Genomic DNA, 230,686 nt, shown 5'->3' with positions numbered 1-230,686 from the left:
GACTTATGGCAATCCTGAAATAACTAAAGTAAAGATTGGGGTAGGGAAGAACCCCGGTATTTTAATCAGTGGGCACGACCTGAAAGAGCTGGAAGATTTGCTGGAACAAACTGAAGGTACCGGCATTGATGTGTACACGCACTCAGAGATGTTGCCAGCCAATGCTTATCCTCAATTCAAAAAATTCAAACATCTGGCAGGAAACTATGGCGGGGCATGGCATCAACAGTTGAAAGATTTTGAAGTATTTAACGGCCCTATCATCTTTACTACCAATTGTTTGGTCCCTCCGCGAAAAGATACGACTTATAATCACCGCGTGTTTACGACAGGTGTTACCGGAATGCCGGAATGGACTCATTTGACAAAGCAATTGCCAAATGGACAAAGGGATTTTTCGGAGGTTATCACCCTGGCAAAGCAATGCCCGCCACCCACACAGCTTGAGAGCGGAGAAATCACTATCGGGTTTGCGCATAACCAGGTGTTACAATTGGCCGATAAGATTCTGGATGCTGTACAATCAGGAGCAATAAAGAAAATGGTAGTGATGTCAGGTTGTGATGCACGTCAGAAATCACGTGAATATTATACCGATTTTGCCCAAAATCTTCCAAAAGATACGGTTATACTGACTTCGGGTTGTGCAAAATACCGCTACAATAAATTAAATCTCGGCGACATTAATGGCATTCCCCGTGTGTTGGATGCCGGTCAATGCAACGATTCCTATTCCTGGGCTGTTGTGGCATTGAAACTGAAGGAAGTCCTGAATCTGAAAGATATCAATGAATTACCGATTGTATTCAATATTGCCTGGTATGAACAAAAGGCGATCATTGTACATTTGGCCTTGTTATACCTTGGAATAAAAGATATGCATATCGGGCCGACATTACCCGCATTTTTTACCCCTAATGTTTTGGCCGTTGCAAAAGAAAAGTTTGGAGTAGAGACGATTACTACCGTCGAAGAAGATATGAAATTATTCGGACTTAATTAAACTGTAAAGCAATGGAAGAGAAAGATATTTTGATCTGTACCTGTAACGAGATTTACAAAAGTACAATCGTCAAAGCCATCAGGGAGAAAGGGTTGAAAACCGTAGAGGAAGTAGGGGAGGAGACCACTGCTGGAACGGTTTGCGGTCAATGCCAGGACGACATTCAGGATATTTTGAACGAACTGAACCTGTAACCTGTTTTGCTTATAAGAGGAGAACCTCTGTGCTTATGCTGTAAGGCATGCATAGAGGTTTTCTATTGCTTTCTCGTTATCCGCCATCACGTATAACACATCCCCATTCATAATTTTAGTAGCCCCGTCGGAGAAGAAGAATTTATTTTTACGCTCAATTAGTGCAATAATGATTGTGTCGGGAAGTTTCAAGTCAACAATTGACTTCCCGATGCAATGGAAGCTTGCATCAACAGGAATTGCTTTATAAATCGATTTGGTTCCCCAAGCCATTTCCAGATCGATCACTGATTTTCTTTTTAAATTCATAGGGACTGTTAGTTTCAGCCATTTTGCAACAAGCGGAAGTGTTGTCCCCTGAATAAGGACAGAAGTGATGGAGATAAAAAAGACTACGTTGAAAATAACAGATGCTTTGCTAACTCCTGCCAGAAGAGGATAAGTAGCCAGCACGATAGGGACTGCACCGCGCAATCCTACCCACGACACAAACAATTTGTCTTTCATATGCATTCTGAAAAAACTCAGGGCCAGAAAAACGCTTAGCGGGCGTGCTATGACAATTAAAAAAGCCGAGATAAGTAATCCTATTCCGAGGTAAGGGATAAGCTGTTTAGGCGTAACTAAAAGGCCTAACGTAATGAACAGGATGATCTGCATAAGCCATGCCTGTCCATCGAAGTGTTTTGTGAGGCTTTTTTTGTGGATAAAGTCAAGGTTACCCAAGACATAGGCAGAAAGATAGACAGCCAGAAAAGCGTTTCCTCCGATAAAATCAGTAAAAGAAAATATGAATAAGACAAATGTGATAAGTAGTACTGAATAGAGCCCTTCAAACTCCAGTTTAATCCAGTTGAAGACTTTATGCATGAGTAATCCCATTCCATACCCAATCACTCCGCCGAGGATCATTTGTTTGAAAAACATGAACAGTAATGTTGACACTGAGGCTTCTTTGTTGGCCAGCAAAAAGGTAAATGAAATGGTTAGAATATAAGCCATTGGGTCATTGCTCCCACTTTCCAGTTCCAATAATGGTTTGAGTTGCCTTTTCAGACCGATGCTGCGGGAACGCAAAATAGAAAATACGGCTGCTGCGTCTGTTGACGAAACAATTGATCCGACCAATAATCCTTCAACGATAGACCAATGAGCTATCCATGCAACGAACAGGCCAACAGACACTGCTGTAATAATGACTCCCAACGTTGAAAGCGAAATCCCATGCCAGAGGACAGGCTGGATGTCTTGCTTCTTTGTTTCCAGACCTCCTGAGAAAAGGATAAAACTAAGTGCAAAAGCTCCAATGAACTTTGCGATTTTCGGATCATTAAACACAATCCCACCTGGTCCGTTTTCGCCCGCCAGCATGCCGATAAATAAGAAAAGCAGCAGGGTAGGGACTCCATATTTGGTGGTATGACTCGCCAATAGACTTGCAAATAACAATATTGACCCCACTAACAATATATTGTCAAGGGTTATGTGGGTAAAATCCCCGAATAAAGTATTTGAAAGGAGTAGCATTAAAGTTGATGTCTATTGTTAATTCTCATTTGTAAGGCTTTGATATTCAGGATGCCGTTTGATATAAGCTTCTGCAAAGGAACAGACAGGAATCACTTTTAGGTTCTTTTCGGAAGCAAATTCCAGCGCTTTTCGGACCAGTGCAGCCCCCATGCCCCGACCTTCGAGTATGTGAGGCACGTAGGTGTGAGTAATGACCATTGTGTCATGATTTAGAAAGTATTCTAAAACAGCCTCTCCTTCGTCAACTTTCAGTTCAAATTGATGTTGTTCTGTGTTATGAAAAATCAAATATTCCATTTATATCTGTTGAGTCGTTTTATTGTTGATCTGATGGATTGAATAATAGAATAAATAATGCGGGGAGAAGACAACTTCAGTAGTTAGCATATGGTAAATTATAGGGAAGTGTCCAGGGAAACATATTGGCTTTTGGATGTTTTGTGACTGGGACCAGAAACCAGGTATATCCAACAATGGATAGCATCTCCGTCCCATTCGGGAGGATACACTACTTCACACCGGCCTGCATTACGGGTAGAAACTTCTTTTTTCAGCAAGGCTTCCTGTTTCGTAGGGTTTGCCAGCACGATACAAATCTTATCCAGCGGTGATATACCTATGAATTCTGACGTATCCACCCATGTCAGTTCCAGCGAGGAAGGGGATAGCCGTACAGCCTTAAGCTGTTCGACGGGAGTCACTGACCCTTCTGCCACGATCAGCTCGGAATAGTCGAAAGTGAAATCGGGGAATGTCCCTTTAACGGCATTGCGCATGGCAACAGATACTACCCTGTTGACGCCACTTGTGGATCCGAAGGTGATTTTGAACAGTTCGCGCATGTATTTTATTTCCTTGTTTATCAGGCCAAATTTAAGACGTTGCGCTTGTTGTTTTTCTGTATTGGGGTTTGATGCCTGCCGGTAGACTTTAATGATGTTGGTGCCGTCTTTCATCACGGCGGAAACCGTGTCTCCAAGCCTTCCCGAGATGGTCCCAAAAGCGAAAGATTTGATGCGTGCCATATAGATCTGTTTTATTAACGATAGATACACCTTTGTTGCTATGAGATAGTTCCCGTTTAGCGAAGCAGGTAATTCTTGTAAAAACACAAAGATAGTATATTTTTTAATAAAATAATGTCTTCCCATTATCAATGTTTTTCCGATGTTATATCGAGGCTATACCGATGTAACACCGAAGGAGAGACGGAGGATGATCGATGGTAAGACGGAGCAAAGAGGGAGGAATGTCGGACGATAGTCGGAAGATTCACGGAGGATTGTCGGACGATCTAAGGTTTGTATTCTTCGATTAAATTTAAAGAACGACACAAAAGAGAGTTATTTTTCTGGTGTAACAGCTATTATTACGGTTACAAATATACATATTTTTTATGAAAATCCAATAGCTGTTTTAAGGGATTGGGGAGGGGAAGAGGTGTTTTTTATTGCTATTTCTTTGTGTATTTCGATATAGCCATTCTTTAATCAGGCATTTTTGATTAATCAACATTCTGTATTCAGGCTCCACGGCAGATTAATGAATAGCTGCATGACTGAGTAACAAAAACTGCACATAACAATGAAAGTTATGCTGTTGACTATGTTTAAACAGCCTTTGTTTTATGCTGCGCTTCAAGATCTTCCTTAGATATATAACAGTCGATAAGTGTTGAAACGTACAAATTTGCTGTTTTTTCTGCGAATCATTTGGTGTGCGTATTCATATTAAAGTTCTGGAATCTGGCAAGACATAATTTTTTTAAGGGTGACTATATAGCTTTTATAACAACAAAAGAAAAAACTGAATACCCATAACGATAAAATAGAGGTGCAGGTGTATCGAATAATTTTTTGTCTATTTTCGTTTTTTCCTGATGATATGACAATAAGAAGAATACAGGCAACAAGTTCATTTATTTGCTATAAAGGGATATATGGAAGCAAAATATAAACATATGCTAAAATATTTATTGTGATTTTTAGCCACTCTATAGTTATTTTGTTACAATATTTTCTACCTTTGCGCTCGTGCTATTTAGTTGTAGTTTCCAGCAAAACCATACCATGAATGAACAAGAAGCACTCCTTTTAGCTCAGCTCAAAGCAGGAAATGATAAGGCGTATCGTTATCTTTTCGACCATTTTTATGTCTCTCTCTGCCGTGTAGCTAATATGTATGTTGAGGATCACTTTACGGCAGAAAATCTGGTTGGAGATTTGATGTTAACACTTTGGGAACAAAGGGAAATTCTTGAAATTCACACTTCGCTTCGGGCCTATCTTTTTACTGCCATTCGCCGTCGATGCCTTAACTATCTGCAAGAAGCTCATGTGACCCGGGAAATATCCCTCTCAGATGATGTCTCGTTCATAGCTTTATCCGAGAGCGATTCAACTCCGTTAGGGACGCTGATTGAAAAAGAGCTGGAAGAGAAAATAGCTTGTTGTGTGTCGGAACTACCGGATGAATGCCGTGCGGTGTTCTTGCTAAGCCGGCAAGAACAACTTTCGTATGATGCTATTGCTACAAAGCTTAGTATTTCTCCCAATACAGTGCACTATCACATAAAAAATGCTCTTGCTACTTTGCGAAGGCAGTTGAAAGAGTATTTGCCAATCCTTATTTTTATCATTGCTTTGTCCCTGCTTTAGATTATCAGCCAGAGGAAATGTTAAATCTTTTTGCAAGAGAAATTTTAACATTTTGAGGCTACCCTTTCTTTTTTATTACTTGTCTATCTTAATAACAGCTGGTATATGAATCAAACTTTTGAAAACGACGAACGGATTGATGATTTAATTGTTGATTATTTGAGTCATCAATGTACTGTAGGTGATGAGAGAGAGCTCCAGGCGTGGCTTGCTCTTTCAGAAGGGAATCGTCGTTATTTTATTGAAATACAGGATATTTGGAATAGCTCTGGAATAGACGACAAGTCTTTTTTTAATAAAGATGCAGCTTACCGTCGATTCAAAGAACGGATAGTCTGGGCACAACGGGCAGAAAAGAGACAAAATTATCATCACATTTCCATTCTTTTACGCGTTGCTGTCGCAGTCCTTGTCTTTGTAACAGGCAGTCTGAGTTATTATGCTATTAATAGTTATTTGATTCAACATAATACGAAACAATATGCAATTTATGTCCCCTATGGAGCAAAAACAAGAGTCGTTTTGCCTGATCACAGTGTAGTGTGGCTTAATGCGGGAAGTACGTTGCAGTACGGGCAGAACTTTGGGCAAAAAAGTCGTCAGGTGGCATTGGTAGGAGAGGGTTATTTTGAGATAGCTCATAATCCTGCCATGCCTTTTACGGTAAAGGCAAACGAAGCATCCATAAGAGATTTAGGAACAAAATTTGATGTGAAAGCGTATCCTGAAGACAGTCATTTGAGTGTAACACTTTTACGCGGGTCAATTCAACTGACAACCATTTATCATCCCGAACATCCTCTACTGTTGAAACCGAACGAATTGGCTGTGATTGATAAAAGAAACAAAGGAATTGAAATTAAACGTGTTGATGCAAGTGAAGCGGCTGCCTGGACAGAAGGAAAAATTGTTTTTGACGAAGAATATTTTGGACAGATCATTCGCCGATTGGAACGGGACTATAATGTTGTCATTGATATAAGAGATCCACAACTATACCATTTGCGTTTTTACGGCGATTTTAGCCAGGCGCAAAGCATTCAGGAGATTCTAAATGTCATGACTGCAAATAAAGAATTTCATTATACTATGGCCCAAAATCATATTACGATCTACCAATAGTTGGTAGATGAAGTGCAATTTTTTAATCTTAATTCTATACGCCTATGAAAAACAGGTCTTAACCCTCCTTACAAAAGAAACCGAAATATGTTGCAGCATATCCCGATTTCATTTCAGACAAAAACGTTTGGTGTTCGTGTTTATCTAATTGTTCCTGCAAAGATACAACAACTTTCTGACATTTAGATCAACATTCATTTTTATGGTCTTGCCTGTCCGGGATATTCGGACAGAAATCACTGATTTTTTCGGTCCACAAAGAACCGGGAGCAAGTGGTTTGTACATTACCTATTTGTTCAATTTGAATTATTGATGGAACAAACATGACTTATAACCTAACAAAGGGAATAAATGCATGTAAGTTTCATGCGGGCTATTAAACTCAAAATTAATTACGTATGAAAAAGATCAGGTACATTCTGTTTTTGTTGGCCCTTTTTATGGCAACTGCCGCTTTCAGCCAACAAAAGAAGGTGACGCTTTCACTTAAAAATGTTACAGTGAAAACCGCCTTAGAAGCATTGAAAGCACAAAGTGGGTTATCCTATTGGCTTAATACCAATGATGTGAACTTACAAAAGATTGTTTCTGTTAACCTTAAGAACAAAACGGTGGAAGATGCGCTGAAGGAAATTCTTAAAGGACAAGATGTTCGTTATCAAATAACAAACGATCATATTGTCATTTCGAAAACATCCCGAAGCCCTGAACCTAAACATGAAACTTCTCCATCATCATCGGGAGAGATGCGAAAGATTGTTGGGACAGTAACCGATGAGAAAGGGCAAGCTTTACCAGGTGTTACAATTACAATAAAAGGGACTACCAAAGGTACAATAACAGATACAAATGGTAATTACGTTCTTCCAAGCGTTTCTTCAAATGCAATGTTGGATTTTTCTTTTGTTGGCATGCAAAGCAGAGATGTAAATGTTGGGAATAGTGATGTTATCAATGTAGCATTAAATGAAGCAGCTACTAATTTAAATGAGGTGGTAGTAATCGGTTATGGTACAGAGCAATGTAAAAGTGTTGTTGGTGCTGTTGATCAGATTTCATCTAGCAAAATTGAAGATCGCCCAGTGAGTAATCTAACTCAAGCATTGCAAGGGGCATCTCCTAATCTCACGATTCAACAAACCAGTATGGACCCAACGAATAACCAAATGAATATAAATATTCGTGGCATCAGTACTATGAATAATAATGACCCATTGGTTGTTATAGATGGGTTGGTTACAAACCTGAGCAGCCTGAATGAATTAAATCCTTCTGATGTTGCAAACATTTCTATTTTGAAAGATGCCGGTAGTGCGGCAATATATGGGTCTCGTTCATCGAATGGTGTGATTCTGGTTACAACAAAAAAGGGGATGCTTGATTCTAAGCCTGTCATTCGTATGTCTTCATTGGTTGGGATACAAAGCCCTGATGTCTTGTATAGGCCTGTGGCTGGATATGAAAATGCAATACTTAAAGATGAGGCAGCATATAATACAGGAAATCCACTCCCATACTCTCCAGCGCAAATACAAGACTTGCAGAAAAATGGAGCGAATAGCAAATGGTTTTTGAATCAAATATTGCAAAATGCCTTGCAACAGAATTATGACTTTAGTATAAGTGGAGGTAGTCAAAATTCAACATATAGAGTCTCAGCAAGTTTTGTAAATGAGCCCAGCAATTTTGTGTCAGGTAATTTTGGAACTTATGGTATGAAACGGTATAATTTCAGGACTAACCTTGTTAATCAATATGGAAGATTCAAACTGACAACAATTATGTCATATGCACGTTCAGAAACAAATGCTCCAAATGGTAGCGTAGGGAATTTGATAGCTGATGGGAGACGTATTCCTAATTATTATTATTATCAACAACAAGCACCTAATGGGCATTTTTTGATTAATGACGTTTTGTCTGAGTTCACCCCATTGGGCACCCTTGAAGCAGCTGGTTTTAATAAATATGATCTAGATTACATAAACGGAAGCATTGCTGGTGAGCTGAAGATTACTCATGGATTGACAGCCAAAGCAATGGTAGGCCTTGATTTATATGCAAATCATAGGTATAGTAGAAGTTTACAAGTGCCATATTACGCTAGTGATACTGCAACAACACCTTCAATTTATCAAAATATTGGAGGACAAACCAGTGATTGGAATCAGAAGGATTATATGATTAATACACAATTTTTGTTAGATTACGACCAAGTATTTAATAAGTTACACCATGTGAGTGGTCTGTTGGGTGTGTCTAATGAGTCACATTCTACTTATTCTAATGATATATGGATGAATTATGTAGATCCTGAGCTTGGAACTCCTACCTCGCAAACTGCATTAGCTGGAAATATAGGAGGAGATACTTCGCCAATGGGGACTACACTGACTGACATAGAATCGTTGTTTGGTAGGGTGTCATACTCATATAATGATAAATATTACGGGCAGGTAAGCTTTCGTTATGATGGCTCATCTAATTTTGCAAAGGGTCATCGTTGGGGTTTCTTTCCTTCCGTTTCTGCTGGATGGAGAATCTCTGAGGAGTCTTTTATGAATTCATATAAGTCCAATATTGGTGATTTAAAAATTCGAGGATCATATGGAATATTAGGCAACCAGAATATTGGTGCTTATAATTACCTTACAACTTATACTACATATAACAACACTTACGCATTCAATGGTACCTCTGTAAGTGGAACGGGATTTCAGCTTGGGAACCCACTGATTAGTTGGGAGCAATCCGCTAATTTTAATATTGGGTTTGATGCAACCTTTTTGAATAATAAGTTGTATGCGTCTGCTGATTATTTTAATAAAGTGACATCCGGAATTTTACTCAGTCCTGTGAATCCATCTGTTTTGGGAACATCTGTTGGAATGCAAAATTCAGGAAAGATGCGAGATTATGGATGGGAACTGACTGTTGGGTATCATGCTACTACCGGAGAATTCAAGCATAATGTGAGCCTTAATATTGCTGATTCGCAAAACAAGGTATTGGACTTTACGGGGAATGAACTCATTCACTCAGGAGATGCTGATATGTCTGATATTATACGGGTTGGAGCGCCATTTGCTTCCTATTTTGGATACAAAACTGTCGGTTATTTTAAAAGCTATGCTGATATCCAAAATAGTGCTTTACCGGTTGGCATCAATGCTTCGCAGTTGGCCCCTGGCGATGTCAAATATGTAGATATTAATCATGATGGTGTGATAGACAGCAAGGATCGTCAAATATTGGGAAATGCTTTCCCTCGTTACACTTTTGGAGTAACTTACGACCTTAATTGGAAAGGATTTGATCTCAGCATGCTGATTCAAGGTGTGGGTAAAAGAACAATGTTTTTACGCGGAGAATTGCTTGAGCCTTACCAAGGAAATTATGGGTACACCATGTATCAACATCAATTAGATTTTTGGACTCCTACCAATACCGATGCAAGATGGCCACGGCTTGCGACTCCAGGAACGACATCAGATGTAAACAATTATGGGTATAGTTCGCAAGTACATGTACTCAATGCTGCTTATATACGACTGAAAAATATCGAAATAGGATATACTATCCCAAAAAAGATTACAAGTCGGCTTGAAATAAAAACATTGCATGTAAGTATAAATGCCCAAAATCTATTGACCCTTTCTCCTCTCACATTTTATGACCCTGAGTCCACCGAATTTGGGAATAATATGGGTGGTACCGGTGGTACCGGAGCTAACAGCGGACGTTCTTATCCTGTGCTAAAGTATATTGGGCTTGGGCTGAACTTAGAACTTTAAAACTGTACTTATTATGAAATACAAATTTATAAAATATCATATTGGAATCCTTTCAGTAATTCTCATGATTCTTACATCTTGTAATAATTTGAATCAAATTCCAACGGGCGAATTTACGGATGATACGTATTGGTATTCGGCTGATAAGGCATCTTATGTCTTAAATATGGCTTATAGTCAAATGATGAGTGCAAGCTATTTTTTTGCTAATGAAGCTTTGGCGGATAATATTTATTCAACCCGAACATGTGATGAAAAACTTATTTCATCAGGGATTGCAAATGCCACAACTGGGCGTTTTGCAAACGAATGGTCTGATTGCTATGCTGGCATAAGAACGTGCAATACTTTTCTTGAAAACGTAGATCGAGTTCCAGAAATGGACAATACACTCAAAGCCAGAATGAAAGCGGAAGCACGTTTTATTAGAGCTTATCTCTTTTTTCGACTCACTACATGGTATGGAGACGTGCCTCTTTTTGACAAAAACCTTACTGTTCCAGAAACTCAAACAATTGCTCGGTCTTCGCATGCAGATGTACTTAAATTTGTGCGTGCTGAATTGGATACCGCGGCAATATCACTGCCCGCTTCATATACCGGAGCAGATATTGGTCGCATTACTTCAGGTGCTTGCATTGCATTGAAAGCACGGACATATTTGTATGAAAATGATTGGGCGAATGTAGCTTCTACTTGTCAACAAATAATAAACAGTCAAGAATATTCATTATTCCCTAACTATGCCGGATTGTTTTCTATTGCCAACGAACATAACTCAGAAATAATTTTGGATGTAGAATATGTGCCTACATTGCGAACATGGAGTGAATACTATGATTTTGCTCCTCCTTCTGCCGGTAGGCGAGTAAATCAACAATCTCCAACTCAAGAGTTAGTTAATAGTTATTTAATGGTAAATGGGGATTCTATTAATGAACCGGGTTCAGGGTATGATGAAAGTAACCCTTATGTTAATCGTGATCCAAGACTTGCCGCAACTGTACTATTTGATGGCGGCCAATGGACAATGCCCGATGGGACAAATTTAACAATTAAAATTAAACCTGGAAGTGGAACAATAGATACATATGATCCAAATAGCTTGAATAATTCATTAACAGGTTATTATATGAAGAAATACTATGATCCAACTTATACCGGAAGTTTTAATTCTGGTCTAAACTTAATTTTAATTCGCTATGCTGATGTGTTGTTGATGTATGCGGAAGCTGAAAACGAATTAGGGAAAATGGATCAAACTATTTGGGATGAAACGATCAAGCCAATTCGCGTGCGTGCAGGATTTACTGATACCAATGCTCTGAATTATAACACGAACTGGACGCAGTCAGATTTGAGAAAGATCATACGCAATGAACGCCGCTGTGAATTAGCGCTCGAAGGATTACGAATATTTGATATTCGTCGTTGGAAAACAGCTCAAGATGTTTTAAATGGTTATCCTCATGGGGCACAATATGGCTCTTCTTCGGTTGACAACGGATATATTCGTCTTGATAAGCGTTCTTTCAATCCTAATCGTGATTATTTATTTGCCGTTCCTCAATCTCAAATAGATTTAGATTCAAAATTGACACAAAATCCAGGGTATTAATTAGACGAATTCAAAACAATCAATAATATACTTATTATGAAAACATCAATTATTAAAGTAGCTATTCTCATTTGCACAATCATATCGTTTGCGAGTTGTAAGAATGAAGATACAATGAAAAACTTGAACGTGGCTCCAGTACAAACGCTTTATGATCCTGTCAATAATGCATCCGTTGTATTGCAAGCATCTGCTACCGCTAGTGTTTATTTTGATTGGCAACCTGCTCTTTCTGAAGATGGTGCTTTAACATTATATCAGGTAGCTTTTGATACAATAGGAGGTAATTTTTCCAAACCTCTTTATGTAATAACATCTGATAATAACGGAGCTAACACACAAGTATCCATAACACATAAACAACTTAACCAGATTGCAGCACTTGCAGGTATTGCTTCATCTGCTACGGGAAAATTAATTTGGACAGTTTTTGCTTCGAAAGGCATTAATCAAAAAATTGCCACTGCAATAGACACTCTCGAAGTTACTCGATTAGCTGGTTTTGCTAATGTACCAAATAGTGTATATATCACAGGGGCTGGAACAGAAGGAGGAAGCGACTTGTCAAAAGCAAGTGACATGAAATCAATATCAAATGGTGTTTATGAAATATATACAAAATTAGTTGCTGGTCAACCGTACTATTTTACAGATGCAAATGTAGGCAATCCAAGAACATTCTATATTGATTCAAAAGCAATATTGCAGGAAGGGAAATCAACATCTACTGTTTCTACAACTGGCGTTTATCGTATTGATTTAGATTTTACCACGGGAGGATCAACTATGGTTCAAATTACAAAATGGGAGTTTTATTTCTGCCCATTAGATCAATTCCAATTTGCACTTACTTATGTTGGGAATGGAGTTTGGACAGCAACGAACGAACCTATCAATTTCGATCAGCAAAGTTGGGGACTAGACCAACGTTACAAATTCAGAATGACATATGTTGATAATAGTGGCACCCAGGCCTACGAATGGTGGGGAGCTCCTGCAAGTGTAGATTCTGCTCCAACTGGAGTTGCTAGTTATTATTATTTGTATCCTGCTGATGATAGCCAATGGAATGATAAATTCAAATTTGCCGATGAAATGAATGGTGCTTTAGTAAATATGAGCGTGATTATGAGTGCCAGCGGCCCATATACACACTCGGTTACAAAAGTGGGAATGCAATAATAAATAAATCCGTTGTTTGAGTAGTATTTAGGGAATGCTACTCAAACAATAATTTAATAAATCAATTATGAAAAAACTTTTTATTATATACATTGCCTCTATTGCATTGTTATCTTCTTGTAGTGACAATTATAACAATATTGTTATTTCAAATGATGGGTATGCTATTGATTGGAATGCTGCTGCAGATAGCAGTACTGCGAGTCTTATTACCAATTTCTGGAATCCTACAACTCACTACTTCAATGACGCAACAAGTGGGAGTAATTTTCAATATTGGCCACAAGCTCATGGGTTGGATGTTTTGGTAGATGCATATCTCCGCACAAACGATGCTAAATACAAAACCTATTTTGATCAATGGTATACAGGTGTACAAGTTGGGAATGGAGGGTCATTTCTTAATTATTTTTATGATGACATGGAATGGAATGCATTGGCATTGCTTAGAACGTACACTGCAACAAAAGATGATAAATTCAAAACTGCTGCACAAACAGTTTGGACTGATATTCAAACAGGGTGGAACAGTAATGGCGGAGGTGGAATTTCTTGGAATAAAGGTTCATTGTGGAGCAAAAATGCTTGTTCTAATGGACCAGCATGTATTTTAGCAGCACGCCTTTATGAACAATTCGGTAATGTTTCAGATAAAGACTGGGCTTTAAAAATATACAATTGGGAAAAGAGCACATTATTTGATCCTTCAACAGGAGCTATTAATGATAATCTTAATGCTCAGACAGGTGTAATAAGTAACTATACATCTACTTATAATCAAGGTACGTTTATTGGTTCTGCAGTAGAATTATATAACATTACGAATGATAAATCTTATTTGAATGATGCGATAAAGGCTGCTAATTATACGATAAACAATCTTACAAGTAATCGAATCCTTAATACAGAAGGAACTGGTGATCTAGCTTTATTTAAAGGGATATTTATTCGTTATCTTACAGAACTTATTCAAAATCCCGGGTTAGATAGTGCGACAAAAGAGCATTTTGTCCTTTTCTTAAAATACAATGCAAACGAATTATGGCGTAGCGGTACAAATAAGCAATATGTTACCTTTACTTCAGATTGGACTACTGCTCCTTATTTTCTTTCAGATACTGAATTGAAGGCTCAAGAGAGTGGTTGTATGTTAATTGAAGCTGCCGCATTATTGGATAAGGCAGGATATTTTAAATAGTTTGTAAAACGATTTGATATTCGTATGGTTTTTTAGATCGATCAATTGTAAAATTCCCATATACTAATTATGGGCATTGTATATGCTGGATCTCTAATTTTAGAATGAGAATTTTTATATTCAAATTTGAGAGAGATCCAGCTTTTTATAGTAATATTTATTTTTATACAGCTAAATATGCTTATACATTATGAAAATAAAATATGTATTTTTAATTCCGATTTTTATTTTATTTCTGGGAGAAACTCTTCATGGACAAGATTGGGCAAACTTAACCCGGTATCGCACGGAAAATAGCGCACTTGGAGCATTAAAACCACATGACACACGTGTTGTTTTTATGGGGAATTCTATTACAGATCTTTGGATTAAAGCTTACCCGGATTTTTTTGCTGAACATGGCTATTTAGATCGTGGTATAAGTGGACAGACAACGCCACAAATGCTTCTAAGGTTTCGGGCTGATGTAATAGATTTACATCCAAAAGTTGTCGTCATTTTAGCAGGAACTAATGATATTGCAGGAAACACAGGCCCTTCAACATTAGGTATGATAGAAGATAACATAGCTTCTATGTGTGAATTAGCCAAGATTCATCATATTAAGGTTGTTCTCTCATCATTGCTTCCGGTTTATGATTATCCATGGCATAAGGGGCTCCATCCGGACAAGAAGATTATAGCACTTAACCAATGGATTAAGCAATATGCAACATCCAATAAATTTGTTTATCTGGATTATTTTTCTGCTTTAGTTGATCATAAAGATGGGTTTAAATCCCAATACACTATTGATGGCGTTCATCCCAATAAGGCAGGGTACAAGATTATGATGCCGCTGGCAGAAAAGGCTATTTTGAAGGCTCTGTCCCAGAGATAATAATTTTGTCGGATTATTCCCCGATATGGAGGGAAAAGAGGATAAAATAGCCCGATTGGAATATTTAAAGATGAGGGAAGGGTTAAGTTGCCATAACAGTCAAATTGTGATAAATTCTACCATATAATATTTTAAGACAAAAGAATCAATAAATACACTAGGATGAGAAGAATAGTATCAGTTTTCCTGTTATTAACTACGCTTCATAGTTTTGCTCAAGATTTTTCTTGTGATAATCCGCTAGTAAAAGCAGCATATAAATTAGCGATAGAAACTGTTGATATTAATATTCGCAGAGGTATACTTGCTGCCGGGGCAGATTATGGAGGAGAATGGACTCGTGATATTGCGATTAACTCATGGAATGGAGTTAGTTTGTTGAGACCGGAAGTTGCAGAGCAATCGTTATGGCATGTGACAATCAAAAAAGATACTATTGGACATCAGTATTGGGACAAGATTATTTGGGTCATTGCTGCCTACAACCACTATTTAATTACTGGAGACAAGTCATTTTTGGCACAAGCGTATATTTGCTCAGCCAACACAATGAAATCTTTGGAGCAAAAAACTTTTGATCCTCATTATGGTTTATTTATGGGGCCATCCGTATTTAACGATGGCATTGCCGCTTACCCTAAGCCTATTTTTGACACATTGAACTTTTCCAGTGGAGTCCTTGATTATAAAAATTCAATGTATATGAAATGCTTAAGTACCAATTGTGTGTACTATGAAGCATATATAGACTTAAGCAAGATGAGCATTGTTTTACATAAAGATAAGGGAATCACTATCAACTATCAGCAAAAAGCTGATAGGATCAAAAGAAGTATACTGAAGTATTTATATAACAAAGACAGTGATTCTTTTTATTACCTGATTGATCAGAATGGGAACGCTCACAAGTATCAGGAAGCACTTGGAATTTCATTTGCTGTTATTTTTGGTGTCATTAATGGTAATGCCGCAAATCAGTTAATTCACCATGCGGTAGTATCCAAATACGGTATAACGTCTATTTATCCAGATTTTCCAAGGTATTCATCGGAGCATCCAGGGAGGCATAATAATTTGATTTGGCCAATGGTAAACGGTTTTTTTGCACAAGCATCTCTAGCTGTAGGAGACGGAACTTCGTTTACCAAGGAACTGTTTGGTCTGACCCATTTGGCACTGGACAAAGACAAAGGGGACTATGATTTCAGAGAAATTTATAATCCTTCCAATGGGCAACCCGACGGTGGATGGCAACCGAATGGATCATTACATCCTCATTATCATTGGGAATCATGTAAACTACAAACGTGGTCAGCAACGGCATATATATCGATGATTCTAAAAGGGCTGTTTGGATTAAGATTTGAAGAACATTCACTCGCCTTTGCTCCTTATTTACCATCTGAAATTCATTTTGTCGAAATGAAAAATCTCAAATATCGTCGTTCTGTCTTGAATATTTTGATTAAAGGTCAAGGGAATTCGATTAGACAATTTACAGTGGATGGTAAAAGACAGCGTAATTATTCTATTAGTTCAATAATACGGGGAACGCATGATATCGTTATTGAGATGGAATAAGAATAAAACCATAATGAGTTATTTAGTAAGTTTCGAAAACGAAGAACAGTAAACGAAGAACAAATCACTTTGTGTGAATCCGTTTTACGTGATAAGGGACCCCTAAAGCTCACACTGAAAGGAATTAATATTTCGTATAACAACTTAAGAAAAAGAGATATGAAACGAGCACGACACATAAAGCATGACACACAAAGAAATGTTTATGTGCGAGTTCCATCTGACCAATAAAAGAAAAATTATAAACAGATGAAATATGTCTTGCCTTACAAGCCTATGATGCGATGCTAAGATGCCTTGGGATATTCTGGACATATGAGAACACATTAAGGATGAAAAATTTCCAATAAAATATTTTTTTATCTAGCAAAAACAAGGAATTAACATGAAACAAAAAGACTTCAAAGCCATACAGATTTTGTTGGCACTTTTTTCGTGCATTATAATGCCTCCCTCACTTTCAGGACAACCAGTGTCGTTTCGTCCGCCGGCAGTCCCATTAGTGACGTTTGATCCTTATTTAAGCATTTGGTCTGAAGCAGACCATCTGACAGATAAAAATACTGTGCATTGGACCCATCACGAACAAGCGTTAGCGAGTTTGATTCGTATTGATGGTAGAACCTATCGACTGATGGGGGCTGAACCTAAAGACGTGCCAGCATTTCCTCAACGTTCATTGCAGGTGTTACCCACACGCAGTATTTATGAATTTGAAGATGCCGGGGTGCATGTTACCCTAACGTTTATGACGCCGGCCTTGCCGCATGATTTAAATGCATTCTCTCTTCCATTGAGCTATATAACATGGGATGTCCGATCTGTTGACGGTAAATCACATAAAGTATCTATTTATAGCAGTACCAGTTCCGAATTAGCAGTTAATACGCCTGCCGAGACAGTGAAGTGGGGGAAATTAAAAATGGGGACATTAACGGCTTTACGGGTTGGCACACAAGCGCAGCCTATTTTAGGTTTCTCCGGGGATGATCACCGCATTGATTGGGGATATGCTTATGCTGCTGCTTTGAGTTCAGAGTCAAAACCGGCGATTGGAGCAAATCAGACGTTACTTGAAGATTTTTCTCAAAAGGGGGATATTCCTTCTATCGTTGATGCCCGCATGCCAAGAGCGGTTGACGATAATACGCCTGTTCTGGCATTTGTATTCCATCTTGGAGAAGTTGGGGCAAAAACAGTAGAGCGTCAGGTTATCGTTGCCTACGATGAGATTTATGCAATCAAATATTTTGGGACACCATTACGTCCTTATTGGCGTCGCAAAGGAGCCACTCCTTCTGTCTTGCTACAGACGGCATCAAAAGAATATCCTTCATTACGTAATCGTTGCGAAAAGTTTGATCATGAGTTAATGGCAGACATGACTAAAGAGGGAGGAGACCAATATGCCCAAATTTGTGCAGCAGCCTATCGGGAGTGTATTGCAGCTTGTGGATTAGCCGCTGATGCCAACGGACAACCTTTGTTTTTTACCAAAGAGAATACGAGCAACGGGGATATTGCTACTGTTGATGTGATATATCCTATGGATCCAATTTGGATATTTCTTAATCCTACTTTAGCAAAAGCAACCTTAGTCTCAGTGCTTGATTATGCGGCTTCCCCCCATTGGAAATTTCCTAACGCCCCTCACGATTTAGGGACATATCCAATCATTACTGGGCGGGATGACGGCGGAGAGGGTATGCCAGTTGAAGAGAGCGGGAATATGCTTCTGCTTTGTGATGCCATTGCCCATGCCGATGGTAATGCAAATTTTGTTACTCCCTGGTGGTCACAATTAACACAATGGGCAGATTACTTGAAAAACTACGGTTTGGATCCTGAAAATCAATTATGTACTGATGATTTTATGGGACATTTGGCGCACAATGCGAATCTATCTGTAAAAGCTATTCTTGCGCTTGCTGCTTATGGAGATCTTTGCAAAATGAGAGGCGATAATACTACGGCACAGGAATTTATGGCTTTAGCTAAAAATGATGCTGAGCACTGGATGAAAGTTGCTGCTGATGGGTATCATTACAAATTAGCTTTTGACAAACCCAATACCTGGAGTCAGAAATATAATCTTGTTTGGGATCAAATCCTTCATTTAAATATATTCCCCAGTTCCGTTGCACAAAAAGAAATAGCCTTTTATAAAACGGTTATGCAGCCTTATGGTCTCCCATTGGATTCCAGAACGCATTTAACAAAGGCAGACTGGTCCATATGGACAGCTACAATGGCGGATGATAAAGACTTCCGGTTTTTCATATCTCCAATTTACGATTATTTAGATCATACTACTGTCCGAGATCCGATAGCCGATTCTTATATGACGGATGACATCCATAGCGGGGGTATGCATGCTCGTCCTGTTGTTGGTGGCTTTTTTATTAAGATGTTAACAAATAGTGCTATGTGGCATAAATGGGCATCAGGCGATAAAATGAAAAATCTTAAATGGGCACCTTTACCTAAATTTCCATTCCCGCCTAAAGTAGTGTCGGTGGTTCCTACGCATTGTGATTGGAGCTATACCATTCATCAACCCTCTAAGAATTGGATGTCGCCATCTTTTCCTGTCACCACATGGCAGGGAGGTCAAGCTGGCTTTGGAACGTTAGAGGGAAGCCATACACAATGGGACACCAGCGACATATGGATTCGCCGTACTTTTACGATGCCCAATGGGAATTACAAAAACCTTCAGTTCTATGTGTTTCATGACGAAGATGTAGAGATTTATGTTAATGGTGTTTTTGCTGCGAAAGCAACCAGCTATAACACGACTTATGAGCCTTTAAAAATTAGTGCGGTTGCTCGGAAGTTATTAAAGTCAGGGGCAAAGATTACGTTAGCTGCTCATTGTCATCAAACAGGAGGGGGACAATTTCTTGATGTTGGGTTAGTGAATGTTGTTAATGAATAATCTTCTGTAATTCATAAAGGAAGACTGGCTGTTTATCTGTAAAAGAGTTAGGCTGTCTTTGTGGATTTAATGACAGGTATTTTTTTAGTTTGTGCTATTCTTTAGGATGTACCTTATAAAACGTTTTCTATGTATTTATCTTTGAGACAATTTATTGACCCTATGCCTAAAATCATTTTCTTAACGGGATTTGTGTTAATGGTAGAATTGTGCTCTTTTTATAGCTGTGGGCAGAATGTCTCTAATCAAAAACTTACATTAATTCCCGATACATGTTATACATATACCAATCCTGTAGGGGGAATTACTAATATTGGTGATCCCTATGTATTACAATATGGGGGTAAATATTATATGTATGCAACCTCTTCTCAAATAGGGTTCAAAGTGTGGGAATCATCCAATTTGGTTGATTGGGAAGAGAAAGGCTTTGCTTTGACAAAATTTAATAACGGAGATCAATGGGGACAAGGTAATTTTTGGGCTCCTGAAGTAAAATATCATAATGGCAAATTTTACATGGTTTATAGTGCAATTGGAGATAATGGTAAAATGAAAGTGAGAATTGCCAAAAGCGATAGTCCTCTTGGCCCTTTTATTGATTGGGGGCAGCCATTCTTTAATGAAGACTCATATTCTTATATTGATGGCGATGTGTTTTTAGATAAGAATAAAAGCTATTTGTTCTTTGTCAGAGACTGTTCTACCAATATAATCAATGGAAATCATGTCAGCCAGATATGTGTAGTTGAATTGAATAATGACCTTTCCAAGACTGTAGGAACGCCTGAGACGATACTTTCTCCTGACCAGAAATGGGAGAATATAAATCAGAACTGGATGTGGAACGAAGGTCCGTTTGTAATGAAATACAAGCAAGAGTATTATTTATTGTATTCCGGGAATTGTTATACCGATCCCAATTATTCTATTGGGGTTGCGACTGCACATTCTCCGATGGGGCCGTGGACTAAATATTCAGGGAATCCTATCTTAAAGAAAAATCTTCCCTTAGGTGTTTCCGGACCAGGGCATTGTATGGTGACAATGTCTCCGGATAGTAGTGAATATTTTATTGTTTATCACACTCATACTGATTTTAATCATCCAAGCGGGAATAGGAATATGTGTATAGATCGTCTTGTGTTTCAAAATGGGATTCCTCATGTGGTAGGCCCGACTCGTTCTCCACAGCCTTTACCAAGTGGAGTGAAATACAGGATCATATATTCTGAAAAAGAATAAATTGCCTAATGGATTTTTAGCAAAAGGAAGGCTATTTGGAGGAGTCGGGGAATGAATTTTGGTTATAGAATTGAATAAGGATTGCTCCTCCTTCCCCTTTTTTATATTTTCGTCGGATCAAGATATGAATATTTGTTGTATTATGATAATTAGATTTTTTTATTGCCTTTTGCTCTTAATTGCTTTTCCCCTCGTTTCTGCCCAATCTTTCTCAGGAAGGAGTGAAGAGGTATCGGGTAAGACTGCATTTCAAACAAGTAGCATTTGGTTACCCCAAATAGATATTCGGTCAGATATTGCCATTGTATATGGAGCTAATGATCGTCCTGGATTAACATTTGAACAACGGCTCCAAAGTTGGAAAGATCATCAGTATCAAACACAGTTTATGACTGGAATTGCGTGGGGAGATTATAAGGATTATTATTTAGGGAAGTGGGATGGTAAAAACCATATGAATGTTGCACAAGTGCAACAAAATGGAGATGCTGTATCTCATGGAGAATATAACCCATATGTTGTTCCAATTGATTCATATCTTGACTATTTTAAAAAAGAAATTATTAAGAAGGTAATTGATGCCGGCATTCATTCTATTTTTCTTGAGGAACCTGAATTTTGGGCAAAATCCGGTTATAGTGATGTATTTAAAAAAGAATGGCAACGCTATTATGGATTCCCATGGAGAGCGCAGGATCAATCGGCAGAAAATACTTATTTATCGAATAAATTAAAGTACCATTTATATTATCACGCCATTCAAGAAGTCTCTTCATACGCTAAAGCATATGGGAAAAGCAAAGGAGTAGATGTCAAAGTATATATTGCAACTCATTCGCTTGTAAATTATTCCTCGTGGGAAATTGTCAGTCCTGAAGCGAGTTTAGCTTCCTTGCCGAGTATTGATGGGTATATTGCCCAAGTGTGGACCGGAACATCAAGAACTCCAACATATTATAACGGCATAGAAAAAGAACGAACGTTTGAGAATGCATTCTTGGAATATGGATCGATGGTTTCGATGACAGCCCCTACACACAGAACGCTGTTTTTCCTTACGGATCCGATTGAAGATTGGCCGAGAGACTGGTCAGATTATAAACATAATTATGAGGCAACTTTTACAGCAGAGCTTTTATATCCTATGATTAATCATTATGAAGTTATGCCTTGGCCTGAGAGAATTTATACCCATACGTATAAATTGCCGAATAGTAATAAAGAAGTTTTGATCCCTCGCTATTATTCTACCCAGATACAAGTCATGATCAACGCGTTAAACAATATGCCTCTCTCAGGCCATAAAGTTAACGGTTCTCAGGGTATTGGAGTGCTTATGTGTAACTCGTTGATGTTTCAACGATTCCCTGAGCATGATGGATATACTGATCCGCAGTTTTCTAATTTTTACGGACAGACTTTCCCATTACTCAAGCGGGGAATCCCTGTGCAACTGGTTCATTTAGAAAATCTTGGATATCCTGAATCATTGCAGCATATCAAAGTTTTGATTATGAGTTATTCCAATATGAAACCCATGACAGAAAAAAGCCATCAGTATTTGGCTGCATGGGTGAAAGCAGGAGGGGTGCTGATTTATTGTGGTCGCGATAACGACCCTTATCAAAACGTCATGGAATGGTGGAATACGGGCAAAAATCATTTCAAAGCTCCTTCAGAACAATTATTTAAATTGATGAATTTAAATCCGGAACTTCGGGCAGGACAATATCATGTAGGGAAGGGTATGGTATATGTTATAAGACAGGATCCGAAAGAATTTGTTTTACAGCATGATGGAGATATCCCATTGATTGCTACGGCAGCGGCAGCGTACAAAAATGCAACACAAGGGCGATCTTTAATATTTAAGGATAATTTCTGTTTGGAAAGAGGCCCGTATGATATTGTAGCTGTTATGAAAGAAGGCGTAGATACAAATCCGTATGTTGTTCAAGGTCCTGTAATTGATTTGTTTAATCCAAAATTACCTGTTTTGCAAGATAAGGTAGTTGAGCCGGGTTCGGAGGCGTTTCTGTATGATTTAAAAAGGATAAGGAACAAAAAACATCCCCAAGTATTGGCAACTGCTGCCAGAATATATAAAGAGGTTATTACTCCTAAAAGTTATTCTTTCCTGGCCAAAAGTCCGTTAAATACGACAAACAGCATGCGCATCCTATTACCACAGAAGCCAGTTTCGATATTAGTTCAAAATGTTGATGGGCAAATTGTTTCAAATATCGAGACATCTTGGGATCCCTTAACAAAAACGTGCTGGATGAGTTTTGATAATAATCCACAAGGCATACATGTTACTCTAAAGTGGTAATAAAATATTACGATTAATGAGCCCCTTTAAGGTTAAACCGTAAATGAATAAAATATAACAGGCTAATGAAAAAGAGTTTGATTTTTGTAGTTGTTTTACTGGCATGGTTCAGTGGGGGCAAGGCGTCCTCCCAAGATTTAACCCAGTATGTCGATCCCTTTATCGGGACAGGAGCTCATGGGCACACGTTTCCCGGGCCATGCCTGCCACATGGGATGGTACAGGTGAGTCCCGATACAGGAGAAGACGGGTGGGACTGGTGTTCGGGATACCATGACAGCGACACGTCTCTGATGGGTTTTTCGCTCACCCATTTAAGCGGGACAGGTGCTGCCGATCTGGGCGACATTCTCTTTATGGCCTATACCGGAGGGTGGAAAACCGAACCCGGGAGTAAGGAACATCCCGGAGAAGGCTACCGCTCCATCTTCAGCCATCAGGACGAACAGGCCAGCGCAGGTTACTATTCAGTAATGCTAAAAAGCTATGGCATCAAAGCCGAACTGACGGCCACCGCACGCTGCGCGCTGCAACGCTACACCTATCCCAGGACGGGAGACCGGGATATGATTATCGACCTGGGACGGGGCATACAGAACAAAACGGTATCCTCTTCGATCCGTTTTGTAGGCGATGACGCAATAGAAGGCTACCGGCAATCCACAGGCTGGGCCCACGACCGGTATGTCTATTTCTATGCCAAGTTCAACCAGCCGATTGTAAAGAAAGCCATAGACAATGACGGACAGATAGAAGAAGACAAGGCAGCAGGGACAGGGAAAATAGAAAAAGCCCTGATACGCTTTTCCGGTACCACAGGCCAACCCGTACTCGTGAAGGTATCCATTTCAGCCGTCAGCATCGCCAATGCCAAGGCCAACCTGGAATCGGGACTCCCCGGATGGGACTTTTCGGCCGTGAGAGCCTCGGCAGAAAAGAGCTGGAATAAGCTATTATCGAAGATAGAAGTAGAAGGAGGCAGCACAGCAGAGAAGCGCACGTTCTATACGGCTCTGTACCATTCGCTGCTGGCCCCGTACCTCTATAGCGATGTCAATGGGCAATATGTGGGCATGGACAGGAAAGTACACCAAGCCCAAGGCTTTCACTACTACACCGTTTTCTCCCTGTGGGACACCTTCCGGGCAGCCCACCCCCTCTATTCGCTGATAGAACCCAAGACCAACGACGATTTTGTCAAATCCATGCTGGCCATGTACAAGGAAGGCGGACGACTCCCGGTGTGGGAGCTGGATTCCAACGAGACCTGGTGCATGATCGGGAACCACAGTATCCCGGTTATAGCAGACGCCTGCCTGCACGGCCATCCCGATTTCAACATAGCAGAAGCCTACCAGGCGATGAAAGCCACTGTAGAGGATACCATCCGGGGCATGAAAGCCTACCATCAATACGGTTATGTCCCCGATAACGTAGAAAACAATTCCGTATCGATCACCGTAGAATACGCCTATGACGACTGGTGTGTGGCACAGGTAGCCAGGAAGCTGGGGAAGATGGCCGATTACAGGAAATACATGCAACGTGCAGAAAACTATAAGAATCTCTATAACCCAGCCACCCGTTTTTTGCAGGGGAAAGACACCCAAGGCCAATGGCGGGAACCCTTTAACCCGATCGACGTATCACGGTTAGGCAGTGATGACTTTACAGAAGGCAATTCATGGCAATACACCTTTTTTGCCCCGCAGGATGTAGACGGGTTAGTCCATCTGATCGGAGGGAAGAAAGCCTTTGCCCATAAATTAGATTCCCTTTTTGACCAACCCTCTATCAATAATAACCCGGGAGAACCCGATGTAAGCGGGATGATCGGCCAATATGCACAGGGGAATGAACCCAGCCATGAGATAGCCTATCTGTACGATTACGTTGGCGAACCCTACAAAACAGCAGACAGGGTCCGGGAGATCATGGATTCGCTGTACACCGACACACGGTCGGGGCTATGCGGGAATGACGACTGCGGGCAGATGTCAGCATGGTATGTCTTTGGAGCGATGGGCTTCTATCCGGTGAATCCGTCCAGTGGAGAATATGCGATTGGGAGTCCGGTGTTTTCGAAAATCACACTGCATACAGGAAGCGGACATCCCTTTGAGGTAGAGGCGAAGGATGTGAGCAAGGCCAATAAATACATTCAATCGGCGACGCTGAATGGGAAGGACTATCCCTATTCCTACATCACAAGGAAAACGATAGAGCAAGGCGGCAGGCTGATCTTCCGGATGGGCAACAAACCATCTTCATGGGCAACACAACCTAAGGATTGTCCGGTGTCGAAGATAATGCAGTAAACAGAGACTTGCTTATTTGATCTGACATAACATATTTGAATAGATGAACCTATGAAATTATTTTATTTACCATGAAGTCCATTTTTATTTGTACGATTTTATTCTTGTGCGTAACCTTTTTGCATGCACAACAAAAACCAAATGAGGTTAGGGATGATCGACCCACCATGATTGTTTCAGGGGCAGCCCGTTTTACACTTCTTACTTCCCATATTATTCGGATGGAATATGATTCCACAGGGCGGTTTGTGAATGCTCCTTCTTTTGTTGTTATCCATCGAGATTTACCTGCGATCCCGTATACCCAAATCAATCAGGGGCAATGGTTGATTATTAAGACGTCAACTATGGAGTTGAAATATAAGATTGGATCTGGGAAATTTAATCAAGAGAATCTTCAGATAACATATAAACAGGCTAACGGTTCTCCTATCCTTTGGCATCCAGGAATGGCAAACAATGAAAACCTTAAAGGGACTTTCCGAACTCTTGATGGTATGAATGGAGACACACACGAGGGCGACACTATTCCAACTCCATTTCAAAATGGACTTCTTTCACGCAATGGATGGTATCTATTGGATGATTCCAACAATTTTTTATTTGATAATAGCTCCTGGAGATGGGTAAAGAAGAGGAATAATCCCGAATTAGATTGGTATTTCATGGGTTATGGGACAAACTATAAAGCTATTTTGTATGATTTTACCAAAATAGCTGGGAAAATTCCCCTGCCTCCACGCTATGCTTTTGGATATTGGTGGTCTCGTTATTGGAACTACTCTGACGATGAGCTACGCACCTTAGTGGAAAAATTTAAGCAATATAATATACCGTTGGACGTGTTGATTATCGATATGGACTGGCACACGGCAGGATGGACAGGATATACATGGAACAAATCGCTTTTCCCTGATCCGGAGAAGTTTTTACAATGGTTAAAAGGGCAGCATCTAAAAACGGCATTAAATTTACACCCAGCGTCGGGTATTGCACCGACTGAAGCAAAGTATACTGAGTTTGCTAAAGCCATGAGCTTTGATACCACAGGGCATAAAAATATTCCTTTTGAGTGTGCCGATAAAAAATATATGTCCAATCTTTTTAATATCGTTCTCAATCCACTACGTAAAGAAGGCGTTGATTTTTGGTGGCTTGATTGGCAGCAATGGCCATATTCAAAAGAAATTGCAGGATTAAGTAATACATGGTGGCTGAATTATTGTTTTTTCACTGAAATGGAACAACAGACAAACTTACGGCCATTGTTGTACCATCGCTGGGGCGGATTAGGTAATCATCGCTATCAAATTGGATTTTCAGGAGATGTGGTTATTTCGTGGAAATCACTTGCCTTCCAACCTTATTTTACTGCCACGGCATCCAATGTCCTGTATGGTTATTGGAGTCATGATTTAGGAGGGCATTGGTTTGGAAATGTGCCTGATTCTTTGAAAAAAATAGATCCTGAAATGTATACCCGATGGATGCAATACGGTGTATTTAGTCCTATTTTCCGTACTCATTCGACCAAAGATCCTCGTTTAAACAGAGTAATCTGGAATTTTACCGGAGACTATTTTAATGCTTTGTATAATGCTATTCATTTACGATATGCTTTGGCACCTTATATATACACTATGTCACGCAAAGCATATGACACTGGGATTTCATTATGCCGTCCCATGTATTATGACTATCCTCAAAATAAAGAAGCTTATGCCCTCAAAGACGAATATATGTTTGGAGATAATATGCTCATTAAACCTGTTGTTACTCCGGCTATTAATGGCTTATCGACTGTAAAAGTTTGGCTTCCGGCAGGGAATGATTGGTATGAATGGAGTACAGGGACACTCTTTAAGGGAGGTCAGATCATTACCCGTAAATTTATGATAGATCAATATCCAGTGTATGTAAAAGCTGGTGCTATTATTCCGATGTATGATGACAAAGTTAAGAATTTGCAGGAAAACAGTAAAGACCTGATCGTGAAAGTATTTCCAGGAAGCAGTTTTAGTACCAGGCTCTATGAAGATGCAGGCAACAACAACGATTATCAGAAAGGAGCTTATACATTTACTAAAATTCAAACAGAGAAAGAGGGTAACAAGGTTTTACGAGTAACGATTTATCCACGAACCGGAGCTTTTTCTGGGATGATACACAATCGCAATATTGAGGTACAACTCTATGGCTCAGTAATTCCAGACTCTGTGGTATTGAATGGGAGACTACTCTCTTACAACACAGATAAGAAAAACGACACATGGAATTATTCCGGTCATGATTTGACGGTTCATATAAGGAGTAATGATGTGAGCTGTAATTCAAAAACTGAGTTTGAGATTTATTATCCTTCGAAACAAGTTGATATTAACGGAATGATTGGGGAGATGCATAGGTTGAAAAAAGCAGTTGCTTTTTTAAAAAATAGCGGTAGTCCCATTCCAGACATGTTGTCGGGTGTTAATCAAACAGATATCCGGATTGAGTATCATCCAACTCATTTTAATCGATTAATTCACGAGTTTGCCATGTATTATCCTCAAGTAGGAGACTTGATTAATCAAACAATTGTCAATCCTTCTATTGCAAAGCAATGTTCTTATTATTTGTATAATTATTAACTCATGGGAACAGTTCTATTTTAAAAAATATTGCCTTGCTCTTTTGTACGCCAGAAGAGATAAAGTATTTTTTGAATCAATTGTACGATGAGAAATTTTGATTCTCAGAAAATGTAAGTTCGGATTTTATAAAATAATTTATTATGAAAAAGTCAATTAAATATTTGTCTCTCTTTGTGTTCTTAATGGGATATCTAAATTTATATGCACAAAATAGTAAAGTTTGGTCAGCACAACGCGTAAATGCATGGTATGCTCAGCATAAATGGATTTCTGGTGCGGACTTTATCCCGAGTACAGCGGTCAATCAACTTGAAATGTGGCAAAAAGACACCTTTGATCCTCAAACGATAGATAGGGAGTTAGGATGGGCTGAAAATATCGGGTTTAATACGATGCGTGTTTTTTTGCATAGTTTAGCCTGGAAAGAAGATCCTGCCGGGTTTAAACAAAGGGTGTCCCAATATCTTTCAATCGCAGCAAAACATCACATTCAAACGATTTTTGTTTTTTTTGATGACTGTTGGAATAGCCATCCCAAAGAAGGGAAGCAGCCGGCTCCCCGGGTTGGTATTCATAATTCAGAATGGGTGCAGGATCCAGGTGTTCCTGCATATAAAGACAGGGCCTGTTTCCCTGAATTGAAAAAGTATGTTACAGATGTGATGCAATATTTTGCACATGACAAAAGGATTTTATTATGGGATTTATATAATGAACCAGGAAATTCAGGTAAAGGGAATTCCTCTTTCCCATTATTGAAAAGTGTATTTCAATGGGCACGTGCAGTGCATCCGGATCAGCCTATAAGTGCCGGACTTTGGAATTGGGACCTTGAGAAGTTAAATGAGTTTCAGGTGGCGAATTCTGATATCATTACATATCATGATTATGAAGCTCCTATCTGGCATTTACGTGTGGTTCAGATTCTAAAATCGTTTGGGCGTCCTCTGATTTGTACAGAATACATGGCACGAACCCGGGATAGCCGTTTTTCAAATATTATGCCAATGTTGAAAGCTGAAAATGTAGGAGCTATAAATTGGGGATTAGTTACAGGAAAGACTAATACGAAGTATGCTTGGGATACTCCCATGCCTGATGGGAAGGATCCCAAAGTATGGTTTCATGATATTTTTCATAAAGATGGACGCCCTTATCTTCAGGATGAAGTTGATTTGATTAAAAAGCTGAATGGCGTACAATGATTGAAATGTCTTTGCCTGTAAATCTTTGATTTATACTCTATGGCAATAAATGGAGTGCTGATTACTAAACTGATAACGAAATAAAGATTTAAAAATTATTTGACATTGCAGAATTGATTAGAAGCTCACATTTAGGAGTTAAAAACTCACATTGAGAGCTAGCAGGGAATATTTGTAAATATTGTTTTTGAAGTAAAAGGTGAATATTCAGATTTTCTCTGTGGAGATAGCCTCATCAATCGATTTCACATAAAACAATCAATTATGAAAAAGTTCACATTTGCATTTTTGTTTTTTGCAGCAGTTGCCTCAGCAGCTTTGGCACAGAAATATCCCGGGCTTGCCCTGACGCCGCCCATGGGTTGGAACAGTTGGAATACCTTTAAGAGCAACATCAACGAAAAGATGATCAAAGAGATGGCCGATGCCATGGTCTCTTCCGGCATGCGCGATGCCGGATACAAGTATCTGGTACTTGATGATTGCTGGCTCTCTCCAACACGTGATTCACTCCAGAACCTCCAGGCAGATCCTAAAAAGTTTCCCGATGGGATGAAAGCCCTCGGCGATTATATTCACTCCAAAGGATTAAAGTTTGGTATTTACAACTGTGCCGGTACGAAAACCTGTGCCGGATATCCGGGAACCCGGGGGCATGAATACCAGGATGCACTTACGTATGCTTCATGGGAAGTAGATTATTTAAAATACGACTGGTGCAACACGGAAGGAATCAATGCCAGGGAAGCCTACACCACGATGAGCAAAGCATTGGCTGCCACACACCGTCCGATTGTATTCAGCATGTGTGAATGGGGAACCAATCAACCCTGGCTATGGGGAGCTCCCATTGCCGAACTATGGCGTACTACCGGAGATATTGACTGCCATTGGGGATCTGTTTCTCAAATCATCGACAAAGAAGTCAACTTGCGCCAATATGCAGGGCCGGGACATTGGAATGATCCGGACATGCTCGAGGTGGGCAATGGTATGCCGGTTAATGAAGACCGTGCCCATTTTTCCATGTGGGCTATGCTTGCCGCTCCCCTTATCGCAGGAAATGACCTGCGCCACATGAGCGAAGAGACCCGTGATATCTTAACCAACCGGGGTGTCATTGCCGTCGATCAGGATTCATTGGGGATACAGGCATTGCGCTATGAAGTTAAAGACAGCGTGGAAACATGGATGAAACCGTTGGAAGGTGGAGACTGGGCTATCTGTTTCCTGAACCGGGCGGCTGAACCTAAAGCTATCGATTTTGACTGGAAAGCAAATGTAGTAAAAGACACGTTATCCAACCGGGAACTAAATGCCAATACACAACGGTATGCTATTGTGGATTTATGGACCAACAAAGCGATGGGAACAACCCAGAAAGCATTAAAAGGCACGGTTCCTTCCCATGATGTTCTAATGGTGTATCTTTCAAAACAAAAAAAAGGTAAGCGCAAATATTAATGCTGGATGATGCAATCGATTTTATAAGATTATAGTTAAAATACTATTGTTTATGCCTTCTGATTTTTTTTATCCATAGCAAAAATGTATAAGCTCAAATAACACACTAATTTCTAAAATGAGAGTAATATGAAAAACATTCAACATTATGTATGGCTAAGCCTTACGATTGCCATGCTGGCTTCATGCAAGTCGCATACGGCAACCAATCAACAACAAAGTGCCAATCCCGGCGTACCCGTCTTGCAGGCAAAGAATTTTGCAGACACCATTAACGGGAAAACAACGAGCCTCTATCTCCTGAAAAACAAGAATGGCATGCAGGTGGCTATCACCAATTACGGAGCACGGCTGGTGAGCATCGTCGTTCCCGACAAAAACAATGTACCGACAGATGTAATCATAGGCTTCACAAATGTGAAGGAATACGTTACTTCTCCCGATCGTTTCTATGGAGCCATTATCGGGCGTGTGGCCAACCGGATTGCCAAAGGAATGTTTACTTTAGGCGGAAAGACATACCATCTGGCCATCAACAATCCACCCAACTCATTACATGGTGGGGAACCCGGTTACCAGGATGTGGTCTGGGATGCTACACAACCCAATGACTCAACGGTGGAACTGAGCTACCTGTCAAAAGACGGGCAAGCGAATTACCCGGGAAACCTGCAGATTCATGTGACCTATACCCTGGGATCAGACAATGCATTAAAAATTAGTTATGAAGCCCAGACGGACAAAACAACCCTGGTCAGCCTGACAAACCACTCCTACTTCAACCTTAACGGAGAAGGCAGCGGAACCATCGACAACCAGGAGCTTCAACTGAATGCCGACCAGGTTACTCCTGTGGATTCCACTCAGATTCCAACCGGCAAGTTTGATTCAGTGGCAGGAACACCGTTTGATTTCCGTACCTTAACGGCCATAGGGAAACGCATTGGGGAAAAGAATACCCAGCTGGCTTACGGAAAAGGCTATGATGTCAACTATGTATTGAATAATCCCAAAGCAGGCAGCCTGTTCCATGCAGCAACAGTTATTGGTGACAAATCAGGTATACAAATGGATGTTTATACTGTTGAGCCGGGGCTTCAGTTCTACAGCGGGAATTTCATGGCAGGAAACAATATCCTTCAAAATAAGAATATAAAAGACGGTTACCGCACGGCATTCTGTCTGGAAACACAACACTATCCGGATGCTCCAAACCACAAGAATTTCCCATCCATTGTGCTAAAGCCCGGAAAGAAATACGCAACATATTCTATCTATAAATTCTCTGTTGAAAAATAAAGGTTTGACTCGTATAAATATAAAATTGAATTTCAGCAGATTAAGATAAATATGAAAAAGTTATTGATATTGCAGATAGTTGTATTGTTTGCGTTTGTATGTAAAGGTATTTCACGTACAAGTGTTCGCATTGTAGATCACCCAAGTACTACACAAAAAAATGCATATTATGTAAGTAATAGAGCTCCTCTTATCCCTAGTATGTATATCAAATTGCCTATTGGAGATATTAGCCCTAAAGGATGGGTTCAAGCATGCTTAGTTCGGCAGCAGCATGGCCTAAATGGACATTTGGAACAAATTAGCGCCTGGCTTCAAAAGAAAGGGAATGCATGGCTTTCAAAAAATGGCAAAGGAGCCTGGGGTTGGGAAGAAGTGCCCTATTGGTTGAAGGGATATGGGGATTTAGCATATATCCTTCGTGATCCCAAGATGCTTGCAGAAACCAAGGTGTGGATTAACGGCGTACTTAACAGTCAACGTCCCAATGGAGATTTTGGCCCGCTCCATTTTGAGAATGGCTATCGAAATTTTTGGGGGAATATGATCATGTTGTATTGTTTGCAGTCTTATTATGATTTTTCACATGATCACCGTGTTATTGACCTAATGACGCGATTTTTTCAGTACCAGAACGCCATTCCCGATAAAGATTTTTTGAAAGGATACTGGGAAGGACTTCGTGCCGGGGATAATTTATATAGTGTTTTTTGGTTATACAATCGTACTGGCGCCCCGTTTCTGTTAGATCTGGCACAAAAAATACATCATTGTATGACAAATTGGGAATCACGTGATACTCCTCATGGCAATAATGATCCTTCATGGTACAGATTATTGCCTGACTGGCATAATGTAAATGTTGCTCAAGGATTTAGAGAGCCAGCCGAGTATTATGAACTTTCGAAAGATTCAAGCGATTTAGAGGCTTCGTACGATATATTCCGTATTATTCGTAAATATTTTGGTCAAGTTCCTGGAGGAATGTTTGGTGCAGATGAAGTTGCCCGTCCAGGGTATAGTGATCCTCATCAATGCATTGAAACATGCGGAATCGTTGAACAAATGAATTCAGACGAAAATATGCTGCGTATTACAGGAAATTCCTTTTGGGCAGATCATGCAGAAGACGTAGCATTTAATACTTTTCCGGCAGCTTTGACTCCTGATTTTAAGGCATTGAGATATTTAACGGCACCTAATATGGTTGTGAGCGATGATAAGAACCATAGTCCTGGTGTAATGGATGCGGGCCCGTTTCTTATGATGAACCCTTTTAGCAGTCGCTGTTGTCAGCATAATCATGGACAAGGTTGGCCATATTATGCAGAAAATTTATGGATGGCAACTCCTGATAACGGTGCATTTATAGCATTGTATGCTGCAAGTGAAGCAAAAATAAAAGTTGGCGATGGGACGGAGGTAACTTTTAATGAACAAACACACTATCCTTTTGATGACAAAGTTAGAATTGAGCTATCCATGAAAAATGGAGTAACATTCCCTCTTTATTTACGGATACCAGAATGGTGCAATCATGCTATTATACAATTAAATGGCAAATCTCTTTTAACAGATCCTCCTGCCGGGAAAATTGTTGTTATAACCAGACAGTGGGAGAGAGGAGATCATATTGCATTAACAATGCCCATGAAAATAAAGATTCAGCGATGGGTAAACAATCACAATAGCGTGAGTGTAAATTATGGACCTCTTACTTTTTCATTGAAAATAAAGGAAGACTATGTTAAAGAAGCCAGTGATGCTACAGCTATTAGCGATTCCAAGTGGCAACAAGGTGTCGATAAAGCCCAGTGGCCATCCTGGGAGATTTTCCCTAAATCGCCATGGAATTATGGGTTAATTTTGGATCCTAATAATCTGGCTAAATCATTTAAAGTAGAAAAGAAGGCCTGGCCGAAAGATAATTTTCCTTTTACTCCTTCGTCCGCTCCTATTGTAATTAAAGCGAAGGCAAAACAGATCCCGTCGTGGAAACTCGACCAAAACGGACTATGTGGAGCTTTAATGGATAGTCCTGTAAGTTCAACAGAACCGGAAGTTGAGGTTGATCTAATCCCAATGGGAGCTGCGAGGTTGAGAATCAGTGCTTTTCCTGTTATTAAATAATGCGTATAAAATAATTTGTTTAGACTCATACCTTTATGAATCGTAATTATTTGCTTTGTGTTGTCTTATTTTCGTTGATGCTTTTGCATTGTCAGGATAGCTTAGGTAATACGAATATTTCTCGTGCAGCCATAACACTTCAGCATATTTTTCAATTTTATCATGCTAAGAAAGATAATTTGTTTACAGAGACGTATCCGATAGACACAAGTCAAAAAGTTCCTTGTTTTGTAAGTGATAAGATTGTTTATAAACGACAAAAGGTATCATTCCTATGGCCTTACTCAGGCGTATTTTCCGGGTGTGTATCGTTGTATAAAGTAACCAAGGATTTAAAATACAAACATTTACTTGAACGCACCCTGTTACCTGGGTTGTCAAAATATTGGAATTCTCAAAGAGAGCCTGCATGCTATCAATCATACCCTGAATTTAATGGACCAAGCGATCGTTTTTATGATGATAATGAATGGGTAGCGATAAGTTTTATGGATCTTTATGCATCGACAAAAGACACAACATATTTGAATCGGGCGATTCAGTTACAAAGGTTCATTTATAGTGGGTGGTCAGACAAACTGGGAGGAGGACTTTTTTGGTGTGAACAAAAGCACCTTTCCAAGAATACGTGCTCCAATGCTCCTGCTGTTGTATTGTGTATGAAAATTTACAAGGCTACGTCTCAGAAAAAATATCTTGATTTAGCCAAAGCAACCTATAAATGGACAAAAAATACCCTTTGTGATCCTTCAGATTACGTCTATTGGGATAATGAATCACTTAACGGACATATTGCAAAGAATAAATATACCTACAACAGTGGACAAATGATTGAAGCCGGAGTTCTTCTCTATAAAGCAACGGGAGAGAAACAGTATTTAGAAGATGCTCAAAGGACTGCAAGAGGGGTTTTTAATTATTTTGTTAAATCTCGTAAGATTAAAAATCGGGAAATTCTTTTTTACAACGATTCTCCCTGGTTTAACGTGATATTGTTTCGAGGTTTAAAAGCTTTGTTTGAGGTCGATCATAATGCCACCTATATTAAAATTATGGCGAAAGATGCAGAGTATGCCTGGAAATATGATCGGGACACAAATGGCTTATTCAGTAAAAACTGGACTGGGAAGGAGCAGGACAAGTATAAATGGTTATTGGATAATGCCTGTATGGTAGAATTGTACGCAGAACTAAGTGATATTGATAGATAATAATTGAGATGATATGACGACGCGAAGAGACTTTATACGCAAGAGTGGGATAGTGTTGGCAGGTGTAGCGCTGAGCCGATCGATGATGGGGAATACAGGAGTGCTGGAATCCCTGAGTTATAAGACAGAGCGTCCCCCTTTAGGCAAACGCAACTTCACGTCCAAAGCCGTGGAAGCCACCATAGAGCAGATGAAGCAAAAGATCAAAGATCCGAAACTTGCCTGGATGTTTGAGAACTGTTATCCCAATACACTGGATACGACCGTAGAATTTTCGATGAAAGGAGGGAAACCCGACACCTTTGTCATCACGGGCGATATCGATGCCATGTGGTTGCGAGACTCCTCGGCGCAAGTCTATCCCTACCTTTCGCTGGTCAATGACGATCCCCAGCTCAGCCTGATGATAGAAGGCGTGATACGGCGTCAAAGCTATTGCATAGGGCTCGATCCCTATGCCAATGCGTTCAATAAGGGGGCAACAGGCAGCGAATGGGACAGTGACCACACGAAGATGATCCCCCAGCTCCATGAAAGGAAATGGGAGATCGATTCGCTCTGCTACCCGATCCGCTTGGCCTATTACTACTGGAAGAAGACCGGCAACCAAACTATCTTCGACCAGCAATGGAAGTATGCCATGAGCCGGGTCTATGAAACCTTTGTACAACAACAACGCAAGGATGGCACCACCCCCTACACCTTTACACGGGTAACCGACAAACAAAGCGATACGGTATTAAACAACGGCTATGGCAGCCCCATCAAGCCCGTAGGGATGATCTGTTCCACCTTCCGGCCATCAGACGATGCCACGATATTCAGCTTTTTAATTCCCTCCAACCTCTTTGCCATTGAATCCTTACACCAGTTGGCGGAGATATCGGATAAAGTGACGGGTGACCATTCCTTTGCACAGAAATGCAGGAGACTGGCATCAGAAGTAAAGCGAGCCGTAGAAGAGTACGGGAAGAAACGACATCCGGAATACGGGGAAATATATGTATACGAAGCAGACGGCTTCGGGAACCAACTCTGTATGGACGATGCCAATGTTCCCGGTTTGCTATCCCTGCCTTACCTCTGCCCTTTTATTCCGGAAGGCGATCCCATCTACCAGAACACACGGAGGTTTGTATGGAGCGAAGGCAACCCCTATTATTTCAGGGGGAAGGCAGGCGAGGGGATAGGTGGCCCCCATGTAGGGTTGGGCTGGATATGGCCGATGAGTCTGATCATGCGGGGGATCACCTCGATGGAAAAAGAAGAAGTGGCATACAGCCTGCAGAGCCTGCGCGACACGGATGCAGGGACGGGCTTCATCCATGAATCCTTTTGGAAGGACGATGCGAGGAAATACACGCGGAAATGGTTTGCGTGGGCCAATACGATGTTCGGGGAGTTTATCCTTACGGTTGACCACAAGTATCCCGAGCTGCTGAAAAGAAGTTATTAACCAGAAAACTAATTATTTAAAATCATTATTATGAAGCGTAGATTACTTATTTTATTGTTAGGGGGCATATGCCCATTGCTATTATTTTCTCAGATAGACCGGCGTGAACGGTATGATTTGAATCACGACAAGGTATTATATACCATCGGGTATTCCCATTTGGATTCGGAATGGAACTGGACATATCCCACATCTATTGATGAGTATATCAAAAACATTATGACGGAAAACTTTCATTTGTTCAAGAAGTATCCTGACTATGTTTTCAATTTTACCGGATCTCGGCGTTACGAAATGATGAAGGAGTACTATCCCGATTTATTCAAGAAAGTCGTTTATTACATTAAGCAAGGGCGTTGGTACGTATCCGGCTCTTCGGTGGACGAAGGAGAAGTTAATATTTCATCATCAGAATCACTGATCCGTCAGGTACTCTATGGGAATAATTATTTTCGGAAAGAATTTGGCGTGGCCAGTGAGGACTATATGCTCCCAGACTGTTTTGGATTTTTGGCCAACATGCCCACCATATGGCACTATTGTGGATTGTTAGGGTTTTCGACCCAAAAACTAACCTGGCATTCTGCGGCCGGTATTCCGTTTAATGTAGGCGTATGGAATGGCCCAGACGGAAAAGGCGTAATAGCAGCACTGAATGCCACCAGCTATTCTGGCGGCGTTGTCCCGCGTCTTGATCTGGATCCTTCATGGGTTGCAAGATTAAATGAAGATCAAAAAAAATATGGTATTTCATTTGATTACCGTTATTACGGAGTAGGAGATCAGGGAGGCGCTCCCCGGGAACGTGATGTGAAAAATGTGATAGGAAGCCTACAGAATCCGGACAGCAAATTCAAAGTTGTGTTGACCTCTTCCGATCAAATGTATAAAGACATTACCCCCGGGATTCGTAAAAAATTACCCCGGTACACAGGAGATCTATTGTTGACAGAACATAGTGCAGGATCACTTACTTCCGAGGCATACATGAAACGGCTCGACCGTAAAAATGAGCTACTGGCTAAGGCCGCTGAGCAACTGGCAAGCATTGCCGATTGGGAAGGCAATATCCCATATCCCTTTGCTACTTTAAACCCAGCTTGGGAATTAGTTTTAGGAAGCCAGTTTCATGACATACTCCCCGGGACGGCTATCCCCGCCGCTTACACATATGCATGGAACGATGAGTTTATTGCTGCCAACGGATTTGCAGGTGTGATAAAAAATTCGATGCAGGATCTCTCCCGGATGCTGAATACCCAGGGAAAAGGGAAAAGCATTGTCGTTTATAATCCGGTAGCACAGCCGCGGCAGGATGTTGTCAATGCCACGCTTCATTATGCTACTCTGCCTGAAAATGTTCAAGTTTATAACGATAAAGGAGAAGCTGTTCCGACGCAAATCATAAAAAGAGAAGGGCAAACCATGCAAATCCTCTTCCTGGCTAATGTCCCGTCGGTAGGATTAACTGTTTATGATGTCCGTCCGGTTACCACTCCGGCCAATATGCATACAGACCTTTCAGTTACAGACCGTACCATAGAAAACCGTTATTATAAGGTGACATTGGGCGACAATGGAGACATTACCAGTATTTACGATAAGCAAGCGAAGAAAGAGATATTGTCTGCCCCGTCCCGATTGGCTTTTTTACATGAAGAACCGACAGAATGGCCATCATGGAATATGGATTGGAGAGACCGGAAGAATCCGCCAATTGGCTATATGGATCAGGGGGCAACATTGAAAGTGATAGAGCAGGGACCGGTACAGGTCGGCATAGAGGTAAAACGCCATGGGATGAACTCCTCCATCACCCAGATAGTAAGCTTGTCTGCAGGCGAAGCCGGGAAGCACGTAGCCATATCTAATGTCGTAGACTGGCGATCCCAGGGAGTGAGTCTGAAAGCTACTTTTCCGTTGACTGTGAGCAATCCAGAAGCTACCTATAATTTAGGCGTAGGCACTATAGAAAGGAGCGATAATGATAGCCTGAAGTTTGAAGTCCCTTCCAAGAAATGGTTTGACCTGACCGACCAAAGCGGGAAATATGGCGTTACTATTTTGGAAAATTGTAAATACGGATCAGATAAGCCGAATGACAATACGCTTCGCCTGACACTGCTCTACACCCCAGCCGTTAATCCGGGTTGGGACTGGTGCCGTTACCAAGACACACAAGATTGGGGTGAGCACCGGTTTTCTTACGGTATTTATGGACACCAGGAAAGCTGGCAGCAAGGACTATCTTCATGGGAAGGGAAAAAGTTCAACCAACCCCTGCTGGCTTTCGAAGTTCCACAACATCCCGGGAAACTTGGAAAAGCAATATCCTTTGTGTCTGCTAATACGCCTGAAGTCGGTATTATGGCCTTCAAGAAGATGGAACAGGGAGATTATTATCTGATTCGGGTCAATGAACTCCTGGGAAAAGATTTGGATAAAGCCGTTCTTACCTTGCCCGGAAAGATTATCGATGCATACGAAGTTAATGGACAGGAACAACGTATCGGAGATGCAACGTTCAAAGGAGACCAAATCAGTTTCCCATTGACACACTATACCATTCGAAGTTTTGCCGTAAAACTGGAATCCCCGACAAGCAAGAAACCGGATAATCTGGAACAAGCCTCTATTTCATTGCCTTACAATCAGGACGTGATGAGTTTTGATGATAACCGCAATGATGGAGATTTTGCCAATGGAACAAGTATTCCCGCAGAGCTCGTTCCTGATACCATTACTTACGAAGGCATTCATTTCAAAATGGGAAGTCGGAAAGATGAGCATGATAATGCTGTAAGCTGCAAAGGACAAAGCCTATCACTACCTGTCGGCGATTATACCACCTTGTACATGCTGGCTGCTGCTTCTGAAGATACAGAAGGGGACTTTACCTTAAACCAACAGGAATATCCGGTTAAAGTACAGGGCTGGACAGGTTTTGTCGGGCAGTGGTATAACCGGGAATTTGCCCAAAACGGATATACGGTGAAGCGTATTGATGCACCATACTCCAAACAAGATGAGATTGCCTGGTTTGCTTCGCATACCCATAGAGCATATCCGTCAGCTAACCTGGCTTATCAATATTGTTACCTGTACGCTTATAAGATACGATTACCCAAAGGTGTTACGACCATCAAATTGCCAGATAATCCTAAAATAAAGATTTTAGCAATAACAGTTGCAAAGGGGACAGGAGAGAACATTACTCCTTTGCAGCCATTATATGATGATTTTAGCAACAGTAAGGCCATATCGATTCCAGAAAAAGTATCTGATTGAGTCGAATAACAATGAAATCAGCAGCTTAAACCCCAAAGGACAGGGATGGCAGAAAAGAATTTGAATAATTAGACGTGGTCAACTACATAAAGGATACCATTCTTTTCTGTCATCTGCTGTTCCCGTTTTAATAGGCAAAGAAATACAAAATAAACATTTACTTCATGAAAACCAAGACCAACTATGCACAAGTACTGCCAGTACTGTTTGGATTTTTTGTAATGGGATTTTGCGATGTAGTAGGGATCACATCAGCCCATGTAAAGCAAGACCTATTGGGGAGTTACAGTCCTGAATTCCGGGATACCCTTTCCAACATGATCCCGGTAGCCCTATTCTCGATGTTCCTGATTTTTTCCGTTCCCACGGGGATCCTGATGAACCACATCGGGAGGAAGAAGACCGTACTGTTAAGCAATGTACTCACGATGATAGCGATGGTGCTTCCCCTGATCGATTATACCTTCAGTATTGCGTTGATAGCCTTTGCCATGCTGGGGATAGCCAATACCATCCTGCAAGTATCCCTGAATCCCCTTTTGACAAACGTCATCCAGGGAGACAAACTCACCAGTAGTCTGACGGCAGGACAATTTGTCAAAGCCACGTCCTCGTTTAGCGCCCCCTTTATTGCAGCGTTTGCCGCTACCGCATTAGGGCACTGGCAATACATCTTTCCGATCTATGCAGCCATCACCCTGTTGTCCACCCTTTGGCTGATGGCTACGCCCATTAAAGAGATGCCAACAGAAAACAAGGTCAACACTTTTGGTAGTGTATTGGGAATCCTGAAAGACAAAAATATCTTCCTTTTCTTTCTGGGAATCCTGTTTGTCGTAGGTGTTGATGTAGGTATGAATACAGCCTCGTCGAAGATATTGATGGAACGCTGCGGGTTAAGCGCCATCGTAGCCGGTTATGGGCCAAGTACCTATTTTGCCTTTCGGACGTTAGGGACTTTTCTGGGAGCCATCTTTCTGGCGAAATACGCATCATCGACCTATTTCAAATGGAACATCATTGTAGCCGTTTTAGCCTTGCTAACCCTGATTTTCAGCCATGCAGAATGGATGATTTTTGCCTTGTTCGGGATTATCGGGTTTACGATAGCCAACATCTTCCCGATCATATATGGGATGGCGATACAGCGGCGACCGGATAAAGCCAATGAGATATCGGGGCTGATGATCACTGGCGTATTTGGAGGCGCGGTGATCCCCTTCTTCATGGGCTTGCTATCGGATGCAGTAGGGTCACAGACAGGAGCAGTGATTATTATTTTACTGAGCGCTTTGTATCTCCTTTGGCTGGCATTTTCAGAGAATAATACTACAGAGAAACAATAAAATTTCGCCTAGAAAAATGGCGTTGTGATCATTAAAAAAATATATCAAAAAACAAATGTGAAATATCAAATTGTTTTGTTTTCATCAAAGGATAAGTTTTTACTTTTACATAAATTTGTTGCATGTTTCATTGAACACTCTTATTGATAAATTATTATGTGTCGCAGTCATGTTTTTTCATTTCGGTTGCTGTGGGCAGGAGTCTTATTCTTTTCCATGGCAGGGACAAGCTGGTCAAAAGTAGAAGTTTCTCATTTGACATGTGAGTATCGTAATAATCCTATTGGGATCGACGCCCTCCAACCCCGCTTAAGCTGGCAGATAACGTCTGACGAAACCAATGTTGTACAAACGGCATATCAACTGCGGTTCTTTACAAAAAATTCTGATTTAGCCCATCAACACAAATTACTTTGGGATTCAGGGAAGGTGATATCTGACCATTCAATATTAGTGGCATATCATGGACCGGCTTTGAACTCAGGAGAACGTGTCTATTGGCAAGTGCGCGTATGGGATAATCATCATCATGTGAGCTCCTGGAGCGTTCCTTCTTTTTGGGAAATAGGATTGCTTCATCCTTCGGACTGGGTTGCAAAATGGATTAGCGCTCCCTGGAAGATAGATTCATTGCATGCACAACCATGTCCTTATTTCCGGAAAGAGTTTCCGGCGAGCAAAAAAGTGGTCTCCGCCCGTATTTGTATTACTTCGTTAGGATTGTATGATCTTTTCCTGAATGGAGCAAAAGTTGGCGATCAACTTTTCACTCCGGGATGGACAAGCTATAACAAACGGCTTCAATATCAGGTTTATGACGTCACTCCTCTGATTAAGGATCATAATGCCATTGGCGTTATTCTTGACGATGGTTGGTATCGCGGAGGACTTACATGGGATCAACGCCGTAATGTATATGGAAACGAGTTGGGGCTGTTGTGTCAACTGCAGATTAAATATGCAGATGGGACAACCCAGACCGTGATTTCGGATGGCAGTTGGAAAGTCTCGACAGGCCCCATTATCTCTTCGGAGATTTATAATGGGGAAACCTATGATGCCCGTTTAGAAATGCCGGGTTGGGCACAACCCAATTTTGTCGATCATGGCTGGCAGGATGTCAAATTACTTCATCATACTTATGCTGATCTCGTCGCTTCTGACGGAGTGCCGGTACAAGCTATTCAAACCATTATCCCTAAAAGAATTATAATTACGCCAAAGGGAGAAACCGTGTTTGACATGGGGCAAAATATGACGGGATGGGTAAAGTTACGCGTAAAAGGAGATGCAGGAGATACGATTCAATTAAAGTTTGCTGAAGTATTGGATAAGGCCGGCAATTTTTACACAGCCAATCTACGTAGTGCCAAAGCAACAGATTGTTTTATCCTGAAGAATGGTCAGGAAGAAACTTTTGAACCTCATTTTACCTATCACGGGTTCAGGTATGTCAAAGTTACAGGGTTAAAAAGCTCTCCTAACCTTAACCAAATCACAGGAATTGTGATTCATTCTGCCATACAGCCGACGGGAACTTTTTCATGTTCCGATTCGCTAGTCAATCAATTACAACACAACATTCAATGGAGTCAGGTAGATAATTTTCTGGATGTTCCTACCGATTGTCCTCAACGTGATGAACGTTTGGGGTGGACGGGAGATGCTGAGGTATTCAGCCCTACCGCCACCTTTAATTTCGATGTAGCTCCTTTTTATACCAAATGGCTAAAAGATGTGGCTGCCGATCAACTGAAAAACGGATTAGTTCCTGATGTAATTCCTGATGTATTAAATGGCCAGGGCGGAACTGCCGGATGGGCTGATGTATCTGTCGTTATCCCATGGAATGTATATCTGGCCTATGGAGATAAACGAATTCTTAAAGCACAATATAACAGCATGAAGGCATGGGTGGATTATATAAATAGAAGGGCTGGCAGTAAACATCTTTGGGAAGGAGACTGGCAATATGGAGACTGGTTGGCTTTTGCTACGAACCAGTCTGATTACCCGGGAGCAACAACAGATAAAAACCTGATTGCCACTGCCTACTTTGCTCATTCATCATTCCTTGTCAGTCAGGTTGCCTCCATATTAGGGAAAGAAACTGATGCATTAAAGTATCAGCAATTGTTTGACAGTATAAAGGAAGCGTTCAACCGGGAATATGTAACCCCCAATGGAAGATTAATGTCAAACACACAAACGGCATATGTTTTGGCATTGGCATTTGATTTGTTGCCAAATGCTGCAAAAAAGCAAGCTGCTAATTACCTAGCAGAAGATGTACGGAGTTTTGGACACATTACTACCGGTTTTCTTGGGACTCCGCGCATTTGCGAGGTGCTGACACAAACCGGACATCCGGACTTAGCCTATAGGTTACTCATGAGGAAAGAGTACCCTTCGTGGTTGTATCCTGTGACACGAGGAGCAACAACCATATGGGAGCGGTGGGATGGAATAAAACCGGATGGGACATTCCAGGATGTTGGGATGAATAGTTTCAATCATTATGCTTATGGGGCGGTAGGAGAGTGGCTCTATCGTTATGTGGCAGGGCTGAATCTGGATCCGTCAGAGCCCGGATATCATCATATTCTTTTTCATCCTTTTCCCGGAGGAGCATTGGCTTATGCCACTGCCCGGCTAAATACTATGTACGGAGAAGCCTTGTCGGAATGGAAGATTAAAAATGATACGATGGTTTATCATATAATCATCCCCGCCAACACAACAGGAAGGGTGTGGCTTCCGGAAGCTTTAACGGATCAGGTAAAAGTATCGGTTATTAATAATTTGCATAAAAATCAGACAGTGTCTCCTACCTGTAAATTCGTTCAGCAAAATAAATGCGTGACAGTTGATCTTGGATCAGGAGATTATGTATTTACATATCCTTTCCCTAGAAAATAGAGAATTTGTGTGGGAATAGACAAAATGAGAGGAACAACAAAAAAGCCGAATCTGCTGTAGATTCGGCTTTTTCCCTAATTACTCAATGTCGATTTATTCTACAAAGGCAATAATTTCGTCTTTTTGTACCAGGTCCCCTTGTTTAGGGTATGTTGCAATAATCTTTCCGTTGAATGATGATTTTACAGCTTCAGGTCCATAAAAAGCCTGTACGAAGCATAAGGTACCATTTTCGTTGATTGTGTCGCCAATGTGAGGTGCGGAAGAGGTGTCTTCCACATCATACTGCCATATAACCTGTCCTTTGACGGTTGCCTGAATAGGTTTGGCATTTGGATGTTCAGCCAAAACCGTATTGATATCAATTTTTGGCACTTCAACAACAGGGCGTGTGACGACAATCGGAGCTCCGGCTTTTGCTTTGGCGGCTTCGAGTTCTTGTTCGAAACGTTTCTTTGCGGATCCATTACGATAGTCACGGTATTGGCGGTCATGCATTGCTAATTCAAATAGCTCTTCGTCATCTTCGCCAAAATCCCATCCGTTTTCCTGCATTTCCTTACGGTATTTATCGAGTTCGTTCGGGAATGCATCCTGTGGATTGCCGGTGTAAAATTCCATCCCGTTTTTCTTTACCAGATCTTTGATTTCAGGAGCTAGTTCTCCCGGTAATTTACCGGTTTTACCTAAAATCATATCCCATGCATTTTTGTCAATCGTACTCCAACGAGGTTCTCCTTTCAAAAGATGCATAACATTCATTAAAGCAATGTTCTTTACATATTGGCTAAATGGAGTTACCAAGGGAGGATAGCCAAGCATCGGCCATATATATTCTACTTCCTGGAAGAGTAAAACGACTAATTCATTCAGGGATACTTCATTTTTCTTTTGTGCCCGTAATGACATGTTGATTGCATTATGCATGCCTTTCAGGTCTGCCATCATAGATCCCATCATGCCGCCAGGTAAGCCACATCCTACCAAAAGAGAGGTCATTGCTTTGTTTCCCGGATCAATGAAATATCCTAAAAAGTCATCTATAAACGACTGGGTTAAAGAGCGGGTTTCCATGTAAGCTTTCATGTTAATATCAGGCACAAGGAATCCGGCATCTTTTAACATAGCCTGGATGGTGATGATATCCGGGTGAACCATTCCCCATGATAACGGTTCCATGGCAACATCAAGAATGTCAGCGCCTGCACGGGCTACTTCGAGCATAGATGCTACCGAAAATCCAGGGCCAGTGTGGCCGTGATATTGTACCAGTATCTGAGGATGACGTTTTTTGATTGCAGTGACAAGATTGCCTAAAAAAGCAGGACGTCCGATTCCCGCCATATCCTTTAAACAAATTTCGTCGCACCCGAAATCAACCACTTTTTCAACCACATTCATGTAATAATCGACGGTATGAATAGGTGAATTGGTGATACAAAGAGCCACTTGGGAAATCATGTTGGCCTCTTTTGCATATTTTACAGACAATTCCAGATTTCGTGTATCATTCAGTCCACAAAAAGAACGGGAGATATTTGTCCCTTGAGCCTTTTTGACTTTGAAGAAGAGTTGACGGACATCTGCCGGAACAGGATACATTCGTAAGCCGTTTAATCCTCTTTCCAACATATGAGTTTGAATGCCAGCCTCATTGAATGGTTTTGTCCATTCGCGTACGGCTTTGTTTGGATTTTCCCCAAAAAGAAGGTTTACTTGCTCAAAAGCGCCTCCATTTGTTTCAACACGGGCAAAACATCCCATATCAACAATTACAGGGGCAATTTGTTTTAATTGATCGACTCGTGGCACATACTTTCCTGATGATTGCCACATATCGCGATAAACTAAGCTGAATTTTATTTCGCGTGACATAAGCAGATTATATTAGTGGATAATGGACAAAGATAACTATAAAAACAGAACGGTTGAATAAATAATGAAATTTTTCTCTTATTAATTGTCAAAATGCATCTTCGAATTGTTTTAAAAACCGAATATCATTTTCGGAAAACATTCGCAGATCCTTAACCTGATATTTTAGGTTAGTAATTCGTTCTATTCCCATTCCAAAAGCATATCCGGAATAAACTTTACTGTCAATTCCGCAAGCTTCCAGCACATTCGGGTCAACCATACCGCATCCCAGAATTTCGACCCAACCGGTATATTTACAAAAGGCACATCCTTCGCCACCGCAAAGGTTACAGGAGATATCCATTTCAGCCGAAGGTTCTGTGAATGGAAAATATGAGGGTCTTAAACGGATTTTTGTACCCTCTCCAAACATCTCTTTTGCAAAATAGAGAAGAACTTGTTTCAGATCGGCAAATGACACGTTTTTGTCAACATATAAGCCTTCGACCTGATGAAAAAAGCAGTGCGCACGATATGAAATCGCTTCGTTCCGATATACACGTCCCGGGCAAATCACACGGATAGGAGGCTGGGTGTTGCTCATCACCCGTGTTTGCACTGATGACGTATGAGTACGCAAGAGTACATCCGGATTCTTTTCGATGAAAAATGTATCCTGCATGTCCCGAGCCGGGTGCTCAGGAGGGAAATTAAGGGAACCGAAAACATGCCAGTCGTCTTCAATTTCAGGCCCCTCAGCAATGGTAAATCCGAGATGGGAAAAAATGGAAACAATTTTATTCCGAACAATTGAAATTGGATGTCGGGCTCCCAAAAGGACAGGATCACCGGGCCGCGACAAATCTATGAGATTTGTTTTTTTTGCATTGGCGCTTGTTGCATTCTTCAATGTCTCTATTTTTTCCTGAGCTGCATTTTTAAGCTCATTGAGCAATTGGCCAACCTCACGTTTCTGTTCGTTGGGAACCTCACGGAAGGCATTGAAAAGTTGCGATATTTCTCCTTTTTTGCTTAAGTATTTAATGCGTAGTGCTTCTACTTCTTCGCTGGATATAGCTGATAGGTTTTCGATCTCGGCTTTTAATTGTTGAATGGTCGTAATCATTGGAGAATAGTCTTTGATTCTTCTTGCAAAGGTACACGTTTTTTGCAATTTTTGCTATCTTTGCGTTCGTCCATATCGTTCTTTTTATGAAAACAAAACCATTTTTTCTATTCCTTTTTGTATTGATATCGCTTTGTTCTTCAGCAGAAATAAAAAGCAGTGCCGACCGGATCATTGGCTATTACTATGCGATTGATGATGCAACACAAAAGGCATCTCAAGTAGAAATATACAGGGCAACTGACGGAAAATATTATGGGAAAATTGTTTGGTTGCAGCAGCCTTTGCTTAAAGGACGTCCTGTTCTGGACTTTAAAAATCCGGATAAAGATTTAAGAAATAGAACGATATTGGGAATCCCATTACTGAATGGATTTGTTTATAACTCAAAGAAAGATGAATGGGAAGACGGAACAATTTATAACCCGGCAAATGGGAATACTTTTCATTGCATTATGAAATTTGTAGGGAATAATCGTCTGAAAATTCGTGGATACATGGGGGCTTCATGGATGGGTCTTGGCAAAACTGCGTATTGGCCAAAAGAGAATAATTTGCGGGAATGATAGTCCAATTTATTTTAAATATTCGACCTGCATCGAATATTTCCATTGATCAAAATATAAATTTCCTTTTGAGGTTTCGACTTCTCCTCGTTGAAAATCAATAGGTTCACTGCGCATAAATTTCTTTGTCGGAATAAATGGAGCACTAATAGCGTCATTGATGATCAGCCGGTAAGAATCGATGCCTGACATATAAAAGTCACGAATGCGTTTGTTCCCGGAAGGTTGCAATCCAAATGAGACGTCCACGGGTACCCAACCAATGCCTTTATAATACACTTCGCACCAATCGTGTAGATTTACCTCTCCCGGGTGCATCATCCATCCGCTTTGCCATTTCACAGGAATGCCTTTGTAACGTGCCATGCTCATGAATAATAATGTTTGCATGCCACAATCTCCTTTGTGGTTTTTCAATACGTAGTGCGGAATATTTGATATGGTAGAATATTCTAAAGCTCCTGACCAGATGATATGATGGTCAATCCATTTGTACAGCTTTGTAACAATTCCGACTGGATTGGTTTCCCCTTTTGTTATGGAATCAGCAAGTTGTCGGATTTCTTTTGTGAAAACAATGTGCGGTGGTTGTTCCCGGGTGAATGTTTTGTAAATTGGCGATGATGTATCATACGGATCTGCATGTATTTTTGATAGGTCAAATGATTGTGCATATGAACGATAAGTGAAACAGATTCGAAAAATTGTCGGCTCGCCTTGTTTTGCCTTTTGTTCAAAATAAATTGATCGTTGACCTACTGAATCAGGAGCAATGAAATAGCGGGATGGGAACGTGCTGAGTAAATGAACATCTGTTTGGCGGGTATGATCTTGTTTGGGATAAGGCATCCAGCAACGGACCGTGTCGCCTGCAGGGACAGCATCCGGATTTACGGAAATAGTATAAGTGACTTTGTAATTAACAGGGACAGAAAGTCCCCCGTTCCGTGTAGTTTGTGCAATTATTTGTGCTGTATGCTTTAATCTGAATTTAGTCAGATTGTCCAATGGAGCTTGTGAATGAGTTATGCTGTCGTTTACCTGTTGTAGTCTAAGTTTTAGGTTGCTTACGGAACGAGAGAAATAGCGTTTTTTCCTATTGATTACTTTGTATTCCAGCCATCCTTTTGATTCCCAGTTTGTTTTTTCGGATGGAGTATAAAAAATTCCCTGTTTTTGCAATAAACTGTCGACCTCAGTTTCAGTTAGACTGAAATCATGCTCGATACGATGCGAGATTTCTACTAATGAATCTATTTCCTGCGAACAATTATTTGCAGTATGGATGCTTTGTTGTAAATGTTTTAACGCAATAAATTCTCCCTGATCAAATAAATGTAATGCGTTTGTATTTTTAGTGTTAGCTGCGTGAGCCAAACTTAAATTGAAAAGAAGAAATACAACCAAGGTAACATAAAAAGAGGGAAGGAATCTTAGGGCTGCTTTCTCTAAGAATTGTGTTCTCCGGATTGTATTTCTTCTTTGGTATTGCATGATTATGTTGTTATTTTAGTTCCAGAATATATGCTGTTTCTTTTGGAATTGTGATTGATGGCTGTAATTGAATCGTTTTCCCAGTTTCGACATCTGTTCCCCGCGTAAAGTTCTTAATACATTGTGAGAACCGTGCAGTATTCAGTGTTTGTTCGGTGTTGTTGCCATTCAAAATTACCATCACCGTTTTTTTGTTATTATACCGGAAATAGACATAGACGTTGTTTTGAGGAATATAATGAATTAATTTTCCTGTTTGAATGACAGCTTCTTTTTGTCTCCAATGAAGTAGTTTTGATAGATAATTAAAATATTCGTTTTGCAACGGAGTCCGTCCTGCAGCAGTGAATGCATTGATGGAATCATTAGGCCATCCTCCAGGGAAATCACGCCGGATATCTCCGTCTCCTTTTGCTTTATCGCCAGTCATGCCAATTTCTGATCCATAATAAATTTCCGGAATGCCTCTCGTTGTCATTAAGAAGGCCATTGCTAATTTGAACTTATCCACATTGTTTTTGACGATAAAATTAAACCGAGGCGTATCATGGTTTTCTGCAAATACCAATATATTGTTTGTATTTGGGAACAGATAGTCATATGCCAGAGAGTTATAAAGACGTTTCATTCCGGTGTCCCATCCGTTGCCTTCATTGAAACATGCCTCTAATGCCTGAAGTAACGGAAAGTCCATCACTGTGGGTAAGTAGGAATTGAAATGATCCGGGTTCAGCGCTCCCTTTTGCCAATAAGCTACAGAAACGGGATTACTTAACCATGTTTCTCCCATAATATTGAAATGGGGATACTCAGTCATGATTGCTTTTGCCCATTTTGCCATAGGTTCTTTATCACAATAAGGATAAGTATCCATTCGAATGCCATCTATGCCAGCGTATTCAATCCACCAAATTGCATTTTGAGTAAGATATGTCAATAGATATGGATTGTTTTGGTTCAAGTCTGGCATTGTGCGGTCAAACCATCCATCGAGGAATATTTTTTTATCAATTGCTGACGCATGCGGATCCTGAATGGTACTCATCTGAAAGTTTGATTGCGTGTACGACGGGAATTGGTGAATCCAGTCAGGCATAGGTAAATCTTTCATCCACCAATGGTTAATGCCACAGTGGTTGGCAACCATATCCATGATAACTTTAATGCCGTTTTGATGGCAATCTTTTACGTATTGCACGTAATCTTGGTTAGTCCCGAAACGAGGGTCAATTTTGTAGTAGTTTGTAATGGCATATCCATGATATGTAGTTCTTTCATTGTTGTTTTCAAGCAATGGAGTACTCCATACCGCAGTTACTCCTAAGTCTTTCAGATAATTAATGTGTTCCTCCATTCCCAGGATATCTCCTCCGTGACGTCCATTCATAGACGATCTGTCTGCTTTTTCAATCATTGATGGAACATTGTCATTTTTTGTCGTTCCATTGGCAAAACGATCCGGCATAAGGAGGTAAATCACGTCTGCACTTGAAAATCCCTGTCGTTCTGATGATCCTTTAGTTCTTGCTTTCAGCTCATAGGTATAGCTGTCTAATGTTTTCCCGTTTTTGGAGAATTTAATGACAAACTTTCCAGGCTTAGCTATTTTTGAGTTGATAACAAGGTCAAGGAAAAGATAGTTCGGGCTCGTAACTTTATGCACGGCAGTTAGCTCTACTCCGGGATAATGCATTGAAACGTCAGTTTTTGAAATTTGAGGGCCATTTACTAATAGCTGCAAATGCGGGTTTTTAAATCCGATCCACCAAAATGCAGGTTCCACATGTTCTAATTGAGCAAAAACGCCAATTGAAATGAACAAAAGGACAACAGTGATAATTTTTTTCATGTTAGTGCAAAATAAATTGATTGTGTTCTATGCTAAGTGATTAAATGTCAATCGATATAGCGTTTAGTTATATTCTTATATGTGTCGATACGTCTATCCCGAAAGAACGGCCAGATCCGACGCACTGTTTCGCTTCTTTTCAAATCAATTTCAATCAGAAACGAAGTCTCTTCTGTGGAAGCTCTCCTAAGCCATTCTCCTTGCGGACCGACTGCGAAACTATTTCCCCAGAAAGTAATGCCATTGGTTACTCCCGAGGGATCGGCTTCATGACCAACACGATTGACTGCAATCACGGGAATCCCGTTTGCAATAGCATGAGCTCTCTGGATGGTGAGCCAAGCCTCTAACTGTCTGTTTTTCTCATCTTCGGGATCAGAAGCTTCCCATCCGATGGCCGTTGGATATATCAGAATTTCAGCACCTGCAAGAGCCATTAATCGCGCTGCTTCAGGATACCACTGATCCCAACATACCAATACTCCCAGTGTGCCGACACTTGTTTTGATTGGCGTAAATTCCAAATCTCCCGGTGTAAAATAAAACTTTTCATAATAAGCTGGATCATCAGGTATATGCATTTTGCGATATTTTCCTGCAATAGAACCGTCCTTTTCTATTACGACAGCAGTATTATGATAGAGCCCCGTCGTTCGTTTTTCAAATAACGAAATTACCAAAACAATCTCGTATCGTTTTGCAAGTTCTCCGAAAAAAGTAGTTGAAAAGCCCGGAATCGATTCCGCTAAGTCGAAGTTGGAGGTATCTTCAGTCTGGCAAAAATAGAGACTGTTATGCAATTCCGAAAGTATAATTAATTCTGCTCCTTCTTGTGCGGCAGATGCAATGTGTTTTTGTAATTTATCAACATTGCTTTCTCTGTCTGCCGAATGGATTATCTGGATGAGTGATGCTTTCATAGGATAAAATTTTATTTGTAATAGTCATGTGGAACTTTCATATAAATATTATTATATCGTTGAATATTAATGATATAAATGCTAATTCTATATACTTATATTTTGTTTATAAAGGCTATGTAGAAGCTGTATAACTATCTTTGAACATTCCTTTGTTCAAAGATAGTTAGTGTTTTTGGGTTAGTGCTCAGATTTATAGAAAATTATATGGATATTGCATAGTCACACAGTGTAATGAACCGTGTTGTTTAATAAGTGGCAGGCAATTGATGCCAATAATTTCCCGATCAGGGAATGCTTTTTGCAGCTGAGCTATTGCGATTGAATCCTTGGTGGAATGATAGGTTGGCATTACAATGGCATGATTGATAATCAGAAAATTGGCATAGGTAGCAGGAAGTCTTTCTCCGTTATGATATACAGGGTCAGCCATTGGTAAAGGAATGAGCTCATATGGCTTTTCTTCGGATGTTCTAAATTGTTGCAATTCTTTTTCCATCTGGGCTAATGCAGTGTAATGTTCATCATTTGGATCTTCGCATTTTACATAAGTTATTGTATTTTTCGAGCAGAAACGGGCTAACGTATCAATATGGCTACCGGTATCATCTCCTACCAAATACCCATGATGCAACCATAAAATGCGATCTATGCCTAATGCGTTTTTCAGGTATGCTTCAATTTCATCCTGCGATTTCCCTTCGTTACGGTTTGGAGAAAACAAGCATTGGGCAGTAGTCAATAATGTTCCTGCCCCGTCCGATTCAATACTCCCGCCTTCCAAAACAAAATCCAATCTGTTTTGATATACTACCTGTGAAGCAAAAGCTTGTTGTTTGTATAACTGTCGTGTTATTAAATTGTCAAAATTTGCCGCAAATTGTAATCCCCAGCCATTGAAGGTAAAATCGAGTATTGTCGGGACTTGATTTTGATACACGGATATTGGAGCATGGTCTCGTGCCCAGGTATCATTCGTCGGGATTTCGTAAAATATAAAATGATTTGTATCAACTCCGTTAAGATCTTGGATGACTGTCCTTTTGTCTTTACAAACAATGATTATTTTTTCATGTTTTGCTATTTCAATTGCGATTGATATAAAGCAAGGGATAACTTCGTCAAGAATGTCTCTCCAATCGGTATCTGCATGCGGCCAAGTTAGTTGTACTCCGCTTTGTATTTCCCATTCAGCAGGGAAATGTATTACGTTTTTTTGTTGATGCATCCTGGATTATTTGATCATGTGGATATATTTTGCATGCAAAAATACCATTATTTTTTGATTTGTATGGATTTAGCGTATAAAGAGGCCCTTCCCTCGTCAAAGTTGCTTCTCCTAATTTGATGAGAGAAATGACAAAAAAAGAGGATACTCTTTTTTACCGGAGTATCCTCTTTACGTTATAAGGTTTTGGAATGATTACATCCCTAATCGTTTTTTCAATGCGTCAAGTTCTGCTTGTATTTCTTTAGGCAGATGTGTGCCGAATTTAGCATAGTGTTCTTCGATGAGTGCAACTTCGTCTTTCCATTCATCTACATTGACGGCTAATGCTTTTTCCATTTGAACGGCAGTTAAGCTAAGCCCTTCCGTGTTGATAGCATTTGCAGCAGGAACTTTCCCGATCGGGGATTCAACGGCATTTCCTTCTCCATTGCAACGGTCAAAGATATAAGCTAAAACGCGGCTATTTTCTCCATAACCCGGCCATAACCATTTCCCGTTTTCGTCTTTGCGGAACCAGTTAACGAAAAAGATTTTTGGTAATTTATCAGCAGCCGTTTTTTGCCCGATATTGATCCAGTGACCGAAATAATCTCCCATGTTATAGCCGCAGAATGGTAGCATTGCAAACGGATCACGACGAACGCCTGCTTTCAAGCCGATAGCGGCAGCAGTTACTTCCGACCCGACAATTGATCCCATAAAGACACCATGATTCCAGTTGTTCGATTCGTGAATCAAAGGTACGGTAGAAGGACGACGGCCTCCAAATAGAATTGCTGAGATAGGCACTCCTGCAGGATCTTCCCATGCAGGATCAATAGCCGGACATTGTTTTGCAGGAGCTGTAAAACGTGCGTTCGGGTGAGCGCATGGTTCTCCTGAAGCAGGATCGTATACTTTATTTTTCCAATTAATGGTCCCTGCCGGGCATTCTGTTCCGATACCTTCCCACCAAATATTAAGGTCTGGAGTTACACCGACATTGGTAAAAATAGTATTAGCTTGAGCTGAAAGCATTGCGTTTGGATTGGTATCCATTGAGGTGAACGGAGCTACTCCAAAGAATCCTGCTTCAGGATTAATTGCGTAAAGACGACCGTCTTTTCCGAATTTCATCCATGCAATGTCATCTCCGACTGTTTCAACTTTCCATCCGGGAATCGTTGGGATAAGCATAGCCAAGTTTGTTTTTCCACAAGCTGATGGGAATGCTGCAGCAATATATTTCTTTTCTCCTTTTGGATTTGTAATGCCTAAAATCAACATGTGTTCTGCCAACCATCCTTCGTCTTTTGCCATTTTAGAGGCAATTCGGAGAGCTAAGCATTTTTTCCCTAATAAAGCATTTCCTCCGTAACCGGAACCATATGACCATATTTCATACGTTTCAGGGAAATGTGAAATGTATTTCTTTTCAATAGGTGCACATGGCCATTTGCTATCTGCCTGACCAGGTTCCAAAGGAGCCCCTACAGAGTGCATACATGGAATGAAATAACCATCTTCACCTAAAATATCCAGGACAGCTTTTCCCATACGAGTCATAATTCTCATATTAACAACTACATAAGGAGAGTCTGTGATTTCAACACCTATTTTTGCTATATTCGAGCCGAGCGGTCCCATTGAGAATGGGATGACATACATGGTACGTCCTTTCATGCACCCTTTGTAAAGCGCTTTCATTGTGGCTTTCATTTCCTCCGGAGTAGCCCAGTTATTGGTAGGCCCTGCGTCTTCCTGTTTGGTTGTGCAGATGAACGTACGATTTTCAACACGCGCTACATCGCTCGGATCTGAGTTAAAAGCATAACTACCAGGTAACTTATCTTCATTCAGTTTAATTGCCATCCCACTGGCAACCATACCATCGAATAGCTGTTGATTTTCTTCTTCAGAGCCATCACACCAATAAACCTTGTCAGGTTCGCACCAAGCTGCCCATTCGTTTACCCAGTCAATTAACTTTTGGTTTTTTGTCATCATCTTGTTTGTTTTTAGGGATTTATATATCAAGTTTACTAACACTCTTTTTTGAAGTTTCCAACCGACAAATATACGTCATTTTTTTATAGAAGCATACAAATAAAGAAATATTTCCTTATTAAGAAAATAATAGCTTGATTTGATGTGATTTATAAGAGTTGATTTTAGGGTCAATAAGAACTACTCCGCAGATGTATCTTTTTCGTTAACTTCAAGAAGCCCATCTGGTAATTGCACGAGAATCTCTTTGTTTTCGTCATCAATATTGGTTATAAAAGCATCAACGGCTGGGATGAGTACTTCTGTATTATGATGAGAAACTATAAATAAAATATTTTCGGTTGAGTCGTCTATCCCTTCAATGATGCCTATTTCTCCGTACGTTTTGTCAGTAATTTTATACCCAATAATTTGATTTGAAATGGAATCCGGTTGGAGAGAATAAATTCGAGCCAGCTCTTTGGGTAAATATATTGTTTTCCCTACAAGCTCTTTGCTGTCATCAGGTGTTGCTATTCTTTCGAAAGTGAATAATGCGGAGCGATCTTTCCTGAAAATGCTGTTCTGAATGAAGAAAGGGACAAAAATGCCTTCTATTTCTATAATAACAAAATTGCTTTCGAATGTTTGTAAATCGACTGCAAACAGCACGGATAATTCTCCCTGAACTCCGTGTTGTTTATGTATATAGCCAATTGGGACAAGATCATCGGAATCAATCACCATTTGATAAATCATAAAAAACGCCTTGAGAAATAATATTCATTCAAGGCGAAATAAGAAATTGAGATGTTATCTTTTCTTTTCGTAACGGGCATTTAGTTGCTTGATAACATCTCTTGTTATGTCGTAACCATCTGCCGCGTATAGTACATTGTCATTCATTGAGTTCGTGGAAAGCACTATCTGGTAATGTTTAGCCGGGCAATAACTTTTTAAGAACTGATTAATTGTGTCTCTTATTTGTTCATTAAATCGTTGTTGTTGTGCTAACAGTTGATTAGATAACTGCTGATTCAAATCTTGTAGTTCTTTTTGCTTTGCAATCAGTCGATTATTTTCTTCTTCGGCCTTTTCGCGGCTTAAAAAGGCATTATTTCTCATCTTGTTTTCAAAGCTTGCCATGTCGGCTTGCAATTGTTTGGCACGAACATTAATACGTTGACGGGAATCTTCCTGCCCTTGTAACAGTTGTTCGTTAGCATCTTTGGCCAGCTGATAATATGCTAAAAGAGTATCAACATTTATATATGCAATTGGTAATTTGCCTTTTGTCGCAGTGGTGTCAAATGAAATAACATCCTTTGCATCACGTTTTTTTGTAGAGCATTGAGTGAAAAAAATAGCTGCACAGGAAAGTGCAATAGAGACTTTAATAAAGCGTACTGTTTTATTCATGTTATTTGGGTTACAATGTCTTAAAATCTTGGGAGCTGTATCCCTCTATCAGTTATTCTGTTTTCCTGAACGTTTTTATTGCAAATTACACAACAGAGTTATACTCGTTTTTATGAGATGAATAGAGAATTGTTAATCTTCAAAGATATGAAAATAGTTAACTACGCTTCCCTTAACCTCTGAAATCAAATTCTTATTGAATGTTAAGCTCAAAAAAGCGGAATCTTGTAAATATTAGATTCCGCTTTAATTGAGATGGACAAAGATAATGTAATATACCTTGCATCCATAAGGGTTTTGCTATTTTTATGAAAACTGGCTCAGTGAATTTATGGATTTAACGCCAATAAACAGTTTATTTCTCAAGTACATCAACGGCTTTCTCAACAGTTTTATCCATTTGATTCAAAGTCTGATAAAATCCATTATCACCTAACATGTTTCTTGTAATGTATGCCTTCAGCTGATTTTTAATGAGTCCATGGGATATTCTAAAATAATAATAGTGTTTTGGAATATGCTTGGATGCTGCATACATAGCCATCTCTTGGGCTAGTGGTTGTTTGTTAAGATATTGATTTAGTTTGTTCCAAGTGGTGTATCTTGATAATTGTACCCGATGTTGATTGGTATACAATAATGCAAATTGAAACAAAATACCATGATCGATTAACCGACGAAAATAAGGTGTATATCCTGTTGTGTCCAGTGGAACGAAGATGTCTGGCATAATGCCTCCCCCTCCATAGACAATACGTCCGTCACGTGTTTTGTACTTCTCTTGTTTGTTTAATTTGACACTGTCTTTATAGAAAAATTCACCATGAAGATATCGATTGATAAAATCATTATCATAAGCCTGGTCTTTCCCTAACTGATAAGGTTTTTGAATACAACGACCTGACGGAGTATAATAACGAGCAATTGTTAACCGCACTGCAGATTTATCCGGAAATTCAAATTGTTGCTGTACTAAACCTTTCCCGTATGAACGAACTCCAATAATTAATCCGCGATCATTATCCTGTATGGCTCCTGTGAAAATTTCAGCAGCAGAAGCAGTCCATTCATTAATCAGTACAACGACTTTATTAGTTTGAAAAGAGCCGCGTCCATCAGAATAATATTCTGTTCTTGGATAGGCGCGTCCCTGGGCATAGACAATCAATTCATTTTTTGGTAGGAATTCGTCTACCATTTTCACGGCAGCATCCATAAAACCTCCCATATTATCCCGTAGATCAATAATGTACTCTGTAGCACCATCGTTTCGTAATGTTGCCAGTGCGGTTAGAAATTCTGAATAAGTTGTATCTCCGAATTTGCTTACCTTGATGTATCCGATCTGCGGTGTAATCATATAGTCAGCATCAACACTCTTGACCGGAATTTCTCCTCTGGTTATAACATACGATAAAAGATCGCGACGACCTGCTCGTTTTATTCCAAGCGTCACTGTTGTTCCGCTTGGGCCACGTAATTTATTGATAGCCTTCGCATCACTAATAGACTTTCCAACAAAAGCAGTGTCATTTACTGTAATAATACGATCGCCGGGCAAAATGCCTGCTTTTTCAGAGGGACCACCATGAACTACGCCAACTACCATAATAGTGTCGTTTTGTAATGTAAACTCGACTCCTATCCCACCAAACTTTCCTTCGAGTTGTTCATTGGTTGCCTGTAGGTCCCTTGCTGGAATGTAGACAGAATGCGGATCAAGGTCTCCTACAATACTGGTCATCGCTTTATCGGTGATAGCATTCATATTTACCGTATCAACATACCTGTAATTAATCAGATTTAGCAATTCGGAAATTTTGCTTTTGTCAAGGTTAAGTGCCCGGAAAATACCAAGAGTATTTCCAATGTCATTACGCATTGCTAGAAAGTTCCCGATTAATATTCCTAAGGCTAGGATGAAAGCCAGTGAAAATGGGAAGGCGATTTTTTTCCAAGTTTTCATAAATCTGAAGTATGAATGTCAATGTAATCAACAGTAATATTGGCTTGTATGAGTAAATTTACCCCATCTGCTAAACGGTATGGCTCTCCATAAACTACTCGTTTGATTCCGGCTTGAATAATTAATTTAGCGCACTCAATGCATGGAGATGAGGTAACATATAATGTTGCTCCCTGGCTACTGTTGTTGGAACGCGCTATTTTAGTTATTGCATTAGCTTCGGCATGAAGGACATAAGGAAACGATTTGTTGTTCTCGTCTTCACATTGATTTGGAAATCCTGAAGGTGTTCCGTTATAACCGTCAGATATAATCATATTGTCACGGACAATTAGTGCTCCAACTTTTCGGCGTGTGCAATAAGAATTTTGCGCCCAGATGTGGGCCATTTGCATATAACGCTTGTCGAATTGAGCTTGTTTATCTTCTTTCATGAATATAATTGTTAAAATGAAAGGCTGATGATGTATGATGAATTGAATCCGATAAAGTTATCGTTTCAACAGCTCATTTGCAAATATTTCAAGGTTAATCCCTGAAAAAGTTCCTGAAGTCATGAATAGCAATACTTTATTCTGAAAATTTATGCTTCGTAAAGCACTTTGCAATAATGAACTGTCAGAAAATACGTGCACATTATCTTCTCCGAATGCTTCTTTAACCGATTGCTCAGAAAGAGGGGGTAATTGTTTATGTGCAATTACTTCGGGGTTGAAGTAAATGAATGCTTTGTCAGCATTTTTCATGCAATCATGGTATTGAGGCAAATACTCAGCTTGCAAACTGCTGAATGTGTGTAATTCCAGACAAGCTACTAGTTCTTTGTCTGGATATTGTCTTTTTACCGCGTCAACTGTTGCTTTGACCTTTGATGAAGCATGTGCAAAATCCTTATAAGCGATGGCATCGGTTGTTTCGGCGATTTTTTGCAAGCGATTTGACGCTCCTTTAAAGTCTTGGATTGCAGCATAAAAATCATTTTCCTGAACACCTAACTGTTTACAAACCAAGCAAGCTGCAGCAATATTTTGCAAATTATGTTCTCCAAATACCTGCAACGGATATTTTACTCCTTTATAGATGATCGAGGTAATACTGTTGGAAATTTCATATTCAGGATCATCGTAAGGTATAGCAACAATGTCAGTCCGTAAATTAGTAGCAATATTCTGTACTTCAGGATCTTTTCCATTATAAATAAGTCGCCCGTCACGTTCAATAAGATCGGCAAATTTTTTGAATTGATCCACATACATTTCGAAAGTAGGAAAAACGTTGATATGATCCCAGGCAATACCTGTTAAAACTGCAATATGCGGATGATAAAGATGAAATTTTGGGCGTGGGTCCAAAGGAGAAGATAAATATTCATCCCCTTCGAAAACAGCAATTGGAGCATCATATGAAAGTTTTACCATTGTCTCAAAACCATCAAGCTGAGCTCCAACCATGTAATCAACCGGCATGCTGCGTTTGTGCAGGACATGCAAAATCAATGCGGTAGTGGTTGTCTTTCCATGGCTTCCACCAACAACTATCCTTGTTTTTTTCTGCGTTTGATAGTACAAATATTCCGGGAATGAATAAATGTCGAGTCCTAATTCTTTAGCCCGCAGCAATTCAGGATTATCAGCTCTTGCGTGCATCCCGACAATCACAGCGTTAAGCTCTTTTGTGATTTTTTCAGGGAACCACCCCATTTTTTCGGGTAAAAGGCCAGCTTTAATCAGATGGCTTTTGGAGGGTTCAAAGATTTCGTCATCTGATCCCGTAATGATATAGTTTTGCTTTTTACTCACTGCAATGGCTAAATTGTGCATCGCTGCACCGCCAATTGCGATAAAATGAAGATGTTTCATATATGATACCCTGTTTTATGTTATGCTTGTTGAAAGATTTAAATGGCTTAAAATTACATCATTTCCGCGTAAATGTCATTCATCATCTTCGTTTAAGCCGTATAATCAAGGGTGTTTTGCAGTTCTAACTATTCTTTCTAATTTCGCTGCAAAATTACAACGTTTTTATGAAGATAACGACGATTGAAGCAGGTTTTTTTCATGTCGATGGAGGAGCAATGTTTGGTGTTGTTCCAAAACGTGTCTGGCAAAAAAGATATCCGTGTAACGATCAAAATTTCTGTCGATTGGCAATGAGGTTGTTGCTGATTGAGACTAATAATCGCTTGATTCTGATTGATTCGGGAGCAGGGAAGAAACAGCTTGAATATTTAAAATATTACGATTTTACGGAAATCGTTGATTTTGGAGAAGCTTTAAAACAACACGGTTATACGTGTGAACAGGTTACGGATGTGGTGATGACGCACTTGCATTTTGACCATTGCGGAGGAACAACTTCTTTTGTTGATGAAAATAAAACTGTCGGATTAACTTTCCCTAATGCATTGGTTTGGGTAGGTCGTGTCCAATGGGAAAATTTTTTGCAACCTAATGTGCGCGAGGGAGATTCTTACTTTACAGAAAATATGCTGCCTGTGCTGCAGGCAGGGAAACTTCAACTTGTTGATAAAGAGATAAAAATTGATGATCGGGTAATGTTGAAATTGTTTCATGGGCACACTGTCGGCCAGCTAGTCCCATATATTTCTTATGACGACGAGAATACATTGGTTTATGTGGGTGATGTGATTCCCGTTGTTGCCTCTATTCCGATTGCGTGGGTTTCTGCGTACGATACATTCCCAATTACATCAATGGAAGATAAAGAAAGACTTCTGAATGAGGCAGCAGAGAAACGCCAGCTTTTGTTTTTTGAACATGATGCATATTTTGAAAGTTGTCGCATAGAAATAATCAACGGGAAATATCGGGCCACAGAGCAAGGCAAGGTGGCTGATTTACTTATCAAGAAATAATCTCCCAATGTTTTCACTCAAAAAGATTGATTATTACATTATAAAAAAATTCATTGGCACTTATTTCTTTTCTATTGTGCTGATAATTAGTATTGTGATTGTGATTGACACCAGTGAGAAAATGGATGCTTTTTATGATCACCATGCTCCATTAAAAGCAATCGTTTTTAGTTATTACCTCAATTTCATTCCATATTTTATCAATCTGTTCAGCCCCTTATTTACGTTTATATCTGTTATTTATTTCACTTCAAAGCTGGCAGGAAATACTGAGATTGTCGCTATTTTATCAAGCGGAATGAGTTTTCGGCGACTAATGGTTCCTTATGCCATTTCTGCAGCTATTATTGCATCTCTTACTTTTGTCCTCAGTGGGTATATTATTCCGCCGGCCAATCGTGTCAGGTTAAAGTTTGAAAATAAGTACGTAAAACCTTTCATGACAGATAATGCGCAAAACATTCAAATGAAGGTTGAAAAAAATGTGGTTGCATACATAGAGCGTTTTGAATCAAAGAGTAACGTGGGAACACGATTTTCTTTGGATCAATTTAGGGGAAATAGTTTGATCTCCAGATTGACTGCGGATAGTATTCGATGGGATTCAGCATATCGTTGGACAGCAAAGAATTATCTGATTCGTCAATTTAATGGGTTGAGAGAACAGATCAAACGCGGAAATAGGTTGGATACTACTATTTTGATGCAGCCTGCTGATTTCTTTATTACCTTTCAGGAAGCTCCCCAAATGACTAATGGTGCGCTGCATGGCTATATTTCGAGGCAAAAACAACGAGGTGTGGGTGATATTGGCGCATTTGTTGTTGAATATGATAAACGGTTTGCTAATCCATTGGCTGCTTTTATATTGACATTAATCGGAGTTTCTTTGGCCTCACGCAAAATACGGGGAGGAATGGGGTTGCACATTGGGATAGGTCTGGCATTGAGTGCGTTGTATATTTTATTTTCAACTGTCTCTTCTACTTTTGCAGTGAATGGAACCTTGCCTCCTTTTATTGCGGTGTGGTTACCAAATATCTTATTCCTAATCGTAGGAGTCATGTTATATCATCGGGCAAGTCAATAATATGATTTATGGGACGAATTTTGCTTGAGAACATGCGATTTTATGCTTTTCATGGCGTTTATGCCGAAGAGCAACGCATTGGAAATGATTTTGTAATCGATTTACAGCTTGATTTTCCGTTTGGAAATTCTGTTCAAACAGATCACTTGTCGGATACGGTTAATTATGAGGCTGTTTATCAACTCGTAAAAAAACAGATGATGATTCCTTCAATGCTACTGGAACATTTAGCTGAACGTATTTTGACTCAATTGATGCAATCTTTTCCTGCCCTTCAATATGTTGAAATTCGTTTGTCAAAATTACATCCTCCGCTTGGGGGGGAGGTTGAAAGAGTCACGGTTGTTTTAGAAAAGCATCGAGCATCTAATCCTTAGTTTTTACCGGCTCATTCGCTTTTCGATTTTGTTGAATATATTCTTTCGGAGATACTCCAAACTCAACTTTAAAGTATTGCCTGAAATATTTGGGGTAATTAAATCCTACTTTATAGGCCACTTCTGATATGGTGAATTGATTGGATTTCAAAAGATTCTCGGCCTGCTTTAGTCGAATGACACGAATAAATTCTACAGGAGTTTTACCTGTTATAGCAAGCAGTTTGTTATATAAAGTTGCACGGGTCATTCCTAAATAACGGCTTAGTTCTTCTACCGAAAAATCAGGACGTTCCATGTTTTTTTCGATACAGGATATGACTTTGAACAAGATTTGATTGTCAGCAGAATTATCGCGTTTTTCCTTGAAAGCTATATTTAGGAGAACGTTCATCTTGTCTGCTTTTTCCTGTCTTTCGTGAAGTAAGCCCTGAATGCGTACGAATAACAGATCCATATTGAAAGGTTTGCAAATATATTCGTCGGCTCCTCCTTCAAATCCTTGTATCCTGGACTGATCTGTGTTCTTGGCAGTCAGTAAAATGACTGGTATGGAACATGATCGCTCGTCGTCTTTGATTTTCTTACATAAGGTAATACCGTCCATTTCAGGCATCATAATATCGCTGATAATGAGCGAAGGTAATTTTGACAATATAATCGGCCAGGCTTCTTTCCCATTTGCCGCCTCTAGAATAGTATAATAAGGGGTAAGATTGATTCGGAGAAATTTTCGAAAATCGACATTATCTTCAACTAATAAAATGGTAATTTCTTTTTTGTTTTGAATGTTTTGCTCCGCCAATGGCAATAACTGAAGCTGAGTCTTCCCGAGTTTAGTTATCTCCGTTGCACTACCGTGCGAATCATTTGTTGGAACCTGTAATGGAATTTGCAGGGTAAAAATGCTTCCTTTCCCGGTTTCGCTTTTTACCTCTATGCTGCCACCAAGCATAGTTGCAAATTCTTTACAGAGATGAAGCCCGATCCCACTCCCAGATATATTTTGATTATCAGAAGAATGTGCCTGATAAAATCTTTCAAATATTTTTTCCTTCTCATTATCCGGAATCCCTATTCCTGTATCAGCGACTGCTATAATGGCAATGGTATCATTTACATGAAGATCTTTTGTAAATGATAAAGTAACTTCTATTTTCCCTCCTTGTGGTGTGAATTTGAAAGCATTAGACAATAAGTTTGTTATGATCTTCCGCACTTTCCCTTCATCGAATTGAGTTTTCATTTCGGGAGTGGAAGAGGCGAAGGTGAAACTGATATTTTTGTCTTTAGATAGTGATTCGAACGAACTGCATATATCTGATATACAATTTACAAAATCTCCATATGAGTATGAAATCTGATGTCCTGACGTTTCCAGTTTACGAAAATCAAGCAATTCATTGACTAACTGCAAAAGCTGTTTGGCATTGCGATGCATGATTTCGAATAATGACATTTCCTTTTCATTGAAACGGGATTCTTTTACAAGCTGTTCCAATGGATTGATAATTAAAGATAGCGGTGTTCGGAATTCATGACTGATGTTCGTGAAAAATCGTAGTTTCATCTCATCGAATTCATGAATACGTTTACTTTCTGCAATTTCTTTCTCGCGTTCAAATTTCTTTTTTGCTCTGCGTACAAGATATTTATATATCAGAAAAAGAATCAGAGCGAATAACAGAACATATATTATTTTTGCCCATGTTGTGAACCAGAAAGGAGGATCAACAACAATGAATAGCTTAGCCGTCTGTTTACTCCATAAATGATCATTATTTGCAGCGCGTACAAGTAATGTATATGTGCCGGGATTAAGATTGGTATAGGTTACCTTTCCGGTTTTTCCAATAATCTTCGTCCATTGACGGTCAAAGTTATCGAGTTTATATTCATATTCTGTTTTTGAAGGGACAAGAAAGTTAAATGCTGAGAACTCAATGGAAAACATATTTTCAGTATGTTTCAAATGAATGGTGTGTGTGTCATAAAGAGGTTTAGATAATATCATTTTCCCTTCAAATTTTTCCCCGGGAGAAATTACCTGATTGAAAACTCGCAATGAAGTAAAAAGAATGTGAGGAGAAATTTTGTTGAGCATAATATCATTTGGAGAAAAACGGTTGTATCCGTTTAATCCTCCGAAAAGGAGGTTCCCATTACTGGTTTTGTAGGCGGCATAACGATTGAATTCACGACTTTGCAATCCGTCGGATTCGTCATAATTACAAAAACGGAAATGATTTTGTCCATTGCTTGTCGAAACGTAGATTTCGCTTAATCCGTTCATCGTTGCAGCCCACATATTGTGCTGATTATCTTCCAATATTGTTTGTACAATGTTGTCAGGCAAACCGTCCTTGACAGTCAGCCAGGTGAATCTTTGATTCTTTGGCTGATAAAGGGTAATTCCTTCGTTTGTCCCGATCCAAACCCAACCGCGGGAATCCTGAATCATACCATTAATTGTTTCATTACTCAATGGCCATTTATTTTCATTTGGGAGATTATGGTTTGTAAAACGTTTTTTCGATGGATTATAAGACACAATGCCGTTGGAACTGCCAAATAAAATTTCTCCTGATTTCATCTCGAGAATTGCCGTCGGATAACGGAAGTCGCCGCTTTGATTGATATATGGAGCACAAGAAGTATAATGACCTGTTTTTGCATTTAGCAAAAAAATTCCTTCTCCGAAAAATCCTACCCATAAGTTTCCGTAAGAATCATTCAAGAGACAATAAACACTATTTGTCGGAGGAGTTTTCCCTTTGGAATATAGTGGAAAATGAGTAAAATGTTTCCCGTCAAACCGGTCAAGCCCACCGTGGAACGATCCGATCCATAAATTTCCTTTTGTGTCGGGGTTAATGCACAAAACTACATTGCTGCTTATGGAATTGTGTCCGTCATGGTGAGCATAATGCACATATTTCTTTAAGGCTGGATAATAAGCAAATAATCCTTCTTCATCTGTACCAAGCCAAAGTGTCTTTTGTGGATCTTCGTAAAAACAATTTATATCGTTTGTTGGTAAACTATTGGGATTGGAAGCTTCGTGGTGTATTAAGGCAAACTTGTATACACTTTTATGATAATAACAAATGCCATTTTTATAAGTTGTAACCCAAATAATACCATCGTTGTCTTTGTACAATGCTGTAATACTGTTATGGCTGATGGTACGGTCGTCATCGGAATTATTTTCTAAGTAAGTTGTTTTTCCTGTTTTTTTGTCAATTAAAGTAATTCCACCATGGTCAGTGCCAATCCATAAAAGGCCTTGATTATCTTGGATAATATCTGTCACCAAATCTGACGATAACGGGAAATGTTTGCTATTTGACGTGATTTGTTCCCATTGATTTGTTTTAGGATGAAACAGGTACATTCCTTTCATATCACTTCCCTGCGAATAAATCCAGACGTCGTCGTCGTTATCTACAAAGATTTGAAAGGGATGTGTTACAGGGGCAAACTGTTGTTTAAGAAAATCTGTCTGAGAAATGATTTTTTTTGTAGGATAATCATATTGAGCTAAAATCCCTGAATTAAATATTAGCCAATATCTATTTCCAACCTGCTTTAAGTCTGCCAAAGAACCATAATGGGTGGTCGAAAGAATTGGAATAATCTTTTTCTGATGGACATCATAAACTATAACGGTTTGTTGAGAAGTTGAAATCCAGTAATTCTTCGAAGCATCGATAAAAACGTGGGTTGCCATTGCGTTAATCCCCAGTTTGTGTATTGCGAGTTGAATTGTCTGTGAAAATGTTTCTGTTGTTGGGTTATAGATTGTTTGAGATGGCCCGGTTGTGATCCATAGTTTCCCGTCATAAGCTTCCTGGATGGCTCCTACATTGTTGGATGGAATAGAGGTGGCGTCATTACGTCTATGCTGAAAAAGAGTGAACTCCGAACCATCATACCGATTCAGACCAAACGCCGTCCCAAACCACATAAATCCATGTGAATCTTTGAAAATTGATCGGGTTTGATTTGTTGAAAGTCCGTTGGCAATATCTAACCGTTTGAAATCATATGAATTATTTGCCTGTAAAATTCCAAAGCAAAACAATGTGAACCATAAAAAAGAGATTCTTTTCATTGATCCTTATTTCATGTTATCTCCGTTTTGCCTTGAAGAATTCTTTCATAAGTGTAGCACATTCTTCTTCTAAGGGCCCCTTTATAAGTTGTGTCTTTGGATGTAGGGCGTTGGATGTAAAAAGTTGAAATCCTCGTTTTTCGTCTTTGGTAGCATAAACGATTTTACCGATTTGCGCCCATGCTAATGCTCCTGCACACATTAAACAGGGTTCAACAGTGACATAGATTGTGCATTCTGTAAGATACTTTCCCCCTAATGTTGACGATGCGGCTGTGATGGCCAACATTTCGGCATGAGCTGTCACGTCGTTCAATATTTCTGTCTGATTGTGAGCGCGGGCGATAATTTGGTTTTGCCAAACAACAACTGCACCAATAGGTACTTCTCCTTGTTGTACCGCTTTGCGGGCTTCGAGAAGCGCTTGTTTCATGAAATAAATATCGTCCAGCATAATTTTGGATACAGAATGATTCGTTTTCTTTGTCAGATACCAATCGGTTTTCTATTGGCAAAGATAGTTGAAAACGTTGATTATCTGCATGAAAGTTTAATCTAAAATTTTGTTATGAACTTATGTGAATTTTGGGAGTGTTGAGATGGTTATTTGAAATCCGAGAAAAACTTTTGTTTTTGGTGAGTTCTTTCCACATCCAAGAACGGCTTTCCCAAATTTTTCATGTTCAAAAAGATTTATTCATCTATTCAAACGATGGAATTGAATATAAGAAAAGCGGCGATCCGTCGTTTTTCAATAAGGATTGCCGCTTTAGGATGGTAAAATACGATCTTTTATTGCTGCTGATGAGTTCCTTCTTCTTTGGGTGGACGTGGTGTGAGAATTTTATGTGACAATTTGAATTTTCCACTTTTTTGATCAATCTCTACCAGTTTCACTTCAATTGAATCTCCTTCTTTTAAGCCTGCTTCCTCAACCGTCGTAAGGCGTTTCCAAGCAATTTCGGAGATGTGTAGAAGACCTTCTTTGCCTGGCAGAAATTCGACGAAAGCGCCGTAAGGCATGATGGATTTAATCTTGGCATGATATGTTTCTCCAACCTCAGGTACAGCTGTGATGCCTTTAACCCGGTCAACGGCAGCATCTAAAGAAGTTTTGTTTGTCGCTGCAATTTCTACGCGGCCAATATTTCCAATTTCTTCAATAGCAATGGTGGCTCCTGTTTCAGCTTGAATTCCCTGGATGATTTTTCCACCAGGGCCAATGACAGCCCCGATCATGTCTTTCGGAATAGCCATAACGACAATGCGTGGTGCATGAGGTTTCAAGTCTTCACGTGGCTCCTGAATAGTTTCGGCAATTTTGTCCAAAATATATAATCTGCCTGCACGAGCCTGGTTAAGCGCTTTTTCAAGGATTTCGTATGATAATCCGTCTACTTTGATATCCATTTGAGTAGCGGTGATCCCATCGCGGGTTCCGGTAACCTTGAAGTCCATGTCTCCTAAGTGGTCTTCATCCCCCAAAATGTCTGATAAAACAGCAAAATTTTTGCCTTTGTTTTCAGAGATCAGTCCCATGGCAATTCCTGAAACAGGTTTCTTGATAGCAACGCCCGCATCCATCAAAGCCAATGTGCCGGCACAGACTGTTGCCATAGAAGATGATCCGTTGGATTCGAGAATGTCGGAAACTACGCGGACAACATAAGGATAGTCTTCCGGTATCATACGTTTTAAAGCGCGAAGAGCTAAATTTCCATGCCCAATTTCACGACGTCCTGTTCCTCTGGAAGCCTTGGCTTCTCCGGTTGAGAACGGAGGGAAATTGTAATGCAACAAAAAACGGTCTTTTCCTTGGATTAATGCATCGTCTACAATTTTTTCATCTAGTTTGGTTCCAAGAGTGACAGTGGTTAGTGATTGTGTTTCTCCACGGGTAAAAATAGCTGAACCATGTGCACCAGGCAGATAATCTACTTCCGACCAGATAGGGCGGATTTCGGTAGTGGATCTTCCATCGAGACGTATGCCTTCGTCCAGGATAGCGCGACGCATGGCTTCTTTTTCCACATCATGATAATACCGGTTGATAAGTCCTGCCTTTGCTGTAGCTGCTTCCGGCTCAAGAGTTGCTATATAAGCCTCTTTAACTGCGTTGAATGCATCTTCACGTGCATGCTTGTCCGTATTTTTTGATTTTGCCAAAGCGTATGTCTCGGCATATGTTTTATCCTGAATATCTTTGCGGAGCTCTTCATCGTTTTCTTCATGGCAATAGGTGCGTTTTGTGCTTTTTCCAACAGCCTCCATGAGTTCCAATTGTAACTTACACTGTGGGATAATGGCTTCGTGGGCAGCTTTCATTGCGGCTAGCAGATCTTCTTCTCCTACCTCATCCATTTCTCCTTCTACCATCATGATGTTGTCAATTGTTGCTGCAACCATGATATCGATGTCGGCATTCTGGAGTTGTTCAAACGTCGGATTGATAACAAATTCGCCATCAATACGTGCAACCCGAACTTCTGAAATAGGCCCGTTGAAAGGAATGTCCGATACTGCAATGGCAGCAGAAGCTGCCAACCCGGCTAAAGCATCAGGCATATCTATTCCGTCTGCAGAAATGAGCATGACGTTAACAAAAGTCTCAGCATGAAAATCATCAGGGAAGAGAGGACGTAAGGCACGATCGACCAAACGTGAAACTAAAATTTCATAATCAGAAGGACGACCTTCCCGACGTGTGAAGCCTCCGGGAAATCTTCCTGAAGAAGCATATTTTTCTTTGTAATCAACAGAAAGTGGCATAAAATCAGTGCCTGGAACAGCATCTTTGGCTGCACAGACCGTTGCCAACAACATGGTGTTGCCCATTTTAACCACCACAGCTCCATTGGCTTGTTTTGCCAATTTGCCTGTTTCAATGGAAATGGTGCGTCCGTCACTCAGTGTGACGGTTTTTGTTACTACATTCATCTTTGAAATAGTGTTAATTGTTTATATTCCTTAAGTTGATGCAAAGATACGACAATTTATTCATTCTACCTATTGCTTTAATGTAGTGATATTTATTTGATTATAAAAAAGCCTCAAGCGTTGCCGTAAATGCAACTGGCTTGAGGCTAAGGTTTTTCAGCTGGTAAGCTTTAATTAGGATCGTCCAGCTTACGTTCTGCCAAGAAGTCGCTTAATAATTCTTTGGTAGACTTTGTGATCGCTATTCTTCCTGAACGCACAAATTGCATGACGCCGAATTCATTCAATGCATTATACAATTCTTCAATCTCATCGGTGTGTCCTGCCATTTCAATAACCGAAAATGAACGGGTGATTTCTAAAAAGCGGGCATTGTATTTTCGCACCAACTCTTCAATGGCATCGCTATTCAAAACAGCTTCCGTATCCACCTTGTAAAGGGCTATTTCCTGGTATATAATCTCACTGTCAACATAGTAATAGGCTTTCAGAACATCAATGCGTTTCTCTAGTTCTTTAACGACTTTTGAAATCGTATCTTTATCTGTGGTCGCCGTGATGGTAAATTTATGAATCCCATGAATGGATGATGCCGAGACGGTAAGACTCTCTATGTTTAAACGGCGGCGTGCAAAAATAATGGATACCTGGTTTAGCAACCCGGGTCTGTTCTCTGAAAATACAATGACGGTATAAAGTGTTTGTTCCATAATCATTTCCTCCTGAATCTCTTTTAAGTAAAGAGTTTGTTGATAAGTTATTAATGAAAGAAAATAGTCAATGAGTCCATTTATTTAAGGCGGACATCGCTGATTGGGGCTCCTGACGGAACCATCGGGAATACCATTCCTTTAGGTTCAATCTTGACTTCGAGCAAATAAGGCTCGTCATCTTTAAACATCTCCTCAATGGCACTGTCCAGTTCGTCATGGTTTTTGATATGTTTCCCTTTAATCCCATAAGCGGCTGCTATTGCAACAAAATCAGGATTATGCATTGTGGTAAAAGAATATCGTTCATCGAAAAACATTTCCTGCCATTGCCGTACCATTCCCAGGAAGTTATTATTGAGCACCACCATTTTTACTCCAATATGCTCCTGCATAATCGTTCCTAACTCCTGGATAGACATCTGGAAGCCTCCGTCACCGGAGAAAAGGCAAACGATACGCTCCGGAGATCCTATTTTTGCTCCTACAGCGGCAGGAAGTCCGAATCCCATGGTTCCCAATCCTCCTGAAGTAACAAAGCTTCTGCTTTTGGTAAATTGGGAATAACGGGCTCCCATCATTTGATTTTGTCCTACATCTGTCACAAAAATGGCGTCATGATGGGTTTTCCCGGATATTTTGTTGATGACTTCTCCCATTTTGATGTCATTGCTTGTAGGATTCAATTCTTCTTTAATAACTTCTTCATATTCAATAGTATCATATGAATCAAAGCTTTTGATCCATTCGTCATGATTCCCTTTATTCAGCAATTCGGTTACTAATGGAATTGTTTCTTTTACATTTCCCAAAACAGGGACATGTGCTTTCACGTTTTTGTGCATTTCTGCAGGATCAACATCAAAATGCAGTACGGTTGCCTGTTTGGCGAAACTATCTAACGTGCTGGTAATTCTATCGTCAAATCGCATACCAATGCCGATGAGCACATCACACTCGTTCATTTTGACATTACAGCTATATTTCCCATGCATGCCAGGCATTCCTTTGAAAAGCGGATGTTGGGAAGGTATTGCTGACAACCCGAGCAATGTGCTGGCTACGGGAATTTGTGCCTTCTCTAAGAAAGCAAGTACTTCTTTTTCTGCATTTCCAAGAATAACTCCCTGTCCAATAATGGCATAAGGGCGAACAGATTGGTTGATGATTTTAGCAGCTTCTTCAATATATTTCTTGTCCGGTTTCGGGAAAGGAATATAACTACGAATGAAAGTGCATTTTTCATATTGAAAATCAATAAGTTCTGTTTGTGCATTCTTGGTCAGATCGAGCACTACAGGGCCAGGTCTGCCTTCCCGTGCGATATAGAAAGCGCGAGCAACTGCCCATGCTATTTCTGAAGCGCTACGAATTTGGTAGCTCCATTTTGTGATAGGTTGAGTAATGCCAACCACGTCGGTTTCCTGAAAGGCATCAGTTGCAAGTAAGGATGAAACGACTTGTCCGGTGACAACAACCATAGGAGTGCTGTCGATCATTGCGTCTGTGACACCTGTGATCACGTTTGTGGCTGCTGGCCCTGAGGTTACCAACACAACTCCTGTTTTTCCTGTTACACGGGCATATCCTTCGGCGGCATGGGCTGCTCCTTGTTCATGTCGAACCAACACATGGCGCAGTTTGTCTCTGAAATCATATAATGCATCGTAAGCTGGCATAATTGCTCCGCCAGGATATCCGAAAATTGTTTCAACGCCTTCGGCCAGGAAGGCTTGCATTAACGCTTCTCCTCCTGAAATTTTCTCATTGCTCATACTTGGATAATTTTTGTATGCGGCATATTACAATTGATTTCAAATATAATTCCCGCATAGAGTTATTACTAGCTTTATTTATTTTTAATTAGATAATCCGTATTGCTCCCTTATCAGCGGAGCTTACGTGTAGTGCATAGGTTTTTAATGCTTTGGAAATCTCCCTGTCTCTCCCTTTTGGTGTAAAGGCGATACTTCCCAGACTGCTTTCTTTTTGACGTCTTACTTCAAGTTCTTTATCGGAAATGTCCAACTGAATTGATCGATTTGGTATGTCAATGATGATTTTATCTTCGTCATGTACTAATCCAATGTTTCCTCCTGATGCTGCCTCCGGAGAAATATGACCGATAGACAATCCAGATGTTCCTCCTGAAAAACGACCATCGGTGATCAAAGCGCATTCTTTTCCCAATTTTTTTGATTTAATATAGGATGTCGGATAAAGCATTTCCTGCATGCCGGGGCCGCCTTTAGGCCCTTCATAAATGATAACAACGACATCGCCTGCCTTTACCGATCCATTTAAAATGCCATTTACTGCAGCTTCCTGGGAATTAAATACTTTTGCTGTTCCTTCAAAATGAAGAATGGAAGAATCCACTCCTGCCGTTTTGACAACACATCCATCAAGAGCTATATTTCCATACAAAATAGCTAAGCCGCCGTCCTTGGCGTATGCATGTTCAACATCACGAATACATCCGCTTGTGCGATCATTATCCAATTCCTTGTATCTCGAATTCTGCGAGCCCATAACCAGGTTAAATTTATGTCCGGGAGCGCTTTCCCATAATTCAACTGCTTTTTCAGATACATGTGGTGATGTCAGACTATATTGATCGATTGCTTCGCTAAGGGTTAATCCATCAGCGCGTTTTACCGATTCGTCAATGAGTCCTTTTTTTGCTAATTCTCCCAATATGGAAAGAATTCCTCCGGCTCTGTTTACATCTTGAATATGATAATGTGAGTTTGGAGCTACCTTACAAAGTACAGGTGTTTTGCGCGAAAGCTGGTCAATATCCTGCATTGAAAATGGAACCTGGGCTTCCTGGGCGATAGCCAGAAGATGCAAAACTGTGTTTGTTGATCCTCCCATGGCAATATCGAGTGTCATAGCATTTAGGACGGCAGGTTTTGTAACAATGGAGCGGGGGAGAACAGAAGTGTCTCCTTCGAAATAATATTTATTACAGTTGGCAACGATTAATTGTGCTGCCTGAGTGAAAAGTTTTTTGCGATTTGCATGTGTGGCAACGATAGTTCCATTCCCTGGTAACGCCATTCCAATAGCTTCATTTAAACAGTTCATGGAATTTGCCGTAAACATACCCGAACATGAACCGCATGTAGGGCAAGCTGCATTTTCAATTTGAACGAGATCTTCGTCGCTTACCTGTTCGTCTGCGCTTAAAACCATGGCATCAATCAAATCCAGTTCTTTATCGCCCCATTTCCCGGCTTCCATTGGTCCTCCCGAAACAAAAACAGTGGGTATATTCAATCGCATCGAAGCCATTAACATGCCCGGCGTAATTTTATCGCAATTACTGATGCAAATCATTCCATCTGCTTTATGGGCGTTGACCATATATTCTACACTGTCGGCAATTAAATCCCGTGATGGAAGTGAGTAGAGCATCCCGTTATGTCCCATTGCAATGCCATCGTCTATTGCTATGGTATTAAACTCGGCGGCAAAACATCCCAACTGCTCGATTTCTTTTTTTATCTCTTGTCCGATTGCATGTAAATGCATGTGTCCCGGTACAAATTGGGTAAATGAGTTGACAATAGCAATAAGAGGTTTCCCCATTTGTTCATTTTGCATTCCATTAGCACGCCATAATGAGCGTGCGCCTGCCATTAATCTCCCCTGGGTTGTTGCGTTGCTCCGAAGTGAAATTGACTTTGGATTTGTACTGTGGTTTGTTGATGAGTCGATCATAATGCTTTTGATAAAAGGATTATTTTTATGTTGCGAATTTAGTTCTTTCTTTATAAACAACAAGAAAGCCTTTCTCACACATTTGGTGAGAAAGGCTTTCTTGTTGTTTTATTTATTCATGTTACTACATGCCCGTCTCACCTTTAGGATTTAACCAAAAGGACCACCACGTTCACTAGTAACAAAGAATTCGTCATAATTGTACTGTTTTGTTGGGACAAAGGTAATGCCATTTTTTGAAAATGCAACAATTTGCTATAAAAAACTTTGTTTGGCAATGAATTTCGTTTTTAAAGCTCTTGTTTTCTTTTAAAAGAGAATCAATTATATCGTTTTGATGAAAACAACAAATAGCGTTTTTTATATTGGCAATAGCATGAAATTAACTTAATTCATGAATGATGCCAAAATTTTCATTTGAATTTTCTGTTTGTTTTTCCCTGAGAAGCATAAAAAAAGAGGCCTTCTCTCACGAGGAAACCTCTTAACCAAGTATGGAAAAGTAATAATAACTTAACTTATTATTCGATGATTTTCATATCGTGAAGTACATTGTTCATTGTGCGTACAGCTGCGGCACTTTTTTCAAACAACGCTTTTTCTTCTTCGTCTAATTTCAGGTTTACAATGCTCTCCCATCCATTCTTTCCTATTTTTACAGGAACGCCCAAACAAATATCGTTTTGGCCGTACTCTCCTTCTAAATAGACGGAACATGGAATAACACGTTGTTCATCGTGAAGGATAGCTTTTACCATGAATGCTGCTGCAGACCCAGGTGCCATCCAGGCTGATGTCCCTAGCAATTTTGTTAAAGTTGCACCGCCTACCATTGTGTCTGCTACTACCTGATTTAATTTGTCTTCTTGTAATAATTCGGAAACAGAAACACCTTTGCAGTGTGCTAATCGTTTGAGAGGAATCATGGTTGTATCTCCATGTCCGCCAATTACCATACCATCAATATTGGAAGCGTTTGTGTTCAAAGCCTGACTTAAATAGTATACGAACCGAGAGCTGTCCAATACGCCACCAAATCCAATAACTCTGTTTTTGGGCAAATTGGATGTCTTGCATGTTAAATAGGTCATTGTGTCCATCGGATTGCTGATGATAATCAGAATAGCATTTGGCGAATATTCCAGTACATTGCTTACCACTTCTTTTACGATCCCAGCATTTACGCCGATTAGGTCTTCACGGGTCATTCCCGGCTTACGTGGTAACCCTGAGGTAATAACTACGACATCCGAGTTGGCTGTTTTACTGTAATCACTTGTTACTCCAATTAACTTACAGCCAAAACAGCGGGTAGGTTGGCTTTGCATAATATCCAAAGCTTTCCCTTCGGCATAACCTGGCTTGATATCGATTAATACAATTTCTGATGCTGCATCGCTGATTGTTAGTATGTTGGCACACGTTGCCCCTACATTCCCTGCTCCTACGATTGTTACTTTTGTCATAATTCTATTGATTTTATATGATTTGTTCTCTTTTTCTATTTAATGGCGGCAAAGTTACATGAGAAATATTTATTAGAGAATTATTTCCGTAATTATTTTCCATAAAAAAGAATAATCATTCTTTACTCGCCTAAATGTATTTGCTGAATTGTATTTAGTATATTGATATAAAAGGATATATGTGCTTTATTTGTTGGAGTTTTTGGATTTGAATGACTTTAGGGCTTTACGACATGAGTGCTGTTTATTTTCAGAACATAAACAATGGCTTGGATTGTTGAATAAAAAGCGCTATCTTTGCGGCCCAAAATCTGACGAATAGAATATAATCATATAAATTAAACAGCAATGAAAAGGACATTCCAACCATCGAACACTAAACGCAGAAACAAACATGGATTCCGCGAACGCATGGCAACCGCAAATGGTCGTCGCGTTTTGGCCGCACGTCGTGCCAAAGGTAGAAAAGTATTGACTGTTTCTGACGAAATGCATAAGAAATAACAAAAGTAATTTTGTTTTAAGGATACGGCAATCATGTCTTTTGTAGATATGATTGCCGTATTTTTTTATAGTTTCCAGCAAAGAAAGAAAGTCAGCTTGATTTATGAGGAGAATGTGTCTAAAATTAAATATTGCAAATTTTCTGGTGAAGATGCATTGTTGGTTTGCTAACCTCTGTATCACACAAACGTATCCTGTATTTAAAAAATAAAAACACATATGTAAGTAGTCACTTTTTTATTTTGTAAGTATCTGTTTTTTATATGAATAATGAATTTATTGTTACTCTAAGAATGTTGATTTAAATCCTTGTAATTTCTGTATATTCTTGATTTAATGAATGTATTTTCAAAGGAGGACAATAGTTTAACTTTGGAAGAATAAATAAGCAAGTGTTCACTTGATAAAGTTGATTTTTAGTAAATTCTCAGTCATGAAAAAGATAGTGCTTTTCAAATTTCCCTAGTCAAATTATTGAAAGTAAGTTCAAAATAAACTTAAAAATATTTTTTTGCTTATTTTGAATGGCATTTCTTGTGATTAAAGAAGTACATTTGCAGTGCGAGTACAAACTTATTTTACATATAATATTCTATGAACGATACATTAAAAGAGCTGACGGATAAAATTTATCTTGAAGGGGTTGAAAAAGGGAAAGAAGAAGCAGCCACCCTACTTGCTAAAGCCCGTGAGGATGCTATGGCTATTGTGGAAAAAGCTAAAGCAGAAGCAGCAGACATTGTACAGCAGGCAAAAAAAGATTCAGAAGAATTGGATAAGAATACCCGCTCTGAATTGAAATTGTTTGCTCGTCAGTCTGTTGAAGCACTTAAAACTGAGATTACAAACTTAGTAAATGGGAAAATTGTTAGTGATTCTATTAAGGCTGCACTCGCAGATAAGGAATTTATGCAGAAGGTAGTTTTGACCTTCGTTCAAAACTGGGCTAAGAAAGAAAATATAACAATAGAAACAGCTGATGCAAAGTCATTAAGCGATTATTTTGCTGCTAATGCCAAATCGTTACTCAACGAAAAAGTTGTTATTAAAGAAGTCAATGGACGCAAAGCTGACTTTACCTTGCAACTGGAAAATGGCAGTTACAAAATTAAATTCGGAGAAGAAGAGTTTGATGCGTATTTCAAAGAATTTTTACGTCCTAAACTCGTTGATCTTTTATTTTAATTATTCACAGTGATGTGCAAATCATTTGTAATAAACAAATTACAATGAGCAAATACTATTACCTTGTTGCCGGACTTCCTGAAGTAAAGCCGGATGATACAAAGTTATCATTATCTCTTAAAGAATTTAGACAAACATTGACTGAATCGCTTCCAACGCGGGATCTCGAATTGGTAAATCTTATTTTTGAAAAATACGAGGCTCAAAATTGGTTGGCTTATCTAAAAAATCAGGAGGCAGAATTAAATCCGGTTGGAAATCTGCAAAGAAGTGATTTTGACGATATTCTTACTTTATTGAAAGAAGACGAAGATTCTAAAATTAAAAGTACCCCTGCCTATTTTGCTACCTTCGCCCATGCCTTTTGGGAAGAGAAAATGCTTTTTGAATCACTTTCGTGGGAAGATCAGTTAATGACGCTTTACTATGAAAATGCACTTCAATGCAAAAATAAACTACTGCATCGTTGGTTTGAGTTTAATCTGAATATTCATAACTTGTTAGCTGCTTTTACATGTCGTAAGTTTGGATATGATATTCAAACAGCAATAGTTGGGAATAATGACGTAGCTACTATTTTACGTACGACGAATGCCCGTGATTTTGGGGTAAGTGATTTTTTTGAAGAGACTGATCTGGTAATTCGCATTGCAGAAATGACTGACTGGTTGGAGCGTGAACGCCGGATTGATTTGCTGAAATGGCAATGGCTTGAAGAACATACTGTATTCGAGTATTTTACATTGGAAGTTTTGGCTGTATACATCATCAAGTTGCAAATTATCGAACGTTGGCTGCCTTTGAAGAAAGAAACAGGAGAAACGGTATTTCAGGGAATAATCGATTCCTTGAAAAAGGATGTGAAGCTTCCTGAAATAGCTTAGCTAAATATTTCAACAAAAGCATTGCCATTCGAATAGAATAAATATGAAACAAAACAATATTGCATAAATATGTCAACAACAGGGAAAGTGAAAGGGATCATCTCGAACCTCGTAATTGTTGAGGTAGATGGACCAGTATCTCAAAACGAAATTTGTTATATTGAAACCGGCGACGCAAAATTAATGGCCGAGGTAATCAAAATTATTGGAGTCAATGCTTACGTGCAGGTGTTTGAAAGTACTCGTGGCCTGACTGTTGGTTCAAATGTTGAATTTGCCGGGCATATGCTCGAAGTAACACTTGGTCCTGGTTTGCTATCACGGAACTTAGATGGTTTGGAAAACGACTTGGACAAAATGGAGGGTGTTTTCCTTCGAAGAGGTGAATATACGTTTCCGCTTGACGAGAACAAATTATGGGACTTTAAGCCTTTAGCGAAAGCAGGCGACACGGTCGAAGCGGGAAGCTGGCTGGGAGAAGTAGATGAAAACGCTCAGAGTCACAAAATTATGGTGCCTTTTGTCATAGAAGGTTCTTATACGGTAAAATCCATAGCCAAAGAAGGACAATATAAGATTTTCGACACGATTGCTGTCATTGTGGATGCTCAAGGAAAAGAATTGCAAATAAATATGGTTCAAAAGTGGCCGGTCAAAAAAGCTATTACCTGCTACAAAGAAAAACCTCGTCCTTATCGCTTATTGGAAACCGGAGTTAGGATTATTGATACGGCAAATCCTATCGTGGAAGGTGGAACCGGTTTTATTCCAGGTCCCTTTGGTACCGGCAAAACAGTGCTTCAGCACGCTATTTCGAAACAGGCAGATGCCAATATTGTGATCATGGCTGCATGCGGTGAACGTGCAAATGAAGTGGTTGAGATTTTTGTGGAATTTCCTGAGTTGGAAGATCCCCATACGGGCCGTAAGTTGATGGAGCGAACCATTATTGTGGCAAATACGTCTAATATGCCTGTAGCTGCGCGTGAGGCTAGCGTGTACACCGCAATGACAATTGCAGAATATTACCGTTCGATGGGGTTGAAAGTTGTGTTGATGGCCGATTCCACATCGCGGTGGGCGCAGGCTTTACGGGAAATGTCAAATCGTTTGGAAGAGCTTCCTGGTCCGGATGCTTTCCCGATGGACTTATCTGCTATTATTGCTAACTTCTACGCACGTGCCGGTTTTGTCCATTTGAACAATGGAGCAACAGGATCGATTACTTTCATCGGAACAGTTTCACCTGCCGGGGGTAACCTGAAAGAGCCTGTTACCGAATCAACTAAAAAAGTGGCAAGATGCTTCTATGCTTTGGAGCAAAGACGTGCTGATAGCAAGCGTTATCCTGCTGTAAATCCTATTGAGAGTTACTCGAAATACATTGAATATCCTGAATTTGAAGAATATATTTCCACGCTTATTGCGCCTGACTGGATTGCTAAAGTGAATGAAATGAAGACTCTGCTTCAACGAGGGAAAGAAATTCAGGAACAGATCAATATTTTGGGAGATGATAGCGTTCCTATTGATTATCACGTTACGTTCTGGAAATCGGAACTGATTGACTTTGTGATTCTTCAACAAGATGCTTTTGATAAAATTGATGCTGTTTGTCCTATTGAAAGGCAGAATTTTATGCTTAATCTGATCATGGACGTTTGTCGTGCAGATTATCAGTTTAATAATTTCGTTGATGTAATGGATTATTTTAAACGGATTATTAATATTGGCAAGCAAATGAATTATGCTGAATTTCAGTCGGATGACTTCAAAAAATATATTCAACAACTCAATGAATTGTTAGCAGAACATCAGGTTTAATAAGGCAATCCATATTAAAAGAGATTATTATCATGGCTACAAAAGCATTTCAAAAGATATACACAAAGATCACGCAGGTCACAAAGGCAACATGTACGTTGAAAGCTGCCGGAGTTGGGAACGAAGAACTTGCTACCGTTAATGGCAAGTTGGCACAGGTTGTAAAAATTATGGGGGATGAGATTACTTTACAGGTTTTTGAAGGGACAGAAGGAATACCAACCAATGCAGAAGTAATCTTTTTAGGGAAGGCTCCAACTTTGAAGGTAAGTGAGCAACTTGCAGGGCGATTTTTCAACGCTTTCGGTGAACCTATTGATGGTGGCCCCGAAATTGAAGGTGAAGACCGTGAAATCGGTGGACCTTCTGTAAATCCTGTTCGCCGGTTACAACCTTCCGAACTTATTGCAACAGGGATTGCTGGGATTGATCTTAATAACTCATTGGTATCCGGGCAGAAAATACCATTTTTTGCCGATCCTGACCAGCCATTTAATCAGGTAATGGCGAATGTAGCTTTGCGTGCAAAAGCTGATAAGATTATTCTGGGGGGTATGGGTTTGACCAATGATGATTATTTGTACTTCAAAAACGTATTTAATAATGCCGGTGTACTTGACCGGATTGTCAGTTTTGTAAATACTACGGAAAATCCACCTGTGGAACGTTTGTTGATTCCTGATATGGTGTTGACTGCTGCTGAATATTTTGCTGTTGATCACAATCAAAAAGTATTGGTATTGTTGACGGATATGACGCTGTATGCTGATGCTCTTTCGATTGTATCGAACCGTATGGATCAGATTCCGTCCAAGGACTCCATGCCGGGTTCACTTTATTCGGATCTTGCAAAAATCTACGAAAAAGCTGTGCAATTCCCTGCCGGCGGTTCAATTACCATTATTGCCGTTACAACTCTTTCAGGCGGTGATATTACGAATGCCGTACCGGATAACACAGGATATATCACTGAAGGACAGTTATTCCTGCGTCGTGATTCTGATATCGGGAAGGTTATTGTTGATCCATTCCGTTCATTATCACGTTTGAAACAATTGGTAATCGGGAAGAAAACCCGCGAAGACCATCCGCAGGTAATGAATGCAGCTGTTCGTTTGTATGCTGATGCTGCTAATGCAAAAACAAAGCTTGAAAATGGTTTTGATTTGACAAACTATGACGAACGAGCATTATCTTTTGCAAAGGATTACTCTGAAACCATCTTAGCGATCGATGTTAATATTGGAACAGAGGAAATGTTGAATGAAACATGGAAACTGTTTTCACGCTATTTCAGGGTTGAAGAAGTAAATATTAAACAAGAATTTGTTGGTAAATATTGGAATCAATAATGTAAATTGCAACTTGACTTGTTGTTTTACTGAAGGAAAAATTCCAATTGAAAGAGTTAATTTAGATTGAATTTGATTCAAAGAAATGCTTTCATATTAATCGGATATGGCAATAACATTTCAATATAATAAGACATCGTTACAAAATCTCGAAAAGCAATTGAAAGTGCGTGTTCGGGCTTTGCCAACCATCAAAAATAAGGAGAGCGCATTACGTTCTGAAGTTAAACGTGCCAAGGACGACCTGAATCGCTTGACTGCAAAGTTTGAAAGTAGCATGAGAGCTTATGATCAGATGATAGCATTATGGGGAGAATTTGATGCGACTTTGCTTAAAGTGGAAGATGTAAAAATGACAGTGAAAAAAATAGCCGGTGTGCGTGTCCCTGTTTTTGATACAGTGGAATTTTCTGTCAAACCGTTTAGCATCTTTTCTTCTCCAATATGGTTTGCTGATGGGCTTACTCAGTTGAAGGAACTGGCACAAATGGGTATTGAACAAGAATTTATGGCTCAGAAACTGATGTTGTTGGAAAGAGCCCGCAAGAAAACAACCCAGAAAGTTAACTTGTTTGAGAAGGTACAGATTCCCGGATATGATGATGCAATACGAAAAATCAAGCGTTTCATGGAAGATGAGGAAAACTTGTCGAAGTCGGCGCAAAAGATTGTAAAGTCGCGTCAAGCAGCTGAGGCATCGAAGTGAACTTATTTTGACGATCGTTGAAGTAAAAACGAATTAGGATATGATAGTAGAAATGGAAAAATACACCTTTTTGGTGTACCACAAGGAATACACTGCTTTTCTCGAAAAATTACGGGAAATAGGTGTAGTGCATGTTGCACATAAGCCGGGTGGAGTTCCTGATGACGAAGCTTTACGAACAAATCTGCAACTGGTAGCAAGGCTTAAATCCGTACTGAAGATATTGGAAAAACGGATTGTTGAAAATCAACAATTTGAAAAAGCGGAAGCAGCTGACGGAATGCAAGTGCTCGAAAAGGTGGAAGGATACTTACAAGAGCAAGAGAAATTGAGTCAGCAACGTTTAGTCCTTGAAAAGGAAATTGAACGTATGACGCCTTGGGGAAGTTTCAGTTGGGAACGGATTCATCAACTTGAAGATCAGGGACTTGAGATCCGTTTTTATGGCTGCGTCTCGAGTAAATTTCAGGAAGAATGGAAGACTCAGTATCATGCACTTGAAGTGGCTTCGGTTAATTCAATGCTTTATTTTATCACCATCACTGCAGGCGAATCCTTCGAATTGGATGCTGATTTATTAAGGCTAAGTCCTAAAAATGTGGTTCAACTACAGGAAGAGTTGAGCTTACTTAAGGAAGATTATCAGAAAATTGACCAAAGTGTTACCGATTGCGTGAAGTTTATCGAATCGATCAAAGCAACGCAACATAAAGTTTTTGAGTCTGTTGATATGCGTCGTGTAGAATTGAATACTACGGCTGAAGCAGATAATTCGGTGATGATTTTGCAAGGATATGCTCCTACTGAAGATAGTGGCATATTGAAAGAAAAAATGAAAGAAGATGGTATTTTTTATTTGGCGGAGAAACCACTTAAAGAAGACCATCATGTGCCTGTAAAACTTAAAAACAGCAAGTTTATCAAACCTTTTGAATTTATCGGAAGTTTGTATGAATTACCGAATTATCATAAAACTGATTTGACTCCATATTTTGGTCCGTTTTATGCATTTTTCTTTGGGTTCTGTTTTGCTGATGCTGCTTACGGAATGTTGCTGGCCGGAGTGGGAATTTATTTCTACAGCCGTGTCAGAAAAGAGATGCAGCAAGTGATGAGGTTGCTTATTTATCTTGGAGTTTCCGCGTTTGTGATGGGGATTGTGACCGGTAATTTTGGAGGAATTGAATTATATGATATCAAAACAGCTTCACATTGGTATAAAGCGGTTGAGAATTTAATGTTGACCCCTGTGAAATTGTTCTATGCTTCCTTGATTGTCGGAGCTATTCAGGTCATTTTCGGCCAGTTTGTCAGGGCTATCAGCCGGATGAAGACAGATGGGTTTTCTCATACAATTTCTACCTGGGGTTGGCTGATTGTCGTCTTAGGTTCAGTAGGTATTTTAGGATTACAAAAAGGTGGAATGATTAGTCCCGAACAAGCTAAAATCCCTTATTACATTGTATTTGGGATAGGAGGCGTTTGCATCTTTATTTTGAATCATCCGGGGCATAACATTTTGATTAATATTGGCGAAGGCCTTTGGGATACTTATGAAAAAGCAACCGGTTGGCTAGGTGATGTGCTTTCCTATATCCGTTTGTTTGCTATCAGTGTGGCAGGTGCTGTGTTAGCCATTGTATTCAATAGTTTGGCGACGACAATGAGCGGAAGCACGCCTGTTGTAAGTCAGCTTGCGATGATCCTTATTTTGTTGTTTGGACACAGTATTAATATTTTTATGGCAATCCTGTCTTCGTTTGTCCATCCTTTACGTTTAACGTTTGTCGAGTTTTATAAGAATGCCGGTTTTGTTGGCGGAGGGAAAAGTTACAAACCTTTTGCCCGGTACAAAGAAGAATTCAAACTACTTTAATTTTCAATTGTTGGCACCGGTCGCCAGCACAAATCATTATCGAATTATTACCTAATCATTTATTAATTACTAAATTATTTTTTTATGGAACCTATTATGTTTGCTTACATTGGAATTGCTTTTTTGGTTGGATTGTCAAGCATCGGGAGTGCTTATGGCACTTCAATCGCCGGTAATGCGGTGATCGGTGCCTTAAAGAAGAATCCGGATATTTTTGGGAAAGCAATGGTACTTACAGCCTTGCCGGGTTCGCAAGGGTTGTTGGGATTCTTGGGATATTTCTTGATGAGTCCGTTTCTTGTTCCTCACATTACCATTTTTCAAGGTATTGCTATTTGTTTCACAGGCATTGCTGTTGGTTTGGTAGAGTTGCTGTCTTCAATCCGTCAAGGGCAGGTTTGTGCAAATGGTGCAAGCGCAATGGGTAATGGACACGAAGTATTTAACAATACATTGATTCTGGCTGTATTCCCGGAATTATATTCAATTATTGCAGTTGCTGCAGCTTTCTTGGTAAGCCTTTCATTAGGGACGCCTGCTATGTAATCCCTGTCAATTGCTGTAATGAAAAAGCCTGGACAAATATGTCTCAGGCTTTTTTGTTAGTGGGCAGTCAACATCTGTTCAAGGATGAGTAGGGATTCGGGACCCATGTTGAATAACAAATCGATGATACTGAGATTGGGAATGAATCCAAATTTTTTATCAAATACCTGATAATAAGATATCTCTTTGTAGTTTTGATCTGCCTGAAAAGGCTCTGTTGTAGGTTCTAACGAATAACGGAGATCGAGCACATCAGGAGCAACGTCTTTTTGAAAAGAGTCCGTGAAAGTTATATCAGGATTCATATCAAGGCAAGATAAGATAGCCTCTTGAAGAGCAATATCAAAATCGAACAGGAAGTCCCATTTTTTCTGGAAATAGGGCTCTATAGCGTCTCGATAATATTCAAAGAAAGGAGAAGAATTATAAGCTGCTTCAATAGAGCGCCAATGCAATATTTGCCACGGATTGTGGTCTGATAATCGGATATCCCTGATAGGGCATTTCCCCGGCATTGCTTTGTCGACAGGAATAGACAGAGGCATAGCTCCGTTGGCGGATAAAATCATACAACGGTTGCGATACGTTTGTTTGATGTAATTTTCATGCTGCTCAATGACCACCCGATTGCAGTTAAGCATTCTTGCATAATAATGTAGCGGTGCCAGATAGGCAACCGCTACATAAATATCGGAACAAAATTCCATGGAATAATATCCAAATAAATTATTTGATAGGTGTTTTTTCGAGGGCGCTAACGAGATAATCCCAGAACTTCTGAACGGAAGCAATTTCTACTTTTTCGTCCGGGGAATGAGGATGGCTGATAGTTGGCCCAAAGGAAATCATATCTAATCCCGGAACGGCAGCGCCGATAATGCCACATTCCAAACCTGCATGAATAACCTTCACCTCTGGTTCGGCATTGTAAAGCTTTTGATAAACATCTTTCATCGTATGCAAAATCGGGGAATCGAAGCGTGGCTGCCAGCCTGGATACCCTCCTGAGAATTCTACACTAGCGCCAGCCAACAGGAAAGTACTTTCAACCATGGAACAAATTTCTTCCTTCGTTGATTCTACGGAACTACGAATGAGAATATTGATAGCAACGGAAGTTGCATCAGTCTTTACTATAGCCAGATTGGATGAGGCTTCAACGACTTCGGGCATTTCCGGGATATTGCGTAAGACTCCGTTGTGGCAAGCTGTGACGCCATTGATCAAGTCGTCCTGAATCATTTCGGGCAAAAGACCTTCCGGCATTTGAGTTTCTTCAGCTGTTATGGAGAGTCCCGGATCAACAAGGGCATATTCAGCTTTTAGCAAGGCTTCTGTTTGCGCTACTAATTGCAGAAAGTCGGTGTGTCTTTCTTCAGGAATAGTCACGATGGCAAAGGCTTCCCGCGGAATAGCATTCCGCAGGTTTCCTCCTTCGAATGATGCAAGACGTGCGTCACATATTGCTACGGTTTTTTTCAATAACCGGAATAATAACTTGTTTGCGTTGCCACGTCCTAAATTAATTTCCAATCCTGAATGGCCGCCTCTTAAGCCTGTGAGACTAATTTTATATGCGACGTCTCCTTCGTAAATAGGATCCAATTCGTGGGTGAAAGTAACGGTCGCATCAATACCACCCGCACAACCGACATATAATTCTCCTTCTTCTTCCGAATCCAGATTGAGTAGGATTTCTCCCTGTAATGTTCCGTTTTTTAATCCTATCGCGCCATACATCCCGGTCTCTTCGTCAGCAGTAAACAAGGCTTCAATAGGGCCATGTTTTAAGTTATTCGCTTGTAAAACAGACATAATGGATGCCAATCCGATACCATTATCGGCACCTAAGGTTGTTTGATTGGCTCGCACCCAGTCGCCGTCGATAAAGGCATCGATCGGATCTTTTTCGAAGTCATGCTTAGTGGCGGCATTCTTTTGAGGAACCATATCCATATGAGCCTGCAAAATCACTCCCTTACAATTTTCCATTCCTGCAGTTGCAGGTTTACGAATGATCACATTACCGGCATCGTCAACAAATGTTTCGAGGTGCAGGGTTTTCCCAAAGTCAACCAGAAAGTTGGTGATGTCATCCCGCTTGCCTGACGGACGGGGAACCTGAGTCAGGGAATGAAAGTTTTGCCATACGGAATGAGGTTCTAATTTTTCTATTTCACGTGAAGGTGTCATACGCTAAAATTTTATGATTATTAATGTCCTAATGTAGATTGTTTATGTATAAATTTATTGTTGTTCAATATATTGAATAGCTGTCTGAATAATTGTGTCGATGCCTTTTGACATATCCGAAGCCGTCATGTCGACATGGATATCGGGCAAAATACCGAATTCGATGGTGTTCATGTTCGCATCGTACATTGGACAAGCAGAATAACGCACTGTCCATCCGTTAGGTAATTCACTACTCATTGGCAATCCGCCTCCACCGCCTGTTTGATCGCCAATGATGGTTACGTTTGGTAGCTCTTTCATCATGGATACGAACTCGTTGGTAGCGCTATAACATAACCGATTTGTGAGCACCACAACCGGTTTAGTTACCCAGTTGTCAATGACGGAGGTTGTTGCATAGGGTGTAATATATTCGGCTTCAGGAGTAGAAAAGTCGTCATGTCCCGGCCCTGTTTTATGACTTATATATCCATATTTCATGGTCTTTGTTGTAAAGCGGGAGGCGATGGCTTCAGCATACGTAAGTGTGCCACCGCTATTATCGCGTACATCAATGATTAATCCGTCGCATTTGGAGAGGGAGGCAATGATATAAGATAGATTGGCATTGGAAAAGCTATCTGTAAAATCGGGATAATAGATATATCCTACCCTGGTATTAGGGATTACGTTATAGTCGAATCCTCCGGCAATACGATAATTGCTTCCCAAGTAGCGGTTGCTGAAAATGATATTGGAATTAAAATTAGCCGGATAGTCCTGAAACCATGCCCAATAACGGGACATATTGAATGGAGCAGTCAGGTTGACGTGTCCGTCTTTAAGTTCGTTCAACATATTGCCACAAAGGTTGAAGAAGGTAACATCATTCAAAGTGTCCATTGTCTCAAGCCGGTGGCGGTACACAGTGCCGATGGAATCCCAGTTGATATGTTTTGTGGTGAAAAAACAGTAGTGTTGATCCATGATATTCCATAAAGCATTGAAATTCGTAGTATAATCATAAATGTCTTTAGGCGTGCTCACTGTCATCTGGCATGCCGAAAAAGAGATTGCCATTACCGTTACGGCTATTCCTTTCAACGCTCTGATGCACGAGCGGGCATATGTGATTTTATTGGTTGATATCATGGTAATTGTTTGGCATTTTCCGTTTCCCATGATCAAATACGGCGAAGTTTACGACAGCTCCAATTGAAAACGAAGTTTGCATAGTTTCGAAATGGAGGTCGTTTGCGTGATGCTTGTCATAGTCATGGTAAAAAGCGGCACGCAGTGTCCAGCTCTTGAACACAAAATCTGCCGAAAGTGCATTCTGGATAGCCAGATAATTGGCAGGTGTTGCCAGATGGATGATGTTCGCCCTTTGCTTGAGGGTAAAAATTTCATAATATGACTCACCGTATTGTGGCACAAACATCGCTCCAATCAAAGGAATCGTTACGTTATAATGCAACACGACGGGCAGCCTGCCAATGTGCCAGTCATACTGGGCGATAGCGGAGGCATTGAGTCTGGTGGAAAGATCTGCGGAATAGGGATTATTCCCGTTAGAAAAGCTGTATTTGTTGGCAAAGAAAATGTTCCAGATGCCTCCTGCCAGAATCTTTAGGTTAGGTGCAGGACGGAAATGATAATGAATGCCGACGCCGGGTTCCAGCGAAAAATAGAAAATGGAGTTGGTTGCTGCCGGGTTATGTACCATCCCTATTGACGACATCATAGACCACTGTAGCGACACATGTGTTGTTTTTAACGACAGATAATGCATGGACTGATAGTCGCCGCGAAGAATCGATCCGGAATAGACAAGGGGAGAAAGATATTCATCCAGTAAGTTAAGATGGCCATATCCTATTGTCCATGCGCTCGTCATGGTAGCATTGGGAGCATCTTGCGACATTCCTTGCCACGATGTGCATAGCAAAAGGATGGACCCCAGCAGGTAAATGCGCCACATAAGGGTTTGGTTTTTGATTAAAAAGCAAATGTACAAGAATTTCTGATTATTTGCTGTAAGATTAAGAAAATGCAACAAAAAAACGGTGTATGTAATAACAGGGGCGAATGAGCAGAAGGCAGGAATCAAATAACTGAATGACAAAAAAGCAAGAAGTTACAGGAAGATGAGAAGTTAAAGAAGTTATACCCCTCAATCCTTCAACCCTTGTTTGATTGTCTCCTGCCAAAGCTGGAGGAGAGATGGTTATTCTATTTTGTTTTTAGTCCCTTTTTTGAAAAGACAAAAAAAATGGAGAATGCAATTTGATTCTCCATTTTGAATACTAAATATTGGGGATTAGTACCGCCTTCTGTTATATCCGCCTCCGTTTCCGCCACGATTGCCATAATCATTGCTGGTTCTTTCAGGTCTGGGACGAGCAATACTTACATTGATCGTTTTTCCTTCAAAATTGGTTTCGTGCAGTTCGTCAATAGCCATTTGGCCTTCTGATTCGCTGGGCATTTCAATAAACCCAAAACCGCGGGATCTTCCCGTTTCTCTATCCTTAATAATATTAGCGGAAGACACTTCTCCGTAATTTTCAAATAATTCCTGTAAGCTATCACTTGTTGTGTTGTAGCTTAGATTTGCAACATAAATGTTCATTTTTTTTCTGTTTTTGTTGTTGTTAATTCTCTTCTTTTATAATGGTGATTTTTACGGCATTCATACCTTTTGGGCCTTGTTCCAATTCAAAAGTAACCAGATCTCCTACAGCAATAGTCGCCGGGGCACCGCTAATATGAAAAAAATATTTCTCCGTACTGCTGAGGTTCTTTATAAAGCCATAACCTTTATCCCCGTTGAAGTGTTCCACACGACCTTTCAGCGCAATTTCCTCTTGTTCTTCCCTTTTGGGCGTGGAAATTGCTATGGTTTCTATATCTATTCCCTTTATTCTACTCGGGTCCGGAGGCGTACTGGTAATAACTCCATTTTCATCCACATACGCAATCATATCATCAAACGATTTACTCCCGCTGCTGATTTTACGGTTCTCTTTGCGTTTTTGCTTTTCTATCTTTTTCTGTTCTTTCTTTTTTTCTATTTCTCTCTTATTCACGGAAATGAGTTTAACTGTTAATGTTTTATTTATAGTGACAAGGTTTTCAATGTTTTACCGGTCAACTGCTGAATGTCCCTGAGTTTTACCCGTTCTTCCTGAGCGCAAAAGGTAAGTGCAGTCCCGGAGTGTCCTGCGCGTCCCGTACGTCCTATACGGTGTACATACGTTTCTGCTACGTCAGGCAAATCATAGTTGATCACTACCTCCAGATGGGCAATATCAATCCCCCTGGCAGCAATATCCGTTGCTACAATCACCCTTGTTGTGCCTGCTTTGAAGTTCGTTAACGTACGTTGCCTGGCACCCTGAGTCTTATTACCATGGATAGCCTCACAATCGACGCCTTTTTTTTGCAGTAAACGGGCAATTTTATCGGCTCCATGCTTGGTGCGTGAAAAAATCAGAACTGATTTTGCATGATCTTTTTCTAACAGAGAGATGAGAAGCTCACCTTTCTGATGTTTTTCGACAAAATATAAATGTTGCTCTATCGTATCAACTACCGACGCAACAGGCGCTATCTCCACTCTCACCGGGTGGTGCAGAATGGTGTTGGACAGATTGGTGATTGCAGAAGGCATGGTAGCCGAAAAAAACAAGGTTTGTTTATGTTTGGGTAACATCGGCAACAGACGCTTTATGTCATGAATAAAACCCATGTCGAGCATTCGGTCGGCTTCATCAAGGACAAAATGGTCAATGTGATCAAGATTGATATACTTCTGAGCGATAAGGTCAAGCAGTCGTCCCGGTGTAGCTACCAGGATATCAGTCCCCCGCATTAATCTATCCACCTGGGGGCGTTGGTTTACGCCTCCGAATATTACCGTATTTCGTAACCCTGTGTATTTTGCATAATCAGTGAAACACTCGTCTATTTGAATTGCCAACTCCCGCGTAGGAGTAAGGATCAATGCTTTTATTTCGCGTTTATATCCTTTATCCTGAGGTTGATCTAATTGCTGAATAATGGGAATGGCAAAAGCAGCAGTTTTACCTGTGCCTGTCTGTGCTATGCCCAATAAGTCATGACCCCGGAGAACTACCGGTATAGCCTGTTCCTGAATGGGAGTGGGTGATTTGTATTTTTTGTCTTCCAGTGCTTTTATTATTGGCTCTGAGATATGTAATTCTTTAAATGTCATAAAATTGTTTGGCTGCAATGAGCAACCGGTTTTAATAGAAATAAAATAAATGTCATTTACAACGCAAGGTTTCAAAACTGAATCTATTGCGTGATAAATAAGTGTCTAAGGGGATGGCTAGGGATGGATTGCTTTTATTCTTTGTTGTGCAGCAACAAACTCATCTTTCAGCTTGGCGATAACCTCTTGCACACTACTGATTTTTTCTGCAAGATATGCATTAGCCCCGGCAAAAGCATATCCTTTGTTCATTTTCCCTTTGGAGGCATTATAAAGCGCCTTGATAATACAATATGGACTTGTCTTGTAATTGCAGGTTTTCAGGCAGTGGTATGGGCAACTCTTTGGGTGTTCATTACCGTCATTTACGCTTCGTATAAATTCGCCTACGAAGGCTCGTCCGGGCATCCCAACAGGACTTTGAATGATCATTAAGTCATTTTTGGAAGAGTTGATATAGGCCTGCTTGAACGTTTCGGAAGCATCACACTCGTGCGTAGGAACAAATATACTTCCCATTTGCACTCCGGTTGCCCCAAGCTCCATGAAACGAACGATATCTTCGCCTGTACTAATACCGCCTGCAGCAATCACCGGAATCTTTTTTTTATCCCCATATTGAGCCGCAATAGCTACCACACCAGGTATTAATTGTTCCAGTGAGTAATTCAGATCTTCTATCTGCTCTTTCTTAAATCCCAGGTGTCCTCCTGCTTTTGGCCCTTCAACCACAATGGCATCAGGCAGATAATTATAATTAGCTTGCCATTTTTCGCATATCAGTTTTGCTGCCCGTGCAGAAGAGACGATCGGTACAAGTAGCGTTTTACTGTCATTGGTTAAATAGGAAGGTAAGTCCAATGGTAGTCCCGCACCGGCAAAAATTATATCTGCTTTTTCTGATATGGCCGTACGTGCCATATCAGAAAAGTTAGATAATGCAACCATTATATTAACTCCAATAATTCCCTGGGTCTTTTCCCGCGACTTACGTATCTCCTCTTTAAGTCCCCATATGGAATTTTTCAGATAGTCTCCGTGATACTGCCTGTACAACAATCCTAGTCCGGCACAAGAGATCACACCTACTCCTCCTTCATTGGCCACGGCTGAAGCCAACCCGGAAAGTGAAATTCCCACACCCATACCACCCTGAATAATGGGAAGCCTGATTTCTTTATTACCAATAAAAAATGATTTCATCATGTTGTCAAACGCATGTAACCACAGCATATGTCACGTCTTTGTGACAAATAAATACGAACAAGAAAGTGAATATGAGGTCGATTTTACGATGAGAAGTTCGCCAGGTAAGGGCGAAGCAAAGCATTGCTGATAAAGATATCAATATAAACTTATTGTTTAGGGGACAAAGGTACAAAAATAATTTGGATTATTTTTATTTCGTTTTTTTATCTTGCTACAAAACAATATCTTTGTACTTCTATGTATCTGGAAGATTAGCATGATCAACGCATAAAAACAGGAAAAGGTTACAGGTAATCTTTTTTAGAAACCATTTATTTTCTGATGAAAACCATTTTACTGATAGGCACCGGCGGATTTATTGGAAGTGTAGCCCGCTATTATGTGTCGAAAATCAATTTGTCTCTTCATTTTCTGTCTATTCCATTCGGTACTTTACTGGTGAATGTGTTGGGTTGTTTCATTATTGGGTTTCTTACAGGCATAGCCGAGCAGCGCACTATACTCACCGCTGAGTGGCGGTTGTTTTTGATGGTGGGATTTTGCGGAGGATTTACAACGTTTTCCACTTTTGCAAATGAGAACCTGATGTTGCTACATAACGGGTTGTCTTATTCGGTATTGTTATATACGGGCTTGAGCATTTTGTTAGGTTTCACTGCAGTCTATCTGGGCTTTAATGCCGGCGCTGCACTTTAATTCTATAATTATGGAAGCACAGGAATACAGCGTTTTGAAATTTTATCTCAGTACAACGGATCTGGTAGATCATAAGCTATTGTACGAAGAGATTGTCCGTTTGGCCAAAAAGCACGGTGTTTCAGGAGCTACAGCTTATCGCGGGGTAATGGGGTTTGGCAAGTCGAGCCGCATCCTGAGTTCCCGCTTTTGGGAACTGACCGAGAAACTTCCCGTAATGATTGAACTGATTGATAAGACAGATACCCTGGAATCGTTTTATGCGGTGATCGAACCGGTTTTACTGGCCACTCCCAAAGGATGCCTGGTCACCATGCACGCTGTTGATATCAAACTGCATAAAACGGGAGGTCAATAGCCTGGTCAGGTAAATATGCCGGAACCTTATTTTATTGGGTACCTAATGTCTAAAGACAACTGCGGTTGAAAGTTTAAGGTGTAAAGTTTATAGAGAAACAACAAACAGCAGTCGAAAGTCTAAGGTCTAAAGAGAACTACGGTTGAAAGTGTAAGGTATAAAAGTGTAAAGGCAACAACAGGTCTAAAGCCAATCTGTTATGGAAATTTTGAAGCGTAGAGACCTCAAAGGTTTTCAAAACCTTTGAGGTCTGTAACATATAAATTTAAAAGCCGGAGGCAAATTAAACAAGGATTGAGTGATTGAGGGTTCTAACTTCTTCTTCAATCATTTGGCGTTTAAAAGGCCCTTTAGGGATTTAGGGTAAATTTCCGATTCTCAGATTCCTACTATCTACTAGCTACCAACTACTGTCTACTTTGCAGTTTTTATCTTCTGATCTTCCTGTAACTTCTTTAACTTCAGATTTTCAGATTCCTACTATCTACTAGCTACTATCTACTACACTACTTTGAGGTTGTTATCTTCTCATCTTACTGCCGGTCATTGGAACTTGCAAAAGTTCAATTATAAACTTTTTGCAAAAAGATTGCGTATCTTTGTACCCGATAACAGTCAAAGACGGGTGTACAACGTTTTGTACTGTTTATCCAATTTGTCCTATTTGGGGTGCCTTAATATAACGGGCTGAGATTATACCCTTTGAACCTGTCCGGGTAATGCCGGGAAGGGAATGAGCACATATCTTCATCGTTTTTTTAAGCCCTCATTTCATTTTGTTAAACAATAAAATAACCGAATGTTATGAGAAAAATGTTATTTGCTGCAATGTTGCAGCTATGCGCGCTGACACTTGCAGCGCAAAATATTGTGAAAGGCAAGGTGGTTGACGACCAGGGAATGCCGCTGGCAGGAGCTACGGTAATGCTGAATAACAAGCAAGGCCAATACACTGACGCGGAAGGATATTTCCGTTTTTCAAACGTCTCTGGAAATAAGGCTGAAGTATCTATTTCATTTATCGGGTACGAACCGCTGAAACAAACGGTAACTGTGCCTTCCGGGGCCGTGTTTCATCTTAAAAAGGGAAACCATTGGCTGAACGAAGTGACAGTGTCCTCCATTCAGGCTACGGCTCAATCGCCGGTTGCCTATACGAATGTGAACCAGAAACAGTTGAACCGGAACAACCTTGGACAGGACGTTCCTTACCTGCTGTCATTTACTCCCTCATTTGTTGCTACATCAGATGCCGGCACAGGCGTGGGATACACCGATTTCCGTATCCGGGGCACAGATGCTTCGCGTATTAATGTCACCATCAACGGGATTCCCTATAATGACGCCGACGAACAGGGAACTTATTGGGTGGATATTCCCGATATCGCTTCATCGCTTGACAATATCCAGGTGCAACGTGGGGTAGGGACTTCAACAAACGGCGCCGGCGCTTTTGGAGCGAATATCAACCTGCAAACAGAAAGGCCTGCCCTCAAGCCGGCAGGTGAGGTTGACCTGAGTTACGGCTCTTTTAATACCTTCAAAGGAGATGTAAAGGTGAGCTCGGGACTGATCAACCATCATTGGGCTATCGACTCACGGTTTTCCTCCATTTCGTCCAACGGGTATATTGACAGGGCTACCGCGCGGTTATACTCTTATTTTTTACAGGCCGGATATTATGCTGCCAATACGACCTTCAAGCTGGTTACCTTCGGGGGAAGCGAGAAGACCTACCATGCCTGGGATGGTGTCCCTGCCGACTCGTTGGATACGCACCGCACCTACAACCCGTGCGGCTTCATGGGGTTTGATGCCAGCGGAAAACCGCTCTATTACAAAAACCAGACTGATAACTACCTGCAAACCACCTACCAGCTGATCGGCATCCACCGTTTCTCGGATAAACTGAGCCTGAATGCGGCATTGCATTATACCCCCGGAAGTGGCTATTATGAGGAGTATATGCAGAATCAGGTGCTGGCACAGTATGGACTGACCCCATTCTATGTCAATGGGACGGAAGTCACCAACAGCGATCTGGTACGTCAGCAATGGATGACAAACCAGTTTGCAGGCGGGGTCTTCACGCTCAATTACCAGACGGAGAAGCTGACGGCGCAACTCGGAGGGGCATTGAATGACTACTGGGGCGACCACTACGGGCAGGTGACCTGGGTGAAGAATTATGTCGGAAGCCTGCTGCCCGACTGGCAATATTACCGTAATAATGTCAACAAATGGGACGGGAATATCTACCTGAAACTTAATTATGACATTCTTCCTGTGTTGAATATTTATACCGATTTGCAGTACCGGCAGGTGCATTACTCGCTTTACGGGCAAAATGAAAACTGGGATGATGCCCTGAATGCCATGCAGCCCCTGAATGTCAATCAGATGTTCCATTTCTTTAATCCCAAAGTGGGGTTAATGTACCGCCCCTCGGCGCATAACCAGCTCTTTGCTTCGTTTGCCGTGGCGCATCGTGAACCGGCGCGTACCAACTACACCGATGCCACATCTGGCGAATGGCCTACCAACGAAACATTGTACGATACGGAAGTGGGGTACAAATATGACTTACCGTGGGCTTCGTTCGGCATCAACGGTTATTTTATGAACTATAAGAACCAGTTGGTACTGACCGGTAAAATCAATGATATCGGTGAAGCATTGACAACCAATATGCCTAAAAGTTACCGTACAGGTATTGAACTGACATGGGCTGTGAAGCCTGTCGCATGCCTGCGGTGGAATGCCGGGCTTACCCTGAGTAAAAACCGCATTGACAACTACATGGAGTATGTGGATGTTTACTCCGGTTCCGACTGGACATGGAGCCGCCAGGTAGCCAATTACCTGGGCAGCGTGCCCATTGCATTTTCCCCGTCGGTGATTGGCAACAGTGTGCTGGCCTTTGTGAAGCATGGCTTTGAAGCCGATCTGGAAACACATTGGGTAGGGAAACAATACATTGACAACACCGGGAGCAGTGCCCGCGCATTGAGCGCCTATTGCGTCAACAACATCCGGTTGAGCTACCAGATTCCGGTGAAAGGGTTGCAACAATTACAACTGTCACTTTTGCTCAACAATGTGTTGAATGAACAATACATCAGCAACGCATGGACTTATTCCTACTATTACCAGGCCTCTTCCGGCGATCCGATGACGCGGTATAACGATTTCGGCTATTTCCCGCAGGCAGGCTTTAATCTGTTGGCAGGCCTGAGCGTGAAGTTCTAGGCAACATCGTTGATCCTTTTCATTTTTTTTGCCGTCCGGTGAGTGCATGTGCTTTGCCGGACGGCATCTTTTTTATGGAAACAAACCCCATTCCATTATGCAGCGCTTCTGCCGGATACTGGGATGATCCTCATATGCTGCATGTTTAGATTCATACAAAAAGACCTGCATGGAATGATACCGATTTTTCCCTGTTTTGCATAGCTCTGACGCAACGAGCCTACTCCATAAACTATGTCAGCGCTAACGCTTCTGTATGGTGTTGCGTGATCTTTATTCTCCCAAGATGTCACCGCTACGCGGCTATTTTGGTGTAATGGGTATCGTTTTCTACGAAGATGTCAGGACTACGTCCCTGCTTTATGGCTGTATTTTTATTTTTACAAAACATCCTTTACCGGTTAAGGGGCGTATTCCTGCGATCTTCATAGCAACCCATTCCTCCATTGGCAGTAAGGGGCGTAGCCCTGTGATCTGTTTAATTATCATGTGTCCAGGAATTCATAAATTATAAATGGATGGAGGATGTCAGAGCTACGTTCCTGTATTTACTCTATGTTGCAGAAATGCAACAATAGTATGGATAACTCTTGCGGATTCTCTATCTCTGTTTTGTCCCCGATGCAAGAGACGTTAGTCCTGCCATCTGTAACCCAGATCAATCATCACCCATTTCCACCCAGTGCTATTTCAACATCATTCCACATCAAGGGTCTGTTTGTTATTTTTGAGCAGAGATGGAAGATCGATTAAAACCTATCCCTGACATACTTTATTGAATAGACCCGGTAATAACGTAAGGTTGAATGAAGCGTACAGACCTCAAAGGTTTTGAAAACCTTTGAGGTCTGTAACATATAAATTTAAAAGCCGGAGGCAAATTAAACAAGGATTGAAGGTTTGAGGGTATAACTTCCTGCTGTTTTATCAGTTATTCTGTCATTCAGTTATTTAATTCTCCAACCCTGCCCCCTCCGCTCGTCCCCTTTCACCAAAGGGGACAGCACTTAAGAATCATGTTTTGGCAACCATGGTAGCCTGTGCTTGTCTGGCAGATTAATTCTGCTGTTTTATCAGTCACCCAGTCATTCTGTCATTCTATCATTTGATTGGGGGATGGGTTAGATCTTTCCGTAACTTCTCATTTTTCTATAACCCGTTCAATTGACAGGGGCAATGAACAATGGATGATGGCTTCTTGCATGATCATCCAAAGGGTGCCATTGGGAGCAATTGTACTGTCCGGGTATAGTCCATCCGATCGAATGCGTCCCCCATGATGCCATAGCGACATCTGTTCAAAGCATACGCTAACACATGGCAGTCACCTCTTTTCCCCTGTGGGTTAATCTCTCCAATAAAGGATGCGACATAACCCAACAAGAAGCTATACTGCAGTCACTGTGGTTTATAGCAACCTAACGAACATACACATGCAAGTACCTTTAGTGTACACTGTAGCTTCTAAAGTATTAACTGTAGTTACTAAAGTATTAACTGTAGTTATTAAAGTATTCACTGTAGCTTCTAAAGTATTCACTGTAGCTTCTAAAGTATTAACTGTAACTACTAAAGTATTAACTGTAGCTTCTAAAGTATTAACTGTAGTTGCTAAAGTATTAACTGTAATTACTAAAGTATTCACTGTAGTTATTAGAGTAAACACTGTAAGGCTACCCGGTTCAGCCGTTAAATCGTTAGTTCCTATGCGGCAGGCAACAAAACCATGTGTTACGTGAGCGCTTCGTATTGTGCCGTGCTGCGATCCCCTTTTTATCCGGCCGGATGAAATAAAAGCAAAAACGCCTAACTTGTTTGTTGTTATAATGATTATTTTTGCTCACGCAATGAGCTCCAATAGCCTGCCGATGCATCATCCCATTAGGAAAGCAAGCATTCTTGCCCCTTGCATTCAAAGCATCAGGTCTGCTGTGAGCAACAGAGTCATACACTATTCATCTTTAAATAAAACAACTATGCCGGACGGATCACGCATTCCACGTACAATAGAAGGATTTGACATATACATCAGGATAACATCTGCTTATTTCGAAAAAGGGAGTCCTGCTACCCATGCGGTACGTCTGGGAATCACGGAAGGGGAGGTGGAGCAATGGAACGATTACTGTACGCAATGGTGCGCTCTGCATGCCTTGTATATAAATAAGCAAATAAGCCGCACCACAGTGGTCATAAACAAGATGCGGGCCATAATTCAGCAAGCGGTAACCTTCAATCAAACCTATTCCATTCTGGAGCGTATCGCCGCTTCGCCCAACATGACGATTGGCGACCTGGAAACATTCCGCATTAAAAGGGGGCCACTGCAGAAGAGCACCCATACCGTGCCGCAAACATCAGTCAAAGAATTGGTGGATGTAGTGTTGAAACCACTGGGTGGAGGAATGTTTGCCATGAAGTGCTATTCCGGTTTGCATAAAAGGCCTTGCATAAACCCTGCAGCCGACTCTGTGCAATACCTCTACATGACAGGCGACACTCCACCTGCTTCTGCCGGAGAGGCAACCCTCATTACCGGACTGAGCACCAAAGCCTGTTTCCGGCTGGCCCTGCCGGGAGGTAGCCGGGGAAAAACACTCTACATCTATTTCCGTTGGTACAACACCAAACGTCCCAACCTGTCAGGCCCCTGGAGTAAATTAAAAGATGAGCTGGTTCTATAAACGGGGAATCAATACCTGCCTGAAATTTGATGAAATTTTCGCTGACACTGTTTCATTTAAACTACCGTTATTTAATCAATAAGCCATTTGCTATTCACTAAATCAAAAAACCATTATCTTTGATGGCGATTATGAGTGCGAAACCACAGCCGCAAGCGTGCGGCACCTGCACTATATTGCTTTGGGAGGTGGCCTGCTTGCCATTATGGTGCGTAATGGCGGTACGGATTCCATCTACTACGTGCATCCCGACCATTTGGGCAGTTTCACGTTGGTAACCGACCAAGATGGCAATGGAAATGGAGAAAACGGGACTAATTTGCCTACAACAGAAAATAAAGTCACTGTCATAGGTCAAGCTCCAAAATCCTATAACCAGCATTCAAATACCTCTGATCAGGGTCATAGTTGGCTTTATCCTATTATTGGCGACTTAGATGGCAACAGGGAATTAGACAGCCGAATTAATCGGTATATTTCGTCACCTGAAGAGATCAGAAGAGAGGTAGATGCAGAAATGGAAATAGGCATGTTGTTTTTGCCAACCGATGTGGTAGGAATTGCAGCATCCATACTTGTCGAAATGGGATATAGTGCTACAGAACAACTCCTTTTGAAGAGTCCCCTTTATGCAATGGAGTATCCGAAAGCAGTATATAAAGGCATTCAAATCGGAAGTTTATTAACTGGTGCTGGCAGTGGCTTTTTGGGCGAACCATATTTGCCCACTTCTCCAGATCCTTTACCTTCTGTAAATCCTTGGTTTGATTTAGGATTATTATTAGAGCAAGATGTAAAGATGGTTTTAGATTTACCAGAACAACATGATCAAAAAAAATAAATTAAAAGAAGCGTCAATCGTTTATTGCCTCTGTTTTATTTTGAATTTCTTTTTATGGAAATGCAGTGGAAATCAAATATTTACAGGGTATAATAACTTTGGATCTCCCTTAACATGGCATGATACAATATCTAAAATTCCTATTATTGCTGTTATTTCATTAATACTTGTTTTGGCTTATTTTTATGTTGAGAAGCATATGGAAAAATAGTGGTTTGAACGTTATCAGAAATAACGATAGTATGATAATATTTTTATTATCAATACATATTTAAAGAATAAAAAAAATAAGATGATAAAGAAGCTCACCATATATAGTCGTTATAGCAGGATACGATCACTCGCCTGACCTCTTCGACTACCCTGACGACGGACTATTGCGGCGATGCGATCTATCAGAACAGCTCTTTGAAAGAAATACTCACACCGGAAGGCTATTGGCAGAACGGTGTCTATTACTACTACCTGAAAGACCACCAGGGCAACAACACCGAAGTGCTGAACCAGGCAAAGCAGGTAATGGAATACAGCGACTATTACCCGGACGGGATGCGCTTTGAATAAAGCACAAGCAACAGCACCGCCTTGCCCTACCGCTACAACGGGAAAGAACTGGAAGCCATGAACGGGCTGAACCAGTACGACTACGGAGCACGAAGGAGGGAGACCGGCATCCCGGTGTGGACAACGGTGGATCCGCTGGCGGAGAAACATTATGACACTTCACCATATGTTTTTGCCGGAAATAATCCGGTTAATAGGATTGACCCGAATGGATTGGATTGGTATCGGTGGCACAACGGAGATGGAAAATATGCTATCATTTGGAGAGAAGGGGACGCTAAAACGATAGTTTTAGATAATCAAACATATAATGACATAGGAACAACTTTGAGCACACAAATTGACGATTGGACGACAATTACCTATATACAGAATGCTGCAACATCTGTAACATTTACAGGAATTGATAAAAGTGATTATGTGTCTCAAACAGGAAGAAGCGGTTGTAAAGTTGCTTCTGATCAGATGCTTGCAAAAAAAGGAGTTAATTCAAATGGGGAAAGATTTAATGTGGTAAATGCAGATGCAAATGGTGTAGCAACAACTCCAACTAAAAGTGCAAATAAAGGAATTAGTACTATTGATAACGCATTAGAAAATGGGAAACCCATTGAAGTCGGCGTTGATTATTCTCCAGTGCAATTACATAACAAAAAACCAGAAGGTGATGGAATGACAGATCATTTTATTGTAATATCCAGTAAAACTGAAACTTTAAATAATGGACATGTAACTTCAACAACTTATAATTTCTTTGATCCAAGGCAGCAAGCATATGGAACTAATCCATTAAATATATTAACAAGACAATATGATATGTTGAAAGGAGCGTTTCATGGTACTAGAATAATACCTTATACAGTAACCACCGTAAGAACAAGCAGCCGATGAAAACAACAATATTATTTATTATATTATGTGCATCTGCATTTATTTGTAAAGCGCAAAATAAAGACTTTAGGCAGTTTATAAATAATTTTGGCACTATTGAACTTCCTGTTTTAGGTTCCGAATATAATAAATGGAATATGATTTTAAATCAAAGTTTTGATAAGGTTCAAGGTAGGATGCCTAAATCTATTCCGGAAAAATATGTGAAGGAATTTATTTGCATTGGGGGATTCTGTAATCCCAATAGCGGATATTACAGATATGATTATTGTGTGGAAATTCCTGTAAATAATAATTTTTATACTGTACTTGTGAGTAAATTTAAGTATGAAGGAGATTCTGAATGGGATTCTGATTTAGGTGAGGTCTTACTGATAACTTATACAAAAACAGGAGAAATACTGTCTCGTAAATCATTGTCAAAAGATAACGGAGCTCGATGGCAAAGTAGTATCTCTTTGACAAAAGATAAAATTGTAGTGCAACAAATAATGAATACTGCATCAAAAGTTTTTTTAGAGAAAATAATGCCCTGTGAAATCTGGACAACTGAATATCAAATATCGAACAAAGGTATAATAGAAGTAAAGAGTGCCAGTCCACACGCAAGTGGAAAAGTAAAATGGGATGATAAACTTCTGAGATACGAATTAGTTAATTGAAAGTTTTTTGCTGTAAGAAGCCTGTAATAAAGCTTGTGATGCCATGCTTGCAAAGGCAGGTGTGTCAAGTAAAGGAATGGAAGTAATTGTAAATAATGCAGGCAATGGGCGAGCAGGTACGGCAAACAATAAAGCTTCAGATGCTATAGATAATATGAGTACAGCATTAGATTTTGGAATTCCTACCAAAGTGAATGTGGATTATAAAAACGGTGGAAAAAACAGTGCAGATGGTATGGGTGATCATTTTATTGTTGTGCAGGGAAAAACAGAAATGGTAAATAATGGACAGGTAACCTCCACTACGTTTCATTACTTTGATCCCGGAACCCATTATATTAACATAGGTACATCACCCAGTAATACATTAAATATCATGAATAGAACCTTAACTGGTTATAGCAATATATTAAATGCAAAAATAACAGTAACAAGCATAAGACCTTAAAAATGAAGAATATATTTGTATTTATATTGTTAACGGCAACAATATCTTGTAATTGTCAAAATAAGACTGAGCTATTCAAGCAATTTGTAAATAAATTCAAAGAATGTCCTTTCCCAATTACAAATGAGACTTTTCGAAAAATGGATTTATATGCAAACAATCCTTCCAATATTACAAAGCAAGAGTTTGATCTTTTTATTAAGGATAAAAATGATAGATATTGGATATATATGCCATATTCAAAGCAACATCCTGACTATTTTAACTATACAACTGCAATAAAGATACCATTAAACATAAATAATAATCTAATTGCTTTGATTTATTTTCGTTCATTTTTGACTGCACCTAGTCAAGGAAAATCTGATGCTGTATTGGCTGTTTTTAGCCAACAAGGAACGGAAATTTCAAAAACACCAATTTTAGGAGAATATGAAGACACATTAGATTTTCAATTCAGGATATATTCTCCTGAAAATATTGAGATAAATTACACAAAGTATTCTGATAAAGGAGAGACGAAATACACAAAGTATTATTACATTCAGAAGGATGGCAAGATCGTGTTAAGGCAATAAATAGTTTAACTATAAATAGTAGTGTGTCAAAAGTGGTAATAATAGTAATATTCTGATATGCAATCTATTATAACCAACGCCTATAATGTCCGCAGTTGGCCTACCGGCATCAATGCAGTCACATGGCAGGAACAACTCTATTATGACAACGACCCTGCCACCCCCTGCTACAACGGTGATATCGCCCGCAGCACCTGGACGTATAACGGCACCACCAAAGGCTATGTCTACACCTATGACGGGCTCAACCGCATGACACAGGCCAACTATGGCGAAGGCAGCGCCCTCACCGCCAACCAGCACCTGCAGGACGAAGACTTCACCTATGACAAGATGGGCAATGTGATTGGCATCTACCGGGAAAACCAGGGCACGGTGATCGATAACGTCACCCTGCACTACACCGGCAACCAACTGAAAAACGGGACAGACGCCGCAGGAGCTTCTCTGGTATATGGCATTACCGACTATACTGACGATGACAATGAGTCGCAGGAATACTATTACGATGCCAATGGAAATTTAACAGAAAACCTGGATAAAAACATAGTCGCCATTAGCTATAATGTATTAAATTTGCCGGATACAATCCAGTTCAGGAACAGACGGCAGAACCGGCATTTTTACATATCAAACCATCATGGCATGCATTTCTGGAAAGCCAGCCGCGGGGCACCGTTTGTAAGATAGATGATGCCACACTCCACAAAGCCGTTCTTTGTAAATACCGACTGCATGATGCGGTTATCGCGATGGGTATCAACACGGAGATTGGAGCATTGCCCGAAACACCACTCCAGACAATATGTTCCCATACCTTTTACTTTGCCGCTTGACGCAAGGCGGTGAACCACACCGTAAGGACGGTCATTAAGCCACTGCCCGTTCTCAATATAGGCATAAGTGGGATCGTCACCCTGCCTGAAATAGAAAGTGGCAACGATCTCGCCCGCATCGTCCACACATACATAACTGTTACCTGAAGCAATATCGCTTTCTACCACTTCGCGCGAAGGATAACCGCCTGTCCATTGAGTTATATTCCCGGAGTTGCGCATAACGGATCGGGCATGATCAAACATTTTCAGTTGTGTATCAATATCGGCGACAGACGCTTTTCTGACTATCATAGTGTGCTTGTAATTACCAATGAATAATGAACCTTCAGTGTGAAAGAAGGATATAATAGGTTGACTTCTTCCCAAATCCTCATGTGTAGCTTCAGGCGCAGCCAATGCCAAAACAAAAGTAGCAATAAAAACAAACGTGACAAACCAGCATAATCATAGCAGCCCACAACTTTATTATCGTTGGAGTGGAAGTTGTTTTACTGATCGGCTTTTTTACGAGACATTCCGGATGCTTCCGCAGTTGTCAGTACTCTATCTGCAATGAATTGACAGTTAGTGTGTTTTTGGTTAATTTTCAAAAGAGCGATTTTTTGTTTTACTTTGTGTGAAGATTCTCCCGCATGGTATGTAGTTTGCTAAAAATTAGACGTATGTTTGCGGAAGGAAAGAGAAAATAATCACAGACAAATTATGCTTCTGTCAAATATGGACTTCTACGGGAAATGATCAAAAATAATCAAATAAGAACAGAATAACATGAAGAGATCGCTTAAAATATGGTTAGTTGTCAGCATTTTCATTGTGTTAATCGCTTTGTACGGCGTGTTTAACACCCGTCTGTCGTTAACGTATGAAGCTACAAATCCAGCGGATAAGGTTGCCAGTGTGTTGCAGGTCAAGGCAGCGCAGTCTAAAACTCTCCTTTTCTGGTTGTGGTTAATCATTGGATATGTGGTTGCAAATATTTTGCTTATCATAGCTGTTTTGTTGAAGCTAAAAAGACCAGATACCATCCATAAAACAGATAATCAATAACGTTTTATCGAGGCGAATTGTGGAAATGATATATACAAATGAGCAGGACTCTTTCAATAAACAAAATAAAAACAGGTCGTAGGGCTGTCTCTTAACCACAATGTCTTGTAAAGGCAGAAATGTAGATATAATACAGGAGCAAGCTTTGATATCTGGTTGTTTTGCCTGGTATTTGCTCTAACCTGCATCCGTAAAGAGAAAATTGAAGCTATTGCTCTTCGCTACAGGAATAAAAAACTGTTTTTATATTTTTGTTGAAAAAAGAATTATATTTGACGGAGCAAAATGATGTAGATTCTTAAAAACAGAAACACCGGCCCAGAGTGCTGCGGAAGAGGATTTCTTTCGTGCTGATAGCTTTAGTGGAGATAAAATGGTTAACCTTAATGGAGATATTTGAAGCGAATATTTAGAGGATCACTACTCCTTACGACTAAATAAATTATAAACAATGAATAAGCGGGTTTCTTTCGTTGCTGTGATCGTCTGGATGGTCGCAGGGTGTGCGAATGCTCAATTGTTGTGGAAAATTTCGGGGAACGGACTGGTAAAGCCCAGTTATCTGTTCGGAACGCATCATTTGATTGATAAAGATCGCATTAAGGGATTTGATCAGATACTGGCGCTTAGTGGAAAGGCAGATGCTGTTGTGGGGGAGATGGATCTGAATAATCCCGATATCAAGGCCACAATGGAGGAAGCTGAAATGATGCAGGATACTACCTTGAAAGAGCTGCTGACTCCGCAGGACTATGCCATGGTGGATTATGAATTTAAAAACCTGATGCAGGTGGGGCTGAGTCAATTGGGCAATGTGAAACCGATGTTGCTGGATATGATGTTTTCGGTTATGATGTACACAAAGATGATGGGATTCAGCAAACAACCCGAAGGGGTGGATGTCATTTTTCAGAAAAATGCAGAAGCTAACCATAAAAAAGTGATCGGGCTGGAAACTCCGGAACAGGAGGCCAACATATTGTTTAATACGATCCCTCTGGAACGTCAGGCCGACATATTGATGAATGACATAAAACACAGCCAACAAGGACTTGAACAGGTGAATGAGTTGACGACGGCCTATCTGGCAGGCAATATGGTCAGGGTTGAGACGCTTAACGACGAAGATGACAGCCTGACACCTGCCGAAAAGCAATTGATGTTTGATGACCGCAATGCTGCCTGGATGAAAGAATTGCCGGGCCTGATAAAAAAGCAATCCTGCTTTATCGACGTAGGATTTATCCATTTGATCGGGAAGTCAGGTTTAATCCACCAGTTGAGAAAACTTGGATATACCGTGGAACCTCTCCTTTTGCAAGAAAAATATATTCATAAGGTCGCTCCGGGCTATAACAATTAAGAAAATTATCAGTGTATCAAATTGGGAATAAGCGGTTTTTGCTTGCTTAGTCACCTTTCAATGCCAGATATAAACGCAAGATTTATGTCATGACAAAACTGTTGTATCCCTGTTTTATCAAAGAAATGATTAAATGGTGTTTATGCTTTGCTGAGTCCGTCAGTTGAATGTTGAACATTGACAATAGACCGGCGAACGCAAGCGGAAGCACAAAAAACAGCAGAGAGATATCTGCAAATGCAAACAAAACCAATATATGCAAGAGCGAAAAGGTTGTAGGTCTTGTCAAAAGGTAGTTGAGTGCTGAAAAATCGGATATGGAAACTATAATAGCGGAAAAAGAGCAGAGGAAGCACTGACATTCCCTGAAAAAGAGAGGAATAACAGTCGGGCTTTTCAACAATAGATAGAATGACAGGGTAATAAATGGCAGGAAATTGAAAAGAACAGAGGGGAATAATTCAGCTCCTCATTGTCAATTGAATCGTTTATTCCGTTAATGATTAGAAAGACTCACCGGTATGGGTGTACTGCACCAGCAATGCTTGTCTGGAATCAATCAGGATGGTGTTTGAAAGTGTATTTCAGGAGGAGCGGAAGAGCCATATGGTCTCTTTATGGAAAAACCACTATCTTTGTAACATGATTTAGTTTTTTGATCCTGTTTGCTTCATGATTGAAATAATTCCGGCGATAGATGTGATTGATGGTAAGTGTGTACGCCTTTCCCAGGGCGATTATGCACAGAAGAAAGTCTATAACGAAAACCCTTTGGAAATAGCCCTGCAATTTGAAGCAGAAGGTATCCGGCGGTTGCATCTGGTCGATCTGGATGGCGCTAAAGCGCAACATATCGTCAATCATGCTGTTCTGGAGCGGATTGCGTCTCATACCCATCTGGTAATTGATTTTGGAGGCGGACTGAAGAGCGACGATGATGTGCGTATCGCTTTCGAAAGCGGTGCCGCGATGGTGACAGGAGGCAGTGTTGCTGTGAAGAAGCCCGGTCTTTTTACTGCATGGATGGAACGTTACGGGGCTGAGAAGATCATCCTGGGAGCTGATGTGCAACATGAACAGATTGCCATTAGCGGCTGGATGGAAAAGACCAACCTCGACTTAATTCCTTTCATAGAGCAATATGTAAACAAAGGAATCCATCATGTGCTCTGTACCGATATTGCCAGGGACGGAATGCTGGAGGGCCCTTCAATAGCTCTTTACCAAAAGATATTGGCACATTTCCCGGCATTGCATCTTATTGCCAGCGGAGGCGTAAGCGGTATGGAAGATATCGATGCATTGTCCGAAGCGGGAGTACCTGCCGTGGTTTTCGGGAAAGCGATTTATGAAGGACGGATTCAACTGAAAGACTTACGAAAATATTTATAATGTTCCCGGTGGAAGGATTTTAATCTGACCTCCGGAATAACTTCTTACAGAATGGAAATAGATTTCAACAAAGGTGGCGGATTGGTTCCCGCCATTATCCAGGACGCTGTTACCCATGCAGTCCTGATGATGGGATATATGAATGAAGAGGCTTACCGGAAGACGTTGGAAACGAAGTTGGTGACGTTTTACAGCCGCAGCCGCCAGAAACTTTGGACAAAAGGGGAAGAAAGCGGCAATTATTTGCATCTTGTGTCGATTGCTTCCGATTGTGACAACGATACATTGCTGGTGAAGGTACATCCGGCCGGACCGGTTTGCCATCTGGGCACAGATACCTGCTGGGCGGAGACCAATAGCGAAGATATCCTCTTCCTGCGTTACCTGCAGGATTTCATTGAGAAACGGAAAGAAGAGATGCCCGAAGGTTCATACACCACTTCGTTGTTCAAAAAGGGAATTAACCGTATGGCACAAAAAGTGGGCGAAGAGGCTGTGGAAACGGTGATCGAAGCAACCAACGGAACGGACGAAGGTCTGATCTATGAAGCTTCGGATATGATTTATCATCTCATAGTCCTGCTGACAGCTAAGGGACACCGCATTGAAGATCTGGCACGCGAGCTGAAAAAACGCCACAAAGAATAATCCAATCTATTCATTTTCATGTTGTATTACAGCACTAATCATAAATCGCCGGAGGCGACATTGCAGGAAGCTGTTGTGAAAGGGCTTGCCCCCGATAGGGGCCTTTACATGCCACAGCAGATCCGCCGGTTGCCCGAATCTTTTTTTCAAACCATAGAGCGGCTTTCGTTTCAGGAAATAGCTTACCGTGTTGCTGATGCTTTCTTTGGCGACGATATGGAAGCCGATACCCTGAAAGATCTTGTCTATGACACGTTGAGTTTTGAAACGCCGGTGGTGGGAGTTGCACCGGATATTTATACCCTGGAGCTGTTTCACGGCCCGACGATGGCCTTTAAGGATGTCGGGGCGCGTTTTATGGCGCGTTTGCTGGGTTATTTTATCAAGAAACAGGGACAGACCGACGTGAATGTATTGGTAGCAACTTCAGGAGATACCGGAAGCGCTGTTGCCAATGGATTTCTCGGTGTGAAAGGCATTCATGTCGATGTGTTGTATCCTAAAGGGCTGGTCAGCGAAATACAGGAAAAACAGTTCACTACGCTGGAGCATAACATCACGGCATTGGAGATTGAAGGAACGTTTGATGATTGCCAACGGTTGGTAAAAACAGCCTTTATGGATGAAGAACTGAACCGAAGACTCAATCTGACTTCAGCCAATTCAATCAATGTAGCCCGTTTCCTGCCACAGGCTTTTTACTATTTCAATGCCTATGCGCAGCTTAAAAAAGTTGGGAAAAGCGACAATGTGGTAGTGAGTGTTCCAAGCGGTAATTTCGGAAATATCACGGCAGGATTGTTTGCAAAACAGATGGGGCTTCCTGTGAAACGGTTTATAGCTGCTAATAACCGCAATGATATTTTCTTGAACTATCTGAATACAGGAAGATATGAGCCGCGTGCTTCTGTCGCTACTATTGCCAATGCGATGGACGTGGGCGATCCGAGTAACTTTGCCCGTATCCTTGATCTGTACAAAGGGTCACATGAAGCGATTTGCAAAGAGATATCCGGATTCCGCTACACGGACGAGTCAATAGCTGAAGGCGTGAAGCGATGCTACGAAACAACGCATTACCTGCTCGATCCCCACGGAGCTTGCGGATATCTTGCGTTAGAAGAGAGCCTGCAACCTGCTGAAACGGGATTATTTCTGGAAACAGCACATCCGGCAAAATTTAAAGATACAATAGAATCGATTCTTCATCAGCAGATTGCAGTTCCAGCACGATTACAGCAGTTTATGCAAAAAGAAAAACAAAGCGTAACGCTTTCAAATCAATATGATGATCTGAAGAATTATCTGGAGAAGCGTTCGTAGCCTTTCCTAATAGGGAGATTCCCCTTAAACAGGCAAAACGATGTGGAAACAAACTGTTTTGATATGTTTTCTTTTGTTGTTTGCCAATACTGTTCCGGCGAGCATTAGGTTGGATTCTTTGCTTCAAATGATATCCAATATGAAATTCTATGCTTTGCCTTCTCTGTCATATCAGCCTGACACGCGTTATGCTGCAGGATTTAGTGGAGGTTACTATTTCCATTTCATTGATCCGGTTCGTATCAGCAGTCTTGAGTTCAGTGCGGTGTTCACACAGCGGGGACAGTTTAATATAACGCTCAATCCCCATCTTTATTGGGGGAAAAGGGGATCATGGTTTCTCTCTTCCAGCTTTAATATTAAGTCATACCCAAATTATTTTGTAGGCATCGGGAATAATCCGAACAAACTCTTTTTGCATCATCCGATTCCCTATACGTCGCGGAGTTTTAGTCTCAACATTCAGCCGCAGCGCTATTTAACGCGGAGGTTGTTGTTCGGGCTTCAGTTCTCATTCCAGCGGGAACGTGCTTTGTTGGCAGATAGTCTGAAAGGAAGGGCTTACAGTGTACAATCGACCGGATGGAGTCCTTATTCCATGATCGGTATCGGAGGAGAGTTAACCTATGATTCGCGCAGTAGCCGTTATTATCCTCTCAGCGGGATTTATTCAAAAGTTTCTTTCCTCTATTGCGATCCCTTGTGGGGAAGTTCGCATCATATTGTGCAACTGGGATATGATTTCCGGCAATATATCTCTCTTTACAAAGAAAATGTGTTAGCCTGGCAGTTCCTGACCGATTCAAGGCTGGGGGATGCTATCCCATTTCAGTTTCTGACTACTATTGGGGGAGAAAATATGCTGAGAGGATTCACACCGGGTGTTTTCAGAGATAATGTCATGGCTGCTACACAGGCGGAATACCGCTTCCCTGTTTACAAAAACTTTAGGGGAGCGCTGTTTGGTGCAACGGGTGACGTGTTTAACAGCAAGACTTTCTCAATTTACCGATTGAAAATTTCCTATGGAGCCGGGATCCGCTTCCGGGTCACGAAAGCCAATGTAAACTTCCGTTTTGATGTAACCCACAACAACTATTACAAGGGGGTACAGTATTACCTCACTACCATTGATGCCTTCTGATTTTTCGGCAAGCCATCGCTATTTTATTCCTCCATCATTTGCCGGAACTTTTTCCAATTGAAATTCCAGGGATCGGTTTTGCGTTTTGGGGCGATATCGCTGTGTCCCACAATGTAGTGGATGGGGTAGCGTTGTTTGATATTTTTGATCAATGTTACCAACGCCTTGTATTGTCGGTTGTCGGGAGGAGTTGAGGGCGTGTTAATCAATTCGATTCCGATAGAAGTTGCGTTCAGATTGACGCGTCTGTTGGCAGGAAGAATACTTTTTCCGGCATGATAGGCTTCGTCGGCTTCAGGGACAAGACGGTAAATATTGCCTTTACGGTCGATCAGGTAATGCGATGCGACATTGTAACGGCGGAATTGTGAGAGTACGCCGGCTACACTGAAGGTATCCTTTCCCACATAATAGGTGGAATGAATTACCACAACGTCAATTTTTCGGTTTGACATGTGACGGAATCCAAAATTAACTCTTGCAGTATAATCAATGATCTTAGGCGATTGCGCGAAAGAAAAAGTAGAATAGAAAAACAGGAAAAGAACGGAAAGATATTTCATGCGGTGATATGTTATTCCACAGTAAGGGTTAGTGAAACTAATATAAAATCATTGGCTTGAGTCCGGTCATGTTGAACCGGATTTACCTTAGTCCAACGGAATGTCGAGCAAAGATAACCGCTTTTTACCACGTACGAAAAATATCGTAACTTTGTGAGCGTTGATGAATCGCAATGCAGAGGTTCTCACGCATTCTCTTTTTATTTTATTATCACTCATCATGGCACAACAACAAGAAGAAGTTTTTAAGAAACTGATTGCACATTGCAAAGAATATGGGTTTGTTTTTCCTTCAAGTGAAATTTATGATGGCTTAGGCGCGGTTTACGATTATGGGCAAAATGGAGTGGAACTCAAAAACAACATCAAACGTTACTGGTGGGACAGCATGGTGCTGCTAAACGAAAATGTGGTAGGCATCGATGCGGCTATTTTTATGCATCCAACCACATGGAAGGCTTCGGGACACGTGGATGCTTTCAACGATCCGCTTATCGACAATAAAGATTCTAAAAAACGTTACCGTGCAGATGTGCTCATCGAAGAGTTGCTGGCTAAATATGACGATAAGATTGAAAAAGAGGTGGAAAAGGCGGCGAAACGCTTTGGCGCGTCTTTTGATGCCGGGTTATTCCGCCAGACCAATCCGCGTGTGCTGGAACATCAGTCTAAACGCGATGAAATTCATACCCGCTTTGTCAAGGCATTAAATGAAAATGATTTGGCAGAGTTGAAACAAATTATTCTCGATTACGAGATTGTATGCCCCATCAGCGGCACCAAAAACTGGACAGATGTACGTCAGTTTAACCTGATGTTTTCCACTGAGATGGGGTCGACGGCAGATGGAGCAATGAAGATTTACCTTCGTCCCGAGACCGCTCAGGGTATTTTTGTGAATTACCTGAATGTGCAAAAGACAGGCCGGATGAAAATTCCTTTTGGAATAGCACAAATCGGGAAGGCATTCCGTAACGAAATTGTGGCACGGCAATTTATTTTCCGTATGCGTGAATTTGAACAGATGGAGATGCAGTTCTTCGTTCGTCCCGGCAGTGAACTCCAATGGTTTAAGCAATGGAAGGAAACCCGCCTGAAATGGCACAAAGCTTTAGGTTTGGGAGATCATAAATATCGTTTCCATGATCATGATAAACTGGCACATTATGCCAATGCAGCCACCGATATTGAATTTGAAATGCCATTTGGGTTTAAGGAAGTGGAAGGAATCCATTCCCGTACAGATTTTGACCTGAGCAGCCACGAGAAATATTCGGGCAAGAGCATCAAATATTTCGATCCGGAATTAAATGAGTCATACACTCCGTTTGTAATAGAGACATCTATCGGTGTCGACCGGATGTTCCTTTCCATTATGGCAGCGGCTTACACGGAAGAAGTACTCGAAGGTGGCGAAACACGTGTTGTGTTGAAATTGCCGTCTGCTTTGGCTCCTGTGAAGCTGGCCGTACTTCCTTTGGTGAAGAAAGATGGGCTACCGGAGAAAGCGCGTGAAATCATGAATAATCTCAAGTTCGAATTCAAGTGCCAGTATGACGAAAAAGATTCCATCGGGAAGCGCTACCGCCGACAGGATGCTATCGGAACGCCTTACTGTGTTACCATCGATCATGAAACACTGACCGATAATGCTGTTACGTTGCGCGACCGCGATACGATGTTGCAGGAACGCATTCCGATTGACAAGCTACCGGAGATTGTAAGCAATAAGGTTTCAATGAAAGAATTGTTTAAGAAGATACAATAAGCCACATAGAGATAAGAACGCCTATCAACATAATATAAAGCAGGGAAGAGATTGAAATCTTTCCTGCTTTTTTATTCAGTTCCCGCTTTCAATTTCGCTAAGTTCCAACCAGCGGGTGCTTTTCTCATCAATCAGGCTGATGATTTCGGCAATACGTTGTGAATGGGAAATGAGGGTAGCAGAGTCAGCGATGCCGCTGTTGATAACATTTTCGAGCGTGGTTTTTTCTGCTTCCAATGTTTCTATCTCGGTTTCGAGGAGTTCGAATTCACGTCGCTCTTTGAAGCTCATCTTACGTTTTGTTTCTGTCCTTGCTTGTTTAACGGGTTTAGAATCTTTACTTTCAGTTTTCTTGTCAACCTGGAGTTGCAGGGATTTCCATTCCCGATAGTCCGTATAATTGCCGGGAAAATTCCGGATCACACCATTGCCTTCGAAGATAAGGAGATGATCGACGACTTTATCCATAAAGAAACGGTCGTGCGAAACAATAATCAGGCAGCCTTTGTAGTCGCGCAGATACGATTCGAGGACATTTAATGTGACAATATCCAAATCATTCGTAGGTTCGTCAAACACCAGGAAATTTGGATTCTGCATCAGGACGGTACAGAGATAAAGCCTGCGTTTCTCTCCTCCGCTGAGTTTATAAACGTAATTATATTGCGTTTCAGGTTCGAAAAGGAAATGCTGCAGAAACTGGGAGGCAGTGAGGCGTCCGGCTTTTCCGAGATCAATCACTTCGGCGATATCCCTGACGACATCAATTACTTTCATCTGCTCGTCAAACTGCATTCCCTCCTGACTGTAATAACCAAACTTAACCGTTTCTCCGACATCGAACAAGCCACAGTCGGGAATAATCTGGCCGAGTAACATTTTAAGGAATGTGCTTTTACCTGTACCGTTGTTGCCGACAATCCCCATTTTTTCATAGCGGGTGAAGGTGTAGCTGAAATCATTGATCAGCAGGAGTTGATCGTAACGTTTTGTGATATGTTGTGCTTCAAAAATTTTATTGCCGATATAAGATGCCTTGTTTTCCAGCCGTACTTCCTTATCATCGCGTTGCTGTTTTGTTTTTTCCTGAAGCTGGTAAAAAGCATCAATACGATATTTAGCTTTTGTAGCACGAGCCTGTGGCTGCCGACGCATCCACTCAAGTTCTTTTCGTAACAGGTTATTAGCCCTGTCTATTTCGGCAGATTGTGCAGAAATACGTTCTTCACGTTTCTCAAGGTAATAACTGAAATTACCTTTATAGCTGTAGATTTGACGTTTGTCAATTTCAAGGATGCGATTGCAAACGCGATCAAGAAAATAACGGTCGTGAGTTACCATAAACAGGCTTAACCGCGATCGGTTTAGATAATCCTCCAGCCATTCGGTCATTTCAGTGTCCAGATGGTTGGTGGGTTCATCCAGGATAAGCAGTTCAGGTTCGGATATTAGCACATTGGCAAGCGCGACACGTTTCAACTGTCCTCCCGAAAGTTCGCCAATTTTTTGGTGAAAGTTGGTGATTTTGAGTTCAGATAAAATTTGTTTGATGCGTTGTTCGTAATCCCACGCCTGTAAATGATCCATCATAGGCAACAACCGCTCCATTTCAGTATGGTTTTCTGCAGCGACAGCTTCTTCATAAGAGGCGATAAGTTGAACGGTTTCGTTATTGGAATTGAAACAGGCCTGTAAAATAGTGAGATCGGGAGCATAATAGGGGGCCTGGCTTAAATATCCGACACGCAGACCTGATTGGAATATAACAGATCCGCTTTCGTAATCTTCATCGCCGTCCACAATAGAAAGTAATGTCGATTTGCCCGATCCGTTTGGCGCAATTAATCCGACTTTTTCGCCTTCTGCAATTGAAAATGAAATCGCATCAAATAACCAAAGATCCCCGAATCGTTTTGTAAGTTGATCAACCTGAAGAAAAGCAGCCATAAAAATGAATCAAAAAGAAGCCAGAGAAAATGAGTAGAATCTCTGGCTTGTAGGTAATCAGAATGAGATTTGCTACTCGTTAACCGTGATGTTTATGATGCGGACATCGTCGTGCGGACGATCGTGAGAGTCAGTCTTTACATCCGCAATGGTATCAATGACATCAAAACCTTCCAGCACTTCACCGAAAACAGTGTAGTTTCCATCTAAAAATGAAGTTCCACCGACTGATTTGTATGCTTCACGTTGTTCTGGAGTGAAACGGAACGGGTCCATTGCATCAACCTTTTTTTGTGTATCTGCGTAAATTTCATCCCGTAATGTATTGAGACCCTCTGTGTCGTTGTTTCTTTGCAAAGCAACAATCTTGTCGCGCATGGTTGAGGCGATTTGTTGAAAAACTTCTTTTTCCTTTGCATAACGGGCAGATTGTTCAAACTGATCCAGTTCATCGTCGGTCATTGTTTGTCCCTGGACAATATAGAACTGCGATCCGGAAGAAGCACGGTTAGGGTTTACTTCATCACCCTGACGGGCAGCTGCCAAAGCGCCACGTTTGTGGAAAAGTTGCGGGAATATGATTTCGGCAGGCAGTGTATAGCCAGGACCACCTGCTCCAAGATGTTTATGGCGGTCGGCATTCTTCGATTCAGGATCGCCGGTTTGAATCATGAAATTTTTGATTACACGATGGAACAACAGATCGTTATAAAATCCGGATTGTGCCAGTTTGATAAAGTTATCACGGTGTAGCGGAGTCTCGTCATACAGCCTGACGAGCATTGATCCCAGCGAAGTTTCAATAGTAACTGTCATAAGATGTTGATTAGTTTGTCTCTAAAATGAAAAGAATGGATAAAAAGCAATTAATTGATGAATAGCTATTTGTTCTGTTCTTATTTTCAAGTAAATTTGCCGTTGCTAACTGTTTCGGGGCCCGGCAAATCAACCTTGGACATGATCGATAAAGGCCATAAGTACGAATTTGTAACTACAGCTTGAAAATTGTCTTCGATCAGCAGCGTTTGAATAGTTCATAATATGATGCTCAAAAGTAAACAAAAAATTCCAAATCTGGCTTTGGTCGTTATTGCTATCATCGTCTATTTGTTTATTTTTGGATATATATTGTTGAATATGACTTATGTGCAAAATGTAGTCCGAAAACAAATTGTATCCGAGCTTTCTGAAACTTTGCATACCCGCGTTGATATCGCTCAACTCTCTTTCCGGCCATTCTCGCATTTCATTTTGAAAGGACTCTATCTTGAGGATCAACAACGGGACACTTTGCTCTATGTGCATCAGGTGAATGTGAGGATTGATTTTTGGAAGTTGTTTGCACGAAAAGTTTCGATTACCGAAGCAGATATGAATCAATTTGATTGTCATTTACGAATTGATTCGACAGGACAATCGAATCTGGCTTTTGTGTTGAAGGCGTTTGCATCTAAAGATACGATCCATGGCCCGATGAAAATTTCGTTTCATGTGAGCCGTTTCAAGCTGGATCATAGTAGATTTCGGTTAACAGATGCACGCAAACACCAGACAGGTAATCATTTTAGCCTGGCAAATATGGATGTGGATAATCTTCACCTTGACATGTCACTTAAAGAATTTTCATCCGATACTCTTGTCGCAACGATCCATTCGTTGGGATTGAAAGAGCGGTCCGGATTTCAGATTAATAACCTTCAAACTGTTGTTGTCGGAAATTCGCATCGTGTCTTTTTCCCTCGTTTTCTTCTGGAAATGCCTAAGAGTGCATTACGGTTGGATAGCGTGTCGTTCAGGTATGGAAAACTATCCAATTTGTCAGACTTTGTGAACAAAGTCAGGTTGAAATGCCGATTGTTGCCGTCAAATGTGATTCTCTCCGATTTGAGTGGTTTTGTCCCGGCATTCAAGGGGTATGATGATGAATACAAATTATCAACCAGATTGGAAGGAACGATTGCAGATATTAAGTGCAACGATTTGAAGATTACGAATAAGAATAATTTCAAATTTGACGGAAATTTTGAGATCAGTGGCCTTCCCAATATAAATGATGCCTTTGTATATGCCAACGTGAAGCAGATGCACCTGAATATGGCACATTTGCAGGATATTATTGCAGACCTGACGAATAAGCCATTTATGTTGCCAGTTCCTGTCATGCGTTTGGGAACGATTTATTTCAGCGGATCGCTGACGGGTTTTTTAAGCGAAATGGTGGCTTACGGGAATGTTTCCACCAGGTTGGGTAATTTGCGTACTGATCTGAAACTTAGCGCGACGAATCAACTGCGTGACTTTAGTTATTCCGGAACATTGAGTATGAATGGTTTCCAGTTAGGAGCTTTCCTGAATAATCCGCAAATAGGTAATGTGACGTTGCGTGCATCGGGAAAAGGAAGTAGTTCTGCTGATAAGCCGATGGTTCTGAAGGCAAATGCAACCGTCTCGTCGTTTGTGTTCAGAAATTATTTGTATAAGAATATATTATTCGATGCATCAGTCAAAAATCGCAAGTTTGATGGAACCGCATCTATTCATGATCCGAATGTGACGTTTAATGTTGCTGGATTAATCGACTGGAATAAAAGCAATCCGATGTATCAGTTTACTGCTTCTTTTGAAAATTTCAAGCCTTATGCGTTGCATTTAACACCAAAATGGAAAAACCTGGCGGTTTCCATGCAATTGCAGGCCAATCTTGAAGGCGATTTATTGGGGCAAGCCAAGGGGGCTCTTGTTATCAATCAATTGTCGCTTGACAACGGACAAGATCGCTTTGTGCTGCCTTTGTTGAAAATTGAGGCACATCCGGCATCCGGGACAACGAATGAAGTGTTGGTTTCTTCAAATCTGATAAACGGGAAAATAGAAGGGCATTACAACCTGAGCAAAATAGGGAATGATTTGAGCTATTTGACATCGTTGTATTTACCGTCGTTATTCTCTAAAGGACAAAAACTTACCTATTATAATGATCTGACCTGGAATTTTACCCTTGATTCTGTTGCAACTGACAGGATAGGTACGATTCTGAACTTGCCCGTACAGCTTCATCGCGGAGGGACCATCCAGGGATCGTTAAACAGCAAAGAGAATCAGTTTAAATTTACACTGGATGTACCTGATGCCACCATTGGGAAAAGTCATTTGACTAATATGCATTTTGTTTGCGACAATCAGAATAAGAAAGGTGAAGTTAATTTTAATGCGATGTTGCTTCAAAGGTCGTCGATTCTGAATGTCTATGCCAATTTTGTGGCGGCAAATGATTCCTTAAGGAGCAGCTTGTCTTGGGATAACAACAAAGAACCGACTTTTGCCGGAGAATTGGTTACACAAACGAACTTTTTACGCAATAACAATCAGTTGACAGGAAAAATATCCATTTTGCCTACACAAATCATGGTCAATGATTCTGTGTGGAATATGTTGCCCTGTGATATAACAACTGATTTTCATACATTCTGGATTAATCATTTTGGGATAGAGCGCCATTTGCAGCATCTTTATCTTTCCGGCGCTGTTTCATCTCAACCTAGTGATAGTTTGAATGTTGATTTGCTGGGTATTCATCTGGAAGATGTTTCGGACCTGATTAAGCTGGAGTCTCCCCGTTTAAATGGATCGGTAAACGGAAAAGTCACTGTGTTTGGTGCTCTGCAACATCCGGTGGCTAATGCAAATCTGGTGATTCATCACTTTGGATTGAATAATGCCGATTGGGGAGATAACTATGTTACAAGCCACTGGGATGGAGTAAACAACATTCTGAACGCTTCGGTGAAGGTTTATAATAAGAATACAAATTCCACCTTGGTAACTATGTCCGGGAATTTCTATCCTTCACTGGATTCATTAGCATTTAACGGAACAACAAATCATCTCTCGATAGATTTCCTGAACCCATATTTATGTACGTTTCTTGCTTCTCCGAAAGGGACTGCAAGCGGGCCTATTTCATTATTTTTGAAAGACAGGCATTTCTGGATTGTTGGCGATCAGTTTGTCAATGGAGGACAGGCTGGTTTAAGCTATCTGAATACTACATATACATTCAATGATACTATTCATTTGAGAAGAGGTTCTATCTTCGCCCACGATCTTGCATTTAAAGATCAGGAAGGGCATGAGGGACATTTGGCTTTGCTTGTGCGAAATACAGATTTGAAAGATTGGCATTATGATGTTAAAGTGCAGGGAAATAATTTATTGGGACTGAACACAACGGAGAATAACAACTCATATTTCTGGGGTAAAGCTTATGCTTCGGGAACTGTGCATGTGTATGATGAGGGAAATACCACGCATATTGATGTTAATGCAACTTCTCAATCCGGAACTAACATGGTCTTTTCAGTAGATAATTCCCAGTCATCCATTTCGAATACCTTTATTACCTATGTCACCAAGAGTGATTATCATGGAAAGGAACAGAAGAAAGAGACTCCAAAACAGTTAAAGCCAACCGATACACAGACAATTATAAATACCACATTTAATATAACTCCTGAAGCGCACGTTGAGTTGCTAATCGATCGAAGAGCGGGCGACAGAATCAATGCAATAGGGTCAGGCTTGATAAATGTGTGGTATAATACAACTTCATCTGATCTTCAAATGTTTGGAAATTATACTGTTAATAGTGGAAATTATTTATTTACTTTTCAGAATGCATTATTCAGAGATTTCAAAATCGACAATGGGAGCAAAATCCGATGGGATGGCTCTGCGATGAATCCAACCATTGATATTAACGCGACGTATCAGGTGAATGCATCGCTAGCCGATTTAATGGATGCAGATTTATTGAAAACAACCAATCGAACCAGTGTTCTGGTTAATTGTTTACTGAATCTTACCGGAAATTTGCTGCATCCTGATATTAAGTTTGATATTGAACTTCCCAATGCCCGTGATGAACTGAAACGTGAAGTCAAAAACATTATCAACACGGATGAGATGATGAATCGTCAAATTATATATTTATTGGCATTTGGGCGTTTCTATACGCCTGATTATATGCGGACATCCACCAATTCACTGGGACAAAATGAGCTTTTATCAGTTGCCACTTCAACGCTTTCGAGCCAATTGAACAACTGGCTTTCACAGGCAGTTAAAGGCTTAAATCTTGGACTGAACTGGAACCGGTCAGGACTTGGAAGCTTGCAGGGAAATGATTACGAAGCTGCCATTCAGTATCAAAACAATCGTTGGATTATCAATGGTAATTTAGGCTACAGGGACGATAATTTTTCTGCAACTAAATTTATTGGCGATCTGGATATTCAGTATTTATTTTCCCAGAACGGCAAATGGAGTGTTAGAGCATACAATCATACCAACGATTACAAGGAACTGAATCCATCGCTATACACGCAAGGAATCGGCTTAACATACACGGAAAATTTCAGTTCATTTGACGAATTGTTTGTCGACTATTGGGAGACATTTAAAAAGCTATTTGATAGAAAAATAAATTCAAAATGAGATGGAATAAGCATGTAAATTATTTATATCCAGCAATATAAAATATGAATATGTAAATTCCACCCGTTCCTAAAATAAAATTATTGTCGTATGAAACATGCTAATTTTGCCCATACACACGTTTATAGAGAAAGTAATGTTTCTCTCTTTAGTTATGCACGAATGAAAACCACTTTGTTAAGAAGTTTTCTAATGGTCAGTTTGATAAGTGTAGCAACTTCCATAGTTGCAAAACCCCCAACATTGAAGCAACTTTTTATGTCAATGCCTGGTTCTGTTCTTGCGCTTGATTCAGCCCGCAGAAGTGATCTAATGGCTTATTATTTTGATAAAAAAGTGGATTCCGTTTCTAATGGAATGAACGGATATATCCATATCCGGCTATGGGATGAAAATGCACATCATCTTATTCTTCAGACATCGCGAAGGGGAACTCTTGAGTTGCAGGTGTTTGATAAGGGAAACCCTGAATTTATAGCGATTAGCAAAACGGTGTGTGCTCCAGCTTGTCTGTCTCGTCTTTCTTTTTACACATTAAATTGGGACCTACTTTCTATTCCATCTCCTGATATTCACGCATCCGACTTTTTAAAAACCACTTTATCTGCTTATGATTCCACACAAGCCATGGTATGGATGACTCCAATGTTTGTGCGTTATTCTTTTGATGCATCCCGAGCCTCTATTATAGCGACATGTGACCAAAAAGATTTTCTGGGAAAATCAGACTGGAAAGGGTTGCAACCTGACATGAAAACTTCTGAGCTTCGTTTCATATTCCATCAGGGTGAGTGGAAACCTGCATCTAAATAGTTCTACAGGCTAACCAATAATTACTTTATAAACTTTTTGAAACCAGCATTTTGTACAACTCATGTGTGATAATATAACATGCAAGTTTCATATATCCTTAATAAATTATTATCGTATGAAAGGCAAACTCTTTTTTCTTGTTATTCTGGCATTATCCCCAATTGTTATGATGGCACAGAGCCGTCAGGCTGATTATGAAGCATATATCAGACAATATCGTAAGTTGGCATTAATCGAACAACAAAAGTATGGTATTCCGGCAAGTATAACAATGGCCCAGGGTTTGCTTGAATCAAGAGCTGGAAAAAGTGTTTTGGCGACTACAGCTAACAATCATTTTGGTATAAAATGCAGTGATTGGACTGGTCCGCATGTATATCAGGATGACGATGTGAAACACGAGTGTTTCCGAAAATATCCATCGGTTTATGCTTCTTACGAGGATCATTCAAAATTTTTGCTGACGCGGAGCCGTTATTCCTCTTTGTTCCTATTACCTGAAACGGATTATAAGGGGTGGGCAGAAGGGTTGCAAAATGCGGGTTATGCAACAAGCCGAACTTATGCTGCAAACCTGATTCAGATAATCCAGCTTTATAATTTAGATCAGTTGGATAAAGAAGGGGTTCATATGCAGTTAGCTTCTCGTCATCATCCTATTGATAATAAGACGATTGATGAGGCATTAGCTGATTCTAGTTCGGTGTTTAGCAGCCATTTTGGCGTTATTGAAGCTCCATTTACGCATAAGGTTTATAAAAATAATGGCATTAAATATGTAATATCTGCGCCTGGAGATACTTATCATTCTATCGCAAAAGAGTTTAACTTGTTGACTTGTATTTTGCGCTATAGAAATGAAGTGGATAAAAACTATGCATTGCAACCGGGAGAAGTTGTTTATCTGGGTGGAAAAAAGAATCATGCTTCTCTTTCAGTGCCGGCAACGCATCAGATATTACCTGGAGAATCAATGTATTCAATTTCTCAGTATTATGGGATTAAGATTAAAAAGCTCTATGCCATGAATGATATTCCTTATGGTACGCCAGCTCAAACAGGTCGTGTGTTACGACTTCGTTAATGAAATATTAATATGTCAGTTCCTCTTGCCGAACGAATGCGGCCCCATTCGCTCGATGAATATGTTGGGCAAAAGCATCTTGTAGGTAAAGATGGCGTGATTCGACAAATGATTGAGTCGGGCCATCTTGCCTCTTTCATTTTATGGGGACCGCCCGGAGTTGGAAAAACAACCCTGGCGCGTCTTATTTCTACTCAACTCAGGAGGCCTTTCTATGCTTTAAGCGCAATCAATTCAGGAGTAAAAGATGTCCGTGAAGTGATTGATCGTGCGAAAAAATCGCAATTTTTTAATCAACCGGGTAGCATATTATTTATTGATGAGATTCATCGTTTCAGCAAGTCACAACAGGATGCATTGCTGGGTGCTGTCGAAGACGGAACATTTACGTTGATTGGGGCAACAACAGAAAATCCTTCTTTTGAAGTAATCACACCATTGCTGTCCCGTTGTCAGGTTTTTGTGTTAAATCCTTTACAACAGGAAGATTTACAACTTTTGCTTGACCGGGCACTTGCAGAAGATATAGAGCTAAAACAACATGATATTCATGTTGTTGAAACTGACGCATTATTCCGTTTTTCAGGAGGAGATGCACGCAAGTTGCTGAATATTATTGATATGGCCTTGAATTACAACGAAGGCAATACGATAGAAATTACGAATGAACTTGTAACACAACTTTTATTGCAACACGCTGTAGCTTACGATAAAATGGGAGAAATGCACTATGATATCATTTCTGCTTTTATCAAATCGGTAAGAGGGAGCGATCCTGATGCAGCAGTGTATTGGCTGGCCCGGATGGTTGCCGGCGGTGAAGATCCGAAATTTATTGCACGCCGGTTGGTGATTTTAGCCGCTGAAGATGTAGGATTGGCAAATCCTAATGCTTTGTTGCTTGCCAATGCATGTTTTGACGCTATTTCTAAAATAGGTTGGCCCGAAAGTCGGATTATTCTTTCGGAAGCGACCATTTATCTGGCTCTTTCTCCTAAGAGTAATTCAGCTTATTTAGCTATTGACAAGGCTTTACAAATCGTTGATGAGACTGGTGATCTTCCGGTACCACTGCATTTACGCAATGCTCCGACTCAATTGATGAAACAGCTTCATTATGGAGCTGATTATGTCTATCCACATGATCTTCCCGGCCATTTTACACAACAACCTTATCTTCCAGACAACCTCTCTTCAAAAAGGATTTGGGAAGCGGCGGATAATGCTGCGGAACAAAAACAGTTAGCCTATTTGAAGCAATTGTGGAAAAATCGCTATTAAATCTTTTTTCTTGAAATTTTTGACTCTCTATATTGAAAAAATGTTGTTACTTTGTTTTATTGTTCTCTGAAGGAAGGAGAGTTTTTAAGCGCTTCATTTTCATGGAATAACTTAAAGAATTTGATTTTTACAAATTTATTGATTAAATAATTATGTGTGGCATCGTAGGTTATGTGGGAACAAAGGCCGCGGCTGGTGTCCTTGTGGAAGGATTGGAAAAATTGGAATATCGTGGTTATGATTCTGCCGGAATTGCGGTAATGGAGGATCATAAAATTAACGTTGTGAAAGCCAAGGGTCGGCTCAAAAATCTGGAACAGAAAATGGAACACCACGGTACTCCATTTGGCAGCATTGGCATTGGACATACTCGCTGGGCAACTCATGGCGAACCGTCGGATGTAAATTCACATCCACATGGAAATGAACGTGTAACGATTGTTCATAATGGTATCATTGAAAATTATGTGCAGTTGAAAGAGAAAATGATTGCCAAAGGATATGAGTTTTTGTCTGAAACTGACACGGAAGTGATTGCTGTGTTGTTGGATTATTATTACGATGGAAATCCTGTGGAAACGATTATCCGTGTTATTGATAACCTGAAAGGCTCATATGCCTTAGGGATTATGTTTGTTGATACTCCGGATACTTTATATGCTGTACGGAAAGATAGCCCTTTAATTGTTGGTGTTGGTGAAGATGAGAACTTTATTGCTTCCGACATTCCGGCAATCCTTAAATATACGCGAAGTTATTATTTGCTGGAAGAAAATGAAATTGCTGTTTTGCAGCGTAATCATGTAACTATTGTTGATCATGATAATGAACCTGTTGTTAAAGAGCTTTTCACTGCAACCTGGGATATTGAGGCAGCCGAAAAAGGAGGTTATCCTCATTTTATGCTGAAAGAGATTCATGAACAACCTAAAGCATTGGTCAATACGCTTTCTCCACGTATGGTTGACGGAATACCTGATTTTGGGATTAAGGCGTTGTCTGATGATATTCTGAAAAGTTTTAAACGCATTTATATTGTGGCATGCGGAACGGCCATGCATGCAGGTATGGTTGGGAAAGCTGCAATTGAACATTTGGTTCGGATACCTGTTGAAGTAGATGTTGCGTCTGAATTTCGGTATCGTAATCCGATTTTATCCAAGGAAGACGATCTGGTGATTATCATTTCTCAATCCGGCGAAACTGCTGATACATTGGCTGCGTTGCGTTTGGCAAAAGATCAGGGAGTACATACGCTGGCTATCGTCAATGTGGTGGGATCATCTATTGCCCGGGAGGCTAACAGTGTTTTATACACGTGGGCAGGTCCTGAAATTGCTGTAGCAAGTACTAAAGCATATTCGGTACAGGTTGCTATGATGTATCTTTTTGCTATTCAGTTGGCTCATGTCAAAGAGATGATTAGTGTTGATCAGACAAAGATTTTATGCGCTGAACTTATGGAAATTCCCCAGTTAGTTGAACGCGTTTTAGAAACTGCTGATAATTGTCAGTTTTATGCCAGCAAGTTTCAGAATGCACACGACATTTTTTTTATTGGCCGTGGACTCGATTATGCGTTATCTCTTGAAGGCTCGTTGAAACTTAAGGAAATTTCTTATATCCATAGTGATGCTCATCCGGCAGGCGAGTTGAAGCATGGCACCATTTCGTTAATTACCGAAGAAATGCCGGTTATTGCTGTGGCTACCCAGACTGCCTTGATGGAAAAAATGGTGAGCAATATTAAAGAAGTAATTACTCGTGGTGCGAAGGTGCTTTTGCTCTGTAAAACTGGACAAGATGAAATGGATCAATTGACAGATTATGTTATCGAATTACCAAAATGTAATGATTTCTTTACGCCTCTTTTGGCGGTAGTCCCCTTACAGCTGTTTGCCTATTACACAGCAGTCCTGAGAGGTTGCGATGTGGATAAGCCAAGAAATTTGGCAAAGTCTGTTACTGTCGAATAAAATCTTTTACTCGTTGTTGCCGTTTTGCTTGCCAGCGGCAGCAATGGGTTCTAAATTTAATTCTTTTGCTTTCTCAATCATAAAGTGTAAGGCTTCCTCATGCTCATTAGGAATAATTCCTTCCAGAATAGCTTCTTTGATGGCATTTTTGAGCCAACCGACTTCACGACATTCTCTCAGACCAAAAAGCTTCATGATTTCTGTTCCGTCAACTGGAGGTTGCCAGTTCCGCAGCCTGTCTTTGGCTTCTATATCAATAAGTTTCTGCCGAACAATCTGAAAATTCTCAAGATGACGTTTTACACGTGCTTGGTTTTTAGAGGTAATGTCAGCTTCGCACAACGTCATAAGCGATTCAATATCGTCCCCGGCATCAAATAATAATCTTCGTATTGCAGAATCTGTTACTCCTTCTTCACTTAATACAATCGGGCGCATGTGTAGGGAAACCATTTTCTGGACAAACTTCATTTTATCGTTCATGGGGAGTTTTAATCTCTTGAAAATAGTCGGAATCATTTTTTCTCCGATGAAATTATGATTGTGGAATGTCCATCCGGAATGGTCGTCCCATCGTTTTGTCACCGGTTTAGCGATATCGTGTAATAAAGCAGCCCAACGTAACCAAAGATTATCTGTATGTTTCCCCACTTTATCAAGAACCGCCAGGGTATGGATGAAATTGTCTTTATGGCCTTTCCCTTCTTTGGTGTCAACTCCTTTAAGTGCTATTAATTCAGGGAAAATAATCGATAACAGGCCACTGTCATCGAGTAATTTAAATCCAATCGAGGGATGATTTGCTGCCATAATTTTGTTCAACTCATCGGCAATTCGTTCGGCTGATACGATATTTACGCGTTCGCAATTTTTTTTGATAGATGCAAAAGTATTGGACTCAATCTGAAATTCCAATTGTGTGGCAAACCGAATGGCGCGTAACATACGTAAAGGATCATCGCTGAATGTAATATCCGGATCAAGGGGTGTCCGGATAATTTTTTGATTCAGATCGTCAATTCCATGGAATGGATCTAACAGTTCTCCTTTGGTTTTCGACGAAAGGGATATGGCCAGTGTGTTAATTGTGAAATCTCTGCGTTTTTGATCGTCATCTAATGTTCCATCTTCCACGATTGGTTTTCGGGAATTTTTGTTGTAGGATTCACGTCGTGCACCGACAAATTCTATTTCCAGACTACCTGCTTTTAGCTGAGCTGTCCCAAATGTTTTGAAAACGCTAAGGGTAGAGTGCCGTTTCCATTTCAAGGCCACTTTCTGAGCCAAAGCAATGCCGCTTCCAACCACCATAATGTCAATATCCTTGGAAGATCGGTGTAATAATTTATCGCGGACATAACCTCCAATGACATAGCAGTCACATTGTATTTCATCAGCAGCCTCCGATATAATTTTGAAAATAGGATGTTGTATAAAATCTTGCATATTGTTGAATCAAAGAATATTCATTCAATAGAATAACTGAATGTTTGTTATCGGAATATGATGTCTGTAATCACTTCGCTTTCAAGGTAGAGATTGATTTTTATTATCAATTCATGACGAGACATCATTAAATTATGACGTAAAAGTGATGACGACAAAGTTACATAGAGCTTCTTATGCTTTATTTCAAGATGTGTAGTGTAATTGGCAACACCATTGCCCATGATTTCTCCCCACGAATTTATCAATCGTGTTTCGAGGAGTTTGCTGTTGAGTTTATGCTGTTCCTCCAGAAAGAGACGAATAGCTTCTCCCAATGTTTGTGCATTTTGGCGTTTCATGTTGTAATGTATCCCTGACGAACAGAATTGCACGCTCGTCAAATGCTGATATTATTCCCAATTGACATTGTCTTGGAATGAACTTGATTTTTGATATTTCAGGCCCTCCAGCAATGAGGATTTGACTGCAATTCTTACCATGTATGATGTATAATAACCCACTGGTACCAGTTGTGCTGACATTGACCAACAGTGCAGGTCGCGCGTAATCCCAATGTTGATTTGGGTGAATTGTTTATTTGCAAAACTATATGATGCCGACCAATTTATGTTCCATTTGGGAGTGGGCGATATGGTTCCGTTTAAGCTTAAGTTTTGTGTCCATTGCATGCCATACTCCATTGTATGATAATTAAAAATGCTTGATTGCCCATAGAGCAATGAGTAATTGAACGATAAACTCCAATGGAATTGTGGTTTTTCGTATCCATCAGCATCAACTTCGCTACTTGATGGTTTTGTTTGTTTTTTTACCGTGTCTTGTTGTGCGTTATATAGTGACGGAATGTCCGTGTTGTTCATTAATGTAGTTTGTTGCGATGGTTGTTCCTGGTTTGTGTTTTCTTTGTTTCCACTACTGTTGTGCTTGAATGTTTGATCGCTTATTGTAAAGCTTTGAGAGAAATTAGTTCCCATAAATCGTGGAAATTTACCATGTGCCCAGCGAAGCTGATTGATATGTACCGGATTTTTATTGGCGTCTAATCCATATAAATAGGGGTCAAAGGTTCCACTTAAGTTTAATGTGTAAGATTTTGAAAAAGGAAGTTTTAGCCGCAAGTTAGCATTAATCAGTGACCACCGCAATGAATCGGTTGCCAGATTATAACTTCCACTCCAACTGAAATTATCGATCAGACTGACTACTTTATACACTGGTTGATCTGTGGTATCTGATTTCTCCTTTACTTTCATTTCCACGTTATTGCTAAATGAATAGCCAATAGCTCCTGATTTCCCGGCAGCTGGATATCCATAAATTCCTCCCTCAAAAGGAGAATACAGAACGGTTTCTTTATCCATCCGCTGAGGATCCTGACTGTCTTGTACATATTTATCATATGTTTTATACGAACCCCAAATCGGGTTACTAAAGTCAGGGTTGTATGTAAAACTGATAGAAGGCTTAAATACGTGGCGAATCCGATCTATTTTGTCTCCGAAAATCTTTCGATTCGGGATGAAAAATCCATAGATCGTTGTATTTGCTGTAACACTTGCGTTAAAATTATAAGAACGATAAAAACCTGAAGTGGTGTCCCTTATGACTGATTGTGTATTACTGTTCCAGCGTTGTTGAACAGATTTAAAATACCATCGCTCTTCGTAATTTACTGCAGGTGTTATGCTTATATATTTGAATAAATTAAATGTGGCCGAAACGGGTATTTGATGATCAAATCCGTTTTGCCAGTCACGGGAGAAAGAGGAGTGTAGTAGCTTATTTTCTTTTGTCTGAATGCTGTTGGCAAATGATCCTGAATAAGACATTACGATTTTGTCGTACCATTTCTCCGGGCCAACGGTATTTGCACGTTTGAAGGGATGAATCTGACTCATGGTAACCGTCAGGTTTGGCAATTGCATGTTGATCGTTGAGTCGGCGGTACGTTGCGTGATATTGGCATTTGCAGATAAAGTAAACGGGCTGTTGGGAAACCGTTGTGAAAAGTTGATGCTGGAGCTTTTGGTATTCTGGGACATCAATGTAGGATCGTATACATTGTTGATATTGCTACGATTGTAGCCACTTGTCGAAAAGTTTACACTCCCGGATAATGTAGAATAAAGAGATGCTTTTGAGTCCTGACTGTGTGTCCATTGGATGCTCATATTGGTTGATTTGCCATAGTCTGGCATTCCTTTTTCACTGGTTATGTCCTGCCGATAGCTGAAATTCAGACTACCTCTGTATTTATACCGTTTTACATAAGTGCTGATTGCATTTACAGCCCAGGTCCCTTTTGTGTAAATTTCGCCTGTAAGAGCCAAGTCCATATAATCATTAAGCGCAAAGTAATACCCTCCGTTGTGCAGATAAAAGCCCCTTGTAAAATCATCTCCATAAGAAGGAACAATAATCCCGGAAGAATATTTACTCGTAAATGGGAAATAGCCAAATGGTAATGCCAAAGGTAATGGGACGTCCTCGATCACCAAATACGCCGGACCGGAAACAATATATTTTTGTGGCTTTACTTTGGCTCTGGTTAACTGAATATAGTAATCGGGGTGGTCTGTATGATCGCATGTCGTGTATTGCATATTCGACATATAAAACGTTTTATCACTGGTTAGCTTGGTTAGATCGCTGACGATGTAACCTTCACCTTGTTGCGTCACCGTGTGATGGATGAATCCCCGTTTGGTTTTAAAATTGTAAGTTAATTCTTTAGCATCAAACTGATTGCTTTCATCTTTGAAGGAAGGTTCGCCAACGAGCTGCCCCGTCGAATCTTTTGTCCCCATGGCATATACCAAACTGCTATCCATTTTCATCCGGATGTAATTGGCTTTCAGCTCCATTTTTTGATATTGAATGTCACCGTTCCCATACATCATCCCGGTACCATCTCCATAAAAGACAATAGAATCATTAGCCTGATAAACAATTTTATCGGTAAGTTGACTTTTGTTTTGTGTCCCTTTGGATTTTACAGTAGTAGTATCCTGGACATTTTTCGTGGTCAGTGTATCTTTTGCAGCGTGCTTTGTTTTCTGTGCATAAGCAGGAAGTGCCACTCCGGAAAGAACCATTACCCAAATTAGAGCGTACAGGAATTTGATTGTAAACGTATTATTTCTACGCATGCCACGAGAATAGAGAAGCAATTGATCGTGCAAAGATAATACTTTTTGGCGGTGCACTCAAAACACGCTTTGTTACAATGCATTTGCAAATAAATTATTATAGGATTTTATGTTTAAATGGTATAATCCTCTTGTGTCATGACAATAAAAAAGGATGAATTCAATGTTTCCCTGAATTCATCCTGTAACTGTTTGTATTAAAGAGTGTTATTTATGTGCAGGCTCTAATCCGAACGTGAATCCTTTTTTTACTTTTTCAATTAATTCCGGCAGAATGTCTTCGTATTCTCCAATAATACCAAAATCAGCAAAATGGAACACAGATGATTTTGCATTGTGGTCAATTGCTACGATTTTTTCGGCTTCTTTCATTCCGGCAATATGTTGAATGGCACCAGAAATTCCGACAGCAACATAAACTTTTGGACGGACAGTTTTCCCTGTTTGGCCGATTTGTCGGGCATATTCTGAAAATCCTTCGTCCACAACAACACGACTGCATGCCCATTCTGCTTTTATGCCTTTCTCTTTCAGCGCGTCAACCAATTGTTTGATCAATCCCAGATTGTCGCCAACAGCTCCTCGTCCTCCAGCTACAATAATATCTGCATCAAATAAGTTTTGCAAACCACCCTCCCCACGGACGGTTTGTAAAATTTCAACACGGAATTCATCTGGTGTAAGATTGGGTTTGAATGTAGATAATTTGCCGGTTTGATCTTCATTTCTTGCAGGTACTTCGAATGTTCCCGGACGTGCTGTGGAAATTTGAGGATAGACAAATCCAAGGATGGTTGCCAGTTTGCTTTCTCCATATGTTGGCCGGCGGGAGTGAAGTATAGGTTTGTTGATCACTTTGTTTTTCCGATTGACATACTCTCCAATCTCCAGTCCTGTACAATCTGCTGTAACGCCGCTGCCTGTTTTTACTCCAATACGGGGAGCAAGTTCACGTCCTGATGTTGTGGCTGCAAATAGTGCAATTTCGGGATTTCTGTCTTTTATAATTTGTGCAATAATGGATGAAAAAGGGAGTACCAAATACTCTTCCAGCTTGTCGTCTTCTACAAGGATAACTTCGTCGCAACCATGTTCGAAAAGCGTTTTAGATAATTCCCTGACATTCTTACCAATCAATATAGTCATGATTTTCGTGTCATTTCCCAGTTGATTGGCTAGTTTTCGCGCTGGAGTGAGCAATTCGAGGGATGGTCTGGCTATTTTCCCATTGGTAATTTCAGCCCAGGTTAATATTCCTTTTGCTCCGTTTCTGTTGTCTTGAATTGGAAAATCAGGGGTTTCTGCGGCTTTTGCTTCACTTGTTTCTTTTTTTGTAAGGGCATGAGTTCCTTTCTTGAAGTTATCAATCATGTTGTCAACAAGTTCACTTTCATTACGTCCTTCGGACATGATAACAGGCGGTCGTTCGCTGACAATATTTTCAACATGCGCCACAATAGTCGGTGATCCGCTTAATCCTATTTTTTCTGTTCCAAGGCCGATATCGTCAATTCCGAACACTGTAATTTTAGCGTTTCGTGCTTTTATTGCTCCTGAAAGAGAAGGTTTGCGTGGCGGAATCCCTGTTGGTGTTAGTGAAATAGTACAAGGCATAGGGAGTTTCATCATTTGGTATCCTCCCTCAATAATCCGTTTTGCAATGATATTGCCTTCTCCGTCTGCTTTTATCCGTTCAACAAATGTGGCTTGGGGAATTCCGATGTTTTCAGCTACCTGAGAAGGGACATGAGCAGTGTCTCCATCACTTGTTTGTCTTCCGGCAAGAATAATAAATGGTTCTTTTGCATCTTTGGTATATCCCAAATGTTTGAGCATGGTTGCAATTGCCAAGCCGGTTGCATATGTATCGCTACCTCCTAATTTTCTATCAGACAAAAGATATGCTTCATCATACCCCATTGAAATAGCTTTTCGTAGAGATGGTTCAAATGACTGAGGCCCCATGGAGCATACAATCAATTTTGCATCGGGATATTGTTTCTTGAGTTGTAATCCGGCTTCAAGTCCAAACTGGCAATCGATATTAATAATCGATTTTGCTTTGGTGCGGTCCATTAATCCGTCTTCTCCCATTTTCATTTCTGAAGGAAGCGGAACTTGTTTTATTAAACTTATGATTGTCAGAGCCATTGTTGTGTTGTTTATTACATATTTTGAAAATCAGGGCCGTTGCCACCATTAGGAACTGACCACGTAATGCCATCACCGGGAGTTTTTATATCACATGTTTTGCAATGCAGGCAATTTTCGGCATGAATTCTTATTTCCTGATGCCCAGCTTTGTCTGTGTGAAGTTCATATACTTCTGCCGAGCAGAAATGCTGGCATGGCGCACCGTATTGCTTTATATTGATTTCCTGAAATGACTCCGGATTATTAATCTTAACATGAGGTACTTGCAACTCATCATGAAATACTCCCGTATAGTACACATCTGTCACTTTGTCGAATGTCAAGATTTTGTCAAAGTCAAACTGCTTTTTGAATCGTTCCTGAAAGGTTTTTCCGGAAAATTCATTCAGTTTTTTTGTCATTGTACTATCGGGATGTGTTTTCAGTTTCCCAACGAATCCTGATCCACCCGTAATTAATTGTGTGGCAAAATGAAAACCGCCACAAATTAGGCCTTTGGAAAAACCTTGCCGAAAATTACGAACTGGATATAATTCTTTGTAAATTAAACTGTTTTGAATCAGAGATTCATATTGAAACAGTGTTACTTCTGAAAAATCATTTTTGATTAAAGCTTCAGTAGCTGTTTTTGCCGCCATCATTCCAGATGTAATCGCTAAATGAACTCCTTTCAAGGCAGGCATTGCTAAAAAGCCAGCACTATCGCCTACGATGAGTGCATGATCGGTGTAAAGTTTTGGAATTGAATAATACCCTCCTTCGGGCAATGTTTTAGCTCCGTATTCTACTAATTTCCCACCTTTCAAAAATTTTGCTACAAACGGATTTGTTTTCCATATCTGGAATGCATGGTGTACGTCGAATGTCGGATCTTGATAGTCAAGTCCAACCACCAATCCGACTGCAACTTTATTGTCTTTCAACCCATAAATGAATCCTCCTCCAAACTCATGCATATTGAGTGGATAACCCATTGTATGATAGACTTCTCCTGGTTTTATGTTCCCTTCAGGGACACTCCAGAGCTCTTTGCATCCTAAAGAATAGATCTGACCATTTTTCCCTTTGTCCAAATCAAACTTTTGAATTAATTGTTTTGCCAGGCTTCCTCGTGTTCCTTCAGCAAAAATGATCAGTTTGGCTTCTATTTGTGTGCCGGGCTGAAAATTTTCCATAGGCGTTCCATGGTGATCAACGCCTGTGTCTATGGTTTTTGCTCCAGCTACTTGCCCGTTTTGATATAAAATTTCGCTGACAGAAAAACCTGGATAAATCTCAACTCCCTTTTCTTCGGCCTTTTTTGCTAAATAACGGCAAAGTTGCCCCAATGAAACTGTATAATTGCCTTTGTTGTTCATGAATGGCACGTGAACGGGCATTTTTATGGTACTGTTTTTATTCAACCAAACAGTTGCATCATGAGTTACTTTTGCGTTGAATGGAATTTCTTCAAAATCAACGCTGGGCAATAAATCTCTGAATACATCGGTTTTGATGACAGCTCCGGATAAAATATGGCTTCCGATGGAATTTCCCTTTTCAATCAACAGAATTCGTTTTTTGATGCCCTTTTGTTGTAGAAGATCGGCTAAATGAATGGAAGTTGCCAGTCCGGAAGGGCCACCTCCAATAATAAGAACATCCGTATTTACAATATCAATAGGATTCATTTTGTTTGGTTTTTATTTTGATGGAGAAAATATAGCTAAATTAAATATTATGGAGTGTGTGTATTAATATGTGTTTATTGAATGGTTTGAGTTGCTTGTAACGAACAAATATAACATGAGGTTTTGTCAAGCATGATGAACAATAATATTGAAAAAATGCAATGTTGACTTTGCAAAAACCGCGCAAAATTAAATATTTTATTCTTGAATTGTTCTTCTGTCGATATGTTCAAAAATATGTTATAGAACACATTTTTGCAATGAGGATTGATTTGTAAGAGGTTGACTGCGTAAAAAGTGAATTATTATTCTTGTTTTTTTGCACAAATAAAAAAATAATGAGCAGAAAATCATTTTTCCACTCATGCTCAGGTATATTTTATGGTTTAAATTTGATGGAATGGTGAGTTGTTTTGTTTACTACAACGTTACCTGAGATAGATCACTTCAGGTATAATAATATGTTTGGCTAAATTAATTTAATTAATATGTATGTGTGTTTGGCTGAAAAATGCTTTAGTCTGCTATTTTTCCACTAAGTTCAGGATTAGCCTCAAAAATCTTATCCAAAATTTTAGTTCCAAGTGCTTCCTTTTCTTGCATGTGTCGTCTGATGGCTAAAACGGATTCATTGGTTTGCATTGTTCCTCGTACGTTTTCGAAGTCCTTCTCTTTATCATCTTCATCTCCGTCAGTTCCAAAACCAATTTTTTTACTTAACACAAACTCTTTTTTCGCATCTTCATATAGCCATTTGTCAATGTTTAAAACGGCGGACAACCATTTATTGACAACATCTATAACATCCTGGGGCATGTATTTCCCCGGGTGCTTTCCCGTCCAACGGGTTAGCATGTCAGAAGCCCAAGTCCATTCATATTGATAATAATTGAGATGAATTTTCCGAAAGGTTTGATGAATAGTTTCCAGTGTGATTTCGGGGTCGTTTTCAATCTGATCTAAGAGTGTATTCAAAGGCTGAATCGGACAAATCATTCCTGCAATATCCACCCATTTGCCGCTTCCCTCGGGCTCTGTTGCAGCTAAACAACTTTGAATTTCCTGAGGTGTAAGGGGCATATCGCTTTTCTCCAGCTGTGTAATCAAGGAGTTCCCTAAAAATTTCCAGATTGCGTTTTCATAAAGACGAATACCACGTGATAAAATCCGCGCTTCAATCACAACCCCCTGATGCTTATACAACGCGCACGTTTCATCTTTTTCACGAAGCTCAAGTAGTAAATCTCTTCCCCGTACCATACGTTCAACTGTGTATGGACTCAACAGGTTATAATTAATGCAATCCAAATGATCTTTTCCTCTTCGCATATCGCGGTGGGGCCATTTTTGGGAGTCACGAATGGTACCAATACTTCTTAAATTGATCGCCGGTGACAGGTATGACTCGTCTTTGTGTTCAATCAAATAGGAAAATGGTAAATCAGAAGTATCGCAATGAGAATAGTGACGTCCCGAAATAAACGTAAATGCTCCAACTTTTGCCGGCCAGAGAATATATGAATCGCTCCCGGTTTTACTGCCTCTTTCCACTAATCCCTGATGTATAGGGCCGAGCTTATAGAGGTGATTACTTTGATTTGATCCACTGCCCGCATTTAGAAAAGAAAACATGCCGGCGATTAATAATGTTGATTTATGATGAGTCACAGTAAAGGGGCCAGCAAAAATAGAGCAGGCTTCTCCGTGAAGCCCCTGACAATTGGAAAAGAAAAGCGATTGATCTGCTGAATAATGTTTATCGAAAATGCATCCCTGTCCTACAAAACTGTTTGATATCAAGGTGGCATTGTTGACTTTAGTTCCGGCGCATATAATGAAATTCTGCAAATGACATCCGTCCCCAATGAAAACTGGATCATCTTCAGCACTATTGACACTCCCGTTCCGCATCAAACGGACTCCTTCGATGTGGGCTGCTTCTCCGATTTTAACATTAATAATCGTATCACACCGCAATAGTTTAGCTCCGGAGGCAACAACACCGTGTGAACTTCTCACATTATTGCTGTATTGTGTGATGAGATTTTCTAAAACAGCGATCAACTGCGGACGGTGTCGGTACAAAGCAAAAATATAGGCAATTTGTGCTGATAAGCGATCATACATCATTACGCTACGGGCACCTGATTCACTTATGGCTTCTACCGCTATACCATTCCCAAATGTCGTTTCTCCTTCGACTGCCAATAATTTGATGTCAAAGACTATTGTGTGATTTTCAATGGTGTAATTAGCAATATAATCCCGAATAGTATGAATTAAAACATTATCTTCTACAATGCAATTATGCAGCCAAGCGTTGTAAATTCCTGAGTGGATAATAATTCCTCCAGGCATTTCTATTTCTGTTTGAAAGGTACCAAGACGATTGTGTCCCGTAAATTTGACCTTTTGTACAAATGAAGGATTAAATGCCTCGGTTACTTCTATATTTTCCCAGCGGTCAGCCTGACAGCCTTGCTCTTGGAGTTTTTGTATTTCTTCCGTTGTTAGTGATCTGAATGCCATAGTTCAAAATAAATAAATGATTTACTGCAATCCGTATGTGGTCTTTATTACCCTAAATTCTGTCCGTCGATTAATTTGATTTGCAATGTTTTGCTGATTAGGAGTTAATGTATTGATATAAGCATCGTTTAATATTGCTCCTTCTTTTAAGAACGGATATTTTTTGGCCAATGCAGCATCAACAGTTACAGGCTGACTGAATCCGAATCCTTTCGCTGTCAGACGGTCAGCTGAAATACCTGCCTGTATTAAATAATCAACTACTGATTGAGCTCTTTTTTCAGAAAGAGTTTGATTGAATTCCGCAGTACCGACATGATCGGTGTGTGAGTCCAACTCTATAGTGATGTTAGGATTGTCTTTTAGAATTTTGACAAGTGCATTGAGTGCAGTTTCAGAATCTTTAGTTAAAGTCCATTTCCCAAAATCATAGAATATGTTTTCTAGTTCTACAGGCTTTCCGATAGGAATCAATGTGAAGTTTAGTGAATAATTTTTGCTTTCTTTGACCTTTTCGGTAGATAGCCTATTGGCTTGATTTAAATATCCACGGCACAGCGCTAAGAGAACATATTCGACGTTAGGACTTAGAGAAAAGCGATATGTGCCATCTTTTTTTACACGAATTTTGGCATTGGTACCATCATTTCCTATAAGACGAACAAGAGCATCTCCTAATCGTTGTCGGTGATTATCAGTTACAGTTCCTGTTAAGACATATGCATTGACAGGCTTGTCAAAGCGCCATATATGATCATAGCCTTTTGTATTGCCTCTATTGGAAGAAAAAAATCCTTCCTGTTGGTTGTATTTGAAGGTTATACCAAAATCATCTGCATTAGAATTTATAGGAGGAGGCATGTGTGTTACCTTCCAACCATTTGCAGTTTTAATCGCGTGATAAATATCCAGACCGCCAAGCCCTGCATGTCCGTTGGATGAAAAATAGAGAGAGCCATCGGCTGCAACGTAAGGGAACATTTCATTTCCGGCGGTGTTGATTTGATCTCCCAAATTTTGTGGTGTTCCCCATTTTCCATTCTGAAGAATACTCATCCAAATATCTTTCCCACCAAAACCACCCGGCGCATCAGAAACAAAATAAAGAGTATCACCATGGGCGCTAATAGCAGGATGAGCAACAGTAATTGTGCTATCTTTGAAAAGTGTAATTGGTTGTGGTTCTGTCCATTCTCCTGCTGAACGGGTAGCTGTGTAGATCTGAGCTCCCAAGTTCTGCCCGTTAGCGACAGGACATCGTGTAAAATAAATAGTTCTTCCATCTTGGGTAAAGGAAGCTGCGCCTTCATCCAGATCTGTGTTAAAGCCACCTTCCATCGGACGTGGTTTTTCCCATTGATTGTTCACGTTTTTTTCTGAGATATATAAATCTCCTTGCAGAAAACCTGTTATGGCGCTGGGTTTACGTGTGGTTTTACCTGGCCGGGTGGATGTAAATACCAACGCATCCCCTTCTGTATCCATAAAAACCGGACAATAATCAGAACTGTTCCGTGAATTAAACTCTCCGGCATATTGGACTTCAAATTTGGGATGAAGTTTTGCTTCCAATGCGGCTTGCTGGCATCCTTCTACACCTGACTTTGCCAGTAAATCCGCAGGATGGCTTTTTAAGAAGGCGTTATAATTGTTGATTGCTGCTGAATAGTTTCCTAATTGTTCCATTACCTGTGCATTACGTAAATAAACAGTATCGTTTCCATATTTACTACGGATGGCAGCATAATAGGCATTAGCAGCTTTTCGGGGATCATTATCAAGCCTATTGCATTCTCCTTGCCGAAAAGCTGCGTAAGCTCGCATTTGCCGATGTTGATAACTGGCATTCGCATAAACACTTTGGTATAGTTTTCCCGCCGCATAATATTCTCCAATGGTATACTTCTTATCGGCATGTTTCAACCGCGCCTCAATTCCGCATGATTGCATCATTATGCAAAGTAGCAAAAAAACGACAGCCGATTGAAGTAATTTTCTCATGTATGGAGCAATTGATCAGCAAAAAGTCATAAAAGGTTTGAATTATAATATGTTATCATCCTTTATGACGAATAAGTTGTAATGGATGAAAAGCTTTCACAGTATTCGTACAAAGTTAGTGGTTTTTATAAAAACTCAAACAAGGGGATTAATCTAACATAAGGTCGGCCATAATGCCGTCAGAGAGCCAAAATCCAGAAGTGGTCATATAAAGAGATTCGTCTGTCAAACGCAATAAATTCCCCGAGATATATTTATCCGCATTTTGGAGGAGTCGTTGCGTTAGAAATTTTCCGAAACATTTTTCAAAATCTACAAGGCTGATGCCTTGTTTAGTTCGCAATGCAGTAATAATCTTTTCGTTATAATGATCCTTTTCAGTAAGTTGTTCTATTTCTATTTCAGGTTTATTATTTTCTATACCTGCGAGATAACGCAGATTGTTGCTGATGTTCCATTGTCGACTGGTACCATTGAAGGAATGGGCTGAAGGACCGATACCTAAGTAAGGTATGCCTTTCCAGTATGAAGAATTATGTTTTGATTCATATGCTGGTATAGCGAAATTTGAAATTTCATATTGTTCAAAGCCTGCCTTTTTAAGGTTATCTACCAGATAAAAGTACATTTCAGTACTCAATTCATCTGACGCCGGATGAACTACATTGTTAACCCATTCTTTGTATAAACTGGTGCCTTTCTCAAGGGTCAGTTGATATGCTGAAATGTGTTGAACATTCAATGCGAGGCTTTGTTGGATGCTTTGATCCCATGATTCTATTGTTTGCAAAGGCAACCCAAACATGAGATCAATGCTGATATTCGAGAAATATTTTTTAGCTCTTATTACCGCATTATTTGCTTCTTTTGCCGTATGTCTTCTTTTCAGCAAAGTAAGTTCACTATTGTTAAATGACTGAATTCCAATACTCAAACGATTGAAAGGAAGATTGGCTAACATTTGTAGGTATTCATCGGATAAATCGTCAGGATTAGCTTCAATAGTGACTTCTTTAAGATAGGACAGATCAAATGTTGATTCTATGGTGGTAAATAATTGTTGCAAATGGTACAATGACATTAGGGAGGGCGTTCCTCCTCCGAAGTAGATTGTTTCAATGTTTTCGCTGGGGAGATAACTTTTTCGCGAGCTAATTTCTATGCATAATGCATTGATGATACGATTCAGTAATTTGGTATTACCTGAAGAATAGAAATCACAATAGCTGCATTTTGATTTACAAAATGGAATATGAATATAAATTCCTGCCAAGCTCATACTTATTGATTTAATTTGAGCTTATTCAGCGTTCTGTTTTGTTCTGCTGTGCAAAGGCTGATATTTTTCAATAGATTTTGCCCCTGTTTAATCTTTAGTAAATCAATCATATATAACGGATATTATACGAAAAAATCAACTATTCGCTGCAAAGGTAGGAACGATTTGCAGAAATAAAAAAAAAGAGTAACTTTGCAGCTCGAAAAACAAAAAAGAATTTTTGTTTGATGTATATTTCGGGGTGTAGCGCAGTCCGGTTAGCGCACCTGCTTTGGGAGCAGGGGGTCGTGGGTTCGAATCCCGCTACCCCGACAATTGAGTAGCTTACTTTTTGTAAGCTATTTTTTTGCTTCTTCCTTTTTGCTTAAAATAATTGTTGTTTGATCAAACGCAGGTATGTATGATGGACAAGACATAGTTGCATGCTGTTAGAAAATGGTTTATCTTTGCAGTTATCAATTTAAAGAACTAACACACACCATTGATTTAGTAAATGTGGAATGGATTCTGTAGAGGCTAATTAAGAAAATGCAGGTTACACGTTACACTAAATAACAATTTGACAGATGAAAATTATTATTGCGGGCGCCGGGGAGACAGGGTCGCACCTGGCAAAAATGCTTTCCAAGGAAGGGCAACAAATTATTCTTTTAGATGAAGATGGATTAAAGTTGTTGCAGCTGAAAGCAACGCTTCATATTGAAACTGTGACCGGAGCTCCTGCTTCTATCCATTGTTTAAAAGAAGCTGGTGTAGAAAATGCCGACCTATTTATTGCAGTGACACCTTATGAATCGGAAAACATGACAGCATGTTTTTTGGCCGCGAAACTGGGGGCAAGAAAAACGATTGCCCGTATTGATAATAGTGAATATTTGTTGCAGGACTATAGGGAAATGTTTGCAGACATGGGCATTTCATCAATGATTTATCCAGAAATGCTAGCCGCGATGGAAGTGGTTCATGCTTTGAAAGCCACTTGGTTGCGTGAATATATGAGCTTTGAAAAAGATATTATGGTGCTAGGAGGTATCAAGATTCGTGACCATGCCAATGTTCTGCACAAACCGTTTAATTCCGGGTATTTTGACCATTCCCGATATCGTATTGTAGCTATCAAACGCAACAATGAGACGATTATTCCCAAAGGGAGTGATGAGGTTTTAAGCGGAGATCTTGTTTATTTTATTACAACACCTGATAATTTGGATTTCGTCCGAGAAGAGGCAGGTAAACGGCTATATGAAGTCAACAATATCATGATCATGGGTGGAAGCAGGATTGCCGAACGAATTGCCGAATGTATTCCTGATGATATGCGTGTGAAATTGTTTGAAATTGATAAAGACAAAGCACATAGTTTAGGCGAAAAATTAAACAATGTATTGGTTATCAATGGGGATGGGCGTGATGTCGAATTGCTTAAGGAGGAAGACATTGAGGACATGAACGCTTTTGTGGCTTTGACGGATAATTCTGAAACTAACATTTTGGCTTGCTCGGTTGCCAAACGGTTTGGTATTAAGAAGACTATTGCCGAAGTAGAAAATATGGAATATATTCCAATGGCTGAAAGTCTGGATGTTGGAGCTATCTTAAATAAGAAACTTTTGTCGGCCAGTACAATCTATCAATATACAATTAACGCAAAAGTTTCAAATGTAAAATGTTTAACCAACGTTGAGGCTGTTGTGGTGGAATTCATTGCCAAACGAGAAGGATCACGATTTACGCATACCGAGGTTAAAAATTTGCATCTGCCTGAAAATGTAAATATTGGGGCGCTAATCCGTAATGGGCAGGGGATTATTGTGAATGGAAATACAATTATTCAGCCAGATGACCATGTGATTATTTTTTGCATGATTTCAGCAATGCCAAGTTTAGAAACTTTTTTTCAACAAGCATAGGCAAATAACGAAAAAGGCTGTTGATGAATATCAGACAGCCTTTTAAAAAACGTACAACATAAGATTCATTTCACAGCTTCTGCCAGTTCGGCTCCTGATTTAAATTTTGCAACTTTTTTAGCTTCGATTGTAATAGGTTTTTTTGTAGCCGGATTAATTCCGTTGCGAGCATCTTTTTGTACAACTGAAAAAGTTCCAAATCCTACTAGACTGACTTTGTCTCCTTTTTTTAAAGCTTCTGTAATGGCATTAATAGTTGCGTCCAATGCTTTTTTGCATCGTTTTTTGTTAAACCAGCTTCGGCTGCGATAGCGCTCACCAATTCTCCTTTGTTCATAAAATAGAAAATTTAATGGTTAGAAATTAACAAGATAGCTCTTTCACTTGCAAAGATACACGATTCTCTTAATAAACCAAGAGTTTCCGATTTTTTTTTATAAAAAACCGCTTTTTCATTCATAAAATATGTTTCACAGCATAAAATCGATACTATTTTCCCTATTTTTGCTCCAAAATTATTCTTATGTTAGGTAATCAACGCACTCCATTTTCCTTTCTGTCGCCTGTAGTCCTCAATTTATTGATCATTAATGTACTGGTTTGGCTGGCGAGTATAGTCTTGCCAAGAGTTTCTCCTATTAATTTGGATGTTTTATTGGGACTACACTATTGGCAGTCAGCTGCATTTAATCCTCTTCAATTCATTAGTTACATGTTCATGCATGGATCTTTTGATCATATCTTCTTTAATATGTTCGGCTTATTCATGTTTGGCCCGGTTTTGGAGCAAGTGTGGGGAGGAAAACGCTTCTTGTTTTTCTATTTATTCACCGGCGTAGGAGCGGGCATTGTTCAGGAGTTATTCTGGACATACCAGTTAATGCCTTACATCGGATCCTCTGCGATGCATATTGTATTTCAAGGTGGTCTTGAGCCAATTACAATAGGTGCTTCTGGAGCTATTTTTGGTATACTTTTGGCATTTGCTATGATTTTTCCGGATGCAAGGCTAATGCTTTTCTTTTTGCCGATTCCTATTAAGGCGCGTTATTTTGTACCAATGTATGCTTTGGTTGAATTGGTTTTAGGAGTTGCTAATTTTTCGGGTGATGATGTAGCTCATTTTGCTCATTTAGGTGGAGCATTATTTGGATTGATTTTAATTTTGTATTGGAAGAGACGTGCTAAACTTAATTAGATATTCATAGTTTATGCCCTATTTTGATGACATACGTAACCGATTTCAGCATGAAACTATGCTGAAGAAATTACTCTACATCAATATTGCAATATTTTTATTGGCTCAGATAACAATCATTAGCTTGCGATTGTTTAATAGTGATGGAACGGAATGGCTTGCTTATGCAGAAGTACCTTCTAGCTTGCCTTTGCTAGCAATGAGGCCTTGGACTTTGCTGACATACATGTTTTTGCATGTTGGTTTTTTACATATTTTATTCAATCTGCTTTGTCTATTCTGGTTTGGGCAGTTATTTCTTCTTTATTTTTCTCAGAAGCATTTGTTGGGAGTTTATTTGTTAGGCGGTTTTGCCGGTGCGCTTTTCTATATTGGCGCTTATAACTTGTTCCCTTATTTTGCGATTGTAAGGGAGAATAGCTTTTTGTTAGGAGCTTCGGCTTCCATTATGGCAATTATTGTGGCTGTTGCTACTCATGTTCCTAATTTTGAAGTTCCACTATGGCTTTTTGGGAAGGTGAGGCTGAAATACATTGCTGTATTTACATTAATAATCAGTATCCTGGGTGTTTCTTCAAATAATGCCGGAGGAGAGTTTGCTCATTTGGGAGGAGCTTTGATCGGCTTTATTTTTGCAAAACGTTTTCATGCAGGAAAAGATCTTACTAAAGGAATTAATAAGTTGATTGATGGTATTATTACATTATTCAAGCCCAGACCGAAAAGAGTAAAGATGACATATACCCGGGCGAAGACAGATGCTTTTTACAATAAACAACAACACGACAACGAAAAAGAAATTGATGTTATTTTAGACAAAATCAAACGTTCGGGTTATGATAGCTTATCTGCTGAAGAGAAGAAAAAACTTTTCGATCGTAGTAGTAAATCTTAATGATTGAGATATGAAATCCATTGTTAAATTTATATTACTCGTGCTCAACATGCTTTTTGCTTTGGGAATGTTGATGGGGAAAGCTGCTACGATTATTGAACCGTTGCATTTTTCTGTTTTTGCCTATTGTGGATTAGCTTTCCCGTTTTTATTGGCCGCAAACATTGTTTTTTTTATTTTCTGGATTGTTGCGAGGAAATGGAAATGGACGCTTATCACTTTGATAACTTCGCTTATTTGCATTAATAATATAGGTAACACATTTCCTATCCATTTAGTGAAACATTCTGTTTCGCCGTCATCTCCTATATTGACGGTAATGAGTTATAATATTGATGCCTTTGGCCAATATGCACCACACAAGGAAGACAGAATTGGTGGGGGATTGCTTTCTTATATCAATGGCAAACAGCCTGATGTGGTTTGCCTTCAGGAGTTTTTTGTATATAAAAATTCCAAGAACAAGGTGAGCGAAAAAAATATTGTTCACTTGCTTAGCAATCTGCCCTATCATTACATTCATTATTCATTGCACGCAGAAAAATCGAATGAAGGATTAGCTATTTTCTCAAAATATCCTATTGTCAATCATGGGGTATGCAGATTTTCAAAAGGCTATTACACCACTATCTTTGCGGATATTAATGTTGACGGGGCAATGATTAGAATATTTGATCACCACATGGAATCGAATAAATTTTCACTTAATGACCGCAAGCATTACGCTGATTTGGTAAGTGATTTTTCTGCCGAACAGTTTCATAATGTAGCGCTGACGTTTTCTACCAAGATGAATGAAGCTTACGGATTACGGGCAAAACAATCGGATACAGTAGCGACGGCGATAGTCAAATCGCCTTATCCTGTGATTGTGTGTGGTGATTTTAATGATGTGCCTGTTTCATATACTTACACTACGATAAAAGGAAAACTAATTGATACTTTTGCTGCTGTAGGTTCAGGTTATGGAAATACTTATAGCAGTAAGTTTTTCCCTTTCCGTATTGATTATATCATGTGTGATCCTAAATTTCATCCAGTCTGGAGCCATGTGGATAAAGTGCATCATTCCGATCATTACCCTATTTTGTCAGGTATTTCCTTGTGATAATTTTTTATTAATGCTGTATTTTTTATTATGAGAAAGTTTGTAAGTAATTTATATACAGTATGTATGATAGCACTGATACGCGAATTACGTATGCTTTCTAAACAAAAAGTCGTTATTCAATGAAGATAAGATATTCTGTCCCCCATATTCATCTTGCATCACTATGTTTACTGATTCTTGCATTGTTTCTGCTGGGAAGTTGTACCTCAAAAAATCGATTTTATGTCAATGTGAATGCTATTCCGCTACACCTTACTATTCATCCTTTCGAACAGGATTTCTTTGCTATTGACACTTCTCACGTAGCGGAAGGTTTGGCACAATTGCATAGCAAATATGGGCCTTATTTGAATCTTTATTTGCATAATGTGATGCAATTTGATACTGTTGGAAGTAAAGAGGTTGATGATCAGGTAAGAGCTTTTTTGGAGGATACAGCTGTAAGAAGTATATTTCGTGAAACCATTCGCCAATATGCTAATGATTCAGATATATTGGCCAAAGTCACTGATGCTTTTAAACGATTTCATTATTTTTTCCCGAATCACTCCATTCCACAACTGTATTTCCATGTTTCTATGTTCAATCAATCGGTAGTGACAGATAATAATGTTGTTTCACTGAGTGTTGACAACTATTTAGGACCAAATTATTATTGGTACAAAAAGATCGTGTATGATTATTTACGTTATAACATGCGACGGGATAAAGTACCTTCCGATTTTATGGTCGCTTATTTGTTGTCTGAGTTCCCGATGGCTCCGTCAGATCGTTTTTTGGATAATATGCTTTATCGTGGCAAATTAATGTATATGTTAGCCGCCTTAATGCCCGATGAAAAACCGAACGTCTTAATGGGGTATACGCCTCAGCAAATGGAATGGTGCAAAAAGAATGAAAAAGGAATTTGGCTGAATCTTTTGGATAACAAACAATTGTATAGTACCGATCCAATGGTCTCAACAACATATCTGAATGATGCTCCTTTCACATCTGGCGTATCGCAAAATTCTCCTGGGCGTATCGGAATCTGGTTAGGTTGGCAGATTGTAGCGCAGTATATGGATCATCATACTTCTGTTACTTTGCCACAGTTGATAGCTGACAATAACTATCAGAAAATGCTTGAGGATTCAGGCTACAAACCTTAAGAAAGGAAATATTATGATGGAACCAGCTAGTACAGCAACACGTAAGAAACTTTTTTTGTTAGATGCTTATGCATTGATATATAGAGCCTATTATGCTTTTATAAAAACTCCACGTTACAATTCAAAAGGTGTTAATACATCGGCTATTCTTGGTTTTGTAAATACACTCGAAGATGTTCTCCGTCGGGAACAACCATCCCATATTGCAGTAGTCTTCGATCCTTCTGGGCCTACTTTCCGTCATGAAGCTTTTGAACATTACAAAGCAAATCGTCAAGAGACTCCGGAAGATATCCGGAAAGCAGTTCCAATTATCAAAGATATTGTGGATGCCTATCGTATTCCTGCAATTCAGATTGCTGGTTTTGAAGCTGATGATGTGATCGGAACGCTTGCTAAGAAAGCAGCTGCTGAGGATTTTGATGTTTATATGATGACCCCGGATAAAGATTACGGTCAATTGGTGTCAGAACATATTTTTATATATCGCCCTAAGCATACGGGCGGTTTCGAAATCATGGGAGCAGAAGAAGTAAAAGCTAAATTTGATCTTGACAGTCACGAACAAGTGATCGATCTGTTGGGCCTAATGGGCGATGCTTCCGACAATATTCCTGGATGTCCAGGTGTGGGAGAAAAATGGGCTGTCAAGTTACTCAAAGAATTCGGAAGCATTCAAAATCTGCTAGAGAATACGGATAAACTCACAGGCTCCATTAAGGATAAAATAGAGAATAACAAGAAACAGATCGAATTTTCACGATTCCTTGCAACCATCAAGATAGATGTCCCAGTAGAGCTTAATGAAGAAGATTTGAAGATTGAAGATCCCGATGAAGAAAAACTGACAGCTCTCTTCGCTGATCTCGAATTCAGAACACTATTAGCAAGAAGGAATGTTTCGACAGTACAAGCTCCAATATCGAAATCTACTGTTCAAGACTTTGCACAACAAACCTCTCTTTTTGGTGATGTCAATCCGGAAACGCATGAGATAGAAGTGATTACTCCGCAATACAGCCATTTGGCATCCATTGCAACTACGCCGCATCAATATCGTGCTGTTGTTACATTCGAAGAGAGAACCCTTCTTCTCAATACTCTGATGCAGCAATGTTCTGTCTGCTTTGATACAGAAACAGATTCGTTGGATGTGTTCACTGCCAAATTGGTTGGAATGTCGTTTGCCTGGCAAGAAGGAGAAGCTTTTTATGTCCCGGTTCCTTCAGATATAAACGAAGCTCAACAGCTTGTAGATGATTTCAAACCGTTTTTTTTGAATGAAACCATTGAGAAGATCGGGCAGAATATGAAATTCGATCTCTTAATTCTTTCTAACTATGGTGTAAAGATCAAGGGCCCAATCTTTGATACCATGATTGCCCATTATCTGTTGCAACCTGAGCTGCGGCACAATATGGACTATTTGGCAGAAATTATGCTTGTCTATAAAACCATTCATATCGATGAACTGATCGGCCCGAAGGGGAAAAACCAGCTTACCATGCGTCAGGTTCCGCTCGAAAAAATCACTGATTATGCTGCCGAAGATGCTGATATTACCTTTAAATTAAAACAACTCTTAGCTCCCAAAATTAAAGAGAATGGACTGGAGTCGTTATTTTTTGATGTTGAAATGCCGCTCATGCGTGTCTTGGCTGAAATGGAACAAAACGGAGTTCTTATTGATGATGTAGCGTTGAAGCAATCGTCTGAAGTCCTGACTGATGAAATGCTAAACATCGAAAAAGAAGTACATGCCATGACCGGGATAGAGTTTAATATAAGCTCCGCCAAGCAGGTAGGTGAAGTGTTGTTCGAGCGAATGAAGATTGTTGAAAAAGCGAAGAAAACTAAATCCGGTCAATACTCTACCAATGAAGATGTATTGGAATCACTTCGCGGCAAACATCCTGTAGTGGATAAAATTTTGGAATATCGTGGCTTGAAAAAATTATTGAGCACTTATATCGACGCACTTCCAGCCCTGATCAATCAAAAAACCGGCAAAATTCATACATCTTTTAATCAAACTGTAGCTGCTACGGGACGTCTTAGTTCCAGCAATCCCAATTTGCAGAACATTCCTATTCGGGACGAGCAAGGGAAAGAAATTCGTAAAGCATTTATTGCTGAACCCGATTGCTACTTCCTTTCTGCCGACTATTCGCAGATAGAACTGCGAATTATGGCGCATTTAAGTCAGGATGAAAACATGATAGATGCATTCAAGTCGGGCTATGATATTCATGCGGCAACGGCAGCCAAGATTTATCATCTTCCTATTGATCAGGTGACATCCGATATGCGACGGAAGGCAAAAACGGCCAATTTTGGTATTATTTATGGCATCTCGGTATTCGGTCTTTCTGATCGGCTGAGAATCCCCCGAGGCGAGGCTAAGGAGCTTATTGATGGTTATTTTGATACTTATCCACAAGTAAGAGCCTACATGGATTATTGCATTCAAAACGCTAAAGTCAACGGCTGGGTTGAAACATTATTACATCGTAAACGCTATTTGCCCGATATCAATTCTCATAATGCCAACGTACGCGGTTTTGCAGAACGAAACGCAATTAATGCTCCGATTCAGGGGACTGCTGCAGATATAATTAAAATAGCGATGGTGCGTATCAGTCGCCGCTTTCAGGAAAAACAACTTCGCTCTAAAATGATTTTACAGGTGCATGATGAATTGAACTTCAACGTGGTACACAATGAACTTGAAATTGTAAAGAGCATTATCATTCAGGAGATGGAAAGCGCACTATCTCTGTCGGTTCCGCTTAAAGTTGATGTTGGCGTAGGACAAAACTGGCTGGAAGCGCATTGATTGTTTGTGTAAGTAAGGCTTTACTTGTTGTTTTGGTCTTGTAGTTTGTACCGTAACAGATCAATCATAAAAGTAATTTCCATTGCGTCAATTCCCGCTTTGAGTAAGAAAGGAGCGTCCTGATGAAAAGCAACGAAAAAATCTGCATGATCGTCTCTGAATAGCTGGACACTTTTTTCGTATCGTTCCGTGGCATTTGTGCGCTGCCCCATGATCCAAGCAATATGTCCGGCGTTAAGCCAGTCATGTTTGGTAGACGCACCACTTTCCATGATTTTTTGCGAATATTTCTCTGCTTGTTCTTTTTTTCCGCAAAGAAATGAACACCATGCAATAGCTCGCCATACTTTTGGTTCCGAATTAGTGAGTTCCACTTTAAAATAGGCATTCAATGCTTCTTCATAAAGTTGTTGCTGCATCAATAAATGACCGATTTGCAACTGAATAGATAAATTATTGACATCTAATGATTCTGCACGACGATAATAAGATAAGGCGTCGTCAATCTTGCCAACCATTTTGTAGCAAAAGGCGATTTTCCGGGTTAACCATTTCTGTGTCGGAATGAGCGCTTCTGCTCTTAAGTAGAATGTCAATGCCTGTTGAAAATCTCCCTTTTGCTGCGCACAATAACCCATTTTTTGGTATAAAGAACCTTTATCTGTATGATATTCTATCAATTTTTCAAACATTTCGAAAGCCTCATCGTAATGATCATGCATAAAGTAGAATTCTGCAATAGCTAACTGTTGTTCGGTTGAAAATTCCAACTGAGAAAAAAACCATAACCGATGTAATGACAATGCGTTATCAAATAAAGGATAGAAGTCTTCGCGATAAGGATTTAGTTTGAAAAAGCGATATAAATCCTGGATATACTGGTTCGAAAGTTGTTCCACCAAAAGATTTTCAGGCAAAATACTGCTTTGAGTTACTTCTTTATATTGTTCATTTTCAAGCTGAAATGCCTGTATCATTGATTCCCGCTGTTTTTCTGATATGGTTCTTAGACTGAAAGCGAGGGAATATTTATCGGAATTACATAAAAAGACATTGTCTGCCAATATGTTAAATACATCATGCTGTTCATTAAACAGATCCGCAATTTCTGAGTAAGTCTTATCAAAGGGTAACCACCAGTTTTCGATTGTATAAAAGAATGAATACTGTTTCAAATGAGCGAAGGCATTCATGTAAACATCAGCGCCCTGCATTTGTAGTTCGCTCATCTCCATTAGCTTGTCAGCAACTCCGCTTTGTTCGATCATTTCTTGCCAATCTGGATTTTTGTCTTCCCACTCTTCGGGAGAAGCCCAGCTTTCCATGTCCAGCTTTTCTTTCAGATGCGGTGCAATTTTCATCATTCCAGGTAAGATTTCTTCTTGGATTTTCTTTGAAATCTTTTCAGTTTCAGACGTCCGGATATATTGCATTAGGATAGTTTTCATTGAAGATAAAAATCCGGAATTGTCTTTCAGCTCTTGCAATCGTTCGGTAAAATTGGGATAAAAAGGTAATCTGTCATTGCATTGGGCTGCAATAGCCCATAATCCAGCCAAAGCCCGTTGGCGTACAATTGCCTCCTGATGAGCACAAATGTCGAGCAATACATTTAATCTTTCCTCGCTGAACTGACGGAGCAGTGACAGTGTCAGGGCCGAAACAAAAAAGGCTTTATCCAGAGAAAAAATGAACTCGGATGCGAATAAACTTTTAAGATTACCAGCGGTCATGTTTGATGAAAGCCATATCTCCTGAAAGAGCGCTATCCGAATCTGCTCATGTTTTTCCTTATTTTCCCTCTTTTGAGTTTCTTGGTTTTTTTGTTCCAACAGAGATATCAATACATCGTGTCCCGGAGAAAGATTTTCTAAAGTGGCAACGAGATCCCGAGTTTCAGAATGTAGCCGTTTATACCTGATTTGTTCTGCTTCATAGCCGGATCCGTAGGCGACAGCGGCTTCTTCTTTGAGAAAATCAACCATATGGAATGCCTGGCGAAGCATTGATTGATAGATGTTATTGCGTTGTGGATCATCCACCCCTTGTTCAACGTATTGTATCAGTAATCTATAATTGAATTCCAGTGCAGCCAGCGAATCCAAAATCGATGTTTTGTGCTCTTCGACAGCCCATTGTCTTATAGCATCCAATGCAATTTTTAATTGCTTATTTTGAATGAGTCGGTAGATAATATTACTTCGTTGAATAATGTCAGTTGCTTGCATGGAAATACATTTAATGTGTTTGGAGCGTGTTGTGTGGCATTACATCTTTAGTAGCAATTACTTGATTATTGGATAAATGAATGTAATAAATCTTATCTTCTTTGATGGATTCTCCTGTAATGGGATCTTTGTAGGAAAAACGGCACTCTACTGCACGAACTAATGGTTTTTCAGGATTCATCTTAGCATATTCACTTTTTATTTGTTTTGTGTTACTAAGCCATTTTCCTATGTTTCGTAACTGGTCGAGTTCCTGTGAAACTTCTTGGCGTTGAGACTCCATATCGTATTGTAAATCCATAACCAGTAAGCTTAATAAATTTTGTATTGTGGCTTCGTTCTGGTTCATCAATGAATCAATCGCATAATTATTCAAAGCCTGCTTTATCATGTTGAGGCTGTCTTTCACGGTGATTGTGTTCAACGTGATAAACGTATCGGGATAAAACTGAAACGGAGCGCCTGTATGCATGCTTTGTTCGTATGTCCAAATAGGTTTTTCGTAAGAGTTTGATGATGTGCATGATGCAAAGATGGCAATCAGTCCTGTTAGTAACAAGCCAATGAAAAAGATTCGCATGATGTTATCGGTTCGAATATTAAAATAAAAGAAGCCTTTAGCCGATTTTGCTTATTTTCCGGAGACGCTCTTCGTCAATGATTTTCACTTTTCTGCCATCAACTGAAATAATTTTTTCAGAAACGAAATTCGATAATGTTCGAATGGCATTTGAGGTTGTCATATTGGATAAACTAGCCAGGTCCTCACGGGAAAGATAGATATTAATGGTTGCTCCGTCTTCTTCAAGTCCGTAATTGTCACGCAGAAACAATAGTGATTCCGCCAGTCGACCCCGAATATGCTTTTGAGTCAGGTTTACTGTGCGGGTGTCAGCAATACCTAAATCTTTAGCCATGGCTTTGATAAAAAACAAAGCCAGATCTGTATTTTCCTGAATCAACCGGATGATTACCTCAGAAGGTATTTGAAAAACAGCAGATTGTTCTACGGCACAGGCAGCCGTCACATATGGTTCTTCCGCAAAGAAAGCACGATAAGCAAAATAGTCAATCGGCTTAATCATGCGGACAATCTGGCTTCTTCCGCCTACTCCGTCTTTGTAGATTTTTACTTTCCCTTTAATCAGGCACAAAAGATTTGACGCGACATCTCCTTCGCTGTAAATCATTTCGTTACGTTTGAAAAACTGAACAGTAGAGTTGTTTTGTAAAAACTCTTTTTGTTCCAGTGTCAAAGTATCCCAAATCCCGGACAGTTGACTGATTGTAGGCAATTCAACTTTAGACGGCATGTTTTAGATGTTTTACAACACAAAAGTAAGAATATTATAATAAAAACAGCACAAGAAGCCCAATAAAAAATCTAATGAAGGGTGTCAATCTGGTTTATTCTAGTTGATGTAAAAAATCAACTAGCCGAGCAATAGCTTTTCCGCGATGACTTATGTCATTTTTTACGGACATGTCGAGTTCGGCAAATGTTTTATCCATCCCTTCCGGCTGAAAGAGAGGATCATATCCAAAACCTCCGTTTCCCCGGTCATGCATGGTAATTGAACCTTTCACTTCTCCTTCAAACAAATATTCTTTCCCTTTGTGAATAAAGGCAATCACTGTTCTGAACCTTGCTTTGCGATTAATGGCACCTTCCAGTTCTTTTAATAATTTCACTCTGTTAGCTTGTGGATCTTTATCTTCACCTGCGTAACGAGCTGAATATACACCCGGAGCATTATTTAAAATTTCCACTTCCAGACCGGTGTCATCTGCAAAACATGATTCCCCAAATCGTTCGTACACATAGCGAGCTTTCAGTAACGCATTTCCTTCCAGCGTAGGTTCTGTTTCCGGAATCTCTTCCGTGCAATTGAGCTGTTTCAGGCTAATAATTTGAAAATGAGGCGAAAGCAACGCCTGCGCTTCTTCGATCTTATGTTTGTTGTTGGTAGCAAAAATTAATTTCATAAATGTTTTAATCGATTGTTTTATAATGGATTAAGATTGCTTTCCGGTTCAAAATATTCTATCGAAAAGTGGGTTCCGTCAAACACACCATATGAGAAGTGAGTGATCCAGTCTCCCAGAATACATACACGGCAATTGGGTTTAATGATTAAGTCGAGGATAATATGCCGGTGTCCAAACACAAAAAAATCAATATGTTCTGTTGTTGCAACCTCTTTTGCAAATCGCACCAGAATCTCTTTATTTTCCCCTAGGAAAGACGCATAACCATTGCGTTTTGGTTTCAACCGATTGGATTTCGACCACACTAATCCGAAATTTAAACCTAAACGGGGTGGCAAAAGCCTAAATAGAAACTGACAAAGACGATTATGAAAAATAGATTGTATGATTCTCACCCCTAACGAATGGTCTCCCAAGCGGTCACCATGAGCCAAAAAAAAATGTTTCCCGTTTCGTTCGATGATTTCTGGTTTGTGGTGTACGATGAGACCTATTTCTTCTTCTAAATATCCAAAAGTCCAGATATCATGATTTCCGGTAAAAAAATGAATTTTAATGCCAGCATCTGTCAAGTCGGCTAATTTTCCCAGTATCCGGACAAAACCTTTTGGAACGACTTTCTTGTATTCGAACCAAAAATCGAAGATATCCCCCATTAAAAAAATTTCGTCTGCGTCGGTACGTATGGAATCAAGCCAACGCACCATTTTTCTCTCTTGTTCATGAGGATCTTTCACTAACAATGATCCAAAATGTGCGTCGGAAGCAAAGTATATTTTTTTTGTCATTTGGGGTAATTCCGTGGTTCAATGAGCTTTTTAACGACGTTTTTCTTCCTGGGTGGTACGACGGGCTGGACGTTGTGCTCGTTTTGGTGTTTGTTTTTTTGTATAGCGTTGTGGCTGTTCTTTCTGATATTGTCGGTTATTGACAGCTTCGTTTGTAGTCCGTTGCTGTTCCTGAATTTGTCTGCCTTCGTTTGATTGTTGGCGTGTTTCTCTTTGTTGCACGTTATTCTGTTGTTCACGAGCATTTCGTCTTACTCCTTCATTATTATTGTTTTGAGGAGGATTCTGATATTGTCCTGGCTGACGTGAGCCAGGTGTTTGCGAAGGCACTTCTTTTCTTCGCCCGTTATTGTCATAGTTCGGATTTTGCTGGTTATATCCAGGTTCTCTACCTTGATCGGATGGACGTTGATAGAATGGCAATCTCCCTGCAGGCGCTTCTCCTACTCTTTGTAGCCTGTTCCTATAGTCTCCACGTTCATAAGCCTGATGATAATAATTGTTATATTGAGTTGGGTTGGCGCTTCTCGAATTAATAACAACATAATAGGCATCAGGATTAATGATATACCCTGGTGGAAGTTGTTCTGCGTATTGCCACATCCCTCCCTGATACCACCAGAACCGATTCAAGTCAGGACTATAGTAAAGACCATATGCGGGGAAGTAGTAAAATGCATAACCATAAATTCCTCCTTCCTGAACATATCCGGGAGACACTGTAATGGCACAGCCAGCCATGATCATGGTCAGTATGCCCATTAATGCATAGACAATATATTTTTTCATGGCATATAATGTTATTGTGATTAAAGAATACCTAGTTCGAGTTTTGCTTCGTCGCTCATCATATCCTGGTTCCAGGCGGGTTCAAATACCAGGTTAATAATTACTTCCTTCACGCCTTCGACTGATTCTACTTTCATCCGTACGTCTTCCAGAATAAAATCAGAAGCTGGACATCCTGCTGCAGTAAGCGTCATATCGAGAGTAACAACACCTTCTTCAGAAACATCTACTTTATAAATCAGTCCTAAATCATATACATTGACCGGTATCTCGGGATCGAAGACTGTTCGTAACATTTTGACGATATTCTCTTCGATCGATAGAAATTCATTCATAATTTTTCAAATTTACAATATGCTCGGCGACTTCAAATTCGAAGCCACGCTGAAGCGCAAAATTAATCAATTTTCCTTGCCTTTCGAATTTACTTTGCCCCTTTACCAATGGAGCCTTTTGGGTTAACAATAGGTCCAGTACTTGAGTATATTTTTCCGGATCTATTGCGTCCAACACTGGTTGATAAATGGCTGGCGAGACATGCTTAGCCTGTAGTGCCTGTGCAATTTTTATTTTTCCCCATTGGTTAAATCGGAATTTGTCATTCACAAAACTCTGGCAGAAACGAACTTCATTTATATATCCTTCCTTTTCAAGATAATCCATGATAGCTTCAATCTGTGGCGGAGAGGCTTTCCATGTCCTTAGCCTTCCTTGCAAATCCCATCGGCACATTTCACGACGCGATGCATAAGCTGCCGCTTTTCTAAGCAGTTTGGTTGTAATGTAATCCATTATTAATATTTCGGTTAATTTCTTAGTTTAGCGATGCGCACTTACCATACGTACATTGCTGTATAAATCTTTTTTCAGTTCGACATGATTAAATCCAGCAAGTTTCAAAATACGAACCACTTCCTGTCCAAAATTTGCATTGATTTCGAAAAATAGTTTCCCTTTTGGAGTTAATTTACGTGTAGCCGTTTGGGCAATTGCTCTATAAAATACCAGTGGATCATCTTCGGGTACAAAAAGGGCTTTATGTGGTTCGAAATCCAGGACATTGGCTTGCATATTTTTTTTCTCCTGTTTTAAGACATAAGGAGGATTGCTCACGATAATATCTATAGGCTGTACTTTTTCTGAAAAAACAGGAGAAAGGACATCTGCCTTGAAATAGTTCACCTTTACATTATTTAGTAAAGCGTTTTCATGGGCAACATTCAACGCGTCCTGCGAAATATCACATGCAAACAAAGTGGCATTCGGAAGTTGTTGTGCCAAAGCAACAGCAATGCAACCGCTTCCCGTACAACAATCCAAAATCATGCAGTGTCCGCAGTTTGAATCCTGTAATACCCATTCCACCAATTCTTCTGTTTCAGGGCGGGGGATCAATACCCGTGGATCAACCTTCAGGGTTACTCCATGAAAATCAACATTTCCCAAGATATATTGAATGGGTTCGTGTTTCAAAATCCGGTTGATCCCATCCTCCATCGCATCTGATTGGGAAGGAGTTAGTGTAATTTCTCTTTCAGCCAACAGTCGCGCTTTTGACCATTCCGTGATATGTTGCATTAATTGCAAAACAATGGCATTCGCTTCCGATTTATTGTAAATGGAAGCCAGTCGATCTGAAAATGAGGCAATTGAATAACTCATAGTTTTAGAAGAATTTTTACAATCTCTTGAATAGATGTTATTAACCCACTTCCCCTCAGATTATTCTGATAAGTGATCCGGGTTTAATTTCTTTCAAACAAAAATACGACACTTTTTGCCATTTTGATTCTTGTCCGGAACAGAATCCGCCCGCAGGTGTTTTTTCTTACCTTTGCGTCTTGTATTAAAAAGAGATATGGATAGACTGCGTTTTAGAAGTTTTGCGAGCGGAAGCAATGGAAATTGTTTTTTTATAGGCAATTCCTTCGAAGGTATTTTGATTGATGCCGGCATTGGAATCCGAACTATCAGGAAAGAATTGAAATCCATTGGACTTGATTTTCCCAATATCTTGGGCGTTTTTATCACACACGATCATTTTGATCATGTGAAGGCTATACCACCGTTGAAGGAAAAATATAATGTGCCGGTATTTGCAACATCGGTGATTCATCAGCGACTTGGACACGATGCGATTCCGGAAAGACAGATCATTCAAAAGAATGTTCCAATGCAGCTTAAAAATATAACTGTTACTGCGTTTGAGATTTCACATGACGGCACTGATAATGTCGGATACACGGTAGAATACCAGGGGAAGCGCTTCACGTTGCTTACGGATTTAGGCTATATTTGCAAAAACGCAGCCAATCACATTTCGAAGGCCGATTATTTGGTTATTGAAGCAAATTACGATGAAGAAATGCTCGAAAAAGGTTCTTATCCTGCATTGCTTAAGGAACGTATCCGCGGAAACAGAGGTCATTTGAGCAATAGTGCCGCAGGAAATTATCTTGCTGAAAACATGCCTCCCTCTTTAAAATATATATACCTTTGCCATTTAAGCAATGCCAATAATCTTCCCGAATTGGCCTATTGCACTGTAAGCGATCTCCTTGCTGAACGCGGTTTTGTTGTAGGTCGGGATGTTGAACTGGTTACTCTCGACCGAACTTCGCCATCCGGTTTGTATATTTTTGATTGAGAAAGGCTACTGGTGTAGCAATTCAGCAATTTTTTCAGTCAATGCATGAAATTCCTGCGGAGTATAAAGCCGGGTCAGAAAAACAATTCGTCCATTTTTATCAATCAGTACGTTACGTGTTACACCGGCTTCTTTGTGGGCATACAATTGGAAATGTTTCGCGCCGGGATCCAATGCCATAGGGTAGGTGATACCCGTTGAAAGAATAAAATATTTGGCTACTTTCAGAGGTTCGTCACGGTCGATGGCAAACAGGGCGAAATGAGGATTGTTTTTATATTTCTGCCAGATATCTTTTTCGATAAAAGGCATCTCTCTTCGGCAAACACCACACCAGCTCGCAGTAAACTGTAACATTACCACTTTCCCTTTTAAAGACCATAAAGGTATGGTTCGCCCGTCGGTCAGGGTCATGATAAACGGAGGAGCCCAATCTCCTATTTTTACAATAAACCCATGCGCGTTACTTAGTGTATCTTTTGGTGCAACGGTTTGTTGTGCCATCATTCCCGTGAGCGAAACCCATAGAAAAACGAATAAAAACCAGGTGCGTTTCATGCGGATAATTTGTTTTTAAGTATATTATGAATAATCTGTTCTCTATAAAAATGCAATGAGATATGTATTTTGGATGGAGCTTACTCTCAATGTCCTCAGGGATACAATTTACTTGTTACGAAAGCAAAGATACGTTATTTGCACAATCAACCAAGAGCCCGTTATGAAAGAAATTTATTCAGGTGTGTTACTAACGACTTTTTTCCCGGTTTGTTCTAGTTTTCCCGACGGAAAATGAAAAAAAAGTCGCCCGCGATTTTGGAGCGACTTTTCAATCACAAGTAACCTTTGATTAATTTGTTGTTTGAGTGGTGTCGCGTTGCATTGTCCGGTGTCTGTTCATGGGATGCATATTCCCTTTCATGCATTGCATACTGTCGTTTTTGCATTGCATTCCGTAAGGCATATGATGAGCCGGGCCGCGCATATTTCCCCAATGATTGGAGGTCCTGTATCCCGGTCGCTGCATGTGTCTCCAATGTTGTTGCATAGCTTGCCAATGGTGGCGCATGTGACGTTCCATCCGCTGACACTCCTTAAACTGTTCAGGAGTCAGGATTTTTTGCATTTCAGCATTACGGGATGTAACCTTTGTCCTGAATTCTTTAGCGGCTTCCCGCATAGCCTTGTTCATCTCCATTTGAGCTTCAAACATCTTTACGTTCAAAGCCTCCACTTTAGCTGCCTGTTCATCGTTCAGGTTCAGCGCTTTTTTCATGCGCACTGTTGCTTTTTCTGCTCTGGTTTGGGGAGTGGGGGGTGTTTTGGTTACTTGTGCAGATGACACTACTACACAGAAGGCAGAAAACAATACGCTTAAAACTACTACTTTCTTTGTTGCCATAATCAATACGTTTTAAATGAATAAATACTGAATTGTTGTTCTTTTCATGACTATTGTCATGTATATGATTAGCAAGAGGATGAGAAGTTTAAAATTCAAATGTTAATTATCTGTATTTGGGTCTCATGATTTGTAGGAAAAGATTTCTGCATTAGTCAAACCTCCTGTTTATGCAGAATTCAATGATTTTATTTAATAATTTGAGCCATAAAAATCATAGAATTTAATATACAACGTAAGATTCTTGTGATTTAACTTTGCTGTTAAATAATATGCCAGATTATCTTTGAAATATCTCAAATTTTATTCTTTCTATTGCTTTGTGAGTGAGATATTTGCTTAATTGGATATTGGCGTTTTCTGAGCAAAAAGATTGATCAGATTGCATTAAAGTAATCGAAAAATAAAGATGGCAAATATCGTTAAGCAGGCATTGTTAAAAGCTACAACTTGTGCTAGAAAATTTCATGTTTGTGCTGGATTTATCATAAGACACATTCATTTCCTTTCAGTTGCCGTTCAGGGACGGAACTTTGCATCACATGCATTTGCTAATGAACATAAAAGTTATCGGAGAAAGCAGGAGCACAAAAGTTTCTTTTATGCCTTGCTCAGCCCACGTTTTGCTTCCTGGTGGTTTGATCTTCTGAAATCTCCTGATTTTCTTTTTATTACAAAATATAGACCACGTCTTTATTTTAAACCATTCCGGGTGTATATTTCAATCCGGTGGACAAGATGGCAAAAGGTAAAGGTCATTTTGGATACCTATCGGTTTATTCTGGAACATCAAGCCTTCGTCCCTGTAATCACAGATAAGCATATTGAAATAGCCCGCATTCAACTACAGGAAGATATGGAGGGTTTGTTGGCGTTAGGGTATGATACCCGGTATCGGAAAGAAGGTGAATTGGTTTTATCTTTTGAATGCGAACAACTTGGAGGGTCTATTGCCTCTGTGGCGTTTTCTTTTGAAGAAATAGCTATTGATCAATGGGTTTGTTGGGTCGGGTGTATTCAGGGACATAAAAAAAATGACTTATATGCTGCGAAAACAGCACAAAAGCTGCTACATGGCCTTCGTCCGAAATCATTGGTTGTATTTGCTGTTCAGGAGTTGGTAAGAGAATTGGGCTTTTCGGCTATTTATGGGACGTCGGATTCTATTCAGGCGTATCGGCGCAAACACCTTATCCATATTCCCATGTTTCACAAAATCCCGTTTGACTACGATGCTTTTTGGGAAGAATCGGGTGGAACTCTGGTAAAAGATGGGTGGTATGAGTTACCATTGAAACTGGTTCGTCGTGACATTCATGAAATCAAGACAAGCAGACGGGCGCTTCATCTCCGGCGATACGCCTTAATGGATGATCTTTCCTTAAAGATTACCGAAGCAACAAGGCGGTTGTTATCCTGATTTCTTGTTAACGGAAGTTTTCAGTTGTTTAAATACAAAAGATTCTTTCCAATGACCCATCCTTTTGTTGTTATCTTTTTGTATCAGCCATAAACCGTTTTGTCAGCCATTTCCTGACCGGAATATCATATAGTTTTACGCACGCATAAGCAACAGTTATACTTGCAATGAAGGTAAGGAATGCAACAGGTAATGATTGTATCAACGAAATATGATGATTTGCCACCCAGGCCGTAAACATGTATATAAATGGGTAATGCGTAATATATAATGGATAAGAGAGGTCACCGAGGAATTTGCTGGCCTTTGATGAAAATCGTCCTTTTGTTTCGCCGCTGGCGCCAAGATAAACAATGAAAGGAAAAACGAATATAATACTCAGCGCATCGTAGAGACCATTCACCCAAACATGTCCTGTCCCGCCCAATCTTGGTACAGCAAGGATAATAACGAGCAACAGGCTGCACCATAAAAAGGCATGTTTGATATGCCCTGGCCTGGAAATGCGTGAAAGCAGCAATCCGGCAAAAAACGGATAAAGCAATCGGGTAAAACCAATACGTAGCTCTGCGGGGTCGAGTGACCAGCCGCCGATAATGTCTCCATGATGACCAAACACGGCAAGTTGTATTAAAGCACATCCTGCCAGGAATACAAATACGGCCAACAATTTAGTTGAAAATTTACGGATGATGAGTGCATAAAGGATATTGGCTATGTATTCAAAGAAAAGCGACCAGGCAGGTCCATCCAGCGTATGCATTTCTCCCCACCCTCTGATATCCATGGATGGAGGAGTCGGAAGCAGGGTAAATCCAATCAGCATGATAAGTAATAGTTTCCAGACAGGGGTCTGGCTGATGATTGGGAAAGCTGCACCTGCCTGAAAATAATATGTGATGGCTCCGATCACCATTCCGGCAATAATCATGGGATGAAGCCGGATCAGACGACGCTTGAAAAAACCCTTTAAGCTCATTTTTCCCCAACGGTCGTCATAGGCGTAGCCAATCACAAACCCGGAAAGGACAAAGAAAAAATCAACAGCCAGGTATCCATGGTTGATGATCTGTTTCATGTTGTCTCCTCCCGTAAAGGTTTCCATAAGATGGAACATGACGACGACGACTGCTGCCACGCCACGCAACCCATCCAATATCTCGTAGTGGCTTTTACTGTCTGAAAACGATGCTGAGGAAATGTAATTCATTGGTACCAGTATTTTGAATTTTGTGCTTAAATTGTTGAATGATACATCTTTTATGTATCTATGGCTAAAATGGAAGATCCGGAAATCTAAAAATATTAATTGGATGCAAACATAGCATTTCCTTTTCAAAGCCAAGAGAATAAAATGTCAAAAAAGAAGGCATAATTTGTCAAATGTAAAACAGAGAATTATCTTGCTGCTTTCTTTTGTACCATGCCTGTTGATGAGCCTGAGTTCTTTTGGTGTCGCTTCTTATATAACAAGAATGCCGCTCCTCACGGAGCAGCATTCTTTCGATTTAATGATGAGACATTGTGTAGATTTATCGGCTTTGCTCTCTAGGAGTAATTTGTTTCTGATAGAACTTGGATAGTTTCAATCATATTGCTTTCGTCTTATTTTTCAAGGAAACTACCAAAATGAATATAACTTTACAATACATTTTTGCTTAGTGATATAATTTATATTATAGATCGAGGTAAATTTCGCTTTTTGCCATTTCCTCAAACAAAATTGCTATTTTATCAGTCACCACTTTAGCATAATGCTTTCCTTTTTCTGCTGTTGCTTCTTTAGGATTACCTATACCTGTGTCAGTCGTAGCAAAATTCCAATGACGAGGTGTCCATGCTATTTTTTTATTAAGAGATGCTATAGCAAATGGACGACCAATACCCTCTCCTGCTTGCTCTAAAGGTAATACCCATTCAGGATGAAAATGCATCATTACTGAGGTCTCCATCTCTCCAGCATGCTCATCATTATATTTAAAATAGGACGATTGAGGTTCGATAGCAAACCAGTCAACTACTACCAGGGTAATCTTGGGAAAGTCAATAGCTAAATCACGGATCATATTTTTGAAATTATTTCCACCGTGCCCATTAACAAGAATTAGTTTGCGGAAATGTTGTCGATCCAAGGCGGCTACAATATCAGTTAGGATTGCCTTCTGTGTTTCGTAGCGAGCATGGATACAGAGGGGTTCGTCTATTTGGCCTGGATTTTGAGATCCAAAAGGGATGGCAGGCAAGATTATCGCATGAATTCCTTTCGATGCAGCTTTACTAGCAGCTTCTAACGCAATATCATTGCTTAAGATGGTGTCAGTTCCATAAGGCAAATGCAGATTGTGTGGTTCTGTGGCTCCCCAAGGCAATAAGACAAGATCGATGTGCTTCTTTTGTATTACGGTCAGTGAAGTAGTGTTGAGTTCAGTTTGCGTTATCATATATATTATTTTGAAATGTCCAATCAGCTTAAGTTGTAATCTCGCTCCTGCTAAACTTGAGTTTGTTTAATACTTCAATTTCTTACTATATGCTATGAAGCTTTGAGAATTCATGAACATACCAATAAGAGCAGATCAGTGTAGCATTAAAGTATCATATATACAAATTTAAGCTCTGCAAGAGCGAGCGATACGACAAAAATCAAGAGACTCCATTAAGGCAATCAAATGCAAGCAACACGTTTCTTATATTCCGCTAAGCATGCATCAAGGCGTTCGTGGGCTGTAACATCTCCTGGTACATTATGGGATGGGTGAATATATAATTTGACACCCCTATCAGCTAAAATTTCAGCTACGGTTGTAATTGTCATCCATACCAAAGTAACAAAACCGAGAGTAGAGATTGGTCCGATTTTGTCAATATGATTCTTAAGAGTTACAGAAGCATCGACAACTGGAACACAAGAATCTACAACAATATCTGCTAATTCAAATAAAGTCTTCCCGCATGAGTGACGTGTTGTTTTTCCTACTGCTTCTGCGGCTGATCCATATACTATAACTTTCATGCCGGCTTCTTTTGCCTTTAATGCGACATCAATATTAACATTATTGATTCCAGTATGGGAAAATATCCACATCGTATCTTGTTTGTCAAAATTATAGTTTTTCATAATTTCATTTCCGAAGCCTTCTGCTCTTTCAAGAAACAAGAATTGGTGAATTCCCATTTCGCCAAAAATATGAGTAAAAAAAGTCAATGGCAATTCAAGAATAGGATGAAATCCTACAAACCCACCGATACGGGGGTACATCTCTTCAATTGGAATTGTAGCATGACCACAGCCAAAGGTATGAACCCAATGCTTAGACTCAATGCTATCAGCCATAACTAGCGCTGCTTTTTTGATGTTTTCGATCTGAGTGTTTTCGATTTTTTGCATAACGTCTCTCGCGTTATTTAACCATTCTAATGCTAACATAATAATTTAATTTAATTTTTGTATATAAATAATCTCAAAGCTACGAATAAAATAATTGCTTGTAATATCAAATTAATGGCAAGGAACAATGGGAAGACCGTAAAATCGAATGTTTTTGCCACAAACCCCATTAAATAGTTTAATAATGAATTACCAACAAGAGCGATGAATAATGCAATACTAAATGCTGTGCCAGAAAGTTCTTTATAAGTATTACCCACAAAACTAAGTACTAGAGGAAAGCCTTCGGCTAGACCAAATCCTATCAAAAATAAGCTAATAGCTGCCATTGTAAAACTAGCTGAAAAATAAAGTAGGAGAAAGCCAGATAGAGCTATCAACATGCCGGTATATAACACTAAAAAGGATTTTAAATGAAGTAATATATACGACATTAGCAAACGGGCAAGCACCATACCTGTTACAAAAAATGTAAGGATGAAAACTGTTTTATCGCTTGAAATTGAAGTTGTTTTACTAAGATACAACGTTGTCCAATTATTACATAGACCTTCCATTCCACTTTGAAAAAACAAGATAAAACTAAACAAAAGTAAAGCTGGTGCTTTTATCAAAGCAAAACTCTCCCTTATTGAGAGGCTCTGTGATTGTTTTGGCCGTGGAAATTGAATAAATAAAAAATAAACAACAGACAATAGCATAACTACCCCTGTTCCTTTTAAAATTACTTCATAAGAATATATCTTTGATAATACGCCTAATAGGAGAGGAATTCCTAGCGCTCCTAACCCATAAAAAAAACCAAGTAAACTTAATTTAGCTCCGCGTTCATGATCGTCATAAATATTGGAAGTCAAAGCATTAGTCTCTCCATTAAGAATACCGCCTCCAAATCCAATTAGAAAGATACATGAACGCAACACGTTTAGCTTATCAAAAAAAGTAAGACCTTCGATCCCAATAATAGTAATTAGCGAACTAACTACTAGTAATTTTTTATATCCAAATCGATCCACAATAGGGCCAAAAATAAGAGATCCCAATAGAATACCAATAGGTAAGAATGTAACCAAAGAAGATGCTCCTATTTCATCAAGGTTATATTTTTGAGTTAACAATGGCAATACGGACCCCATCACAATAAATGCGACTCCAAAAAAAGCCATTCCAATACAAGCAGCTAAAAACACTAACTTTTTATTATACATAAGTCTTATATGTATCTGTTTTTGTTATTGTATTTTACTTGATGACAAAGCTAAATATGCTGCCCCAAATAAACCTGCATCACTAGATAGCTTTGAGGCTTCAAACTTAACTTGAGCAATGCTAATAGGTTGTGCCCATTTGTAAGCTTCGTCGTAAATACGTTCAATGAATTGTTTTGCAGGGCCAAATACTCCTCCTCCCCAAATAATTTTCTCAGGATTGAAAAGGCTTACTAGGTTGGCAGCCCCCATCCCCCATACCTGGACTGCTTTATCTAGAATTTGAGTTGCCAGATCATCTCCTTGTTCGTAAGCAGCAAATACATCATATGCGGTGAGGCTATCCGTTGGTTTTTGGTTCATGATACTTTTTTGAAACACACCGTTTTGAATCATTTTTTTTGCTTGTTTGGCAATCCCATTTCCCGATGCTAAAGTTTCAAAATAACCACAAGCCTTATATTCTTCTGAGTAAGGTGTTTCCAATGCCATCCATCCAGCAGCTCCTACAATATCACCCAACCCGTGAAGAATGCGACCATCTATCAAAATTCCCGCTCCTATTCCTGTACCAACTGCAACAAAAATGGCATTGTCGCATCCTTGTGCGGCCCCTTTCCAAACTTCTCCTAAAATATAACAGGTACGATCGTTATCAACGCTCACTTTGATATGTGGTTGGTTAATATATTCTTCAATTTCTTGTTGCAATGCATATTCTTCCCACCCGGAGATATTTGGCGCCCAAACTTTTCCCGTTTTAGAATTAACAATGCCTGGTACGCAGATCCCAATGGCAGCTATTGCATCAATGCCTTCTGAATGAACTTTAATCAAAAAGTCAATTATATTTTTCATTAAAGATCCAACCTCCAAGCCCTTACGCCCTTCTATCAATCTTGTCGTTTTATACAACAAAGAACCATTGGAATCAAACATTGCTCCTGTTACTTTGGTTCCACCCAGATCAATGCCAATTAACTTCATATAATTATATCTTAACTGTTTTTTGAGTGCAATTTGTATCATCTATCAGCCACAAATATGGCTAATCATTTACCTTCTCAATCTGCCATATTTCTCCATCTTTTACAGATATCTCTGATGTACTAAACTCAATTGTTTTGTTTTGAGTGGCTACTTTTATTTTTTTATGCTGCATAAGTTCTTCTAATAAATAAGTTCCTTTTTCCTTGACAAATAACTGAATTTTTGCTCTTGCACTTATTTTTCCTTGATTTAAGACATACAAAAGATAGCCTTCAGGATAGTTTTGAAGACGTACCACTAAGGTATTCTCTGTTTTATCACCCTGAATTACATTAAATGGCCTTTGAATTTTTGCCCATTTAACTAACCCGTCTATAAACTTGTTTGTGTTTTGATTGGCTGGATTCTGAATTGTAAGGTGTTGAGTTGATTGATCCCATAGAGAACCTGTAGATCCCGCAAGACAAAGGAAAGACCCTACATACATCGTATGCCCTTTTCCATAATTAGAAGTAACAATAACAGGCGTATTATCTTGCAATCTGGCTAGCACTCTTACACTATTATTGTCTTTTAATAGCTCTAAGGACTCTGCAAAAAGGGAACCTTTTAGTGTATCATTTAATTTTAAATTTGCCATTGAAGGATTAGCCCGATCAGATACTTTCATCAGCACAATGGGCAAGGATTTAACTTTGCTCTCACGTACTCCAAACATCTTACTGAGGCCTAATCCAGGAATTACGGTTGACGTATTGCCATGTTCGTCATTCCAAGCTAATCGTGCTTCAGACATGACATATCCACCTTTCTCCACAAATGATTCAAGCCCTTCAGCAGCTTTTTTAGATATCATCAAAGCATACGGCATTATGATCAATTTATATTGAGATAAATCCCCATTCTCCAGATCCGCTAAATCAATAAATTCTACGGGAATATTTTGATCTGTCAGGTAACGGTAATATCCGATGAGTGAATTTGTGAGGCCTCCTTGTTTTCCTACACGATTTTCACCTCCTACCATTTGAGATAATGGATTATATAGAAGAGCAATTTCTGCTTTAACTGGTGTTGCTGTGGCAAAAATGTTCATTCTACTATTAATCATCTTTGCTAGTTTTCCAAGCTCAACCGCCCTCTTTGTAATTGATCCATCTAAATTAATCAAACCATATCCACCTGATTCATAACCGGATGACATAGGGTAATAGGCATAAGAGAAAATTCCTTTAGCTCCTGTTGCTAAACTGGATAATACCCATATCTGCTCGTCTTCTGAGGTTACAGGATCACCTACATTTAATCCTACAGTACCAAATCCAGCTTGAAGTTCTCCTACATAATAGCCTCCATTCGATTTGTTTGCACTATATGAAAAATCAGCTGCTGCCATAAACCTCCAAGGTATCCAATCTCCCGGTTGGTTATGTTTCGGATACTGCGAAAGTCCATAGTAATCGACCTGTTTTGCCATAAGAAAATCATTCGCAGGGCCTTCTGGGTCAAACGGGGTTTCAAATAAAGATACCGGAGAGGCATGCGAAGAGGTAATGTGGGTTTTGTCAATTGATCTAATGGCATCATAGCGTAGTTTAAGGTCTCCTGCCATTTTTTGGAAGATAAAGTCCTTCCAATCAATAAAATCTGAATAGGTGAGGATTGTGCTAAACCTTGGAGCTTCAACATCTTCCCATTTTTCGAAATTACGATGCCAAACTTTGTTTAATTCTTCTAAAGTGCCATATTTTGCTTTTAACCATTGCCGAAATCGCTCCTGTGTAGCTGGATTAAATCCATATTGAACATTATTGATCCACTCTGGGTGTCCCCATTGTACCATATGAGGCTCGCTCCATAAATCCCATCCATAGAAACTCGGATATTGTATCGCTATTTTGGCTACCTCTTGATAAAAGTTTGTTATGACATTTCGCACTCCTTTATTATCAACACAATAACCTGGTACAATTTGTGGTTGAATTTTATATCCATTTTGTGCTTCAAATAACGCATTTGGAAATTTCTTACCTACCCATTCGGGAGCACCTTCGGCGTAAACTTGAATGATTACTTTAAGGCCTATTTCATTAGCTAAATTCAAAATCATTTTCAGGTTTTCAAAATGATACACTCCGTCTTGTGGTTCACACTGAGACCATTCAACCCAAGTCTTAACTGAATTAAATCCAAGGTTTTTAATCTGTTCCAGGTCCTGTTTCCATTCTTCTTTTGAATTTATAGATATGGAAGACAGCATGGGAGCTCTTGCTTTTCCACCACTGTACCAGACAGATAAAGGAAAAAAATCCTCTTTGTTAATGTTATACTTCTCCTGTGCAGCTAGCGAGCCAGAAAAAATGAGTAGTAATACAAGTGTTAAATGAAATATTTTCTGCATGTTTTTGATTATGTTAATTTGTTCGTGTTTATTCTTTGTATATAATTGGTTAACTGTAATATTAGAACTATCATTCCCTTCAATAAATTTAGGCAATAAGCATCTATACTAGATCACCACTGTAACCCATCAAAGCGTATCTCCAAAGTATAAATGATTATCAAACAACATATTTTTATACCCTGACAATTGAATTCTATAACAATCTGCATTTATCAAATCAACAAATCTCTGTTTGTTCTGAGAGCTACATAAAAAAACAGTAAAATATGGTTTTATTGCAACAGTATTATTGCTTTGATTTAATAAACACTCCTATTCATATGAAAAGATAAAGACTTCCCTCTTTTGGATTTAATTATATATGTATGCCTGTATGTAGGGTTGAATTCGAAAGAGGGAAGAATAATATTATTGTATTACGGGCTTGCTTAATTTATAGGAAACAATAAAACCTCTCTTTTGCATTATTGAACGAAGGAGTATCCCTGGTGCTTAAATATCCAAATCCATGCTGTATCCCATGCTGATGCTGCCCCTGGATCCGGAGATGCTAATATCATTTCATCATCATTAAGCACCAAAATGTCATAAGTATAAATAAGAGCATTATTATTATCTCTATTAAAGCCCTCGCTAACGGTTGCACCGGTAAGTGTCAATTGTCCAATTGACCAAAGTGTAGGCGGATTGTCTCCGACTAATGTCTTTGACATATCGAAACTAAATGTCCCATGATAGGTTCCGGCTGGCAATCCACCAACGCCTGTATTTCCTGTTACTAAGGTAAAATTGGCTCCTCCATTTAAATCGAATATCATTTGATCATTAGCGACACCCCATTTCGTAAGATCTAACAATCCATGTGTACTCCAATTGGGAGCCACAAATTCGCTAGCAAGATATCCGCCACATCCAAAACACTGACCAGATGGAAAATTAGGAAATCCACTGGGAGGAAGAACATCAGTTGCCCAAACCCATGTTTTCCCTGCTGTGCCTGACCCCGCTAAATATTCCCATTGCGGAGCTGTAGGATAATCAATCTTTGTAACATTAACTATGACGCTGTCTTTCGTAATTCCACCTGAAGTGGTTGCATAAAAGTAAATCGTTGTATTTCCAAGAAATGGCAACAAAATAGTGTCATTTTGCCGTATGGAAGTATTGATTCCGTAATACCACATTCCTCCTACATTGGGAGTGTTATTGATCATGACAATTTTGTTACTCCCCGTAGTAATACCATGTACATCAAGTTTGATGTCTGAAGGCGTAAGGAGGGGGCCAAGACTTTTTTTTTCGTCAATGGGTGTGCATGATGCAAGTAGGAGTAGAACAATTACTAAATTATTATACCATATATGTTTCATAGTTGTAGCAATATAAAAGTTATGAATAATAGACTTATGGGGAAGCCCTTTGAAAGCAAGAGCTTCCTTTTATTCTTTTTTAATTTGTAGTATACATGCGGTCTGCATCTGCATCATTCCATCCGTCGTTTTGTTGAAGCTTTCCATTAGAAAGGGTAATTTGCGAGGTTGGAATTGGTAAAAATCCTTTGGTTTTAGACAAACGAGTCAGATTTGGAGTGTAAGTAGATGAAACACCTGCATTCCACATAGGTTCTCCTGATGCTGTTTTAAGATCAGCCTCTAAGGTCCCCCAACGTATTTCATCCCAATAGCGAATGCCTTCAAAAGCAAGTTCATGCTTTCTTTCTTGTTGAATGTTTGCTAAAGTAACAGGTATGGAAGGTAGTCCTGCCCTGCTTCTTACCATATCTAAATATTGCTGTGCATGGGAACTTCCCAGTTCAGCTCCCATTAATAATACATCAGCAAAACGGATAAGCATCATGCTTTGAGTATTGTCAGTCATAATGTTTTCTGGAGTTCCATATAGTATACAACTATAGTTGAGAAGATGACCGTCAACAGGTGACTTAACATTAACAGGCAGATATTTTTTTTGCCAGTAGCCGGTTTCATTCATCAAGTCTCCATGCCAAGTATATCCTGATATTCCTTCGTCTGGATTATTAACATCACAAATAGAACCTGCTTTGCGCAAATCAGCATTATCCCATGAGTTCCATGTGGCATACGCGCTTACAGTGCAAAAACCCCAACCATAGCCAAAAGGCATTTGTGTTTGCATACGCCAACCAAGATACAAATCATTCATATTATAATAATTATTAGTATTCAAATTAGAATAATTAATATCAAAGATTGCTTCAGTATTAGCTCCAACATCTTCCGTTACCCATTTAAGGTGGTTGTTTTTTGCATAACCATAATCTTCATTTGAATAAGAGTATGGCCATAAATTACGAAAATCACTAGCTAATTTATAGCCGCTATTGGTGACACAATCATCAATCCAACCTACAACTTCAGTATTGGTAACTTTACCGCCACCTACTAAAGGCATGGTTGCATTTGACCCAAGTTGGCTGCAATCTCTTCCATAAGCTTCCCCATTGTAAAATAAAAATACACGTGCCATCAAAGCTTCTGCTGCCCACTTTGTAGCATGACCATTTGTCCCGCTTCCACTACCTACTAATGAAGTAAAATTAGAGGCAGGCATTATCGTGATGGCCTCTTTAAGGTCAGAAGCAATTTGTGCATACACAGAATCCACATCTGCTCTTTTTGATGTTGGTGCTGATGGATCTGTAATTAAAGGTACACCCGTCATTTTCCCATTAACCGGGCCACCAAACATTTTCATTAAGTCAAAATAATAATAAGCTCTCAAAAAATAAGCCTCTCCGAGTGTTTGGTTTTTTACATCATCACTGCTCCAACCTGTAATTTGAGAAAATTTCTTGATCAAAGTGTTAGCGCGAAAAATTCCTTGATAATAATACTTCCAAGCATTGTCACCTTCATTAATATCGGTTTCCTGGAATTGGTCGATTGCCCCTTCATGGTCAATTTGACCACCTCCTCCATAACATTCATCTGACATTTGCTCGGAGGCTATAAAAATATCTATTCCTAAATTAGGTGACATTGCATTTGGCAAAGAAGAGTATATTCCAGTCAATGCCTGTGCGGCATCATCTGGTGTTAGATAAAAAGTAGCATCTGTTTTTTGTGTCAAATCTTGCGTATTCAAAAAACTTTGAGAACATCCCGAAAGTACTAATACCAAAATTGTAATGATATAAATTTCTATTTTTCTCATAGCTGTAAGTTTTTAAAATTTAAGACTTGCGCCAATCATTATCGTTCTTGGCGAAGGATAATTACCAATGTCTATACCTTGTGACCATCCATCAGGAGCATATCCTACTTCTGGATCCATTCCAGGGTATTTGGTAAAAGTGTGTAAATTTTGAATGGTTACATAAAAGCGAATTTGTTGCAAAGGAATCATGGGCAATAATTGTTTGAAATCATAGCCTAATGTGATATTTGAAATGCGAAAATAAGCACCGCTCTTCATGTACAAATCGGAGAAGTATTGGGTGTTGATGCTAGCCCCTGATACTACACGCGGATAATAATTAGATGTGCCAGGCCCATGCCAACGATTTAAAACAGCAGCCGTATAGTTGCTATATAAATCCATTATACTTGAGTAATCCATTGCATCAACAATTTGATTTCCGCTTACTCCTACTCCTACTACAGAAAAGTCAAATCCTTTGTATTCCAGATTCGCAGTAACTCCATAGGTATAATGCGGGTGTGGATCTCCAATTTCTGTCCGGTCATTGCTGTCTATGACTCCATTTCCGTTCAAATCGACAAATTTAACATCGCCTGGAACGGCATTGGGCATAATTTCTTTCCCTGTTTTGGAATTTATATATGCTTGTACATCAGCTTCCGTTTGAAAGATGCCATCTGTTTTGTACCCATAAAAATAGCCAATAGGATAACCTACTTGTGCTCTGTACCATGTGTCGTTATTCCCGTAAAAATCATACTGTCCTTCGATGATGCCTTCGCTATTTGCAATTCGAATAACACGGTTATGATTAAAAGCGATATTTGCGTTGATGTTGTATTTCAATTTTCCAATTTCGCTTCTCCATCCTAAAGCAATTTCGTATCCACGGTTGTCGATATCACCGCCATTAATATAAGGAGCATTCGTGCCGTAGACTTCTTCTAAAGGTGCTTGTACCAACCAGTTCTTAGTAATTTTATTATACCAATCAAATGTTAATGTTAATCGATTAGATAGCAAGTTAGCATCAAAGCCAAAATCAGTTTGATTGGATGTTTCCCACGTTACATTTGGGTTTGGAACGATGGAGGGGTAAGCTCCAATAGAGGGTGTAACTTTGTCCGTTCCATAGAAATATTTAGCACCAGAAGAAATAGTTGTCAGGTATTGAAAAGGAGAAATCGCTTGATTTCCATTCTTTCCCCAACTTCCACGAATTTTCAAAAAATCTAGCCAATTAATATTTTTCATAAATGGCTCATTTGTCATAACCCATCCGGCAGAAAAAGCAGGAAATGTGCCCCATCGATGTCCAATATCAAAATTGGATGATCCATCGGCACGTATAATTCCTTGTAAAAGATAAGTATTATTGTAATCGTAATTCAAACGTCCAAAGTAAGAAAGGATGCCACTCTTTCCCCAGGGTGAACCAGTTAATGTAGTTTCTCCATTATTATAAATAGTAGGATTATTGATCAAATAAGCATATTGAAAAGAATTAAATATGCTACCGCCATTTGAACCACTTATAGATTCTCCTAAGCCATCACGCTCAGCAGACGTTCCTGCTAAAATGGAAAAGTTATTTTTAGCAACAGAATATTTATATGAAACGGTATTGTCCCATGTCCAGCCAAGCCCTACTGACATACTTTGGCTAGTAATATCGTATGGACTTATAGATCTTGGTCCAAAATCGTATGCAGGAGCGTATGAACGATAGCTTCCAGCATATACATTGTAACTAAACACACTACGCCAAATTAAATTTTTTATTGGTTGAACTTCAAAATAGATATTGCCTATCAAATTATGCGTTTTTTGCAGATTATGGCCACGAGCAACCATTAGTCCAATAGGGTTACTTCCACTGGAATCCCAGCCAAGAAGAACAGAAGAATAATTCCCTGATTCATCGTATACGGGCATAAAAGGACAAGCATTAATACAATCTGAGATGTCATTATAAAAACCATCACTAATTGCAATTCCACTTTTTTCACTATAATCATAATTGAGAGTCTCTCCTATTTTTAGTATAGCTCTCTCTTTATTTGTAATTAACTTATGATCACTATTAATTCGAAAGTTATATCGATCATAGTGAGAAGCAACTGGTTTCCCTAAAATACCATCTTGCGATACATATGAAAGCCCTATAGAATAGATGGACATGTCATTCCCTCCTGTAATGTTAAGAGCATGACTTTGAATAGGTGCATTATTATTAGTAATTGCATCTAGCCAATTTGTCCCTTTATTGGTTCCATCTAAAAAACTTTGTCCATCAGGCACGTTTTGTATGATATAATCGTTTGTAAAAGGTAGCAATCCTGAATTAACTCGTGCTTCTTGAATAATAGTTAAATATTGTTGGGCATTGAGTACTTGCTCTTTTTTGTAAAGATTCTGTACTCCATAATAACCATCATAGCTAATGGAAGGCTTTTGTTTTCCTCTCCCTTGTTTGGTTGTAACTAAAATAACTCCGTTTGCTGCCCGTGATCCATAAATTGCTGCAGTAGCATCTTTTAATACGTCTATGCTCTGAATATCTGATGGAGACAAATAATCAATATTACTAACCACTACACCATCTACTACATAAAGTGGTGTAGCGTTATTAATTGTGCCAATACCGCGTATGTATACTTTTGTTCCGTCACCAGGTTGTGCATCAGTTTTAGTAATAGAAACTCCTGGCGTAGTTCCCTGGAGTGCATCCATTGCCGAAACTGTATTCAATTTTTGTAGGTCATCTCCTTTCACCTGTACTGTTGCTCCAGTCATGACCTTTTTTATTTGAGTGCCATAACCAACAACCACTACTTCATTCAATCCAGTAGTAGCTTCAGACATTGTTACATTAATCACACTCCGATTCCCTACTAAAGCCATGCTTTTCTGCATGCCTACAAACGAAAATTCTAGTGTTTGTTCGGAAGAAACATTTCCCAAAGAATAATACCCATTAGCATCGGTAATCGTTCCTTTGGTAGTACCCTGAATTATCACAGTTACTCCTGGCAAAGGTTGACCTTTAGCATCAATTACTTTTCCTGTAATTTCATGAATACCTTCTGTTCTTGAAACAGTTTTTTTTGACTTAAGAATGAGTACAATTTGTTTTCCTTCAATTTGAAAGTCAATATCTGTTCCCTTAAAAAGCTGAACAAGAACATCATTGATATTCTGTTTTTTGACATTTATGCTCACTTTGTGGCTTACATTGATATCTTCCTGATTGAAAAGAAAATGGTACGGAGTTTGAGATTCAATGGCATTAATGACTTGCTCTATTGTGGAATTTTTAAAAATTAATGTTACTGTAGCGGTTTGAGCGTATGTTTTAATACCTATCGCTTGCAACAATAAACATAGTGCAATCATTATACCCGATCGGATAAAAAATATCCGGCAGAAAGTAATGTTTTTGTAATAGTTTTTGTGTTTCATAGTTAATGAATATTTTTAACAACTCACTGGTTGATGAATGACTTGTTGGTTAAAAAGAACCTCTTGTGATGCAAAGGCTTCAAAAAAGATAGTTCGTCGTAAAAAATAGGCTAGAGAATGTAATGGGAACCTTAATCTTAGTAATGATAGAACAGATAGAGGAGATGCCCGTGTGTGGATTTTCATGATAATTTATGTTTTAGATTAATAATCAGAAGCAACTCTAAGTTTTGCTTACTATAAATAAGACGTATCCAAAAAAGAATCCCACATGAAAAATGCTTATTTTACATTTTCAATGTGGGATTCGTCTACAAAAAGCACAATTAGTTAGCTTTAAGTACCTCTATTTTTTCTTTGCTATAGTAGTTATTGCCAAGATTATTTCTTCCTATTACTTTATATTGGATGGGCGCTGTCTGTTGTAAAAGCTGTAAGATTTCATCGAGAGATTCATTCTTAAAAGTAGCTCTGTATGGCTGACGGGCGACACTTGCATCTGTAATTATAATATCTACATTAAATGCTCTGCCGATTCTCTTAAATACTTCCCCCAATGGTTCTTCTCTGAATGCCAATATACCGTCTTTCCATAATTCCCATTCCTGAATATCTGTTGTCATTTTATTGTACTGATTCGATATTGCATTGAATACCAAATGCTGGCTGGGATGTAGTATAATTTTTTGATTCTTACCCATATTTACATTGACAACGCCTTTTATAAGAGTTACCGATATAATCGTGTCAGAAGAGTAGGACTCAACATCGAATTGTGTCCCAGTAGCTGTCACATTTAAATGTTTGGTCTCTACAATGAAAGGATGCTGTTTGTCGGAATGTACCTGAAAATAAGCTTCTCCGGAAAGGTAAACATTTCGTTCTTTACCTACAAAAGCAATAGGGAATTTCAATTTACTTCCTGAATTTAGCCATACGACAGAGCCATCTGGGAGATTTATTTTCGAAGTCACTCCGAAAGGAGAACTAATTTCCTGATAAACCATAGCTGTTGGTTGATTATTGTATGGCAACGGGTGCGTAGTCAGCACATAGCCAGCTATTAGCAATATAGGCAAAAGCAGAATGGCTGCAATCCTTTGCCACCAGACAATAACTGGCATTTTTGTCCATTTGCGGGTTTCAATGCGATTCATCACGTTTGACATGGCTTGTTCCGTATCGATACTCGCAGGATGAAATGCAGGATGACTGATTTGCCAAATATTTTTCATCTGGTCGAAATATGCTTTGTTTTCAGCGCTTTCCTGTATCCATTGAAGCAAAAATTGTTTTTCTTCGGCTCCAATTTCTTTCGAAAGCCATTTGGCTATCAGTTCGTCTATTATGTATTCCTCTTTTTGCATCTCTTTTTTGCCTTACTTATAAGTGACGTAATTCTGCTGATTGTCCACAATCGATTATAATTTATTAAGAGAAAGAATGACAAGGATTAGGATGAGAAAATCTTTCAGGTGATGTCTCAGCAATCCAATGGCTTTGCCGATACGAACTTCCACTGTTCGTTCCGAAATCTCCAGTTTTAGTGCTATTTCCTTATATTTTAAACCGTCAAAACGATTCATTACAAATGCTTGCTTGTAGGCTTCGGGTAATTTATCCAGAGCTTCATCCAGATGTGCCTGTAAATCGGAGTATAAGATGTAGTTCTCTGTATCCAGATCGCCAAGCGGCCCAAAAGCTTCCGTATATGATTCATGTTCCCTGATGCTTTGCCTGTGGCGTAATTCATCAATGCAGCCATTCCTGACTGACCGGAGTAAGAAGGATTTTAACGAAGTCTCTATTACTAATGTTTCCCGGTTTTCCCACAATTGCGCGAAGATGGTTTGGACAATATCCTCGCAACGGGTTTTATCATACAAGTAATTGCCGCCAAACAGAACCATGTCTTTATAGTATTTCCTGAACAATAGGGAAAACGCTTCTTTGTTTCCCTGTCCAAGCTCTGCTAGCAAGTAGTGCTCTTCATTCATAATAACTATATCAATTAGCTGGTTCTAATATGATTAAAATTATCATTATAATTATTCCGGTATAGATTCTGATTTTGAGTGGTCAAATATACAATTTATTACAATATCCTACACGATACATGTTTTTCTTTTTCACGAAGCAGAAACCGTTATCACGCACTTATCTGATTGCATGATTTAATTCCAATTTATGTACAAGATTGTCCTCTCCCTAATCATTCCCAGCGCTTCTTCGGGGTGTGAATTCTTCATCCTGGATTTTATCCATCATGAAGACGAAACGATCTTCAGGGCTCCACACATGATCTTTCGGGCAAACATATCCCCGCAACCACAGTTCTCCTTCAATGCGGCGCAAATAGAATCCTTTTGGGAAATCATCTTCCTCTGTCAGCGGTTTGGAGAAGACGGTAACCGATCCCAACGGGGCTTTGTTGCGCCGGGTTTCTTCTTTTTCGTTTTGATCGGTATATTGGAGGCGGAAATGCGGTGCTATTTCAAGCGGACATTCCCGGAGTCCATGCTGCCGGGCATGCTTTTCAATCTCCTGTATGGTTCCTCCGCCGGGAAGGCCAAGATCCATCACAGAGAGTTCAAGCAACATGGCCTGCTGTTTTACCGCCGAAACCATGAAACGGTCGCTGGAAAAAAGCGCATCGGCATGCTCATTGAGTTTAATGCCTGACTTTTTTAACAGCATCAGCAGATCGCTTTTGCCCATGGCTCCATATTTGATTTTATGCAAGCGAATATTCTCTCGGTCGTTAAGCGCATCTGGAATTGTATTCATAATTCAATAGGTTATGTGTGAATTTTTACCGCATTTTCTCGTTTGAGTTTCCCTTTGTTCCGATGTGAGGTTATGTTGGAAAGCAGGCGTTTATGTGGGATATCATTCCCCTGTTCTTCATTTTTTTCTTCCTCAAAGGTAATGCCGCAAGACCTTTTTTTGCAAATATCTGATCACTCATCCGAGAATTTCTATTCATTGGATGGGTAGGATTTTGATTTCCCAAACAATTTATTGATTCTCGGCTGAATAACCCAAATGCCAACGGGAAAGAACCAGATCAGGAAAAACTCTCCTGTAAAGTCGCTAAATCTTACAGGCTTTTGCAGTTCTGTCGATTTCAATGCTTTGGCAATAAAGTAAAAACAGTACAGGATGCCAAACATCGAAAATAGATGGAGCAAAAAGATTATGGAAAGTATGACAAGACTACTTTTTCCGTGCACGATAAAATAGGGTTCGCCAGCGATCATGATGATGGCCCCCAGCAATATGTAGATGGCCGGAACGAAAAAGAAGATTTTAAATAGTTTCAGGCTCATGGTTATGGTTGGCGGGAGTTTTGTATGCAGGTTTTTCCCAAGGGCATAAAGCCATCCCAACAATAAAGCGCCGAACACAATCATCAGCAAGAGTGTGACCGTAAAGTTGCCCCATGTGTAAGAGTCATCATGCCAAATGGTAATGAATTGCAAAACCAATGGCGGCACTACAAAAAGGCTAAAGAGTTGCCAGTGCCTTAATCTAAGAAATGTCTTCATCTTGTTTGTTGTTTTAGTTGCTTTCGTTTCCTGTTGGATTTATTGTCCCCCAATATTACCCACTTTATATACACATTGTATTAAAAGGAAAACTTTCTCTCGCCGGGGAGAGGGTTCTGTCTTATGTCTTGCATTAACGACAAGAGTATTCAAAATTCTGACTACTTGCTTAATATAATAATATGCCCATTGAACTGGCATTATTGGATTGTATATATTTTTTCAATTCACTGAAATAAGACCTATTACCCTTGATGCTTTTTTGAAAAACATTCAATTGATTGATTGCGTTATGAATCCCTTCTGTTTGTGCAATATAATAGTATAATTCAGTAACAATAAAATCAATCTGACTGTTATCTATCTTGTCAGGATCAGTTTGTCTTAATGTCGTTACAAAGACTTGGTAGTTTTCGTTTATGTAATGCTGATAGATTAATATTAATGCCCTGAAAAATTTTATCTGAGTTGGTTTATCTCCCTTTGTTTCTGCTTCTTTGGCTTTTATTTTATCCTCAAGGATATCCTTAAAAGCCGGGAATGGATAAACCGAAGCAGGAACTTTATTTAATGCTGTTAGGGCTAAAGAAAAATCCTTATGCAAAAAATACGCATGAACTTCATCGCTATAGATGATATTCCTGTATTTATCACTTTTGTTTTCAATGCTTTTCAGGATGAATATGGCGCTATCCAAGTAAGCGGTTTGCTTTGTGAAGTAATAGTTATTAATATCTCCCAGGGCTTTTGAAATTTGTTTTCCGCAAATTTCATCTTCCTGCACGTTTCTTCCATGGCAAGAAGCAATGGAAAATAAGACGAATATGAATAATGTAGAATAGAATTTCATACGCTTTTAGTTTGGCGGGGAACAGTGGCCCGCGTCAGCGACAGTAAATATTTTATAATTCTCTCCTCTGTAATATTACACATAACTATTAAACACGTATCTTTGCAGCTTCATTGTTCTGTGGTGTAACGGTAGCACAGCAGATTCTGATTCTGTTTGTCTGGGTTCGAATCCTAGCAGAACAACATGATGAAACGTCGGCAGCCTAATCAATAGATTGCCGGCGTTTTTGTTTGTTTTTTTCTTTCCCATCTCGTCGGATTTGTAAATCTGACGGATCAGGCTAATATTACTAATGAAAATACTTAATAATAGTATAAGTTGTTTTCTTATTGTCTGGAGAATTATTCATACGTTTAATCTTTAATGTATGGATATATGTTTGAAATAATACGTAATACTTTCTCACGATCGTAGGATAATGATGGACATTAAAATCAAAATGCGTGTTCAAATATAAGTATAGTTCCTGCTTTGTTTTTGTATTACATAACTTAAATCGATCTATTCTGATTTTGTCAATCTTCAAGTTGTCAAATGAAACCACAAATGTCAAAACCACCTGTCCATCTATTGTATCATTATGCAGATCATTAGGCATTTTTATAACTTCTTGTTCGTGTAAATTTGTAATAACTATGGGAGGATAACTATTCCAACGAGTTTCTCTTGTTTTTGCTATGCCATGATTTGTAAATAAAAGAAGAACAATAATTAAACTCAACAATCTCATATACACATTGTATTAAAAGGAAAACTTTCTCTCGCCGGGGAGAGGGCAATGTCATTAAGTTAAGGCCATCAGAAAGTATTTTTATTGTTTTTCAGCAACTTCGGTTTACCTCTTTTTCTGTATTTGTCAGTATCTCTTTCAAATCTTCTATTTGGTCGTATTGGTATTGTGTGTTTTTTAAACAACGCTTTGAGTTCTGATACTATTTCGTCCATATCCTTTTCCGAGAAAAACAATAAAATTATCCTGTCTTTGAGAAAGCCGTATGATAAATTGCTATTGACTTTGTATTGATATTGATATTGATATTTGGTTGACTCTTTGGCTAATTCATCATTTATGTCTCCAACGATTAAACTCTGAACGTTTGACACAAATAAGGCTGCATAAAAATCCTGCAATATACAATGCTCTGAATAGCCTGAAAAATGTTCTATTTTTATCTTGTTCTTCAATTCATCATAAAATGTTTCTACTCCCCACCTTAAAAAATACAGTTCTTTAAATAAAGAGACTGGATATTTTTTTGAATCAAACAAAGAAGTTATTAGTATTTCTATTTCTCCATCAGGTAGTTCAACCCGAACCAACCGAACTTCTTTGAATGCATTCTTCGAATACTGTTTATCCGACAGTTTTATGTTCTTTCCAGGTTGCATTCGAGCAATAGCTGACTGTAGTCCACTCTGGTAAAATTCCCGGGTGAGGTTACTAAAATCAGCTTTAACCCGAATGAGAAAATCTACTCCTTTTTCAAAATGCTCATAAATCAAATTGAAAGAAGGATAACCTCTATCGTAAATAATCAAGTCGTTAGCTTTTGCAAAAACCAAATGATTCAACGCCAAAACACTCTCTCCAGTTGACAGTGGAGCTAAAACACCATCTATGGCAAACCGATTCAAAACATCGTACAATACCGATATTCTGGCCTGTACCACCCCGGTTTCAGATTGATTTCTGGTCTTACCATAAATGCTTTCTAACTCCTGTGTATCGGGCAAAACCAATCTTGACCCATCAATAGCCAACAACCTAAATCCATTCCAGAGCTTTATCGATGCATCATTGTCTGTATAAAACTCCTCAATCAAACTATCTGAAAGTGACTTAAATACTTCAGGTTTTATTTTTTTTCGATACTGTACAAAAGCACTTTTTGTAATACCATTTATCGAAGCACCAGGCATATTGTACTTTATGAAACTAATAAAGTTAGTTATCTCAACCGAAAGACTTTTAGTGAGAAAATTTATCATAAAGACAATAGCACTATGAAATGATTGCTTCCTGTTTCTTGTAAAATCTGTCTCTAACATTTTGAACTGTAAAACTATTTCTTGCGAAAATACTCTTTTCCTTATCAGTTCCAATATACTTTCCGGCGTTTTTTTTCATGATAATAACTATTTGATTCTGAAACAAATATACAAAAAATAACTCATATACACAAGCGTTTATTGTTGATAATCAGATAATTATATCGCTAACTTAATGACATTGGGGGAGAGGGTTCTGTCTTATGTCCCGTCTCGTCGGATTTGTAAATCCAACGGGTCAGGTTTTCAGGGCTACGCCCCTGTTTGTGTTGTTGGCTGTTTTATCCTGATCATTTTACTTCAACTTGTTGCAATGTAACCCTATTATCCTGATCAACAATAAACTCGTATAACTCAAAATAAGGTTTTGCTACCTTTTCAGGAGATTCCATACTTGTGCCGGGACTCTTTTTCAAAATATTTCCTGCAGAAGCAAGCCCGGAAACCAATCCGGTGGTTGCCGTTATCATATCAGGGATTTTTGTATCTGTTGTGAGCCCATAGGATGTAAGAACCCCGTTTTGTAAGGAAATTTTCAGATCACTCGTGCCAATCCCCGGTGTTTGTTTCACATAGGTGGGATTTCTTAAATCAGGAAGGTAAATGATGCTGACTTGCGTGGTTAAACTATCCTGAGAAGCATCTTTGGGCGCTTTTTTAGTATGAACTACTAAAAGATACGGTTTGGTGGAATACACCTTAATTCCGGTTTCTGTTTTCAAAATCGCGTCACTGTAGAATTTCACAGTAGCACAACTGCTCAATAGAAAGAATGAACCCAGTAAAAAATGAATTGCTTTCATAATCTAAAGATTTAATGTGAATAGTATCAACAGTATCGATCAATATGCTTATTTGCTTCCGTCTTGTCGGATTTGTAAATCCGACGGGTCAGGAAAAAGGAGTCAGGTATATTTTGCCATAATATTAAGATGTCAGGGCTACGCCCCTTTTTATGTTGTTTATCGTTTTATTCTACGAAGATGCCAGAGCTACGCTCCTTATGATGTTGTTTGTTTCAACATTCTATACCCTCATTCCTTCAATCCTTCAATCTATAGGGACGTAGTCCTGTAATCTTAATAGCAAATGGTTCCTTCGTTGATAATAAGGGGCGTTAGCCCTGCGATCTGTTTTATTATCCTGTTTGCCGTTGTTTTTGTTTCCGTATGCTTGTATTAGATGATATTATTCCGTCAATTACAAATCTAACAGGAAAAGGAAGCCAGGTATATTTTGCCATAATATTAAGATGTCAGGGCTACGCCCCTTTTTGTGTTGTTTATCGTTTTATTCTACGAAGATGCCAGAGCTACGCTCCTTATGATGTTGTTTGTTGCAACATTCTATACCCTCATTCCTTCAATCCTTCAATCCTTTCAATCTATAGGGACGTAGTCCTGTAATCTTAATAGCAAATAGTTCCTTCGTTGATAATAAGGGGCGTTAGCCCTGTGATCTGTTTTATTATCCTGTTTGCCGTTGTTTTTGTTTCCGTATGCTTGTATTAGATGATATTATTCCGTCAATTACAAATCTAACAGGAAAAGGAAGTCAGGTATATTTTGCCATAATATTAAGATGTCAGGGCTACGCCCCTTTTTATATTGTTTATCGTTTTATTCTACGAAGATGCCAGAGCTAACGCTCCTTATGATGTTGTTTGTTTCAACATTTTATACCCTCATTCCTTCAATCCTTCGATCCTTCAATCTATAGGGACGTAGTCCTGTAATCTTAATAGCAAATAGTTCCTTCGTTGATAATAAGGGGCGTTAGCCCTGCGATCTGTTTTATTATCCTGTTCCCTGTTGTTTTTGTTTCCGTATGCTTGTGTTAGATGATATTATTCCGTCAATTACAAATCTAACAGGAAAAGGGAGTCAGGTATATTTTGCCATAATATTAAGATGTCAGGGCTACGCCCCTTTTTGTGTTGTTTATCGTTTTATCCTACGAAGATGCCAGAGCTACGCTCCTTATGATGTTGTTTGTTTTAACATTCTATACCCTCATTCCTTCAATCCTTCGATCCTTCAATCTATAGGGACGTAGTCCTGTAATCTTAATAGCAAATGATTCCTTCGTTGATAATAAGGGGCGTTAGCCCTGCGATCTAATTTATTATCCTGTTTGCCGTTGTTTTTGTTTCCGTATGCTTGTATTAGATAATATTATTCCGTCAATTACAAATCTAACAGGAAAAGGAAGTCAGGTATATTTTGCCATAATATTAAGATGTCAGGGCTACGCCCCTTTTTGTGTTGTTTATCGTTTTATTCTACGAAGATGCCAGAGCTACGCTCCTTATGATGTTGTTTGTTTCAACATTCTATACCCTCATTCCTTCAAACCTTCGATCCTTCAATCTATAGGGACGTAGTCCTGTAATCTTAATAGCAAATGGTTCCTTCGTTGATAATAAGGGGCGTTAGCCCTGTGATCTAATCATTGGCATACCATTCAAAAAGATAGTTAGGATCATAATCAACCTCAAATTTTTCCAGGAACGATAGGTATTCCTCCCGAAATGATTGCTTTCTATGATGCTTAGGTTGGTTTAGGATGTATTTCACCACTTTGTCAATATGTGATTTGGAGTAGGTAAATGCACCAAAACCATCTTGCCAGGAGAATTTTCCCGGAATAACTTTTTTCTCATTCATCCAGTTTGATGAACCTGATTTTACCTGTTCCATCAGTTTTGAAGGAGATATTGCAGGGTGCATCCCCACGAAAACATGCGTATGATCGGGATTGCAATAAATAGCATAAGTTTTTGATTTATTGTTGGAAATAATGCCACATATTTCCTTTTCCAATTCATTCCTGAATTTTTCTTTGATCAGATTTTCCCTGTCTTTGACAGAAAAAACGAATTGTACGTAAAGTTGGGTGTATGTATTTGCCATATTATTAAGATGTCAGGGCTACGCCCCTTTTTATATTGTTTATCGTTTTATCCTACGAAGATGCCAGAGCTACGCTCCTTATGATGTTGTTTGTTTCAACATTCTATACCCTCATTCCTTCAATCCTTCGATCCTTCAATCTATAGGGACGTAGTCCTGTAATCTTAATAGCAAATGGTTCCTTCGTTGATAATAAGGGGCGTTAGCCCTGCGATCTGTTTTATTATCCTGTTTGCCGTTGTTTTTGTTTCCGTATGCTTGTATTAGATGATATTATTCCGTCAATTACAAATCTAACAGGAAAAGGGAGTCAGGTATATTTTGCCATATTATTAAGATGTCAGGGCTACGCCCCTTTTTGTGTTGTTTATCGTTTTATTCTACGAAGATGCCAGAGCTACGCTCCTTATGATGTTGTTTGTTTCAACATTCTATACCCTCATTCCTTCAATCCTTCGATCCTTCAATCTATAGGGACGTAGTCCTGTAATCTTAATAGCAAATAGTTCCTTCGTTGATAATAAGGGGCGTTAGCCCTGTGATCTAATTTATTATCCTGTTTGCCGTTGTTTTTGTTTCCGTATGCTTGTATTAGATGATATTATTCCGTCAATTACAAATCTAACAGGAAAAGGGAGTCAGGTATATTTTGCCATAATATTAAGATGTCAGGGCTATGCCCCTTTTTATGTTGTTTATCGTTTTATCCTACGAAGATGCCAGAGCTACGCTCCTTATGATGTTGTTTGTTTCAACATTCTATATCCTCATTCCTTCAATCCTTCGATCCTTCAATCTATAGGGACGTAGTCCTGTAATCTTAATAGCAAATGGTTCCTTCGTTGATAATAAGGGGCGTTAGCCCTGCGATCTGTTTTATTATCCTGTTTCCTGTTGCTTTTTCGCTACTGTATAAATTCCCTTCTCGTCGGTTTTGCAAATCCGACTGGAAAAAATCTTATATCCCTTTTCTCCCCACAAACATACACTTAATATTTTGTAATCTAAAGGTTATGAGGTAGAATATTTACACAAGCTAAAATAAAGGATTCCTCTTCGGAAAATAGATAAAAAAACCGCCCCGTCATTCGTTTTTTTATGACGGAGCGGCCATCCCGGTTCTTTATGTGCAGAAAATAGGTTACAGCTTCAAGCCCTGTCGCGGGAACATGTGCTGAAGAGAGAACCTGTTACATAATGTAACTGGTCAGTTCGTCGCTCCACACCCGCCGCGGGTCGGAGCCGGCCCCTGCCACGAAAATGCTGTACATTTTCCCCGGGGTCAGGTTATCAATAGTCACACTGTGTTTGCTGCACGAAACGTGCATGCGGACACTGGTTGCTGTCACAGGCGATTCCATGTATTCTACCTCATAAAGGTAAGCACCCGGTATCACATTCCAGCTTACGATAAGGCTTCCATGGTTGTCGCCGGCCTTTGCCTTCAGGTTTTCCGGCTTAGGAAGCGGGCCTATCGGCAAAGGCGTTTTGTTTACATCATAGCCCGCGCTCAGGATCAGCGACTCGTCGCCTTTGCTGACATTTTGCACCAGCAGGCCTGTTGACTTCAGTTGCGCCTCCAAAGCCTTGCGGGCTTCATTTTTGTTAAACACATCCTGATGCCCTCCATCTTTTGCCTTAATGATTGCAGTTGCAAGCTGGTCATTCAGGCCCTTGATGAGAGGCACCTCGGTGGCAAGCGTCGGAAAATTGGGATTGTCGGTAAGACTCTCCTCAATGACCGTCGCTTTCACATTCAGATCGCTATCTGTGTAGCGAATGTGAGGTAGTGTCCAAAAATTTGTGTAAACGCATTCTTATCTCATTTATTATTATTTTTTCTTTTCGAATCCCCTCTCAAAATTTTTGAGGGGTTTGAAAAGAAAAAACTTCCGTTTTTATTTTATTCTTAAACTAGTGTCACTAATATTTGCTCTATCAGGATATAAAATCATAAACTGATTGGCAATCAATGGCCAGTTGGAAACTTTTGCACTCCAAGATATTGAGGCTTGTTGGATCGCCAGATACACTGCTTTTTTCATTGCCTGATCATCAGGAAACATCAATTTATTTTTGGTGTATTTGCGTATGCTTCGATTTAGATTTTCAATCACATTAGTGGTATAGATAATCTTTCGTATTTCGGCTGGATAGGTAAAATAGGCTGTCAGATTTTCCCAATTTGCAATCCAGGATTTAATGGCATAAGGATATTTCTCTCCCCATTTAGTTTCCAATTCAGCAAAAGCTTCCCCAGCAGCATCTAAGTTTCGGGCCTGATACACTTGTTGAAGATCATGCATAAAACTCCGTTTTTCCTTTGTCCCAATATAGTTCATCGTGTTTCTTATCTGATGAACAATACATAATTGTGTTACTGTTTCCGGAAACACAGCCTGAATAGCCTGGGTTAGCCCTTTCAGATTATCTGAACAGGCAATTAAAATATCTTTCACCCCTCGTTTCTTCAAATCATCCAACACGTTCATCCAAAATGAAGCCGATTCAGTTTCATTGATCCACATACTAATAACTTCTCTATGTCCATTGGTATTTAAACCGATAATCAGATAAACGCTTTTACTTATTATCTTACCTCCTGAACGAACTTTGATACGAATACCATCTAACCAAACAATCAGATAAGTATCATCCAATGGACGGGTTTGCCAGGCTTCTACATCGCTCATTACCTGATCTGTGATATTGGATATGGACGAAGAACTGATAGTGACACCATAAATGTCTTTTATCTGAGCTTCTATGTCACGAGTCGACATGCCTCGTGCATACAAAGAAATCACAACGCTTTCTATCTTGTCTATTACTTTTTGACGCTTGGGCAAAACGATGGGATTAAACTCACCCTGACGATCGCGGGGAACCTCTATAATTATTTCTCCACTACTGCTCTTTACTAACTTGCGGGTTTTTCCATTACGAGAGTTCCCACTGCCATTTCCTTTGACTGAGTGCTTGTCGTAGCCAAGATGTTCGCTCAACTCACTTTCTAACATCTTTTCTACTCCCCGCTTAAATAGCTTATCCATAAAACCATTTATGTCTTGCATGGTCTTGAAACCCTTGAAAAAATCTGTTGGTAACTGGGAGAAAAGTGCCTCATCTTCTGCACTCAATTTTGATAATACTGATTTCTGCTTTTTCATGTCCTTTTTTTTCTGTTATAAAAATAAGCATTTATTTCTATTTACACAGTTTTTTGGACGGTCTCCATTGATCTTTTTCAGCAAATTGCTCAGGTGTGTTTTCACGGTGTTGATGTCAATATCCAGCATCGAGGCAATCCCGTTGATGGAGTAGCCCTTTTCCTTGAGTTTCATTATTTGTTTTTCGCGCGAGGTGAAGCATGACCGTTTTTTGAAGGCATAAAACGGGTGAGGTATCCCTCGCGGCGGAAAAGGCAGGCACTGCCGCATCGGGTTGAACCGCTCCAGTTTCGGGTTATACCATTTTTCGGTATGGGTCAGGATCAGCCATGGCTTTTGTGCCACATCCGTCAACAGTACCACAGACGAATGGAGACATATCTGATAGTTGCCTTCATGGTCGATATAACGCCTCTGGTATGAAAGCCGGAAATTGTTGCATTGCCCCGGTGGCATGGATTGCAGGTATTCGTAGCCTTTCAGCTCGGTATCAATAGCATGGAACCTGTCGTCGGGGTGCGTTTTATCCAGAATTCGTTTCATAATCTGCTTTGTCGAGGTCAATCCCTCTTCCATAAACGGATGGATCCGGTAGCTCCCCTCATGCAGGTCAAATACTGTGCTGTGGCGGTCTACATGGCGTGCCGACACTTCCAATGCATGGCGTATCCCTTCCCATTTTGCTTCCATTTCGGGCGTCACCTCACATTCGTACTCTGACACCAGTTGTTCAAATTTTTTTATCAATGAATGCATAGTATTAAATATAAAAACATCACCCTTTTCGCTATTTTTTTCAAAATACGGGATAATTATCTTTGCCACCAAACAATGGGCTTGTATTTATACATAAATAACCATAATATTTCAGCGTATAAATATTACCATTTTATATATTCTTAGATGACAAACAGTTATTCAGACACAAAAAGAAATGGCTGAGACCGTCCAAAAAACTGTGTAAATAGAAATAAATGCTTATTTTTATAACAGAAAAAAAAGGACATGAAAAAGCAGAAATCAGTATTATCAAAATTGAGTGCAGAAGATGAGGCACTTTTCTCCCAGTTACCAACAGATTTTTTCAAGGGTTTCAAGACCATGCAAGACATAAATGGTTTTATGGATAAGCTATTTAAGCGGGGAGTAGAAAAGATGTTAGAAAGTGAGTTGAGCGAACATCTTGGCTACGACAAGCACTCAGTCAAAGGAAATGGCAGTGGGAACTCTCGTAATGGAAAAACCCGCAAGTTAGTAAAGAGCAGTAGTGGAGAAATAATTATAGAGGTTCCCCGCGATCGTCAGGGTGAGTTTAATCCCATCGTTTTGCCCAAGCGTCAAAAAGTAATAGACAAGATAGAAAGCGTTGTGATTTCTTTGTATGCACGAGGCATGTCGACTCGTGACATAGAAGCTCAGATAAAAGACATTTATGGTGTCACTATCAGTTCTTCGTCCATATCCAATATCACAGATCAGGTAATGAGCGATGTAGAAGCCTGGCAAACCCGTCCATTGGATGATACTTATCTGATTGTTTGGTTAGATGGTATTCGTATCAAAGTTCGTTCAGGAGGTAAGATAATAAGTAAAAGCGTTTATCTGATTATCGGTTTAAATACCAATGGACATAGAGAAGTTATTAGTATGTGGATCAATGAAACTGAATCGGCTTCATTTTGGATGAACGTGTTGGATGATTTGAAGAAACGAGGGGTGAAAGATATTTTAATTGCCTGTTCAGATAATCTGAAAGGGCTAACCCAGGCTATTCAGGCTGTGTTTCCGGAAACAGTAACACAATTATGTATTGTTCATCAGATAAGAAACACGATGAACTATATTGGGACAAAGGAAAAACGGAGTTTTATGCATGATCTTCAACAAGTGTATCAGGCCCGAAACTTAGATGCTGCTGGGGAAGCTTTTGCTGAATTGGAAACTAAATGGGGAGAGAAATATCCTTATGCCATTAAATCCTGGATTGCAAATTGGGAAAATCTGACAGCCTATTTTACCTATCCAGCCGAAATACGAAAGATTATCTATACCACTAATGTGATTGAAAATCTAAATCGAAGCATACGCAAATACACCAAAAATAAATTGATGTTTCCTGATGATCAGGCAATGAAAAAAGCAGTGTATCTGGCGATCCAACAAGCCTCAATATCTTGGAGTGCAAAAGTTTCCAACTGGCCATTGATTGCCAATCAGTTTATGATTTTATATCCTGATAGAGCAAATATTAGTGACACTAGTTTAAGAATAAAATAAAAACGGAAGTTTTTTCTTTTCAAACCCCTCAAAAATTTTGAGAGGGGATTCGAAAAGAAAAAATAATAATAAATGAGATAAGAATGCGTTTACACAAATTTTTGGACACTACCGATCAATGCCCCGTCCATGCATGTGGTCTGTTCTGCCTATCGGAAAATCTGCTTCTTCATGATGACCTACCTGATTCCCTCTTGTATCGACATGCTCACCGATTTCTGCTGAAACAGGAAATGCTGTAACGCAATTATGTAAAGCTCATAGTAAAAATCAGACATCAACTCTTTTTGCTTTGGATTCTTGAAGGAATGCTCTGTTGAGGTATTTTTGATCAATGGATTGAAGTAATGAAATAAAAACCTAAGGTCTAAAGAGAACTACGGTTGAAAGTTTAAGGGGTAAAGTTGAAAGTAAACAGCAGGTCTAAAGTCTAAGGTCAATCTGTTATTCAAAAGAGTCAAGAGCCAAGAACCAAGACAATCTGTTATGGAAATTTTGAATTAACAGGGTCAACTGATTTCCAACCCCTGCGCTTCGCTTGTCCCCGGAAAGATTGAAGGATTGAGTGATTGAGGGTTCTAACTTTCCTAACTTCTTCTTCAATCATTTGGCGTTTAAAAGTCCCTTCAGGGATTTAGGGTAAATTTCATATTTTCAGATTCCTACTATCTACTGTCTACTATCTACTAGACTACTTTGCAGTTGTTGTCTTCTCCTCTTCCTGTAACTTCATTTCTTCAAATTTTCATTGTCAACTATCCATTGTCAATTGAATGCGTTGTCCTTAAACTTCCGGCTAATGGATATTCCCGGAATCAGGATAGCATTGGGGCGGGTAATCCGGTGATGGAGCCGCTGCAACTATCTTCAGAAGCTCCCGTTACCGAAGCAAGGGTGTTGATCTTGTTTGTCATTCTCAACATTCCGAGAAATGCAAAGGCCAGGGCTTCTTTATAGTTTACCAGCAATGCATCGGGCACAAACAACCGGTGATGGGTCAGTTGTTGCATCTGTTCAATTAAAAAGGCATTGAATGCGCCGCCGCCTGTGATTAGAATTTTACCCTGTGGCAATGATGCAAGGTCACGGGTGATTTGAAAGGCGATATGCTCAACGGTTGTGCGGAGTTTATCCTGCACCGGCAGATTGTATTCGTCGAGCAAAGGACGGAATATATCTACAAACCATTCTTTTCCCAATGATTTCGGGCCTTGCTCCTTGAAATAGTCCTGCCGGTTCATAGCCTGGAACAGGGTAGGGTTGACAACGCCCGCCCGGGCCTCTTCACCGTTGTGGTCATACTCTTTTCCCAACTGACGGGCAAGGTAATTGAGGGGGATATTACACAAAGAGATATCATATGCTACCCGTTTCCCGTCGCGGTTGTACGAAATATTGGAAATGCCTCCCAAATTGAGGCAGGCCTCATAACCGGAAAAGAGAAGCTGGTCACCAACCGGTACAAGGGGAGCTCCCTGACCGCCAAGCGCTACATCCAGCGAACGGAAGTCATAGATAACCGGAATACCTGTTTTGACCAGAATGGCATTGCCGTCGCCTATCTGCGAAGAAAAGCCATGTTGCGGCTGATGAAAGATGGTATGGCCGTGGGATGCTATCAGGCAGGGATGCAAGTCATTCCTTGCAATGAAAGCATGTACCTTTTCCCCGATATATTCTCCCAATTGGGCGTTAGTGAATACATAATCGTAGGCAAAAGCATTCTCGAGCGTGCTGAGGCGTTGCTTCCATTCCTCTGTGTAGGGAACCGTTTCGGCAGCAATGATGTTATAGGTGTAACGTCCCGGGGATGGTTCCGAAAATTCACAACATGCCATATCAAGTCCATCCAACGATGTCCCCGACATAAGGCCAATGACGGTATAAGTTTCCAATGATGGCATGTTTTCCTGATTATGACTGCAAAGGTAAACAGATTATTGGATTGCAGGAGAAACGGCGGGATAAAAGAGTGAAGTGTAAACAGCAGTCCAAAGAGAACTATGGTTGAAAGTTTAAGGTGTAAAGTGTAAAAGGTGTCCATGCCTGAATATCGTTGACCGTTTTGTTACCTGTTTTCTTCTGTCACCCTCCACGCTGGATTTACAAATCCGATCAGTCAGGCAGCGCTTGACCTCCTCCATTACCTCCAAAGGCGGGGAGAAAATCTGTCGAATCTTCAGCATCATAAGGAGCGTAGCTCTGGCATCTTCATAGGAAATGATGCCAATTGCATCAAAATAGCCGCGTAGCGGTGACATCTTCTGTCCGTTTATAATTTGGGAATCCGGTCCACATGAATAAAACAGGTCGCAGGGCTAACGCCCCTTTCTTCCTTTGGGATTCCTTTCTACGAAGATTACAGGGCTAACGCCCCTATAAATGGTTCTATTATTCAGTTATTTGATTTCCAACCCCTCCGCTCCGCTCGTCCCCTTTAACCAAAGGGGACAGCACCAGGACATCATGTTTTGGCAACCATGGCAGCCTTGACACAAGAAGGAAGTAGTTCAGCGTAGAGACCTAACAGGTTTTCAAAACCTGTTAGGTCTGTAACATATAAATACAAAAACAGGAGGCAACCTAAACAAGGATTGAAGGTTATAACTTCCTTAACTTCTCAACTTCCTGTAACTTCTGATCTTCATTCTTCATTGAATGCATCTTCTTTTACTTCTGATTTTTCCTTTTCCGCATAAAGCGAAGTTTGATCTCCTCCACGATGAGATAAACACTTGGGACAAGTAATAAAGTAAAGAGGAACGAACTGGTAAGTCCTCCGATTAATACCCACGCCATACCGCTTTTGATCTCGGAACCCGGACTCCGCGAGAAAGCAAGAGGCATCATGCCCAGAATCATGGCAAACGTGGTCATAATGATGGGGCGGAACCGTTCTTTGCCTGCTTCTATCAGTGCATCGACCACCGGGGTGCCTTTTTCTTTCAAATGGTTGGCAAAGTCGACAATCAAAATGCCGTTTTTGGTTACCAGTCCAAGCAACATGATCATTCCGGTAATGGTGAGGATCGTCAGTTGGTTCATGGTCATGGCCAGGGCGAGAAATGCGCCGATGATAGCTACAGGAACGGAGAAAATGACCACAAAGGGATAGACAAGGCTTTCGTACAGGGCAGCCATAATCATATAGACCAATATGATGGCAATGATAAGGGCAAAGCCGAGACTTCTGAAAGCATCCTTTTGGTTCTTGACATCACCCTGGTAAACGATGGAGACATCCGAAGGCAGCGAGACTGACTTCAGGTTGTTTTGGATATCCTGTACGATGGTTCCCGAAGGACGCCCCACTGCCGAGGAAGTAATAGTGATGGACGGCAGACGGTCTGTCCGTTCCAGTACGGTAGGAGAAACAACTTCTTCCACACGCGCCACTTGCGACAACATCACGGAGGCTCCCGACTTGCTTACCAGCATAAGGTGTTCCACATCACTTGCGTCCTGCCGGTCGGAAGGCGAAAGTTGCAGATTGATGCCGTAATCGTCATTGCTTTCTTTCAGTTGCGTCTTGTCATTGCCGCTGAAAGCCAGATTGACGGCGGTGGCGATATCCTGCACGGTAAATCCCATGGAAGCTATCTGTTGCCGGTCGGGAATAATACGGATCTGGCGTGAAGGCGTTTTGGTGCTGAACCGGATGTAATCGGTTCCCGGAGTTCGCTGCATGACGCCTTTAATCAGGTTGGCCGCTATGGACACCGAGTCGATATTAGCTCCCTTTACCACGATTTGTATCGGTGAATTGGATGATCCGGTAATATTGACCGGGATTACTGTCACCTGAAGACCCGGAATCTTTTCCAGTTCGTTTCGTAACATGACGCCGAACTCATCGGTACTGATATTCCGTTTTGTCTTATCCACCAGCGAGACATCAATCTCAGCAAGGTTACTGCTTGACACATTTCCCATTACGCCGGTTTGCGTCCCCACCAGGGTATATTCATTTGTCACTTCGGGGTGTTGCATGATGATGGCTTCTGCCCGTTTCACCATCAGGTTGGTCTGATATAATGGCATGTCGGCGGATGTTTCCAGTTTCAGGCTTAACTCGCCGCGGTCGCTGTTACCGATAAAAGAAGCTCCGATGAAACCGGCTGGAACGAGGGAGACGGCACCAATGATGAGCAGCACAACCAGCATAACAAGATAACGTTTATGATGTAATGTCCACTTCAGGAGGCCGGCATAGAAATCCTTTACATGGGTGAGTATCTGTTCGAATCCGGCGTTTAACTTACCCCAGAATCCGGGCATATCTGAGTGTGACAGTTTGCCAAAACGGGATGCCAGCATGGGGGTGAGCGTAAAGGAGACAAAAAGGCTCATCAGGGTGGAAAAGACCACCACGAGTGCAAACTCCCGTACAATATTGCCGATCAATCCGCCGGTTAGCGCCATAGGAAGGAAGACGACAAGATCGACCATCGTAATGGCAACTGCCGTGAACCCGATTTCACTTCTTCCGTCCAGTGCCGCCTGTACTCTGTTCTTCCCCATCTCAAGATGGCGGAAAATATTTTCAAGAATCACAATACTATCATCCACCAAAATACCAACCACCAGGGAAAGCGCCGTAAGTGTCATTAAATTGAGTGAAAAACCGAAGAGTTCCATCAGAATAAAGGTAGGAATCATGGCCGAAGGGATAGCTACCAGTACAAACATGGAGCTTCGCACGCTATGGAGGAAGACAAGCATCACGAGTCCTACAATCAGGACAGCCATCATCAGGTCATCCACTACGGCATGGGCAGAAGCGAGCGTATAAATGGACTGGTCGGACGCAATCCGGTAATCAAATCCATAAGAGGCATACTCTTTTTTAATTTCTTCCAGTTTCTCCTTTACGCCCCGGCTTACATTGACCGAATTGGCGTCGTTGGTTTTATATACCTGCAAACCAATCCCTTCTTTTCCGTTCATCCGGTTGAGGGTGGTGATTTCCGCCTGTCCGTCGGTGACGCTGGCCACGTCTTTAAGCAGGACACGGCTGCCATCGGGATTGGAACGGAGCACCATGTTACGGATGGTCTGCGCTTTTGTCAGATCGGCATCTACTGAGATCGAAAGCTGGCGCCGGCTGGTTTTAATGCTTCCTCCGGGAAGTGAAGCGGCATTGGCCGATAAGATCTGGTAGACTTGTCCGGCAGAAAGATGGTAGGCATTCAATGCATCATTGTTGAGGTTGACTTGTATCTCTCTCGGGTCGCCCCCGATGAGCGATACCTGTCCGACGCCGTCCACATTGGAAAGTTCCGGCAGGATGTTATCCTGAAGCAATTGGTAGAGGGTTGCATCGGAGGTTTTCGCCGATACGGAGAGATTAAGCACGGGGTATTGTTCGGTACTGAAACGGCTTACCACGGGATCATTGGCGTTTGCGGGCAATGTTGACTTAATCCGGTTGATGCTTCGTTCCACATCCTGCTGTGCAATGACGTCGTCGACCCCGGGTTTGAGCCGTATGATGATTGAAGAAGCGTTTTCCATCGATTTGGAAGTGATGATATCGATTCCTTCAATGGTTGAAACGGCATCTTCGATGGGTTTCGTAATATCATTCTTGATGTCTTCGGCAGAAGCTCCGGGATAGGTCGTATTCACGGAAATAACTCCTGCATCGAAGTTAGGCAACAATTCGTAATTCAGATTGAAGTAGCTGATCACCCCGAACAGGATCAGCGCCAGGAAAACAATGGTGATCAGCAATGGCCGTTTGACCGACAGTTCTGTAATTGACATGCTTGTGGGTTTAGTGGTTGACAATGGTAATGAGGCTTCCGTTTTGGAGATTGATTTGCCCCGAAACGACCACTTCGTCGCCTTCTTTCAATCCGTTCGTTACCTGGATGTATTCTCCCTGATCTGCTCCTGTGGTGATATACCTCCCTTCGGCTCTGTTTCCGTTGATAACATAGACGTAAGGACGCTGATGATCATCCACAAGGGCAATTTTGGGTATTTGCAGCACATTGCCTTTTGGACTGAAGTCGAACGAGACATTCACGTTGGTTCCGGCTTTCAGCATCGGCTTGGTTCTGTTGTCCAGCAGGATATCCACCTGGTAATTGTGGTTGTCGTCTCCCTGCGGACTGATAAAAATGACCTTTCCTGTCAATGATTGACCAGGTAACACAGTGGTGGTCACCGTAGCGGTTTCTCCCAGGTGTAACTGGTACACATCCGCTTCATCCACATACACGCTTGCCTTCAACTGGTAGATATTGACCACCGAAGCAATGGTCATTCCCGGATTGACAAATTCTCCCGCCCGCAGGTTGCGTGCATTGATGATGCCGCTGATGGGAGCAACTATGTTGGCATTGGCGATCTGCTGTTTGATCTGTTTTACCTGTATGCCCGCGTTTTCATAGGCATACTTTGTGTCGATGGAATTCACTTTGCTGGCGGCGTTTCCTTCATAAAGGGCTTTGGTACGCTGATAGTCTTCTTTCAGCTTTTCGCTGTTCAGTTGGGCAGCATCCAGATTCAATCGTGCAACCCGCATATCGATGGCGCCTATTATTTCGCCTTGTGCAACACGACTCCCTTTGTCAATGGATAACGAACTGATGATTCCCGGTGTCTGCACCGAGATATTAGCCGATTCGTAAGGATTCAGGATGGCCGGCAACGTAAGATTGATGGTCATCGGTTGATTTGTTACTTTGGAAACGGTGACCGATACGGGAATCAGCGACCGGTCGACAATCTGGTTGGCAGCATCGATTTTTTTCTTGTTTACGGTTAAAGTCGCTGCAATGGCGACTACCACTATGCTGAAGATAGTAACGGGTATGGCTGTTTTGCGCTTCATTGGTGATATGTTTTTAGTTGCGTAAGTGTTGATAAAAAGAAAAAAGCGTTCCTTTGGCTTTTTCGTAATCGAGCCGGGCGCTCATGTAGGAATAGAGGCTGCTGATGTAATTGGTCTGGGCATTTTTGTAAGCATTGTCATCGTTCAGGAAATCAGACAGCGTGGATGTGCCTTTTTGATAACTGAGGTCAGTGTCATCAAGCACCCTTTTTGCCAACGCCAGGTTATTCCTGTTGTTCAGGTAGGCATTGAAGGCTGTGAGGAGTTCCTTTTGCGCATTTTCGTACTGCAACTTGTAGTTTTGTTCCGACAATTGCAGCGAAAGTTTGGCATTTTCATACTGGAGCTGGCTTTCGTGAATCTTGCTTGTCTTTTCCCAAAAGCTATTTAACGGAAGTGTCACTGCAACGCCCACATAGGTGTTCATATGCCAGGTGTTGAACACACGCGACAAATCATTGTTCTGGGCCTGGTCACCCCAGTGCGCAACGGCATTAATGGTGGGAAGGAAAGCTGCTTTCTTCGATTGGTAATTCAGCTTTTGCAATTCTACATTTGCCTGATTGATGTGATAGCTGAAAAGGCTGTCGGTTACCATCGGCTGGTTGAACGGCATGTTGACATACGAGTCGAGCCCGAGCGTATCGGTAATCTGAATGGTAGAATCGAGCGGGAAGCCCATGGCGTTTTTCAGCGTATTGTATGCCACTTTCTCCTGCGCCCTGGTTTCGTCCAGTTGATAGGAGGTAGCGTTCAGGCTTACCTGCAAACGGTCGGCATCCGTCTGTATGGCCACTCCTTTCTGAATCTGCAGATCGATAATCTTCATCAACTGCCGGTATGTCTGTTCTGTTGTATTCAGTTTATGTTCCAGTTCTTTGTATATCAATACCTGAAAATAAGCCATTGCCGTGTTATAGATCAGGTTTTCCTGGTTTTGCTTGTCTTGCAGGGAAGCAATCTTCAGGTTGGAACGATTGGCACGGATGGCGTCAATTTTTTCCTGATCATAAATGGGTTGCATCACATCCAGGGAAAGGTTGGCATTGTATTTTTGTCCGAATTGTACATCCAGGGGCGTTTTCGAAATGATACCCGCCGGGATCACGGTAGTTGCCAGACTCAGGTTATTGATAAACTGAACCGAGTTGCTGATTTGCGGCAAATAGGAAGAAACTACCTGGTTTGATTGCGCTTTGGCAATCCTGAGGTCATTGCCGTAAATGCGCGCTGACATGTGGTGAGAAAGGCTGTATTGAATGCAATCCGTGAGTGAGTAGTCAGCCTGGGCACCTGCTGTTGCCGCACAAACCGAAAAAAGGAAGATGAAAAAGATCTGTTTTATTTTCATATGAACGTAAAATAGATTGGAGATAGGTGATCGGGAGATGATTCCGGTTCAGGAAACCCCGTCCATTCGTTTTGCGTTCAAAATTAGAACCTCAGGCAGGAGCCGGAAAGAGAAAAGGAGGGAGAGCGGGCAAATTTAATGGTGAACCGGACAAGCGATGCCGGTAGCGCACAGGGGAAACAAGGAAAGAAACTTATGCAACGAGCATCAGGCAGTGAAGTGCCATGATTACCGGTTTTCCATCCAATCCAGAAAGTCGGTGGCTTTTGCCTTGCTGATAACGATGGAAGAAGGGAGGTGAAGGTTGGTTTTCACCGCCAGTTTACGGGCAAAGAAGGGTTCAACTTCCACGATGGCATTGAAATGGATAATAAATTGCCGGTTGGCACGATAATATTGCTTCGGATCGATCATGTGTTCGATCTCGTCAAGCGAATAGTCGGTTACATATTTTTTATTGGAGAAAGTGTGGAGATAGACCATTTCGTCGGCGATGTAAAAACAGGCAATGTCTGACGTTGCCACCGGAATCATTTTCCCCTGGAACGAAATCAGGAAAGCCGTCTTATAGTTTTTCTGTTGTAGCAACGCTTCTCCCAACGTTTTCAGCAGATGGTTCTGCGAAGTGAAATGTTGTTCGAGTTGTTTCACTTTTTCCAGACTCTTCCTGATGGATTGTTCATCGAAAGGTTTCAGGATGTAATCGATTCCTTTGGTGCGGAATGCCTCGATGGCATATTCGTCAAACGCCGTGCAGAAGATGACAGGACAGGTAATGTTAATGGCATCAAACAATTCGAATGATAGTCCGTCGGCCAGTTGGATATCTGAAAAGAGAATATCCGGCATCTCATTTTCCCGGAAATAGTCGATGGAGGCTTCCACGCTATCGAAAATTTTCACGATCTCTGCCGATTTGTCCAGTTGTATCAATGTTTCTTTGAGATCGGCGGCTGTTTTGGCTTCATCTTCAAGAATAACGATTTTCATTTTTCGTGATTAAAGGAATTTCGACAATAAACTCACCGGTTGTTTTGGTGATTTCGATGCCTCTTCCGCAAAGGTAAGTACATCGTTTATGAATATTCTCAAGTCCGACCCCCGTCGATGTTTCCGTATTCCGCTTTGGTTGAAGGCTATTCTTTACCACGATCCGGTCACTGCCTATGTTATATACGTTAATGCAAAGCGGTTTTGCCTGCGAGACAATATTGTGTTTGGTCGCGTTTTCAATCAGCAATTGCATGGTGAAAGGCGGAAGCAGGCAGGAATCGAGAATAGCCTCGTCGATGGTGATGTTTACAGTAAGGCTATCTTCAAAACGCGCCTTCAACATAAAAATATAGGCCTGCAAGATGTTCAGCTCCTCACGGATACTAACCAGATCGTTATGCTGGTTTTGCAGGATATACCGATAGATTTCCGAAAGCCTCAGCACAAAAGCTTCTGCATGGACATCATTGCTTTTTACCATGCTTTTAAGCGTGTTGAGGGAGTTGAACAGAAAATGAGGATTCAATTGTTGCTTCAATGACTGGAACTGGGCATTGAGCGTGGCCAGTTTGAGCTTTTCATTTTCCACAAGGATCCTTTGCCGTTCGGCAAGCAGGTCGAACATATTCTTAATCATTTGAATGGCGATAATCAGCGTTATGAAACGGATGCCGGCAATAGTAAGGTATTGATCGAACGCAAGGTTGGCATTAAACAGGAAAGGATCGTGATGAATAAAAAATGAATACATTGATCCGGTGGCGGTCAATAGAATGCCCAAACCGATAATGGAAGAAGCAATGAATTTAATGATTTGGTATCTAATGATTTTTGATAAGCGTGTCATGGGCTGCTTGGGCCTGCCGAATGTTCTGTGAAGAATATACTCAGCAAGGTAAACCACACCCCAACAGGCAATCGATGCACTGAAATTGAGCACAAAGATAAAGAAGACCGGATACCAGTCGTGGTAGCTCAATGTTGCGATGCGGTTGACGCTTGTTATGAGTGCAATGATTAGCGACGAAATAAGGGCTACCCTGTAATCTATTTTTTTCTTCATCATACCACAAATATACAACGCTTATCGGGAGCAGAAAAGCACAAAAATGATCAAACGGGCAAATATAGCTCCCGGATGGACGAGTGAATAACTGAATGACTGACAAAACAACAGTCAGTTGAAGAAGTTACAGAAGATGAGAAATTGAGGAAGTGATAACCTCCACTCCCTCAAACCGTCAGTCCTGCAATCTTCATCTGTTGTTTGGTATTTTCTTCTACGAAGATTGCAGGACTACGTCCCTTTAGATTGAAGGTTATAGTTTATTGCACTTCCTGATATTAATTCCCGGCAAAGCCATCATTACAGGAAGGTATATCTTCGCCTGAAAACGGACTATTTGTGTTGTCGAAACAGCCATTCCATCATGAGTGGGTCGCTGTAAGCCGCCAGCCAGGAGAAATGTCCCACTTCCGGATAGAAAGTGAATCCGGGATGCGCTCCTGCTTTTTTCAATGCTTCGAGCATTTCCAAAGCATAGGATGGATTTACTGCTGCATCTTCGGCTCCATGGAAAATCCAGATGGGAATATGGGCAAAGGATGCAACTTTTGTCGTATCGCCTGCTCCGCATACTGGAACTGCCGCTGCGAATAACCCTGGATAGCGTTCTATAGCATCATAGGTTCCATATCCTCCCATAGAGAGTCCGGTAATATAGATCCGGTTTGTATCGACCGGAAGCGTCCTGATAAGTTGATGAATCAGTTGAATGACAAGACGCATGGGCATCGACGGTTCAGACAATAGATGAAGCTGGTGTGTAATACTGTCTTCGCTGAAGTTTGACCAATCTTCATTGTCAGGACATTGCGGTGCGACGATAATTGCCGGATGCATTGTCAGGGCGCGATCGGTTGCAAAGTTCATCACTCCCCATTTTAGTTGTGCCTCATTGTCGTTTCCCCGTTCACCTGATCCGTGCAGAAAGATGACAAGTGGATAAGTTCGTAGTGTATCATAGTCGGGGGTCAAAATCCGATAGTTAAGCGTATCGCCTTTTGAATCGACATATTTTGCAGAACTGAAGCGGGATGTTTGGGCAAAAGAGAATGAACTGCCAAGGCAAAATAGCAATAATGTCATGGCAAGCGGATAGATGGGTTTGAATGTTTTCATAGGTTGATAATTTATCTTGATGAGTACGTGAGATTCTCGTTTAGACATTGAGCGACAAAACAGCAAGAAGTTACAGAAATTCCTGAACAAAGGATGATCACTACTATCTGCTTAGTTTTTAACCAGGTTAATGATTGATGTACAAGAAATAACACGGCAAAGATAAATGAATTATTTTGCATTTATCCGATCGCTAATCCTATTCCGGATTTCGGAGTAAGAAATATTTGGGGAAGGAGTCATACTCTGTCTGACCACTTTAAAGAATAAGATGCAACCCTTTATTTTCTTGAATGATATATGGTATTACCCGGACAGCTGAGTGTCGCAACCGTACGCTTTTTCGCAGAAAATGACTAACTTTGTGACAATTTTTTTGAGAGGACCCTTACGGGGTTGTTTTTCATACAATTAGTTGATTATGAGTAAGAAATTTACCGAACATAATGCTTTCGATCTTGCCGGGATGAATAAAGAAATTCTGGAACAATGGGATAAACAGGATGTTTTTCGCCAGAGTCTTGAAACGCGCAAAGGAAATCCTTCATTTGTTTTCTATGAAGGCCCGCCTTCCGCTAATGGAATGCCGGGTATTCACCATGTCATGGCGCGTACGATAAAAGATATTTTTTGCCGCTACAAGACAATGAAAGGATATTATGTGGAGCGGAAAGCAGGATGGGATACACATGGACTTCCCGTGGAACTTGGCGTTGAGAAGCGACTGGGGATCACAAAGGAAGATATCGGAAAAACCATTTCGGTGGAAGAATACAATGCCGCCTGCCGCAAGGATGTGATGCAATATACCCGTGAATGGGAAGACCTGACCCGGAAGATGGGTTATTGGGTCGATATGCAACATCCCTACATTACCTATGACAATCATTACATCGAGACATTGTGGTTTTTATTGAAACGGCTTTATGAGAAAGGATATCTTTATAAGGGATATACCATTCAGCCTTATTCTCCGGCCGCCGGTACAGGGTTGAGCACTCATGAACTGAACCAGCCCGGCTGTTATCGCGATGTAAAAGATACGACGTGTGTAGCTCAATTCCGGATTAATGACCCGAAGCCGGAATGGAAACAATGGGGCGACGCTTATTTCCTGGCATGGACTACAACGCCGTGGACATTGCCATCCAATACAGCTCTCTGCGTCGGCCCATCCATTACGTATGTCGCTGTGCAATCCTACAATCCGTATACGGGGACTCCTGCTACTTATATTTTGGCTAAAGAGTTACTTTCGCAGCATTTCAATCCGAAAGCTGCCGATATTCCATTGGATGCTTATAAGACTGGAGACAAACTGATTCCCTTTAAGGTAGTTGGAGAATATGTGGGAAAACAATTGGAAGGGGTTACCTATGAACAGCTGATCCCGTTTGTTAAGATTGAAAAGAATGCTTTCCGCGTGATTACCGGCGATTTTGTTACAACAGAAGACGGAACGGGGATTGTTCATATTGCGCCTACTTTTGGTGCCGATGATGACCGCGTTGCTAAAGCCAATGGCGTTCCCCCTATGTTGCTGACCGACAAAGACGGTAACCAACGACCTATGGTCGATCTGACTGGAAAATTTTATAAAGTTGAAGATTTGGATGCTGATTTTGTGGTAAAATCAGTTAATATTCCTGTATATAAGGAGTATGCCGGGCGTTATGTGAAAAATAGCTATGATGATACATTGACAGAAGATGATGCTCCACTGGATGTTGACCTGTCGGTTATGCTAAAACAACAAGGACTTGCATTCAAGATCGAGAAGCATGTGCACAGTTATCCCCATTGCTGGAGAACAGACAAACCTGTATTGTATTATCCGCTTGATAGCTGGTTTATCCGTACAACGGCCTGTCGTGAACGTATGATGGAGCTGAACGAAACAATCAACTGGAAACCGCAATCAACTGGAACAGGACGTTTTGGCAAATGGCTTGAAAATCTTCAGGACTGGAACCTGTCACGTAGCCGTTACTGGGGGACGCCCCTTCCGATCTGGCGTACGGAAGATGGTGCTGAAGAAAAGTGTATAGGCTCGCTTAACGAACTATATGCTGAGATTGAACAAGCGGTTGCCGCCGGCGTGATGAAGAGCAATCCTTTCAAAGATAAAGGATTTGTCCCTGAGGATTTTTCAAAACCCAATTATGATAAGATTGACCTGCACCGGCCGTATGTGGATGATATCATCCTGGTTTCCGGTAGCGGAAAGCCGATGAAACGGGAATCCGACCTGATTGACGTATGGTTTGACTCGGGTTCGATGCCCTATGCTCAGGTGCATTATCCTTTTGAAAACAGAGAGCTGATTGATGGGAAGACAGCATTCCCGGCTGATTTTATTGCCGAAGGTGTCGATCAGACAAGGGGATGGTTCTTCACGCTGCATGCGATTGCTGCGATGGCTTTTGACAGTGTTTCCTTCAAGGCAGTCGTCTCAAATGGTTTGGTGCTGGATAAAAACGGTAACAAGATGTCGAAACGTTTGGGCAATGCCGTCGATCCGTTTTCCACCATCGAAAAATATGGTTCGGATCCGTTGCGCTGGTATATGATTACAAATGCGTCGCCATGGGACAACCTGAAATTTGATGTTGACGGCATTGAAGAGGTGCGGAGAAAATTCTTCGGAACGCTTTATAATACCTATTCCTTCTTTGCCCTTTATGCCAATGTTGACGGGTTTGCTTACCGTGAAGATGAGATCCCATTGAACGAACGTCCTGAAATTGACCGTTGGATTCTTTCATTGCTGAATACGTTGATTGACGAAACCAACACCTATTATAATACCTATGAACCGACGCGAGCCGGTCGTGCTATTGCAGAATTTGTCAATGATCATTTGAGCAACTGGTATGTGCGTCTCAACCGGAAACGTTTTTGGGGTGGTGGTTACAATCAGGATAAGATATCAGCTTACCAAACTTTGTATACCTGCCTTGAAACAGTAGCACGGCTGATGGCTCCCATTTCGCCTTTCTATGCTGACCGTTTGTATCTCGATTTGATTTCCGTGACAGGAAAAGGAGATACAGTATCCGTGCATCTGGCTTCATTCCCCGAAGCGAATATGCAATATATTGACAAAACGCTCGAAGAACGAATGAATCTGGCGCAATCCATTTCATCCATGGTATTGTCGTTGCGCAAAAAGGTTAATATAAAAGTTCGCCAACCGCTTTCATCCATTCTGTTACCCGTGAAAGATGCTGTTGTTCGCGAGCATATCGAATCCGTGCAACCGTTGATCCTGAGTGAAACGAATGTTAAAGAACTTCGTTTTGTCGAGAATACGGCAGGAATTCTGGTAAAACGGGTGAAACCTGATTTCAAGAAGTTAGGCCCAAAATTCGGCAAGATTATGAAGCAGTTATCCAGTACTATTGCTGCTATGACTCAGGAAGAGATCATGCTTCTTGAACAAGATGGGGTTTGGTCATGTATGATTGACAATCAGCAAGTCTCTGTCGAAGCATCAGATGTAGAGATTATCTCCGAGGATATTCCGGGATGGCTTGTCGCCAACGAAGGTAACCTGACGGTTGCTCTGGATATTACTCTCACAGAATCGCTTCTGCAGGAAGGCATTGCCCGTGAACTGGTGAATCGTATTCAAAATCTCCGTAAAACAAACGGATATGAAATTACCGATCGAATTGTGATCCGGTTTTTACGATCGGAATATATCGAAGAAGCTGTTAAAACGTATGCCGATTACATATCCGGTCAGACTTTGGCAAACAGCATTACCTTTGTTTCACAGTTGACGGAAAATATAGAAGTTGATTTTGAGTCGTTTAAAGTCTACCTTTATATTGGAAAAGCGTGAAATCTTAATGATGTTAAATATAATAAATTATATGGCTATATCTGTTTGAATGGCTAATTTAGCAGTCCGAAATAACGTCTTAAAATGTGTTGACCATGTCAGAAAAAACAAGATACTCAGATGCAGAATTAGAGGAATTTCGTGCTCTAATTTTAGAAAAACTTGAAAAAGCAGAACATGATTATGAGCTGCTTAAGTTGAGTTTAACCAATATGGATGGTAACGACACTACTGATACGTCGCCAACATTCAAGGTGTTGGAAGAAGGTGCTTCCACTTTGTCAAAAGAAGAAGCAGGACGTTTAGCACAACGGCAGATGAAATTTATCCAGCATTTGCAGGCCGCATTGGTACGTATTGAAAACAAGACCTATGGCATTTGCCGTGAAACAGGAAAATTAATTCCAAAAGAGCGCTTGCGGGCTGTTCCTCATGCTACGTTGAGTATCGAAGCGAAATCAACGGGAAAATAAACACATTCTTGATATACGAATACGGCAGGCGGACAGAAATTATTCCGGTTGCCGTTTTTTGTTTGTAAAAATTGAAATCAAAAGAGTTTTGTGATATTATCAAATAGTAATTCAATAGTATGCCGCTGACTAAACGTATCATTCCCTGTTTGGATATTAAAGACGGACAAACGGTAAAGGGAATCAATTTTCTGAATATTCGTGCTGTAGGTGATCCGGTGGAACTGGGAAGCCGCTACGCACAAATGGGAGCCGATGAATTGGTTTTTCTGGATATTACAGCCACACACGAAAAGCGTAAGACACTCTCGGACCTCGTTACCCGTATTGCACATCATATTAATATACCTTTTACAGTAGGTGGTGGTATTTCGAGTGTGAGTGATGTGTCTACTTTGTTGCAGGCCGGAGCAGATAAAATTTCAGTAAATTCAGCTGCAGTTCGCAATCCTAAGCTAATTGAAGAATTAGCGCTCCAGTTTGGTTCCCAATGCGTTGTTCTGGCTGTAGATACTAAATTCGTGAATGGTGAATGGATTGTGTTCCTGAATGGAGGACGTATACCAACTGAAATCCGTACGTTGGAATGGGTGCAAAATGCCGTTGACCTGGGTGCCGGAGAGATTCTTTTAACATCCATGGATCATGACGGGACAAAAAACGGATTTGCCATTGACCTGACCCGGGAAGTATCCGAAAGTGTTAATGTGCCCGTTATTGCAAGTGGTGGCGCTGGTAAAATGGAGCATTTTGTAGATGTGTTTAATCAAGGCAAGGCAGATGCAGCTTTAGCCGCAGGAATTTTCCATTATGGAGAGATTGAGTTACCTGCCTTGAAACAATTTCTCTATGACAAAGGTATTGAGGTTCGTCGTTAATTATTGAAATCCTCTCTGTTATGCATTTATTTTATGCTCCGGATATCCTGAATAGCCTTTGCTTGCCTGAAGAAGAATCCCTGCATTGTACGAAGGTATTGCGATTGGGTCTGGGAACGCTTATCGCGGTTTCCGATGGAAAAGGTACCCATTTTGTAATGCGTATTGTTGAGGCACATCCAAAACATACCATGGTGGAAATAGTGGAACAGTATTATGAGACACGTGAGGAAACAACACTGACACATATTGCTATTGCCCCGACAAAAAATAAGGAACGGCTGGAGTGGTTTGCAGAAAAGGCTACAGAATTAGGTGTTGACATCATAACGCCTGTCGTTTGTCATTTTTCGGAACGCAGAAGTATAGCTTTCGAACGCCTTGAAAAAATCGTCATTGCTGCTATGAAGCAATCGCAGCGCGCTTATCTTCCTAAGCTTAATCCCGCCATAACGTTTACGGAATTATTGAAAGAGAGCACCGAGAAACAACGGTTCATTGCTCATTGTTACGAAGAAGAGCGGGTTTTGCTACAGGATATTTATACTCCGGATAAGGATGCCATTGTGTTGATTGGTCCCGAAGGAGATTTTTCTCAGGAAGAGATAACAGCGTCTTTTTCGTATGGATTTCAACCTGTGTCGTTAGGGAAGAACAGACTACGCACCGAAACAGCAGGTATTGCCGCCTGTCATATTATGCAGTTAAAGCGCCTTTAAAAAGTTTAGCTCCTATCCGAAAAGAAGGCCGAATAACATTACGAGGACAAATCCGTTGACAAATCCGGCCAGCGTCTGTAAAGGAGTGTGAACTCCAAGAATCAATCGTGATGTTGCTACAGCCGCAGCAATAAATAGCGTTCCTACAATTAAAGCAACAGGGTTGAGGACATAATGCATAGCTACCACGAAGATACCTCCAAAAACACCTCCCAGAGCTGATAAATGGGCACTCATCTTCCATTTTAGATTGACGAGCATTAAAACAACCAAAGCAACAGTACTTCCTACCACCATCATTACAAACCAGAGTGGCATATTGACTTTCCAGAGATATAATGCACAGAAAAGATAGAGCACTAATGAAAAGATGTAAGGAAGAGTGCGTTCTTCTTTTTTTTCAAGATTCACAGAGCTTACTTTCCCTGTTTTCATAAAGAAATAGAGAATCACTCCCGGCAATAATCCCGTACATACAAAAACGATAATACCTACAATAAGCTTTGGCAAGAAAGGAACAACCTCAAATCGTCTTGTTGTAAAAAAGAGTAAGATACCATAAGTTGGTACCAGTAGCGGACTGAAAATAATTGAAAGAATAGATGCAAGTCGTTTCATAGCTTACAGTGTTTTAAATTGATATCCTTGTTGTTGAAGAAACCGGATTGCATCGGGCAAAACGGTAAGCACATTTTGTTTTGCTTTTAGCGAATCGTGAAATACAACAATGGATCCGTTACGCACGTATTTCTTTACATTTTTCAGAATGCGTTCAGGCTGTAACGCCTGATTATAGTCACGTGTAATTACATCCCACATTACCACCTGATAACGTTCGTTCAACGCCCGGTATAATTTTTGCGATAACTGCCCATGCGGGGGCCGTATTAAGTCTGAGTTAATGAGCGATGCTGCTTTTTCGACATTTTCAAGGTATGCCTCAACACTCCAGGAAAACCCCTTTATATGATTAAAGGTATGATTTCCTACGCGATGTCCTTGTTTAATCACCTGTTGAAACACCTCCGGGTGTTTTCTGACATTATCTCCTACACAGAAGAATGTCGCTTTAATCTGGAACTCATCCAGCATCTTCAGTATTACCGGAGTGATTTCGGGTACAGGCCCATCATCGAAAGTCAGATAAACTACTTTCCGGTTTTTATCTTTTCTCCACCATGCCTTTGGGAATAACCAAGGCAGAAAAAACAACGGACGCTCAATAAACATACAAAGAAAAAGAAGTTGCCGGCTTATAGCCGACAACTTTCCTTTTTAAGATTGAACATGAAATTCAGTGGCAAATTGCACAAACTTAGCATAATACTTATCAAACAAAGCTTTTCTGTTGTATTGATGGAAGTAATACAATGCGTTGCGCAAAGCAGCCAAATTAGTTGATATTTGTTCTGTAACTGTATTCATCTGGTTGTTTGTCAGAGCAGCATACCAGGTTAAGTTTTGTGAACTTTCGTTTGCTACGTCATCAAGAATAGCATCTCCCTGTGGCATCTTCCCTAATTCATAATATGATCCGGCCAGGAATGTTGAGAAATAGTCGTTAGGTACTGTTGTCGGAGGAATTACTTTCATGGCATAATTCAGCACCTGTAGAGCAGAATCACGTTTATTTTCTGCTATTAATCCTTCGGCTAACACTCCGAATTGCATCCGGAATGTGGTGCACATCCGTAAAATATTTTCATCCAGATAGACTTTCGGATTCTGAATATCCCCCCAACGGAATTTATGCATCATATTGTCATACATCGCTTTGGTATTCACTGAGCCGCCATCTTTCCAGATCGGGACAATACGTTGTGCGATACCTTCCTGTTGGAAATAGTTGCTTAATCCCAGATACATATCATTGCCTACCGTGTTGGCAAAATAGATCGGACGTTTCCAATGGTTGGTTTGCAACATGTCGAGAATCATCATATCGGCTTTCGTAACCTGACGTCTCAGCGTTATATTCATTTCAGGAACAATCTGATTTGCCAGGGTTGAATCCACCGTATGGGTACGAAGCACTTCATCTTTATTTACTTTCAATACCAAATGAGAAGTTGGGAATATGTCGTGCCCTAATGGATCTTTTGTTTGAGGATTCTTGCTCAGGATGAATTGCAAGGCCAGCGAAAGATCAATTTTAGTGGTATCCTTAGGATTAGCAACATAAGCCACATCGTGATTTCCTTCTGCATATTGTGCCGGCGTCCATGAAATAGGAAGCGGTGCAGAGGAATATACAGGACGTTTCATTTGATCGATGTACCAGTCTGTTTGTAAATAACTTAGATTACATACACGTACATCGCGCCGGAGTCCTTCCACTTCGATACTATACCATAGTGGGAACGTGTCATTATCGCCATTAGTAAAGATAATTGCATTGGGTGCCAGTGAATTCAGATAGTTGGCGCCAAAATCACGCGCTGTGTAACGATCGGATCTATCGTTACTTTTCCAGTTTTGTGAAATTAAAATGGCTGGCACAATTAATCCGATAACAGTTGCAAGAATCGCACTTGGCGATGATGCTAGCTTATTGCGCAGATAATTTGCAATAGCCAACACTCCGAATCCTATGAATATACAGAACGCGTAGAACGATCCTGTGTAAGAATAATCTCGTTCACGAGGCTGTAATGGCGTTTGATTCAGATAGATAATGATTGCAACACCCGTCATGAAGAAGAGCGTAAATACGATCCAGAAGGTTTGTTTCCCTTCTTTGCCCGCATACATTAACAAAAAGAGCAGCCCTATAATTCCCATTATTAAAGGAAGCATGAAGTAAGTATGGCGCCCTTTGTTGTTTTTCATATCTTTAGGCAAAGTACTTTGATTTCCTACCAACCAGTTGTCGATAAAATTGAAGCCGGTGATCCAGTTACCGCGATCGATTTCGCCATAGGACTGTTTATCATTTTGCCTACCACTAAAGTTCCACATGAAATAGCGGAAATACATGAAATCTAGCTGGTAACTCAGGAAGAACTTCAGATTTTGCCCAAATGTTGGCATTTTACCAACGGCATCTTGTCCGCAAGGTGAATAATCTACATTGAGCGCTGGTTTTCCAACCCACGATTCGTAAGCTTGCACATGGTTTGGTTGGTCACTGAACATACGGGGGAAAAACATATAGAAAACAGGATCATACACAGGCGTTTGTTTATATCCTGTGATAATATACTGATCTTTATCTCCCGGATGTGTTTTGGGCTTCTTATTCCAGATAGGACTTCCGTTTTTTTGAACTGGAGCACACATACCGTTGCCGGCCGGCTGATATTTATAATCGGCAGTATACATTGGACCATAGAATATAGGATGGACATCTCCGTACTGTTCGCGGCTTTGGTAACTCATCAGAGCAAACACATCGCTCGGAGCATCTTCATCCATAGGAGGTTGGGCCGAAGAACGAATCAACACAATTGTAAATTGTGAATATCCGATCAGAATCATTGCAAGTGCAAGAATAATCAGGTTTAATATCCGACGGGATACACGAACTTTCTTGACCAAGAGAAGATATACCAACAGGAAAAGAATGATAACGGCTACCCAGACACTTTTTCCTAGGAAGGGAACCCCGGAAAGAGCAATGGCAAGAATAAAAGCAAAACGAGCCTGCGCTTCGTTTTTTCCTTTTTGTGTTGCATAAATTGCCCAGATAAACACAATGGCTACAATGATGGCATAAGCGATGACGCCGCTGTTGAAAGGTAATCCTAATGTGTTGACAAAGAAAAGTTCCAAAAAGCTGGATAGCCAGAAGAAACTTGGAATCATGCCATAAAAGACGGCGGCTAAAATGGAAATCGCAACCAAAAAGGCTATGAAAGCGCTTTTTCTAGTATGTTGATGTTTCCGGAAATAAAATATCATTACTAATGCCGGAATAGTCAACAAACTCAAGAGATGAACACCAATAGAAATCCCTATGGCATAAGCAATCAATAATAACCAACGATCAGAGTGAGGCTCGTCAGCGACTTCCGACCATCGCAACATTGCCCAGAAACTGAATGCTGTAGATAACGCTGCAAAACTGAATACGTCTGTTTCGGTAGCTGAAAACCAGAAAGAATCAGTAAAGGCAAAAGCCAGAGCACCTACTAATCCCGCACCCCAGATGGTGAGCATTTTGCCCATGGTGTAATCTTCTTCATTCTTGATTAAAAGTTTACGGGCAAGAATCGTAATCGTCCAGAACAGGAATAATACTGCACCGGCGCTATTTAAAACAGAGATTCTGTTGACCCAGGTACTTACGTGTGCAGGATCAGATGCAAACAGTGAAAATAAGTGACCTACTAACGAAAAAAACGGATATCCGGGTGGATGTCCAATTTCTAGTTTGTATGCAGTAGTAATGAATTCCGGGCAGTCCCAAAAGCTTACTGTTGGTTCCATTGTAAGCAGATAGACAATAGCCGCGATGATAAAAACCATCCATCCCAGCAGGACATTGATCCGTTTAAAACGCTTCATAAGAGACAATTTAGGCTTATCAATTTGTGATTATACTTTTTATGCTGGCAAAGATACAAAATAATTCTGTTTGCATTTGAAAATTATTCAGACTGATATTGCAGGAAATAAGTTCCCTTTTGTTTGGATTGTAAAATAGTTTGTCAATGTTAATGGATTGTCTGTGCCTGCTTAATTATTGTTTATGATCATATTGTACAATTTGACAATAAAACGAATGGGAAGGTGGTATTATTGCAGGGATAACAGCACTACAACTATATATAAGAATGGACAATAAGGTAAATGATGTGCTTCTTAAATTTGAATCTGCCTGTAATGATATCGAAAAATTATGCCTATGTTTGCCCCTATAATCTAATCTTTGCTATGGAAGACGCGGTGTTCTTTGCGATCACTCCAAAGTCGTTTCGTAAGTTGTTTGATCTCTATTACGAACCTTTATGCCGATCGTTGAATTACTATACACGTGATGCACAGGCTATTGAAGAAATTGTGCAAGATGTGTTTGTAACCCTCTGGGAAGATCGGGATCGTCTGCACATTGAGCATATTAAAACCTATCTTTTTTCTGCAGCACGTTATCGTGCATTGAATTACCTTCGCGATAGACAACGTCAGGCTACATTTTTGGAGGCATGGTCTGAGGAAGAGCTTCTGCAAAAACAGGGCAATGACGTTTTGAATTACGACGAGTTGATTCCTCAACTACAAATAGCAATTGAAAATTTACCCACACGTTGCCGTCAGATCTTTGATCTTAGCCGGAAAGAACAACTTACATATCGGCAAATAGCAGATTCACTGAATATCTCAATTAAAACAGTAGAGTCACAAATGAGTATCGCATTGCGAAAAATCCGTGATCACTTTGCCTCAAATTATCACTGTGGATAAACATGATATAGCGCTGATATCATTTTATTCTATTTTTTTTCGATGGCTTTTGGGGATTTTCGCCTGTTGAGGTGTCTATGATATAGGTGCCCATTGTGACGCCAATAAAATAATCAGAAGCCATATAACTTGCTTTGCATTTGATGCCGGTTTATTTCTTCCAAAGAACATGTAAATCATTAATGTGTAACTTAACCCTATATTCTATGACACGAATGACCTCAAAGATTCTTGCAAGCATTGCCTTAATGTTTGCTATTGCTGTTCCCAATCCTGCAAAGGCATCCGTAACTTCTTTCCAGAAAGAAAACGACGGAGTCCTGTTTAAGCTGGATAAAGGAACGATGAAAGTAAATATCTGCCTGGACAACATGGTTGAAGTCAGATATACCATTTTTAAAACCCTCCCGGTTAAGAAATCACTGGTTGTTGTCAATCCATGGGAAACGCACCCTCAGTTTAAGGTTTCCGAGACAAAAAATGAGATTGTTATCTCTACCCGGAATCTGGTTGTTCATGTTGATAAAGCTACCAACGGAATTCAGTTTTTTAATCTTCAGGGAGATTTGATTCTGAGCGAGGATGGCGCTAACGGAACAACCATGAATCCCGCTACCATCGACGGAATTGCAACGTATAATTGCAGTACGGAATTTAATTCTCCGTCAAACGAAGCGCTTTATGGGCTGGGATGTCATCCGACGGATACGCTTTCCATTGACTACAAAGGGCGCAACCAGTCATTGGCCATTATGTATTTGACCGGAGCCATTCCTGTTCTTCTGTCCAATAAAGGGTACGGCCTGATGTGGGATAACTATTCGGCATCAGATTTTTATGGAAAACTGGATCATAATACCAAGTATAAATATGTTTCCGAAAGCGGCAAAATGGTAGATTACTACTTTATGTACGGGCCAAGCCTTGACAAAGTTGTCGCATCTTACCGCATTGCTACCGGGGAAGCTCCCATGTTTCCAAAATGGGCGTTCGGACTCTTTCAGTCACAGGACAGGTACAAAAGCCAGGCAGAAGTATTATCCGTAAAGGACAATTACCGCAATAATCATATTCCGGTAGACTGCATTGTTCAGGACTGGTATTACTGGGAGCCCGAGCCGATTGGTTCCAATGTAATGTATGCGGAAAGGTATCCCAATCCCAAAGAAATGGTTAATGAGTTACATAAGGCCCATATTCACGCGATGATCTCTATCTGGCCTGTTTTCGGAAAAGGTTCTGCCAATTATAAAGCCATGCTTGATGCCGGTAATTTAACTACGTTGGATTGGAAAAATGTGGTAACCAATCACTGGGATTATTATTATGATGTTTATAGCAAAAAAGCAAGAACGATGTATTGGAACAAGGCCAACAGTCAATTGATATCCCGTGATGGATGGGATGCCTGGTGGGTAGATCAGTGCGAACCCGACGTGGGGAATGACCGCATAGCATTGCGGAAGACATGCAACTTTGCTATTGGAAAAGGAATTGATTACTTCAACACCTATTCATTAATGCATACCACCGGATTATACACCAACTGGAGAAAAGATATCCCCGGAAAGCGGGCTTTTTTCCTGGTACGTCAGGCTTTTGCCGGGCAACAACGAAATGCCACCACCTTATGGTCATCGGATGTCACCTGCACCTGGAGAGCTTTCAAGAGCCAGGTGCCACAGGGAATCAATGCCTGCGCTTCGGGAATCCCTTACTGGACATCTGACATTGGCGGTTACCACTTAAATTGGGCAGCTCCCGACTGGTCAACGCCTGCCAACCGTGAATTGTTTACGCGATGGTTTCAGTTTGGCACATTCTGTCCGATCTTCCGTATCCACGGGAAAGGAGAAAGAGCTTTATATTCCGATAACTGGGATGCAAAAACGAAAGCCATCCTGCTGAATTACGACAACCTGCGTTACCGGTTGATGCCTTACATCTATTCGCTTGGATGGAAAGTGACTCATCAGGGCTACACTATCATGCGTGCACTTGCATTTGATTTCAAAAATGATGCCGCGATTGACTCTATTCCCGATGAATATATGTTTGGGCCAGCTTTCCTTGTAAACCCGGTCACCTATAGCATGATGGGTCAGGAAAATGGCACCAAAATGGAAGACACCCGGAAAGTGTATCTTCCCAAAGAGACTATCTGGTATGATTTCTGGACAGGAGAGAAATATCAAGGAGGACAGACGATTGATGCCAAAGCGCCTATTGAAACATTGCCACTCTTCATGAAAGCCGGATCGATAGTCCCTATGGGGCCATTCCTGCAATACGCAACTGAGAAACCTGCTAATCCGCTCGAGATTCGTATCTACCCTGGTGCTGACGGAAGTTTCGTGCTTTACGAAGATGAAAACAATACCTATGATTATGAAAAAGGCGTTTATGCCACTATTTCTTTCAAATGGAACGATGCCAGACACGAATTGATCATTGGCAAGCGGCAGGGAAGTTTTCCGGGCATGTTGCAAAACCGGACATTCCATATTATCATTGTTACTCCGGCAAAGGGAACAGGTGTTGCAATAACCAAAGATCCCGATAAGACCGTTCAATACAATGGCGCTGAACAGACCATCAAATTGTAAGCCAAGTGAATTTTTGGGATAGAAAAGGATAATCTTTTCTGAAGGAAAAACAGATATGGATTTTCCTGTTAATAATGCGGGTCAACTGACCCGCATTATTAATTTTTATTTAGGGGTATAATGTTGTTTGGGTGTCTATTTATAATAAGGAGTTAAAAATATAGATATGAAGACTGTTGTTTGTTTAGTTTTATTTTCTATAGTGGGTTTGTCCTGTTCTGCTTTTGTAAAGGCAAATCAAAGATATACGGATGTAAATCGCCAAAATAGAGTAATAATATTATCAGATATCGGAGCAGACCCAGATGATTCCGAATCAATGGTTCATTTACTTTTATATTCAAATGAGATTGAAATTGACGGATTAATTGCTACGACATCTTGTTGGCAAAAAACGGTAACACATCCCGAATATATCAGAAGCATAGTTCAGGCTTATGGTAAAGTACAGCCTAATCTTAATCAAAATGAATCCGGATTTCCGAGTGCAGAATCGCTGTTAAAAGAAGTAACACATGGCATAGCAGCATACGGCATGCAAGGCGTCGGCAAAGGAAAAGACTCTCCGGGATCCAAATTAATAATTAAAGTTCTTGAAGAAAAAGATGATCGCCCTTTATGGATATGCGTGTGGGGAGGAGTGAATACTCTTGCTCAGGCGTTGTATGATATTAGCAAGACAAAATCAGAAAAAGAAGTAAATCAGTTGATCGCTAAACTAAGAGTTTATACCATATCCGATCAGGACGACAGCGGCATTTGGCTTAGGAAAAAGTTTCCCAATTTATTTTACATTGTAAGTCCTGGAGATGATTACGGAAGCGCAACATGGAGTGCAATTAATAGTTATATAAAAGGAATAAATAATGAAGTGATAAGTAACACTTGGCTGGCTAAAAATGTTCAACAAGGTCATGGTGCTCTTGGAGCTGCATATCCTGATGTTTCATGGGGAATGGAAGGCGATACCCCATCGTGGTTGAATTTAATTCCAAACGGATTAAATTATCCGGAACATCCTGATTGGGGTGGCTGGGGCGGCCGTTACGAATTATATAAGCCTAAATTTGATTCTCTTAAAAGGGGAAGTTCAGGTGTGCCGAATGAACCTGAACCCAGAGAGATATGGACAAATGCAGTTGACAAATATACACCATATATTCGTAGTGAATATGGACGAACAGTTCGATTGGACACTGTTACATTTACCAGTAATAAAGCAACCTTATTCCGGTGGCGGGATGATTTTCAGAATGATTTTGCTGCTCGGATGGGCTGGTGTACAGAATCATATAGACAAGCAAATCATCCCCCAGTTCCTAGGTTATTGGTACCGGAGCATATAATTGTAAAATCGGGGGAAGGCTTTAATTTGGATGCCACAGCAACCGATCCTGACGGAGATAACCTTAGTTATCTGTGGTTTGACTATCCGGAAGCCGGATCATATAAAAAAACGATAAAAATTCTCGGAGCTGAAAATAGTCATAGCGTCTATGCCATAGCACCAGAGGTTAACAAAAAAGTAACTGTTCAATTTATTTTGAGAGTCACAGACAAAGGTACACCTCCATTATCAAGATATAAAAGAGTCTTTGTGACTATACTACCAAGGTAAAAGCACAACTCTAGGTAAAAAAGAAAAGTTTTTCAGTCGTAAGGTCAATTAAGACAAAGGACACATTTAAAGTATCAATCATTGATTCTGGTAATTCAATTTTTTATGTCACATCAAATATTGTCAAAGAACATTATCCTCATGTCATTCTAAAAACTGAAATTTGGGAAATAGTACCTGGGGTATATATGTCAATCAGTCATACTAAATAAATTTATTTCCACATGAAAAAATTCATCAGCAGAGTCTTCATTTTAGTAGGAGTATCTATTATTGCTCCTTTTTGCTTGCAGGCGCAAGATGTTCAACCTGCCCCTATTCATGAGATAGGAATTAGTTTTAATAATCTGAATTATTTTGGATTGAGGTATAAATGGGGAAATGATACGACCCTTTACCGTATCACTGGACTTGTATTGAATGGATCGTATGCGAAAGATACTCCAAGCTCTTCAGGATCTTTAAATTCAGGGGCCGGATTCGGTTTTGCTATAGGATTTGAAAAGCGGAAACCGATTAACAATAGCCTCTCATTTTATGATGGGCTTGAATTACTACCTTCGTTTAATTATTCCTATACTAACAATGAAAATAGTTGGAAAAACACAATATTCCAGGTGAATGGCGGGTTAGGCGTCGTACTGGGATTAAGCTATAAAATAAGTTCTACTATCTATTTAGATGCAGAAGTGGAGCCTAATGTTATGTATTCCTACATAATAAATAAAACCATGGGTAATGGAACCACAACCAAAACGAGAACTTCTAAGTTTGCTTTTAATCTGAATAATACAGCAAACCTGACATTATCTTACCGGTTTTGAATGATATAAAGCTTCGATTTTAATATACACACACAGAGGTGTATATTTGTATTCGAAAAGCTTTGAGTGAAGTAAAGATTCGGCTTTAATGAATATTTGATCAAATCAATCTATTATTAGTGATATATACCATGAAAAACAGATCTTGTATCTTTCCGTTTTTGTTTCTACTATTATTTGCCTTCCAAGTAGAGGGACAGCAGTATGCGCAACGCAAACAGCTCTTTGATTATCATTGGAAGTTTGCGTTAGGCGATTCTCCGGCTGCCAGTAACACTGATTTTAACGACAGCCATTGGAGAACATTGAATTTACCCCATGACTGGAGCATTGAAGGTAAAATAGATAAAAACAATCCCTCCGGAGAAGCCGGAGGATATTTCCCAACCGGGATAGGCTGGTACCGTAAGGAATTTTATGTGCCTTCAACGTGGCAGGGAGAAGAAGTATCTATATATTTCGAAGGAGTCTATATGGATTCCAAAGTGTTTGTTAATGGTCAACTTCTGGGAGTCCATCCCTATGGCTTCACCTCGTTTGCTTACGACCTTACCCCCTATCTGAAGTACAACAAGAAAAACATTATTGCCGTGCGGGTGGATAATTCCCAACAAGTGAATTGCCGCTGGTATAGCGGTTCAGGCATCTACCGGCATGTATGGTTAATAAAGGCCAACCCGGTACACATAGCCCACTGGGGAGTGGAAATAACAACACCGGAGGTCTCTTCCCAACAAGCAATCGTCCGGATAAAAACCTGCATAAAAAACGAAACAGGCAAACCGCAGACCATTATGCTCACTACCCATCTAACCGACAAACACAATAAGATGGCAGGAGAGAATCAGGTATCTGTACATTTACAGGCGAACGAAGAAAAGGAAGTATCCCAGGCCATAACCGTACACAAACCCCTGCTCTGGAGCCCCGAAACGCCCAGTCTGTATCAGGCGGCATTTAATCTTAAGCAGGGAGACAAAATCATAGGACGATTACAGAAGACATTTGGCATTCGTTCGATAACCTATTCAGCAGAAAAGGGCCTGCAGCTCAACGGGAATTCCATAAAGCTTGACGGAGGATGCGTGCATGACGATAATGGCTGCCTGGGAGCTGCCGCCTATGACAGGGCAGAAGAAAGAAAGATAGAGTTGCTGAAGTCAGCCGGGTTTAATGCAGTACGTACGGCACACAATCCACCTTCGGAAGCTTTTCTGAATGCATGTGACAAGTTGGGGCTAATGGTTGTAGACGAGGCATTCGATTGTTGGCGTGTAGGAAAAAATAAATATGACTATGCCCGTTTCTTTGACCAGTGGAATCAACGCGATCTTGCAGCAATGGTATTGCGCGACCGTAACCATCCTTCAGTAATTATGTGGAGCATAGGGAACGAGATCATCGAAAGGGAATCGCCCGAAGCCATTCAAACGGCCAAGATGCTCGTTGGCGCCATACACAAGATGGATCCGACACGTCCGGTTACCTCTGCGATACCAACCTGGGACAATAAATGGGCAATATTAGATTCACTGATGGCTACACTTGACATTTGCGGATATAACTACGAGCTATTCCGTGCCCCTTCCGACCATCAGCGCGTTCCTTCCCGTGTTATCGTTCAAACCGAATCCTATCCCAAAGATGCTTTTAAGAACTGGGATATGGTGCATAGCCATCCATATATTATAGGAGATTTTGTATGGACAGCCATGGACTATCTGGGAGAATCGGGCATCGGGCGATACTATTATCCCTGGGAACCCAAAGGAGAATCCTGGGAAGCGAATTTATTCCCCTGGCATGGTTCCTATTGCGGCGATATAGACCTTACAGGATGGAGAAAGCCAGTCTCCCACTATCGCGATATTTTGTGGAACAACACCGAGAAGCTATACCTTGCAGTTCAGGAACCCAATCCTGCCAGTGGTGAGATTCAACTAACCTCATGGGCAGTCTGGCCTACCTGGGAAAGTTGGACATGGCCGGGATATGAAGGAAAAACATTGCAAGTTGAAGTATATTCTAAATACCCCCGGGTCAGATTATATCTCAACAATAAGCTTATCGGGGAGAAGCCGACAACCCAGGCACAGGAATTTAAAGCCACCTTTCCCGTTCCGTATACTCCCGGTGTATTGAAGGCAGTAGGCGTTATGGGGAATCAAGAAACGGAATCAAAAACTTTAAGGACAGCCGGAGCGCCGGCAAAAATACAACTCATTCCCGATCGAAAGACATTATTGGCCAATGGAGAAGATCTGTCGTTTATCACTATCGAGATAACGGACAAAAACGGAGTTCCCCAACCCAACGCCGGTAACAGGTTACAATGTAAGATTGCAGGGCAGGGAGTTATTGCCGGTGTAGCGAATGCCAATTTACAAGATCCTGATCCATATGCAGGTCTCACCCGAAAAGCATGGCATGGACGTGCTCTTGTGGTGGTTAAAAGTACCCGAAAGCCAGGCAATATAAGACTTACAGTAAGCTCGGCAGGAATGCCTGATGCTTTCTTGGTTATCAAGACAAAGAAACAGATGGCTCACAACCCATAAACTCAAAATGTTTATTAGAGCCATAGAATAAAAATCATACAAGCAAACTGACCGGATGACTCTCAGTCATCCGATCAGTAAAACAGCAAGAACAGAAAAAAAATTCGTGCGTTCTTATCTTTTTATTTTTTTTCTGTTCTTTCCTACATCACCACTTTCATTACGGCAGGAGTGTAATCGGTGGTTTTTGTAGGAGTGATGGCAGCCATCCTGAAGTAATACCTGGCAGCTACGTCCAACCCTTTCACCTGAAAATAGGCCTGTGTGCTATAACCGGCAATTGACCATCCCTCTTCCGTTTCGGGCAATTTATCCTTTGCCATCTGCCAGATATAAGAACCTGCGGTACTGACGGCTTTTGCTATCAGGTAAACATAACCGGAATTGTCACCGTCAATGGCTGCCAAAACCGGTTTCTGAATCGAAACAGGTTGCTTCATGATATGAAAACCGCTGCTTAAAATAGCTGTTTCATCACCATTGGCAATCCGGTTCACATAAGCAGCCAAAATGCGGAAATCATAATCGACCTCTTCTTCTGCATCATGCATGGCCGAGACTGCCGTATGACTTCCGTCTTTGGACGCCAGGTAGGTAGTATTTAACTTATCTACCTTTGTCTTGGCTTCAGCGAGGGGAACATCAGGTTCCGGGAATAAAATATTTCCTGTGAGTTGTTCAAGCACGCTGGAACAAAACGTGATTTTTACCGGAATAGGAAACCGGATAAAGTCGTAAAGTGCTCTGATTTTCTTCATAAAAATAAAAATTTAAGTGAATAATTGATTGTTTATAAGAACGCTATGTGTATCACTGCCCATGATGTAAAGCATAGAATGTAAACTGTCTGTGCGACGTTGTATAAGGTCTGTGCAACGTTGCACAGGGTGAATTCCACGTTGCATACTACCGATGTAATGGTGCACAAGGAAAATTCCATGTTGTATAATGTCAGTAGAACATTGCATAAGATAAATTCCACGTTGCACAGTTCTTATGGAACGCTGCATAAGGTTAATGTTACGTGGTATTGTATCTGGGTAACATGGTACAGTGTAAATGTTACGTTGCATTGCACCTGTGTAACATGACACAGGGTGAATTCCACGTTGCACAGAGTCTGTGTAACATTGCATAGGGTAAATCCCGGATTGCATAAAAGCTATGTCATTTTGTAAGACCCGGACTGTGCGGAGAAGCATAGCAATGGATATTGATGTTTGCCGGTTTATATCGGGAACAATATTCATCTGTTGCATCGGATGAATAATCGAACGAAATGGCAGTAAAGCAGATTCTGGATAAAAATAAGCAGCGCTCATAGTATTTGATTTTGAATGGGTGGGCGCCACAAAGTAAGGGATAATAACAGAGTTGGACTGTACAGTTCAAAAAAACCGACATATTAACTTTGCGTTATTTAACGATTCGCATTTAGTTAATATTCAATCAAATACAGGCTTTTGAAAATGTAAGCATATTAACTGATCAAAAAGCCCTATAAATTGCCCTGAAAAGGCACCTGTTTTTTGGCAAGAAATGAGGAGAGATTCTCATCTTTATCCAGTTCCAGCTTCTTCCTGATGTTCGACCGGAACACATAAAGCGATTCTTTTTTTGATGTTGAGCAATGCCACAATGAGCGACACCTCGAACCCGGCATGGATGAGGCAACAGAGCAGGATTTAATTTGGAAGGATAAGTTGTAAAGAATTGAAAACGAAAGAAGAAATAACACGAAAAACGAAACGCAGTACTGCAATCTTAAGAGAATCCAGGGTAGATCGTAATTTCTCCTGGTTATAATTTCAGTTTTAGGGTGAAACTTGTTTTGCTTTTGCAGCTAAAAATCAGAAGATGTTTGTTGTAACCGTTAGATAGAACTATTATTTTCTTCGGTCATAAACATCTTTAATTACTATCTGTACTGAAAGGCGAGGCAGGAAGTCCTTCGCTGTTATATAAATTGACATCAGGAACATTTGCCCATCCATACCGTGCAGCAACAGGGTTCTGAATCTGATTGCTGTACACTATCACTTCCCGGTCTTTCATTATTGCAGTTGCCGGCACGAAACGATTATTGTTTCCAGCAATGGTAAATCCTCTCAATACTCCGGTTCCTTTGGTGGATAACCCTTCTCCAGTGTGGGTGAAATGGAGAATAATTTTATTCTTTTCAATTTTGAACGAATGGAAAGTAGGCCCCGAATACTCAATTTTTTCTTTGTAGGCCAGTGCTCTGGCGGCAAGGGCTAGTCTTTCACCTACCGGTTGTTTGTGTGGAGAATGGATCTGATTGGCATCCCCACAGTCAGTGGTCACGATCAAAGCTGTATTTTTTATCTTTTGAGATACTTTGAATTGAGATTCCCTTAATTCGGGAACCATGTCTTTGTTGGGAGTTATCTGAACGATCAGAAATGGGAAATTGCCCTGATGAAAATCTTGCCGCCAGTCTTTAATCATATTTGCCAGCACAATGGCATACTGCCTGGGGCGCCAACTGTTGTTTTCTCCCTGATACCATGCTACTCCTTTTACAGCAAAAGGAATAAGCGGGTAGATCATTCCATTGTACAATCCGTTCATGACTTCACCCTCCGGATGCCAGTGCGCATCCATAACCGAATCGTAATGTTCTGCCAGATGTTTAAGTTCCGGATTGCCATCTAAGGCAGCTTTACTTGTCCAGTCTTCGGCAGGAGTTCCTCCATAGGCTGAAAAAAGAATACCGACAGGAACTTTCAACTGTTGATAGAGATCTCGGGCAAAAAGATACCCTACAGCCGAAAAGTTTGTTACAGTTTTAGGAGAACAAACCGTCCAGTTGCCATGCACGTCATTGATAGTTTTCGATGCATATTTTTCAGGCACATAAAATTCTCTGATCAATGGATAGTTGGCTGCATCCCGTTCTTGTTCCCAATGATCAATCAAAGGTTGCGGCGGACGTGGCCCCAATTGTCGTTCCATATTTGATTGTCCGCTACACAGCCAGACTTCTCCTACCAATATATCGTGAATAGTAACCGTGTCTTGTTCTCCTGTGATGACCATGGATGATGGAGTAAAAAGATAATTCATAGGAGATAGTTTTACCATCCATTTGCCATGTTGGGCTATGGTGGAAACGGTCTGTCCATTAAATTTTACCGTTATCCGGGTTTCGTTATCGGCAGTTCCCCATATTGGCACAGGTACTCCTTTCTGTAAAACCATGTGATCACTAAACAGGCTGTTCGGTTGCACTCTGGCGCTCGTATAATGCACTGCCAATAACAGACAAATAGTAAGGAAAATGTTTTTCATGTTTGTGCTTTGTTTTTATAACACTCAACGGAGAGCGCCCTCCGTTGAGCAGGGTGTAAGGTTAGCCAGGCACACTCTCATATTGTAAAGTCATTTGACTTTATGTGGTAGATGGACTCCGGGAAGATTGATGGCACTACGTATTTCCGTTGCTTACTATAGTTCCAATTTATCTTTTTCGTAAGAATCCTCAATTTCCTGCACCTAAAGGCTGCATTTTCATAGAACACTTATGGCAAGACAGGCTTATTTAATTCAATAGCTAAAATCGTAACCTCTTTATCCTCTCTATGAAAATCTTTTAATACTATACCCTGGTTGTCTTTTTGTTGAAAAGTGACGGGTTTCCCATCTGTCACAGAATAGGCCCTGATTACCTTTTGTCCTTTGTTCAGAGGAGGAACAATAAATTCTTTGTCCTTAAATCCGTCCAGCAGATAAATATAAATGGTATTTCCTTTATACGTAAATCCATATTCGCCATCTTTGGGATTCCATGGTCCTCCCCGCGTGCCGTAAACAGCAACGCCTACGTATTTAAGCCATTGTCCGGTCTTTCTCAGTACATCTTGTTCTAAGCCGGGTATCTGACCATGCCTGTCGGGGCCGACATTCAACAGTAGTATCATGTTGCGAACCACACAGTCAGCTATCATTCGTTTTAATTTTCCATAGGAAATGACATGGGCAGTATCATTGGCATAAGGCGTATAACCCCACGCAGGCGACATACTCATGGCTTTCACCCATACTTCTTCCGATCGAACCGGGCCCGTAACGGGAGCACTGCCCTCTTCGACTGCATAGTCGCCAATCCAGCCGGAACGTGAATTGGCTACGACATCCGGTTGATACTTCCGAACAATACCCATCAACCCTAAAGGAATCCCTGTTGTTTTATCCAAAACCTGATATTTGCGATCTACCGGCCATGGATTATTTGGATTGAGATATTTTCCCGGTTCCCAAAAATAGTCTCCCTGGGCATCTGTTCCCTGCTGGGCAATCCATCCTCCGTCCCAAAACAGCAAATCAATTTTGCCGTAATGGGTCATTAACTCCTTTGTCTGGCAATAGAGTTCATTCTTCATCAACCGGGCGTTTTCTTTATGTGCGATGTTGGTAGTGTATCCAAAGGTATTCGGCTTGCAGTCTGTTCCGGTAACATCATAATAACCGGGATATTGCCAATTGATCAGGGTTTTGTATAATCCCACCTTTAATCCATATTTGCGGCAGGCTTTTACATAGGCTTTTACAAAATCCCGATGATGGGTCTGTTCACTGGTGAAGGCGCCCGGGAATGCAGTCTTGAAAAGAGCATATCCCTCATGATGCATCGTAACCATGACCATAAATTTCATTCCTGCCACCTTGGCTAAGGATGCCCAATGATCGGCATTAAATTTATCTGCCGCAAAATAGAATTTCCCACTTTCCGGATAAGCAAGCTTATCATATTCTTTAGGCAATATTCCTTTGTTTTCCATATACCATTCTCCCTGGGCTGGTCCGGAATATAATCCCCAATGGATCATCATGCCGAACTTTGCATCCAAAAGCCAAGCCATTTTCGAATTATTTTGTTGCCGGATACCTAGATCGCTTACGGGGATGCGTGGAGACAAAGGATGGATGCCTTTGATGGATTGTGGTACATATTTACCCAGGTATTTTATATTGATATCATCTGCCCAAGCTTTTAGATTTGAAATATTTTCCGGATTTTGGATGTCAACATTAGCTTTAGTTTGATCAGCTCCGGTTGTAAATTTAAGTTTTACTTTTTTCCAGTCGGCCAGTGCACTGGAAACTCCCGTATTATGATCTCCCACCCCGGTAATGTCTATCTTGACTTCTCCCGAACCACTTTCGGTCTTCAGCCATCCGGTCAGTTCATATACAGATGAGGGCTTAAGTGTGATGGGCATCCGGACGATAGTCCCCGCACTGATTTCCACCGATTGGTTTCCGGAATGTACAGTGGTATTCGAAAGGGTGGCGCCATTACCAATAATTATCCAAGGGGTAAGATTCTTATTTTCAAAACCGGAATTAACCAGATTAATTTGGCTGTTCTGTGATTTTCCGGTGAGAGAGAATAAACAGAAAAGATTTATGATGAATAGTTTTTTTAATGCTGATTCAAGTTTCGGTGTGTTCACTATGAATATGTTTGTTGGGTTTCTGATTGGTTATTTTCATTATACTTAATTCAACTTGCGAAAGGGAAAAACTGGCTGATATACAATCAAAAACAATATAATATGCGAAATGTTTTTTTAGTTCACTTTCTTCAGGGTTACCAGATAGACATCATTTTGCCGCATGTTCAGCTCCCGGGAGAATGTTCCGCCTGCTGAAACCTGGACAATCTCCTTGCGAACCGGCGAACCGTTATCAATCTGTTTTATCGCCGCCACTTCCTGCCTTGTCAACTGGTTCGGTTTCCCCATTTCCAGATAGGTGGTGTAGGCATCGTTCACATGATAACCGATCTGGTAGAGTTCAAGGCAATAAGTGCCTTCGGGAACATCTGTCAGTTCCACTTTGACCTTTCCGGCCGGCTTGGAGGGCAGGTTGCGGATATAATACTGCTGGTCATTGGTGGAATCGGGTAAGGTGTAGGTGTAATTCCAGAAGAGCACCTGAATACCACCCTTGTCATCCCTGCATGCCCAGGAGGAGCTGTCCTTATCTGCCAGTTCTGTCTTTCCAAGCTTGTTCAGATAGTCATAGGCGTAAAATGCCGGTTTCTTGATGCCTTCATAATTCATCAGCCCAAATCCCCCATGGAAAGGCCTGAATCTTGGCCCTGCTTCTTCAAAGATATCGGTGAAGGTCCAATAAGACATGCTATTAGCTGCATCTCCTGTCTGTTTAATCTTTTCCAGAATATAAGCAGCCTCATGGTAGCTGTCATGGATGGGATCGGAGGGTGTATAGGAGGAACTCCATTCCGTATAGTGGAGTTGTAAATGGGGCATGGGTGACTCGCTTATTTGTTGCCGGGTCTTGATGATGTCTCCGCTCACGCTCTTGGGGTCTTTGCTCAATACGGTGCCTGTATTGCCGTATTGGTCTAAATAGCCCTGGTTTACGCCGTAGCTGTGGGTACTGATAAAATCCAACGGTACCTGGTTCCTGTAGCAATAGTCTATCATGTCAGGTACCCATGCTGCTCCGGCGGTGGCGGGGCCTCCGACCCGGTAATCCTTATTGACGCTTTTGATGGCTTCTGCCGTGTATTTATACAATTTGAAATAGTCGGCCTGGCTGCCTGTCCAGAACCCATTGTACAGGTTGGGCTCATTCCATACTTCAAAGTACCATGTTTTGACTTCATCGGCTCCGTAGCGCTGGGTGAAATGGAGTACCAGGTGGCGGATCAGCTCTGCCCACTTTGCATAATCCTTTGGGGGAGTCACATTACCCCTGTACCAGAATATGGTTTTATCGCCACTGGCCAGGGCTGAAGGCATAAACCCAAGTTCCACAAAGGGTTTCATCCCGATGCTCAACAAGTAGTCATACAACACATCGATGTATTGATAGTTGTATTCAGGCTCTCCGTTCCTGCCCATCTTGTATACGCCCATGTCATCATCCAACAGCCCGTGCATGCGGATGTATTTGAACCCGCATGCTTTTCTTGCCGTTGCCAGTTGTTCCTGCCAGTCAGCCCGTAATCCTTCGTTGGCACGGCCTGCTCCAACGCATTCCTTGTACATGGTATTGAAAGCCCCTGTTACCTGGTTGTAATCTATCCGGATAAGCCTTTCCTGAGGATTTCCTTGTTCTAAAGATTTATTTTTAGCAGAAATTATGGTGAAAATGCCAAACAGCATTCCAATGCTTAGTAATAATTTTAGTTGTATTTTCATGTGTTTATAATTTGTTTTTAATGTCACATGGAACTCCCACATAAACATTCCCTTGTGTGTCAAGTTTTGCTTGTCGTGTTCGTTTCATATTGTATATAGGTAGTTTGGTGTGTGTATATTGATCAAGTTATTAACCTTATGGAATTGATTTACCGACTCCCACGAGTAAGGAATCCAAAGCCTGCTGATCATTAACCGTATTTGTCTGCCTGTTGAAGACCCCGGACCATAATAGCGGTATCATTCCATACGTATGAGCTTCATGAGCGATAAACCCTAAATAATGAACAAAGGAATTCCTGGCCATGGTAGGATCACTTGCCACATTTGAATGATCTGTTGCGCCAAACTCACCTATTACAACAGGAATGCCTTTATCTACAAATGCTTTTTTCATCAATTGGAAAGTGGAATCTATGTAGGACTCTTCGCCCCAGGTGGCATTGTGTGACGGATCTGTGGTGGAATGATAATTTTTGCCCCAATAATAAAATACTTTTCCCCAGCTGGCGTCCTGTGTCAGAATAGTAAATTGAGAAGGCTCATATTCATGTACTTCCACCATCAAACGATTTGGAACCACATCTGTCGGCATTTGGGTCATTAATTGGGGCGTTAATTCAAAACTGGTTGATGGACCCTGGACAATCAAAACACGATAACTGTTCTTCCCTCCTGTAGAACGAACTGCATTGATAAAGGTTTGATGGTACGATAACAACACTTTCATTTGTGTGGCATTGCTAACACTGGGTTCATTTGCGCTGGCAAAGATGAGGTGTTCGTCAAAATCGCGCATGGTAGTAGCAATCTGCTGCCAGAAGGCCTTTTGTTTTGCATTAACGGCTGCCTGGTCAGCAGGATCACAGTGATCTTCAAGCCATCCTCCGTCCCAGTGAATGTTCAGGATGGCGTACATATTATCGTTGATGCAGTATTGTACCACCTGTTTTACCCGTTGAAGCCATGCATCCTGTATTTTGGCTGTTGTTTGATTGGCGTACTGATCCCATGAACAGGGTATCCTGATCGCATTAAAACCACTGTTCTTAACCGCATCAATAAACGCTTGGGTAACTTGGGGATTCCCCCATGCGGTTTCTCCACCTATAGCCTCAAGGGTATTCCAGATATTCAGGCCAAGTGTCATTTTTGCAGCCAGTTGTTGGGCATCAAGACTCATTCCGGTTGCATCAGGTGGTAATGGTGAGGTATTATAATCAGGATATAAAGGTCCATTTTGCGTTACAGGTATTTTTATGGTCGGTGCATCCTGTGCGCTTATTGTTATGGTATCCGTCCTCGACCCGGTGCCGGTATATTGTGAGGCTGTCACTTCTATTGTGGTATTTCCTTTGCTGCCTGTCGATTGACTAAATTGCAGCCAGGTGGCTTTTGAACTGATATTCCATTGCGATGCTTCTGAAGCAATACTTATTGTATCAGTATTGCCTGTCTGAGTGAAGGCTAACGATGTTTTATCAGCCGTCAGGTTATATAGATAAGCAGACGATAATTGTGTAACAATTACTTTTACCGGAGTAGCGCTACCGGCTGAAATAATAAGCGTATCGGCACGTGTCGTAGTGGTTTTGGTGTTCACCGTCATGGTAATGGTCGGATTTTTATCAGTTCCGCTGCTGCTCGACAAAGTCAACCAGCTTGAGCCCGGATTGACAATATTCCAGGAACCTGCATCAGTCTGGAGGGCGATAGTTTCACTGCCACCGTCTTGTGGCATGGTAAGTTGATCATGATTAACCAGTAGAATGTTTTGATTGTTTTTTTGACATCCCGTAAGCGAGGTCAATCCTAATGCCAAAACAGAGGCAAGTGTTAGTTGTTTTGTGAATTTCATGCGCACTTGATTTTATTGATGATTAATGAATTGCAATAAATAAGCATTAGCGGCCTTATTCAAAATGTGCTGTTAGTATCTTTTTGAATAACATATTTCTTGTCTGATGCAGAGATGCCTTTAATAGCAATATTTAGGCTTCCGAAGCATGATGTTCATTTCTCCGGCTATTATGTTAGACACTTTACTGCCGATAAACCCTTAAAAGAAGAGGGTAAAAAGCAAATAAATCAAGCATGTCCTGGTTTATGAATACATGCAGAATGGGGAAGTCAAACATGCAAGTTTGAATATCAGGAAATTATCTCCTTTCTATTACAGAAATATTGTTGTGATGTGTAATAGACTCTAAGATCCGGCACATACTCCATATGTGTTTTTTTTCTTCTTTTGTTTAGGGGTGTAATGCATCTTGGGTGTCTATCTATAAAGACTTATTGTAAAACTTGTCTTTTTGTGATTGGAAACAGATTAACGCCGGGAAATGGAAACGCCTTATGCTCTCATAATTAAATTCTTCGATGAAGAATGTACTGCTGAAGAAATACAATCATTGGTTGCCTGGAGACAGGCATCTTCCAACAATGAGACTATTTTTCAGGAGTTATTGCATACATGGAATCACGATCATGGGAACAAAGATAAGGATGTAATACCTGCCAAAGCCAGGGTTTGGAGTATGGTTCAATCCCATATTGATGCTGAGAATGAGATTTTCCCTTCCTATCCGAAACAAACATTAGCTCAGGTTGCAGTTGTTGCGGCTTCGATAGCGTTGGTTGCAGGATTGTTTATATCGTTTCTTCTTTTCTTTCACATGCCTGCGACGGTTACCTACGCTAATGTTGAAACTCCTCCCGGACAGAAATCGCATATGACGCTACCTGATGGAACGAAAGTATGGTTGAATTCAGG

170 protein-coding genes, 2 tRNA genes, 1 pseudogene and 1 riboswitch (2 of these 174 only partly in view) are annotated in these 230,686 nt (G+C 40.3%); of the genes and pseudogenes, 82 read left to right on the top strand and 91 right to left on the bottom strand.

Annotated elements, in window-relative coordinates:
* Positions 1-1,003: the 3' portion of a hydroxylamine reductase gene (gene hcp / locus FHX64_RS13705; RefSeq protein WP_183414549.1), read on the top strand. 632 nt of this gene lie to the left of the window's left edge; only the last 1,003 of its 1,635 coding nucleotides appear in the window; its start codon lies beyond the left edge, outside the window; it ends in the stop codon at positions 1,001-1,003.
* An 11-nt stretch (positions 1,004-1,014) separates the two neighbouring features.
* Positions 1,015-1,197 (top strand): (2Fe-2S)-binding protein, encoded by a 183-nt coding sequence (locus tag FHX64_RS13700; protein ID WP_183414402.1) that lies wholly within the window; start codon positions 1,015-1,017, stop codon positions 1,195-1,197.
* 33 nt (positions 1,198-1,230) lie between these two features.
* Here the strand turns inward: FHX64_RS13700 and FHX64_RS13695 are convergent, their stop codons facing one another.
* The 3 genes from FHX64_RS13695 to FHX64_RS13685 all read right to left on the bottom strand — a co-directional run bounded on the left by FHX64_RS13695 (position 1,231) and on the right by FHX64_RS13685 (position 3,752).
* A complete protein-coding gene (locus FHX64_RS13695; protein WP_183414401.1) occupies positions 1,231-2,724 on the bottom strand; it encodes a potassium/proton antiporter in 1,494 nt (497 codons plus the stop codon).
* An 18-nt stretch (positions 2,725-2,742) separates the two neighbouring features.
* Positions 2,743-3,024 (bottom strand): GNAT family N-acetyltransferase, encoded by a 282-nt coding sequence (locus FHX64_RS13690; RefSeq protein ID WP_246392493.1) that lies wholly within the window; start codon positions 3,022-3,024, stop codon positions 2,743-2,745.
* 98 nt (positions 3,025-3,122) lie between these two features.
* Positions 3,123-3,752 (bottom strand): DUF6266 family protein, encoded by a 630-nt coding sequence (locus tag FHX64_RS13685; RefSeq protein WP_183414400.1) that lies wholly within the window; start codon positions 3,750-3,752, stop codon positions 3,123-3,125.
* A 1,044-nt stretch (positions 3,753-4,796) separates the two neighbouring features.
* Here FHX64_RS13685 and FHX64_RS13680 point away from each other — a divergent pair.
* The 22 genes from FHX64_RS13680 to FHX64_RS13575 all read left to right on the top strand — a co-directional run bounded on the left by FHX64_RS13680 (position 4,797) and on the right by FHX64_RS13575 (position 44,544).
* Positions 4,797-5,384, top strand: a complete 588-nt coding sequence (locus FHX64_RS13680) for an RNA polymerase sigma-70 factor (RefSeq protein ID WP_183414399.1) — start codon at positions 4,797-4,799, stop codon at positions 5,382-5,384.
* A gap of 105 nt (positions 5,385-5,489) precedes the next feature.
* A complete protein-coding gene (locus FHX64_RS13675) occupies positions 5,490-6,506 on the top strand; it encodes a FecR family protein (RefSeq protein WP_183414398.1) in 1,017 nt (338 codons plus the stop codon).
* 399 nt (positions 6,507-6,905) lie between these two features.
* A complete protein-coding gene (locus FHX64_RS13670) occupies positions 6,906-10,301 on the top strand; it encodes a TonB-dependent receptor (protein WP_183414397.1) in 3,396 nt (1,131 codons plus the stop codon).
* Positions 10,302-10,314: 13 nt separating this feature from the next.
* The gene (locus tag FHX64_RS13665; RefSeq protein ID WP_183414396.1) at positions 10,315-11,919 is read left to right on the top strand and encodes a RagB/SusD family nutrient uptake outer membrane protein; all 1,605 of its coding nucleotides are present in this window, start codon (positions 10,315-10,317) and stop codon (positions 11,917-11,919) included.
* A gap of 36 nt (positions 11,920-11,955) precedes the next feature.
* Complete coding sequence (locus FHX64_RS13660; RefSeq protein WP_183414395.1) at positions 11,956-13,101, top strand: SusE domain-containing protein; 1,146 nt, start codon at positions 11,956-11,958, stop codon at positions 13,099-13,101.
* Between the two features lie 67 nt (positions 13,102-13,168).
* A complete protein-coding gene (locus FHX64_RS13655; RefSeq protein WP_183414394.1) occupies positions 13,169-14,299 on the top strand; it encodes a glycoside hydrolase family 76 protein in 1,131 nt (376 codons plus the stop codon).
* A 190-nt stretch (positions 14,300-14,489) separates the two neighbouring features.
* Positions 14,490-15,179 (top strand): SGNH/GDSL hydrolase family protein, encoded by a 690-nt coding sequence (locus FHX64_RS13650; RefSeq protein WP_183414393.1) that lies wholly within the window; start codon positions 14,490-14,492, stop codon positions 15,177-15,179.
* 162 nt (positions 15,180-15,341) lie between these two features.
* Positions 15,342-16,760: an MGH1-like glycoside hydrolase domain-containing protein gene (locus tag FHX64_RS13645; protein ID WP_183414392.1), complete on the top strand. Its 1,419-nt coding sequence runs from the start codon at positions 15,342-15,344 to the stop codon at positions 16,758-16,760.
* Between the two features lie 385 nt (positions 16,761-17,145).
* Positions 17,146-19,698: a glutaminase family protein gene (locus FHX64_RS13640; protein ID WP_183414391.1), complete on the top strand. Its 2,553-nt coding sequence runs from the start codon at positions 17,146-17,148 to the stop codon at positions 19,696-19,698.
* Between the two features lie 162 nt (positions 19,699-19,860).
* The gene (locus tag FHX64_RS13635) at positions 19,861-20,943 is read left to right on the top strand and encodes a glycoside hydrolase family 43 protein (RefSeq protein ID WP_221202218.1); all 1,083 of its coding nucleotides are present in this window, start codon (positions 19,861-19,863) and stop codon (positions 20,941-20,943) included.
* A gap of 142 nt (positions 20,944-21,085) precedes the next feature.
* Positions 21,086-23,275 carry a hypothetical protein gene (locus FHX64_RS13630; protein WP_183414390.1) on the top strand — a complete coding sequence of 730 codons (2,190 nt, stop codon included), beginning with the start codon at positions 21,086-21,088 and terminating at the stop codon, positions 23,273-23,275.
* A gap of 65 nt (positions 23,276-23,340) precedes the next feature.
* Positions 23,341-25,593, top strand: a complete 2,253-nt coding sequence (locus FHX64_RS13625; protein WP_183414389.1) for a GH92 family glycosyl hydrolase — start codon at positions 23,341-23,343, stop codon at positions 25,591-25,593.
* 71 nt (positions 25,594-25,664) lie between these two features.
* Positions 25,665-28,223 carry a glycoside hydrolase family 31 protein gene (locus FHX64_RS13620; protein WP_183414388.1) on the top strand — a complete coding sequence of 853 codons (2,559 nt, stop codon included), beginning with the start codon at positions 25,665-25,667 and terminating at the stop codon, positions 28,221-28,223.
* Between the two features lie 143 nt (positions 28,224-28,366).
* Positions 28,367-29,431 (top strand): glycoside hydrolase 5 family protein, encoded by a 1,065-nt coding sequence (locus FHX64_RS13615; protein ID WP_183414387.1) that lies wholly within the window; start codon positions 28,367-28,369, stop codon positions 29,429-29,431.
* 264 nt (positions 29,432-29,695) lie between these two features.
* Positions 29,696-30,895 carry a glycoside hydrolase family 27 protein gene (locus FHX64_RS13610; protein WP_183414386.1) on the top strand — a complete coding sequence of 400 codons (1,200 nt, stop codon included), beginning with the start codon at positions 29,696-29,698 and terminating at the stop codon, positions 30,893-30,895.
* Positions 30,896-31,024: 129 nt separating this feature from the next.
* Positions 31,025-32,194 carry an aldose epimerase family protein gene (locus FHX64_RS13605; RefSeq protein ID WP_183414385.1) on the top strand — a complete coding sequence of 390 codons (1,170 nt, stop codon included), beginning with the start codon at positions 31,025-31,027 and terminating at the stop codon, positions 32,192-32,194.
* A gap of 51 nt (positions 32,195-32,245) precedes the next feature.
* The gene (locus FHX64_RS13600; protein ID WP_183414384.1) at positions 32,246-34,324 is read left to right on the top strand and encodes a beta-L-arabinofuranosidase domain-containing protein; all 2,079 of its coding nucleotides are present in this window, start codon (positions 32,246-32,248) and stop codon (positions 34,322-34,324) included.
* A 35-nt stretch (positions 34,325-34,359) separates the two neighbouring features.
* Positions 34,360-35,535 carry a glycoside hydrolase family 76 protein gene (locus FHX64_RS13595; RefSeq protein ID WP_246392491.1) on the top strand — a complete coding sequence of 392 codons (1,176 nt, stop codon included), beginning with the start codon at positions 34,360-34,362 and terminating at the stop codon, positions 35,533-35,535.
* Positions 35,536-35,548: 13 nt separating this feature from the next.
* On the top strand, positions 35,549-36,991 hold the full coding sequence (locus FHX64_RS13590) for a glycoside hydrolase family 125 protein (protein WP_183414383.1): 1,443 nt from the start codon (positions 35,549-35,551) through the stop codon (positions 36,989-36,991).
* A gap of 30 nt (positions 36,992-37,021) precedes the next feature.
* Entirely contained in the window at positions 37,022-40,279 is a 3,258-nt protein-coding gene (locus tag FHX64_RS13585; protein ID WP_183414382.1) for an alpha-mannosidase, read from the top strand.
* A gap of 164 nt (positions 40,280-40,443) precedes the next feature.
* Positions 40,444-41,625 (top strand): MFS transporter, encoded by a 1,182-nt coding sequence (locus FHX64_RS13580; protein ID WP_183414381.1) that lies wholly within the window; start codon positions 40,444-40,446, stop codon positions 41,623-41,625.
* Between the two features lie 156 nt (positions 41,626-41,781).
* On the top strand, positions 41,782-44,544 hold the full coding sequence (locus FHX64_RS13575; RefSeq protein WP_221202217.1) for an alpha-L-rhamnosidase: 2,763 nt from the start codon (positions 41,782-41,784) through the stop codon (positions 44,542-44,544).
* A 93-nt stretch (positions 44,545-44,637) separates the two neighbouring features.
* Here the strand turns inward: FHX64_RS13575 and FHX64_RS13570 are convergent, their stop codons facing one another.
* Entirely contained in the window at positions 44,638-46,419 is a 1,782-nt protein-coding gene (locus FHX64_RS13570) for an oxaloacetate decarboxylase (RefSeq protein WP_183414380.1), read from the bottom strand.
* An 88-nt stretch (positions 46,420-46,507) separates the two neighbouring features.
* Positions 46,508-47,527 (bottom strand): phenylalanine--tRNA ligase subunit alpha, encoded by a 1,020-nt coding sequence (gene pheS, locus FHX64_RS13565; RefSeq protein WP_183414379.1) that lies wholly within the window; start codon positions 47,525-47,527, stop codon positions 46,508-46,510.
* An 86-nt stretch (positions 47,528-47,613) separates the two neighbouring features.
* Here pheS and FHX64_RS13560 point away from each other — a divergent pair, with 86 nt between their 5' ends.
* Entirely contained in the window at positions 47,614-48,093 is a 480-nt protein-coding gene (locus FHX64_RS13560; RefSeq protein WP_183414378.1) for a DUF2147 domain-containing protein, read from the top strand.
* 9 nt (positions 48,094-48,102) lie between these two features.
* Here FHX64_RS13560 and FHX64_RS13555 read toward each other — a convergent pair whose 3' ends face one another.
* The 10 genes from FHX64_RS13555 to FHX64_RS13510 all read right to left on the bottom strand — a co-directional run bounded on the left by FHX64_RS13555 (position 48,103) and on the right by FHX64_RS13510 (position 60,796).
* Positions 48,103-49,587 carry a transglutaminase-like domain-containing protein gene (locus FHX64_RS13555; RefSeq protein WP_183414377.1) on the bottom strand — a complete coding sequence of 495 codons (1,485 nt, stop codon included), beginning with the start codon at positions 49,585-49,587 and terminating at the stop codon, positions 48,103-48,105.
* Positions 49,588-49,597: 10 nt separating this feature from the next.
* Positions 49,598-51,436, bottom strand: a complete 1,839-nt coding sequence (locus tag FHX64_RS13550) for a glycoside hydrolase family 13 protein (protein ID WP_183414376.1) — start codon at positions 51,434-51,436, stop codon at positions 49,598-49,600.
* Positions 51,437-51,483: 47 nt separating this feature from the next.
* A complete protein-coding gene (locus FHX64_RS13545) occupies positions 51,484-52,356 on the bottom strand; it encodes a carbon-nitrogen hydrolase (protein ID WP_183414375.1) in 873 nt (290 codons plus the stop codon).
* A gap of 193 nt (positions 52,357-52,549) precedes the next feature.
* Positions 52,550-53,584 carry an agmatine deiminase family protein gene (locus FHX64_RS13540; protein WP_183414374.1) on the bottom strand — a complete coding sequence of 345 codons (1,035 nt, stop codon included), beginning with the start codon at positions 53,582-53,584 and terminating at the stop codon, positions 52,550-52,552.
* 195 nt (positions 53,585-53,779) lie between these two features.
* Positions 53,780-55,573 (bottom strand): phosphoenolpyruvate carboxykinase (GTP), encoded by a 1,794-nt coding sequence (locus FHX64_RS13535; RefSeq protein ID WP_221202216.1) that lies wholly within the window; start codon positions 55,571-55,573, stop codon positions 53,780-53,782.
* Positions 55,574-55,753: 180 nt separating this feature from the next.
* Complete coding sequence (rimM, locus tag FHX64_RS13530) at positions 55,754-56,311, bottom strand: ribosome maturation factor RimM (protein ID WP_183414373.1); 558 nt, start codon at positions 56,309-56,311, stop codon at positions 55,754-55,756.
* Positions 56,312-56,365: 54 nt separating this feature from the next.
* Positions 56,366-56,971 (bottom strand): OmpH/Skp family outer membrane protein, encoded by a 606-nt coding sequence (locus FHX64_RS13525; RefSeq protein ID WP_183414372.1) that lies wholly within the window; start codon positions 56,969-56,971, stop codon positions 56,366-56,368.
* 355 nt (positions 56,972-57,326) lie between these two features.
* Positions 57,327-58,937, bottom strand: a complete 1,611-nt coding sequence (locus FHX64_RS13520) for a S41 family peptidase (protein WP_183414371.1) — start codon at positions 58,935-58,937, stop codon at positions 57,327-57,329.
* Positions 58,934-59,371: a dCMP deaminase family protein gene (locus tag FHX64_RS13515; RefSeq protein ID WP_183414370.1), complete on the bottom strand. Its 438-nt coding sequence runs from the start codon at positions 59,369-59,371 to the stop codon at positions 58,934-58,936. The genes FHX64_RS13520 and FHX64_RS13515 overlap by 4 nt, the downstream gene beginning before the upstream one ends.
* A 57-nt stretch (positions 59,372-59,428) precedes the next feature.
* Positions 59,429-60,796 (bottom strand): UDP-N-acetylmuramate--L-alanine ligase, encoded by a 1,368-nt coding sequence (locus FHX64_RS13510; protein ID WP_183414369.1) that lies wholly within the window; start codon positions 60,794-60,796, stop codon positions 59,429-59,431.
* Positions 60,797-60,963: 167 nt separating this feature from the next.
* Between FHX64_RS13510 and FHX64_RS13505 the strand changes: the two genes are divergently transcribed.
* The 3 genes from FHX64_RS13505 to folB are packed head-to-tail and all read left to right on the top strand — an operon-like array spanning position 60,964 to position 63,282.
* Positions 60,964-61,815, top strand: a complete 852-nt coding sequence (locus FHX64_RS13505) for an MBL fold metallo-hydrolase (RefSeq protein WP_183414368.1) — start codon at positions 60,964-60,966, stop codon at positions 61,813-61,815.
* A gap of 7 nt (positions 61,816-61,822) precedes the next feature.
* Positions 61,823-62,905, top strand: a complete 1,083-nt coding sequence (locus FHX64_RS13500) for an LptF/LptG family permease (protein ID WP_183414367.1) — start codon at positions 61,823-61,825, stop codon at positions 62,903-62,905.
* Between the two features lie 8 nt (positions 62,906-62,913).
* A complete protein-coding gene (gene folB / locus FHX64_RS13495; RefSeq protein WP_183414366.1) occupies positions 62,914-63,282 on the top strand; it encodes a dihydroneopterin aldolase in 369 nt (122 codons plus the stop codon).
* Here folB and FHX64_RS13490 read toward each other — a convergent pair.
* From FHX64_RS13490 to FHX64_RS13460, 7 genes are all read right to left on the bottom strand, one after another.
* Positions 63,272-67,396, bottom strand: a complete 4,125-nt coding sequence (locus tag FHX64_RS13490; protein ID WP_183414365.1) for a hybrid sensor histidine kinase/response regulator transcription factor — start codon at positions 67,394-67,396, stop codon at positions 63,272-63,274. The two genes, folB and FHX64_RS13490, sit on opposite strands and share 11 nt — an antisense overlap.
* Positions 67,397-67,412: 16 nt before the next feature.
* Positions 67,413-67,850: a nucleoside deaminase gene (locus tag FHX64_RS13485; protein ID WP_183414364.1), complete on the bottom strand. Its 438-nt coding sequence runs from the start codon at positions 67,848-67,850 to the stop codon at positions 67,413-67,415.
* A gap of 338 nt (positions 67,851-68,188) precedes the next feature.
* On the bottom strand, positions 68,189-70,333 hold the full coding sequence (gene pnp, locus FHX64_RS13480) for a polyribonucleotide nucleotidyltransferase (protein WP_183414363.1): 2,145 nt from the start codon (positions 70,331-70,333) through the stop codon (positions 68,189-68,191).
* A gap of 170 nt (positions 70,334-70,503) precedes the next feature.
* Positions 70,504-71,046 carry an acetolactate synthase small subunit gene (ilvN, locus tag FHX64_RS13475; protein WP_183414543.1) on the bottom strand — a complete coding sequence of 181 codons (543 nt, stop codon included), beginning with the start codon at positions 71,044-71,046 and terminating at the stop codon, positions 70,504-70,506.
* A gap of 77 nt (positions 71,047-71,123) precedes the next feature.
* Positions 71,124-72,818, bottom strand: a complete 1,695-nt coding sequence (gene ilvB, locus FHX64_RS13470) for a biosynthetic-type acetolactate synthase large subunit (protein WP_183414362.1) — start codon at positions 72,816-72,818, stop codon at positions 71,124-71,126.
* An 88-nt stretch (positions 72,819-72,906) separates the two neighbouring features.
* Positions 72,907-74,769, bottom strand: coding sequence for a dihydroxy-acid dehydratase (ilvD, locus tag FHX64_RS13465; RefSeq protein WP_183414361.1), 1,863 nt, complete (start codon positions 74,767-74,769; stop codon positions 72,907-72,909).
* A gap of 521 nt (positions 74,770-75,290) precedes the next feature.
* Entirely contained in the window at positions 75,291-76,235 is a 945-nt protein-coding gene (locus FHX64_RS13460) for a malate dehydrogenase (protein WP_183414360.1), read from the bottom strand.
* A 348-nt stretch (positions 76,236-76,583) separates the two neighbouring features.
* Between FHX64_RS13460 and rpmH the strand changes: the two genes are divergently transcribed.
* From rpmH to FHX64_RS13420, 8 genes are all read left to right on the top strand, one after another.
* Positions 76,584-76,739, top strand: coding sequence for a 50S ribosomal protein L34 (gene rpmH, locus FHX64_RS13455; protein WP_183414359.1), 156 nt, complete (start codon positions 76,584-76,586; stop codon positions 76,737-76,739).
* 594 nt (positions 76,740-77,333) lie between these two features.
* The gene (locus FHX64_RS13450; protein WP_183414358.1) at positions 77,334-77,924 is read left to right on the top strand and encodes a hypothetical protein; all 591 of its coding nucleotides are present in this window, start codon (positions 77,334-77,336) and stop codon (positions 77,922-77,924) included.
* A 44-nt stretch (positions 77,925-77,968) separates the two neighbouring features.
* Positions 77,969-78,808, top strand: a complete 840-nt coding sequence (locus FHX64_RS13445) for a DUF2764 family protein (RefSeq protein WP_183414357.1) — start codon at positions 77,969-77,971, stop codon at positions 78,806-78,808.
* A 69-nt stretch (positions 78,809-78,877) separates the two neighbouring features.
* Positions 78,878-80,632, top strand: a complete 1,755-nt coding sequence (locus FHX64_RS13440) for a V-type ATP synthase subunit A (RefSeq protein WP_183414356.1) — start codon at positions 78,878-78,880, stop codon at positions 80,630-80,632.
* Positions 80,633-80,664: 32 nt separating this feature from the next.
* Positions 80,665-81,984, top strand: a complete 1,320-nt coding sequence (locus FHX64_RS13435; protein WP_183414355.1) for a V-type ATP synthase subunit B — start codon at positions 80,665-80,667, stop codon at positions 81,982-81,984.
* A 106-nt stretch (positions 81,985-82,090) separates the two neighbouring features.
* Complete coding sequence (locus tag FHX64_RS13430; protein ID WP_183414354.1) at positions 82,091-82,690, top strand: V-type ATP synthase subunit D; 600 nt, start codon at positions 82,091-82,093, stop codon at positions 82,688-82,690.
* A gap of 40 nt (positions 82,691-82,730) precedes the next feature.
* Positions 82,731-84,566, top strand: a complete 1,836-nt coding sequence (locus tag FHX64_RS13425) for a V-type ATP synthase subunit I (RefSeq protein ID WP_183414353.1) — start codon at positions 82,731-82,733, stop codon at positions 84,564-84,566.
* 84 nt (positions 84,567-84,650) lie between these two features.
* Positions 84,651-85,112, top strand: a complete 462-nt coding sequence (locus FHX64_RS13420) for a V-type ATP synthase subunit K (RefSeq protein WP_183414352.1) — start codon at positions 84,651-84,653, stop codon at positions 85,110-85,112.
* Positions 85,113-85,168: 56 nt separating this feature from the next.
* Here FHX64_RS13420 and FHX64_RS13415 read toward each other — a convergent pair whose 3' ends face one another.
* The 8 genes from FHX64_RS13415 to FHX64_RS13380 form a co-directional block, all read right to left on the bottom strand.
* Positions 85,169-85,819, bottom strand: coding sequence for a WbqC family protein (locus tag FHX64_RS13415; protein ID WP_183414351.1), 651 nt, complete (start codon positions 85,817-85,819; stop codon positions 85,169-85,171).
* Positions 85,820-85,838: 19 nt separating this feature from the next.
* Complete coding sequence (locus FHX64_RS13410) at positions 85,839-87,305, bottom strand: aminoacyl-histidine dipeptidase (RefSeq protein WP_183414350.1); 1,467 nt, start codon at positions 87,303-87,305, stop codon at positions 85,839-85,841.
* A gap of 54 nt (positions 87,306-87,359) precedes the next feature.
* Positions 87,360-88,439: a S41 family peptidase gene (locus tag FHX64_RS13405; RefSeq protein ID WP_246392489.1), complete on the bottom strand. Its 1,080-nt coding sequence runs from the start codon at positions 88,437-88,439 to the stop codon at positions 87,360-87,362.
* On the bottom strand, positions 88,423-89,268 hold the full coding sequence (locus FHX64_RS13400; protein ID WP_183414349.1) for a DUF3316 domain-containing protein: 846 nt from the start codon (positions 89,266-89,268) through the stop codon (positions 88,423-88,425). Before FHX64_RS13400 ends, FHX64_RS13405 begins: the two co-directional genes overlap by 17 nt.
* Positions 89,269-89,607: 339 nt before the next feature.
* Positions 89,608-89,919, bottom strand: a complete 312-nt coding sequence (locus FHX64_RS13395; RefSeq protein ID WP_183414348.1) for an RNA recognition motif domain-containing protein — start codon at positions 89,917-89,919, stop codon at positions 89,608-89,610.
* A 22-nt stretch (positions 89,920-89,941) separates the two neighbouring features.
* Positions 89,942-90,382, bottom strand: a complete 441-nt coding sequence (locus FHX64_RS13390) for a cold-shock protein (RefSeq protein ID WP_343053522.1) — start codon at positions 90,380-90,382, stop codon at positions 89,942-89,944.
* 23 nt (positions 90,383-90,405) lie between these two features.
* On the bottom strand, positions 90,406-91,524 hold the full coding sequence (locus FHX64_RS13385) for a DEAD/DEAH box helicase (protein WP_183414347.1): 1,119 nt from the start codon (positions 91,522-91,524) through the stop codon (positions 90,406-90,408).
* A 117-nt stretch (positions 91,525-91,641) separates the two neighbouring features.
* The gene (locus FHX64_RS13380) at positions 91,642-92,727 is read right to left on the bottom strand and encodes an NAD(P)H-dependent flavin oxidoreductase (RefSeq protein ID WP_183414540.1); all 1,086 of its coding nucleotides are present in this window, start codon (positions 92,725-92,727) and stop codon (positions 91,642-91,644) included.
* Positions 92,728-93,054: 327 nt separating this feature from the next.
* Here FHX64_RS13380 and crcB point away from each other — a divergent pair, with 327 nt between their 5' ends.
* The 4 genes from crcB (at position 93,055) to FHX64_RS13360 (ending at position 97,550) form a co-directional block, all read left to right on the top strand.
* Complete coding sequence (gene crcB, locus FHX64_RS13375) at positions 93,055-93,429, top strand: fluoride efflux transporter CrcB (protein ID WP_183414346.1); 375 nt, start codon at positions 93,055-93,057, stop codon at positions 93,427-93,429.
* A 10-nt stretch (positions 93,430-93,439) separates the two neighbouring features.
* Complete coding sequence (locus FHX64_RS13370) at positions 93,440-93,787, top strand: DUF190 domain-containing protein (protein ID WP_183414345.1); 348 nt, start codon at positions 93,440-93,442, stop codon at positions 93,785-93,787.
* Between the two features lie 655 nt (positions 93,788-94,442).
* Positions 94,443-94,537, top strand: a riboswitch (TPP riboswitch).
* Between the two features lie 54 nt (positions 94,538-94,591).
* On the top strand, positions 94,592-97,036 hold the full coding sequence (locus tag FHX64_RS13365; protein WP_183414344.1) for a TonB-dependent receptor: 2,445 nt from the start codon (positions 94,592-94,594) through the stop codon (positions 97,034-97,036).
* A 286-nt stretch (positions 97,037-97,322) separates the two neighbouring features.
* Positions 97,323-97,550, top strand: a complete 228-nt coding sequence (locus FHX64_RS13360) for a hypothetical protein (protein WP_221202214.1) — start codon at positions 97,323-97,325, stop codon at positions 97,548-97,550.
* A 627-nt stretch (positions 97,551-98,177) separates the two neighbouring features.
* Here FHX64_RS13360 and FHX64_RS13355 read toward each other — a convergent pair.
* The gene (locus FHX64_RS13355; RefSeq protein WP_183414342.1) at positions 98,178-98,330 is read right to left on the bottom strand and encodes a hypothetical protein; all 153 of its coding nucleotides are present in this window, start codon (positions 98,328-98,330) and stop codon (positions 98,178-98,180) included.
* Between the two features lie 139 nt (positions 98,331-98,469).
* On the opposite strand from FHX64_RS13355, the gene FHX64_RS13350 reads away from it, so the two are divergent.
* From FHX64_RS13350 to FHX64_RS13310, 9 genes are all read left to right on the top strand, one after another.
* Entirely contained in the window at positions 98,470-98,775 is a 306-nt protein-coding gene (locus FHX64_RS13350) for a hypothetical protein (RefSeq protein ID WP_183414341.1), read from the top strand.
* 237 nt (positions 98,776-99,012) lie between these two features.
* Positions 99,013-99,720: a zinc ribbon domain-containing protein gene (locus FHX64_RS13345; RefSeq protein WP_183414340.1), complete on the top strand. Its 708-nt coding sequence runs from the start codon at positions 99,013-99,015 to the stop codon at positions 99,718-99,720.
* Positions 99,721-99,877: 157 nt separating this feature from the next.
* Positions 99,878-100,561, top strand: a complete 684-nt coding sequence (locus tag FHX64_RS13340) for a hypothetical protein (RefSeq protein ID WP_183414339.1) — start codon at positions 99,878-99,880, stop codon at positions 100,559-100,561.
* Positions 100,562-100,969: 408 nt separating this feature from the next.
* Positions 100,970-101,125: a hypothetical protein gene (locus FHX64_RS13335; protein WP_183414338.1), complete on the top strand. Its 156-nt coding sequence runs from the start codon at positions 100,970-100,972 to the stop codon at positions 101,123-101,125.
* Between the two features lie 21 nt (positions 101,126-101,146).
* The gene (locus FHX64_RS13330) at positions 101,147-102,016 is read left to right on the top strand and encodes an RHS repeat-associated core domain-containing protein (RefSeq protein ID WP_183414337.1); all 870 of its coding nucleotides are present in this window, start codon (positions 101,147-101,149) and stop codon (positions 102,014-102,016) included.
* The gene (locus FHX64_RS13325) at positions 102,013-102,678 is read left to right on the top strand and encodes a hypothetical protein (protein WP_183414336.1); all 666 of its coding nucleotides are present in this window, start codon (positions 102,013-102,015) and stop codon (positions 102,676-102,678) included. The genes FHX64_RS13330 and FHX64_RS13325 overlap by 4 nt, the downstream gene beginning before the upstream one ends.
* Before the next feature lie 43 nt (positions 102,679-102,721).
* Positions 102,722-103,126, top strand: coding sequence for a hypothetical protein (locus tag FHX64_RS13320; RefSeq protein ID WP_183414335.1), 405 nt, complete (start codon positions 102,722-102,724; stop codon positions 103,124-103,126).
* Positions 103,127-103,128: 2 nt separating this feature from the next.
* Entirely contained in the window at positions 103,129-103,704 is a 576-nt protein-coding gene (locus FHX64_RS13315; protein ID WP_183414334.1) for a hypothetical protein, read from the top strand.
* Between the two features lie 57 nt (positions 103,705-103,761).
* On the top strand, positions 103,762-104,394 hold the full coding sequence (locus FHX64_RS13310; protein WP_183414333.1) for a hypothetical protein: 633 nt from the start codon (positions 103,762-103,764) through the stop codon (positions 104,392-104,394).
* Here the strand turns inward: FHX64_RS13310 and FHX64_RS13305 are convergent.
* Positions 104,343-104,834 (bottom strand): GNAT family N-acetyltransferase, encoded by a 492-nt coding sequence (locus FHX64_RS13305; protein ID WP_183414332.1) that lies wholly within the window; start codon positions 104,832-104,834, stop codon positions 104,343-104,345. The genes FHX64_RS13310 and FHX64_RS13305 overlap by 52 nt on opposite strands.
* Positions 104,835-105,311: 477 nt before the next feature.
* Between FHX64_RS13305 and FHX64_RS13300 the strand changes: the two genes are divergently transcribed.
* The 6 genes from FHX64_RS13300 (at position 105,312) to FHX64_RS13275 (ending at position 111,460) form a co-directional block, all read left to right on the top strand.
* Complete coding sequence (locus FHX64_RS13300) at positions 105,312-105,590, top strand: hypothetical protein (protein WP_183414331.1); 279 nt, start codon at positions 105,312-105,314, stop codon at positions 105,588-105,590.
* A gap of 451 nt (positions 105,591-106,041) precedes the next feature.
* Positions 106,042-106,953 carry a TraB/GumN family protein gene (locus tag FHX64_RS13295; RefSeq protein ID WP_183414330.1) on the top strand — a complete coding sequence of 304 codons (912 nt, stop codon included), beginning with the start codon at positions 106,042-106,044 and terminating at the stop codon, positions 106,951-106,953.
* 672 nt (positions 106,954-107,625) lie between these two features.
* Positions 107,626-108,345: a 1-(5-phosphoribosyl)-5-[(5-phosphoribosylamino)methylideneamino]imidazole-4-carboxamide isomerase gene (gene hisA / locus FHX64_RS13290; RefSeq protein ID WP_183414329.1), complete on the top strand. Its 720-nt coding sequence runs from the start codon at positions 107,626-107,628 to the stop codon at positions 108,343-108,345.
* A 51-nt stretch (positions 108,346-108,396) separates the two neighbouring features.
* Entirely contained in the window at positions 108,397-108,993 is a 597-nt protein-coding gene (gene hisIE / locus FHX64_RS13285; RefSeq protein ID WP_183414328.1) for a bifunctional phosphoribosyl-AMP cyclohydrolase/phosphoribosyl-ATP diphosphatase HisIE, read from the top strand.
* Positions 108,994-109,011: 18 nt separating this feature from the next.
* Positions 109,012-110,316, top strand: a complete 1,305-nt coding sequence (thrC, locus tag FHX64_RS13280) for a threonine synthase (protein ID WP_183414327.1) — start codon at positions 109,012-109,014, stop codon at positions 110,314-110,316.
* Positions 110,317-110,455: 139 nt separating this feature from the next.
* Positions 110,456-111,460: a BamA/TamA family outer membrane protein gene (locus FHX64_RS13275; RefSeq protein WP_183414326.1), complete on the top strand. Its 1,005-nt coding sequence runs from the start codon at positions 110,456-110,458 to the stop codon at positions 111,458-111,460.
* 23 nt (positions 111,461-111,483) lie between these two features.
* Here the strand turns inward: FHX64_RS13275 and FHX64_RS13270 are convergent, their stop codons facing one another.
* Entirely contained in the window at positions 111,484-112,023 is a 540-nt protein-coding gene (locus FHX64_RS13270) for an N-acetylmuramoyl-L-alanine amidase (RefSeq protein ID WP_183414325.1), read from the bottom strand.
* 220 nt (positions 112,024-112,243) lie between these two features.
* On the opposite strand from FHX64_RS13270, the gene FHX64_RS13265 reads away from it, so the two are divergent.
* Positions 112,244-113,791 (top strand): glycine--tRNA ligase, encoded by a 1,548-nt coding sequence (locus tag FHX64_RS13265; protein ID WP_183414324.1) that lies wholly within the window; start codon positions 112,244-112,246, stop codon positions 113,789-113,791.
* Positions 113,792-113,866: 75 nt separating this feature from the next.
* Here FHX64_RS13265 and FHX64_RS13260 read toward each other — a convergent pair whose 3' ends face one another.
* Positions 113,867-115,738: an ABC-F family ATP-binding cassette domain-containing protein gene (locus tag FHX64_RS13260; RefSeq protein ID WP_183414323.1), complete on the bottom strand. Its 1,872-nt coding sequence runs from the start codon at positions 115,736-115,738 to the stop codon at positions 113,867-113,869.
* 72 nt (positions 115,739-115,810) lie between these two features.
* Positions 115,811-116,554 (bottom strand): peptidylprolyl isomerase, encoded by a 744-nt coding sequence (locus tag FHX64_RS13255; protein ID WP_183414322.1) that lies wholly within the window; start codon positions 116,552-116,554, stop codon positions 115,811-115,813.
* Between the two features lie 225 nt (positions 116,555-116,779).
* Here FHX64_RS13255 and FHX64_RS13250 point away from each other — a divergent pair, with 225 nt between their 5' ends.
* The 5 genes from FHX64_RS13250 (at position 116,780) to glmS (ending at position 126,385) form a co-directional block, all read left to right on the top strand.
* The gene (locus FHX64_RS13250; RefSeq protein WP_183414321.1) at positions 116,780-121,231 is read left to right on the top strand and encodes a translocation/assembly module TamB domain-containing protein; all 4,452 of its coding nucleotides are present in this window, start codon (positions 116,780-116,782) and stop codon (positions 121,229-121,231) included.
* A gap of 90 nt (positions 121,232-121,321) precedes the next feature.
* The gene (locus FHX64_RS13245) at positions 121,322-122,044 is read left to right on the top strand and encodes a DUF3256 family protein (RefSeq protein WP_183414320.1); all 723 of its coding nucleotides are present in this window, start codon (positions 121,322-121,324) and stop codon (positions 122,042-122,044) included.
* 115 nt (positions 122,045-122,159) lie between these two features.
* Positions 122,160-123,128: a glucosaminidase domain-containing protein gene (locus FHX64_RS13240; RefSeq protein WP_183414319.1), complete on the top strand. Its 969-nt coding sequence runs from the start codon at positions 122,160-122,162 to the stop codon at positions 123,126-123,128.
* Positions 123,129-123,140: 12 nt separating this feature from the next.
* Positions 123,141-124,409, top strand: coding sequence for a replication-associated recombination protein A (locus FHX64_RS13235; protein WP_183414318.1), 1,269 nt, complete (start codon positions 123,141-123,143; stop codon positions 124,407-124,409).
* 152 nt (positions 124,410-124,561) lie between these two features.
* Positions 124,562-126,385, top strand: a complete 1,824-nt coding sequence (gene glmS, locus FHX64_RS13230; RefSeq protein ID WP_183414317.1) for a glutamine--fructose-6-phosphate transaminase (isomerizing) — start codon at positions 124,562-124,564, stop codon at positions 126,383-126,385.
* A 6-nt stretch (positions 126,386-126,391) separates the two neighbouring features.
* Here the strand turns inward: glmS and FHX64_RS13225 are convergent, their stop codons facing one another.
* The 8 genes from FHX64_RS13225 to hemW all read right to left on the bottom strand — a co-directional run bounded on the left by FHX64_RS13225 (position 126,392) and on the right by hemW (position 140,616).
* On the bottom strand, positions 126,392-127,831 hold the full coding sequence (locus FHX64_RS13225) for a CCA tRNA nucleotidyltransferase (protein WP_183414316.1): 1,440 nt from the start codon (positions 127,829-127,831) through the stop codon (positions 126,392-126,394).
* A gap of 47 nt (positions 127,832-127,878) precedes the next feature.
* Complete coding sequence (locus tag FHX64_RS13220) at positions 127,879-128,172, bottom strand: DciA family protein (RefSeq protein WP_183414315.1); 294 nt, start codon at positions 128,170-128,172, stop codon at positions 127,879-127,881.
* A 51-nt stretch (positions 128,173-128,223) separates the two neighbouring features.
* Positions 128,224-131,016 carry a putative LPS assembly protein LptD gene (locus FHX64_RS13215; protein ID WP_183414314.1) on the bottom strand — a complete coding sequence of 931 codons (2,793 nt, stop codon included), beginning with the start codon at positions 131,014-131,016 and terminating at the stop codon, positions 128,224-128,226.
* Positions 131,017-131,190: 174 nt separating this feature from the next.
* Positions 131,191-133,134, bottom strand: coding sequence for an FAD-binding protein (locus FHX64_RS13210; protein ID WP_183414313.1), 1,944 nt, complete (start codon positions 133,132-133,134; stop codon positions 131,191-131,193).
* A gap of 14 nt (positions 133,135-133,148) precedes the next feature.
* Positions 133,149-134,807 (bottom strand): electron transfer flavoprotein-ubiquinone oxidoreductase, encoded by a 1,659-nt coding sequence (locus FHX64_RS13205; protein ID WP_183414312.1) that lies wholly within the window; start codon positions 134,805-134,807, stop codon positions 133,149-133,151.
* Between the two features lie 516 nt (positions 134,808-135,323).
* Positions 135,324-137,336 (bottom strand): DUF4954 family protein, encoded by a 2,013-nt coding sequence (locus FHX64_RS13200; RefSeq protein ID WP_183414311.1) that lies wholly within the window; start codon positions 137,334-137,336, stop codon positions 135,324-135,326.
* 21 nt (positions 137,337-137,357) lie between these two features.
* Positions 137,358-139,337 carry a PorE family type IX secretion system protein gene (gene porE / locus FHX64_RS13195; RefSeq protein ID WP_183414310.1) on the bottom strand — a complete coding sequence of 660 codons (1,980 nt, stop codon included), beginning with the start codon at positions 139,335-139,337 and terminating at the stop codon, positions 137,358-137,360.
* Between the two features lie 148 nt (positions 139,338-139,485).
* Positions 139,486-140,616 carry a radical SAM family heme chaperone HemW gene (gene hemW, locus FHX64_RS13190; protein WP_246392487.1) on the bottom strand — a complete coding sequence of 377 codons (1,131 nt, stop codon included), beginning with the start codon at positions 140,614-140,616 and terminating at the stop codon, positions 139,486-139,488.
* Between the two features lie 237 nt (positions 140,617-140,853).
* Here hemW and FHX64_RS13185 point away from each other — a divergent pair.
* Both FHX64_RS13185 and trkA read left to right on the top strand, forming a co-directional pair.
* Positions 140,854-140,928 (top strand) — tRNA-Pro (locus FHX64_RS13185).
* 254 nt (positions 140,929-141,182) lie between these two features.
* A complete protein-coding gene (trkA, locus tag FHX64_RS13180) occupies positions 141,183-142,526 on the top strand; it encodes a Trk system potassium transporter TrkA (protein ID WP_183414309.1) in 1,344 nt (447 codons plus the stop codon).
* Positions 142,527-142,591: 65 nt separating this feature from the next.
* Here the strand turns inward: trkA and FHX64_RS13175 are convergent.
* Positions 142,592-142,863: pseudogene (locus FHX64_RS13175) on the bottom strand (HU family DNA-binding protein).
* A 186-nt stretch (positions 142,864-143,049) separates the two neighbouring features.
* On the opposite strand from FHX64_RS13175, the gene FHX64_RS13170 reads away from it, so the two are divergent.
* The 5 genes from FHX64_RS13170 to polA all read left to right on the top strand — a co-directional run bounded on the left by FHX64_RS13170 (position 143,050) and on the right by polA (position 149,717).
* The gene (locus FHX64_RS13170; protein ID WP_183414308.1) at positions 143,050-143,724 is read left to right on the top strand and encodes a rhomboid family intramembrane serine protease; all 675 of its coding nucleotides are present in this window, start codon (positions 143,050-143,052) and stop codon (positions 143,722-143,724) included.
* Positions 143,725-143,737: 13 nt separating this feature from the next.
* Entirely contained in the window at positions 143,738-144,619 is an 882-nt protein-coding gene (locus FHX64_RS13165; RefSeq protein WP_183414307.1) for a rhomboid family protein, read from the top strand.
* 10 nt (positions 144,620-144,629) lie between these two features.
* A complete protein-coding gene (locus FHX64_RS13160; RefSeq protein WP_183414306.1) occupies positions 144,630-145,727 on the top strand; it encodes an endonuclease/exonuclease/phosphatase family protein in 1,098 nt (365 codons plus the stop codon).
* 122 nt (positions 145,728-145,849) lie between these two features.
* The gene (gene gldB, locus FHX64_RS13155; protein ID WP_183414305.1) at positions 145,850-146,881 is read left to right on the top strand and encodes a gliding motility lipoprotein GldB; all 1,032 of its coding nucleotides are present in this window, start codon (positions 145,850-145,852) and stop codon (positions 146,879-146,881) included.
* A 13-nt stretch (positions 146,882-146,894) separates the two neighbouring features.
* Complete coding sequence (gene polA, locus FHX64_RS13150) at positions 146,895-149,717, top strand: DNA polymerase I (protein WP_246392485.1); 2,823 nt, start codon at positions 146,895-146,897, stop codon at positions 149,715-149,717.
* Between the two features lie 20 nt (positions 149,718-149,737).
* On the opposite strand, the gene FHX64_RS13145 is transcribed toward polA, so the two are convergent.
* The 9 genes from FHX64_RS13145 to prmC all read right to left on the bottom strand — a co-directional run bounded on the left by FHX64_RS13145 (position 149,738) and on the right by prmC (position 157,173).
* Complete coding sequence (locus FHX64_RS13145) at positions 149,738-151,945, bottom strand: tetratricopeptide repeat protein (RefSeq protein ID WP_183414304.1); 2,208 nt, start codon at positions 151,943-151,945, stop codon at positions 149,738-149,740.
* 10 nt (positions 151,946-151,955) lie between these two features.
* On the bottom strand, positions 151,956-152,525 hold the full coding sequence (locus FHX64_RS13140) for a hypothetical protein (protein ID WP_183414303.1): 570 nt from the start codon (positions 152,523-152,525) through the stop codon (positions 151,956-151,958).
* 37 nt (positions 152,526-152,562) lie between these two features.
* Positions 152,563-153,258 (bottom strand): Crp/Fnr family transcriptional regulator, encoded by a 696-nt coding sequence (locus FHX64_RS13135; RefSeq protein WP_183414302.1) that lies wholly within the window; start codon positions 153,256-153,258, stop codon positions 152,563-152,565.
* Between the two features lie 94 nt (positions 153,259-153,352).
* Complete coding sequence (locus FHX64_RS13130; protein WP_183414301.1) at positions 153,353-153,931, bottom strand: non-canonical purine NTP diphosphatase; 579 nt, start codon at positions 153,929-153,931, stop codon at positions 153,353-153,355.
* A gap of 20 nt (positions 153,932-153,951) precedes the next feature.
* On the bottom strand, positions 153,952-154,722 hold the full coding sequence (locus tag FHX64_RS13125; RefSeq protein WP_183414300.1) for a UDP-2,3-diacylglucosamine diphosphatase: 771 nt from the start codon (positions 154,720-154,722) through the stop codon (positions 153,952-153,954).
* A 30-nt stretch (positions 154,723-154,752) separates the two neighbouring features.
* The gene (locus FHX64_RS13120; protein ID WP_183414299.1) at positions 154,753-155,511 is read right to left on the bottom strand and encodes a hypothetical protein; all 759 of its coding nucleotides are present in this window, start codon (positions 155,509-155,511) and stop codon (positions 154,753-154,755) included.
* 20 nt (positions 155,512-155,531) lie between these two features.
* Positions 155,532-155,846 (bottom strand): metal-sulfur cluster assembly factor, encoded by a 315-nt coding sequence (locus FHX64_RS13115; protein WP_183414298.1) that lies wholly within the window; start codon positions 155,844-155,846, stop codon positions 155,532-155,534.
* Positions 155,839-156,303 carry a regulatory protein RecX gene (locus FHX64_RS13110; RefSeq protein ID WP_183414297.1) on the bottom strand — a complete coding sequence of 155 codons (465 nt, stop codon included), beginning with the start codon at positions 156,301-156,303 and terminating at the stop codon, positions 155,839-155,841. The genes FHX64_RS13115 and FHX64_RS13110 overlap by 8 nt, the downstream gene beginning before the upstream one ends.
* Positions 156,304-156,330: 27 nt before the next feature.
* Entirely contained in the window at positions 156,331-157,173 is an 843-nt protein-coding gene (gene prmC, locus FHX64_RS13105) for a peptide chain release factor N(5)-glutamine methyltransferase (protein ID WP_183414296.1), read from the bottom strand.
* 196 nt (positions 157,174-157,369) lie between these two features.
* Here prmC and FHX64_RS13100 point away from each other — a divergent pair, with 196 nt between their 5' ends.
* Positions 157,370-158,158, top strand: a complete 789-nt coding sequence (locus FHX64_RS13100) for an MBL fold metallo-hydrolase (RefSeq protein ID WP_183414295.1) — start codon at positions 157,370-157,372, stop codon at positions 158,156-158,158.
* A gap of 6 nt (positions 158,159-158,164) precedes the next feature.
* On the opposite strand, the gene FHX64_RS13095 is transcribed toward FHX64_RS13100, so the two are convergent.
* Positions 158,165-158,716: a TlpA family protein disulfide reductase gene (locus FHX64_RS13095; protein ID WP_183414294.1), complete on the bottom strand. Its 552-nt coding sequence runs from the start codon at positions 158,714-158,716 to the stop codon at positions 158,165-158,167.
* 292 nt (positions 158,717-159,008) lie between these two features.
* Entirely contained in the window at positions 159,009-159,560 is a 552-nt protein-coding gene (locus FHX64_RS13090) for a hypothetical protein (RefSeq protein WP_183414293.1), read from the bottom strand.
* Between the two features lie 409 nt (positions 159,561-159,969).
* Between FHX64_RS13090 and FHX64_RS13085 the strand changes: the two genes are divergently transcribed.
* Positions 159,970-160,980 carry a DUF535 family protein gene (locus FHX64_RS13085; RefSeq protein WP_183414292.1) on the top strand — a complete coding sequence of 337 codons (1,011 nt, stop codon included), beginning with the start codon at positions 159,970-159,972 and terminating at the stop codon, positions 160,978-160,980.
* Positions 160,981-161,050: 70 nt separating this feature from the next.
* Here the strand turns inward: FHX64_RS13085 and FHX64_RS13080 are convergent, their stop codons facing one another.
* The 14 genes from FHX64_RS13080 to FHX64_RS13015 all read right to left on the bottom strand — a co-directional run bounded on the left by FHX64_RS13080 (position 161,051) and on the right by FHX64_RS13015 (position 180,013).
* Complete coding sequence (locus FHX64_RS13080; protein ID WP_183414291.1) at positions 161,051-162,190, bottom strand: acyltransferase family protein; 1,140 nt, start codon at positions 162,188-162,190, stop codon at positions 161,051-161,053.
* Positions 162,191-162,656: 466 nt separating this feature from the next.
* Positions 162,657-163,421, bottom strand: a complete 765-nt coding sequence (locus FHX64_RS13075; RefSeq protein ID WP_183414290.1) for a creatininase family protein — start codon at positions 163,419-163,421, stop codon at positions 162,657-162,659.
* A 224-nt stretch (positions 163,422-163,645) separates the two neighbouring features.
* Entirely contained in the window at positions 163,646-164,407 is a 762-nt protein-coding gene (locus tag FHX64_RS13070; protein ID WP_183414289.1) for a sugar isomerase domain-containing protein, read from the bottom strand.
* An 11-nt stretch (positions 164,408-164,418) separates the two neighbouring features.
* A complete protein-coding gene (locus tag FHX64_RS13065) occupies positions 164,419-165,576 on the bottom strand; it encodes an MFS transporter (RefSeq protein ID WP_183414288.1) in 1,158 nt (385 codons plus the stop codon).
* A 24-nt stretch (positions 165,577-165,600) separates the two neighbouring features.
* Positions 165,601-166,563: an ROK family protein gene (locus tag FHX64_RS13060; RefSeq protein WP_183414287.1), complete on the bottom strand. Its 963-nt coding sequence runs from the start codon at positions 166,561-166,563 to the stop codon at positions 165,601-165,603.
* Positions 166,564-166,624: 61 nt separating this feature from the next.
* Positions 166,625-168,967, bottom strand: coding sequence for a beta-galactosidase (locus tag FHX64_RS13055; protein WP_183414286.1), 2,343 nt, complete (start codon positions 168,965-168,967; stop codon positions 166,625-166,627).
* A 467-nt stretch (positions 168,968-169,434) separates the two neighbouring features.
* Positions 169,435-170,340 (bottom strand): hypothetical protein, encoded by a 906-nt coding sequence (locus FHX64_RS13050; RefSeq protein ID WP_183414285.1) that lies wholly within the window; start codon positions 170,338-170,340, stop codon positions 169,435-169,437.
* 79 nt (positions 170,341-170,419) lie between these two features.
* A complete protein-coding gene (locus FHX64_RS13045) occupies positions 170,420-172,165 on the bottom strand; it encodes a RagB/SusD family nutrient uptake outer membrane protein (RefSeq protein ID WP_183414284.1) in 1,746 nt (581 codons plus the stop codon).
* A gap of 12 nt (positions 172,166-172,177) precedes the next feature.
* Positions 172,178-175,615, bottom strand: a complete 3,438-nt coding sequence (locus FHX64_RS13040) for a TonB-dependent receptor (RefSeq protein WP_183414283.1) — start codon at positions 175,613-175,615, stop codon at positions 172,178-172,180.
* 326 nt (positions 175,616-175,941) lie between these two features.
* Positions 175,942-176,982: a FecR family protein gene (locus FHX64_RS13035; protein ID WP_183414282.1), complete on the bottom strand. Its 1,041-nt coding sequence runs from the start codon at positions 176,980-176,982 to the stop codon at positions 175,942-175,944.
* A gap of 54 nt (positions 176,983-177,036) precedes the next feature.
* On the bottom strand, positions 177,037-177,612 hold the full coding sequence (locus FHX64_RS13030; RefSeq protein ID WP_183414281.1) for an RNA polymerase sigma-70 factor: 576 nt from the start codon (positions 177,610-177,612) through the stop codon (positions 177,037-177,039).
* Positions 177,613-177,823: 211 nt separating this feature from the next.
* Entirely contained in the window at positions 177,824-178,402 is a 579-nt protein-coding gene (locus FHX64_RS13025) for a helicase (RefSeq protein ID WP_183414280.1), read from the bottom strand.
* Between the two features lie 191 nt (positions 178,403-178,593).
* Complete coding sequence (locus tag FHX64_RS13020) at positions 178,594-179,163, bottom strand: hypothetical protein (protein WP_183414279.1); 570 nt, start codon at positions 179,161-179,163, stop codon at positions 178,594-178,596.
* A 169-nt stretch (positions 179,164-179,332) separates the two neighbouring features.
* Positions 179,333-180,013: a hypothetical protein gene (locus FHX64_RS13015; RefSeq protein WP_183414278.1), complete on the bottom strand. Its 681-nt coding sequence runs from the start codon at positions 180,011-180,013 to the stop codon at positions 179,333-179,335.
* A gap of 114 nt (positions 180,014-180,127) precedes the next feature.
* Here FHX64_RS13015 and FHX64_RS13010 point away from each other — a divergent pair.
* A tRNA-Gln gene (locus FHX64_RS13010) sits at positions 180,128-180,198 on the top strand.
* 616 nt (positions 180,199-180,814) lie between these two features.
* On the opposite strand, the gene FHX64_RS13005 is transcribed toward FHX64_RS13010, so the two are convergent.
* The 6 genes from FHX64_RS13005 to FHX64_RS14425 all read right to left on the bottom strand — a co-directional run bounded on the left by FHX64_RS13005 (position 180,815) and on the right by FHX64_RS14425 (position 188,972).
* Entirely contained in the window at positions 180,815-182,065 is a 1,251-nt protein-coding gene (locus tag FHX64_RS13005; protein WP_183414277.1) for an IS4 family transposase, read from the bottom strand.
* A 290-nt stretch (positions 182,066-182,355) separates the two neighbouring features.
* Positions 182,356-182,868, bottom strand: a complete 513-nt coding sequence (locus FHX64_RS13000) for a hypothetical protein (protein WP_183414276.1) — start codon at positions 182,866-182,868, stop codon at positions 182,356-182,358.
* Positions 182,869-184,509: 1,641 nt separating this feature from the next.
* A complete protein-coding gene (tnpA, locus tag FHX64_RS12990; RefSeq protein WP_183414275.1) occupies positions 184,510-184,977 on the bottom strand; it encodes an IS200/IS605 family transposase in 468 nt (155 codons plus the stop codon).
* A gap of 1,190 nt (positions 184,978-186,167) precedes the next feature.
* Positions 186,168-186,731 (bottom strand): fibronectin type III domain-containing protein, encoded by a 564-nt coding sequence (locus FHX64_RS14430; protein ID WP_183414274.1) that lies wholly within the window; start codon positions 186,729-186,731, stop codon positions 186,168-186,170.
* Positions 186,732-186,875: 144 nt separating this feature from the next.
* Positions 186,876-188,147, bottom strand: coding sequence for an IS256 family transposase (locus FHX64_RS12980; RefSeq protein WP_246392280.1), 1,272 nt, complete (start codon positions 188,145-188,147; stop codon positions 186,876-186,878).
* Between the two features lie 15 nt (positions 188,148-188,162).
* A complete protein-coding gene (locus FHX64_RS14425; RefSeq protein WP_183414273.1) occupies positions 188,163-188,972 on the bottom strand; it encodes a LuxR C-terminal-related transcriptional regulator in 810 nt (269 codons plus the stop codon).
* Between the two features lie 180 nt (positions 188,973-189,152).
* Between FHX64_RS14425 and FHX64_RS12970 the strand changes: the two genes are divergently transcribed.
* Complete coding sequence (locus tag FHX64_RS12970) at positions 189,153-190,424, top strand: IS256 family transposase (protein WP_246392280.1); 1,272 nt, start codon at positions 189,153-189,155, stop codon at positions 190,422-190,424.
* 815 nt (positions 190,425-191,239) lie between these two features.
* Here FHX64_RS12970 and FHX64_RS12965 read toward each other — a convergent pair.
* The 8 genes from FHX64_RS12965 to FHX64_RS12930 all read right to left on the bottom strand — a co-directional run bounded on the left by FHX64_RS12965 (position 191,240) and on the right by FHX64_RS12930 (position 201,791).
* On the bottom strand, positions 191,240-192,328 hold the full coding sequence (locus tag FHX64_RS12965; protein ID WP_183414272.1) for an anhydro-N-acetylmuramic acid kinase: 1,089 nt from the start codon (positions 192,326-192,328) through the stop codon (positions 191,240-191,242).
* 111 nt (positions 192,329-192,439) lie between these two features.
* Positions 192,440-192,685 (bottom strand): hypothetical protein, encoded by a 246-nt coding sequence (locus FHX64_RS12960; RefSeq protein ID WP_183414271.1) that lies wholly within the window; start codon positions 192,683-192,685, stop codon positions 192,440-192,442.
* A gap of 409 nt (positions 192,686-193,094) precedes the next feature.
* On the bottom strand, positions 193,095-196,214 hold the full coding sequence (locus tag FHX64_RS12955; RefSeq protein ID WP_221202213.1) for an efflux RND transporter permease subunit: 3,120 nt from the start codon (positions 196,212-196,214) through the stop codon (positions 193,095-193,097).
* On the bottom strand, positions 196,201-197,265 hold the full coding sequence (locus tag FHX64_RS12950; protein WP_183414269.1) for an efflux RND transporter periplasmic adaptor subunit: 1,065 nt from the start codon (positions 197,263-197,265) through the stop codon (positions 196,201-196,203). Before FHX64_RS12950 ends, FHX64_RS12955 begins: the two co-directional genes overlap by 14 nt.
* 13 nt (positions 197,266-197,278) lie before the next feature.
* Positions 197,279-198,616, bottom strand: a complete 1,338-nt coding sequence (locus tag FHX64_RS12945; RefSeq protein ID WP_183414267.1) for a TolC family protein — start codon at positions 198,614-198,616, stop codon at positions 197,279-197,281.
* Positions 198,617-198,844: 228 nt separating this feature from the next.
* The gene (locus FHX64_RS12940; protein ID WP_183414265.1) at positions 198,845-199,606 is read right to left on the bottom strand and encodes a LytR/AlgR family response regulator transcription factor; all 762 of its coding nucleotides are present in this window, start codon (positions 199,604-199,606) and stop codon (positions 198,845-198,847) included.
* Positions 199,587-200,675 carry a sensor histidine kinase gene (locus tag FHX64_RS12935; protein WP_183414263.1) on the bottom strand — a complete coding sequence of 363 codons (1,089 nt, stop codon included), beginning with the start codon at positions 200,673-200,675 and terminating at the stop codon, positions 199,587-199,589. Before FHX64_RS12935 ends, FHX64_RS12940 begins: the two co-directional genes overlap by 20 nt.
* A 333-nt stretch (positions 200,676-201,008) precedes the next feature.
* Positions 201,009-201,791, bottom strand: coding sequence for a carboxylesterase family protein (locus FHX64_RS12930; RefSeq protein WP_183414261.1), 783 nt, complete (start codon positions 201,789-201,791; stop codon positions 201,009-201,011).
* 421 nt (positions 201,792-202,212) lie between these two features.
* On the opposite strand from FHX64_RS12930, the gene ileS reads away from it, so the two are divergent.
* The 4 genes from ileS (at position 202,213) to FHX64_RS12910 (ending at position 207,708) form a co-directional block, all read left to right on the top strand.
* The gene (gene ileS / locus FHX64_RS12925) at positions 202,213-205,638 is read left to right on the top strand and encodes an isoleucine--tRNA ligase (protein ID WP_183414259.1); all 3,426 of its coding nucleotides are present in this window, start codon (positions 202,213-202,215) and stop codon (positions 205,636-205,638) included.
* 95 nt (positions 205,639-205,733) lie between these two features.
* Entirely contained in the window at positions 205,734-206,111 is a 378-nt protein-coding gene (locus FHX64_RS12920; RefSeq protein ID WP_183414257.1) for a TraR/DksA family transcriptional regulator, read from the top strand.
* A 119-nt stretch (positions 206,112-206,230) separates the two neighbouring features.
* Complete coding sequence (gene hisF / locus FHX64_RS12915; RefSeq protein WP_183414256.1) at positions 206,231-206,989, top strand: imidazole glycerol phosphate synthase subunit HisF; 759 nt, start codon at positions 206,231-206,233, stop codon at positions 206,987-206,989.
* A gap of 20 nt (positions 206,990-207,009) precedes the next feature.
* On the top strand, positions 207,010-207,708 hold the full coding sequence (locus FHX64_RS12910) for a 16S rRNA (uracil(1498)-N(3))-methyltransferase (protein WP_183414254.1): 699 nt from the start codon (positions 207,010-207,012) through the stop codon (positions 207,706-207,708).
* Positions 207,709-207,720: 12 nt separating this feature from the next.
* Here the strand turns inward: FHX64_RS12910 and FHX64_RS12905 are convergent, their stop codons facing one another.
* From FHX64_RS12905 to FHX64_RS12895, 3 genes are read right to left on the bottom strand one after another with little or no spacing between them, the layout of a single operon-like run.
* Positions 207,721-208,326 carry a phosphatase PAP2 family protein gene (locus FHX64_RS12905; protein WP_183414252.1) on the bottom strand — a complete coding sequence of 202 codons (606 nt, stop codon included), beginning with the start codon at positions 208,324-208,326 and terminating at the stop codon, positions 207,721-207,723.
* Between the two features lie 3 nt (positions 208,327-208,329).
* Entirely contained in the window at positions 208,330-208,938 is a 609-nt protein-coding gene (locus FHX64_RS12900; protein WP_183414250.1) for a polysaccharide deacetylase family protein, read from the bottom strand.
* Between the two features lie 45 nt (positions 208,939-208,983).
* Positions 208,984-212,214: a protein O-mannosyl-transferase family gene (locus FHX64_RS12895; protein WP_183414249.1), complete on the bottom strand. Its 3,231-nt coding sequence runs from the start codon at positions 212,212-212,214 to the stop codon at positions 208,984-208,986.
* A gap of 318 nt (positions 212,215-212,532) precedes the next feature.
* On the opposite strand from FHX64_RS12895, the gene FHX64_RS12890 reads away from it, so the two are divergent.
* From FHX64_RS12890 to FHX64_RS12870, 5 genes are all read left to right on the top strand, one after another.
* Positions 212,533-213,111, top strand: a complete 579-nt coding sequence (locus FHX64_RS12890; protein WP_246392481.1) for an RNA polymerase sigma-70 factor — start codon at positions 212,533-212,535, stop codon at positions 213,109-213,111.
* A gap of 206 nt (positions 213,112-213,317) precedes the next feature.
* A complete protein-coding gene (locus tag FHX64_RS12885; RefSeq protein WP_183414247.1) occupies positions 213,318-215,717 on the top strand; it encodes a glycoside hydrolase family 31 protein in 2,400 nt (799 codons plus the stop codon).
* A 166-nt stretch (positions 215,718-215,883) separates the two neighbouring features.
* A complete protein-coding gene (locus tag FHX64_RS12880; protein WP_183414246.1) occupies positions 215,884-217,335 on the top strand; it encodes a DUF1593 domain-containing protein in 1,452 nt (483 codons plus the stop codon).
* A 224-nt stretch (positions 217,336-217,559) separates the two neighbouring features.
* Positions 217,560-218,159 (top strand): hypothetical protein, encoded by a 600-nt coding sequence (locus tag FHX64_RS12875; RefSeq protein WP_183414244.1) that lies wholly within the window; start codon positions 217,560-217,562, stop codon positions 218,157-218,159.
* Positions 218,160-218,290: 131 nt separating this feature from the next.
* Complete coding sequence (locus FHX64_RS12870) at positions 218,291-220,717, top strand: glycoside hydrolase family 2 TIM barrel-domain containing protein (RefSeq protein WP_183414242.1); 2,427 nt, start codon at positions 218,291-218,293, stop codon at positions 220,715-220,717.
* A 143-nt stretch (positions 220,718-220,860) separates the two neighbouring features.
* Here the strand turns inward: FHX64_RS12870 and FHX64_RS12865 are convergent, their stop codons facing one another.
* From FHX64_RS12865 to FHX64_RS12845, 5 genes are all read right to left on the bottom strand, one after another.
* The gene (locus FHX64_RS12865) at positions 220,861-221,475 is read right to left on the bottom strand and encodes a hypothetical protein (protein ID WP_183414240.1); all 615 of its coding nucleotides are present in this window, start codon (positions 221,473-221,475) and stop codon (positions 220,861-220,863) included.
* Between the two features lie 1,153 nt (positions 221,476-222,628).
* On the bottom strand, positions 222,629-224,029 hold the full coding sequence (locus tag FHX64_RS12860; RefSeq protein WP_183414238.1) for a sialate O-acetylesterase: 1,401 nt from the start codon (positions 224,027-224,029) through the stop codon (positions 222,629-222,631).
* A gap of 230 nt (positions 224,030-224,259) precedes the next feature.
* Positions 224,260-226,194, bottom strand: coding sequence for an alpha-L-fucosidase (locus FHX64_RS12855; RefSeq protein WP_183414236.1), 1,935 nt, complete (start codon positions 226,192-226,194; stop codon positions 224,260-224,262).
* Positions 226,195-226,311: 117 nt separating this feature from the next.
* Positions 226,312-227,913 (bottom strand): GH39 family glycosyl hydrolase, encoded by a 1,602-nt coding sequence (locus FHX64_RS12850; RefSeq protein WP_183414235.1) that lies wholly within the window; start codon positions 227,911-227,913, stop codon positions 226,312-226,314.
* 136 nt (positions 227,914-228,049) lie between these two features.
* A complete protein-coding gene (locus FHX64_RS12845; RefSeq protein WP_183414233.1) occupies positions 228,050-229,771 on the bottom strand; it encodes a cellulase family glycosylhydrolase in 1,722 nt (573 codons plus the stop codon).
* Positions 229,772-230,255: 484 nt separating this feature from the next.
* On the opposite strand from FHX64_RS12845, the gene FHX64_RS12840 reads away from it, so the two are divergent.
* Positions 230,256-230,686: the 5' portion of a FecR family protein gene (locus tag FHX64_RS12840; protein WP_183414231.1), read on the top strand. 565 nt of this gene lie beyond the right edge of the window; the window shows 431 of its 996 coding nt (coding positions 1-431); it begins with the start codon at positions 230,256-230,258; its stop codon lies beyond the right edge, outside the window.

It is taken from the genome of Microbacter margulisiae, assembly GCF_014192515.1.
Taxonomy (GTDB): domain Bacteria; phylum Bacteroidota; class Bacteroidia; order Bacteroidales; family Paludibacteraceae; genus Microbacter; species Microbacter margulisiae.
The sequence above is the reverse complement of the archived record's forward strand: the minus strand, read 5'-3'. Positions and strand labels throughout refer to the sequence as shown.

Coding starts and splice junctions, on each gene's coding strand:
- pnp (WP_183414363.1), bottom strand. CDS start 70,333: ATGAATGTAGTAACAAAAACCGTCACACTGAGTGACGGACGCACCATT.
- FHX64_RS12910 (WP_183414254.1), top strand. CDS start 207,010: ATGCATTTATTTTATGCTCCGGATATCCTGAATAGCCTTTGCTTGCCT.
- FHX64_RS13425 (WP_183414353.1), top strand. CDS start 82,731: ATGATAGTAGAAATGGAAAAATACACCTTTTTGGTGTACCACAAGGAA.
- FHX64_RS13370 (WP_183414345.1), top strand. CDS start 93,440: ATGGAAGCACAGGAATACAGCGTTTTGAAATTTTATCTCAGTACAACG.
- FHX64_RS13000 (WP_183414276.1), bottom strand. CDS start 182,868: ATGAAAGCAATTCATTTTTTACTGGGTTCATTCTTTCTATTGAGCAGT.
- tnpA (WP_183414275.1), bottom strand. CDS start 184,977: ATGGCAAATACATACACCCAACTTTACGTACAATTCGTTTTTTCTGTC.
- FHX64_RS13560 (WP_183414378.1), top strand. CDS start 47,614: ATGAAAACAAAACCATTTTTTCTATTCCTTTTTGTATTGATATCGCTT.
- FHX64_RS13355 (WP_183414342.1), bottom strand. CDS start 98,330: ATGTCGCTATGGCATCATGGGGGACGCATTCGATCGGATGGACTATAC.
- FHX64_RS12850 (WP_183414235.1), bottom strand. CDS start 227,913: ATGAAAATACAACTAAAATTATTACTAAGCATTGGAATGCTGTTTGGC.
- FHX64_RS13430 (WP_183414354.1), top strand. CDS start 82,091: ATGGCAATAACATTTCAATATAATAAGACATCGTTACAAAATCTCGAA.
- FHX64_RS13140 (WP_183414303.1), bottom strand. CDS start 152,525: ATGCGAATCTTTTTCATTGGCTTGTTACTAACAGGACTGATTGCCATC.
- FHX64_RS12940 (WP_183414265.1), bottom strand. CDS start 199,606: ATGAAAATCGTTATTCTTGAAGATGAAGCCAAAACAGCCGCCGATCTC.
- FHX64_RS13220 (WP_183414315.1), bottom strand. CDS start 128,172: ATGAAACGCCAAAATGCACAAACATTGGGAGAAGCTATTCGTCTCTTT.
- FHX64_RS13300 (WP_183414331.1), top strand. CDS start 105,312: ATGAAGAGATCGCTTAAAATATGGTTAGTTGTCAGCATTTTCATTGTG.
- FHX64_RS12935 (WP_183414263.1), bottom strand. CDS start 200,675: ATGATGAAGAAAAAAATAGATTACAGGGTAGCCCTTATTTCGTCGCTA.
- FHX64_RS12895 (WP_183414249.1), bottom strand. CDS start 212,214: ATGAAGCGTTTTAAACGGATCAATGTCCTGCTGGGATGGATGGTTTTT.
- FHX64_RS13420 (WP_183414352.1), top strand. CDS start 84,651: ATGGAACCTATTATGTTTGCTTACATTGGAATTGCTTTTTTGGTTGGA.
- FHX64_RS13225 (WP_183414316.1), bottom strand. CDS start 127,831: ATGCAAGATTTTATACAACATCCTATTTTCAAAATTATATCGGAGGCT.
- ilvD (WP_183414361.1), bottom strand. CDS start 74,769: ATGATCGACTCATCAACAAACCACAGTACAAATCCAAAGTCAATTTCA.
- FHX64_RS12920 (WP_183414257.1), top strand. CDS start 205,734: ATGTCAGAAAAAACAAGATACTCAGATGCAGAATTAGAGGAATTTCGT.
- FHX64_RS13170 (WP_183414308.1), top strand. CDS start 143,050: ATGTTAGGTAATCAACGCACTCCATTTTCCTTTCTGTCGCCTGTAGTC.
- FHX64_RS13410 (WP_183414350.1), bottom strand. CDS start 87,305: ATGACACCTTCACGTGAAATAGAAAAATTAGAACCTCATTCCGTATGG.
- FHX64_RS13075 (WP_183414290.1), bottom strand. CDS start 163,421: ATGATAACGCAAACTGAACTCAACACTACTTCACTGACCGTAATACAA.
- FHX64_RS13040 (WP_183414283.1), bottom strand. CDS start 175,615: ATGAAACACAAAAACTATTACAAAAACATTACTTTCTGCCGGATATTT.
- FHX64_RS13625 (WP_183414389.1), top strand. CDS start 23,341: ATGAAAAAGAGTTTGATTTTTGTAGTTGTTTTACTGGCATGGTTCAGT.
- FHX64_RS13165 (WP_183414307.1), top strand. CDS start 143,738: ATGCCCTATTTTGATGACATACGTAACCGATTTCAGCATGAAACTATG.
- FHX64_RS13460 (WP_183414360.1), bottom strand. CDS start 76,235: ATGACAAAAGTAACAATCGTAGGAGCAGGGAATGTAGGGGCAACGTGT.
- FHX64_RS13535 (WP_221202216.1), bottom strand. CDS start 55,573: ATGATGACAAAAAACCAAAAGTTAATTGACTGGGTAAACGAATGGGCA.
- FHX64_RS12900 (WP_183414250.1), bottom strand. CDS start 208,938: ATGTTTATTGAGCGTCCGTTGTTTTTTCTGCCTTGGTTATTCCCAAAG.
- FHX64_RS12950 (WP_183414269.1), bottom strand. CDS start 197,265: ATGAAGCGCAAAACAGCCATACCCGTTACTATCTTCAGCATAGTGGTA.
- FHX64_RS13160 (WP_183414306.1), top strand. CDS start 144,630: ATGAAATCCATTGTTAAATTTATATTACTCGTGCTCAACATGCTTTTT.
- FHX64_RS13255 (WP_183414322.1), bottom strand. CDS start 116,554: ATGACAGTTACTATTGAAACTTCGCTGGGATCAATGCTCGTCAGGCTG.
- FHX64_RS13035 (WP_183414282.1), bottom strand. CDS start 176,982: ATGCAAAAAGAGGAATACATAATAGACGAACTGATAGCCAAATGGCTT.
- prmC (WP_183414296.1), bottom strand. CDS start 157,173: ATGAGTTATTCAATTGCCTCATTTTCAGATCGACTGGCTTCCATTTAC.
- FHX64_RS12960 (WP_183414271.1), bottom strand. CDS start 192,685: ATGTCACCGCTACGCGGCTATTTTGATGCAATTGGCATCATTTCCTAT.
- FHX64_RS13485 (WP_183414364.1), bottom strand. CDS start 67,850: ATGCTGGACGATATTTATTTCATGAAACAAGCGCTTCTCGAAGCCCGC.
- FHX64_RS13445 (WP_183414357.1), top strand. CDS start 77,969: ATGAGCAAATACTATTACCTTGTTGCCGGACTTCCTGAAGTAAAGCCG.
- FHX64_RS13595 (WP_246392491.1), top strand. CDS start 34,360: ATGAATCGTAATTATTTGCTTTGTGTTGTCTTATTTTCGTTGATGCTT.
- FHX64_RS13130 (WP_183414301.1), bottom strand. CDS start 153,931: ATGAAATTAATTTTTGCTACCAACAACAAACATAAGATCGAAGAAGCG.
- FHX64_RS13055 (WP_183414286.1), bottom strand. CDS start 168,967: ATGCAGAAAATATTTCATTTAACACTTGTATTACTACTCATTTTTTCT.
- FHX64_RS12880 (WP_183414246.1), top strand. CDS start 215,884: ATGAAGACTGTTGTTTGTTTAGTTTTATTTTCTATAGTGGGTTTGTCC.
- FHX64_RS13580 (WP_183414381.1), top strand. CDS start 40,444: ATGAAAACCAAGACCAACTATGCACAAGTACTGCCAGTACTGTTTGGA.
- FHX64_RS13135 (WP_183414302.1), bottom strand. CDS start 153,258: ATGCCGTCTAAAGTTGAATTGCCTACAATCAGTCAACTGTCCGGGATT.
- FHX64_RS13590 (WP_183414383.1), top strand. CDS start 35,549: ATGACGACGCGAAGAGACTTTATACGCAAGAGTGGGATAGTGTTGGCA.
- FHX64_RS13345 (WP_183414340.1), top strand. CDS start 99,013: ATGCCGGACGGATCACGCATTCCACGTACAATAGAAGGATTTGACATA.
- FHX64_RS13325 (WP_183414336.1), top strand. CDS start 102,013: ATGAAAACAACAATATTATTTATTATATTATGTGCATCTGCATTTATT.
- FHX64_RS13670 (WP_183414397.1), top strand. CDS start 6,906: ATGAAAAAGATCAGGTACATTCTGTTTTTGTTGGCCCTTTTTATGGCA.
- FHX64_RS13235 (WP_183414318.1), top strand. CDS start 123,141: ATGTCAGTTCCTCTTGCCGAACGAATGCGGCCCCATTCGCTCGATGAA.
- thrC (WP_183414327.1), top strand. CDS start 109,012: ATGTTGTATTACAGCACTAATCATAAATCGCCGGAGGCGACATTGCAG.
- FHX64_RS13575 (WP_221202217.1), top strand. CDS start 41,782: ATGTGTCGCAGTCATGTTTTTTCATTTCGGTTGCTGTGGGCAGGAGTC.
- FHX64_RS13605 (WP_183414385.1), top strand. CDS start 31,025: ATGAAAAACATTCAACATTATGTATGGCTAAGCCTTACGATTGCCATG.
- FHX64_RS13245 (WP_183414320.1), top strand. CDS start 121,322: ATGAAACATGCTAATTTTGCCCATACACACGTTTATAGAGAAAGTAAT.
- hisF (WP_183414256.1), top strand. CDS start 206,231: ATGCCGCTGACTAAACGTATCATTCCCTGTTTGGATATTAAAGACGGA.
- glmS (WP_183414317.1), top strand. CDS start 124,562: ATGTGTGGCATCGTAGGTTATGTGGGAACAAAGGCCGCGGCTGGTGTC.
- FHX64_RS13655 (WP_183414394.1), top strand. CDS start 13,169: ATGAAAAAACTTTTTATTATATACATTGCCTCTATTGCATTGTTATCT.
- FHX64_RS13405 (WP_246392489.1), bottom strand. CDS start 88,439: ATGATATCAACCAATAAAATCACATATGCCCGCTCGTGCATCAGAGCG.
- FHX64_RS13665 (WP_183414396.1), top strand. CDS start 10,315: ATGAAATACAAATTTATAAAATATCATATTGGAATCCTTTCAGTAATT.
- FHX64_RS13315 (WP_183414334.1), top strand. CDS start 103,129: ATGAAGAATATATTTGTATTTATATTGTTAACGGCAACAATATCTTGT.
- FHX64_RS13020 (WP_183414279.1), bottom strand. CDS start 179,163: ATGAAGACATTTCTTAGATTAAGGCACTGGCAACTCTTTAGCCTTTTT.
- rpmH (WP_183414359.1), top strand. CDS start 76,584: ATGAAAAGGACATTCCAACCATCGAACACTAAACGCAGAAACAAACAT.
- FHX64_RS13125 (WP_183414300.1), bottom strand. CDS start 154,722: ATGACAAAAAAAATATACTTTGCTTCCGACGCACATTTTGGATCATTG.
- FHX64_RS13015 (WP_183414278.1), bottom strand. CDS start 180,013: ATGAAATTCTATTCTACATTATTCATATTCGTCTTATTTTCCATTGCT.
- FHX64_RS13690 (WP_246392493.1), bottom strand. CDS start 3,024: ATGGAATATTTGATTTTTCATAACACAGAACAACATCAATTTGAACTG.
- FHX64_RS13380 (WP_183414540.1), bottom strand. CDS start 92,727: ATGAAATCATTTTTTATTGGTAATAAAGAAATCAGGCTTCCCATTATT.
- FHX64_RS13090 (WP_183414293.1), bottom strand. CDS start 159,560: ATGGCAACAAAGAAAGTAGTAGTTTTAAGCGTATTGTTTTCTGCCTTC.
- FHX64_RS13145 (WP_183414304.1), bottom strand. CDS start 151,945: ATGCAAGCAACTGACATTATTCAACGAAGTAATATTATCTACCGACTC.
- FHX64_RS13120 (WP_183414299.1), bottom strand. CDS start 155,511: ATGAAAAAATATATTGTCTATGCATTAATGGGCATACTGACCATGATC.
- FHX64_RS13365 (WP_183414344.1), top strand. CDS start 94,592: ATGAGAAAAATGTTATTTGCTGCAATGTTGCAGCTATGCGCGCTGACA.
- FHX64_RS13095 (WP_183414294.1), bottom strand. CDS start 158,716: ATGAAACGCACCTGGTTTTTATTCGTTTTTCTATGGGTTTCGCTCACG.
- FHX64_RS13520 (WP_183414371.1), bottom strand. CDS start 58,937: ATGAAAACTTGGAAAAAAATCGCCTTCCCATTTTCACTGGCTTTCATC.
- FHX64_RS13205 (WP_183414312.1), bottom strand. CDS start 134,807: ATGAATCCTATTGATATTGTAAATACGGATGTTCTTATTATTGGAGGT.
- FHX64_RS13210 (WP_183414313.1), bottom strand. CDS start 133,134: ATGGCTCTGACAATCATAAGTTTAATAAAACAAGTTCCGCTTCCTTCA.
- FHX64_RS12945 (WP_183414267.1), bottom strand. CDS start 198,616: ATGAAAATAAAACAGATCTTTTTCATCTTCCTTTTTTCGGTTTGTGCG.
- FHX64_RS13680 (WP_183414399.1), top strand. CDS start 4,797: ATGAATGAACAAGAAGCACTCCTTTTAGCTCAGCTCAAAGCAGGAAAT.
- FHX64_RS12870 (WP_183414242.1), top strand. CDS start 218,291: ATGAAAAACAGATCTTGTATCTTTCCGTTTTTGTTTCTACTATTATTT.
- FHX64_RS12845 (WP_183414233.1), bottom strand. CDS start 229,771: ATGAAATTCACAAAACAACTAACACTTGCCTCTGTTTTGGCATTAGGA.
- FHX64_RS13415 (WP_183414351.1), bottom strand. CDS start 85,819: ATGGAATTTTGTTCCGATATTTATGTAGCGGTTGCCTATCTGGCACCG.
- FHX64_RS13700 (WP_183414402.1), top strand. CDS start 1,015: ATGGAAGAGAAAGATATTTTGATCTGTACCTGTAACGAGATTTACAAA.
- FHX64_RS13110 (WP_183414297.1), bottom strand. CDS start 156,303: ATGGATTACATTACAACCAAACTGCTTAGAAAAGCGGCAGCTTATGCA.
- FHX64_RS12930 (WP_183414261.1), bottom strand. CDS start 201,791: ATGAAAACATTCAAACCCATCTATCCGCTTGCCATGACATTATTGCTA.
- FHX64_RS13385 (WP_183414347.1), bottom strand. CDS start 91,524: ATGACATTTAAAGAATTACATATCTCAGAGCCAATAATAAAAGCACTG.
- FHX64_RS13310 (WP_183414333.1), top strand. CDS start 103,762: ATGCAATCTATTATAACCAACGCCTATAATGTCCGCAGTTGGCCTACC.
- FHX64_RS13650 (WP_183414393.1), top strand. CDS start 14,490: ATGAAAATAAAATATGTATTTTTAATTCCGATTTTTATTTTATTTCTG.
- FHX64_RS13270 (WP_183414325.1), bottom strand. CDS start 112,023: ATGAAATATCTTTCCGTTCTTTTCCTGTTTTTCTATTCTACTTTTTCT.
- FHX64_RS13440 (WP_183414356.1), top strand. CDS start 78,878: ATGTCAACAACAGGGAAAGTGAAAGGGATCATCTCGAACCTCGTAATT.
- hemW (WP_246392487.1), bottom strand. CDS start 140,616: ATGAGCTTGGCAGGAATTTATATTCATATTCCATTTTGTAAATCAAAA.
- FHX64_RS13240 (WP_183414319.1), top strand. CDS start 122,160: ATGAAAGGCAAACTCTTTTTTCTTGTTATTCTGGCATTATCCCCAATT.
- FHX64_RS13100 (WP_183414295.1), top strand. CDS start 157,370: ATGGATAGACTGCGTTTTAGAAGTTTTGCGAGCGGAAGCAATGGAAAT.
- FHX64_RS13550 (WP_183414376.1), bottom strand. CDS start 51,436: ATGAAAAAAATTATCACTGTTGTCCTTTTGTTCATTTCAATTGGCGTT.
- FHX64_RS12875 (WP_183414244.1), top strand. CDS start 217,560: ATGAAAAAATTCATCAGCAGAGTCTTCATTTTAGTAGGAGTATCTATT.
- FHX64_RS12860 (WP_183414238.1), bottom strand. CDS start 224,029: ATGAAAAACATTTTCCTTACTATTTGTCTGTTATTGGCAGTGCATTAT.
- pheS (WP_183414379.1), bottom strand. CDS start 47,527: ATGATTACGACCATTCAACAATTAAAAGCCGAGATCGAAAACCTATCA.
- FHX64_RS13250 (WP_183414321.1), top strand. CDS start 116,780: ATGATGCTCAAAAGTAAACAAAAAATTCCAAATCTGGCTTTGGTCGTT.
- FHX64_RS13295 (WP_183414330.1), top strand. CDS start 106,042: ATGAATAAGCGGGTTTCTTTCGTTGCTGTGATCGTCTGGATGGTCGCA.
- FHX64_RS13265 (WP_183414324.1), top strand. CDS start 112,244: ATGGCACAACAACAAGAAGAAGTTTTTAAGAAACTGATTGCACATTGC.
- FHX64_RS13515 (WP_183414370.1), bottom strand. CDS start 59,371: ATGAAAGAAGATAAACAAGCTCAATTCGACAAGCGTTATATGCAAATG.
- FHX64_RS13685 (WP_183414400.1), bottom strand. CDS start 3,752: ATGGCACGCATCAAATCTTTCGCTTTTGGGACCATCTCGGGAAGGCTT.
- FHX64_RS13350 (WP_183414341.1), top strand. CDS start 98,470: ATGCAAGTACCTTTAGTGTACACTGTAGCTTCTAAAGTATTAACTGTA.
- FHX64_RS13540 (WP_183414374.1), bottom strand. CDS start 53,584: ATGCATCAACAAAAAAACGTAATACATTTCCCTGCTGAATGGGAAATA.
- FHX64_RS13060 (WP_183414287.1), bottom strand. CDS start 166,563: ATGAAGTTAATTGGCATTGATCTGGGTGGAACCAAAGTAACAGGAGCA.
- FHX64_RS13545 (WP_183414375.1), bottom strand. CDS start 52,356: ATGAAAGCATCACTCATCCAGATAATCCATTCGGCAGACAGAGAAAGC.
- FHX64_RS13085 (WP_183414292.1), top strand. CDS start 159,970: ATGGCAAATATCGTTAAGCAGGCATTGTTAAAAGCTACAACTTGTGCT.
- FHX64_RS13320 (WP_183414335.1), top strand. CDS start 102,722: ATGCTTGCAAAGGCAGGTGTGTCAAGTAAAGGAATGGAAGTAATTGTA.
- FHX64_RS13490 (WP_183414365.1), bottom strand. CDS start 67,396: ATGAAAAGAATCTCTTTTTTATGGTTCACATTGTTTTGCTTTGGAATT.
- FHX64_RS13510 (WP_183414369.1), bottom strand. CDS start 60,796: ATGAAACATCTTCATTTTATCGCAATTGGCGGTGCAGCGATGCACAAT.
- trkA (WP_183414309.1), top strand. CDS start 141,183: ATGAAAATTATTATTGCGGGCGCCGGGGAGACAGGGTCGCACCTGGCA.
- FHX64_RS13675 (WP_183414398.1), top strand. CDS start 5,490: ATGAATCAAACTTTTGAAAACGACGAACGGATTGATGATTTAATTGTT.
- FHX64_RS12905 (WP_183414252.1), bottom strand. CDS start 208,326: ATGAAACGACTTGCATCTATTCTTTCAATTATTTTCAGTCCGCTACTG.
- FHX64_RS13305 (WP_183414332.1), bottom strand. CDS start 104,834: ATGATAGTCAGAAAAGCGTCTGTCGCCGATATTGATACACAACTGAAA.
- FHX64_RS13635 (WP_221202218.1), top strand. CDS start 19,861: ATGCCTAAAATCATTTTCTTAACGGGATTTGTGTTAATGGTAGAATTG.
- FHX64_RS12890 (WP_246392481.1), top strand. CDS start 212,533: ATGATATCGAAAAATTATGCCTATGTTTGCCCCTATAATCTAATCTTT.
- folB (WP_183414366.1), top strand. CDS start 62,914: ATGGGACGAATTTTGCTTGAGAACATGCGATTTTATGCTTTTCATGGC.
- FHX64_RS13505 (WP_183414368.1), top strand. CDS start 60,964: ATGAAGATAACGACGATTGAAGCAGGTTTTTTTCATGTCGATGGAGGA.
- FHX64_RS13260 (WP_183414323.1), bottom strand. CDS start 115,738: ATGGCTGCTTTTCTTCAGGTTGATCAACTTACAAAACGATTCGGGGAT.
- FHX64_RS13200 (WP_183414311.1), bottom strand. CDS start 137,336: ATGGCATTCAGATCACTAACAACGGAAGAAATACAAAAACTCCAAGAG.
- FHX64_RS13050 (WP_183414285.1), bottom strand. CDS start 170,340: ATGAAACATATATGGTATAATAATTTAGTAATTGTTCTACTCCTACTT.
- FHX64_RS13610 (WP_183414386.1), top strand. CDS start 29,696: ATGAAAAAGTTCACATTTGCATTTTTGTTTTTTGCAGCAGTTGCCTCA.
- FHX64_RS13400 (WP_183414349.1), bottom strand. CDS start 89,268: ATGTGGCGCATTTACCTGCTGGGGTCCATCCTTTTGCTATGCACATCG.
- FHX64_RS13025 (WP_183414280.1), bottom strand. CDS start 178,402: ATGAATACAATTCCAGATGCGCTTAACGACCGAGAGAATATTCGCTTG.
- FHX64_RS13065 (WP_183414288.1), bottom strand. CDS start 165,576: ATGTATAATAAAAAGTTAGTGTTTTTAGCTGCTTGTATTGGAATGGCT.
- gldB (WP_183414305.1), top strand. CDS start 145,850: ATGAAGATAAGATATTCTGTCCCCCATATTCATCTTGCATCACTATGT.
- FHX64_RS13115 (WP_183414298.1), bottom strand. CDS start 155,846: ATGAATGAATTTCTATCGATCGAAGAGAATATCGTCAAAATGTTACGA.
- FHX64_RS13030 (WP_183414281.1), bottom strand. CDS start 177,612: ATGAATGAAGAGCACTACTTGCTAGCAGAGCTTGGACAGGGAAACAAA.
- FHX64_RS13435 (WP_183414355.1), top strand. CDS start 80,665: ATGGCTACAAAAGCATTTCAAAAGATATACACAAAGATCACGCAGGTC.
- porE (WP_183414310.1), bottom strand. CDS start 139,337: ATGAGAAAATTACTTCAATCGGCTGTCGTTTTTTTGCTACTTTGCATA.
- FHX64_RS13360 (WP_221202214.1), top strand. CDS start 97,323: ATGTCACCGCTACGCGGCTATTTTGGTGTAATGGGTATCGTTTTCTAC.
- FHX64_RS13630 (WP_183414390.1), top strand. CDS start 21,086: ATGATAATTAGATTTTTTTATTGCCTTTTGCTCTTAATTGCTTTTCCC.
- FHX64_RS13450 (WP_183414358.1), top strand. CDS start 77,334: ATGAACGATACATTAAAAGAGCTGACGGATAAAATTTATCTTGAAGGG.
- FHX64_RS12980 (WP_246392280.1), bottom strand. CDS start 188,147: ATGAAAAAGCAGAAATCAGTATTATCAAAATTGAGTGCAGAAGATGAG.
- polA (WP_246392485.1), top strand. CDS start 146,895: ATGATGGAACCAGCTAGTACAGCAACACGTAAGAAACTTTTTTTGTTA.
- rimM (WP_183414373.1), bottom strand. CDS start 56,311: ATGATTTATCAAATGGTGATTGATTCCGATGATCTTGTCCCAATTGGC.
- FHX64_RS13640 (WP_183414391.1), top strand. CDS start 17,146: ATGAAACAAAAAGACTTCAAAGCCATACAGATTTTGTTGGCACTTTTT.
- FHX64_RS13615 (WP_183414387.1), top strand. CDS start 28,367: ATGAAAAAGTCAATTAAATATTTGTCTCTCTTTGTGTTCTTAATGGGA.
- FHX64_RS13500 (WP_183414367.1), top strand. CDS start 61,823: ATGTTTTCACTCAAAAAGATTGATTATTACATTATAAAAAAATTCATT.
- FHX64_RS13645 (WP_183414392.1), top strand. CDS start 15,342: ATGAGAAGAATAGTATCAGTTTTCCTGTTATTAACTACGCTTCATAGT.
- FHX64_RS13045 (WP_183414284.1), bottom strand. CDS start 172,165: ATGAGAAAAATAGAAATTTATATCATTACAATTTTGGTATTAGTACTT.
- hisA (WP_183414329.1), top strand. CDS start 107,626: ATGATTGAAATAATTCCGGCGATAGATGTGATTGATGGTAAGTGTGTA.
- FHX64_RS12970 (WP_246392280.1), top strand. CDS start 189,153: ATGAAAAAGCAGAAATCAGTATTATCAAAATTGAGTGCAGAAGATGAG.
- FHX64_RS13395 (WP_183414348.1), bottom strand. CDS start 89,919: ATGAACATTTATGTTGCAAATCTAAGCTACAACACAACAAGTGATAGC.
- ilvB (WP_183414362.1), bottom strand. CDS start 72,818: ATGAGCAATGAGAAAATTTCAGGAGGAGAAGCGTTAATGCAAGCCTTC.
- FHX64_RS13070 (WP_183414289.1), bottom strand. CDS start 164,407: ATGTTAGCATTAGAATGGTTAAATAACGCGAGAGACGTTATGCAAAAA.
- crcB (WP_183414346.1), top strand. CDS start 93,055: ATGAAAACCATTTTACTGATAGGCACCGGCGGATTTATTGGAAGTGTA.
- FHX64_RS13275 (WP_183414326.1), top strand. CDS start 110,456: ATGAAATTCTATGCTTTGCCTTCTCTGTCATATCAGCCTGACACGCGT.
- FHX64_RS12965 (WP_183414272.1), bottom strand. CDS start 192,328: ATGCCATCATTGGAAACTTATACCGTCATTGGCCTTATGTCGGGGACA.
- ileS (WP_183414259.1), top strand. CDS start 202,213: ATGAGTAAGAAATTTACCGAACATAATGCTTTCGATCTTGCCGGGATG.
- FHX64_RS13525 (WP_183414372.1), bottom strand. CDS start 56,971: ATGAATAAAACAGTACGCTTTATTAAAGTCTCTATTGCACTTTCCTGT.
- FHX64_RS12885 (WP_183414247.1), top strand. CDS start 213,318: ATGACACGAATGACCTCAAAGATTCTTGCAAGCATTGCCTTAATGTTT.
- FHX64_RS13695 (WP_183414401.1), bottom strand. CDS start 2,724: ATGCTACTCCTTTCAAATACTTTATTCGGGGATTTTACCCACATAACC.
- FHX64_RS13660 (WP_183414395.1), top strand. CDS start 11,956: ATGAAAACATCAATTATTAAAGTAGCTATTCTCATTTGCACAATCATA.
- FHX64_RS13005 (WP_183414277.1), bottom strand. CDS start 182,065: ATGTTAGAGACAGATTTTACAAGAAACAGGAAGCAATCATTTCATAGT.
- FHX64_RS12865 (WP_183414240.1), bottom strand. CDS start 221,475: ATGAAGAAAATCAGAGCACTTTACGACTTTATCCGGTTTCCTATTCCG.
- hisIE (WP_183414328.1), top strand. CDS start 108,397: ATGGAAATAGATTTCAACAAAGGTGGCGGATTGGTTCCCGCCATTATC.
- FHX64_RS13080 (WP_183414291.1), bottom strand. CDS start 162,190: ATGAATTACATTTCCTCAGCATCGTTTTCAGACAGTAAAAGCCACTAC.
- FHX64_RS13585 (WP_183414382.1), top strand. CDS start 37,022: ATGAAGCGTAGATTACTTATTTTATTGTTAGGGGGCATATGCCCATTG.
- FHX64_RS13600 (WP_183414384.1), top strand. CDS start 32,246: ATGAAAAAGTTATTGATATTGCAGATAGTTGTATTGTTTGCGTTTGTA.
- FHX64_RS13555 (WP_183414377.1), bottom strand. CDS start 49,587: ATGCAATACCAAAGAAGAAATACAATCCGGAGAACACAATTCTTAGAG.
- FHX64_RS13620 (WP_183414388.1), top strand. CDS start 25,665: ATGAAGTCCATTTTTATTTGTACGATTTTATTCTTGTGCGTAACCTTT.
- FHX64_RS13570 (WP_183414380.1), bottom strand. CDS start 46,419: ATGTCACGCGAAATAAAATTCAGCTTAGTTTATCGCGATATGTGGCAA.